This is a genomic window from Nocardia sp. NPDC088792 (assembly GCF_044750615.1).
GTDB lineage: Bacteria > Actinomycetota > Actinomycetes > Mycobacteriales > Mycobacteriaceae > Nocardia.
This window is the reverse complement of record NZ_JBIVKC010000001.1, coordinates 1120938-1314245: the sequence shown is the minus strand read 5'-3', so window position 1 is coordinate 1314245 and position 193308 is coordinate 1120938. Positions and strand designations below refer to the sequence as shown.

173 protein-coding genes, 3 tRNA genes, 6 pseudogenes and 1 riboswitch (1 of these 183 cut by a window edge) are annotated in these 193308 nt (G+C 67.4%); of the genes and pseudogenes, 100 read left to right on the top strand and 82 right to left on the bottom strand.

Annotation, left to right across the window (positions count from 1 at the left end; genetic code table 11):
- Positions 1-128 precede the first annotated feature (128 nt).
- Entirely contained in the window at positions 129-1883 is a 1755-nt protein-coding gene (locus ACIP5Y_RS06405) for an NRAMP family divalent metal transporter (RefSeq protein WP_400348102.1), read from the bottom strand.
- 345 nt (positions 1884-2228) lie between these two features.
- Positions 2229-2408, bottom strand: a riboswitch (M-box (ykoK) riboswitch).
- Between the two features lie 297 nt (positions 2409-2705).
- On the opposite strand from ACIP5Y_RS06405, the gene ACIP5Y_RS06400 reads away from it, so the two are divergent.
- Together ACIP5Y_RS06400 and ACIP5Y_RS06395 are read left to right on the top strand one after the other, a co-directional pair.
- Positions 2706-3425, top strand: a complete 720-nt coding sequence (locus ACIP5Y_RS06400) for a hypothetical protein (protein ID WP_400348100.1) — start codon at positions 2706-2708, stop codon at positions 3423-3425.
- Between the two features lie 36 nt (positions 3426-3461).
- Positions 3462-4415, top strand: a complete 954-nt coding sequence (locus ACIP5Y_RS06395; RefSeq protein ID WP_400348098.1) for a phosphotransferase family protein — start codon at positions 3462-3464, stop codon at positions 4413-4415.
- Between the two features lie 9 nt (positions 4416-4424).
- Here ACIP5Y_RS06395 and dinB read toward each other — a convergent pair whose 3' ends face one another.
- Together dinB and ACIP5Y_RS06385 are read right to left on the bottom strand one after the other, a co-directional pair.
- Positions 4425-5651, bottom strand: coding sequence for a DNA polymerase IV (gene dinB / locus ACIP5Y_RS06390; protein WP_400348096.1), 1227 nt, complete (start codon positions 5649-5651; stop codon positions 4425-4427).
- 65 nt (positions 5652-5716) lie between these two features.
- Complete coding sequence (locus ACIP5Y_RS06385) at positions 5717-6193, bottom strand: nuclear transport factor 2 family protein (protein WP_400348094.1); 477 nt, start codon at positions 6191-6193, stop codon at positions 5717-5719.
- A 140-nt stretch (positions 6194-6333) separates the two neighbouring features.
- Between ACIP5Y_RS06385 and ACIP5Y_RS06380 the strand changes: the two genes are divergently transcribed.
- Positions 6334-7116 (top strand): helix-turn-helix transcriptional regulator, encoded by a 783-nt coding sequence (locus tag ACIP5Y_RS06380; RefSeq protein WP_400348092.1) that lies wholly within the window; start codon positions 6334-6336, stop codon positions 7114-7116.
- Here the strand turns inward: ACIP5Y_RS06380 and ACIP5Y_RS06375 are convergent.
- The 3 genes from ACIP5Y_RS06375 to ACIP5Y_RS06365 all read right to left on the bottom strand — a co-directional run bounded on the left by ACIP5Y_RS06375 (position 7090) and on the right by ACIP5Y_RS06365 (position 10421).
- Positions 7090-8385, bottom strand: coding sequence for a lipase family protein (locus ACIP5Y_RS06375; protein WP_400348090.1), 1296 nt, complete (start codon positions 8383-8385; stop codon positions 7090-7092). The two genes, ACIP5Y_RS06380 and ACIP5Y_RS06375, sit on opposite strands and share 27 nt — an antisense overlap.
- Positions 8386-8573: 188 nt before the next feature.
- Positions 8574-9785 (bottom strand): PucR family transcriptional regulator, encoded by a 1212-nt coding sequence (locus tag ACIP5Y_RS06370; RefSeq protein ID WP_400348088.1) that lies wholly within the window; start codon positions 9783-9785, stop codon positions 8574-8576.
- Positions 9786-10118: 333 nt separating this feature from the next.
- Positions 10119-10421: a carbohydrate-binding protein gene (locus tag ACIP5Y_RS06365; RefSeq protein WP_400348087.1), complete on the bottom strand. Its 303-nt coding sequence runs from the start codon at positions 10419-10421 to the stop codon at positions 10119-10121.
- Between the two features lie 134 nt (positions 10422-10555).
- Here ACIP5Y_RS06365 and ACIP5Y_RS06360 point away from each other — a divergent pair, with 134 nt between their 5' ends.
- A complete protein-coding gene (locus ACIP5Y_RS06360) occupies positions 10556-11398 on the top strand; it encodes a hypothetical protein (protein ID WP_400348086.1) in 843 nt (280 codons plus the stop codon).
- Positions 11399-11474: 76 nt separating this feature from the next.
- Here the strand turns inward: ACIP5Y_RS06360 and ACIP5Y_RS06355 are convergent.
- Positions 11475-11615 (bottom strand): annotated as a pseudogene (locus ACIP5Y_RS06355) (VOC family protein); the annotation flags it as partial.
- A gap of 42 nt (positions 11616-11657) precedes the next feature.
- A complete protein-coding gene (locus ACIP5Y_RS06350) occupies positions 11658-12590 on the bottom strand; it encodes a D-alanyl-D-alanine carboxypeptidase family protein (protein ID WP_400348084.1) in 933 nt (310 codons plus the stop codon).
- A 369-nt stretch (positions 12591-12959) separates the two neighbouring features.
- Here ACIP5Y_RS06350 and ACIP5Y_RS06345 point away from each other — a divergent pair, with 369 nt between their 5' ends.
- The 4 genes from ACIP5Y_RS06345 to ACIP5Y_RS06330 are packed head-to-tail and all read left to right on the top strand — an operon-like array spanning position 12960 to position 15607.
- The gene (locus tag ACIP5Y_RS06345) at positions 12960-13394 is read left to right on the top strand and encodes an SAV_915 family protein (RefSeq protein ID WP_400348083.1); all 435 of its coding nucleotides are present in this window, start codon (positions 12960-12962) and stop codon (positions 13392-13394) included.
- Complete coding sequence (locus tag ACIP5Y_RS06340; RefSeq protein ID WP_400348082.1) at positions 13391-13690, top strand: DUF6317 family protein; 300 nt, start codon at positions 13391-13393, stop codon at positions 13688-13690. The genes ACIP5Y_RS06345 and ACIP5Y_RS06340 overlap by 4 nt, the downstream gene beginning before the upstream one ends.
- A gap of 22 nt (positions 13691-13712) precedes the next feature.
- Positions 13713-15035 carry a WXG100 family type VII secretion target gene (locus ACIP5Y_RS06335; protein WP_400348080.1) on the top strand — a complete coding sequence of 441 codons (1323 nt, stop codon included), beginning with the start codon at positions 13713-13715 and terminating at the stop codon, positions 15033-15035.
- Entirely contained in the window at positions 15032-15607 is a 576-nt protein-coding gene (locus tag ACIP5Y_RS06330; RefSeq protein WP_400348078.1) for a hypothetical protein, read from the top strand. The genes ACIP5Y_RS06335 and ACIP5Y_RS06330 overlap by 4 nt, the downstream gene beginning before the upstream one ends.
- A gap of 40 nt (positions 15608-15647) precedes the next feature.
- Here ACIP5Y_RS06330 and ACIP5Y_RS06325 read toward each other — a convergent pair whose 3' ends face one another.
- Together ACIP5Y_RS06325 and ACIP5Y_RS06320 are read right to left on the bottom strand one after the other, a co-directional pair.
- On the bottom strand, positions 15648-16334 hold the full coding sequence (locus ACIP5Y_RS06325; RefSeq protein ID WP_400348076.1) for a hypothetical protein: 687 nt from the start codon (positions 16332-16334) through the stop codon (positions 15648-15650).
- A gap of 441 nt (positions 16335-16775) precedes the next feature.
- Positions 16776-16849: transfer RNA gene (locus ACIP5Y_RS06320), tRNA-Arg, on the bottom strand.
- Positions 16850-17050: 201 nt separating this feature from the next.
- Between ACIP5Y_RS06320 and ACIP5Y_RS06315 the strand changes: the two genes are divergently transcribed.
- The 7 genes from ACIP5Y_RS06315 to ACIP5Y_RS06285 all read left to right on the top strand — a co-directional run bounded on the left by ACIP5Y_RS06315 (position 17051) and on the right by ACIP5Y_RS06285 (position 28785).
- Positions 17051-19090, top strand: coding sequence for a cytochrome c oxidase assembly protein (locus tag ACIP5Y_RS06315; RefSeq protein WP_400348074.1), 2040 nt, complete (start codon positions 17051-17053; stop codon positions 19088-19090).
- 11 nt (positions 19091-19101) lie between these two features.
- Positions 19102-20046 (top strand): threonine/serine dehydratase, encoded by a 945-nt coding sequence (locus tag ACIP5Y_RS06310; protein WP_400349169.1) that lies wholly within the window; start codon positions 19102-19104, stop codon positions 20044-20046.
- A gap of 116 nt (positions 20047-20162) precedes the next feature.
- The gene (gene ssb / locus ACIP5Y_RS06305) at positions 20163-20609 is read left to right on the top strand and encodes a single-stranded DNA-binding protein (RefSeq protein ID WP_397003662.1); all 447 of its coding nucleotides are present in this window, start codon (positions 20163-20165) and stop codon (positions 20607-20609) included.
- A 10-nt stretch (positions 20610-20619) separates the two neighbouring features.
- Positions 20620-22296, top strand: a complete 1677-nt coding sequence (ettA, locus tag ACIP5Y_RS06300) for an energy-dependent translational throttle protein EttA (RefSeq protein ID WP_400348072.1) — start codon at positions 20620-20622, stop codon at positions 22294-22296.
- A 398-nt stretch (positions 22297-22694) separates the two neighbouring features.
- Complete coding sequence (locus tag ACIP5Y_RS06295) at positions 22695-27596, top strand: NAD-glutamate dehydrogenase (protein WP_400348071.1); 4902 nt, start codon at positions 22695-22697, stop codon at positions 27594-27596.
- 56 nt (positions 27597-27652) lie between these two features.
- The gene (locus ACIP5Y_RS06290) at positions 27653-28105 is read left to right on the top strand and encodes an acyl-CoA thioesterase (RefSeq protein WP_400349167.1); all 453 of its coding nucleotides are present in this window, start codon (positions 27653-27655) and stop codon (positions 28103-28105) included.
- Positions 28090-28785 (top strand): hypothetical protein, encoded by a 696-nt coding sequence (locus ACIP5Y_RS06285; protein ID WP_400348069.1) that lies wholly within the window; start codon positions 28090-28092, stop codon positions 28783-28785. The genes ACIP5Y_RS06290 and ACIP5Y_RS06285 overlap by 16 nt, the downstream gene beginning before the upstream one ends.
- 188 nt (positions 28786-28973) lie before the next feature.
- Here ACIP5Y_RS06285 and ACIP5Y_RS06280 read toward each other — a convergent pair whose 3' ends face one another.
- Both ACIP5Y_RS06280 and ACIP5Y_RS06275 read right to left on the bottom strand, forming a co-directional pair.
- Positions 28974-29336, bottom strand: coding sequence for an AzlD domain-containing protein (locus ACIP5Y_RS06280; protein WP_400348067.1), 363 nt, complete (start codon positions 29334-29336; stop codon positions 28974-28976).
- On the bottom strand, positions 29284-30198 hold the full coding sequence (locus tag ACIP5Y_RS06275) for an AzlC family ABC transporter permease (protein WP_400348065.1): 915 nt from the start codon (positions 30196-30198) through the stop codon (positions 29284-29286). Before ACIP5Y_RS06275 ends, ACIP5Y_RS06280 begins: the two co-directional genes overlap by 53 nt.
- Positions 30199-30276: 78 nt before the next feature.
- Between ACIP5Y_RS06275 and ACIP5Y_RS06270 the strand changes: the two genes are divergently transcribed.
- On the top strand, positions 30277-30855 hold the full coding sequence (locus tag ACIP5Y_RS06270) for a helix-turn-helix domain-containing protein (RefSeq protein ID WP_400348063.1): 579 nt from the start codon (positions 30277-30279) through the stop codon (positions 30853-30855).
- 13 nt (positions 30856-30868) lie between these two features.
- On the opposite strand, the gene ACIP5Y_RS06265 is transcribed toward ACIP5Y_RS06270, so the two are convergent.
- A complete protein-coding gene (locus tag ACIP5Y_RS06265; protein WP_400348061.1) occupies positions 30869-31609 on the bottom strand; it encodes an HNH endonuclease in 741 nt (246 codons plus the stop codon).
- Between the two features lie 237 nt (positions 31610-31846).
- Between ACIP5Y_RS06265 and ACIP5Y_RS06260 the strand changes: the two genes are divergently transcribed.
- The 5 genes from ACIP5Y_RS06260 to ACIP5Y_RS06240 all read left to right on the top strand — a co-directional run bounded on the left by ACIP5Y_RS06260 (position 31847) and on the right by ACIP5Y_RS06240 (position 35299).
- The gene (locus ACIP5Y_RS06260) at positions 31847-32263 is read left to right on the top strand and encodes a globin (protein ID WP_400348059.1); all 417 of its coding nucleotides are present in this window, start codon (positions 31847-31849) and stop codon (positions 32261-32263) included.
- Between the two features lie 132 nt (positions 32264-32395).
- A complete protein-coding gene (locus ACIP5Y_RS06255; RefSeq protein WP_400348057.1) occupies positions 32396-33985 on the top strand; it encodes a glycoside hydrolase family 13 protein in 1590 nt (529 codons plus the stop codon).
- 77 nt (positions 33986-34062) lie between these two features.
- Positions 34063-34341 carry a hypothetical protein gene (locus ACIP5Y_RS06250; protein ID WP_397003642.1) on the top strand — a complete coding sequence of 93 codons (279 nt, stop codon included), beginning with the start codon at positions 34063-34065 and terminating at the stop codon, positions 34339-34341.
- Positions 34328-34795, top strand: a complete 468-nt coding sequence (locus ACIP5Y_RS06245) for a DUF5130 domain-containing protein (protein ID WP_400348055.1) — start codon at positions 34328-34330, stop codon at positions 34793-34795. Before ACIP5Y_RS06250 ends, ACIP5Y_RS06245 begins: the two co-directional genes overlap by 14 nt.
- A gap of 117 nt (positions 34796-34912) precedes the next feature.
- Positions 34913-35299: a helix-turn-helix domain-containing protein gene (locus tag ACIP5Y_RS06240; RefSeq protein WP_400348054.1), complete on the top strand. Its 387-nt coding sequence runs from the start codon at positions 34913-34915 to the stop codon at positions 35297-35299.
- A gap of 73 nt (positions 35300-35372) precedes the next feature.
- On the opposite strand, the gene ACIP5Y_RS06235 is transcribed toward ACIP5Y_RS06240, so the two are convergent.
- The 3 genes from ACIP5Y_RS06235 to pepN all read right to left on the bottom strand — a co-directional run bounded on the left by ACIP5Y_RS06235 (position 35373) and on the right by pepN (position 39323).
- Positions 35373-35963, bottom strand: coding sequence for a ClpP family protease (locus ACIP5Y_RS06235; RefSeq protein ID WP_400348052.1), 591 nt, complete (start codon positions 35961-35963; stop codon positions 35373-35375).
- Positions 35960-36562, bottom strand: a complete 603-nt coding sequence (locus ACIP5Y_RS06230) for a ClpP family protease (protein ID WP_400348051.1) — start codon at positions 36560-36562, stop codon at positions 35960-35962. Before ACIP5Y_RS06230 ends, ACIP5Y_RS06235 begins: the two co-directional genes overlap by 4 nt.
- Before the next feature lie 172 nt (positions 36563-36734).
- A complete protein-coding gene (pepN, locus tag ACIP5Y_RS06225) occupies positions 36735-39323 on the bottom strand; it encodes an aminopeptidase N (protein WP_400348049.1) in 2589 nt (862 codons plus the stop codon).
- A gap of 167 nt (positions 39324-39490) precedes the next feature.
- On the opposite strand from pepN, the gene ACIP5Y_RS06220 reads away from it, so the two are divergent.
- Entirely contained in the window at positions 39491-40327 is an 837-nt protein-coding gene (locus tag ACIP5Y_RS06220) for a phosphoribosylaminoimidazolesuccinocarboxamide synthase (protein WP_400348047.1), read from the top strand.
- A 346-nt stretch (positions 40328-40673) separates the two neighbouring features.
- Here the strand turns inward: ACIP5Y_RS06220 and ACIP5Y_RS06215 are convergent, their stop codons facing one another.
- The 3 genes from ACIP5Y_RS06215 to ACIP5Y_RS06205 form a co-directional block, all read right to left on the bottom strand.
- Positions 40674-41933 (bottom strand): RNA polymerase sigma factor, encoded by a 1260-nt coding sequence (locus ACIP5Y_RS06215; protein WP_400348045.1) that lies wholly within the window; start codon positions 41931-41933, stop codon positions 40674-40676.
- Positions 41933-42334, bottom strand: coding sequence for a YciI family protein (locus ACIP5Y_RS06210; protein ID WP_400348044.1), 402 nt, complete (start codon positions 42332-42334; stop codon positions 41933-41935). Before ACIP5Y_RS06210 ends, ACIP5Y_RS06215 begins: the two co-directional genes overlap by 1 nt.
- 106 nt (positions 42335-42440) lie before the next feature.
- Positions 42441-43661, bottom strand: coding sequence for an NAD(P)/FAD-dependent oxidoreductase (locus ACIP5Y_RS06205; RefSeq protein ID WP_400348042.1), 1221 nt, complete (start codon positions 43659-43661; stop codon positions 42441-42443).
- Between the two features lie 153 nt (positions 43662-43814).
- Between ACIP5Y_RS06205 and ACIP5Y_RS06200 the strand changes: the two genes are divergently transcribed.
- Positions 43815-44456, top strand: coding sequence for a DsbA family protein (locus ACIP5Y_RS06200; RefSeq protein WP_400348040.1), 642 nt, complete (start codon positions 43815-43817; stop codon positions 44454-44456).
- 34 nt (positions 44457-44490) lie between these two features.
- Here the strand turns inward: ACIP5Y_RS06200 and ACIP5Y_RS06195 are convergent, their stop codons facing one another.
- A complete protein-coding gene (locus tag ACIP5Y_RS06195; protein ID WP_400349165.1) occupies positions 44491-45489 on the bottom strand; it encodes a M48 family metallopeptidase in 999 nt (332 codons plus the stop codon).
- Between the two features lie 147 nt (positions 45490-45636).
- Between ACIP5Y_RS06195 and ACIP5Y_RS06190 the strand changes: the two genes are divergently transcribed.
- Positions 45637-46107 carry a ribose-5-phosphate isomerase gene (locus ACIP5Y_RS06190; protein WP_397003615.1) on the top strand — a complete coding sequence of 157 codons (471 nt, stop codon included), beginning with the start codon at positions 45637-45639 and terminating at the stop codon, positions 46105-46107.
- 3 nt (positions 46108-46110) lie between these two features.
- Entirely contained in the window at positions 46111-46923 is an 813-nt protein-coding gene (locus tag ACIP5Y_RS06185) for an Fpg/Nei family DNA glycosylase (RefSeq protein WP_400348038.1), read from the top strand.
- Between the two features lie 72 nt (positions 46924-46995).
- Here ACIP5Y_RS06185 and ACIP5Y_RS06180 read toward each other — a convergent pair whose 3' ends face one another.
- Complete coding sequence (locus tag ACIP5Y_RS06180; protein ID WP_400348036.1) at positions 46996-47499, bottom strand: nucleoside deaminase; 504 nt, start codon at positions 47497-47499, stop codon at positions 46996-46998.
- Between the two features lie 598 nt (positions 47500-48097).
- Between ACIP5Y_RS06180 and ACIP5Y_RS06175 the strand changes: the two genes are divergently transcribed.
- The 3 genes from ACIP5Y_RS06175 to xdhC all read left to right on the top strand — a co-directional run bounded on the left by ACIP5Y_RS06175 (position 48098) and on the right by xdhC (position 53019).
- The gene (locus ACIP5Y_RS06175; protein WP_400348034.1) at positions 48098-49585 is read left to right on the top strand and encodes a xanthine dehydrogenase small subunit; all 1488 of its coding nucleotides are present in this window, start codon (positions 48098-48100) and stop codon (positions 49583-49585) included.
- A 73-nt stretch (positions 49586-49658) separates the two neighbouring features.
- The gene (gene xdhB / locus ACIP5Y_RS06170; RefSeq protein WP_400348032.1) at positions 49659-52160 is read left to right on the top strand and encodes a xanthine dehydrogenase molybdopterin binding subunit; all 2502 of its coding nucleotides are present in this window, start codon (positions 49659-49661) and stop codon (positions 52158-52160) included.
- Between the two features lies 1 nt (position 52161).
- Complete coding sequence (xdhC, locus tag ACIP5Y_RS06165; protein WP_400349163.1) at positions 52162-53019, top strand: xanthine dehydrogenase accessory protein XdhC; 858 nt, start codon at positions 52162-52164, stop codon at positions 53017-53019.
- Between the two features lie 92 nt (positions 53020-53111).
- Here the strand turns inward: xdhC and ACIP5Y_RS06160 are convergent, their stop codons facing one another.
- The 4 genes from ACIP5Y_RS06160 to ACIP5Y_RS06145 all read right to left on the bottom strand — a co-directional run bounded on the left by ACIP5Y_RS06160 (position 53112) and on the right by ACIP5Y_RS06145 (position 56187).
- Positions 53112-54395 (bottom strand): glycosyltransferase family 87 protein, encoded by a 1284-nt coding sequence (locus ACIP5Y_RS06160; RefSeq protein ID WP_400348030.1) that lies wholly within the window; start codon positions 54393-54395, stop codon positions 53112-53114.
- 11 nt (positions 54396-54406) lie between these two features.
- Positions 54407-55786 carry a phosphatase PAP2 family protein gene (locus ACIP5Y_RS06155; protein ID WP_400349161.1) on the bottom strand — a complete coding sequence of 460 codons (1380 nt, stop codon included), beginning with the start codon at positions 55784-55786 and terminating at the stop codon, positions 54407-54409.
- A 209-nt stretch (positions 55787-55995) separates the two neighbouring features.
- Positions 55996-56072 (bottom strand) — tRNA-Pro (locus tag ACIP5Y_RS06150).
- Positions 56073-56116: 44 nt separating this feature from the next.
- A tRNA-Gly gene (locus ACIP5Y_RS06145) sits at positions 56117-56187 on the bottom strand.
- A gap of 413 nt (positions 56188-56600) precedes the next feature.
- Between ACIP5Y_RS06145 and ACIP5Y_RS06140 the strand changes: the two genes are divergently transcribed.
- Together ACIP5Y_RS06140 and ACIP5Y_RS06135 are read left to right on the top strand one after the other, a co-directional pair.
- The gene (locus tag ACIP5Y_RS06140; protein ID WP_400348028.1) at positions 56601-57605 is read left to right on the top strand and encodes a diguanylate cyclase domain-containing protein; all 1005 of its coding nucleotides are present in this window, start codon (positions 56601-56603) and stop codon (positions 57603-57605) included.
- A 66-nt stretch (positions 57606-57671) separates the two neighbouring features.
- A complete protein-coding gene (locus ACIP5Y_RS06135) occupies positions 57672-58493 on the top strand; it encodes a DUF1542 domain-containing protein (RefSeq protein ID WP_400348026.1) in 822 nt (273 codons plus the stop codon).
- A gap of 117 nt (positions 58494-58610) precedes the next feature.
- Here the strand turns inward: ACIP5Y_RS06135 and ACIP5Y_RS06130 are convergent, their stop codons facing one another.
- Both ACIP5Y_RS06130 and ACIP5Y_RS06125 read right to left on the bottom strand, forming a co-directional pair.
- On the bottom strand, positions 58611-59555 hold the full coding sequence (locus tag ACIP5Y_RS06130; RefSeq protein ID WP_400348024.1) for an alpha/beta fold hydrolase: 945 nt from the start codon (positions 59553-59555) through the stop codon (positions 58611-58613).
- The gene (locus ACIP5Y_RS06125) at positions 59552-60493 is read right to left on the bottom strand and encodes an alpha/beta fold hydrolase (protein WP_400348022.1); all 942 of its coding nucleotides are present in this window, start codon (positions 60491-60493) and stop codon (positions 59552-59554) included. The genes ACIP5Y_RS06130 and ACIP5Y_RS06125 overlap by 4 nt, the downstream gene beginning before the upstream one ends.
- A 114-nt stretch (positions 60494-60607) precedes the next feature.
- On the opposite strand from ACIP5Y_RS06125, the gene ACIP5Y_RS06120 reads away from it, so the two are divergent.
- Complete coding sequence (locus ACIP5Y_RS06120) at positions 60608-61204, top strand: TetR/AcrR family transcriptional regulator (RefSeq protein ID WP_400348020.1); 597 nt, start codon at positions 60608-60610, stop codon at positions 61202-61204.
- A 49-nt stretch (positions 61205-61253) separates the two neighbouring features.
- Complete coding sequence (locus ACIP5Y_RS06115) at positions 61254-62093, top strand: hypothetical protein (RefSeq protein ID WP_400348019.1); 840 nt, start codon at positions 61254-61256, stop codon at positions 62091-62093.
- On the opposite strand, the gene ACIP5Y_RS06110 is transcribed toward ACIP5Y_RS06115, so the two are convergent.
- Positions 62090-62806, bottom strand: a complete 717-nt coding sequence (locus tag ACIP5Y_RS06110) for a GntR family transcriptional regulator (RefSeq protein WP_400348017.1) — start codon at positions 62804-62806, stop codon at positions 62090-62092. The two genes, ACIP5Y_RS06115 and ACIP5Y_RS06110, sit on opposite strands and share 4 nt — an antisense overlap.
- A 150-nt stretch (positions 62807-62956) precedes the next feature.
- On the opposite strand from ACIP5Y_RS06110, the gene ACIP5Y_RS06105 reads away from it, so the two are divergent.
- Entirely contained in the window at positions 62957-63316 is a 360-nt protein-coding gene (locus ACIP5Y_RS06105; RefSeq protein ID WP_400348016.1) for a hypothetical protein, read from the top strand.
- A 3-nt stretch (positions 63317-63319) separates the two neighbouring features.
- Here ACIP5Y_RS06105 and ACIP5Y_RS06100 read toward each other — a convergent pair whose 3' ends face one another.
- On the bottom strand, positions 63320-64003 hold the full coding sequence (locus ACIP5Y_RS06100) for a response regulator (protein WP_400348014.1): 684 nt from the start codon (positions 64001-64003) through the stop codon (positions 63320-63322).
- Positions 64004-64080: 77 nt separating this feature from the next.
- A pseudogene (locus ACIP5Y_RS06095) lies at positions 64081-64329 on the bottom strand (pyruvate formate lyase family protein); the annotation flags it as partial.
- A gap of 129 nt (positions 64330-64458) precedes the next feature.
- Between ACIP5Y_RS06095 and ACIP5Y_RS06090 the strand changes: the two are divergent.
- The gene (locus ACIP5Y_RS06090) at positions 64459-65670 is read left to right on the top strand and encodes a GAF domain-containing protein (protein ID WP_400348013.1); all 1212 of its coding nucleotides are present in this window, start codon (positions 64459-64461) and stop codon (positions 65668-65670) included.
- A gap of 172 nt (positions 65671-65842) precedes the next feature.
- On the opposite strand, the gene ACIP5Y_RS06085 is transcribed toward ACIP5Y_RS06090, so the two are convergent.
- Positions 65843-66679, bottom strand: coding sequence for a hypothetical protein (locus ACIP5Y_RS06085; protein ID WP_400348011.1), 837 nt, complete (start codon positions 66677-66679; stop codon positions 65843-65845).
- 212 nt (positions 66680-66891) lie between these two features.
- On the opposite strand from ACIP5Y_RS06085, the gene ACIP5Y_RS06080 reads away from it, so the two are divergent.
- The 6 genes from ACIP5Y_RS06080 (at position 66892) to ACIP5Y_RS06055 (ending at position 71980) form a co-directional block, all read left to right on the top strand.
- On the top strand, positions 66892-67377 hold the full coding sequence (locus ACIP5Y_RS06080; RefSeq protein WP_400348009.1) for an NUDIX domain-containing protein: 486 nt from the start codon (positions 66892-66894) through the stop codon (positions 67375-67377).
- Positions 67378-67493: 116 nt separating this feature from the next.
- Positions 67494-68690, top strand: a complete 1197-nt coding sequence (locus tag ACIP5Y_RS06075; RefSeq protein WP_400348007.1) for a cytochrome P450 — start codon at positions 67494-67496, stop codon at positions 68688-68690.
- A 12-nt stretch (positions 68691-68702) separates the two neighbouring features.
- Positions 68703-68897, top strand: coding sequence for a ferredoxin (locus ACIP5Y_RS06070; protein WP_400348005.1), 195 nt, complete (start codon positions 68703-68705; stop codon positions 68895-68897).
- Positions 68897-70123 carry an NAD(P)/FAD-dependent oxidoreductase gene (locus ACIP5Y_RS06065; RefSeq protein ID WP_400348003.1) on the top strand — a complete coding sequence of 409 codons (1227 nt, stop codon included), beginning with the start codon at positions 68897-68899 and terminating at the stop codon, positions 70121-70123. Before ACIP5Y_RS06070 ends, ACIP5Y_RS06065 begins: the two co-directional genes overlap by 1 nt.
- A 19-nt stretch (positions 70124-70142) precedes the next feature.
- Complete coding sequence (locus tag ACIP5Y_RS06060) at positions 70143-71309, top strand: sensor histidine kinase (RefSeq protein WP_400349159.1); 1167 nt, start codon at positions 70143-70145, stop codon at positions 71307-71309.
- Positions 71306-71980 carry a response regulator gene (locus tag ACIP5Y_RS06055; RefSeq protein WP_400348001.1) on the top strand — a complete coding sequence of 225 codons (675 nt, stop codon included), beginning with the start codon at positions 71306-71308 and terminating at the stop codon, positions 71978-71980. Before ACIP5Y_RS06060 ends, ACIP5Y_RS06055 begins: the two co-directional genes overlap by 4 nt.
- A gap of 10 nt (positions 71981-71990) precedes the next feature.
- On the opposite strand, the gene ACIP5Y_RS06050 is transcribed toward ACIP5Y_RS06055, so the two are convergent.
- Together ACIP5Y_RS06050 and ACIP5Y_RS06045 are read right to left on the bottom strand one after the other, a co-directional pair.
- Entirely contained in the window at positions 71991-74570 is a 2580-nt protein-coding gene (locus tag ACIP5Y_RS06050) for a polynucleotide kinase-phosphatase (protein ID WP_400347999.1), read from the bottom strand.
- Positions 74570-76060 (bottom strand): 3' terminal RNA ribose 2'-O-methyltransferase Hen1, encoded by a 1491-nt coding sequence (locus tag ACIP5Y_RS06045; RefSeq protein ID WP_400347997.1) that lies wholly within the window; start codon positions 76058-76060, stop codon positions 74570-74572. Before ACIP5Y_RS06045 ends, ACIP5Y_RS06050 begins: the two co-directional genes overlap by 1 nt.
- Before the next feature lie 227 nt (positions 76061-76287).
- Between ACIP5Y_RS06045 and ACIP5Y_RS06040 the strand changes: the two genes are divergently transcribed.
- From ACIP5Y_RS06040 to clpX, 5 genes are all read left to right on the top strand, one after another.
- Entirely contained in the window at positions 76288-76818 is a 531-nt protein-coding gene (locus ACIP5Y_RS06040) for an FKBP-type peptidyl-prolyl cis-trans isomerase (protein ID WP_400347995.1), read from the top strand.
- A 209-nt stretch (positions 76819-77027) separates the two neighbouring features.
- Positions 77028-78419 (top strand): trigger factor, encoded by a 1392-nt coding sequence (tig, locus tag ACIP5Y_RS06035; protein ID WP_400347993.1) that lies wholly within the window; start codon positions 77028-77030, stop codon positions 78417-78419.
- A gap of 174 nt (positions 78420-78593) precedes the next feature.
- Positions 78594-79181 (top strand): ATP-dependent Clp protease proteolytic subunit, encoded by a 588-nt coding sequence (locus ACIP5Y_RS06030; protein ID WP_400347991.1) that lies wholly within the window; start codon positions 78594-78596, stop codon positions 79179-79181.
- Between the two features lie 95 nt (positions 79182-79276).
- Positions 79277-79894, top strand: coding sequence for an ATP-dependent Clp protease proteolytic subunit (locus tag ACIP5Y_RS06025; RefSeq protein WP_400349158.1), 618 nt, complete (start codon positions 79277-79279; stop codon positions 79892-79894).
- A 304-nt stretch (positions 79895-80198) separates the two neighbouring features.
- Positions 80199-81482: an ATP-dependent Clp protease ATP-binding subunit ClpX gene (gene clpX / locus ACIP5Y_RS06020; protein ID WP_400347989.1), complete on the top strand. Its 1284-nt coding sequence runs from the start codon at positions 80199-80201 to the stop codon at positions 81480-81482.
- A gap of 176 nt (positions 81483-81658) precedes the next feature.
- On the opposite strand, the gene ACIP5Y_RS06015 is transcribed toward clpX, so the two are convergent.
- From ACIP5Y_RS06015 to ACIP5Y_RS05985, 7 genes are all read right to left on the bottom strand, one after another.
- The gene (locus ACIP5Y_RS06015; RefSeq protein WP_400347988.1) at positions 81659-82186 is read right to left on the bottom strand and encodes a hypothetical protein; all 528 of its coding nucleotides are present in this window, start codon (positions 82184-82186) and stop codon (positions 81659-81661) included.
- A gap of 86 nt (positions 82187-82272) precedes the next feature.
- The gene (locus ACIP5Y_RS06010; RefSeq protein WP_400347986.1) at positions 82273-82644 is read right to left on the bottom strand and encodes a nuclear transport factor 2 family protein; all 372 of its coding nucleotides are present in this window, start codon (positions 82642-82644) and stop codon (positions 82273-82275) included.
- 95 nt (positions 82645-82739) lie between these two features.
- Complete coding sequence (locus tag ACIP5Y_RS06005; protein WP_400347984.1) at positions 82740-83153, bottom strand: hypothetical protein; 414 nt, start codon at positions 83151-83153, stop codon at positions 82740-82742.
- The gene (locus ACIP5Y_RS06000; RefSeq protein WP_400347982.1) at positions 83150-83458 is read right to left on the bottom strand and encodes a polymorphic toxin type 24 domain-containing protein; all 309 of its coding nucleotides are present in this window, start codon (positions 83456-83458) and stop codon (positions 83150-83152) included. The genes ACIP5Y_RS06005 and ACIP5Y_RS06000 overlap by 4 nt, the downstream gene beginning before the upstream one ends.
- Positions 83340-84242: a hypothetical protein gene (locus ACIP5Y_RS05995; RefSeq protein ID WP_400347981.1), complete on the bottom strand. Its 903-nt coding sequence runs from the start codon at positions 84240-84242 to the stop codon at positions 83340-83342. Before ACIP5Y_RS05995 ends, ACIP5Y_RS06000 begins: the two co-directional genes overlap by 119 nt.
- A gap of 233 nt (positions 84243-84475) precedes the next feature.
- A complete protein-coding gene (gene fdhD, locus ACIP5Y_RS05990) occupies positions 84476-85285 on the bottom strand; it encodes a formate dehydrogenase accessory sulfurtransferase FdhD (RefSeq protein ID WP_400347979.1) in 810 nt (269 codons plus the stop codon).
- Entirely contained in the window at positions 85282-87603 is a 2322-nt protein-coding gene (locus ACIP5Y_RS05985) for an FdhF/YdeP family oxidoreductase (protein WP_400347978.1), read from the bottom strand. Before ACIP5Y_RS05985 ends, fdhD begins: the two co-directional genes overlap by 4 nt.
- A 249-nt stretch (positions 87604-87852) precedes the next feature.
- Between ACIP5Y_RS05985 and ACIP5Y_RS05980 the strand changes: the two genes are divergently transcribed.
- Positions 87853-89733: a serine/threonine-protein kinase gene (locus ACIP5Y_RS05980; protein ID WP_400347977.1), complete on the top strand. Its 1881-nt coding sequence runs from the start codon at positions 87853-87855 to the stop codon at positions 89731-89733.
- Positions 89734-89826: 93 nt separating this feature from the next.
- On the top strand, positions 89827-91509 hold the full coding sequence (locus ACIP5Y_RS05975; protein ID WP_400349156.1) for an FHA domain-containing protein: 1683 nt from the start codon (positions 89827-89829) through the stop codon (positions 91507-91509).
- Here the strand turns inward: ACIP5Y_RS05975 and ACIP5Y_RS05970 are convergent.
- Positions 91482-93044, bottom strand: coding sequence for an FHA domain-containing protein (locus tag ACIP5Y_RS05970; protein ID WP_400347976.1), 1563 nt, complete (start codon positions 93042-93044; stop codon positions 91482-91484). The two genes, ACIP5Y_RS05975 and ACIP5Y_RS05970, sit on opposite strands and share 28 nt — an antisense overlap.
- Before the next feature lie 185 nt (positions 93045-93229).
- Between ACIP5Y_RS05970 and ACIP5Y_RS05965 the strand changes: the two genes are divergently transcribed.
- Positions 93230-93679 carry a hypothetical protein gene (locus tag ACIP5Y_RS05965; protein WP_400347974.1) on the top strand — a complete coding sequence of 150 codons (450 nt, stop codon included), beginning with the start codon at positions 93230-93232 and terminating at the stop codon, positions 93677-93679.
- Between the two features lie 62 nt (positions 93680-93741).
- Positions 93742-94581 (top strand): patatin-like phospholipase family protein, encoded by an 840-nt coding sequence (locus tag ACIP5Y_RS05960; RefSeq protein ID WP_400347972.1) that lies wholly within the window; start codon positions 93742-93744, stop codon positions 94579-94581.
- Between the two features lie 95 nt (positions 94582-94676).
- On the opposite strand, the gene ACIP5Y_RS05955 is transcribed toward ACIP5Y_RS05960, so the two are convergent.
- Positions 94677-96215: a glycerol-3-phosphate dehydrogenase/oxidase gene (locus ACIP5Y_RS05955; RefSeq protein ID WP_400347970.1), complete on the bottom strand. Its 1539-nt coding sequence runs from the start codon at positions 96213-96215 to the stop codon at positions 94677-94679.
- Between the two features lie 27 nt (positions 96216-96242).
- Entirely contained in the window at positions 96243-96836 is a 594-nt protein-coding gene (locus ACIP5Y_RS05950) for a TetR/AcrR family transcriptional regulator (RefSeq protein ID WP_400347968.1), read from the bottom strand.
- A 118-nt stretch (positions 96837-96954) separates the two neighbouring features.
- Between ACIP5Y_RS05950 and ACIP5Y_RS05945 the strand changes: the two genes are divergently transcribed.
- Together ACIP5Y_RS05945 and ACIP5Y_RS05940 are read left to right on the top strand one after the other, a co-directional pair.
- Positions 96955-98532, top strand: a complete 1578-nt coding sequence (locus ACIP5Y_RS05945) for an FAD-binding oxidoreductase (protein WP_400349154.1) — start codon at positions 96955-96957, stop codon at positions 98530-98532.
- On the top strand, positions 98529-99455 hold the full coding sequence (locus ACIP5Y_RS05940) for a YegS/Rv2252/BmrU family lipid kinase (RefSeq protein WP_400347966.1): 927 nt from the start codon (positions 98529-98531) through the stop codon (positions 99453-99455). Before ACIP5Y_RS05945 ends, ACIP5Y_RS05940 begins: the two co-directional genes overlap by 4 nt.
- Positions 99456-99507: 52 nt before the next feature.
- On the opposite strand, the gene ACIP5Y_RS05935 is transcribed toward ACIP5Y_RS05940, so the two are convergent.
- Positions 99508-99873: a hypothetical protein gene (locus ACIP5Y_RS05935; protein ID WP_400347965.1), complete on the bottom strand. Its 366-nt coding sequence runs from the start codon at positions 99871-99873 to the stop codon at positions 99508-99510.
- 210 nt (positions 99874-100083) lie between these two features.
- Complete coding sequence (locus tag ACIP5Y_RS05930; protein ID WP_400347963.1) at positions 100084-100725, bottom strand: class I SAM-dependent methyltransferase; 642 nt, start codon at positions 100723-100725, stop codon at positions 100084-100086.
- A 287-nt stretch (positions 100726-101012) separates the two neighbouring features.
- On the opposite strand from ACIP5Y_RS05930, the gene ACIP5Y_RS05925 reads away from it, so the two are divergent.
- The 10 genes from ACIP5Y_RS05925 (at position 101013) to ACIP5Y_RS05880 (ending at position 115029) form a co-directional block, all read left to right on the top strand.
- Positions 101013-103715 (top strand): valine--tRNA ligase, encoded by a 2703-nt coding sequence (locus tag ACIP5Y_RS05925; RefSeq protein ID WP_400347961.1) that lies wholly within the window; start codon positions 101013-101015, stop codon positions 103713-103715.
- Between the two features lie 77 nt (positions 103716-103792).
- The gene (locus ACIP5Y_RS05920) at positions 103793-105163 is read left to right on the top strand and encodes a bifunctional folylpolyglutamate synthase/dihydrofolate synthase (RefSeq protein WP_400349152.1); all 1371 of its coding nucleotides are present in this window, start codon (positions 103793-103795) and stop codon (positions 105161-105163) included.
- Positions 105160-105585, top strand: a complete 426-nt coding sequence (locus ACIP5Y_RS05915) for a DUF4233 domain-containing protein (protein WP_400347960.1) — start codon at positions 105160-105162, stop codon at positions 105583-105585. The genes ACIP5Y_RS05920 and ACIP5Y_RS05915 overlap by 4 nt, the downstream gene beginning before the upstream one ends.
- A 159-nt stretch (positions 105586-105744) precedes the next feature.
- A complete protein-coding gene (gene ndk / locus ACIP5Y_RS05910) occupies positions 105745-106161 on the top strand; it encodes a nucleoside-diphosphate kinase (RefSeq protein ID WP_400347958.1) in 417 nt (138 codons plus the stop codon).
- 624 nt (positions 106162-106785) lie between these two features.
- A complete protein-coding gene (locus ACIP5Y_RS05905) occupies positions 106786-110211 on the top strand; it encodes a translation initiation factor IF-2 N-terminal domain-containing protein (RefSeq protein ID WP_400347956.1) in 3426 nt (1141 codons plus the stop codon).
- A gap of 428 nt (positions 110212-110639) precedes the next feature.
- Positions 110640-110951 carry a 50S ribosomal protein L21 gene (gene rplU, locus ACIP5Y_RS05900; protein ID WP_397003502.1) on the top strand — a complete coding sequence of 104 codons (312 nt, stop codon included), beginning with the start codon at positions 110640-110642 and terminating at the stop codon, positions 110949-110951.
- Between the two features lie 40 nt (positions 110952-110991).
- A complete protein-coding gene (rpmA, locus tag ACIP5Y_RS05895; RefSeq protein WP_400347954.1) occupies positions 110992-111258 on the top strand; it encodes a 50S ribosomal protein L27 in 267 nt (88 codons plus the stop codon).
- 125 nt (positions 111259-111383) lie between these two features.
- Positions 111384-112838 carry a GTPase ObgE gene (obgE, locus tag ACIP5Y_RS05890; RefSeq protein ID WP_400347952.1) on the top strand — a complete coding sequence of 485 codons (1455 nt, stop codon included), beginning with the start codon at positions 111384-111386 and terminating at the stop codon, positions 112836-112838.
- A gap of 161 nt (positions 112839-112999) precedes the next feature.
- Positions 113000-114100: a glutamate 5-kinase gene (gene proB / locus ACIP5Y_RS05885; RefSeq protein ID WP_400349150.1), complete on the top strand. Its 1101-nt coding sequence runs from the start codon at positions 113000-113002 to the stop codon at positions 114098-114100.
- Positions 114101-114537: 437 nt separating this feature from the next.
- Complete coding sequence (locus tag ACIP5Y_RS05880; RefSeq protein WP_400347951.1) at positions 114538-115029, top strand: DUF4254 domain-containing protein; 492 nt, start codon at positions 114538-114540, stop codon at positions 115027-115029.
- Between the two features lie 155 nt (positions 115030-115184).
- Here the strand turns inward: ACIP5Y_RS05880 and ACIP5Y_RS05875 are convergent, their stop codons facing one another.
- Together ACIP5Y_RS05875 and ACIP5Y_RS05870 are read right to left on the bottom strand one after the other, a co-directional pair.
- Complete coding sequence (locus ACIP5Y_RS05875; protein ID WP_400347949.1) at positions 115185-116282, bottom strand: methyltransferase; 1098 nt, start codon at positions 116280-116282, stop codon at positions 115185-115187.
- A 94-nt stretch (positions 116283-116376) separates the two neighbouring features.
- Positions 116377-117216 (bottom strand): NAD(P)H-binding protein, encoded by an 840-nt coding sequence (locus ACIP5Y_RS05870; protein WP_400347947.1) that lies wholly within the window; start codon positions 117214-117216, stop codon positions 116377-116379.
- A 108-nt stretch (positions 117217-117324) separates the two neighbouring features.
- Here ACIP5Y_RS05870 and ACIP5Y_RS05865 point away from each other — a divergent pair, with 108 nt between their 5' ends.
- The gene (locus ACIP5Y_RS05865) at positions 117325-117849 is read left to right on the top strand and encodes a MarR family winged helix-turn-helix transcriptional regulator (protein WP_400347946.1); all 525 of its coding nucleotides are present in this window, start codon (positions 117325-117327) and stop codon (positions 117847-117849) included.
- Between the two features lie 18 nt (positions 117850-117867).
- Here the strand turns inward: ACIP5Y_RS05865 and ACIP5Y_RS05860 are convergent, their stop codons facing one another.
- From ACIP5Y_RS05860 to ACIP5Y_RS05850, 3 genes are all read right to left on the bottom strand, one after another.
- On the bottom strand, positions 117868-118041 hold the full coding sequence (locus ACIP5Y_RS05860) for a hypothetical protein (RefSeq protein WP_400347944.1): 174 nt from the start codon (positions 118039-118041) through the stop codon (positions 117868-117870).
- 38 nt (positions 118042-118079) lie between these two features.
- Positions 118080-120203: a RecQ family ATP-dependent DNA helicase gene (locus tag ACIP5Y_RS05855; RefSeq protein ID WP_400347942.1), complete on the bottom strand. Its 2124-nt coding sequence runs from the start codon at positions 120201-120203 to the stop codon at positions 118080-118082.
- A gap of 210 nt (positions 120204-120413) precedes the next feature.
- Positions 120414-121019 (bottom strand): TetR/AcrR family transcriptional regulator, encoded by a 606-nt coding sequence (locus tag ACIP5Y_RS05850; RefSeq protein WP_400347940.1) that lies wholly within the window; start codon positions 121017-121019, stop codon positions 120414-120416.
- Between the two features lie 69 nt (positions 121020-121088).
- On the opposite strand from ACIP5Y_RS05850, the gene ACIP5Y_RS05845 reads away from it, so the two are divergent.
- Both ACIP5Y_RS05845 and ACIP5Y_RS05840 read left to right on the top strand, forming a co-directional pair.
- Positions 121089-121835, top strand: a complete 747-nt coding sequence (locus ACIP5Y_RS05845) for an MBL fold metallo-hydrolase (RefSeq protein WP_400347939.1) — start codon at positions 121089-121091, stop codon at positions 121833-121835.
- 119 nt (positions 121836-121954) lie between these two features.
- Positions 121955-122437, top strand: coding sequence for a hypothetical protein (locus ACIP5Y_RS05840; protein ID WP_400347937.1), 483 nt, complete (start codon positions 121955-121957; stop codon positions 122435-122437).
- Between the two features lie 42 nt (positions 122438-122479).
- On the opposite strand, the gene ACIP5Y_RS05835 is transcribed toward ACIP5Y_RS05840, so the two are convergent.
- The 3 genes from ACIP5Y_RS05835 to ACIP5Y_RS05825 form a co-directional block, all read right to left on the bottom strand.
- The gene (locus ACIP5Y_RS05835) at positions 122480-123703 is read right to left on the bottom strand and encodes an RtcB family protein (RefSeq protein WP_400347935.1); all 1224 of its coding nucleotides are present in this window, start codon (positions 123701-123703) and stop codon (positions 122480-122482) included.
- Between the two features lie 80 nt (positions 123704-123783).
- Positions 123784-125010 carry a glutamate ABC transporter substrate-binding protein gene (locus tag ACIP5Y_RS05830; RefSeq protein ID WP_400347933.1) on the bottom strand — a complete coding sequence of 409 codons (1227 nt, stop codon included), beginning with the start codon at positions 125008-125010 and terminating at the stop codon, positions 123784-123786.
- Positions 125011-125168: 158 nt separating this feature from the next.
- Positions 125169-125723: a TetR/AcrR family transcriptional regulator gene (locus ACIP5Y_RS05825; protein WP_400347931.1), complete on the bottom strand. Its 555-nt coding sequence runs from the start codon at positions 125721-125723 to the stop codon at positions 125169-125171.
- Positions 125724-125808: 85 nt separating this feature from the next.
- On the opposite strand from ACIP5Y_RS05825, the gene ACIP5Y_RS05820 reads away from it, so the two are divergent.
- The 3 genes from ACIP5Y_RS05820 (at position 125809) to ACIP5Y_RS05810 (ending at position 127164) form a co-directional block, all read left to right on the top strand.
- Complete coding sequence (locus ACIP5Y_RS05820) at positions 125809-126231, top strand: nuclear transport factor 2 family protein (RefSeq protein ID WP_400347929.1); 423 nt, start codon at positions 125809-125811, stop codon at positions 126229-126231.
- Between the two features lie 91 nt (positions 126232-126322).
- Positions 126323-126799, top strand: coding sequence for a MarR family winged helix-turn-helix transcriptional regulator (locus ACIP5Y_RS05815; RefSeq protein WP_400347927.1), 477 nt, complete (start codon positions 126323-126325; stop codon positions 126797-126799).
- Positions 126796-127164 (top strand): DUF5313 family protein, encoded by a 369-nt coding sequence (locus tag ACIP5Y_RS05810; protein WP_400347925.1) that lies wholly within the window; start codon positions 126796-126798, stop codon positions 127162-127164. Before ACIP5Y_RS05815 ends, ACIP5Y_RS05810 begins: the two co-directional genes overlap by 4 nt.
- A 73-nt stretch (positions 127165-127237) precedes the next feature.
- Here ACIP5Y_RS05810 and ACIP5Y_RS05805 read toward each other — a convergent pair whose 3' ends face one another.
- The 4 genes from ACIP5Y_RS05805 to ACIP5Y_RS05790 all read right to left on the bottom strand — a co-directional run bounded on the left by ACIP5Y_RS05805 (position 127238) and on the right by ACIP5Y_RS05790 (position 130684).
- Complete coding sequence (locus ACIP5Y_RS05805; protein ID WP_400347923.1) at positions 127238-127666, bottom strand: DUF4189 domain-containing protein; 429 nt, start codon at positions 127664-127666, stop codon at positions 127238-127240.
- A gap of 112 nt (positions 127667-127778) precedes the next feature.
- Entirely contained in the window at positions 127779-128738 is a 960-nt protein-coding gene (locus ACIP5Y_RS05800; RefSeq protein ID WP_400347921.1) for an alpha/beta hydrolase, read from the bottom strand.
- Positions 128739-128773: 35 nt separating this feature from the next.
- On the bottom strand, positions 128774-129526 hold the full coding sequence (locus ACIP5Y_RS05795) for a glucose 1-dehydrogenase (protein WP_400347919.1): 753 nt from the start codon (positions 129524-129526) through the stop codon (positions 128774-128776).
- Between the two features lie 12 nt (positions 129527-129538).
- Positions 129539-130684, bottom strand: a complete 1146-nt coding sequence (locus ACIP5Y_RS05790) for an LLM class flavin-dependent oxidoreductase (protein WP_400347917.1) — start codon at positions 130682-130684, stop codon at positions 129539-129541.
- A 222-nt stretch (positions 130685-130906) separates the two neighbouring features.
- Between ACIP5Y_RS05790 and kstD the strand changes: the two genes are divergently transcribed.
- From kstD to ACIP5Y_RS05775, 3 genes are read left to right on the top strand one after another with little or no spacing between them, the layout of a single operon-like run.
- Positions 130907-132568 (top strand): 3-oxosteroid 1-dehydrogenase, encoded by a 1662-nt coding sequence (kstD, locus tag ACIP5Y_RS05785; RefSeq protein ID WP_400349148.1) that lies wholly within the window; start codon positions 130907-130909, stop codon positions 132566-132568.
- 1 nt (position 132569) lies between these two features.
- Positions 132570-133301 (top strand): glucose 1-dehydrogenase, encoded by a 732-nt coding sequence (locus ACIP5Y_RS05780; RefSeq protein WP_400347915.1) that lies wholly within the window; start codon positions 132570-132572, stop codon positions 133299-133301.
- A gap of 28 nt (positions 133302-133329) precedes the next feature.
- Positions 133330-134145 (top strand): SDR family NAD(P)-dependent oxidoreductase, encoded by an 816-nt coding sequence (locus ACIP5Y_RS05775; RefSeq protein ID WP_400347913.1) that lies wholly within the window; start codon positions 133330-133332, stop codon positions 134143-134145.
- 76 nt (positions 134146-134221) lie between these two features.
- Here the strand turns inward: ACIP5Y_RS05775 and ACIP5Y_RS05770 are convergent, their stop codons facing one another.
- Positions 134222-135829, bottom strand: coding sequence for a FadD3 family acyl-CoA ligase (locus tag ACIP5Y_RS05770; RefSeq protein ID WP_400347911.1), 1608 nt, complete (start codon positions 135827-135829; stop codon positions 134222-134224).
- A 238-nt stretch (positions 135830-136067) separates the two neighbouring features.
- Between ACIP5Y_RS05770 and ACIP5Y_RS05765 the strand changes: the two are divergent.
- Both ACIP5Y_RS05765 and ACIP5Y_RS05760 read left to right on the top strand, forming a co-directional pair.
- A pseudogene (locus tag ACIP5Y_RS05765) lies at positions 136068-137612 on the top strand (pyruvate, phosphate dikinase); the annotation flags it as partial.
- A 583-nt stretch (positions 137613-138195) separates the two neighbouring features.
- Positions 138196-138951: a tyrosine-protein phosphatase gene (locus tag ACIP5Y_RS05760; protein ID WP_400347909.1), complete on the top strand. Its 756-nt coding sequence runs from the start codon at positions 138196-138198 to the stop codon at positions 138949-138951.
- A gap of 6 nt (positions 138952-138957) precedes the next feature.
- On the opposite strand, the gene ACIP5Y_RS05755 is transcribed toward ACIP5Y_RS05760, so the two are convergent.
- Positions 138958-140049: a winged helix DNA-binding domain-containing protein gene (locus ACIP5Y_RS05755; RefSeq protein ID WP_400347907.1), complete on the bottom strand. Its 1092-nt coding sequence runs from the start codon at positions 140047-140049 to the stop codon at positions 138958-138960.
- A gap of 84 nt (positions 140050-140133) precedes the next feature.
- Between ACIP5Y_RS05755 and ACIP5Y_RS05750 the strand changes: the two genes are divergently transcribed.
- The 3 genes from ACIP5Y_RS05750 to ACIP5Y_RS05740 all read left to right on the top strand — a co-directional run bounded on the left by ACIP5Y_RS05750 (position 140134) and on the right by ACIP5Y_RS05740 (position 143976).
- Positions 140134-140973, top strand: coding sequence for a glycosyl hydrolase family 32 (locus ACIP5Y_RS05750; protein WP_400347905.1), 840 nt, complete (start codon positions 140134-140136; stop codon positions 140971-140973).
- An 89-nt stretch (positions 140974-141062) separates the two neighbouring features.
- Positions 141063-142481: an L-fucose/L-arabinose isomerase family protein gene (locus ACIP5Y_RS05745; protein ID WP_400347904.1), complete on the top strand. Its 1419-nt coding sequence runs from the start codon at positions 141063-141065 to the stop codon at positions 142479-142481.
- Position 142482: 1 nt separating this feature from the next.
- Positions 142483-143976, top strand: coding sequence for an FGGY-family carbohydrate kinase (locus ACIP5Y_RS05740; protein ID WP_400347902.1), 1494 nt, complete (start codon positions 142483-142485; stop codon positions 143974-143976).
- A 4-nt stretch (positions 143977-143980) separates the two neighbouring features.
- On the opposite strand, the gene ACIP5Y_RS05735 is transcribed toward ACIP5Y_RS05740, so the two are convergent.
- Positions 143981-144406 (bottom strand): DUF1707 domain-containing protein, encoded by a 426-nt coding sequence (locus tag ACIP5Y_RS05735; RefSeq protein WP_400347900.1) that lies wholly within the window; start codon positions 144404-144406, stop codon positions 143981-143983.
- Between the two features lie 229 nt (positions 144407-144635).
- Complete coding sequence (locus ACIP5Y_RS05730) at positions 144636-145274, bottom strand: TetR/AcrR family transcriptional regulator (RefSeq protein ID WP_400347898.1); 639 nt, start codon at positions 145272-145274, stop codon at positions 144636-144638.
- Positions 145275-145418: 144 nt separating this feature from the next.
- Here ACIP5Y_RS05730 and ACIP5Y_RS05725 point away from each other — a divergent pair, with 144 nt between their 5' ends.
- Together ACIP5Y_RS05725 and ACIP5Y_RS05720 are read left to right on the top strand one after the other, a co-directional pair.
- Positions 145419-146570, top strand: coding sequence for an FAD-dependent oxidoreductase (locus ACIP5Y_RS05725; RefSeq protein WP_400347896.1), 1152 nt, complete (start codon positions 145419-145421; stop codon positions 146568-146570).
- 20 nt (positions 146571-146590) lie between these two features.
- Positions 146591-147250, top strand: a complete 660-nt coding sequence (locus ACIP5Y_RS05720; RefSeq protein ID WP_400347894.1) for a TMEM175 family protein — start codon at positions 146591-146593, stop codon at positions 147248-147250.
- A gap of 209 nt (positions 147251-147459) precedes the next feature.
- On the opposite strand, the gene ACIP5Y_RS05715 is transcribed toward ACIP5Y_RS05720, so the two are convergent.
- Both ACIP5Y_RS05715 and ACIP5Y_RS05710 read right to left on the bottom strand, forming a co-directional pair.
- Positions 147460-148611, bottom strand: a complete 1152-nt coding sequence (locus ACIP5Y_RS05715) for an SGNH/GDSL hydrolase family protein (RefSeq protein ID WP_400347893.1) — start codon at positions 148609-148611, stop codon at positions 147460-147462.
- Positions 148612-148631: 20 nt separating this feature from the next.
- Entirely contained in the window at positions 148632-149672 is a 1041-nt protein-coding gene (locus ACIP5Y_RS05710; protein ID WP_400347891.1) for an amidohydrolase family protein, read from the bottom strand.
- A gap of 71 nt (positions 149673-149743) precedes the next feature.
- On the opposite strand from ACIP5Y_RS05710, the gene ACIP5Y_RS05705 reads away from it, so the two are divergent.
- From ACIP5Y_RS05705 to ACIP5Y_RS05695, 3 genes are all read left to right on the top strand, one after another.
- A complete protein-coding gene (locus ACIP5Y_RS05705; protein WP_400347889.1) occupies positions 149744-150313 on the top strand; it encodes a WHG domain-containing protein in 570 nt (189 codons plus the stop codon).
- 7 nt (positions 150314-150320) lie between these two features.
- A complete protein-coding gene (locus ACIP5Y_RS05700) occupies positions 150321-150749 on the top strand; it encodes a nitroreductase family deazaflavin-dependent oxidoreductase (protein WP_400347887.1) in 429 nt (142 codons plus the stop codon).
- 72 nt (positions 150750-150821) lie between these two features.
- On the top strand, positions 150822-150992 hold the full coding sequence (locus ACIP5Y_RS05695; protein WP_400347885.1) for a ribbon-helix-helix protein, CopG family: 171 nt from the start codon (positions 150822-150824) through the stop codon (positions 150990-150992).
- A gap of 17 nt (positions 150993-151009) precedes the next feature.
- Here ACIP5Y_RS05695 and xylB read toward each other — a convergent pair whose 3' ends face one another.
- The 5 genes from xylB to ACIP5Y_RS05670 form a co-directional block, all read right to left on the bottom strand.
- On the bottom strand, positions 151010-152398 hold the full coding sequence (gene xylB, locus ACIP5Y_RS05690; protein ID WP_400347883.1) for a xylulokinase: 1389 nt from the start codon (positions 152396-152398) through the stop codon (positions 151010-151012).
- A gap of 15 nt (positions 152399-152413) precedes the next feature.
- Positions 152414-153439: a zinc-dependent alcohol dehydrogenase family protein gene (locus ACIP5Y_RS05685; RefSeq protein ID WP_400347881.1), complete on the bottom strand. Its 1026-nt coding sequence runs from the start codon at positions 153437-153439 to the stop codon at positions 152414-152416.
- 76 nt (positions 153440-153515) lie between these two features.
- Positions 153516-154523, bottom strand: coding sequence for a glycoside hydrolase family 172 protein (locus tag ACIP5Y_RS05680; RefSeq protein WP_400347880.1), 1008 nt, complete (start codon positions 154521-154523; stop codon positions 153516-153518).
- Positions 154524-154630: 107 nt separating this feature from the next.
- Positions 154631-155539, bottom strand: coding sequence for a tyrosine-protein phosphatase (locus tag ACIP5Y_RS05675; RefSeq protein ID WP_400347878.1), 909 nt, complete (start codon positions 155537-155539; stop codon positions 154631-154633).
- 122 nt (positions 155540-155661) lie between these two features.
- Positions 155662-158085: a PEP-utilizing enzyme gene (locus tag ACIP5Y_RS05670; RefSeq protein WP_400347876.1), complete on the bottom strand. Its 2424-nt coding sequence runs from the start codon at positions 158083-158085 to the stop codon at positions 155662-155664.
- Between the two features lie 166 nt (positions 158086-158251).
- On the opposite strand from ACIP5Y_RS05670, the gene ACIP5Y_RS05665 reads away from it, so the two are divergent.
- On the top strand, positions 158252-159760 hold the full coding sequence (locus tag ACIP5Y_RS05665) for an FAD-dependent oxidoreductase (protein ID WP_400347874.1): 1509 nt from the start codon (positions 158252-158254) through the stop codon (positions 159758-159760).
- Positions 159761-159796: 36 nt separating this feature from the next.
- Here the strand turns inward: ACIP5Y_RS05665 and ACIP5Y_RS05660 are convergent, their stop codons facing one another.
- From ACIP5Y_RS05660 to ACIP5Y_RS05640, 5 genes are all read right to left on the bottom strand, one after another.
- Positions 159797-160369 carry a hypothetical protein gene (locus ACIP5Y_RS05660; RefSeq protein WP_400347873.1) on the bottom strand — a complete coding sequence of 191 codons (573 nt, stop codon included), beginning with the start codon at positions 160367-160369 and terminating at the stop codon, positions 159797-159799.
- 74 nt (positions 160370-160443) lie between these two features.
- Complete coding sequence (locus tag ACIP5Y_RS05655; protein ID WP_400347871.1) at positions 160444-161280, bottom strand: M23 family metallopeptidase; 837 nt, start codon at positions 161278-161280, stop codon at positions 160444-160446.
- Positions 161277-161810 carry an ArsR/SmtB family transcription factor gene (locus ACIP5Y_RS05650; RefSeq protein ID WP_400347869.1) on the bottom strand — a complete coding sequence of 178 codons (534 nt, stop codon included), beginning with the start codon at positions 161808-161810 and terminating at the stop codon, positions 161277-161279. Before ACIP5Y_RS05650 ends, ACIP5Y_RS05655 begins: the two co-directional genes overlap by 4 nt.
- 243 nt (positions 161811-162053) lie before the next feature.
- Positions 162054-162809, bottom strand: coding sequence for an SDR family NAD(P)-dependent oxidoreductase (locus ACIP5Y_RS05645; RefSeq protein ID WP_400347867.1), 756 nt, complete (start codon positions 162807-162809; stop codon positions 162054-162056).
- Between the two features lie 296 nt (positions 162810-163105).
- A complete protein-coding gene (locus ACIP5Y_RS05640; protein ID WP_400347865.1) occupies positions 163106-163480 on the bottom strand; it encodes a transposase in 375 nt (124 codons plus the stop codon).
- A 643-nt stretch (positions 163481-164123) separates the two neighbouring features.
- On the opposite strand from ACIP5Y_RS05640, the gene ACIP5Y_RS05635 reads away from it, so the two are divergent.
- The 7 genes and pseudogenes from ACIP5Y_RS05635 to ACIP5Y_RS05605 form a co-directional block, all read left to right on the top strand.
- Entirely contained in the window at positions 164124-164957 is an 834-nt protein-coding gene (locus ACIP5Y_RS05635) for a hypothetical protein (protein WP_400347863.1), read from the top strand.
- A gap of 127 nt (positions 164958-165084) precedes the next feature.
- The gene (locus tag ACIP5Y_RS05630; protein WP_400347862.1) at positions 165085-165414 is read left to right on the top strand and encodes a hypothetical protein; all 330 of its coding nucleotides are present in this window, start codon (positions 165085-165087) and stop codon (positions 165412-165414) included.
- A gap of 1311 nt (positions 165415-166725) precedes the next feature.
- Complete coding sequence (locus ACIP5Y_RS05625; protein ID WP_400347860.1) at positions 166726-167562, top strand: hypothetical protein; 837 nt, start codon at positions 166726-166728, stop codon at positions 167560-167562.
- Positions 167559-168566 (top strand): alpha/beta fold hydrolase, encoded by a 1008-nt coding sequence (locus ACIP5Y_RS05620; RefSeq protein WP_400347858.1) that lies wholly within the window; start codon positions 167559-167561, stop codon positions 168564-168566. Before ACIP5Y_RS05625 ends, ACIP5Y_RS05620 begins: the two co-directional genes overlap by 4 nt.
- A complete protein-coding gene (locus ACIP5Y_RS05615) occupies positions 168563-169078 on the top strand; it encodes a hypothetical protein (RefSeq protein ID WP_400347856.1) in 516 nt (171 codons plus the stop codon). The genes ACIP5Y_RS05620 and ACIP5Y_RS05615 overlap by 4 nt, the downstream gene beginning before the upstream one ends.
- 76 nt (positions 169079-169154) lie before the next feature.
- The gene (locus ACIP5Y_RS05610; protein ID WP_400347854.1) at positions 169155-170882 is read left to right on the top strand and encodes an ABC transporter ATP-binding protein; all 1728 of its coding nucleotides are present in this window, start codon (positions 169155-169157) and stop codon (positions 170880-170882) included.
- Between the two features lie 48 nt (positions 170883-170930).
- Positions 170931-171032, top strand: a pseudogene (locus tag ACIP5Y_RS05605) (phytanoyl-CoA dioxygenase family protein); the annotation flags it as partial.
- Between the two features lies 1 nt (position 171033).
- Here ACIP5Y_RS05605 and ACIP5Y_RS05600 read toward each other — a convergent pair.
- Positions 171034-172404, bottom strand: a complete 1371-nt coding sequence (locus tag ACIP5Y_RS05600) for a DoxX family protein (RefSeq protein ID WP_400347853.1) — start codon at positions 172402-172404, stop codon at positions 171034-171036.
- A 227-nt stretch (positions 172405-172631) separates the two neighbouring features.
- On the opposite strand from ACIP5Y_RS05600, the gene ACIP5Y_RS05595 reads away from it, so the two are divergent.
- The 4 genes from ACIP5Y_RS05595 (at position 172632) to ACIP5Y_RS05580 (ending at position 177173) form a co-directional block, all read left to right on the top strand.
- Entirely contained in the window at positions 172632-174497 is a 1866-nt protein-coding gene (locus tag ACIP5Y_RS05595; RefSeq protein WP_400347851.1) for an alpha/beta-hydrolase family protein, read from the top strand.
- Between the two features lie 99 nt (positions 174498-174596).
- Positions 174597-175757: a 3-hydroxy-9,10-secoandrosta-1,3,5(10)-triene-9,17-dione monooxygenase oxygenase subunit gene (gene hsaA / locus ACIP5Y_RS05590; protein WP_400347850.1), complete on the top strand. Its 1161-nt coding sequence runs from the start codon at positions 174597-174599 to the stop codon at positions 175755-175757.
- Positions 175757-176611: an alpha/beta fold hydrolase gene (locus tag ACIP5Y_RS05585; protein ID WP_400347848.1), complete on the top strand. Its 855-nt coding sequence runs from the start codon at positions 175757-175759 to the stop codon at positions 176609-176611. Before hsaA ends, ACIP5Y_RS05585 begins: the two co-directional genes overlap by 1 nt.
- 40 nt (positions 176612-176651) lie before the next feature.
- Positions 176652-177173 carry a DinB family protein gene (locus ACIP5Y_RS05580; protein WP_400347846.1) on the top strand — a complete coding sequence of 174 codons (522 nt, stop codon included), beginning with the start codon at positions 176652-176654 and terminating at the stop codon, positions 177171-177173.
- 2 nt (positions 177174-177175) lie between these two features.
- On the opposite strand, the gene ACIP5Y_RS05575 is transcribed toward ACIP5Y_RS05580, so the two are convergent.
- Positions 177176-179476 carry a LuxR C-terminal-related transcriptional regulator gene (locus ACIP5Y_RS05575; RefSeq protein ID WP_400347844.1) on the bottom strand — a complete coding sequence of 767 codons (2301 nt, stop codon included), beginning with the start codon at positions 179474-179476 and terminating at the stop codon, positions 177176-177178.
- Between the two features lie 156 nt (positions 179477-179632).
- Here ACIP5Y_RS05575 and ACIP5Y_RS05570 point away from each other — a divergent pair, with 156 nt between their 5' ends.
- Entirely contained in the window at positions 179633-179995 is a 363-nt protein-coding gene (locus tag ACIP5Y_RS05570; RefSeq protein WP_400349146.1) for a hypothetical protein, read from the top strand.
- A 39-nt stretch (positions 179996-180034) separates the two neighbouring features.
- Here ACIP5Y_RS05570 and ACIP5Y_RS05565 read toward each other — a convergent pair whose 3' ends face one another.
- The 3 genes from ACIP5Y_RS05565 to ACIP5Y_RS05555 all read right to left on the bottom strand — a co-directional run bounded on the left by ACIP5Y_RS05565 (position 180035) and on the right by ACIP5Y_RS05555 (position 182474).
- A complete protein-coding gene (locus ACIP5Y_RS05565; protein ID WP_400347843.1) occupies positions 180035-180517 on the bottom strand; it encodes an Ig-like domain-containing protein in 483 nt (160 codons plus the stop codon).
- Positions 180518-180654: 137 nt separating this feature from the next.
- Complete coding sequence (locus ACIP5Y_RS05560; protein ID WP_400347841.1) at positions 180655-181569, bottom strand: alpha/beta hydrolase fold domain-containing protein; 915 nt, start codon at positions 181567-181569, stop codon at positions 180655-180657.
- Positions 181570-181625: 56 nt separating this feature from the next.
- Positions 181626-182474, bottom strand: a complete 849-nt coding sequence (locus tag ACIP5Y_RS05555) for an alpha/beta fold hydrolase (RefSeq protein ID WP_400347839.1) — start codon at positions 182472-182474, stop codon at positions 181626-181628.
- Between the two features lie 52 nt (positions 182475-182526).
- Here ACIP5Y_RS05555 and ACIP5Y_RS05550 point away from each other — a divergent pair, with 52 nt between their 5' ends.
- A complete protein-coding gene (locus ACIP5Y_RS05550; RefSeq protein WP_400347837.1) occupies positions 182527-183126 on the top strand; it encodes a TetR/AcrR family transcriptional regulator in 600 nt (199 codons plus the stop codon).
- Here ACIP5Y_RS05550 and ACIP5Y_RS05545 read toward each other — a convergent pair.
- From ACIP5Y_RS05545 to ACIP5Y_RS05530, 4 genes and pseudogenes are all read right to left on the bottom strand, one after another.
- Positions 183092-184320 (bottom strand): annotated as a pseudogene (locus ACIP5Y_RS05545) (bifunctional 3,4-dihydroxy-2-butanone-4-phosphate synthase/GTP cyclohydrolase II). The gene ACIP5Y_RS05550 and the pseudogene ACIP5Y_RS05545 overlap by 35 nt on opposite strands.
- Before the next feature lie 149 nt (positions 184321-184469).
- Positions 184470-186188, bottom strand: coding sequence for an MFS transporter (locus tag ACIP5Y_RS05540; RefSeq protein WP_400347835.1), 1719 nt, complete (start codon positions 186186-186188; stop codon positions 184470-184472).
- 81 nt (positions 186189-186269) lie between these two features.
- Complete coding sequence (locus ACIP5Y_RS05535; RefSeq protein WP_400347833.1) at positions 186270-186917, bottom strand: PadR family transcriptional regulator; 648 nt, start codon at positions 186915-186917, stop codon at positions 186270-186272.
- A 37-nt stretch (positions 186918-186954) separates the two neighbouring features.
- Complete coding sequence (locus tag ACIP5Y_RS05530; RefSeq protein WP_400347831.1) at positions 186955-187740, bottom strand: IclR family transcriptional regulator; 786 nt, start codon at positions 187738-187740, stop codon at positions 186955-186957.
- A gap of 278 nt (positions 187741-188018) precedes the next feature.
- On the opposite strand from ACIP5Y_RS05530, the gene ACIP5Y_RS05525 reads away from it, so the two are divergent.
- The 6 genes and pseudogenes from ACIP5Y_RS05525 to ACIP5Y_RS05500 form a co-directional block, all read left to right on the top strand.
- Positions 188019-188492: a flavin reductase family protein gene (locus ACIP5Y_RS05525; protein WP_400347829.1), complete on the top strand. Its 474-nt coding sequence runs from the start codon at positions 188019-188021 to the stop codon at positions 188490-188492.
- An 85-nt stretch (positions 188493-188577) separates the two neighbouring features.
- Entirely contained in the window at positions 188578-189750 is a 1173-nt protein-coding gene (locus tag ACIP5Y_RS05520; RefSeq protein WP_400347827.1) for a Rieske 2Fe-2S domain-containing protein, read from the top strand.
- A gap of 11 nt (positions 189751-189761) precedes the next feature.
- Positions 189762-190007: a hypothetical protein gene (locus tag ACIP5Y_RS05515; protein WP_400347825.1), complete on the top strand. Its 246-nt coding sequence runs from the start codon at positions 189762-189764 to the stop codon at positions 190005-190007.
- Positions 190008-190114: 107 nt separating this feature from the next.
- Entirely contained in the window at positions 190115-191215 is a 1101-nt protein-coding gene (locus ACIP5Y_RS05510) for a 2Fe-2S iron-sulfur cluster-binding protein (RefSeq protein ID WP_400347823.1), read from the top strand.
- 28 nt (positions 191216-191243) lie between these two features.
- Positions 191244-192138: pseudogene (locus ACIP5Y_RS05505) on the top strand (VOC family protein); the annotation flags it as partial.
- Between the two features lie 83 nt (positions 192139-192221).
- A protein-coding gene (locus ACIP5Y_RS05500; protein ID WP_400347821.1) for an LLM class flavin-dependent oxidoreductase crosses the window boundary here: on the top strand, positions 192222-193308 show its 5' portion. Its footprint extends 125 nt past the window's final position; only the first 1087 of its 1212 coding nucleotides appear in the window; its start codon is at positions 192222-192224; its stop codon lies off the right edge, out of view.

Genomic DNA, 193308 nt, shown 5'->3' with positions numbered 1-193308 from the left:
CACCGCGGGCGGGCGGGGCGGGGTTTGCGTGCGGGGGGGGGGCCGAGCGGGCCGGGGCCCGCTAACCGGCGTCGCCCGGCACACCTGGGGGTGTCGGCCGCGACGGTGCTCTTCCGATCGTTCGGTGGCTAGCCGGTGATCTGCTGGAAGATCTTGACGCCCACCAGGACCACGGCGATCAGCAGATAACCGCGCAGCGCGATCATGCCCGCCATGCGGCCCATCGAGAAGGCCGGCCGGTCCAGCGTGGCCAGCGCGGGGGTGCGCCAGGTGTCGCGGTCGGTTTCGCGAATCACCTTGCGCTCGGCCTTGGTGAGCGGCGTCGCGTCGAGCTCCTCGACCTGATCCGGGTCCAGGCCGCCCAGTTCGGCCGCGGTGCGTTCGGTCGCCTTGCGCCGGCCGCGCTGCCAGGCCAGCAGCATGGCCGCACCACCCAGCACACCGATCAGGGCGCCCACCCCGAAGCCGACCTCGAGGGTCAGGGTGGACAGGTTCGGGAAGAACGTGGCGGCGGTCAAGGCCAGCGACAACAGCACCAGCGACCACACGATGATCCCGGCGACGATGTTCTGCCGCACCGTATTCACCCACGGTCCGAGCACCGCCTTGTCATTGCACAGCAACACCAGGAACACCGTGGCCGAGGGCAGCAGCACGCCGGCGAGCGCCTGCACACCCTGGGTCAGCAGGCCCAGCACGTGATCGGGGCTGAACGCCACCGCGCCCGCGATGGCCAGCAGCGCCGCATAACCCGCGTAGAAAGCCGGGGCTTCACTGATCTTCCAGTGCAGCGAGTGCCGCTTGCCGAGGGTGTCGCCGAGCGCGTACGTGGTGGCCAGGCCGACCGCGTTCGCGCCGATGAGCGAGGCGTCCAGCAGCAGGATCGCGAACAGCGCGCCCACGGTCGGGCCCATGTGATCGTGCAGCGACTGCGCCACCGCACCCGCATCGGTGAAGTTGCCGATCGCGTCCGTGCCGGCCAGGCCGAAGGTGGCGGCGGCCATGATGGCGATCGCACCGATCATCACCACGACGATGCCGACCCACAGGTCGACGCGCTCGTACTTGATCCAGCGCGGGGTGATGCGCTTGTCGACGATATTGGACTGCTGGAAGAACAGCTGCCACGGCGCGACCGTGGTGCCCACGATGGAGACGATGAGCAGTAACAAGGTCGAGTTCAGGCCGCCCGGGAAGGACGGGAGGAAGCCGTGCGCGGTGTCCTTGACGCTCGGGTGCACCATGATGGCGAGCGGGAACATCACGATGTTGATGGCGATGAGCGCGAAAAGGAAACGCTCCCACCGGCGGAACGAACCACCGGCCACCACCGCGAACAGCAGCAGCGCCGCCAGCGGCACCGCGATCCACTTCGGCAGCCCGAAGTAGCCCAGAGCCATTGACACACCGATGAATTCGGTGACGATGGTCAGCGCGTTGACGATGAACAGATCACCGACGCTGAACGCGCCCCAGAACTTGCCGAAGCGATCGAAGATGAGCCGTGCGTGTCCCACTCCGGCGACCGCGCCGAGGCGGACCACCATCTCCTGGTTCACGTAGAGCACGGGGATGAGCAGCACGAGAGTCCAGACCAGGGCCATGCCGTAGTTCTGCCCGGCCTGGGCGTAGGTGGCGACGCCACCGGCGTCGTTATCGCCGACCATGACGATCAGGCCGGGGCCGATGATGGCGAGCAGCATGCGGAGTCGCTGCTTGCGCGAACGCCCTTCGGCGGAGTCGTGCATCTTGATGGTGCCCAGGGCGCCCACGATGTCGCCGACGTGCGCGCTGTCCATGACGGCGCCGGTCGGCTGGTGGGTGTCGGCTGGTGCGGTGACGGTAGCAGTGCGGCGGCCGGAGCCGTTCGCGAAGAAGGCCATGATCCTTCCCTCGCTTTCGATCAAAGGTACTTCGGCATGCGGAAGGTGCCGGCTGCCACCGGATTTCGGGCATACGTCAGTTACCCGGGCACACCTGAAGACACCTCGCAGCGGCGAATGGATCGCCGGGAAGGCCGAAAGTGATTGCGGGTCAGTCGTCTACCGATTCGCGGCAAGCCGGGAACGAAAGAACTCTGTAGTCCGGACTGGGATAAGGACTATCGCCGGAACTCATTTGTCGTCCCTCACCTCCTTGCCGTCGGGACGCACGCGGACGCCATGAACTGGTCGCGTCAGTCCTCACGGACGGCAAGAGGGAAACACGGCCGCGCCGAACGGCGAAGCCCCGCACCCCTCTCGTCAGAGCTTCGGCACTGCACGACGTATCCGGGGGCTCGCGGCCCGGGGAAGCCACTTAGGATCACCCCTTAATCCGGGGTGATCTGTCCTAACCCTGGGCGTCTCTCGACGTCGTCGGATCAGTGGCCTGTGTTCGTACAGGAGCCTCGCCTAGCGAGGTGCTGACTGGGCAATATTGGGCTCCGCCAACGAATATGTCAAATCAGCCCGGTCGGTTCTTCGGATCGCCTGAGCCCCAACGGGCTTCGTGACTTTGGAATTCGTTTACTTTTCGTTAACCGTCAGTATATGCAGATTTACGGCTCGAATATCAGGCATTGAAACCGATATTGCCCATTGTGTCTCCTACCACTTCAGGACAAACGTCCATTGCAGATGGCTATGAACAAACTTAAGGTTTGCTTGGAACTAGCTAATCCTGCGATAAATCCTGATACCGCAGGCTGAGATTGAGGGGAAATTGTGCTCGAGACCAAGCTTGCCGCGTTTGCCGCGCTCGCTTCGACGGTATCGGTGATCGCCGCCGGTGCCGCCCATGCCGACGTTAATGCACAGTCGGACAATGCAATTCACTACACGGCATCAGCCACGGGCGACGGCGCCCAAATCTCCACCGACATCGGCTCTCTGGCGGTCGAGAACGGCGCCTTCGAAATCAAGGCCCCCGATGGCCAGGTGGTTGCCGGAACCGAATTATCCTTCCGGGTGGACGATTTCGTCTTTCCCATCGCCGCCGCCATCCACGACAATTCCGCGACGCTGACCCCGCTGTTCGACGTGCGGCACGCGCTCTATCGCCCCGTGGACCTGCCTTTCCAGGACACCGCCCCGTGGAAGACCCCGTACGACCGTGAGCAGGCGGCCTGGAATCGCCTGAAGGACACCATCTCCACCGGCGCCGTCATCGGCACCGCGGTCGGCCTCATCGGCGGCGGAGTGGTCGGTTGCGCCCTCGGCGGCATCGCGGTCGGCAGCGGCGTCACCTTGGCCACCGGCATCATCGGCGGCCTCTTCACCTTCCTCCCCGGCGCCGTGGTGGGCTGCCTCGTCGGCGCGGCGGCCTTGGCCCCGCTCGGTGCCATCGCCGGCGCGATCCTGGTGACCGCCCCGGTAGCCATCGCGGCCGCGATCCAGTACTTCACCACCATCAACGCGCCCTTCAACCCGGCGCCGGCCAAGTAGACAAGGCGCCCCGCAGTCACGCGTAGGCTGGCCCGAGTGTTGACCCCGCCCCGGGATCTGCCCTCCGACCGCCTGCGCGCCGTGCTGTCCCGGCACTGGTCCATCCACGCCGAGACCCTCGAATACGTGCCGCTGGGCTTCGGCAGTCATCACTGGCGCGCCGACGACGGTGACCGCGAATGGTTCGTCACGGTCGACGAATTGGCCACACCCCGGCAGGCGTCCTTCGAACGATTGACTGCGGCCCTCGGCACGGCCCGCGCCCTGTTCACCGCCGGACTCGACTTCGTCGTGGCTCCCGAAATCGGCACGGACGGCGCCGTATCGGCCAGGGCCGGCACGCGATTCGCGGTGTCCTGCTTCCCCTACCTGGCCGGTGAACATTTCGATTGGGGCGAGTTCCGCGACGAGGGGCAGCGGCAGGCGGTCTTCGAGATGATCGTCGCGGTACACGGGGCCGCGGTGCCCGACTCCGTGCGGGCCGACGACTTCACGATCACCCACCGCGCGGAGATCGACGCCGCGCTCGCCGGCGAGGTCATCGACGCGGGCCCGTACGCCGCGCCGATGGCTGACCTGCTCACCCGCCGCGCCGAGGCGCTGCGCGGCGAGTTCGCCCGCTACGACGCGCTCGCCGCCGCCGCGCGCGCCACCCCGGCCCGCGCGGTCGTCACACACGGAGAACCGCACGCGGGCAATACCATCCGGTCCCCGGAGGGCTGGCGGCTGCTCGACTGGGACACCGCCCTCGTCGCCCCGCCCGAGCGTGACCTGTGGGATCTGGACCCCGGCGACGGCTCCCTTCTAACGGCCTACACACACGCCACCGGTGTGCGGCCGCGCCCGGAGCTGATCGAGTTGTACCGCCGCCGTTGGGATCTCACCGATGCCGCCGAATACGTGCACCGCTTCCGCCGCCCGCATACCGACTCCGCTGACGATGACCGGTCCTGGTCCAATCTGGTGGAGTTGATCGACGGTATGTCCTGATCCCGCTGGTCAATCGGGGAGCATGGGCACCGAAAGGCCCTCGCCCCGATGGAGGAGGGCCGCGCGCGTTACGGCGCCCGAGCCGAAACGGTCGCGCAGGGCATCCAGGGTCGAGTCGAGGGTGGACTCGGCGCGATGTTCCAGCGGGAGTGACAGTTGCATGGTGTCGGCATCGTCGAGGTTGGTGAGAGCGACGCCGATGAGGGTGAGGCCGCGCTCGTGGATGAGTGGGCGGGCGGTGGCCAGCAAGGTGCGGGCGGCGTCGAGGATCACCGCGCTGCGGTCGGTGGCCTCGGGCATGGTATGTGAGCGGGTGGCACGGCCGAAATCGTCGAATCGCATGCGCAGCACCACCGTTCGGCAGACCCGACGGGCGCGGCGGAGGCGGTGGCCGAGACGGTCCGCGAGGCCGTGCAGATACGCCTCGATCTCGTCATCCGTGCGATAGCGGCGGCCCAGGGCGCGTTGCGCGCCGATCGAACGGCGGCGGCGACCGGTTTCGACCCGCCGCGGATCGCGCGCCCAGGACAGGGCGTGCAGATGACGTCCGGCGGCCGGGCCCAGGGCCGCGGCCAGCGGTCCCGCACCGAGCTCCGCGAGCTGACCGACCTTGGTGATGCCGCGCTCGTGCAATTCGCGCGCCGTCACCTCGCCCACGCCCCAGAGTCGTTCCACCGGCAGCGGATGCAGGAACTCGAGTTCGCCGTCGGGCGGAACCTCCAGCAGCCCATCGGGTTTCGACACCGCGCTGGCCACCTTGGCCAGGAACTTGGTGCGCGCCACCCCGACCGAGATGGGCAACCCGACCTCCGTGCGCACCCGCGCCCGCAGGTCGCGCGCAATATCCATGGGCGACCCCGCGATTCGCCACAATCCGCTCACATCCAGGAACGCCTCGTCGATGGAGAGTCCCTCCACCTCCGGCGTGGTGTCCCGGAAGATCTCGAAGACGGCCTTGCTGGCCTGCGAGTACGCGGCCATACGCGGCGGCACCACGATGGCGTGCGGGCACAGGCGCAGCGCCTGCCGCGCGTTCATGGGTGTCCGCACCCCGAACGCCTTCGCCTCGTAGCTCGCGGCCAGCACCACGCCGCCGCCCACGATCACCGGCCGCCCGCGCAGGCGCGGATTGTCGCGCTGTTCCACGGACGCATAGAAGGAGTCCAGGTCGGCGTGCAGAATCGCCGCCCGCTCCGGGCGGCCCCGGCTGCCCGCATCCGAACCCGACACGAACATATGTTCGCATACTCATCGGTCGGTTGTGTGGGCTACCGCCGGAACACCACCCCCCGTTCACCGGCTCACGCGGCGTCCGGACGCTGCCCGCCCGAGGCAATGGCAAGAATGTCCTTATTGCCATCGGCCCAGGTCGCGGTCATGGTGAGACCGTTCACCTTCCACTCCCCGGCCACCCGCTCCAAGCCGACCCGGTAGGTGCCGCCCAGCGTCCAGCGGGGTGAACCGAACGGGTTCGCGAGGATGTGCACGGCCTGGAAGACGGCGGTCAACTCGGCGTGATCGCCGTCGACGGTGACGAGATGATTCCCGAGCAGGTGCTGTGTGGCATCGAAGGCGCCGATCAGCTGCTCCCAATCGGCGCGGATCTGCGCGGACGTCACCGTCGCCGGTTCGCCGCCCCAGATGCTGGAGTAGTCGAGAGTCACCTGCTCGGCGAAGGTGCCGGTGAAGGACTCCCAATCGCGAATGTCGATATACCAGAAGACGCGAGTGGCCGCTTCGATGATGTCGGCGCGGTCCTGAGCGGTGGTAGCGGTCATGATGATGCTCCTTCGAATTCTTGAATCAGTAAGTGCTGGAATCTCTCGTTCATGACTCAGAGCGTGCCGGGACCGCGCGGTCGTAAACAGTGCGCGCCGTGCCTCGTACCGCGAGGGCCACCCTGTGCCAGACTGACCGCGTGGCACGGCACGAGGATCTGGGTGAATTCCTGAAGTTCCGGCGCGCCCGTATCGATCCGCAAGGCACTGGATTACCCCCGTCCGGCCCGCGCCGGGTTGCGGGTTTGCGCCGCGCCGAACTCGCCCATCTCGCGGGCATCAGCGCCGAGTACTACCAGCGTCTCGAACAGGGCCGCGCCGCCAACCCCTCCGACGAAGTACTCGACGCGCTGGCACGGGTGCTGGAGCTGGCAACCGCAGAACGGGAACATCTCTACGCCCTGGCTCATCCGGGACGCCGCACCACCGAATTCGAGCCGCCCGAACCGCGTCCGCAGCTGCTGCGCATGCTCGGCCTGATCGACGCCGTCCCGGCGTTGCTGATCACCGATCTGTTCGACGTGCCGGCCGCGAATACGAAGGCGCACAACCTGTTCGGTGCGATGATCGAGAAGAACATGGCTCGCGCGCTGTTCCTGGATCCTGCGGCCCGCGTGTTCTATCGCGACTGGGACGAGATCGCCGCCATTACCGTGGCCCAGCTCCGCCGCAGCGCGGGCCGGTATCCCGATGACCCGGCCACCCTGGCGCTGATCGACGAACTATCCACCGCCTCCACGGATTTCACGCACTGCTGGGCCGCCGGCGATGTCGAGCACCGTGGCCACGGCAGCAAACTGCTGTGCCACCCCGACCACGGCGATCTCGATTTCGATTACGAGAACCTGGAACTCCCCGGCGACCCGCGTCAGCGCATCGTCACGTTCACGCCGCGGTCAGCTGCCGGGGAAGCCTGCCGGTAGCGGCGTGAACTCGGCCTTGAACTTCGGGCCGGGTGGCAGGCTGCGCAGCACCGCGCTGGTCCAGGCAACGGCCGGCAACCAGCCGGTGACGGCATTGGTGATGTGCTCGGGCAGCGGGACCGTGTAGAACCGCAGATCCGCGCCGCGCTCCCAGTAGGAGTCGATGGTGGGCAGCACCACCGACGGTGGGATCAGTTCGTCCCACATGCCGTGCCACCACAGCACCGGGGTGTCCGGGATGTGCTTGCCCAGACTGTTGTCCTCGAGCACCTTCATAATCTCCGGCGAGGATTCGAGCGATTTACCGGGCTGGTAATAGGCGCTGATGGGGCGGTATGCGCCCTCCAGGGCAATGGTTGCGTAGCAACGACTCTCGAAATCGTGCAGCAGCCCCTGACCCTCCTCGGTCAGCAGATCCTCCGGTTTGAACACATCCGGATATTCGCGGGCGAAACTGGCGAATCCGAGCCACATGGTGAAGTTGCTGGTTCCGGTGAGCCCGGGCTCCTGCTTGGTCGCGTATTCGGCCTCGGCGACCAGGCTTCCGGGCGTACCGCCGATAGTCGTGCCCAGCAGCCGCACATCCGGTGCATAACTCTCCCGCAATTCCGCCGCGCGAATCGAACCGGAACCGCCACCGGAATAGCCGTAGAGCGCGATACCGGAATCGGTCAGCCCGAGGCCCGGATCATTCTTCATGGCGCGCAGGCTGTCCAGCACCATCTTGCCTTCGGCATAGGTGTTGAAGGTATTGAACTTACCGTCGAAGTCGGGCACGTTGATCGCGAATCCCTGTGCCAGCCAATAGATCGCGAGCGCGGACTCCTTCATCGTCCCCACCTGCAGCGTATGCGAAGGATTGCAGGCCGAGTTGGTGGAATCGATGGCCTCCTGGAAGGAGACGACCGGGCGCGCGCTGCCCGTCCACGGAATGCCCGGGACGATCACGGTGGTCGCGGTGACGATCGGATTGTCGTGCACGTCATTGGAACGGAACAACAGTTGCTTGGTGTACACGGGGAACGGCAATCCGAGCAGGCGCGTCTGCACCTCGCGGCTGCGCACGATCTGGCCCGGCTGATAATCCGCGAGATTCGCCGGATCGTCGTACCACGGGTCCTGATCCGGAACGGGAATCGGCAGCATGCCGTAGAGCTGCGGTTCCGACGGAAGTTGCGGCATCTGATTCTGATCCGGCGGGAAACTCGGCGGATAGGCCGGCTGTGCCGACACCGCCCCCGCTCCGGCCGCCATGAGGCAAGCCGACATCGTCAAGACCGTGAGCCGGTGTAGCCGAGGCTTACTCACCTGTTCCTCCAGTGCGTCATTGCATTCGAATCGCCGAGTTCACACGCGCCCTCCGGCATGATCCAGCTCACAGCACGGACAGTTCCGGCGCAATTGACGGAATCCTGAGCCTGCGTGCCTGGATTTGTGCACATGCACGAGTGTCTGGGTCAGGCGTGGAAGGCTGCGGCGGTCAACCGGCGGGCCACCCGGGCCGCCATGAGCGTGGAGATCCCCGCCGGCTGCAATGGATCGTGCCCCGTCAGCTCCCGGATCCGCCGCAGCCGATAGGTGACGGTATTGCGGTGGATGTGCAGGGCCCGCGCCACCGCATTGTGGTTGAACTGGTTCTCGACGAAGGTGTCCAGGGTTTCCGCCAGCATCGGCTGCTCGCGCAGCGGATCGAGCAGCGCGCCGAGCGACTGCCGCGCGGGATCCGCTGTGGCAATGGCATATTCGAACATCATGTCCGGCCGGCGGCACACCACGGCGGGCAACTGCAGACACCGCGCCACCTCGGCCAGCACCCGGACTTCGGCATACGCCGCCGGGATCGCGCCGTGCTCCGGGGCCGCCGCCAGACCGATCCAGAACTGCGGATGCGGCAGCGAATCATCGATCCCCAGCACGTCTTTCAAGCGGCCCGCCGGATCCGAGTCGGCCTCCGCACCCATCGGAACCAGCGCCGCCCAGCCGCCGCTGTCGCGATGCAGCAGAGCACCCGGCACGGCTGCAATCCGGCCGCGTAACGCGGTCAGGGTGCCCGGCGCCGGCTCCCCGAGCCGTACCGCGGCGATCAGGAACGCGGCCGGGATCGGATGCTCGGGATCGTGCGCCCAATCGCTCGGATCGCGGCCGTTGAGCAGGGCATCGGCGATCTCCCGCTGCCGCTCCAGCGAATCCCAGCCGGGATGCCGGACATCGCCGGCCACCGCGATCGCGATCCGCGCCATGATCAGGCTCAGATACTCCGTCAGACGCAGCCCGAGCTTCGGGACCAGGCTGTAATCCTCCCATTCGAGCAGCGGCAGCAACTGCGCCCAGAAGAATCCCGCACCCACCCGATAGTTGGTCAGCACCTCGGTCAGCGGCATACCATCCCGCACCAACCCCACGACCCGATCCACCAGCGGTCGCGTCGCCTCCTCCGCGGGCTCGGCCCCCTCCGCGAGATATCGGAAGAACAGCTCGATATTCAACTGCGCACTGGGCACGAAATCCGCGTCCTGCATCGAATGCGGCAGCGCGTCGAAAGGCGTCCCGCCCGAACCCAGTTCGCGCACCAATTCCGTCGCCTCGCGCGCCAATCGCTCCAGCGGCGCATCCGCCCCGGCCGCCATTCGGTCATTCCCCGCCGCCTCGGCCAGCTCGATACGCTGCACGGAACTCTCCCACTTCAGGTCGCCGCCGGTTCGCGGGCCCGCGGTCATCACGTTTATACGCCGCCACCCACCCACTCCATGCCGAATCAGCGTGCGAGCACTCCACCGAAGACCCGCTCACCGCGCCGGAAAATGCCGGCCCGGTCGTAATCGAATTGCGCGTCGCCGAAATGGCAACCCTGGGAAGGGAACTCGCAGTCCGATCGAAAGATCGGTTCATCGTCCTGAAAGACGCGGCTGCCCACCGCATCAGGAACAGCGCGTCCACACCCTGCGTGAAGGGGCAGGCCGCCACCAACCGAGCCTGCCCCCGCCTCCGGCCCGGTCGTTACCTCAGAGCTGTTGCCAGAGCGCAGGCGTCTGCGGCGGAGTCCAGTCGGGCGCGTACGCGGTATGAGCCTGAATGCACTGGTACTCGAGTCCGCCGTAGCTCACGACATCCCCGACGTTGTAACTCGCACCCTGCTGCCACACCCCAGCCCCCGGCCATCCCCAATCGATCGCGGTGGCGTTGTGCTCGGCGGCCGGCACGGTCACCGGCACCACAGCGGAAGCGTCAGCGGCAGGCGCGCCCATCGCCAGCGCCGCCGCGATTCCCGCAACCCCGAGCCCCCATCGAACGTGGCCGATCATCATCTTCCGTACTCCCAACGATCCACAATCTCCAGCCACCAACGTAGTGGATCGCGGGCCGGGAGCGAATCTGTTGTCGAGCAACATATTCGCGGTAGGCTCATTGACACATCGTGATCATCGCTTGGGGGTTGGCCATGGCAACCAGACACGCTGTCACCGTATTGTCCGTGCTGCCCATCGCTTTCGTGGCCGGCCATCCGAGCGCTGCCGTCGCCGCGCCACCGGACCCCGTTCTCACTGGTGAAAGCCAGCCGCTCGCACCACCGGCCGATCCGCACGCCCTGCGTGCGGGGACGAACACCGTCGAGCTACCCGACTGGGTGGATCCGGCCATGCGCGACCAGGCCCAGGCGGCTCTAGACGGAGCCGAGGGCCAGATCGCCACCACCTACGACGGTCTCGGTATCCCGCGCGACGACGGCACCCGCCGCATCGCGTCCACTGTTATCGGCGGCGGGCTGGGCGCACTCGCCGGTGTTGCTGTGAGTGGAGCGTTCGCGCTCGAAGGCTGCGCGAAGGGCATTGCGGCCGGGGCTGTTATCGGCGCCATCGCCGCTGGGGCGCCGACGGCAGGCGCCGCGGCGATACCGGGCGCGGCAGCAGGCGGAGCGATCGGATGCCTGGTCGGCGGTGCCATCGAGGGCGCGGTCGTGGGCGTCCTCGGTGCCGCGGTCGGTGCGGGAATCGGCGCCACCATCGGCAATGGACTCGGCGCCGGCTCCCCACCGCCACCGCCTGAACAGCCGGTCTCGGCCCCCAACCCCGAACCCGTGCAGGCGAACCCGCCCGCCGCGCCGGTCGTCCGAGCGGTATCGAAAACCGCGGACTCCCTCGCGGCTCTCGGCCCGGACGCCGGTGCCGCGGTCAGTTCATTGCGCGGAGCGATCAAGGCCATGCCCCCGGTCGACCCGTCCACCTTCGGTCCCTTGGCCGCCCCCATCAACGACCTGCTCAGCACCGTGCAGCCCGGCCTCTGATCCTCACGGTCGCGGTGCGCCACAGGTCGATCCCGCGGGCGATTCACCGTGCGCCGGACCGAGTTACACGCGTCCGTCAGCGGGCCAGCGGACTGTAGAACACCAGCCCATTCCCCTTGTTGTCGTAAACCACGGCCCGCCGCTCGTGTGCATCGTCGTACGGCCCCTTCACGATTCCGCCACCACTGGCCTCGATCGCCTTCGCCGCGCCATCGACATAGGAGCTGTTGCGGGCCGGTCCACCGGCTCGCACTCGGCGTCAACCGATCGGCAGCGCAGTCAGAATCGGGTCGTAGGCCCAATCCAGCATGCGTTCGGCATCGTCCCGCGCGGCGCCGCCGCTCCAGGCCGCACTGTGCAGCACCACCCCGATCATCGGAATCCCGGCCCGAACCGCCTCGAACAACAGGCAGGCGCCCGCGGCATCGGTGGATCCGGTCTTGATTCCGATAGTGCCCGGATAGCTGCGCAGCAGCTGGTTCGTGGTCTGCCACACGTGATCTCGATTCGCGGGCCCGGCCGCCAGATGATGGCTCTGCGACCCGGCAACCTCACGGAACACCGGCTGGACCATCGCGCGCAGACCGAGGGCAATCAGATCCGCGGGTGTGGAATACGTGGCGCCGTCGGTCGGGACGGGCAGCCCGCTGGGATCCGCGAAATACGTTGCCCCCAAGCCCATCTGAGCCGCGGTGTCATTCATCTTGGCCAGGAAGCCGTCCTGTCCGGGCCCGTAGGCCTCCGCGAGGGTATAGGCGGCGTCACAGCCCGACGGCAGCAGCAGCCCGTAGAGCAGCTCTCGCGTGGTCAACACCTCGCCGGCGGCCAAGCCCGCCGTACTCCCGCCGAGCCTGACGCAGTAGGCGATGCTCTCCGGCGGCACTGTGATCGCCCGATCGAGATCGCCCGCGTTGATCGCAACCAACGCCGTCATCACCTTCGCAATACTCGCGATCGGCACCGGCGTATTCAACTCCCGCGACCACAGAATCGACCCCGTGATCCCATCCGCCAGCGCCGCCCCCGGCGCCTGCACCCCCTCGGGTTCGGAACTCTGCCAAGGCAAGAGACCTTCCCGGGACACCTGAACAACAGGGGCGCTCGCGGCGGGCGCCGCCGCGCCCCCCTGACTGACCGCCACGACCAACGCCCCCGCCACGGCAGCCTGCAACAATCGGGCAAATGTCAGCATGCCGACATTCTGCCTTTCACCCCTACCTACCAGCGGGATTGATCGCCGGAATCAGTTTCCCGCACGCATGCGCGGCGTGGCGAACACTGCGGCCGCTGACGCAGAAGGTCTGGAGGGGCGGGAGCGGCCGAACATGCGTCGCACCGCCACCGGATTCGTCGGCCCCCCGATGGATTCGAGTTCGGGTCCGGTCAGGATCAGGTTCCAGCCCGTCTCGAGTAAGCAGGTCATCAAGACTCAGCCGAGCTTCTTGACGGCGTCATATGCATGCTAAGTATGATCTTGGTCTTGACACGGTCGGTGAGTGCAGGATGGGTTCTTTGGATCGCTTCCTGTGTTCACCCGGGGTTTCGAAGGGGGATTCACGGCATGGGGCGGGGGCTTGACTGGCTATATGACTATGGAGATGACGATCAAGACGACGTGGTTGCGACCGCTGATGTAGAACCACCAACGACGATCGGAGCTCGACTTCCGGATGTCGTTGTTGTTCCCGCGCACCCGCGTCCAGAGGGCCCGGGATTCGCGATCGAGCTCAGTGCTGAAGTGTCAGGGGAACCGGTGGCTATCGTCTTCTCGACTGTTGAGCGGCTGGTTGAACGCCTGGGCGGCTACCAACCGTGGGTTCAGATTCGGTCTGAAACCTTGCCGAGATTGCTTGGCACCACCGCTATTTCGATCGTTCTCGACCCTCTGGCAAAAACATGTCGCGCACAATGGACCGGGGAGCGGTTCTACAACATAGAGCTCTTCCAGCAGGGTATGGAAGCATCCGAGCCCGTTCGTGGGGACATTCGCGCATGAGCGGGTTCGAGGTCGTACTCGATGATTTGAAGTCGATGGCCAAGTCCTTTGCTGACGAAGCCACCACGTACGAAGGTCTAGTGCCGGGTTTCCTTCCGGCAGCGGTGGATTCCGGTGATGCCGTATTGAATGAAGCGATAAAGGGTGGGCTCGAGCTGCTGGCGATCCTCAATCACCAGATGGTCCGAGCCGTCCAGATTCACGCGGACAAGCTCGCCTATGCGCGGGATTCCTACGAGCGCCACGACATCGATAACCGGAAACTGTTCGATGACTTGACCAAGGATTTGCCCTGACCGGGGGTGAAAGGGGTGCTGGGTGAGCTGGATCGGTGGCGATCTCGCCGGTCTGCAGGCTATGGGTGCAGCCATGAAGACCGCACCGGCTTCGACCGACGCTGTGGTGAAGGCTCTGAGCGCCGGTGTCGATAAGGTGACCAGTGACGCTGGCTGGACAGGTGGTGCGGCCGACTCGTTCCGTAAGGCGTGGACCGAGACCTCGTTACAGGTCGGGGCGTTGGCTACAGTGCACAGCAACGCCGGGAAAGTCCTCGCCGATCTAGGCGACAATCTGCAGAAGATCGAAGCCGACCTCGTCAATACTGCTCATGAGGCCAGCCAGAAGGGCGCGCAGATCGGAGCCGACGGCAAGCCTGGGACGCTTGTCATCACTGGAGACCCGGATACTCAGGCCGCCAAGGATGCTCGCCAGGCTCAGACCGATTACACCAATACCTACAACGCTGCAATAAAGCTGGCACATGGCTTTCGATTGCAAGCGGCCAAGGACTTCACCGGCGCTATCAATTTGGTCAGGCCTACTGGCAATGAAAGCGATTTCAGCTGGGACAAACGCGTCACCCTGGCGGATTATCTCCGTGGACTATATGTGGTACCCAACGAAAATAACTCCGCATGGGCAAACAAGCTGCAGGATGCGATCAAAGACGCGGACGCCAATCTTGACCGGGCCAACCAGGATTACATCAAGGCACACGACGAGTACTTGACCGAAGGCGGGAACGGACCGTTCGACGACCCCACCGTTCGCGCTCAATCCGCAGCCAGGAATGATCTCGCTCTGCTCGAATCCAAACTCAAGGCAACCGAGGCTGGGCCTGGGCAAGCACTGCTTTCCGACGTGCTGAATGTGAAGATCAAGGATGTGGCGAAGGTGATTCCCGGACTGGACCTCATCAAGACTCCTGAGGGTCTGGACTTCCTCAAAGATATCCCTGTCGTGGATGTGCTGGCGTCCGGCGTGGTCTCGGAGATCCAGTCCCAAGATGATATTCAGAAGGGGCAGAACCCAAATTCTGCGCGCGCTTACGACTACGGTGCCGGGGCTTTGGGGCTCGCCGCTGGTGCCGCCGCGGTGGCTCTGATCCCCGAGGCCGCACCCGTGGCCGCAATTGCAGTGGGGGCTGGCGCAGTCGTCGTAGCCGTCGGCGACGTTTTCTACGAGGGATTCCACGAACACTGGGCCGAGGACATCCACGATCGAGGAGTGGTGAGCGGTATTACACACGGCCTGGGCGGTACATTCTCGAACACCGGTCACGACATGGCTGATCTCGGAGACAGCGCCTGGAACGCAACGAAGAAAGCGACAACCAGCTTGTGGCACAAGGCATTCGGATGAAAATGAACGATCAGGAATGGGACAGGCCGCGAGTCGACTCGATCAAGGGACTCGGGACTTCCTGGTACCGCCGCGGCGGGAGCTACTGGACTAAGCGAACCTTCGCCACGATCCTCTACGCGATCATCCTGTGTGTAGGCGTTCTCCTCGTGGGAACCATCATCATCAATATCAACCACAGCGTGAACACGCTCGGCCGGGTCGTCCTGTGGACTGTGGTCGTTTCGGTGGTCCTGGTCAGCCATTATTACGGCTTCCGTGACATGAACCCGCAGCGTAAGACGGTCCCTTCATCAACTGGAAGGACTGGTGCAGCAGGGGCCGGTATGGGGACAGGGGTTGCCGCACTCGGAGGCTCGGGACTAGCTGGTGGTCTGCTCGCAATCGGACTGTTCGTTGGCGTCGGCTGGTTTACAGCGATGTTCGTCTACTCGCTGACCCGCTACACCTCGTCTACTGAGGTCCAAGCCGTGCAGGCTATGCGCGAATGGTACTTACAGCGCCCCGAGATCCCCGACAGCCAACGGCCCCGCCAATTTCGTCACGCAACTCTTGATGCTATCGGCAGATAATATCTGTATTTATCATACCAGAATATTGCCTGGGCTAATTTTACGGGGCGACACCGTTTCGATTACCCTGATCCACCAGTTTCATTAATTCATCCAGGGGAATGCTGGGCAAGGCTGAGGCGAGTGCAACTATAATGGCGATGCGGTCCCGTGTTCGAGAGTCGGATAAATTCGATGACAACGCGAGCGAAATGCGCATTGCCTCGGCTCTCTCCGATCTTGCGGTTAGACGCTCAAAGTATCGATCAGCGCGAGAATTCGCGGCCCTGGCCTGCCAAAACATCAATCCACTTGCGAGGCCAGGCAAGACGCCCGCGACCCCAGTTGCCAAACCCTTTGTTCCATCGATGTAGCTGATCACAAGTCCAGCCAGTACAAGAATCATTGCAACGCCGCCAGTGATGAAACTGGCGACACTGAGACGCTTTTGCTGCTTGCAGGCGGCATCGTAGTATTGGAAGTCAAGATCGGATCGACGCACTGCTGCCGCCTCGACCCACTCGTATAGCCGAACGGCTGGACCTTCGGTGCTGGGTTTGTCGGGTAGGAGTTCGGTGATGTCTTCGCCCTGAACAACCTTAATAGACTCATTTAATGTAACCGCTTCTTTGCGTCCCAACTGCAATCTAATGCGCTCAGTCAATGCTGCGTAAGTTGAGGAAGCGAAGGTTGTCACACCGGATATGGCAACCGTGACCAAAATGCCGGTCAGTTCGGATGCGTCCACATTCCCCTCGATCTTGATGTGTACACGATGCCCTGGCGTGCTCGCCGACCGATCATAAACGCGAAACGCTCTCATCCGACCGCGAATCGACGAGTTCGGCAATCGCCCAACGGGAGAACGCTACTGGTTCGATCCCAGCGTCGCGGACGATAGTATTAGCAGTTCAGAACCGCTTTTTGGCCGGACCTCGCTGCTGCTCTGACCCAGGCGCACCGTGGCCCGATCGGGATCCTCGATCCGTCCTTGCGGTCGTGATCCTCTTCGACTGTCAGACCATCGTTCGTTCGGTTCAGCTCTGCGAACGAGTGCAGCAGGAGCTCGGAGCCGGTGGTGCTGCCCCGTCCTCGGAGCTCTGGTCTTGAAGTTCTTGGGGTGTTTGAGGGTTCGAGGGGCTGGGTACTGGTGTAACTACCAGCTTTGTCGCTGGTCAAAGCCCCGATGCGCCCCCGGCAGGAATCGAACCTGCGACCTAGGGATTAGAAGGCCCTTGCTCTATCCAACTGAGCTACGGAGGCAGTGCGGGCATCGGTGATGCGGGCACCAAACACCATGACCCATATCGATCTCGGTGTCCAGCGCGTTAAGTATAGCGAGCGTCCAGATCGGGTTATGGTGGTCGTGTAGCAACTGTTCGGCGCGTCGGGGTGGTTGTGCGGACCGGAGGACGGGAAACCCCCGGGGAGTACGGACCGCCGCTCGGAACTACGCTTGGTCGTATGTCGTCACCGCAGGGCCCGGCCGCAGCGCAGCACGTACAGGCGAACCGGGGCGGTTCTCCGGTGACGTTCTCGGCGGTTGCTGCGCTCGGGGTGGCGTTTGCGGCTGTGGTGGCGGCGATGGTGGTGGCGCTGTCCGCGTCGCAGGCCTTGACACTGCTGGGGATTCCTGATCCTGGGCCCCTCACTACGTACGGGTTGCCGGCGGTGCGGGCGATTGCCGATCTGTCGGCGGCGTTGACGGTGGGGTCGCTCTTGTTCGCGGCGTTCTTCGTGCCGCCGCAGCCGGACGGGTTGCTCGATGTCGGGGGATTCCGGGCATTGCGGCGGGCCGGGAACTTCGCGCTCATGTGGGGTGCGTCGGCGGCGCTGCTGGTGCCGCTGACGCTGTCGGACACTACCGGGCAACCTTTGCGGAACACGTTGCGTCCGGAAGCGGTGTGGCGCGCCGCGAATCAGGTCGAGGTGGCCGGGTCGTGGCGGATGACCGTGTTCTTCGTGCTGGCGCTGGCGATCGGGTGCCGGCTCGCGCTGCGGTGGGGGTGGACGCCGCTGCTGCTGGCCGTGTCGGTGCTGGCGCTGATGCCGGTCGCGCTGACCGGGCACTCGTCCGCGGGCGGGGCACACGACCTCGCCACCAATAGCCTGATCCTGCACCTGCTTTCGGCCTGCTGCTGGGCGGGCGGACTGTTCGCGGTGCTCGCGTACGCGCTGCGGGACGGGAAGCACACCGCGCTGGCGACCAGACGGTTCTCGCGGGTCGCGACTGTCGCGTACGTGGTGATCGCGATCAGCGGCGTGCTCAATGCGTATGTGCGCGTGCCGTGGTCGGACCTGCTCGGCACCACGTACGGAAAACTGGTGCTGGCCAAGACGTTCGCTTTGGTCGTGCTCGGCTGTATGGGTTTCCTGCAGCGCAGGCGTGCCATCCCGGCGCTGGAACGCGACCCGCAGGACCGCGGCGCGCTCATCCGGTTCGCGGGCGTAGAAGGCCTGATCTTCGCGGCCACCATCGGTCTCGCGGTCGGGCTCGGCCGAACCCCGCCACCCGATCTGCGCACCATCCCGACGCCCGCGGAAGTCGAGCTCGGCTACAACCTCGACGGGCCGCCCACCGTCGGCCGGATCCTGTTCGACTGGCGCTTCGATCTGATCTTCGGCACGCTCGCTATCGTGCTCGCCTTCGTCTATCTGCGGGGTGTCGCGCGCCTGCGGGCGCGCGGCGATGCCTGGCCGATCGGGCGGACCATTTCGTGGCTGTCGGCGTGCGCGGTGCTGCTGTTCGCCACCAGCTCGGGGGTCGGCCGGTATGCGCCGGCCATGTTCAGCGTGCACATGGCGCAGCACATGATGTTGTCCATGCTGGCGCCGATCCTGTTCGCGCTGGGCGGTCCGGTATTGCTGGCGCTGCGGGCGATCCCACCGGCCGGGCGCGATCAGCCGCCGGGGCCGCGGGAGTGGATTCTCGCCGCCGTGCACAATCCGGTGTCGCGCTTCATGACTCAGCCCGTGGTGGCGGCGGTGTTCTTCGTCGCCGGGTTCTATGCGCTGTACCTGGGCGGACTGTTCGACAAGTTCGTCGGCGAGCACGGCGCGCACCTGGCGATGAACCTGCACTTCCTGGTCAGCGGCTACCTCTTCTATTGGGTGGTGATCGGCATCGATCCCAAGCCACGGCAGGTGGAACCGATCACCAAGATCGGCATGGTGTTCGGCTCGCTACCGTTCCACGCCTTCTTCGGCGTCGCCCTGATGAGCATGGAAACCGTGATGGGCGGCTGGTTCTATCGGGGCCTGGGCCTCAGCTGGAACCACGACCTGCTCGGCGACCAGCACACCGGCGGTAGCCTCGCATGGGCCAGCGGTGAAGTGCCGCTGGTGGTGGTGATGCTCGCGCTGCTGATCCAGTGGTCGCGCAGCGACGCCCGCCTGGCGACCCGGCTCGATCGTGCGGCCGAACGTGACGACAACGCGGACCTGACCGCGTACAACGCCATGTTCGCCGAGCTCGCCCGGCGGGACGGAGAGGGACGCAAGTGAGTGACGTCGCCATGGCGACCCGGAGGATCAAGCGGCTCTACCGCTCCGATGTCCGTCAGGCCCGCCGCCTGCTGCGCGGTCACGTACGCAAGACCCCCGTCTTCCACACCGACGTGCTGGGGCCGCGCGGTCCCGTGCCGGTCACGCTGAAACTCGAACATTTGCAGCACGGCGGCACCTTCAAGGTTCGCGGCTGCCTCAACGCCTTGCTGCAGGCGCCCGCGGGGACGCGCAGTGTGGTGCTGGCCTCCGCCGGAAATGCCGGGATCGCAGCGGCACTCGCGTGTGCGGTGCGCGGGCTGTCGTGCACGGTGGTGGTGCCGGAATCGGCGTCGCACACCAAGGTCGCGGCCATGTGGTCGCACGGCGCCGAAGTCCTCTGGCACGGAACGACTTACGCCGAGGCGCATCAGTACGCCACCGAACTCGCGGTTCAGCGCGGGGCCATGCGGCTGCACGCCTACGACCTGCCGGCCATAGTGGCCGGTGCGGGCGTGGTGGGGCTGGAGATCGAGGATCAGGTGCGCGGGCGGCCGCCGGTGCTCGCCGCGGTCGGGGGCGGGGGACTGGTCGCGGGTATCGCGGTGGCGCTGGGACTGCGCGGGCGGGTGATCGGCGTCGAACCCGAGGGGGCGGGGACGCTGCACGCGGCGCTGGCCGCCGGGCGGCCGGTCGATGTGGAGGTCGACAGTGTGGCCTCGGATTCGTTGGGCGCCAATCGCATCGGAGAGATCGCGATGGAGGTGTCGCAGCGGTATGCGGTGCGTTCGGCGCTGGTCAGCGACGATGCGATCGTGATGGCGCGGGAGCATCTGTGGCGGGAATTCCGTCTGGTGGTGGAACCGGCGGGCGCGACGGCCGTGGCCGCCATTCAGAGCGGCGCATATGTGCCGGTGGCGGGAGAGCGGCCGGTGGTCGTGCTGTGCGGCGCGAACACCGACGTTGCGACTCTGTAGCTGTTCACAACGCGGAAGTTATCCACATTCACCCAGCTGTGGCTGTTGCGCGCCGTCCGGGCGGTCCAAGCTTGAAGGGACCAATCGTATCGGCCGAAACAGCAAGGGGGAGAACGGTGTACGAAGCGAACCTGGCATTGATAGGGCGGGTTGTCACGCATCCGACCCGGCGAGCGCTGCCGAACGGCGAGTCGGTGATCTCGTTCCGGCTCGCCAGTACGTCCCGCCGATTCGATCAACCCACCGGGGATTGGGTGGACAGCGGTACGTTGTATCTGACAGTGAACTGCTGGCGCCGGCTCGTGGAAGGCGCCGAACAGTCTCTGCAGCGGGGCGACCCGGTCATCGTCTACGGTCAGCTGCGCACCAACGAGTACACGACACGGGACGGTGTGGAGCGCTGCGACCTGGAGATGCGAGCGCTGGCGCTCGGCCCTGATCTGGCCCGTTGCACGGCTCCCGTGCTGCGCAAACACTTTGGACGCAGCGACCGGCCGGACCCCGTTCCACAGGCGGAACCCGATACCGATACTGCCGGAGAACCGGCAACACAACACAGTTAGGCTTGCCCATATGGCTGAGTTCATCTACCAAATGCGAGGGGTTCGCAAAGCTCATGGCGACAAGGTCGTACTCGACAATGTGACCCTGAACTTCCTCCCCGGCGCCAAGATCGGTGTCGTCGGTCCGAACGGCGCCGGTAAGTCGAGCGTGCTGAAGATCATGGCGGGACTGGACCAGCCGAACAACGGTGATGCCTGGCTGGCGCCCGGCGCGACGGTCGGCATCCTGATGCAGGAGCCGGCCCTCAACGAAGAGAAGACCGTCCGCGGCAATGTCGAGGAGGGCCTCGGCGAGATCAAGGTGAAGCTGGACCGCTTCAACGAGATCGCCGAGCTCATGGCCACCGACTACTCCGACGAGCTCATGGAAGAAATGGGCAAGCTGCAGGAGGACCTGGACCACGCCGACGCGTGGGACATCGACTCCCAGCTGGAGCAGGCCATGGACGCGCTGCGATGCCCGCCGCCCGAGGAGCCGGTCGTCAACCTGTCCGGTGGTGAGCGCCGCCGCGTCGCGCTGTGCAAGCTGCTGCTGAGCAAGCCCGACCTGCTGCTGCTCGACGAGCCCACCAACCACCTCGACGCCGAGTCCGTGCTGTGGCTCGAGCAGTTCCTCGCCCAGTACGCGGGCGCGGTGCTGGCCGTCACCCACGACCGGTACTTCCTCGACAATGTCGCGGAATGGATCCTCGAGCTGGACCGCGGCCGCACCTACCCGTACGAGGGCAACTACTCCACCTACCTGGAGAAGAAGGCCGAGCGGCTCGAGGTCCAGGGCAAGAAGGACCAGAAGCTGCAGAAGCGCCTCAAGGAGGAGCTGGCCTGGGTCCGCTCCGGCGCCAAGGCCCGGCAAGCCAAGAACAAGGCCCGCCTCGGCCGCTACGAGGAAATGGCCGCGGAGGCCGAGAAGATGCGGAAGTTGGATTTCGAGGAGATCCAGATTCCGGCCGGCCCGCGCCTGGGCAATGTGGTGGTCGAGGTCGAGCACCTGGACAAGGGCTTCGGCGACCGGCAGCTCATCAAGGACCTGTCGTTCACGCTGCCGCGCAACGGCATTGTCGGCGTCATCGGCCCGAACGGTGTCGGTAAGTCGACGCTGTTCAAGACGATCGTCGGCCTGGAGAACGCGGACAGCGGCTCGGTGCGCGTCGGTGACACCGTCAAGCTGAGCTACGTCGACCAGAACCGCGCCGGTATCGACCCGAACAAGACGGTGTGGCAGACGGTTTCCGACGGCCTGGACTTCATCCAGGTCGGCAGCCAGGAAATGCCTTCCCGCGCTTACGTTTCCGCGTTCGGGTTCAAGGGCCCGGACCAGCAGAAGCCGGCCGGGGTGCTCTCCGGTGGTGAGCGCAACCGCCTGAACCTGGCCATGACCCTCAAGCAGGGCGGAAACCTGATCCTGCTCGACGAGCCCACCAACGACCTCGACGTCGAGACCCTGGGCTCGCTGGAGAACGCCCTGGAGAACTTCGCCGGGTGCTCGGTGGTCATCTCCCACGACCGGTGGTTCCTGGACCGCACCTGTACCCACATCCTGGCGTGGGAGGGCAACGACGATAACGAGGCCGCATGGTTCTGGTTCGAGGGCAACTTCGAAGCCTATGAGGCCAACAAGATCGAGCGCATGGGTCCGGAAGCGGCCCGCCCGCACCGGGTCACCCACCGCAAGCTCACCCGCGGTTAACCGAACTCCCTTGGGCTCTCAGGGATAACCCCTGAGAGCCCGATGGGGAGGGCTGGTGGTGACGGAGGTGTCATCGCCAGGCAAGCTGAGAGTTGTTTGCTGGATGGCTTGCGGTTTGCCAGGTGGCGCGTTGCGGCATGCCAGGTGAACGGCTATCGAGCAGCGAACTTGGCAGTTTCGCGTATGCATTTATGTGTGAAATCCGTTTTGGTGCAAGGTTTGTCGTCCCCGACCTGGCGATTTCGGGCAGACCCGACACGGGCGATACCGTCCGGTTTGTCCGTATTGTGAGACGCGTTACAGCATTGGGAGGAATTCAGCCCGCTGCATCGGGCGTCCAGCTACTCTCGGAGCCGGCGTCACTTTGTTACGGAACCGAATCCGAGGGAGTTGGCGAAATGACGGTCTCGTCCGAGTTGTCCAGTGCCGCGTGGGCTGCGAGTTTGCCCGCGTCTCTGCGTGGCAATCTGGTCTCGCTCGAAGAGGCGTATTTCCGACACGTGGATGCGGGGGACGCGGACTGCGCGATCCCGACCACCTCCACCCATATTTTCCGCTGTCACGTGGATCTCGCCATGCAGCGCACGCCCGGCACGGCCGTGGTCCGGGTGCATCATGCCGATGACGACGCGCAACTCGGCGTCGCCGTCCAGATGGTCACCGACGACATGCCACTACTGGTGGAGTCGGTCACCTCCTCGCTCAGCCGGCTGGGCATCAGCGTCAGCGAAATCGTGCACCCCATCTTCGAGGTGACCCGCGATGCCGCCGGCCGCCTGGAAACCGCTGTGCCACACGAGGTCGACGGTAACGGCGCCACCGGGCTGCGCGAGTCCTGGATGCATGTGCAGCTGCATCCGTCCACCAGCGCCGAGCAATTGGAGCGCGCCGCCGCCGCACTGCCCGATGTGCTCACCGATGTCCGCCAGGTCATGGGTGACACCGAGGCCATGCGCGAGACCCAGGGCCGGGTCGCCGACGAGCTGGACACCATCGCGGACAAGGGCATCACCCCCTTCGGCGCAACCGATCTCGCCGATTGTGCCAATCTGCTGCGCTGGCTCGCGGACGGTCACTTCACCGTCCTCGGCTACGCGCGCTACGAACGCACCACCGTCGACGGACAGGCCAAGTCGGTCATGGTGCCCGGCACCAGCCTCGGCGTGCTCGGCTCGCCGGACGGCACCGACTTCCGCGTACCCGACAACAGCGGGGACCAGTCGCTGCTCATGCTCACCCAGGGCCTGGTCCCGGCGACCGTGCACCGCGCGGTCTACCCCTACTTCGTCGGCGTGGCCGATTTCGACGAAACCGGCGCTGTCACAGGTGAACACCTGTTCATCGGCGTCTTCACCGTCACCGCGTTGCACGAGAACGTGCTCGACATCCCGGTCATCGAACGCCGGGTGCGATCCATCATCGAGGCCAGCGGTTTCGACCTGGAGTCCTTCTCCGGCCAGGAGATGCTCGAGGTCATCCAGTCCTTCCCGCGCACCGAGTTGTTCTCCTCCGACGGAGACACCTTGCGCCGCACCGCCAGTGCCGTCCTGAATGTCGGTATGCGCCGCCAGGTCCGGCTGTTCATGCGCATGGACGGCTACGGCCGCTTCGCAGCCTGCATGGTCTACCTGCCGCGCGACCGCTACACCACGCGGGTCCGCCTGGAGATGCAGGACATCCTGGTGCGCGAGCTCGGCGGTGCGTCCATCGACTATTCGGCCCGAGTGTCCGAAAGTGATCTCGCCAGCGTGTATTTCACGGTGCGCCTGCCCGATCACGGCAGCGTCGCCGACACCTCGGAGAGCAACCGGTTGCGCATCCAGCGGCTGCTCGCCGAGGCCAGCCGCACCTGGGACGACCACCTCCGCGACGAGGCCGCCAACTCCAGCACCCTGGATCCCGTTGTGCTGGAACGCTATGTCGCGGGACTGCCGGAGAGCTACAAGGAGGACTTCGAGGCCTGCCGCGCCCTCGACGACATCGTCCGGTTGCAGGCGCTCCCGGACGGCAGCATCGACCAATACCTGTACCGCAATGCCGATTCCACCCCCGGCACCTGGCGCTTCACCCTCTACATCGGCGGCGCCGGCATCTCCCTGAGCCAGGTGCTGCCCGTACTGCAGAGCCTCGGCGTCGAGGTCGTCGACGAGCGGCCGCACGAGGTGGAGCTGGAACACGGCCTCCGGCAATGGATCTACGACTTCGGCCTGCTGGCCCGGCCCGACCTGCTGCGCAGCGCGCTGGACCGCAATCTGGACGCCGAACTCGTGGAATCGGCGGGCCGCCTGGACGCGCTCGACGCCCAGGTGCGTGGACTGCGGGAACGCTTCACCGATGCCTTCGAGGCGCTCTGGTTCGGCCGCGCCGAAGCCGACGGCCTCAACGAACTGGTACTGCGCGCCGGCCTGAACTGGCGCACCGTCTCCATCCTGCGGGCCTACTCGAAGTACCTGCAGCAGGCCGGATTCCCCTACAGCCAGGCCGCCATCACCCGGGTGCTGCTCGCCTACCCCGACGTGTCCAGCATGTTCGTCGACCTGTTCGTCGCGCTCTTCGATCCGGATTCGGCCAACCCCGAGCATGCCCGTGAGCTCGAGGGCGCGGTACGGCACCGCATCGATGATGTGGTCAGCCTGGATGCCGACCGCATCCTGCGCGCCATCCTCGGCCTGATCAAGGCCACCCTGCGCACCAACTACTACGTCACCGATGCCGAGGGGCGCTCCCGGGATTACCTGTCGTTCAAGGTGGAACCGCAGGAGATCACCGAATTGCCCAAGCCGAGGCCGCAATTCGAGATCTGGGTGTACTCGCCGCGGGTCGAGGGTGTGCACCTGCGTTTCGGTCCCGTCGCGCGTGGCGGGTTGCGCTGGTCGGATCGCTTGGAGGACTTCCGCACCGAGATCCTGGGCCTGGTGAAGGCGCAGGCGGTCAAGAACGCCGTCATCGTCCCGGTCGGTGCCAAGGGCGGTTTCGTGGTGAAGCAGCCGCCCGCCGCCACCACGGATCCGGTCACCGATCGCCAGGCGCTGCAGACCGAGGGCGTCACCTGCTACCGCACCTTCATCTCGGGTCTGCTCGATGTCACCGACAATGTGGATCGGGTCAGCGGTGAGGTCATTCCGCCGGAACGGGTGCTGCGCCGCGACAGTGACGACACCTATCTGGTGGTCGCCGCGGACAAGGGCACCGCGACCTTCTCCGATATCGCCAATGATGTGGCGAACTCTTATGGTTTCTGGCTCGGTGACGCCTTCGCCTCGGGTGGTTCGGCGGGCTATGACCACAAGGCGATGGGTATCACCGCCAAGGGCGCCTGGGAGAGCGTGAAGCGGCATTTCGCCGAGATGGACATCGACACCCAGTCGCAGGACTTCACCGTCGTCGGTGTCGGTGATATGAGCGGTGACGTGTTCGGCAACGGCATGCTGCTGTCGCGGCACATCCGCCTGGTGGCCGCGTTCGACCACCGGCACATCTTCCTGGATCCGACCCCGGACGCGGCAGCCTCCTTCGCCGAACGTGAGCGCATGTTCGCGCTGCCGCGCTCGTCGTGGGCGGATTACAACCGCGACGTCATCAGTGCCGGCGGCGGTGTCTATGACCGCACCGTGAAATCGGTGCCGGTCAGTGAACAGGTCCGGGCCGCATTGGGTTTGGCCGACGAGATCACCGCGCTGTCCCCGCCGGAGCTGATCCGGGCGATCCTGAAATCGCCGGTGCAGTTGCTGTGGAACGGCGGTATCGGCACCTACATCAAGGCTAGTACCGAGACCAATGCCGAAGTGGGCGACAAGTCCAATGACGCGGTGCGGGTGAACGCGAACGAATTGCGGGTCACCGTGATCGGTGAGGGCGGCAATCTGGGCGCCACCGCACTGGGCCGCATCGAGTTCTGCCGCCACGGCGGCAAGATGAACACCGATGCCCTCGACAACTCGGCGGGCGTGGACTGCTCCGACCACGAGGTCAATATCAAGGTTCTGCTCGACGGCGTCGTCTCCAACGGCGAACTGCCCGAAGCCGAACGCAACCCCTTGCTGGCCGCCATGACCGATGAGGTCTCGGCACTCGTGCTGGCGGACAACGTGTCCCAGAACTACCTCATGGGTATGTCGCGGGCCGAAGCCCCGCGCATGCTCAATGTGCACAAGCGCCTCATCGAAGAGATGGAGGACAAGCGCGGCCTGGACCGGGAACTGGAAGCACTGCCCACCGACGCCCAGATGAAGCTGCGCTCGGAGCAGGGCACCGGCCTCACCTCGCCGGAACTGTCGAATCTCATGGCGCACGTGAAGCTTTCGCTCAAGGCGGACCTGCTGGCCAGCGATCTGCCCGACAGCACCTACTTCGCCGCCGGGCTGCCGCAGTACTTCCCGACCCCGCTGCGCACTCGCTTCGCCGCCGCCATCAAACGGCACCGGCTGCGCCGCGAGATCACCACCACCATGCTCATCAACGAGATGGTGGATCTGGGCGGCATCACCTACGCCTTCCGGCTGGGTGAGGAGATCGGGGCCTCCGCCTCGGATTCGGTGCGCGCCTTCACCGCCGCGACCCAGATCTTCGACCTGCATTCGGTGTGGCACCGCATCCGCGAGGCCGAGGTCTCCACCGGCATGAAGGACGCCCTGGAGCTGGAGACCAAGCGCACGCTGGACCGCGCCTCGCGCTGGCTGCTCAACAACCGGCCGCAGCCGATCGCGGTCGGCGCGGAGATCCACCGCTACGCACAGGGCGTGCGGACGCTGTCGCCGCGGGTGCCGGGCTGGCTGCGTGGGCATCACATCGACACGCTGAACGAGCAGTCGCAGGCCATCATCGATCAGGGTGCGCCGTCGGAACTGGCCACCGAGGTCTTCGGGCTGCTCAACCTGTTCCCGTTGCTCGATGTGCTCGATATCGCGGACATCACCGATCGCAGCGGTGAAGAGGTCGGCGCGCTGTACTACGCGCTCAACGATCACCTCAAGATCGACTGGCTGTTGCAGGCGGTCAGCCACCTGGAACGCGGCGACCGCTGGCACGCACTGGCCCGGCTGGCTTTACGAGACGACATGTACGGGTCGCTGCGCTCGCTCACCCTCGACGTGCTCTCCGCCGGCGACCCGGAAGAGACGGCCGAAGAGAAAATTGCATACTGGGAGTCGAAAAACCAGTCCCGGCTGGGTCGCGCCCGCGCGGCACTCTCGGAACTGTTCGAATCCGGAACCCACGACCTGGCCACGCTGTCGGTTGCGGCGCGGCAGGTGCGCAGCATGGTGAGCGGGGTGGGTGCGCAATCGGAGGTACCGCGTTGACGAGTGTCGGTTCGCTGAACGGCCATGGCAAGAGTGCGCCGAGCTCGGGGGAGGCCGTGTCCACGGCCTCCGCGGGGGTCCTCCCCACCGAGCCACCGCGCTTCCACACGAAGGTCGAGGTGCGCTGGTCCGATATGGACGCCTTCCAGCACATCAACCATGCGCGCATGGTGACCCTGCTGGAAGAGGCCCGCATTCCGTGGCTGTTCCTCGCCGAACGGCCCACGGTCAAGCTGCGGTCCGGCTGCGTGCTGGCCGACCTGCACGTGCAGTACAAGGGCCAGTTGCGGCACGAGGATTCGCCGCTGGACGTGTCCATGTGGATCCAGCGGCTGCGCGCGGTGGACTTCACGGTCGGTTACGAGGTGCGCGCGGCCGGGTCTCCGCCGGACTCCCCGCCCGCCGTAGTGGCCTCCACGCAGCTCGCTGCCTTCGATATCGATACGCAGCGACTACGGCGGCTCCGCACCGAGGAACGCGACTACCTGGCGCAGTGGCTGGCCGACTGACAGTGGGCTCGGGACAACTCACGCTGCACGTTCCCGACCCAGCGGAACGCGAAAACCTCGCCGCCTTCATCTCGCACGCGGTGCGGCTGGATCCCGCCTCGGTGATCCGGCTGCGCCGCCGCGGGGACCGCTACGTCTCGGCCTGGGCCGCAACCGGATTCGAGGCGCTGGCGGTGCGTACCGTGGTCGCGGAACTCGGCATGGACGATGTGACCGTGGGCGGCGACACCATTCTGGCGGGCCTGCACGGCCCCGACTCCGGCAACCCGCTGGACCTGGGCTTCGCCATGGACTCCGCCTGGCGCACCGCCCTGCCACCCGAATCGGGATTCGTCCACATCGACGACGTCCCCGCCCGCATGCTCGTCGAATTGGCCGAGCGCGGCGCGCAATTGGCCCAGGAGCACGGCAGTAGCCACGGCCCACCCGCCTCCCTGCTGGACCAGACGGTCCTCACCGTCTCCGGCAGCGGCGAAAAGGTGGAAGTCCCCATGCGAGTGGTCTTCGCCTTGGCCGCCATGGATTTCATCCCCCACGGCGGCGACAAGACCGACTCCCGGCGCATCTCCGTCGACGAGATAGTCCGAGTCCGAGCCGCCCGCACCTGGCTCCGCCTGGACGCCCGTTACGGCTCGGTAGCCCGCCGCCGCGGTACGGGTATGCCTCTGCTCACCAGCTGACCTGCCGGTCACCGATCGCTGGAAGGTCGTGCCGGCCTGCGGATCTCCGCCGACCCGGTCCGCCGAACAACCTGCGAGCAGAGATTCGATGACCCGGGCGGCCGAGTGGGCTGCGGCCCGGCGGGAGTGAATCCGCCGGCCAGAGTGGTCGATTCCGTGTCGCCGTTGGATCAGTATCGCTGGCGGTGTCAGTGCAGGCCGAGCAGACGCAGGCCGGCGGTGATGACTGCCGCGGAGAGGATAACGACGATCAGCGGGGCTTTGCGCCAGGCCAGCACCGCTGCGACGAGAACGCCTGCGGGCAGGGCGAATCCGAAGTTGCCCTTACCGGAGGGCATGAGGGTGGTGACCGCCAGGGCCGTCAACAGCACAACGGACGCGATCTCCAGGAGCTTCACCGTCCGCGGTGAGATGGTCACCCGCTTGCGCAGGGCCGGGCCCGCGAACCGGAATGCGAAGGTGCCCACCGCGAGTGCGATCGCCCCCGCCAGCAGCGTGCTACCCACCGAAACCCGCCGATGCTGTCGCGGCTCGTGCGAACCCGGCCGCATCGTCCATCCCGTCCGCGGCGGTCCCGCCGGAGTCGGCAGCGGAGCTGTCCTTGCCGGAGATGGCGATGTCACCACGCGAGCTTCTGCTGCGATCCAGAGAGACGGCACTGCCGGCGCCAGCAGTGGCAGCGGTATCGGGCATGGCGGATGCGGGCTCGGGATCCGCACTCGAATCCGCCTCTGCCTCCGCGGTTTTGCCCGCGCGGCGCACGACCAGCAGTACGGCCGTCAGCGCGAGCAGAACCGGGATGCCCGCGCCGAGGAAGGGCGTGGCCAGGGCGGCCACTGCCGCGCCCGCCAGAGCCGCTGTCCGCGTGGCGGGATCGCGGAGGGCCGGGAGGACCAAGGAGATCAAGACAGCGGGGAAGACGGCGTCGAGGCCGAAGGCATTGGGGTTGGGGACTATCGAGCCCAGTTCCGCGCCGATCGCCGCGCCGATGGGCCAGGCGGCCACGACCGCGAGGCCGCAGAGCCAGTAGGCGGCGCGGCGGCGTTCGCGGTCGGGCTGGGACAGGGCCATGGCGACGGATTCGTCGTTCATGACGTGGGTGCCGAGGAGGCGGCGCCAGCCGGTGCCGACCACGTCGGGGACGGACAGGCCGTAGGGGACGTGGCGGGCGTTCACCAGCAGGCCGGCCAGGACGGCGGCGATCAGGCTGCCGCCGGCGGTGAGGATGCCGAGGAAGACGAACTCGGAGCCGCCCGCGACCACGGCCACGCTCATGAGCATGGGCAGCCAGGTGGGGAAGCCGGAGGTGACGGCGGTGGCGCCGTAGGACACCCCGATAATGGCGACTGCCAGGCAGATCGCCGCGATACCGGTCAGCACACCCCGATCCAGTGTTCGCCATATCGAACGCATGTTGTCTATAGTGAACGAAACAGCCCTGTCCGTCAAAGGGTCATTTCAGGCCCCGGCGCGGTACCGTCTGGAGCGATCATGACTGCCCACGACGACATGCCGCCCGCGCCCACCACCCCGCAGGAGACCATCGCCGCCGCCCTGCGGCGCGAACGCGCCCGCTCCGGAATCTCGCTCACCGAAGTGGCCAAGCGCGCCGGCATCGCGAAATCGACGCTCTCCCAACTGGAATCCGGCAGCGGCAATCCCAGCCTGGAAACCCTGTGGGCGCTGTGCGTCGCCCTCGAGATCCCGTTCTCACGCCTGTTCGATCCGCCGCGCCCCCGCGTTCAGGTGATCCGCGCGGGCGAGGGCCCGGCGGTGGTCTCCGAGCACGCCGACTACCGGACCATCCTGCTCTCGGCGTCCCCGCCCAATGTCCGCCGCGACTTCTACCGCATCGCCGCCGAGCCGGGCGAGGCCCGCCGCTCCGAACCGCATATGCACGGCGTCATGGAACACGTGGTGCTCTGCGCCGGGCGCGCACTGGTCGGCCTGTCCGATGCCCCGGAGGAACTCGGACCCGGCGACTACATCGCCTATCCCGGCGACCTGCCGCACCTGTTCCAAGCTCTGGAACCGGGCACCTGGGCCACCATGGTGCTCGAATCCTCTTGACGCGCAAGAAGATCTACGCGGCACCCTCGCCGAGGTACTGCAGCCATGTCGGATCCAGTTCCGAACTGGCCGTCAGCAGCCGCCAATGCGGGCCCTTGGGCGCCTCCATCGGGTGATGCAGGGTCCAGCCCAGTTCGCTGAGCAGTTTGTCGGCCTTGCGGTGGTTGCAGGGCGCGCACGAGGCCACGCAGTTCTCCCACGAATGCGCGCCGCCGCGGCTGCGCGGGATCACGTGGTCGATGGTCTCGGCCTTGCCGCCACAGAAGGCGCAGCGGTACCGGTCCCGGTGCATGAGCGCGGCGCGGGTCAACGGCACGCGAGCGCGGTAGGGGACACGCACGTAATTGCGCAATCGGATGACCGAGGGCAACGACACCGCGGTGCCGGCGGAATGCACCACCGGGCCTTCCGGATTGTCGTGGACCGTATCGGCCTTGTCGCAGATCAGCAGCACGATGGCGCGACGCGCGGAGAGCGCGGTCAGCGGTTCGTACGTGGCGTTCAACAGCAGGACGCGGCGTTTGGCCCAGCTGGAAACAACGGGAGGCTCGGGCGAATGATGCGCAGCAGGATGGTCATGATGCGCGCCCGGATGGGCAGGCTCGGGATGAGTGCCCGCATGAGAATGCTCGGGATAAGGCTCGGACAGTACTACATGCAGCGGAGTAGCCCCCGACCCACGATTGTGGACGTCGGCGGGCTGGAGTTGTCGGTGTGTCCGCGCCTCGTGCCTGGCGCTGTGCCGCTGCTTCATGGGTATACCCCGAATTCGTATTCGTCCGATTGTGTGGTATCTCGGCAGACTGCCACCCAGTTGACCATGGAATCGCGCACATTGCCATCTCTTTCGACACATTGTCGGGCACATTCGGATGAACAGCCCGTAACCATCGGGGCGGAAGCCCGTTTACGCCCGTCAGAGCCGTAAAACGGTCTTGTCGAGTGGGGTAGGACACCCTGTCCCGGGCCGCCGCCGGCGGGAGTGGGCAGAATGGTGGACGTGACTTCGGGTGAGCAGCAGACTGCGGTTTCGTTCTACGAGGCCGTCGGCGGGGCGGAGACCTTCCGCCGAATCGTGGCCGCGTTCTACCGGGAGGTGGCGCAGGACGAGGTGCTGCGGCCGCTCTACCCGGAAGCGGACCTGGGCCCGGCGGAACGGCGGCTGCGGATGTTCCTGGAGCAGTACTGGGGTGGACCGCGGACCTACAGCGATGAGCGCGGGCACCCGCGGCTGCGGATGCGGCACCACCCGTTCAAGGTCGGGCCGATCGAGCGGGACGCGTGGTTGCGGGCCATGCACATCGCGGTGGCGGAGATCGAGCCGGAGAAGCTCGACGACGCGCACCGCAAGCAGCTGCTCGACTACCTGGAGATGGCCGCCAATTCGCTCATGAACTCACCGTTCTGAATTACTTGCGCTGAAGACCCACGCGCCCACAGTGTTTCCGATCACACCCCGCGTCCGCTGACTATTTGCTGAAACTGGACAAGTGTCGCCGACGGGTACGCGAAAGTCGGTGTGCTTTGGCACACTACGGCTGTGAGAGACGAATCCGCCGAACCCGTGCCGTCGGTGCCGTGGTGGCGATCGGCCGTGTTCTACCAGGTGTATCCCCGCTCGTTCGCGGACTCCGACGGTGACGGCGTCGGCGATCTGGGCGGGCTGCGCGACAAGCTCGGCTATCTGGAACTGCTGGGGGTGGATGCGCTGTGGCTCTGCCCGGTGATGCGGTCGCCGATGGCGGACGGCGGATACGACGTCTCCGACCCGCGCGATATCGACCCGCTGTTCGGGGGCATCGCGCCGCTCGACGAGGTCATTGCCGAAGCGCACGACCGGCGGATGCGGGTCGTCATGGATCTGGTGCCGAATCACACCAGCGATCAGCATCCGTGGTTCCGGGCGGCGCTGGCCGCGGGGCCGGGCAGTCCGGAGCGGGCGCGGTATCTGTTCCGGGACGGCCGCGGGCCGAATGGTGATGCGCCGCCGAACAATTGGCCGAGCATCTTCGGCGGTCCGGCGTGGACCCGCGTCCGCGCGGCGGACGGTGGACCCGGGCAGTGGTATCTGCACATCTTCGCGCCGGAGCAACCCGATCTGAACTGGGAAAACCCGGAGGTCGCAGCCGATTTCGAGCAGACCATGCGGTTCTGGCTGGATCGCGGCGTGGACGGATTCCGCATCGACGTCGCGCACGGCATGGCCAAACCGGCCGGCCTGCCCGATATGGCGGGCCTCGACACCCGGCTGCTCTCGCACAATGACGACGATCCGCGCTTCAACAATCCGGGCGTGCACGAGATCCACCGCCGCCTGCGCAAGGTGATGGACGAATACCCGCACGCGGTGGCCATCGGCGAGGTGTGGGTGGACGACAACACCCGCTTCGGCGAGTACGTGCGACCCGACGAATTACACCTGGCCTTCAACTTCCGCCTGGCCGAAACACCCTTCCGGGTGGACCGGATTCGCGATGCCGTCGACAACTCGCTGCACGCGGTGGCGGCGGTCGGGGCGAGCGCCACCTGGACGCTCTCGAACCACGATATCGAGCGTGAGGTCACCCGCTACGGCGGCGGCGCGACCGGGCAGGCGCGGGCGCGGGCCATGATCCTGCTGGAGCTGGCCTTACCGGGCGCCGTATTCGTCTACAACGGTGCGGAATTGGGGCTGCCGAACGTGGACGACCTGCCGGACGCCGCGCTGCGGGATCCGGTGTGGGAGCGGTCCGGGCACACCCAGCGCGGGCGGGACGGCTGCCGGGTGCCGCTGCCCTGGGAGGGGGAGCGGCCGCCGTTCGGATTCACCACGGGGACACCGTGGCTGCCGATGCCGCCCGCGTGGGCGCAGTTGACCGTGGAGAAGCAGTTGGAGCGGCTCGAATCCATGCTGTCGCTGTATCGGATGGCCATCGAATTGCGGGCGGTGCGGCCGGAATTCGCGGGGCCGGGGCTGGAGTGGTACGGAAGTCCGCCGGGCTGCCTGGCCTTTCGGCGCGACGGCGGGCTGCTGTGCGTGCTGAATGCGACCGATTCGGCGATTCTGCTGCCCGCCGGGGAAGTTCTGCTGGCGAGTGCGCCGATTACCGCGAGGAAACTTCCGGCAAACTCGACGGCCTGGCTGGTGTGAAAGATGTTTGTTACGACACGGTCGCGCTGACCCTTACCGGTCGTAGTAGTGAGGGGGGCATCGACTACCGTTGGGCCGTGAGCATTCTCCAGACAGTGCTGATCTATGTCGGCATCCCGCTTGCGATCTATCTGGTGATCGCCGGATTGTCGTTCCTCGGTAAGCCGCTGCCGGGCAAGAGGCCGGCGCACTACGAACTCGGTGAGAAGTGGACGCAGCCGCCGGTGCTGTGGAGCGCTACCGACGAAGTGACCGGTTCCGGTCATCACGACACTGCAGACTCGCATGGCAACCATGCGGCTATCGAATCCGCGGGCGCGGAGCTGATCGGAGGCCGGGCAAGTGGCAAGTTCTAATTGGCCCGCGGTGAACGAGGCCGACCTACCGCACGGATTCGCCGTCACCACCAGCGGACGCGTGTCGGGTGTGCACGAGGCCGGCGACATCTTCAGCGATGTGCCGTTCACCGATAACGAGCGCCTGCTCATGGACAACACGCTCACCGATGCCACCCGCGCCACCAAGGTCCGGTTCAACATCTACATCGGCGACCTCGGCTCGGATTCCGCCGAGGGCGCGGACGCGCTGTTCCCGGCCACCCCGGAGGCCGCGCGCTCGGTGCTCATCGCCGTCGACCCCAACACCAACTCCGTCGAGGTGCGCTCCGGCCGCGATGTCGCGGAACGCGCCAACGACCGCGTCTGCCAGCTCGGCGCCACCGCCGCCCTGAGCTCCTGCCGCCAGGGCGAGCTCATCGACGGCCTGGTCTCGGCCGTGCGCGTCATGGCCGCCGCCATCGGCCGCGTCTGACTCGCAGCCTGCCGCGCTGATGGGCAGTTTGGGGGCCTCGGCCCCCAAACCCCGATCGGGTTTCGCTGTGAGCAGATCGGGGCGCGGATTCGGGGTGGGGGAACTTAGGCTCGGGGTATGTCCGAGAAACCGCGGTTGACCGCTATTCCTGGTGGGCGTGAGGATCGGCCGCGGGAGGCGCGGCGGGGTGCGGCGCGGGAGCCGTTGTGGCGGGAGGCGCTGGGGGAACAGCTCCGGACCCTGCGGTTGGGGCAGGGGGAGAAGCTGACGGAAACGGCCGGGCGGGCCGGTATTTCGCCGCAATACCTTTCGGAGGTCGAGCGGGGCCGGAAAGAGCCCTCCAGCGAGATGATCGCCGCGCTCGCGGGAGCCCTGGGAACCACGCTCTGGGGATTGACCCAGCAGGTCGCCGAGGAGCTGCACCGCCGCCAGCTCGCCGCCTACAGCCGCCCCACCACCCACCGCCCAGCCTCCGGACCGGTCATGCTCGCCCTGGTCGCGTAAATCCTTCCCGCGAGAGGGAATTGGTGGTGGTGGCTTCTCGGGAAACGCCGCCACCAATTCCCTCTCGCGGGAATCAGCTTCGGGGGCCCAGGATTTGGTCGACGAGGCCGTAGTCGAGGGCTGCTCGGGCGGTGAAGACGCGGTCGCGGTCGGTGTCGCGGCGGAGGGTTTCGATGGTCTGGTTGGTGTGTTCGGCCAGGATTTCCTCGACTTCGGCGCGGAGGCGGGCGAGTTCCTCGGCTTGGATGATGAGGTCGGGGATGGCGCCGCGGCCGCTGGCCGCGGGTTGATGCAGGACGACGCGGGCGTGCGGGAGCATGGTGCGGCGGCCGCGGGCGCCGCCGGCGAGCAGGACCGCGCCGACGGCGATGGCCTGGCCCACGCAGGTGGTGATGACGGGTGAGCCGATGTGCTGGATGGTGTCGTAGATGGCGAGCATGGCCGACAGGTCGCCGCCCTCGCAGTTGATGTAGAGGCTGATGTCCTGGCCGGGGCTTTCGGCGTCCAGGTGCAGCAGCTGGGCGATGAGGGCGTTGGCGACGCCCGAGTCGATGGGTGTGCCCAGGTAGACGATGCGTTCGGTGAGCAGATGCGAGTAGACGTCCATGATCCGCTCGCCGCGCGGATGCTGCGCGATGACATTGGGAATGGTGTAGGAAGTCATGCCGAGATCCCCAGCTTCTGTCGTTGCGGGACGACCTGCCAGAACGAGTCGACGATGCCGTCGATGAATCCGTAGTCCTTGGCCTGGGTCGCGGTGAACCAGCGATCGTGCAGCGAATCCTCGTAGATCTGGTCGAAGGGCTGCCGGGTGTCCTCGGAGATGAGCCCGAGCACGGTCTGCACGGTGTAGCGCAGATCGTCGGCCTGCACGTCGACCTCCACCGCGCTGCCGCCGATACCGGCCGACCCCTGATGCATGAGGATCCGCGCGTGCGGTAGCGCGAACCGCCGCCCGTGCGTGCCCGCCGACAGTAGGAATTGCCCTGCGCTGCAAGCCAATCCGAGCGCCAGCGTGGATACCTCGCAGGGGACGAGCCGCATCACGTCCCGGATCGCCAGCATGGCCGGCACCGACCCGCCGGGCGAATGGATCCACAGCGAGATCGGCGCCTCCGGATCCTCCGCCGCCAGGGTGAGCAGCTGCGTCATGAGCAGTGTCCCGTTGTCGTCGTCCAGCGCCCCGTCGAGGACGAGGACCCGCCGTCCGAAGAGTTGTTCCCGTGTCCGCCAGTTGAACATCGGAGTCGTGTTGTCTGCCATGACTTCACGGTGCCCGAACTACACCCGTCCTGGTGTGCCGCGCTGCTGTGAGCAGATCCGCTCACGGCAGCGCACCGGTGAAGGCCTGGTCGGTGATCCGGTCGTTCGTCGGCCGAACGCAGGGGCCCCCGCCGCGAGCATGCGGCGGGGGCCCCTTGTGTCGGTACCGGCGTTATCGCCGATCGAATTCCCGTGCGCGCAGGGAACGTTCGATGCCGGCACGGCCTTCCACCACGAGGCGGCGCAGGGCCGGCGGACGCTCCTCGGCGAGGAACTTGTCGGCGACGGCGACCGCTTCATCGGTGACCGCCCAGTGCGGGTACAGCCCCACCACGACGGTCTGCGCTACCTCGCTGGAACGCCGCTCCCACACCGACGGGATCTCGGCGAAATACCGTTCGATGTAAGGCGTCAGCAGCTCGCCCTGCCCGACCGGAGCGAACCCGGCCACGATGGCGCGAGCCGTGATGTTCGGGACCGTGTCATCGCCCATGACGGTGTCCCAGGCCGCTTCCTTGACGACGGCCTGCGGGCGGGCGGCCCGGGCCGCGGCGGCCTGCCGGCGTCCCGCGGCGGTCGGGTCGCGATCGAATTCGGCATCGATGAACGGGGTTTCGATGCCGTCGGTATCGATCACACCCGAGGCGGCGAGCGCCTGGACGACCCGCCAGCGCAGGTCGGTGTCCACGGTCAACCCGGTGAGGCCGGCTGCGGCCGGATCGGCGTCGAGCAGCTGCCGCAGCACCGCGGTGTGGCGGTCGGCGAGCTTGGCGCCGGTGAGGGCATTGACGAAGGCCAGCTGGTGGTCGGAGCCCGGCGCGGCGGCGCGGGCCAGTTCCAGCAGCCGGTCGGTGTACTCGGGCCAGCCGGTCTGCGCGGCCCACTCCGGGTCGGCGTAGGCGCCGAGCGCGGTGTTCGCCTGCATCAGGAGTCGTTGCACCACACCGATTTCGGTTTCCGCGCCGACGCCGCGCTGTACCAGCGCCACGAAGTCGCGGGCCCGCAGTTCGGCCTGCCGGGTCATTTCCCACGCGGCCGACCAGCACAGCGTGCGGGGCAGCGGTTCGGCGATATCGGCGATGCGGGCCACCACGGTATCCAGCGAGGCCGGGTCCAGTCGGACTGAGCAGTAGGTGAGGTCGTCGTCGTTGACGATGACCAGCTTGCCCTGCGGCACGCCGACCAGTTCCGGCACCTCGGTGCGCTCGACCGGGTCGACGTCGAGCTCGATGCGCTTGGTGCGCACCAGCTTTCCGTCCTGGTCGTCGTAGACGCCGATGGCGAGGCGGTGCACGCGGCGCTCACCCGCGCCCGGTTCGGCGCCTTCCTGAATGACGCTGAACGACGTGTACTTGCCGTCCTGCACGGTGAAGTCCGGGCGCAGGATGTTCAGGCCGGTGGTCTTCAGCCACTGTGCGCCCCAGGTGGACAGGTCGCGGCCGGAGGCCTGCTCCAGCGCGCCCACCAGGTCGTTGAACGTGGCGTTGTCGTAGGCGTGTTCGGTGAAGTAGGCGCGCAGGCCCGCCAGGAACGGCTCCAGCCCGACGTAGGCCACCAGCTGCTTGAGCACGGAAGCGCCCTTGGCGTAGGTGATGCCGTCGAAGTTCACCTCGACCGCCGCCAGGTCCGGGATGTCGGCGGCGATGGGGTGGGTGGACGGCAGCTGGTCCTGCCGGTACGCCCAGGACTTCTCCAGATTCGCGAAAGTGGTCCAGGCATTGGTGTATTCGGTCGCGCCGACCTGGCACAGCACCGAGGCGAAGGTGGCGAAGGATTCGTTCAGCCACAGGTCGTCCCACCACTTCATGGTGACCAGGTCGCCGAACCACATGTGCGCCATCTCGTGCAGCACGGTCTCGCAGCGGCGCTCGTAGGAGGCGCGGGTCACCTTGGAACGGAAGACGTAATCCTCGAGGAACGTGACCGCGCCCGCGTTCTCCATTGCGCCCGCGTTGAATTCGGGCACGAACAGCTGGTCGTATTTGCCGAAGGCGTACGGCACACCGAAATTGGTGTGATAGAAGCCGAAACCCTGTTTGGTTTCGGTGAAAAGCCGTTCGGCGTCCATGAATTCGGCCAGCGAGGCGCGGCAGTAGATGCCCAGCGGGATATCGCCGTGCTCGTCGATGTAGCGGTCGGTCCACTTGGCGTACGGTCCGGCGATGAGCGCCACCAGGTAGGTGCTCATGCGCGGCGTGGTGTCGAAGGTGTGCTCGGCCACCGTGCCGATCTTGCGGGTGGAGGTGACCGCGCCGTTCGAGATGACCTCCCAGTCCTCGGGCGCGGTGACGATCATGTCGTAGGTGGCCTTGAGGTCCGGCTGGTCGAAGCAGGCGAACATGCGCTTGCAGTCGGCGGTTTCGAACTGGGAGTACAGGTACACCTTGTTGTCGGTGGGGTCGACGAAGCGGTGCAGACCTTCACCGGTGTGCGAGTATTCGCAGTCGGCCTCGACCACCAGGGTGTTCTGGGTGGCGAGGCCCGGCAGCGTGATGCCCTCGGCCTCGTCGTAACCGCTGACATCGAGGGCGACGCCGTTCAGCACCGCCGACCGCACACCCGCGCCCACGATGTCGATGAAGGTGGTCGCACCCGGGGTTGCCGTGAACTTCACCGTCGAGCGCGAGTGGAAGCTGTCGTTGCGCGGTTCCTCGGCATTGGTGGGTTGCCCGGTCAGATCCAATTCGACCCGATAGTTCTCCACCTGTACCGTCGCGGCGCGTTCGATCGCCTGCTCGCGGGTGAGATTCGGTGCGGACAAGGGGGCTCCTTCGCTCTACGGAGAACTACGCGAACCTTGCCAGCTTGCCATGTCCGCGTACTGCCGCGCAGGGCGTCCGCCCGGCCTGGTCGGGGCCGCCGGAGGGCCGTCGGTAGGCTGTGGCGCGGTTGCACATCGCGCGCTCGCGCCCACCTGGAGGAGGACAGTTGAAGCACATTCACGCCGGTAAGGTGCGCGATCTGTACGAGGATGGCGATTCGCTGATCCTGGTCGCCTCGGACCGGGTGTCTGTCTTCGATGTCGTACTGCCCACACCGATCCCGGGTAAGGGCGCCATGCTCACCCAGCTGTCGAACTGGTGGTTCGGGTTCTTCGCGGATGTGCCGAACCACATCATCTCCACCACCGATGTGCCCGCCGAATTCGCGGGCCGCGGCGTCCGGGTCAAACCGCTGAACATGGTGAAGGTGGAATGCATCGCGCGCGGCTACCTGACGGGCTCCGGCCTGAAGGAGTACCAGCGCACCGGCACCGTATCGGGCGTGCAGCTGCCGCCGGGCCTGCGCGACGGCGACAAGCTGCCCGAACCCATCTTCACCCCGACCACGAAGGCCGATGTCGGACACGACGAACCGATCTCCTTCGACGATGTGGTGAACCAGGAGGGCAAGGAGGTCGCCGAGCAGCTGCGCGACCTGACCCTCGAGGTGTACACCCGCGGCGCCGAGCACGCCGCCGCGCGCGGGGTCATCATTGCCGATACCAAGATCGAACTCGGTTGGGACGGTGACGTTCTCACCCTCGGCGACGAGGTGCTGACCTCCGACTCCTCCCGCTTCTGGCCCGCCTCCGAATACGAGCCCGGCCACCCGCAGCCGTCCTTCGACAAGCAGTACGTCCGCGACTGGTCCACCTCGACGGGCTGGAACAAGGAGTACCCGGGCCCGGAGATCCCCGCCGAGGTCGTCGAGGTCACGCGCCAGAAGTACGCCCAGGCCTACGAACTCGTCACCGGCAACCCCTGGACCGGCTTCCAGGGCTAGCGCGACAAGATCACCGGGAAGCTGTTGCGGCATCGGCCGAGTAGGCGCCACCACAGCTTCCCACTCGTCGGCGGCCGCACCGCCCAGGCCGGTGCTATAGCGTGCGTTTTCCGGCCAGGCGGGGTTTGCTGTGGTCGTAGGTGAAGCCCTGGTTCCGGACGCGGTCGATCCGGCTTTTCAGGATCTGCCGCACTCGCCGTGCCCGCTGTACAGGTGAGCGGCGGTTCCGCGCGTGGTACGTCGTGCCGGACATTTCCGGGTTCGCTTCGGATCGCCCCGCTTTCGTGCCGGAGGGGTTCGGTGCTCCGCGCACCCTCGGTGCGCCGCGCGATGTCCCGGCGGGCCGTCAGGGATTGCGGAGGTGGGCGGCTCGGAGCATGAGGTAGTCGCGTTCGGGTTGGCTGGCGGTGCGGCGGGCGGCGGCCGTGTAGGCGGCGATGGCGGACTTGTCGTCGCCGGCCATTTCGTGGAGGTGCCCGCGGACCGCTTCGAGCCGGTGGGTGCCGGAGAGTGATTCGTCGAGGGTGGCGGCGAGGTCGAGACCGGCCTGGGGGCCGTGCACCATGGCGGTGGCCACCGCGCGGTTGAGGGTGACCATCGGGTTCGGGGCGAGCTGTTCGAGGGTGTTGTACAGCACCAGGATTCGTGCCCAGTCGGTGTCCTCCGCGCGCAGAGCCTGGGCGTGCAGGACGGCGATGGCGGCTTGGATCTGGTAGGGGCCGGTGAGGCCGCCGGGGAGGGTGGCGGTGACCAGGCGGACGCCGTCGATGATGGTGTCGCGCTGCCAGAGTCGCCGATCCTGTTCGGCCAGGGGGATGAGTTCACCGTGCGTGCCGGTGCGGGCGGCGCGGCGGGAATCGGTGAGCAGCAGCAGCGCCAGCAGACCGGTCACCTCGGCATCGTCGGGCAGGAGCCGGTGCAGGGCGCGGGCCAGCCGGATGGCCTCCGCCGCTAGATCGCCGCGCCGCAACTCCGGGCCCGTGCTGGTGTGCCCCTCGGTGAAGATCAGGTACAGCACGTGCAGCACCGCGCCTACCCGTGCTCGCCATTCACCTTGGTACACAACGGCTTCGGGTGTATCCGCGTCCGAGGGCGGTGCGAAAGGCCGTTCCAGGCCGGCGAGCCGCTTCTTGGCGCGGGTGATGCGTTGCGCCATGGTCGATTCGGGGAGCAGGAAGGCGCGGGCGATCTCGGCGGTGGTGAGCCCGCCGACAGCGCGCAGCGTGAGCGCGATGGCGGCCGCGGGGGACAGGTCGGGGTGGCAGCAGAGGAAGAACAGGGTGAGCGTGTCGTCCCGGCCGGGATCACCGAGGTCGGGTTCCGCGCCGAAGTCGCCGGGGACTTCTCGTAGCGCCGTGGCGGTTTCGCGATTGCGGCGCGCGACCTCGGCGCGCACGGTGTCGATGAGCCGGCGCTGGGCGACCTGGATGAGCCAGCCGCGCGGGTTCTCCGGGAATCCGTCGGCGGGCCATTGCGTCGCGGCCGCGAGCAGCGCCTCCTGGAGCGCGTCCTCGGCGGCGGCGAAATCGCCGTAGCGGCGCACCAGCGTGCCGAGGACCTGCGGTGCGAGCTCGCGCAGCAGGTCCTCGAGCCGGGTGTCCGGCATTACTGGTCGGCGGCGGGGGCGCTCATGACCTGGCGCACCTCGATGTATTCGCCGATGGGTTTGCCGCCGGGGCCGGGTGCGGCCGAGGCCTGGGCGGCGATGGCGTAGGCGCGGTCCGGGCTGTCGACGTCGACGATCCAGTAGCCGGCCAGGAATTCCTTGGTCTCGGGGAAGGGGCCGTCGGTGATGAGCGGCGCGGACCGGCCGTCCGAACTGACGACCCGGACCTGGCTGGGATCGGCCAGGCCCTGTGCGTCGACCAGTTCCCCGGACTTGGCGAGTTCTTCGCCGAGCGCGCGCTGGAAGTCGATGTGCGCCTGGATCTCCTCCGGCGTCCATTCGCTGATCGCGGTGTCGCAGTAGGCGGCGGGGCTGTAGGTCTTCAGCAGCATGTACTTCACGATCGGCTCCTTCGTTCGAGGATGCGCCGCGGTGGCACTCTCGTGCCTTGGTCGGAGTCTGACGCACCGATTCGACGTAGTTGCGATTCCTAGCGGGTGACGCTGGTCATAGTGGGCTCTTCGGGTCGGCGAGGCGGCCCGGGTCCACGGGTTCTCCGCTCAGGATCAGCTGTTTGATCCGGTCGGTGACATCCCAGACGTTCACGTTCATCCCGGCCAGCACCCGGTCCGAGGAGCTCAGCCAGAACGCCACGAACTCGCGCTTGCCGAGATCGCCGCGCACCACGACGCGGGCGTCCCGATGCGGCGCGACGTAGCCGGTGTACTCCATCCCCAGGTCGTATTGATCGGTGAAGAAGTACGGCAACTTGTCGTAGACGCCGGGTTTGCCGAGCATGGTGAGCGCCGCGACGGCGGGTTGATTCAGCGCGTTGGCCCAGTGCTCGACGCGGACGCGCTGCCCGAGAATCGGATGCTGCTGGTCGGCGATATCGCCGACGGCCACGATGTCCGGGTCGCTGGTGGCGAGGCTCTCGTCCACGAGGACGCCGCCGGCGGTGGACAGTCCGGCGTCGACGGCCAGTTCGATATTGGGCCGGGCTCCCACCGCCACCAGCACGGCGTCCGCCTCGATGACGGAGTCGTCGCCGAGCCGGACGCCGGTGGCGATCCCGTCGCGGGTGACGATCTCCGCGACCTTGACCCCGGTGCGCAGGTCGACGCCGTGTTCGCGGTGCAGTCCGCCGAAGACCGCGCCCATCTCGGTGCCGAGCGCGCCCTCCAGCGGTGTCTGTTGGGTCTCCAGCACGGTGACCTCGAGCCCCGCGATGCGGGCCGCCGCGGTCACTTCGAGGCCGATCCAGCCGGCGCCGATCACCACCAATCGCTGTGCGCCGCGGAACAATTCGAGCAGTGTTTCGCTGTCCTCGGCGGTGCGCAGCACATACACGTTTTCCGCGTCGGCGCCGGGGAGGGGCAGCTTGCGGGGCCGGGATCCGGTGGCGAGCGCCAGTTTGTCGTAAGGCAGGGTCGTACCGTCCGGCAGGGCAATGGTTTTGGAGGCGCGGTCGATGCCGGTGACCGTGGTGCCGAGCAGGACTTCGATGTGGTGGTCGCGGTACCACTGCGCCGTGTCCACAATGCAGTCGTCGACGGTTTTCTTGCCGAGCAGGCATTCCTTGGACAGTGGCGGCCGCTCGTAGGGCAGTCGTTCCTCCGCGCTGACGAGACTGACCGTCCCGTCGAAATCATTGGCGCGCAGGGCCTCCGCGAGCTTGGCCGCGGCCAGCCCCCCGCCTGCGATGACGAACCTGGATGTCGTGGTCATGCCGAAACCTCCTGCTTCGCGCAGTCGTGACGCCGCCGACGAGGCCGATACCCGACACTAACCCCCCGAACCGGAAATATCGGCGAGAATCCCGGTTGTTGCGCATTGCAGGACGGCCGTGCCCGGCCGCAACCGTTTGCGAAAGGACTTTCCGTGAGTGACACCAAGAAGGACCGGGTCGACTTCTGGTTCGACCCGCTGTGCCCCTGGTGCTGGATCACCTCCCGCTGGATTCTCGAGGTCGAGAAGGTCCGCGATATCGAGGCGCATTTCCACGTCATGAGCCTGTCGGTGCTCAATGAGAACCGGGAAGGGCTGCCGCCGCAGTACGAGGAGCTGCTGAAGACCGGCTGGGGTCCGGTGCGCGTCGCGATCGCGGCCGCCAAGGAGCACGGCGAGAAGGTGCTGCTGCCGCTGTACACCGCGATGGGCACCCGGCTGCACAACCGCCGCGACGAGTACACGCAGGAGGACCGCGGCGAGCGGCTGGCCGTCGTGATCCAGGAGTCGCTGGCGGAGGTGGGCCTGCCCGCCGATCTGGCCGAGGCCGCGAACAGCACCGATCTGGACGAGGCGCTGCGGGAATCGCATCACGCGGGCATGGACAAGGTCGGCCCGGATGTCGGCACCCCGACCATCCACATCAACGACTCCGCGTTCTTCGGCCCGGTGCTGTCGCGCATTCCGCGCGGGGAAGAGGCGGGCAAGGTGTGGGACGGCGCGGTCGCCCTCGCTTCGTTCCCGTACTTCTTCGAGCTCAAGCGCACCCGGACCGAAGACCCGAACTTCGACTGAGCGGTCCGGGTCGTCGATCGCGGGTCCGCGGGTTTCAGCTCGCGGGTCCGCGGTAGTCGTAGTAGGTCGTCGTCTCGCCGTATCCGCTCGGCATCGGTTGCGGATAACCCCCGTACGGCGGGGCGCCGGCCGGCGGTTGCGGCGCTGCCGGCCGCAGGAACATGCGGCCGTGCCGGCTGCGGTCGCGCAGCGCCGACATGCGCCAGGTGAGCACCGGGTGGGTGGCCGTGGCGTTGACCAGCCAGACGAAGAAGCCCTTCTCCCGGGGTGCGCGGTCGGCCATTTCGTGGAAGCCGACCAGCGAGTTCAGGTACTTGCCACCCGCAAGTGTCTGCATGGCGGTGGGTGCGCCGTTGGGCCGGTTGCAGAAGCCGTGATTGTCGGCGGTGTACTCCTGGGCGCGGATCAGCGTATTGCCGAGGATGGGCAGGAACGGCACCAGGAACATGCCGAGCTGCCGCCAATAGGAGACGTGCCCGGCCGCGATGTGCCCGACCTCGTGGCCGATGATGAAGGCGAGCGCGTCGGGTTGGCGTGCGGCGCCGCCGATTTCGAACAGGTCCGCGTACACCACCACGAACCGGCGGTAGCCGTGCCCGGAGGCGAAGGCATTGATCTGCCCGTTGCCCAGCAGCACGTACGCGTCGGGCACCTTCTTCATGCCGTAGCGGGTGGCGGCTTCCTGGACCATGCGGTAGCCCTCGGGAAACTGGGTGGGTGACATCTTCACCCCGTTGACGCGCATGGTGGCGTAGGTGCTGCCGCGGCCGATCCACACCAGCAGTGGTGCGCCCAGGAACAGGCCTACGTACTGGTTGATCTCGCCGAGCGCCACCATGAGGATGGCGAGCAGGTAACCGAGCACGGTGAGCGTCACCACGATCACCAGCATCGGGATCTCCCAGCTGTGCCGTGCGGGCCTGCCGTAGGGCGAGAGTCCCCGGGTCTGTTGCACGACCGGTGGCGGCGGTGGCGAATACGGTTGCTGCGGAGCCCATCCCGGCGGGCCGACCTGCGGATTCCAGCCGGTCATCCCCGTGACCGGATTCCAGGCGGGCGGCTCGCCGTACTGCTGCCCATATTGATTGCCTGAGGTTTGCCCCCCGTAGGCGTTCGGCGGTGGAGCTTGATCGTCGGACGTCATGGCGGCCACTTTATTCAGTTCTGACAGAATCGCACCATGCGCGTATACCTGGGTGCCGACCATGCCGGCTTCGAACTGAAGAACACTGTTAAGGCCCACCTGGAGGGCCAGGGCCACGAGGTCGTCGACTGCGGCGCACTGGAGTACGACGCCCAGGACGACTACCCGGCCTTCTGCATCGAGGCCGCCCGCCGCACCGTCGCCGACCCGGGTTCGCTGGGCTTCGTCTTCGGTGGTTCCGGCAATGGTGAGCAGATCGCCGCCAACAAGGTGCCCGGCGCCCGCTGCGCCCTCGGCTGGAGCGTGGAGACCGCGCAGCTCGCCCGGCAGCACAACAACGCGCAGCTGCTCGGCATCGGCGGCCGCATGCACACTCCCGATGACGCGCTCGCGATCGTGGACGCCTTCGTCACCACCCCGTGGTCGAACGAGGAGCGCCACCAGCGCCGCATCGACATCCTCGCCGAGTACGAGAAGACCGGCATCCCGCCGGCCCTCCCCAACTGACCTGTGCCGGAAGGCCATACGCTGCACCGCCTGGCGAAACAGCACCACAAGCGTTTCGCCGGCGGTCAGGTCCGAGTCTCCAGCCCGCAGGGCCGCTTCGCCGACGACGCGGCCCTGATCGACGGGCAGACCCTGCTGCGCGCCGACGCCTGGGGCAAACACCTGCTGCACCACTACGATTCGGGTGTCGTCCTGCACGTCCACCTGGGCCTGTACGGCAAATTCACCGAATCCCCGCTGCCCCTGGGCGAACCGGTGGGCGAGGTGCGCATGCGCCTGATCGGTGCGGGCCGCTCCGATGAGTTCTACGGCATCGACCTGCGCGGCCCCGCCGCCTGCGAGGTGCTCCTCGAACCCGAAGTCGACGCTCTCACAGCCCGTCTGGGTCCCGATCCACTGCGCCGCGACGCCGACCCGGACAAGGCCTGGGATCGCATCCACCGTTCCCAGCGCCCGATCGGCGCCCTGCTCATGGATCAGAAGGTCCTGGCCGGCGTGGGAAACGTGTACCGAGCGGAAATCCTTTTCCGCCACGGCATCTCGCCGCATCGCCCCGGAAAATCGTTGAGCCGCACCGAATGGGACGCCATGTGGGCGGACCTGATCGAGCTCATGAAGGTCGGCGTCCGCCGCGGCAAGATGCATGTGGTGCGCCGCGAACACGATCACGGCGCCCCGTCCTACGCCGCCGACCGCCCCCGCACCTATGTGTACCGCCGCGTCGGGGAACCCTGCCGCTTGTGCGGCGCCACCGTCCTCCACACCGTGATGGATGCCCGGAACCTGTTCTGGTGCCCCGACTGTCAGGCGCGTTGAAACAACCCCGCTGAAACACCCAGGGCGGCGGATGACGTGATCGTCATTCGCCGCCCTGCGGGGTACCGGAGGTCAGTAGTCGATGCGGTCGGTCTTGGCCAGCCAGGCATCGAACGGTGCGGTGCGGTTCGGCAGGTCCAGGTGCTCGATCGTGGTCGGCCAGACTTCGTCGGGCTTCTTCTCGAACAGTTCGTAGAACTTGCGGTCGTCGAAACCGGCTACCGCGGCGTCGTGGCGATCGGCGGCGAAGACGATGCGGTCGACGCGGGCCCACAGGGCCGAGGACAGGCACATCGGGCACGGTTCGCACGAGGTGATCAGGATGCAGCCCTCGAGCGAGAAGGTGCCGAGCTGCTGACAGGCGTCGCGCATGGCGTTCACTTCGGCGTGGGCCGTGGGGTCCAGGTTCGTGGTGACCTTGTTGTGGGCGATCGCGACGATCTCGCCGTCCTTGGCGACCAGCGCCCCGAAGGGACCGCCGCCATTCGCCACATTGTCGGTGGCAAATTTGATCGCCTCGTCCAGCCAGGCGCGTTCCAGCTCCTGAAGGCTTGTTTCTTGGGCGTGTGCGGTCACGGTCACTCCTTGATCCCTTACTACGTGTGTGATGAATTACACCGAAAACCGGAGGCCGCTATCTAGGGCGGTAAGCATGAAAACGTTCGCGGGCGGAGACCGGGTTTTCGTAGACACTCACAAAGGCGGTAACAACCTCGGCCGAAGCCCGTAACAAGATCAGCGCAGCGCACCGGGTGCGCGGACGTTTCCGGGAGCCGTTCCGTTTGTGCGATGAACCTATTCGCTCACGGGTCCCCGATCGGTTTGTCATAGGTTCATGCAAACTATGCCTGGCCTGCGTACATCGGCTTGACCGCGGGGTCCGCCGCGACGTAGTTTCGAGGTCACCGACTTGTGAGCTGTTGGAAGGAGGCGACGTCGGATGTCGATTATTTCCGACCTGCGTCACCTCGCTCACCGGTCTGCGTGGGTTCCGGGTCGTGTCGCGCACGGCTGCTGAGTAGCCCCTTCTCGGTTCTTTCCGATCTCTTTCACCGCTTCCGGCACGTCGCTGCGTGCTGCCTGCGCTCCGGGTACCCGGGCTGCGCCACCGAAAAAAGAAAGCACTCGAAATGTCGATCAGGTTCACGACCGCGCACCGAAATGAGGATGTGCCATGGTAGACGCGCGGATTACGGTCAATGGGAAGGTCCAACCGCTCTCCCCGGCCGCACCCCACACGACGGTCCTGGACTTCCTGCGTGATCGTGGCCTGACCGGGAGCAAGGAAGGCTGCGCCGAGGGCGAATGCGGCGCCTGCTCGGTGCTGGTGGCGCGGCCCGGCGTGAACCGGCCCACCGACTGGGTGGCGGTCAATGCCTGCCTGGTGCCGGCGGCCGCGCTCGACGGTCAGGAGATCGTCACCGCCGAGGGTCTCGGCAATCTCGACGCCACGGGCGTGCCCACCGAGCTGCACCCGGTGCAGCAGGAGATGGCGGTGCGCGGTGGTTCGCAATGTGGTTACTGCACACCGGGATTCATTTGCAGCATGGCTTCCGAGTACTACCGTCCCGGGCGCTGCGGTGCCGCGCCGGCTGCGGAGGCCGAGGTCGAGGCGCACGGTCACGAGGATGATCATGAGCACGGCCCGAACGGGTTCGACCTGCACTCGCTGAGCGGAAACCTGTGCCGCTGTACGGGATACCGCCCGATCCGGGACGCCGCGTTCGCGCTCGGTGCGCCGAGCGAGGAGGATCCGCTGGCGCAGCGTCGTGACGAGCCCGCGCCCGCGCCGGTCGCCACCGAGTACTCCCGGGACGATCGCACCTTCCGGCGTCCGGAAACCCTGGCCGAAGCGGTGCAGCTGCTCCGCGACGTGCCCGGTGCGGTGCTGGTCGCCGGCTCCACCGACTGGGGTGTGGAAGTGAATATCCGTGCCCGGCGGGCGGATTACGTCATCGCCATCGATCGGCTCCCCGAATTGCGTTCGCTGCGGGTCGAGTCCGACTACATCGAGGTCGGGGCAGCCGTGCCGCTGACCGAGATCGAGCGCCGCCTCGACGGCAGTGTGCCGCTGCTGGCGCAGCTGTTCCCGCAGTTCGCATCCCGGCTGATTCGTAACAACGCCACCTTCGGCGGCAACCTGGGTACCGGTTCGCCGATCGGTGACAGCCCGCCGGCGCTGCTCGCGCTGGGTGCGTCGGTGGTGCTCGCCTCCGCCGACGGTGAGCGGGTCGTCGAGCTGGCCGACTACTTCACCGGTTACCGGCAGAGTGTGCGGCGCGCGGACGAGCTGATCCAGGCCGTGCGCATTCCGCTGCCGCTGGCCCCGGTGACCGCGTTCCACAAGATCGCCAAGCGCCGCTTCGACGATATTTCCAGTGTGGCAGTCGCTTTCGCGCTGGATATCGAGGACGGCCTCGTCCGGTCCGCGCGGATCGGTCTGGGTGGTGTGGCCGCCACCCCGATCCGCGCCCGCGACACCGAGGCCGCGCTGGTCGGTAAGGCCTGGTCGGCCGAGGTCGTCGAGGCTGCCGCCGCGGTGCTGCAGTCCGAGGGCACGCCGATGAGCGATCACCGGGCCAGCGCCGCGTACCGCGCCGCGATGCTCGGTCAGAGCCTGAAGAAGCTGTACGCGCAAACCACCGAGGCGGTGCTGTCATGAGCGAGCTTGCGAGCGAATCGAAAACACAGCGTCCCTGGCTCTTGACGGAGCCGAGCTTCAGCGAGGTGGAGTCATGAGCCATCTGTCCGAACGCCCCGAGAAGCCGGTAGTCGGCGTACCGATGCCGCACGAGAGTGCGTCCCTGCATGTCACGGGGACCGCGCTCTACACCGACGACCTGGTGTATCGCACCAAGGATGTGCTGCACGCCTTCCCGGTGCAGGTCATGAAGGCGCACGGCCGGGTCGTCGAATTGCGCACCGAGGCCGCGCTCGCCGTGCCCGGCGTGGTGCGGGTACTCACCATCAAGGACGTGCCCGGCGTCAACGACGCGGGCATGAAGCACGACGAGCCGCTGTTCCCCGAAGAGATCATGTTCCACGGCCACGCGGTGGCGTGGGTGCTGGGCGACACCCTGGAAGCGGCCCGGCAGGGTGCGGCGGCCGTCGAGGTGGAGCTCGAGGAACTGCCCTCGACGATCACGGTGCGCGAGGCGATCGAGGCCGAGAGCTTCCACGGCGCCCGGCCCACCATGATCCGCGGCGATATCGAAGCGGGTTTCGCCAACTCCGCGCACATCTTCACCGGCGAGTTCGAGTTCAAGGGCCAGGAGCACTTCTACCTCGAAACCCATTGCGCGCTGGCGCAGGTCGACGAGGCCGGGCAGGTGTTCATCCAGAGCAGCACCCAGCATCCCTCCGAGACCCAGGAAATCGTCGCGCACGTGCTCGGTTTGCACAGTCACGAAGTGACCGTGCAGTGCCTGCGCATGGGCGGCGGTTTCGGCGGTAAGGAAATGCAGCCGCACGGGTTCGCGGCCATCGCCGCGCTCGGCGCCAAGCTGACGGGCCGGCCGGTGCGGTTGCGGCTCAACCGGACTCAGGACCTGACCATGTCCGGGAAGCGGCACGGCTTCCACTCCAGCTGGAAGATCGGCTTCGACGCCGACGGCAGGATCCAGGCGCTGGACGCCACTTTGACCGCGGACGGCGGCTGGAGCCTGGACCTGTCCGAGCCGGTACTGGCTCGCGCGCTGTGCCACATCGACAACACCTACTGGATTCCCAACGCGCACGTGGCGGGACGCATCGCCAAGTGCAATACGGTGTCCAACACCGCGTTCCGTGGTTTCGGCGGCCCGCAGGGCATGATCGTGATCGAGGACATCATGGGCCGGTGCGCGCCCCTGCTGGGCCTGGATCCGGCCGAGCTGCGGGAACGCAACTTCTACGCGCCGAACCAGTCCACCCCGTACGGGCAGCCGGTCGAGCAGACCGACCGGATCGGCAAGATCTGGCATCAGGTGCAGGACGACGCCGACTGGGCCGAACGGCAGCGCGAGATCGCCTCCTTCAATGCCGTGCACCCGAACACCAAGCGCGCCTTGGCGATCACCAATATCAAGTTCGGTATCTCGTTCAACCTCACCGCCTTCAACCAGGGCGGTTCACTGGTGCTGATCTACAAGGACGGTTCCGTCCTGATCAACCACGGCGGCACCGAAATGGGTCAGGGCCTGCACACCAAGATGATGCAGGTCGCCGCCACCACCCTCGGTATCCCGCTGCACAAGGTGCGGCTGGCGCCGACGCGAACCGACAAGGTGCCCAACACTTCCGCCACCGCGGCCAGCTCCGGCGCGGACCTGAACGGTGGCGCGATCAAGAACGCGTGCGAGCAGTTGCGCAAGCGGCTGGTCCAGGTCGCGGCGACGCAGCTGGGCGGGAGCGCCTCGGATGTGCGCATCGTCGAGGGTGTCGCCCGGGTGCTGGGCAGTGACAAGGAACTGGACTGGGACACCCTGGTGCACACCGCGTACATGCAGCGGGTGCAGTTGTCGGCCTCCGGCTACTACCGGACCGAGGGCCTGCACTGGGATGCCAAGGGCTTCCAGGGCTCACCGTTCAAGTACTTCGCGTACGGCGCCGCGGCCACCGAGGTCGAGGTCGACGGCTTCACCGGCGGCTACAAGATCCGGCGCGTGGACATCGTGCACGATGTCGGCGACAGCCTCTCGCCGCTGATCGACATCGGTCAGGTCGAGGGCGGATTCGTGCAGGGCGCGGGCTGGCTCACGCTGGAGGATCTGCGCTGGGACACCAGCGACGGCCCCAACCGCGGCCGGTTCCTGACCCAGGCGGCCAGCACCTACAAGCTGCCCAGCTTCTCGGAGATGCCCGCCGAATTCAATGTCACGCTGCTGCAGGACGCCACCGAAGAGGGCGCGGTCTACGGCTCCAAGGCCGTCGGCGAACCGCCGCTGATGCTGGCCTTCTCGGTGCGTGAGGCGCTGCGGCAGGCCGCCGCCGCGTTCGGGCCGAGCGGGGTCAGTGTGGATCTGGGTTCGCCCGCGACACCGGAAGCGGTGTACTGGGCGATCCAGGAAGCCCGCAAGGGCGACGCTGCTTCGAACGGTCACACCCTGCATGCCACCAACCGTCACGCCCGCAACGGCAACGGCCACAACGGAAATGGCAATGGCAGCAACGGCAATGGCAAGAATGGTAATGGTACGAACGGGCACGCCGGCAACGGCAAGGACCGGACCGACGCAAGCACCTTGAGCCGTGTCTGACATGACGTGGGTGGCCGCGGTCTCGCGGTTACGAGCACGCCGGGAACCCGGCGTGCTGGTGACCGTCGCGACCGTACGCGGCCACGCACCCCGTAAGGCCGGCGCCAAACTCGTTGTGGGGCAGACCGAGACCTGGGGCTCGATCGGCGGCGGCAATATCGAGGCCGTCGCCATCGATCGGGCGCGCGAACTGATCGGCCAGGCCGATCCGGAGACCGAACTCATGGAGTTCGCGCTCAATGACAAGGTCACCAACCGGCACGGCGTGCAGTGCTGCGGCGGCGCGGTCACCGTGCTGCTGGAACCGCTGCCGGTGGTGCCCGCGGTGGCCTTGTTCGGGGTCGGGCACGTCGGGCTGGAACTGGCCCGAATCCTGGCCCGCCACAACCTCGATCTGCATCTCATCGACACCCGCCCCGAGCAGCTCACCGAGGAACGGCTCGGCGTGCTCGCGGATTCGGTGGCGCAGCTCCACGTGCATCACACACTGCTGCTGCCGGAAGAAGTGCTGGCGGAGTTGCCGCGCGGCACCCATGTGCTGATCATGACGCACGATCACGCCGAGGACGCCGCGCTCTGCGATACCGCCTTGCGCACAGCCGATCTCGGCTCGATCGGCCTGATCGGCTCGGCGGCCAAATGGTCGCGGTTCCGGCAGCGCCTGGCGAACGAGGGCGGGCACGACGCCGCCACCATCGATCGGATCAAGACCCCGATCGGACTGCCGGAGATCACCGGCAAGGAACCCGCAACCATCGCCGTGAGCGTGGCGGCGGACCTGCTGCTGACCTTCGAACGGGAACGGCAGCAAGCGGTTCCGGCGGTGGCTCCCGCGGTCACCATACTCTCCGCCAGCTGACAGCCGTAACTCCGATAGCCCTGAATGCCCCTGAGGCGCCGCACTGATCAGTGCGGCGCTCAATGCTGTCCGGAGGGTCTCCGGCCGGTCTGTCAGCCCGTGAGACCCACGCGAGAACGCAGCCGGAGCAATTGCCAGAGCCCGACCGCGAGCAGGGCCGCGGTGGCGATGATGTACACGTCACCCAGCGCGTGCTCCCACCAGGACCAGTGCAGCTCGCGATGGTCGCCATTGGGCACCAGGCCCGGTCCGATCAGGAACACCGCGGCGAACGCGGCGATGGCGATCACGGGACCGCGCCCGGGATGGGTGGTCGCCCACGCGATCGCGGTCACCAGTGCGGGCGCCACCCACACCCAGTGGTGCGTCCACGACACCGGCGAAATCAGCAGCAGCACTGCCGCGTTCACGAGCAGCGCCGTGACCGACAGGATGGTGACCGGCGGCGTGACGGCGCCGGCGAGCGCGGCGGTCTTTCGTTCGAGGGTGACCAAGTGATGCATCAGCACCGCGCCGGCGCAGCCGAAGACCAGGCCGACCCCGAGCCAGACCATCGTGGTCGCGGAATGCGGTACGCCGAGCCGGAACACCATGCCCTTGATGGACTGGTTACCGACATAGTCGGGCGAGCCGATGCGGTTGGTGTCGATCACGGCGTGGAACCAGTAGTCGCGCGATTCCCGTGGGAACACCAGGAATCCGGCCGCCACCACCGCCGCCGCGGTCGCCGCCGAGGTGGCCGCGGCCTTCCAGTCCTTGCGGATGAGGAAGTACAGCACGAAGGCCGCCGGGGTCAGTTTGGTGACCGCCGCGAGGCCGATGAGCACGCCGCGCGGCCAGCGCGGCTTCACGGTCAGGCAGTCGAGGGCGACCGCGGCCATCAGGACCAGATTGATCTGCCCGAACCACAGTGTGGTCCGGACGGGTTCGATGGCGAGCATGGCGACCACCGTGGTGGTGGTCAGCGTCACCCGGGTGCGCAGTTCCAGGTCCGGCCGGACGCGGGACAGCACCAGCCCGATCGTCACCGCCAGACAGCCCAGCGAGGTCGCCGTCACCATGAACTCCGCCAGCCACAGCGGCACCACCGCCAGCGGGATCATCAGCACCGCCGCCGACGGCGGATAGGTGAACGGCAGATCGGTGTGATTCGCCACCCGCAGCGTCGGCCCGTAGAGCGTTTCGTGGTGCAGCCAGGCTCGGGTGTCGACCCGATAGACCTGCAGGTCGAGGAAGCCGTGCAGCGCCGAGAAGATCGCCGTGAACGCCACCGCGAGCAGAATTCCGAGCACAATCGGGATGCGGGGAAGGTATCGCTTTTCGTCTGTTTTCGTCTTGCGCAGCAAGCTTCGCTGCCCCGCCCGGATCGTGATCATCGAGACAGACACTAACCTTTCTGCCTTGCCCGAGAGTAGTCCGGATTGCGTTGGGGGAGTGGCCTGTCGATGACAGGCCGGGTGTCGGTTGTCGCGTCCCGGCCACCCCAGTGCGCCAACCGGCCTCCCGGCGTGGCGAACCAGGTTGTGTAGAAGACGAATACGACCGCCGCCGGCGCTCCCAGCACCGCGAATCCGGCGAGCACCGGGTACTCCGACATGGTGACCGGCAGGAAGCGGTAGGACAGCAGCAGCCCCGAGAACACCAGGACGCCCAGCGACACGATCCGCACCCGGTAGAGGTCCCAGCCCCGATCCGGGTCACGCAGCGCCGATTCCACCGTCAGGCACAGCACTATGCCGGCCACCAGGTCGCAGCCGTAGTGGTAGCCGAAGCCCAGCGTCGCCAGCAGCGTGCACACGAACCAGAACGCGCCCGCCCAGCGCAGCCACCGCGGCCCGATCCGGGAGTGGATGAACAGTGAGGTCGCCCAGGCGGCGTGCATCGACGGCATGCAGTTGCGGGCGGTCTCCGAATCGAACAGCATCGGCTCCGGATTCGCCGTCAAGGCGGGTAGCACGTGCGGCCAGTCGCCGATCTGCAATCCGTGTCCCAGCGGGCCGTAGGCGAAGACCGGGCCGACCACGGGGAACAGCACGTAGCCGAGCGGGCCGATCACGCCGAGCACGAGGAAGGTGCGCAACAGGCTGTGCCGCGGCCACGGAGTGGTGGTCACATTGCGCAGTTGCCAGACCGCGACCACCATCGCCGCGACCGGTAGCTGGACGTAAACCACATGCAGGATGTGTGAGGGGATCGGGCCGACCGCATCGAGCAATCGGCCGACGAGCCAGGCCGGTTCGCCCAACGCGTGGTCGGCGAGCTGGACATATTGGTCGAGTACGCGTGGCCCGGCAATGATGCTGACCAGTAGCCAGGTGTCGGCGAGCTTCGAAGCCATGATCAACAGGACGCCGAATGCGATGGCATGCAAGGCCGTTCGCCGCCGCTGCCCCCGCCAGCGGAAGGCCACCACGGTCAAGGCGGTGAGAGCCAGCGTCGGCCCGGTGCCGATGGACACATGCCAGCCGCACAACGCCTGTAGCCCCAGGGTCAGCAGATCGAGCACGGCCGCCGCGCTCAGGCTGACGATGCGGGCGCGCATCGGGACGCCGATGCAGGCCAGCCCCAGCCCCGCCCAGGACACGGCCGCCGATTGCGGGTTCGCCAGATAGTCGTCGAGGAGGCTGCGCAGCGGTCCGATGACGCCGTGCCAGCTGGCCCACGCCTGCGCGATCGCGAGCAGCACCACGGCCCCGAGCACTCCCGCGGCCGGTAGCGCACGCGAAACGGTCCCGCCGCCGGACAACGACGAGCCGGAAACGTTCATCTCGTGGTCGACCAGCACTGTAAATCGATAACACAAGATAAACGGAGGCACAACTTCCGGTTACCGTTTGGTGTGTCGAGTATCACTCACGCAAACGGCGGGGAAACCCCGGTGAAACAGAACGGCCCGGAGCTGAGCTCCGGGCCGTTGCGGTCTGTGCGCCCGAATCGGTTCGGGCCGTGGGTGGCTGGGGATTTCTCGGCGAATGATGGTCGGGGTGACAGGATTTGAACCTGCGACCCTCCGCTCCCAAAGCGGATGCGCTACCAAGCTGCGCTACACCCCGTTACGCGTCCGGTTGCCCGGCCGCTCCCCGTAGAACGGGAAGAGAGCGGGCGACGGGAATCGAACCCGCACCATCAGCTTGGAAGGCTGAGGTTCTACCATTGAACTACGCCCGCAGTCACCGCATCGGCCGGTCGGGAGTGCCGATCAGCGGATGTGTTGTGCGTTGAGCACTGTACCGAACCTCACTCGTGTAATGCCAATCCGGACTTGTTCGTGCACGTCGGAGCCGGTCGGGTGAGTTCTCCGGCGAGTCGCGGAAAACATGCCGAAATAGGGTGTAACACCGCCGTCACCTCAGCGATCTCACCTTCGTCGCCATTCGCGAGACAACGGGAACCTGTTCTGAATCAGGGGTTTTCGAAGTCGGGTGGCTTGCTAGGATCCTTTTTGTCCGGACGGGGGTATCTGGAAAGGGGGCGGTGAGCATGCACCAGAGGTGTGGGCGACCGCGAAGTAGTGAGTTCGATCCGAAGGGCGTGACCGGCGAAGCGGCCGGTCCGAGCATTTCGTACGCAGGGTGAGCCGCATGCCCATCCGACTCGACACTCGAACCACCGCGATCGTCGCGGCCACCATTCGAGAATGGGTGCGGGCAGTGCACCCCGGCGCGGGTTCCGGCGCCGAACCTGCCATACCGCTACAGGAACTGGAACGAGTCTTCGCGCAGATCATCGATGAGCTGCTGGAACTGGCGGGCTGCGAGCCCTTTCCGGTCCCGGCGGCCCGCACCATCGGGCATCGGCTGGCCGAAGCGCCGTTCGACCGGACCCGCATGCTCGCGCCCGCCAGCCGCGCGCTGCTCGGGCTCGCGCCCGGCGAACCCGGTTCGCTGATCGCCACCCGCTGGCCGTTCATAGCCAGCCAGGCCATCGACAGCTATGCCGAGGCGCTGCAACAGCGGGCGCTGATCCAGCAGGAACGCAGTCTCACCGAGAAGGTGTCGGTGCGGGTGCAGGAGATCGCGGCGCTGCAGACGCGATTGCGGCACGAGGCCACCCACGACGCGCTCACCGACCTGGCCAACCGGTCGCTGTTGCAGGAACGGGTGCGGATGATGGCCACCGATCCGGCGCGCGGCGTCGGATTGCTGCTCATCGACCTCGACGATTTCAAGGCCATCAACGACGGGTACGGGCACACCGTCGGCGACGAGGTGCTGGTCACCATCGCCCAGCGGCTGCGCGCGGTGTGCCCGCCGGAGACGGTGATCGGGCGTTACGGCGGCGACGAATTCGTGGTCGCCCTGCCCGCGCGCCGGAACAGTCTCGGTGAGCTGGCCATGCGGGTGCTGGCGGCCCTGTGCGAGCCGGTGCCCACGGCCTCCGGGCCGGTGCCGGCCTCGGCGTCGGTCGGCACGTCCTTCTGCCCGCCGGGCCGGGAGTGTGATTTCTCCGATCTGCTGCGCAGCGCCGATCGGGCCATGTATTCGGCGAAAACCGCCGGCAAACGAGGGTTCGCGGTCTCGGAACTGGATGCTGAGGAGGCAGATCCAGCTGGGCCGCGTTCCCGCTACGCGGCCGTGGCCGGCTGATCGGGCAACGCGAGCGCTCAGCGCGTAGCAAAGGGCAGGCAAATACTGCCGCGTAGGGTGGATGGCGTGACTACGGTAGTCGTGCTGCTCATTGTGATGGTGCTCGTCCTGCTGGGAGTGCTCGCGGTCAACCGCGCCCAACGCTCCCGGGCCGGCAATCAACTCGCCGACGCGAAAGCCGATGCGCGCCGGGTCATCGAACGGCTGGGCGGTCAGGTCTACAACCTCACCGGCACCGACGATGCCTCGAAGCAGGCGCTGGCCGACGCGGGGGAGCGGTTCAATGCCGCCGGCTCGCAGATCGAACAGGCCACCACGGCCGCGCAGGCCCGGCTCGCGAAAGAGACCGCGCTGGAAGGGCTCTACTACGTGAGCGCCGCGCGGACCGCCATGGGCATGGATCCCGGCCCGGCCGTCCCGGAGCTCGACGGGCAGCGCAGCGCGGGCCGCGTGACCGAAGACCGGTCGATCGACTACGACGGCCGCCGGATCGAGGCCTCGCCCGATCCCTCCCCCGCCACACCCAACTACTACCCCGGCGGCCGGGTCGCCGGTCGGCCCGTCCCCGCCGGTTGGTACTCCGAGCCGTGGTGGAAGACCGCCCTTGTCGCCGGCGCCTGGGGCGTCGGCTCGGCCCTGCTCTTCAACTCCCTCTTCAGCGGCATGTCCGGCGTCGGCTACGACGCCGCCGGCTTCGAAAGCGGTTACGGCGACGGCTATCAGGACGGCCTCGCCGCCGCCGACGGTGGCTTCGGCGGCGACCAAGGCGGATTCGACCAGGGCGGCTACGACCCGGGCTACCAGGACGCCGGCTACGACCCCGGATACGACATGGGCGGCAGCGACTTCGGCGATTTCGGTGGCGGCGGCTTCGACGGCGACTTCTGACCTCACACACCGATTTCTGACTGCACATACCGACTTCTGATCCCTTGCACCGGCTTCCGGCCGTTGCGAGGAACGCTGCGCCCGTCCCTCCCCCCTTCGGAGGGACGGGCGCAGCTGTCAGTGCAGGAACCTCATCGCCTGCTCGACCACGCGGCCGGGATCCTCGGTGGCGGGGAAGTGGCCGACATTCTCGAGCACACACACCTGGAGATCGGTTGCGTAATCGCCGAATTCGGTCATAGCGGTGATCGGGAACAGTGGGTCGCGATCACCGGCCAGCACCAGCGTCGGCACCCGCAGTCGCTGCCAGCGGAACCGGCCCGCCAGCAGGAGCGGGATCTCGTGCGTGACGAGATTGCGGTAGTAGGCGACCGTGGCCCGCACGCGGGCGGGTTCCTCGAACTGCGCGAGGAAGATGCGCCGGTCCTCCTCGGTCATCGTGTCCGAACGGTGAATCCAGTGGCGCAGTGCCCAATCCGGCGTCGCATGCGCCGCGACGTGCGAGCCCACCACCGGGGCGGCATTGGCCGCGATGTGCCACAGCCGGGTCGCGCCGGCGAGCACGTCCGGTGTCGGACCCAGGAACGGGCTCGCCGTATTCACCGCGATGTATCGCTGCAACCGGTCCGGAAAGCTCAGGGCCAGTAGATATCCCACCAGCCCGCCCCAATCGTGGCCGATGGCCTGGAATCGGCCGACGCCCAGCCGATCGAGCAGTCCGATGACGTCGCCGGCCATGACGCCGGGCCGGTAGCCGTCGATCGGCGCCTCGGACCAGCCGAGACCGCGCAGATCGGGGCAGATGACGCGGTACCGGGTTGCCAGGGGCCCGATGACATGTCGCCACTGCCACCAGTGCTGCGGCCATCCGTGCAAGAGCACGAGCGGCTCGCCCTGCCCGGCCAGCGCCACATGCGTGCGCAGTCCGGCGACATCTACGAAGCGATGCTCGATGCCCTCGATTACCGGCATTGCCCGCCTTCCCGCGTTGCCGTTCTCCGGCCACCTGCCGGCCGGCTCACGGCTGCGCCGGTCGCTGATTCCCGGCAGTGTGCGGGTCATCGGGATTCCGCTGCGGGAGTGGGGCTTTCGGCGGCGGAGCCGGAGTCGTCGGTGGTGTTGTGGAGGAAGGTGGCGATGGTGGTCGACAGGAGGGCGGGCTGGTCTTCGGGGGAGTAGGTGCGGGCGCCGGGGATGAGTTCGAGGCGGGCGTCGGGGAAGTCGGCGGCGAGGCGGTCGGCCCAGCGGCGGGTGAAGAAGCGGTCGTCGGCGGACCAGGCCAGGAGGACGGGACGCGGGAAGGTGGCGAAAGAGCGTGCGGCGGTGAGGGTGTGCTTCTTGTCGATGCCGCGGAGGACGCGGCGGAGGTCGGCGCGGATGTCCCGGGACCGGTCGACGGGGCGGGTGTAGGAGTCGCTGGCGGCGGGGTCGATGGGTTCGCGGCTGAGCCAGCCGTAGGCGTTCGGCAGGCGGCGGATCAGGTTCGAGCGCATGCCGATGCCGATCAGTGCCATGCCGCCGGGCAGTCGCGGCAGCAGCGACAGGTAGCGGTAGGCGGGTGGCGGGAAGTTCTCGTAGGCGTCGCAGGAGGTGAGGATCAGGCGTTGGATGAGGTCGGGGCGGGCGGCCAGGACGAGCTGGCTGATGGCGCCGCCGCTGTCGTTGCCGACCAGGGTGACCGGGCCGAGGTCCAGGGCCTCCAGGACGCCGATGACCAGCCCGGCGAGACCGGGCGGGGTGAGGTCGTCGGCGCCGGGTAGCGGGCGGGTGTGCGAGCCGAGGGGCAGATCGATTGCCACGCAGTGGAATTCGCGGGCCAGCGGTGGGATCACGCCGCGCCACAGGTTGGCGTTGGACAGTACTCCGTGCAGGAAGACGACGGGTTCGCCGGCGCCGCTGTGGAATACGTCGATGGCGCCCTCCGGCAGGGCGACGGCCCGCCGGGCGCCGAGGGCGGTGTCGCGCCAGGTGGCGCGGGTGTCGAGGGTGTGGTCCGTCATCTGAGAACTCCCCTTGGTCAGTGACAGTGAGCGAGGGCTCCAAACTAACAAACAGGCTGCCTGTTTTTCAATGGCTAGCGATAACATGCCTGGAAAAGGCGCAGAAAGGTGACGATGGCCAAGCAAGCCGAACGCTCCGAATCGACCCGCGCGGGCCTGGTCGCGGCCGCCCGCGAACTGTTCGCCGAACGCGGGTACGCGGCCGTCGGCACCCCCGAGATCGTGGACCGCGCCGGCAGCTCACGCGGCGCGATGTACCACCAGTTCAAGGACAAGCAGGATCTCTTCCGCGCCGTCTATGAACAGGTCCAGCAGGAGATCATGGCCCAGATCGGCGAGTCGATGGCCGAGGTCGATCGCACCGATCCGGCGGCCGCGCTGAAGTCCGGCCTGCACACCTTTCTGCTCTCCTGCACCGATCCCGAACGCATTCGCATCTCGCTCATCGACGCCCCGGCCGTCCTCGGCTGGCAGGAATGGCGGGCCCTGGACGAGCAGTACGGGCTCGGCCTGGTCATCGCCGGCCTCGAACAGGGCATCGGGACCGGCGTGCTGCGCTCGGATCTCGCCATCCGGCCGGTGGCGCTGATGATCCTGTCCGCGCTCGGCGAGGCCGCGCTGTTCATCGCCGGCGCCGCCGACCCCGAAACCGCCCGCGCCGAGACCGAACCCGCCATCTTCGCCCTGCTCGACGGCCTGCGGGCCGGATGAATCCGCCAAGGCTCCGCGAAACATCTTGGCTGGGGCCAGAATCGAGGGCGTGACGGACCTGGTGTTGAGCGCGGAACGGAGATCGTGGCTGGCCGAGCTGCTCGGGGACGAGACGCGGTTACGGACCGAGTACCCGCGCGTGGCCGAATATCTGGAGACCGCGGGCATGCTGCCGGGCAGCGGCGACGAGCGCGCCGACGCCGCCTTCGATCTGCGGATGGTGCACTATCTGACCGGCGGCGAATCGGAGACCGGGAATCCGTACTGGGACATCGTGGGGCCCTCCGTGTTCGAGCACGAGGGATGCCGGGTCGTCAATGGCGGCCGGGTGAAGGGGAGTGCGCGGCTGGGGTTCGCGCAGACGATCCTGCAGGCCGCCTACGCCTACGCGATTCCGTCACCGGAGACGCTCGGCTGGGTGTCGGGATTCTGCGCCGGCCGGCCGCTGGTGGAACTCGGTGCGGGGCGCGGTTATTGGGCCGCGCAGCTGGCCCGCGCGGGCGTGCGGGTGGACGCGTACGATTTCGAGCCGCCGGATGCCGCCGAGAATGTGTCGTTCCCGGCCGCGCAGGGCCAACCGGACGTCTGGTATCCGGTGGATGATCTCGCGGGCTTCACGGAAAGATCGCGCGCCGGTGCGGATTACGTGCTGCTGCTGTGCTGGCCGCCGGGCTGGGGAAGCACCATGGCCTCCGGCTCGCTGGCGGAGTTCGCGGGGGCGGGCGGGGAACGGCTGGTCTTCATCGGTGAGCCGAAGGGCGGGAAGACCGGGGACGACGCGTTTTTCGACGCGCTGGCCGCCGGATGGGAGCGCGCGGCGCAGGACGCGCGGTACGTGTCCTGGTGGAACCTGTCGGATGTCGCGCAGGGCTGGGTGCGGCGGACCTAGCCCGCGTTGCGGGGCGCCTCGGCTTCGCCCGGCGGTTCGATGCCCCAGTCGTCGAGGTTCATGCGGAAGACGAAGCCGTCGTAGCGGTCTCGGGGGTACGAGATGTCGGCGACCATGAGGACGCGTTCCTCGGGGTCGAGGAAGCGCTGGTGGACGGCCTTGACGAGGTCGCCTGCCGGGGTACCGAGCCATTGGGCGTGGGTTTCGGTGGGGAGGCGGTCGGCGAGGGTTTCCTCCAGGAAGCGGGCGGCGGTGGTGTCCTCGATCTCGGGCGGCTGGTAGGTGTCGGAGATGGAGATGGGGCGGCCGTCTTCGCTGGCGCGGGTGACGGTGTGGGTGATCTCCTGGCCGATCTGCAGGCCGAGCCAGGAGGCGAGGACTTCGGTGGCGAGGATGCGTTCGGTATCCCGCTCGACCCGTACCTCTCGGTCTGTTTCATTGCCGAAAGAGGTTTCCGGGCTTTCCAATTGCCGCTCCGGCGCCACCCGGATCAGATTCGGGCGATCGGTGACGAAGATCCCGCGCCGTTCCACCGTGCGGACCAGGCCTTGGCTGGCAAGCAATCTCACCGCCTGACGCACCACGATCGGCGAGACGCCGCTGCGTTCGGCGATGTCGGTGAGGCTGGGCAGGCGGCTGCCGGGAGGTAGCGCGCCGGTCCGGATTCGGCGTGCGTAATCGCCGGCGATGGAGACGTAGGCCGGTTCACCCATGGCGCTGAATCCCTTCGAATCTGCGGCATCTCGATGATGACGCGTGATTTCAGTATATGGGGGTGGGTATGCACAAATCGACAATGCGTATACGCATCTGCGCATACACTTGGCGTACGGGAGTTGAATCGAATCTGTGAAGGGGTAGCTGTGAGATTTCGACCGACCGCGGTCGGCTACGTGCGCAGCGATGTCAGCGGCGCGCGACAAGCCTGGGACGAAGAACGGATCCGCAGTCGCGCAAAGCGACTCGGGTACGACTTCGCCAAGATCGTGGTCGCCGATGCGAGATCCGGGGGACAAGGGCAGGGCGGCGGAGCGTTACTAGCGGGGCTGAAGGCCACCCTGCGGCGGCTCGACGCCGAGGCGGTCATCGTCCCCAGTGCGAAACATTTTGTCGGTGAACAGGTTCCGAGTGATCTGGTGCAGCTCGTCGACGTGATCACCGTCGAACCCGAGGAGACCTACGCGCGCTGGGCCATCCCGCCGATCCCACCGGATCAGCGGTGAGTGTCAGTCGTTCCCGCCGGCCCAATCGTCGCCGTGCTCGTGCCGCAGGTGCTCGGCGAGAATGGCGGCCTGCGAGCGGCGGGCCAGGCCCAGCTTGCCGAGCAGTGCCGACACATAGTTCCGAACGGTCTTCTCGGACAGGAAGATCGCGGCGGCGATCTCCTTGTTACTGCGGCCCTGCCCGATATGCGACAGGATCTGCCGCTCGCGTTCGGTCAGGTCCACACCGGCCAGCGGATCGGCGCGATCCGTCCGGTGCCGCAGCCGCGCGGTGACCTCCGCGGCGGTCCGGGGATCGATGAGGGATTCCCCGGCCGCCACCCGGCGGATCGCCGTCACCAGCTGCGGACCGCGGAGCTGTTTGAGCACATAGCCTTTGGCCCCGGCCAGCACCGCACCCAGCAGCGCCTCGTCATCGGAGAACGAAGTGAGCATGAGGACATTCAGATCCGGCAACTCCGACAGGAGGTCACGGCACACGCTGACACCGTCACCGTCCTCCAGCCGGACATCGAGCACCGCCACATCGGGTCGCACGGCCGGTACCCGGCGCAGCGCCTCGGCGGCCGTACCCGCCTCCCCGACCACCTCGATATCGCCCTCGGCCTCCAGGAGATCCTGGACGCCGCGGCGCACGATCTCATGATCGTCGAGCAGGAAGACGCGGATCTTGGCTGAGTTGTCCACGGCAACATCTTCGCAGGTCTAGTAGGTGACGAGCTCATATGACTCGAACTCCTGCCGGGCCTGATGATCTCGTCGGCGGCCCAGAGCTCGTCGAGGCCGTTCTTGTCGGCCATCTTCTCCACGATGAGCCGGTCCACGCCGTACAGCGCGACGCGGCGGTAGTCGCCGATGATGCGGCCGCGGCCGTAGGTATCCGGCAGACCGGTGACGAGGCCGGCGCTGCGGGCGGCGCGAATGTCCTCGGTGTAGGCGTCGAAAACGCCGTCATTGTGGGTCTTGCGGTACTCGGTAAAGATCTCGGTGACGCGCGGGTCCTCCTCGACGCCGTACGCGCTACCGATCATGGTCATCGTTGACTCCTTTTCCAGCCGAATGCTCCGATTCCATGCTGGACGGTCGCGACAGTCGGCGGCAGAGACAAATGTCCCCAGGTTGCCGATGGGTAGCCTTTCGTCATGCCGGAAGAACCGTGGGGTCTCGTACCGGATGAACTCCGCGAACTGACCGCCTCCCGGGAACGACTGCACGATCTCGTGGAGGCCGTATACACCGTGGTTTCCGACCTCGACGTGGCCGTCGTACTCCGGCAACTGGTCGCGGCGGCCGTCCGCCTGGTCGACGCCGAATACGGCGCACTGGGATTGCTGCCACCCGGCGACGACACCGAACGGCGGCTCGACGAGTTCGTACAGGTCGGCATGGACGAGGCCACCGTGCAGCGCATCGGGCACTGGCCACAGGGCGGGGGAGTGCTCGGCGCGGTACTCGCGGGCGAGGATCCGGTGCGGCTCACCGACCTCACCACCCATCCGGCCTTCGAGGGCTGGCCCGCCGGGCATCCGGATATGCGCAGCTTCCTCGGCGTACCGGTGCGGATCCGCGGGCGGCTGCTCGGCGACCTGTATCTCGCCAACAAGCGTGGCGGCGGGCAGTTCACCTCCGAGGACGAGCGGATCATCGAGGCGCTGGCGGTCATCGCCGCCGTGAAGATCGCCAATGTCCGAATGTACGAGCAGGTGCAGCTGGATGCGGTACGGCGGCAACAGGATTCGATCAAGATCGCGCTCATGGAGGACCGCGACCGCATCGCCCGCGACCTGCACGACACGGTCATTCAGCGCATCTACGCCTCCGGGCTCGCCCTGCAGGGCGCACTGCGGCTGGCGCCCGCGCACGAAGTCGCCGAACGCCTGGAACGCGTGGTCACCGCGCTGGACGAAACCATTCAGGACATTCGCGCCACCATCTTCTCGCTGCAGTCCACGACCGGCGGATCCGGCGGATTGCGCAGCGAGATAGCCGAATTGGTGACCGCCGCGGCCCGGCACCTGGGCTTCACCCCGGCCCTGCGCCAGCGCGGGCCGATCGACACCGCGGTACCGGCGGAGACCGGCCGGCAAGCGGTGGCCGTCCTCCGCGAATCGCTGTCCAATGTGGTGCGGCATGCCGATGCCACCCGCATCGACGTGGCCGTCACCGTAAATCCGGACGAACTACGTATTTCGGTGGCCGACAATGGAATCGGCGTCGGTGATGCACACCCCCGCGGCGGCCTCCGTAATATCGCCGACCGCGCCACCACCCTCGGCGGCGTCCTCGAACTCGGTCCCGGCCTCGACGGCCGCGGCACCGCCCTGCTGTGGCGGGTACCCCTCCGTCGCGACTGACGGGAGCAGCCCAGGCCGAGGGCTCTCCTGCCTCTGGATCGGTGATCGACGACCGGACCGGAGCCGACCGGAGAGTGTCGGAGCGGAGTCCCGATCGGATCGGTCCGAGACATAAGCGATTACGCCACCCCCTGCGCAAACAGGGGATGGCGTAATCGGGTCGGGTTGGTGCCTAGTTGGACGGGTTCGCTTGCGGCTGCGCCGCTTGCGTGGGCGGCACGGCCGGCGCGGGCGCCGGGACGGTACTGGTCTTGTCCGCCCACTTGGTGGTGCCTGCGGGCGCGTTGAGGGTGTTCAGGAGGTCGAGGCCGGAGGCGATCAGCGTCGGGCCGCCGAGGGCCACGGTGCCGATGATGCCGCCGACACCCGCGCCGGTGACGAGCCCCGGGACACAGCCCGCGGCAATGGTCGCCACGCACCCGATGGTCGCGCCGAGGGCGGTGCCGATGAAGGTGCCGACGGCTGTCGCGAGACTGAACTGGGTGGTGAAATCGTTCTGCGCGCGCTGATCCTCCAACTGGGAGGCAATGGGCTGCACCGTGACCGGCTGCGTGAAGGTGAGACCGGCCGGCTTGTCCGGGGTCAGGTTCAGCACCGTGCCGTTCTGCTCCACGGCCGGTTTCACCGGGATGTCGATCGGGCCCAGGTGGACCTCGAGCGGCAGCGTGAGTAGCACGTGCCCGGCATCGTCCTTCACATCGACCACGTTCACGACCTTGGCCGGATCGACAGGCGTGCCGTCCGCGGCGACGGTGACACCGTCGCGCTGCGTCAGGCGTTGCGTACCGCCCGCGGCCAGATCACTGTCGAGAGCCTGAGATAGTGCGAAGGTGCCGCCCTTGAGAGTGGTGACGACCGTCTTGTCCACCAGCTTCGCCGAATAGGCGATATGCGGGGCAGGGGCGGGGTCGGCATTCGCCGAACCGGCCAGGACGGTCGATGCTGCCCCCTGAACTACGAGGGCGCCGATCACCAGGGAGGCTGCCGCGGTGGTGCTGCGGAACTCCATGCGGTATCCAATCCGATCATCAGGTGTGGGGCAGATCCAAACAGTGGAGCTTAACGGAGACCGTGGCATCCAGAACTGTTGGATCGCAATATGTCCGGTCTGAACAATCGAGCAACTATCCGATAATTATTCGCCCGCGGGGGTTAGCCACGGCGTCGCCAACTCTAACGCCCGGCGATACATGTGTCCGCCGAACGAGGCAGACTTCAGGAATGAGCCTCAGGTACAGCGCCGGCGTCCTCCTCTTCCGCCGATCCCCCGACCTGGAAGTACTGATCGGCCACATGGGCGGCCCCCTCTGGGCGAAGAAGGACGCCTCCGCCTGGTCCATCCCCAAGGGCGAATACGAACCCGCCGAGGAGGAACCACGCGCCGCCGCGGCCCGCGAATTCGGCGAAGAGCTGGGACTTCCCGTCCCCGAAGGCGAGTGGATCCCGCTCGGGGACGTCGAATACGGGTCCGGCCGCAGCCGCAAACAGGTCACCGTCTGGGCGGTCGAAGCGGACCTCGATCCGGCCGATGTGGTGCCCGGCACCTTCGAAATGGAATGGCCGCCGCGCTCCGGGCGGAAAGCCGAATTCCCCGAAATAGACCGGGCCGCCTGGTTCACCCCGGATATCGCCGACGAGAAGCTCGGCAAGGGCCAGCGCCCATACCTGGATCGTTTGCGCGCTCACCTGGCCGACGCCGGCGAATAGCCGTACCGCGTTCGCAGTACGCCAAGAGTCCACGCCTGGACGATGACCGTCACCCCCGCGCCGCGGCAGTGTGATGAATGCCGCGCTTGCGGACCATCGTTCGGGAAAGGACTTCGATGACCGAGTCACAACTCACTGCCGGGATCCAGCCCGTGGTGCGGACCTGCCCGTTCAGCCCGCCGGAGGAATACCGGGCGCTGCGCGAGCAGGATCCGATCACGGAGGTCACGCTGCCGGACGGCATTCCCGGCTGGCTGGTCACCCGGTATGCGGAGGTGCGCGCGCTGCTGTCGGATACCCGGTTCAGTTCGCGCCGGCGCGGCATCTCGGGCGGTGTCGACCGGGCGCTGGACGAACTCCCGGAGGCCGCGCCCGGCTGGTTCATCATGATGGACCCGCCGGACCACACCCGCCTGCGCCGGCTGCTCACCGGTCATTTCACCGTGCGGCGGACCCGCGAGCTCGCGCCCGCGGTCGAGCGGATCGTCACCGATCACCTGGACGCCATGGCCGCGCAGGGCGGCCCGATCGACCTGGTGCAGGCCTTCGCGCTGCCGATTCCGTCCCTGGTGATCTGCGAGCTGCTGGGCGTGCCCTACGCGGACCGTGAAGAGTTCCAGCACAATTCGGCCACCCTGCTGCGCATCGACACCACCGTCGAGGAGACGCGGCGGGCGCAGCGGGAAATGAACGAGCTGATCACCAGGCTGGCTGCCGAGAAGCGCGCCCGGCCGACCGGCGACATCCTCAGCGCGCTCGCACAATCCGGGGAGCTCACCGACCAGGAGCTGGCCGGTGTCGGCGTCCTGCTGCTGGCCGCGGGCCACGAGACCACCGCGAACATGATCGCCCTCAGCACCCTGTGCCTGCTCCGGAACCCCGAGCAGCTGGCCCGGTTCCGCGCGGAACCCGACCAGGCCGACGGCGTCGTCGAGGAGCTGCTGCGCTACCTGAGCGTCATCCAATTCGGCGTCCGCCGAACGGCTTCCGAGGACATCGAACTGGGCGGGCGGCTGATTCCCAAGGGCAGCACAGTCGTCGCGCACCTGCCTGCCGCCAACCGCGACCCGGAACACTTCACCGGCGACCCGGAAACCCTGGACCTGCTGCGCCTGCATCAGCCGCACCTGGCCTTCGGCTTCGGCATCCACCAGTGCCTGGGCCAGCAGCTGGCGCGACTGGAAATGCAGGTCGCGCTCACCGCCCTGTTCCGGCGCTTCCCCGGCCTGCGGCTCGCGGCGCCGGTCGCGGACATCCCGATGCGCGACGAAATGATCGTCTACGGCGTTCACGAACTGCCGGTGACCTGGTAAAAGGAGCATTCCATGCATATCAGCATCGACGAGGGCAAATGCTGCGGCGGCGGCCAGTGCGTAGTGGCCGCGCCCGAAGTCTTCGACCAGCGCGACACCGACGGCGTGGTCGTCCTGCTCGACGCCGACCCGCCCGAAACCCTGCTGCCGCAGGTGACGGATGCGGCGGCACGCTGCCCCGCACTGGCCATCCGGGTCGATCACTAGTGCCCGCTCTCGAACACATCGTCGTGGTGGGAGCCTCGGCCGCGGGACTGACCGCGGCCGAAACCCTGCGGCGCGAAGGCTTCACCGGAACGCTCACCATGATCGGCGACGAGATCCACGCCCCCTACGATCGCCCGCCACTGTCGAAACAGGTGCTCACCGGCGATCGGGCACCGGAACAGCTCGCGCTCCGCGCCCCGGACCTCCTCGGGCGACTCGACCTGGAGCTGCGATCCGGTTGCCGCGCAACAGGTGTGGATACCGCGGCACGCATCGTCACGTTCGCCGACGCGAACCACGCGCCCGGCCGGACGCGCACCGCGGACCGGGTGCGGTACGACGGCCTCGTCATAGCCACCGGACTGCGCCCCCGCCTCCTGCCGTCCGGGCACGACCTGACCGGGGTACACGTGCTGCGCACGATGGACGACGCCCTGACCCTCCGCGCGGAACTGACCACGGCGCCCCGCGTGGTCGTGATCGGCGGCGGCTTCCTCGGCAGCGAGATCGCAGCATCCGCCCGCGAACTCGGCCTGGACGTCACCCTCGTGGATGTCGAGCCCGCACCCCTGACCCGCCAGTTCGGGCCGGTCGTAGCGGACCTGGTGGCCGGCCTGCACCGCGACCACGGCGTGCGACTGCGCATGGGCCGCAAGGTATCCGCTCTCGAAGGCGCGCACGGCCGGGTCACCGCGGTCACCCTCGACGACGGCACCCGGCTGCCCGCCGAGGTGGTCGTGGTCGCGATCGGCTCGACACCGGCCGTCGACTGGCTCGCCGATTCCGGTCTCCCGCTCGGCGACGGCCTGCGCTGCGACGAATACTGCCGTGCCGCACCGGACATCTACGCCGCCGGCGATATGGCCAACTGGCCCCACCCCGCCCTCGGCGCCCGCATCCGGCTCGAACAACGCACCAATGCCGGCGATCAGGCCGGCACCGCCGCACGCAATCTGCTCGCCGAGCCCGGACAGGAAACGCCCTATGCCCCGGTCCCTTTCGGCTGGACCGATCTATACCGCGACAAGATCCAACTCCACGGCTGGTGCCCCGCCGGCGCCCGCGTCGAGATCGTCGCGGGTGACCCGGGCGACCGCAGCTTCGTCGCCCTCTACCACCGCGGCGGCCGGGTCGTCGGCGCCCTCGGCTGGAACAGCGTCCGCACGCTGCGCGAATACCGCTGCCGTGTCACCGCGCCGGCTGACCCGGTCCGCGGCGCCGGGTAGGTACCTTGGCGGCGTGCTGATGATCGTGCGGTGGTGGTTGCGGGACCGGCCGTGGCTGACCGACCTCGTCGTCGCGGTCGGATGTTTCCTCGTGGCCACGCCGGTGGCCGCCACCATGGCATACCTGCGGCACAGTCCCGTCGATCGGGCGGTCGGCGGGCTCGTCCTCACCTGTGTGCCACTGCTCGCGCGGAGTCGATGGCCGATAGCGGTGGTGGCGGCGACGGTCGTGGTGGAAGCCGGACGCTACCTGGTATTTCCCTACTCCACGCTGCCGCCCGCGGCCACCGCGGTCGCACTCTTCACCGTGGCCGACCGGGTCGACAGGCGCACGGCGTGGCTGGTCGGAGTCGGTGCCGCGGTGCCGCTGGTCGCCGCGATTCTGATCTCGCAACCGCATCCGCTGGATCTTTCGAGCGCGCTCGGGCAGGTGGCGTGGACGCTGCTCGGGGTCGCCGCGGGCGACGCCGTCCGGACTCGCCGGGAACTGCTCGCCTCGGTCGTCGAACGGGCGGAGCGGGCCGAGCACGATCGGGAGATCGAGGCCGGCCGCCGGGTCGCGGAGGAACGGTTACGCATCGCACGCGAACTGCACGATGTGGTGGCCCATCACATCACGCTGGTCAATGCGCAGGCCGGAGTCGCACACCATCTGATGCGCACCAATCCCGAACACGCTTACCAAGCGCTCGAACGCATTCGCGATACCAGCCGGACCGCCCTCGACGATCTGCGCGCCACCGTCGGGGTACTGCGCGCCGGTGACGATTCCGCGCACGCCCGGACCCCGTCACCCGGGCTCGCGGACCTCGGCGAGCTGGTGCAATCCTTCCGGCACGCGGGACTGGACGTCACGGTCGAAACATCCGGCGACGCAGCGGAACTGCCCCCGCTCACCGACCTGACCGCATACCGGATCGTGCAGGAAGCCTTGACGAATACCCGCAAGCACGCGGGCGCCGCCTCGGCCCGGGTGCGGCTGGATTACCGGCCCGATCGGCTCCGGGTCACCATCGACGACGACGGCCACGACCCTGCCGGCGGCGGCTCCGGCTACGGGCTGATCGGCATGCGCGAACGGGTGAAGGCCGTCGGCGGCACCCTCATCGCGCGGCAGCGACCGGAGGGCGGCTTCCGGGTGACGGCCGAATTACCCCGGCGCACAGGACGAAAGGGCGGATCATGACCATACGGGTGCTACTCGCGGACGATCAGGCTCTGCTGCGCGACTCCTTCCGGATGCTGATCGACTCCACCGACGGCATGGAAGTGGTGGCCGAGGCCGCGAACGGGCGCGAGGCCGTCGAATTGGCCCGCGAACATCGAGTCGACCTGGTGCTCATGGATATTCGCATGCCGGACCTGGACGGCCTCGACGCCACCCGCCTCATCAGCGCCGACGAGGACCTCGCCGGCGTGAAGGTCTTGATACTCACCACTTTCGAACACGAGGAGTACGTCGCCGAGGCACTGCACGCGGGCGCGAGCGGCTTCCTCGGCAAGGGCATCAACGCCGACGAGCTGCTCGCCGCCATCCGCGTGGTGATGTCGGGCGACGCCCTGCTGTCACCCACTGCCACAAAGGCTCTCATCACCCGCTTCCTGGCCCAGCCCGATCCCGCGCGCTGGGATCCGCCGGACCAGCTGGCCCCGCTCACCCCGCGGGAACGCGAAGTGGTCACCCTGGTGGCGACCGGCCTGTCCAACGACGAGATAGCCGAACGCCTCTACGTCACGGCCCTGACCGCCAAGACCCACGTCAACCGGGCCATGACCAAGCTGGGCGCCCGGGATCGCGCCCAGCTCGTCGTCATCGCCTACCAGACCGGCCTGGTCCGTCCCGACCCCCGGCCCTGAGCGACGGACGTCAGAGGCGCGGGTCGACGGGTTCCGTCTCCAGGGCGAGGACCGCGAAAACGGCCTCGTGGACGCGCCACAAAGGTTCGGCGGCCACGAAGCGGTCCAGCGACTCCAGGCCGAGGGCGTATTCGCGGAGGGCGAGCGAGCGCTTGCCGCCCAGACCGCGTCTACGCAGCTGACGCAGGTTGTCCGGGCGCAGGTACTCGGGGCCGTAGATGATCCGGAGGTATTCCGGGCCACGGCATTTCACCCCGGGCTGCACCGGACGGCCACTACGCGAACCCGAGCCCGCGACCAGGGAATCCAGTGGTTTGACCACCATGCCCTCGCCGCCGGCCGCGGTGAGCTCGGTCCACCACGCGGTTGCCGCGGATTCACTGTCCGGGTCGGACAACTCCACCAGTAGGCGCCGGGTGGGGGTGAAGAGCTCCGGGTCGGCGGCGACCAACCGGTCGATCCGTTCCAGATGCCAATCGTGTTCGCGCACGGCGAAGTTCACGCCCTCCGCCGCCAGGATCTGGAACGGCGCCAGACGGACACCGTCCAGTCCATCCACCGGCCAGCAGTACCGGCCGTACGCGGCGGTGAAAGCATCCGCGTCCGACCGGCGCGCCGTGGTGCGCTCGGTGAGGTCACCGACATCCAGACCACGGGCCGCCGCGGACGCCAGCACCCCGGCGGCCGAACCCAGCGTGGCCCGCGCCGCCGCACCGACCGCCGCGTACTGATTGCGCAGCAGGCCCATGGCCTTGGCCGACCACGGCATGAGCTCGGTATCCAGCAGCAACCAGCCGGTGTCCAATTCCTCGAACAACCCGGCTTTCTCGGCCGCTGCCCGCACCCGCGCCAGCAACGCCTCGGTCCGCTCCGGCGAATCGAAGAACGGGCGACCGGTCCGCGTGTACACCGCCCCGGTACTGCCGTCCTCGACGCCGAAACGATCCCGCGCCGCCGCCCGCGATCGCGAAACCACCACGACCGCACGCGAACCCATGTGCTTCTCCTCGCACACCACCGTGCCGACACCCTCCGAGCGGTAGTACTCGAAGGCCTCCGCCGGATGCTCCAGCAGCCCGTCCAGCGCGGTAGTGGCGCACGGCGACATGGTCGGCGGCAGGTACGCCAGCCAGCGCGGGTCCACGGCGAAACGGCTCATCACCTCGAGCGCCGCCGCGGCCGCGTCCTCCTGCACGCCGACCCGGCCCAGGTGACGGGTCTCCACCGCACGGCGGCCGGTCACGTCGTCCAGGTCGAGCACGCCCGGATCGCGGTGCACCACACCGGAACTCGTGACGAATCCCGGCGCTTCCAGTGGGCGCACCGGCTCGAACCACACCTGCTCGGCGGGCACCGATACCGGCTCCCGCTCCGGATAGCGCAGCGCGGTCAGCTTGCCGCCGAACACCACACCGGTGTCCAGGCACAACGTGTTGTTCACCCACACCAGCTCGGACATCGGCGTGTGGCCGTACAGCACCAGCGCCTTACCGCGATAGTCGTCGGCCCACGGGTAACGCACCGGCAGACCGTATTCATCGGTCTCCCCGGTGGATTCGCCGTACATGGCGAACTCGCGCACCCGCCCGGAGGCGCGGCCCTGGTACTGCTCCTTCAGGCCCGCGTGCGCGACCACCAGCTTGCCCTCGTCGAGCACGTAGTGACTGATCAGGCCGCGCATGAATTCGTGCGCCGCCTTCCGGAACTCCGGATCCTCGGCCTCCAGTTGCGCCAGCGACTCGCCCAGGCCGTGCGCCACCTTGACCTTGCGGCCGTCCAGGGCGCGCACCAGCTTGAACTCGTGATTACCGGTGACGCACAGGGCATTTCCGGAACCTGTCATGCCCATGACGAGCCGCAGCACGCCGGGAGTGTCCGGCCCACGGTCCACCAGGTCGCCCACGAAGACCGCGGTACGGCCCTCCGGATGCCGTGCATCCACCGGGCGGCCCGCGGCATCGCGCTCCAGCGCGTAGCCGAGTTCACCCAGCAGCGTCTCCAGTTCGGAACGGCAGCCGTGGATATCGCCGATCACGTCGAACGGCCCGGTGAGGTCGCGGCGGTCGTTCCAGAGGCGCTCGTCCACGATGGTCGCGGCCTCGATCTCCTCGACCCCGTGCAGCACGTGCACCTTCCGGAAGCCCTCACGCTCCAGGAATTTGAGGCTCCGCCGCAGCTCCCGCTGCTGCCGGGACACCACGTGCGGACCCAGGTCGGCGCGATCCAGGCGCAGCGCATTGCGCTCCACACAGATCTTCTCGGGTACATCCAGCACGATCGCCACCGGCAGCACATCGTGCGCGCGCGCCAGCTCGACCAGCGCCTGCCGCGACTTGGGCTGCACATTGGTGGCGTCGATGACCGTGCGCAGGCCGCGCCGCAGCCGCACCCCGGCCACGTGATGCAGCAGTTCGAAGGCATCGTTGGTGGCGCTCTGATCGGCCTCGTCATCACTGACGAGACCGCGATAGGCGTCCGAGGACAACACCGCCGTGGACCGGAAGTGCTGGTGCGCGAACGTCGATTTACCGGACCCGGAACTGCCGATCAGTACGACCAGCGAGAGCACCGGGATGGACAGCTCAGCCATTACGCGGCTCCTTTCTCATCGCTGTCGTTCTGTTCCGTGGTGATTCCCTTGTGTTTCGTGAACACGGCCATCTGGGTGGACGCACCCCGCTCCGCATCCTCGGGGCCGACCGGCTCGAATCGCACGGCATAGCCGAACCGCTCACCGACCCGGTGCGCCCAATCCGCGAATTCCGCACGGCTCCACTCGAATCGGTGATCGTGATGCCGGAACACGCCCGGCGTCATGCCCTCGTAGAGCGCGTTGTACTCGCTGTTCGGCGTGGTCACGATGACGGCGCCCGGTGCGGCGGAACCGAATACGGACTGCTCCAGCGCGCCGAGCCGGTTCGCGTCGACGTGCTCGATGACCTCCATCAGCACCGCCGCGTCATAACCCTGCAACGAGGCATCGGTGTACGTGAGCGCGCCCTGCCTCAGGGTCACCCGCTCGGCCTGCCACACCGGCAGCCGGCGCAGCCGCCGCTGCGCGATCCGCAGCGACATGACCGACACATCCACACCGACGATCTCGCTGAAAGCACGGTCCGTCACCAGCTCGCGCAGCAGCGCACCCGGTCCGCAGCCGAGATCCAGCACCCGGCTGGCGCCGACCGCGCGCAGTGCGCCGACTACCGCCGCCCGGCGCAGCACCGCCAGCGATGGCGGCTTACCTGCTTCGGGTTCCGTTGTCGCGGTATCGGATTCGGCCGTATCGTCCACGGAGTCGTCGACGGCGCCCAGCTCCTCCGGCTCCGCATCGTCGAGCTCGGCGAGACGGGCCAGCGCGACCTGCACCAGCGAGTGCCGGCGCGCCAGATAGCGCTGGGTGATCCAAGCGCGCTCCGGGTGACCGGGCAGCCAGGACTCGCCCATGCGCAGCAGCTTGTCGATCTCGGTGGCGTCCAGCCAGTAGTGCTTCGAACCGTCCAGCACCGGCAGCAGGACATAGAGGTGCGAGAGCGCGTCCGCCAAACGCAGGGTGCCGGTCAATTCGAGTCGCACATAATGCGAATCGCCCCAGTCCGGGAAGGCCGGATCCAAAGGCAGGGGAGTGGCCGTCACCGTCCAGCCGAGCGGCGCGAACACCCGCTCGGCATACTCCGGCCCGCCCTTGCACGGCACCGCCGGCAGTTCGATACGCAAGGGGATCGCGGTCTCCGCGAGTTCCGGTCGCTGCGCGCACCGGCCGTGCAACGCGGACCCGAACACCGTGGAGATCGCCACCGCCAGCAGCGACGACGCCGCATACGGGCGGTCGTTCACATACTGGCCGAGGCTGAATTCGGGTGTGTTCCGCGACTTTCCGCGGACCAGGCGCACCGGATCGATTTCCAGCAGCAGCGCGGCCGTGCACCGTTCTTCGTCTGCTTCGGGGTAGAACACCTGCGCCACCCCGTACGACTGGTCGAAAGATTGCATGCGCGAAGGATTCTTGTGCAGCAGAAAGCCCAGATCGGTCGCCGCCCAGGCGGCGCCCTCCGGTCGCGTACAAGAAATCGTCAACAGCATCCTGAGATGCTCCCGTACGCCGAAAGGGCCCGCAAACCATTTCCCGTCCAGGAAATTCGTGGTACGCCGCCACGTCGCCGATATCGCGGCGCCGCTCCACGACTCGCCGCCATACCGCCCCGGCGAGAGGCGGACACGCCGTGTAGGTTTCGGCGCGGCGTCGCAAATCGTTGCGGCAGCACCCGATTTCCGGCAAACGGAATCAGACTCGGCGAACAGGAGCGGGAATGCGTTTGGCAGGCACGATCGGCGTGATCGCGGCAGCGGGGCTGTTACTCACGGGCTGCAGCAGTAGCGGCAACGACAGTAAATCCGATCCGACCTTCACCGTCGCGCTGCCGCAGACCAACGGCAAGGACTGCTCGATCAAGGTCGAGGGCGGCTTCGGGCAGGCCCCCAAGATCGATATCCCCGACGGCTGCGAACCGCCGAAGGAACTGTTCACCAAGGACCTCGTCACCGGCACCGGGCCGGGCGCGGTCGCCGGGCAGGCGCTGAGCACCAACTACACCCTCGTCACCTGGTCGGACAAGAAGAAGCTGGACAGCTCCTTCGATCGCGGCCAGACGCTGCCCCTGAAACTGGGCGCGGGTCAGGTCATCCAGGGCTGGGACCAGGGCCTCGTCGGCATCCAGCAGGGCACCCGCCGCCTGCTGGTCATCCCGCCGAACCTCGGCTACGGCGACACCCCGCCCCCCGGCATGCACCCGGGTGAGACGCTGGTCTTCGTCACCGACGCCGTCAAGGTCGGTAGCTGACAGCAGCCCTCCACCAACTGAGACGCGAACCCCCCGCACCAGCCGGGATTCGCCTGCCTCACCAGGGCGACCGGTCGACCGACCGGCCGTGGCCGCGCACTGCTGCGCGACCGGTTACACGGCCCTGGGGGCCGTCAACTAACCTGGTCGGGATGCGTTGCGGGGGGAACCTAGACGTCAACGATGAACTACGAACAAGGAGCATGTCCGTGAAGAGCACCGTCGAGCAGCTGAGCCCGACTCGGGTCCGCATCAATGTCGAGGTGCCCTTCGAGGAGCTGAAGCCGGACTTCGACAAGGCGTACAAGGCGCTGGCCTCGCAGGTCCGTATCCCCGGCTTCCGCCCGGGCAAGGCCCCGGCCAAGCTTCTCGAGGCCCGCCTGGGTCGCGGCGCCGTGCTGGAGCAGGTCGTCAACGATGTGCTGCCCAAGCGCTACAGCGACGCCGTCACCGCCTCCGACGTGAAGGTCATCGGCCAGCCGGAGATCGAGATCACCAAGATCGAGGACGGCCAGGAGCTCGCCTTCACCGCCGAGGTCGACGTGCGCCCGGAGATCGCCCTCCCCGACTACGGCACCCTGAAGGTCGAGGTCGACCCGATCGAGATCACCGACGAGGACATCGACCAGCAGCTGCAGTCGCTGCGGCAGCGGTTCGGCACCCTCAAGTCGGTCGAGCGCGCCATCGAGAACGGGGACTTCGTCTCCATCGACCTGTCGGCCACCGTCGACGGCGCCGAGGTCGAAGAGGCCTCCACCACCGGCCTGTCCCACGAGGTCGGCTCCGGCCAGCTCATCGAGGGCCTGGACGAGGCCCTCATCGGCCTGAAGGCGGAGGAGTCCAAGGACTTCAACTCCACCCTGGTCGCCGGTGAGCACGCCGGCAAGGAAGCCGTCATCACCGTCAAGGTGAGCTCCGTCAAGGAGCGCGAGCTGCCCGACGCCGACGACGAATTCGCCCAGCTGGCAAGCGAATTCGACACCATCGACGAGCTGAAGGCCGACCTGAAGACCCGCGTCGAGCGCGTCAAGAAGGTGCAGCAGGCCGGCGAGATCCGCGACAAGGTGCTCGAGGCGCTGCTCGCGGCCGTCGAGATCCCGCTGCCCGAGAAGGTCGTGCAGGCCGAGGTCGACGCCGTCAAGCACGACGCCGTCCACGGCTTCGACCACGACGAGGCCAAGCTGGCCGAGGCGCTCGAGGCCGAGGGTTCCTCGCTGGACGAGTTCAACAAGGACACCCAGGAAGCCGCCGAGAAGTCGGTCAAGACCCAGCTGCTGCTGGACGCCGTCGCCGAGGCCGAGAACACCCAGGTCGGCCAGGACGAGCTGTACGAGCGGATCATCTTCCAGGCGCAGCGCTACGGCATGTCGCCCGATCAGTTCATCCAGCAGATCCAGCAGGCCGGTCAGCTCGGCGCCGTCTTCGCCGACGTCCGCCGCGGCAAGGCCCTCGCCGGTATCGTCACCCAGACTGTCGTCACCGACACCGCGGGCAACACCGTGGACACCGCCGAAATGTTCGGCACTCCGGCCGAAGAAGCCGAAGAGGTTTCCGCCGAGGAGCTCGCCGAGGTCGCCGACGCCACCGAGGCCGAAGCGTAATAGCGTAAGTTTTGCGCTGTGAGCGAAGCAGGGCGGTACCGGGAGTTCGGTGCCGCCCTGCTTCGTTAGGGTTTGTGTCAGCGCTGGAACTTCCGAAGTGATCAGTAGGGGCTTGTAAACCGAGCCGTTGAGAGAGGGCAGGTATCCGTGACAATCAATCAGGCAGGGGTGCAGATGACATCCGCGACTGCTGGTCTGAACCTCAGTGATTCGGTCTACGAGCGCCTGCTGCGCGAGCGAATCATCTTCCTGGGCACCCAGGTCGACGATGACATCGCCAACAAGCTCTGCGCGCAGATCCTGCTGCTGTCGGCCGAGGATCCGACCAAGGACATCTCGCTCTACATCAACTCGCCGGGTGGTTCCGTGACGGCCGGTATGGCCATCTACGACACCATGGAATTCGCGGACTGCGATATCAAGACGGTGGGTATGGGCCTGGCGGCGTCGATGGGTCAGTTCCTGCTGGCCGCGGGTACCAAGGGCAAGCGGTTCGCACTGCCGCACGCGCGGATCATGATGCATCAGCCGTCCGCCGGTATCGGTGGTTCCGCCGCCGACATCGCCATCCAGGCCGAGCAGTTCGCGTACACCAAGCGTGAGATGAACGAGCTGCAGTCGCGCTTCACCGGTAAGTCCATCGAGCAGGTGACCGCCGACGCCGACCGCGACCGCTGGTTCACCGCGGCCGAGGCGCTGGATTACGGCTTCATCGACCACGTGGTCACGCACGCCAGCCAGGCGAACGGCGCCGGCAACTAGGTCCGCAGCCCACCACACAGACTTTGGAGACATCTATGTCCAACATGATCGATCCGCGGGCCGCGGGCATCACCTTCGCCGCCGCCGGCGCTCAGATGCCGCAGTCGCGGTACATCCTGCCGTCCTTCGTCGAGCACTCCAGCTTCGGCGTGAAGGAGTCCAACCCGTACAACAAGCTGTTCGAGGAGCGCATCATCTTCCTCGGCGCGCAGGTGGACGACACCTCCGCGAACGACATCATGGCGCAGCTGCTGGTGCTGGAATCCCTTGACCCGGACCGCGACATCACCATGTACATCAACTCGCCCGGTGGTTCCTTCACCGCGCTGATGGCCATCTACGACACCATGCAGTACGTGCGCGCCGATGTCGCGACCGTCTGCCTGGGCCAGGCCGCCTCGGCCGCCGCCGTGTTGCTCGCCGCCGGCGCCCCCGGCAAGCGGGCCGCGCTGCCGAACGCCCGGGTGCTGATCCACCAGCCGTCCACCTCGGGCGGTATCCAGGGTCAGGTGTCCGATCTGGAGATCCAGGCCGCGGAGATCGAGCGCATGCGCCGGCTCATGGAGACCACGCTGGCGCGGCACACCGGCAAGGACGCGGATGTCATCCGCAAGGACACCGATCGCGACAAGATCCTCACCGCCGACGAGGCCAAGGAATACGGCCTCATCGACACGGTGTTCGAGTACCGCAAGCTCAGCGCTCAGAAGTAGTTCGCAGGGCGCGCAGGAAGTTCGCGAGGCGGCGGGATCGTTATCGGTCCCGCCACCTGCGGCAGGGGTGAGAACACACACTGTCCGTCGAGAAACGTGCCCAACTTGTCGACCTCGGTCGCGTACAGCGGGTACGGTCACTCTAGGGACCTTTGCTCGTGGTTGTCGGCTCTGCCTTTGGATAGAAAAAGCCGAATCGCCGGATCCGCAAACTCAGGGGTCGCGGCTTACGCTCGAAGAAGGCAGCTCGCCGGCAGCCGGGGACAGACGGTTGCACGCGGACAAGGAAGTAGGGACCCAGGAGATGGCGCGCATCGGTGATGGCGGCGATCTGCTCAAGTGCTCGTTCTGCGGAAAGAGCCAGAAGCAGGTCAAGAAGCTCATTGCGGGACCGGGGGTGTACATCTGCGACGAGTGCATCGACCTGTGCAACGAGATCATCGAAGAGGAACTCGCGGAGTCGAGCGAGGTCAAACTCGATGAGCTGCCGAAGCCGCAGGAGATCCGGGACTTCCTCGAGCAGTATGTGATAGGTCAGGACCCGGCCAAGAGGACCTTGGCGGTCGCGGTCTACAACCACTACAAGCGAATTCAGGCCGGCGACAAGGGCCGCGACTCGCGCGGCGAGGCCGTCGAGCTGATGAAGTCGAACATTCTCATGCTCGGACCGACCGGTTGCGGCAAGACCTATCTGGCGCAGACCCTGGCCAAGATGCTGAACGTGCCCTTCGCGATCGCGGACGCCACGGCGCTCACCGAAGCCGGTTATGTCGGTGAGGATGTCGAGAACATCCTGCTGAAGCTGATCCAGGCCGCCGACTACGACGTGAAGCGCGCCGAGACGGGCATCATCTACATCGACGAGGTCGACAAGATCGCCCGCAAGTCGGAGAACCCGTCCATCACCCGTGACGTGTCCGGTGAGGGCGTGCAGCAGGCGCTGCTGAAGATCCTGGAAGGCACGCAGGCGTCGGTGCCGCCGCAGGGCGGTCGCAAGCATCCGCACCAGGAATTCATCCAGATCGACACCACCAACGTGCTTTTCATCGTCGCTGGTGCGTTCGCGGGGCTGGAGCGGATCGTCCAGGATCGAGTCGGCAAGCGCGGCATCGGTTTCGGTGCGGAGGTCCGCTCGAAGCAGGAGATCGACACCGCCGATCACTTCGCGGACGTCATGCCCGAGGATCTGATCAAGTACGGTCTGATCCCCGAGTTCATCGGCCGGTTGCCGATCGTCGCCTCGGTCACCAACCTGGACAAGGAATCCCTGGTCCGGATCCTGGCCGAGCCGAAGAACGCGCTCGTCAAGCAGTACGTGCGCCTGTTCGAAATGGACGGCGTGGACCTGGAATTCAGCCAGGACGCGCTGGAAGCCGTTGCGGACCAGGCGATCCTGCGGGGTACCGGCGCGCGTGGCCTGCGGGCCATCATGGAGGAGGTCCTCCTCCCGGTCATGTACGACATCCCCAGCCGCGATGATGTGGCCAAGGTGGTCGTCACCGCCGAGACCGTCAACGACAATGTGCTGCCGACCATCGTGCCGCGCAAGCGGCAGTCGGGTCCGGAGCGCCGCGAGAAGTCGGCGTAACCTTCCGCTACGACGAACGGCCCTGCGAGATCCTCGCGGGGCCGTTTTCGTTGGCTGTCAGAGCCAGGGTGGGGATCGCCGTTGATCCTCGAGTTCGTCTTTGAACCTTCTTGCTCCGCTACTCCGGAAATCGGTGCGTGGCCTTCACCTGTTACGACGGACCGGCGCGGCGGGATTCATCGGCGGCGGGGAAATCTCAGCGTGAAGGGCGCCGGCTCGGGCACCGGGAAGCGTTCCCGCGGCGCCACCAGCATGCAGGCCAGGCCCAGCGCCGGAAGCGCAAGCGCGCCAATGAGACTGCAGACGTAACTGGTCGTCCCGAGCTCCGCGGGCCGGTGAAAGAGGTGGTAGATGAAGTGCGGCACGCCGAATACCAGCCATCCGAGTCCCGCCACCCGGGCGATCACACTGTCCCGGAACCACAGCGCGGCCGCGGTCATCACGCCCATGGCGAGGAAGAACGCCCCCACGTCACCGGTCAGATGATGGTTGTAGGGCCCGTCCACGCTCACCCAGTGCACCCCGAACCCCGGGAAATTGTCATAGAACGACATCGGCCCGAGGATGGCCCACACCCCGATGATGATCGCCTGCGCCGCGAGTATCCCCAGCATGATCCAGAGCGCCACCCAGCGTCGGCGGTTCACCTCCAGCCGCATCCGCACGTGCACGCCATCCCCCGTGCCCCGCAATGAGATCCGCATCGGCCCTCCCAGCTCTCCCGGCTCGACTTGCAGTCACGGTAGAGCGGCGGCGGGCGGCGGGCAAGAGCCCCCGCCCGCACCCGGCCTCAGATATCTTCCATCCGCATATCGTCCGGCCCCCAGTACGCCTTCATGCTGACGATCTTCCCCTCATCATCGAACTCCATGATGTCGATGGGCGACAACGTCATCTGCTTGTCCCCGAACTTCGTCACCAACGTGAACGAAACCGCCACATGCCGCCCCGCCGACCGCACACTGTGCAGCTCGGTAGTCCGCTCCAGATTCTCCAACGCCCCGTACATCTCTCGAATGGCGTCATGCCCCACCCGAGCGGCACTCCCGATCGGATCCTCCACCACAGCCCCCTCCGCATACAGCGAAAGAATCTGCTCGGTAGGCCCCGAAGCCACCAACTTCACATACTGTTCCGCCACGTCACGAGGCTGCGCTGCCATGAGAACTCCCAACGAATTGAAACCTGTTCCACCCGCACCCTAGCAGCCCCCCACCCCCGAATTCCCCCCTCGACCCCACTCTCCGAGACCGGCCCTCATCGCCCCATGAGCCGCCGAAGGTTCTCCAGACCAAGCTTTTCGGCGAGTGTCAACTCGGCATCGTCGATGGCAAGGGCATCCTGCAGCACCGGGAACTCGTCATCGTGATCGATGTCGTTGAGCATGTATGCGATGTAGTCCACGTCGGGATCGTCATGCCGTCGCCCGAGTACACCGAGCACCGCCAACAGCCCCGCCTTACCGCCTGATTTGACCAGCGCTTCGGCGGCCTCCACCTCCACGGTGACCACATCGTCGGCAAGCATCTGCTCCAAACGCTCGCGAGCGGCAGGCTGATCGATATGGCCCCTGAGCTCGGGGATGGACGCCAGTCGCTCGAAAGCGTCAGCTTCGTGTGAGTGCCGCAGCGCGGACTCCAGATCGGTGTCCTGCGGGTCTGCATTCATCACGGAATCTCCTCGGGGAGAGCGGGTCTGACGCTGTCTCGAAGGGTTCTGGCATAGATCTCGCCGGAGTTCGGATTGATGTTTCTCTCGATGTCGACGACGTGCGGTGTCGGAATGTACTCACGGGTCGTCTTGTCCAGGTGCGGCCTACCGGTCAGGTCCACACGCTTCGTCGCGATGCCGTCCGAATCATAGAAGGAGTAGTTGGTGATGTTGCCCTGCGGATCGCGTTTGACCAGGTATCCGTTCGGTGGACCGCCCTGAGTCGGTAGGTTTCCATTCGGCCAGCTGCGCCTTGTCGAGCTCATCCTTCAGAACCCCTTTGCCCATCATGCGCCGCGCGAACTGCATCAGGCTGGTTCGCGCTTCTTCGATCCATTTGCCTACTTTCTCGGCCAGCGATCCGACGCGTTCGAGGAGGGTTTTGCCGAGGCGGGTGGTGATTTCTCTTGCCTTGGTGGCCAGTTCGGCGATGATGGTGGCTATTCGGCGGGCTTTTACTGCTAGGCGGGCGCCCAGGGCGGTGTTGCCTATCCATTCGGAGAGGCCGGCGGTGAAGGGGGTGAGGAGGGCGAAGGCGCCTTCGGCTATGCCGGTTTCTATGGCGAATTCTTTTAGTTCGGCGAGGATTTTGTGGTGGGCCTCGTCCAGTTGGGTGGCGTAGGTGCCGCAGGCCTCGCCGAGGAGTTGGCAGATGTCGCCGAGGTCTGTCAGGTCGGATTTGCGGTCGTTGCAGGTGGCTGTGGCGGTGGGGATTTCGTCGGATTGCGAGCTGCTGAGGAGGGAAATCGCTTGGGGGACTTCGGCGGCGAGGAGGCGGAAGTCGGCGGCGGCTGTGTGCCAGGCGGTTTCCGCGGAGTGCAGTTGGTCCTGGTGGCCGTTGGGCCAGGCCCAGCCGACCATGTCCTTGATGAGAGACCAGCCGAAGGGTTCGGGGATGCCGTCACCGGCGGCCGAAGGGGCCGATTCGACCAAGCAGAGGGACGGGAGCAACCGGGGAGCCGCGGGCGGCGGGACGTCGTTGTGATTGGCGGCCGCGCCGTCGATGAGACGCTGCAGTCCGGGGAGGTCCACGCGGTAGTCGGCGCTCATCGGCTACACCACTGGCGGCAGGTCGAGGCTGGAGCCCGCCTGATCGGTGGCGGTTGCCCGCGCGCGGTCGACCTGGACGAAGGTTCCAGCCGACTGGCGGAGCGCGCCGGCGTCGGTGCCGAATGAACCGATGGACTTTCAGCTCCCCTCCCACGCGCACGAGGGTAGCTGGGATGATGCCGTCCAATGTCGGCGGGCGCTACTTCGCACCCCCGACGGGCGAAATGCCCTATTCAGCGCTTTATGCGGTCGGGGGTGGAGTAGATGTTCATGGTGTTGCCGCGGAGGAAGCCGATGAGGGTGAGGGTGGTTTCGGTGGCCAGGTCTACGGCCAGGGAGCTGGGGGCGGAGACGGCGCCGAGGAGGGGGATGCCGGCCATGGCGGCTTTCTGGACCAGTTCGAAGGAGGCTCGGCCGCTCACCATGAGGGTGAGGTTGGGGGCGAGGGCGTTTTCGCGGAGGGCCCAGCCTATTACCTTGTCTACGGCGTTGTGGCGGCCTATGTCTTCGCGGACTGCGAGGGCGGTGCCGTCGGGGGTGAAGAGGCCGGCGGCGTGCAGGCCGCCGGTGGCGTCGAAGACCTGTTGGCGGGCTCGGAGTTCGGTGGGGAGCTTCGCGAGGGTGTCCACGTCGATCAGGGGGACCGGATCGGGGAGGGGGCAGGGCAGGCGGGTGCGGACTTCGTCCAGGGCGGTTTTGCCGCAGAGGCCGCAGGCGCTGTTGGTGAGGAAGTTGCGGGGGGTGATGGGGGTGGGGTGGCGGAATTGGATGTCGAGGACGTTGTAGGTGTTCTGGCCGTTCTCGTCGGTGCCGGCGCAGTAGCGGGCGGTGCGGATGTCCTCGCGGGAGGTGATGATGCCCTCGGTGAGGAGGAAGCCGTGGATGAGGTCGATATCGGCGCCCGGGGTGCGCATGGTGACCGTCAGAGACTTTCCGGCGGTGCGGATTTCGAGCGGTTCCTCGACGGCCAGGGTGTCGGGGCGCTGGATGGCGCCGGCGGGGGTTATGCGCAGGGTGGGGCGGCGGGCGGTGACTCTGCTCATGCGGTGTGCACGTGTCGTTCCAGGCGGATGGTGACCGCTTTCGAGACGGGGGTGTTCGAGCGCCGGGCCACGTGGTCCAGGGGCACCAGCGGGTTGGTTTCGGGGTAGTAGGCGGCGGCATTGCCACGGGGGGTGGCGTAGCCGACCAGGCGGAAGCCGGTGACTCGGCGTTCCTGAGGAGCGGCGTCGGGAGTTTTCTCGTCGGTCCATTCCGAGATCAGATCCACCAGATCGTCTTCCGCGAAGCCGAGTTCGGCGATGTCCTCCGGATTGACCAGCACCACGCGACGGGCGTTGTGGATGCCGCGGTAGCGGTCGTCGAGGCCGTAGATGGTGGTGTTGTACTGGTCGTGGCTGCGCAGGGTTTGCAGGATCAGTCGGCCTGCGGGGACCGGCAGCCAGTGCAGGTCGTTGATGCCGAAATTGGCCTTGCCGGTGCTGGTCCGGAATTCGCGGGCATCGCGTGGCGGGTGCGGGAGCTGGAAACCGTTGCGGCCGCGCACCTTCGAGTTGTAGTCGGTGCAGCCGGGCACGACATCGGCGATGGCTTCGCGGATGCGGTCGTAGTCGCGGCGGAAGTCCGCCCACGGCACCGGATGCCCGGGACCGAACAGTTCCTGCGCCAGCTCGCACACGATGGTGACCTCGCTGCGCAGCTGATCGCTGACCGGCTGCAGGCGGCCGGTGGACAGGTGCACCATGGACATCGAGTCCTCGACCGAAACCTGCTGGCGCACACCGTCTTGCAGATCGTCGTCGGTGCGGCCCAGGGTCGGCAGGATCAAGGCGGTCCGGCCGTGCACGACGTGACTGCGGTTGAGTTTCGTGGACACGTGCACGGTGAGTTCGCAGGCGCGCAGCGCGGCCTCGGTGACGTCGGTGTCGGGGGTGGCGGAGACGAAGTTGCCGCCCATACCGAAGAACACCTTGGCGCGCCCGTCCCGCATGGCGCGAATGGAATCGACGGTGTCCCAGCCGTGTTCGCGCGGGCTGGTGATGCCGAATCGTTTGTCCAGCGCGTCGAGGAAGGTGTCGGGCATCTTCTCCCAGATGCCCATGGTGCGGTCGCCCTGCACGTTGGAATGCCCGCGCACCGGGCACACGCCCGCGCCGGGTTTGCCGATCATGCCGCGCACGAGCAGCAGGTTGGTGGCCTCCTCGATGGTGGCGACGCCGTGCACCTGCTGCGTCAAACCCATTGCCCAGCAGATGATCACGGCTTTGGACGAGGCCAGCAGCTCCGCGGTTCGATCCAGGTCGGGGCGGGTGAGCCCGGTGGCCTCCTCGACCACGCCGAGGTCGACCGCCCGCATCTGCTTCTCGTATTCGGCGAATCCGGCGGTGTGTGCGTCCACGAAGGCGCGGTCGACCACGGTCCCGGGCGCGCGATCCTCGGCCTCGAACAGCAGTTTGCCGAGCCCTTGGAACAACGCCATATCGCCGCCGAGCCGGATCTGCAGGAAGTCGTCGGCGATGGTGGTGCCGCTGGTGAAGCCCTTGATCGTCTGCGGGTCGCGGAATCCGATGAGCCCGGTCTCGGGCAGCGGGTTGACCGCGATCACCTTGGCGCCGTGCGCTTTCGCCTCGCTCAGCGCGGACAGCATGCGCGGGTGATTGGTGCCCGGGTTCTGTCCGGCCACGATGATGAGGTCGGCCTTCTTGAAGTCGTCGATGGACACCGACCCCTTGCCGATGCCGATGGAGGCGGTCAGTGCGGCGCCGGAGGATTCGTGGCACATGTTGGAGCAGTCCGGCAGATTGTTGGTGCCGTAACTGCGCACGAGCAGCTGATAGAGGAAGGCGGTTTCGTTGGCGGTGCGGCCGGAGGTGTAGAAGAGGGCCTCGTCGGGTGAGTCCAGTTCGCGCAGGTGGCCGGCGATGATCCGGTAGGCGTCGTCCCAGGCGATGGGCGTGTAGTGGGTGTCGCCGGCGCGCAGCACCATGGGGTGGGTGAGCCGCCCTTGCTGGCCGAGCCAGTATCCGGACTTGCCGGCGAGCTCGTCGACCGAGTGCGTGGCGAAGAATTCGGGGGTGACGGTGCGCAGTGTCGCCTCTTCGGCGACCGCCTTGGCGCCGTTCTCGCAGAATTCCGCGGGCCGCCGCATACCGGTCGGTTCCGGCCAGGCGCAGCCCGGGCAGTCGAAACCATTGCGGTGATTGACCCGGGCCAGCGTGCGTGCGGTCCGCAGCACGCCCATCTCCTCGACCGCGCGTTCCAGGGCCACTGTCACCGCCTTGACCCCCGCCGCCTGCGTTTTCGGTGTGGTGACCGAGAGCGCGGATTCGTCGATATCGGCTTTCGGGGCGGCGCGATGCATGGTGACCATTGTCCTCTCTGACGCACAGCTGTCCGGGCGGACCCCTTCGATCGTATGTCCGATTTCGCCGGAGCCACGAATGTTGCGCAAGGCATCCAGCGGGTAACGCCTGAACCGGATGGCCCCACGGGCGGGCCGCCGGACCTACCATCGAAATCAGCGAGGTCACACCGGGATGACCATCCAGGCGCACCCCGCCGCAACATGCGCACTCACCCAGCGAGGGAATCGGCGTGGAGGTGCGTACGAATGACCGACGGGGGAGCAACCGAGGCGGATATCGCACGGGTGCGGGCAGCACTACCGGAGTACGACGTCGACGGTCCGGCCGGGCGCGGCGGCTGCGGGGTCGTGCTGGCCGGACGGCATCGACGATCGGGCCGGCGGGTCGCGATCAAGCAGCTGCCTGCGCAATTCGCGGCCGAACCCTTGGTGCGGCAGCGATTCGAGACGGTCGGGCAGGCGCTGACGGCATGGGAACACCCGCATCTGGCGGCCGTGTACGAGCACGTCGAACATGCGGGTTTATGCCTGCTGGTGAGCGAGTACCTGCCACGCGGGAACGTCGAGAGACGGTTCAGCACAGCCGGTTTCGAGGCGCCCGCGGCCGTCGCGGTGGCATTGTCGGCAGCGGCGGGGCTGGCCGCGGCGCACGAGCGCGGGCTCCTGCATCGCGCGGTGAAACCGGGCAATCTCCTGTTCGCGGCCAATGGCACGCTGAAGCTCACCGATCTCGGTATCGCCGAGATCGTCGGCGGTGACGAGACGCCCGCGACCCGGACCGGTGAAATCGTCGGTACCCCCGCCTATCTCGCCCCGGAGCAGCTGCTCGGCCTGCCACTGTCGCCCGCCACCGATGTGTACGCACTGGCGACCATGCTCTATCAGCTGCTGGCCGGTGTGCTGCCGTTCCCGCCCGGCGCCGACCCGCTCGATGTCCTGTTCGGCCACGCCTACGGTGCACCGGCGCCGCTGTCCGAGGTGGCGCCCGCGGTGCCGTCGCCGATCGCCGAGACCGTCATGCTCGGTCTCGCCCGTGATCCGGACGGGCGGTTCGATTCCGCCGAATCCTTCGGCATCTCCCTCGCCGCTGCCGCCGCGCACTGCTGGGGCACGAATTGGCTGCTGCCCGTCGGTATTCCGGTCCTCGGCGCGGACACTATTGTGGCTGCGGCCACCGGCATATTCCGCGGTGGGCCGCAGACCCGGGATCCGGACGCACCCGCCGGGGAGCCGCGTGGCGCCCTGCCGCTCGCGACGCCGGCAATCGGATCGAAGGGCACTACCAGGCCGAGTGGGACGCGGGTGCGGCCGCGGCAGCCGTTGCGGCAGGGCGGGATTCGGCTGGTGGATGTGCAGCCGAAGGACCTGATACCGGCGCAGCGGGTGGTGGCCCTGCCGTCGCCGCGGCTGCCGTTCGTGATCGCCGCGGTGCTGGCGGTGGTGGTGGCCCTGGTGGCGGTGCTCGGGTTGGGGGTGGGTCCCACGCGGGCCACGCCGCCGATCGGATTGATCCAGGTCGACGGGGTCGATCCGGCGCGAGTGGACCGGGTTCCGCTGGATCTGTCCGAGCCCGTGCTGCTTTCGGTGAACGGCACGACCGCGGATTCGGCGGAACTGTCCCTCGACGTGCTGGGCGTGAACATCGGCGATGTGAGCACGCCCCTGTCGCCGGGCGGGCCGGGTGTGGCGACCGCACTGCCGGTGCCGCTGGATCCGCATGTGCTCGCGGGTGATGTCACGGCGGAGATCACCTTGTCCCGCAATGGATCCACCACCGCCGTCTACCGGTTCCCGGTGCATACCGCGCAGCGCCCGCTCATCACGGTGACGGCGGTCGGTGTGCTGTTGCTGGTCCTGCTGGCCGTCGTTTACGCCGAATCGTCCGTGCGTGCCCTGTGCCAGGGGCGGGCGGGCCGGGCCGCGACGGTGGGGCTGGCGGTGAGTACCGGGCTGCTCGGCATCGGCGCGGTGGGGGTGAGCTGGATTCTGTTCGGCCGGGAGCCGACGCTGGTCGCGCTGCTGGTGTGTGCGGTGGTGGGCGCGGGGGCCGGGGTGGTGTCGGCGGTGGGGTGCCGCCGGGTCGGCAGGCGGTACCGGTATGTGCGGGCGCGGCCCGCGGCTCGGTGAATCCGGTCGTTCGTTGCGCAACACGGGGTGTGGACCGATATACCGGGGAATGTCATCGGCGGCGGGTGACGGCGTGGAGGGGAGGGCGTGGAGATGGTGGGGCGGCCACTGATCGAGATCCGGGAATGGGGTCGCCCAGCGCGACGGAGGGAACTGGACGGTCCTCTCATATTCGGGCGGGAGGGCGCCCACGAATCACTCGCGGACAGCGGCGTCTCCCGCCGTCACCTGCGCCTCGTCCCCACCCCGACCGCACTCTCGGTGGTCGACCTCGGCAGCCGCAACGGCACCACCGTCAACGGCCTGACCCTGGCGGGCCGGCGGGTACTCACCACCGGCGACGTGGTGCGCCTCGGCCGCAGCGAAATCATCGTGCTGCACACGCCCACCGCCGAACCCGCCGAATTCGACTCCGGCGAAACGTATCGCGGAACGCCCGGCGTCACCGCACCGCCGCCACCCGCCGACCGGCCGCCGACCCGCGGCGTGCGCTGGACCGAACGCATCCTCGGCATCGATCCCACCGGGACCCGGAATCTGTTCCCCGCCTTCACCGAACTGCCCGCGCGGGTGCCGCTGCCGGTGTGGCAGGCCGTGCGGGTGGTGAGTATCGCTGCGTATTTCACCGTCATCGTCCTGCTGTTCGTGCGACCCGCGGCAGGATTGTTCGTGTTCTTCAAGGTGATCGCGCCACTGTTGCCGGGACTGTTCCTCATCGCACCGGGCCTGTGGCGCAATGTGTGTCCGCTGGCCGCCACCAATCAGCTGCCGCGGTTGCTGCGCTTCAGCCGCGCGGCCACCGTGCCGAACTGGTTCCAGCAGCGTGGGTATCTGATCGCGGTGGTCTTGTTCTTCGGCATCGTCGGGTCCCGGCTGGCGGGGTTGGATCGTAATGGAATCACCACCGGTGCAGTGCTTTCCGCGGTCATCGCGGCCGCGTTCGCGGGCGGGGTGGCGTTCAAGGGCAAGAGCGGCTGGTGCAGCAGTATCTGCCCGTTGTTCCCGCTGCAGCGCGCGTATGGGCAGACGCCCTTCGTGACCGTGGCCAACAATCACTGTCAGCCGTGCGTGGGATGCGCCAAGAACTGCTTCGACTTCAAACCGCGCGCCGCCTATCAGGCCGACCTGGCCGACCCGGAACGCGGCTGGGCGGCGCCGCGCAAGCTGTTCGCGGCCGCGCTGCCCGGGTTCGTGATCGGGTTCGTGGTGGTCGCGGGGAACCCGAATATGCTGCTGCCGCAACGGTTCGTGGTATTGGGGCTGGCGATGGTGGTCGCCGTGGGGTTGTTCTTCGTGGTGGAAGCCTTGACCTCGGTGAGTCAGGCCATGCTGTCGGCGGGGTATGCCGCGGTGGCGTTGAATGCCTTCTATTGGTTCGGGGGCACGGTGCTCGCCGCCTCCTTCACCACCGTGACGGGAGTGGTGGCGCCGGGGCTGCGATGGGTGATCAGTGCGGTGGTGCTGGTGGCGACCGTGTTGTTCCTGGCCCGCACCAGGGTCAGCGAACTGCAGTACGCGCTCACCACCGGGGCTCGGACCGCGCCGGTGCTACCTCGACGCCCCCCGCTCGCACTCCTACCGCCGCCTCATAATCTCCCGCGACCGCGTCGTGGGCGCCACCGTCCTCGGCCACCACCCCACCGACACGGCCGCAGCCCAGCAAGCCATCCGCACCGCCACCCCCATCCCACCCACCGCCCGCCCCGCCCTCCACGCCGGCGATTGGTCTGCGCTGCAATAGGTCACAGTCAGGTGTGGGGTTGGTCTGTGCGGTAGGTGAAGATGCGTTCGCCTATGCGCAGGCTCCAGCCGCGCTGTAGTTCGACGGGACGTTGGCCGACCCGCATCCACTCGGATGCGCCGGGCGCTGCCATGAAGGTGCCGCCCGGGGTTCCGGCGTCGCGCACGAAAACTGTGCCGCCGCTGACGGTCAGGTGCGCGTGCACGCGGGAGACGTGGCGGTCGCGAGGGATCACGATCGGTGAGGCTTGGGCTCGGCGGACCGAGTCGTCGATCATGGGGTCGCGGCCGATCACGTACGGCCGATCCAGGGGATATCGTGCGCCGTCCGGACCGACGAGCGCTCCGGCCTGATAGGCGACCGTTTCCATGGGTGCCGCGCCCGCGGATCGTGCTGCCGGCGTGGCAGACGATGCCGGTAAGGGGTGAGGTGCCGGAGTGGGTTGCGGCCTTGGGGCGGATTGTGATGATGGTGTGGGTTGCGGACCGGGCGCGGGCTGAGGAGGGGTGGGCGTGGGCTGCGGGCCCGGTGGGGAATGTGGGCCGGGCGTGGATTGTGGTGTCGGCGTGGACGACTGCTCGGCGGCGTCCTCTGCGGCTGCGGCTTCGGCGTCGAAGGCGGCGGTGGGTGGCTGATCCTCCGGATCGGGGCGGCCTGCGCGGTTGGGCTTTCTCGCCTGCTGCTCATCCGCACGTTGCGATGGTCGCGCCGGTTCCGCGGGTTTCTCCTGCTTCGATTTCGCTGCGTCGAGGGGTTCGATCGCGGCCGTCGCGGGCGGGTCGTCCACCTGTGCGGTGAGCTGCGGCGGGCCGGAGGCGGATTCGGTGAGCGGCGTCGCGGCGGGGGCTTCGGGTTTTTCGGGGCCGCCGACCGGGAAGGTGGCGGCTCGGCGGTCGTAGACGGGTGGCGGGTCGCCGGCGGCGGATCGGGGTGGGGCGCTGGGGGATTGGATCGGGAGGCGGACCGGTTCGGAGCCGAAGCGGGTGTGCGAGGGGGTGGGGAGTGGGGCTCGGCGGGTGAGGTCGGTGGCTGGGGGTTGCGGGGGATGGAGTTCGGGGTTGGTGTCGGCGGGTCTGCGCGGGCGGGCGGTGAGGCCGGTCGGGGGCGCGTGCAGCACGAAGCCGCCGGCGGCGACCACGCCGGCGCGCAGGTCGGTGTGCGGGATCGGGGTGGCGGTGGGGCCTTCGGTGCTCACGGAGATGCGCCGGACCGGGTCGCGGATGATTTCGTCGGCCCAGGTCATGGCGCGTTCGCCGGAGAGGCGGCGGGTGCCTTCCGGACCTTCCACGACTGCCAGGACGGGACCGTGCAGCAGGACCAGGATGCCGCCCGCGGTCGGGGCCACCACGCCGAAGGCCGGTGGCTGTCCGGAGCCGCCGCTGAATACCGTCGCTGCCAGGCGTTGCGCGATCGCCACGCCCGGATCGGCGGCGGTGGCCGCGGTTTCGGCCGCGCCCAGAATCCGTTCCGTGGAGGGGCTTTCGCCCGCGACCACGATGCATACCGCCCCGAATCGCGCGACCAGGCCGTCCCCGCGCGTCAATGCGACAGTGGTCGGAATGCGTCCCATGCGCGCCTCCCTCTGCCGGCGCTCGCCATATCGCAGCCAAGCATAGGACCGGTGGCGTTCGGGCGGTACGGGCCGACGCGACTCGCCAGATTGTGGCAATACGCCTCGCAGGGCAGCCTCGGGCGGAAGGATCGGGTCATCGTGCCGGCGCACCAGGCCCCGGCAGGACCGACGAGGACCGCACCATGATGGGCACGATCATCAGGAACAGGACTACAACTCCGGCACTCCGCACCCGCCGCATGCGATACCTGACCGGCGCGCTCGGCCTGTCCGGGCTGGCCGCCCTGACGGTGTGCGCCGCGCCCGCGCAGGCCACCGCGACCCGGGTCGGGGCGGAACCCGGCATCAGTTTCGGGATGGCGTCGAATTTCGGGACCGGCTGCGCGTACACGATCAACGGCTACGTCGACGATCCGACGACACCGGTCGTGTTCTACGACAACGGGATTCCGTTCGCCTGGTCAGCGCCGTCGGGCTGGCTGGCCCAGGCGCCCTGGACGCCTGCGACGCCCGGTCCGCACCGCATCCAGGCGGTCCAGCACAGTCAGCCGGGCCCGGATGTGTTCCCGTACGTCGACGTGCACGTGGGTATGGGCCTGTCCTCGGGGTCCGGCTGCCTCGTCATCAACTGACGCACACCGGGAATGCGCTGGGCGACAGACCGGTTGCTTCGATCCGAGCAGAGGAGTCGAGAATGGCGCGGGCACGGGCACTCGTACTGGGCGGCGGAGGCGTGGCCGGAATCGCCTGGGAAACCGGGATCATCGCGGGACTGGCCGATGCCGGAGTCGACGTCACCGGCGCCGACCTGCTGCTCGGCACCTCCGCCGGCGCGAATGTGGCCGCGCAGGTGGGCAGCGGACTGCCCCTCGAGGAACTGTTCCGGCGGCAGACCGAACCCAGCCTGCAGAGCCGGGAAATCGTGCCGCCCGGCAACCCACTCCTCGACCTCGGCACGCTGTGGGGTGAAATCGTCGTCGAATCCGGCGGCGATCAGGCGAAAGTGGGCCGCCGCCTGGGTGAACTGGCCGGCGCCGCGCACACCGTGCCCGTCATCGCCCGGTACGCCGTCATCGAAACCCGCCTGCCCGTCCACGATTGGCCGGACCGCAACCTGCGGGTCGTCGCCGTCGACGCCGATACCGGCGAACCGCAGGTCTTCCACCGCGCCTCGGGCGTATCTCTGATCCACGCGGTGGCGGCGAGTTCGGCAGTGCCCCTGGTCTGGCCGGTGGTCCCCATCGCCGGCGCCCGCTACATCGACGGCGGCGTCCGCTCCAGCAGCAATTCGGATCTCGCCGCGGGCCACGACCGCATCCTCATCCTGCTACCCACCCCCGACCTCCGCGTAGACGAAGAGGTCGCCGCACTCACCGCCGCCGGCTCCCGAGTCGAGGTGATCGCTCCCGACGCGGCCACCTTCGCGGTCGTCGGCGACAACCCCCTCGACCCCGCCACCCGCACCCCCGCCGCCGAAGCAGGCCGCGCCCAGGGCCGCGCGGAAGCGCCTCGCATCGCCCAACTCTGGAACTGAAGGCCCGCCTGCGCTGGTCGCAACTCCTTCGGCGGTGCGGCCGGGGCGGCGGAGCTCGGTCCTTTCGAACAGCGCCGTCTCCGAAAGTCGTGCCGCTATTCGAAGGCGGCCTTGGCGGCGGGTTCGGCGGCGCGCCGGTCGTCTTCGACCAGGCCGATGCGGGTGCGCCGGTCCAGGAGGTCGTCGATGTCCAGGGCGCCCTCGGTGCGGACGGCGAAGACGAATTCTGCTGCGGCGACATCGATTCCGGGGGCGACCGGGGCGGCCAGGGCCGGACTGTCCTCGATGAGGTCGAGGATGGCGGTGGCTTCGCTGCCGTAGCGTTCGACCAGGCGGGCGGGGGCCGGGATGCGGTCGCGGGCCGCACCGGAGACCGCGCCGACCAGGGGGAGGCGCTTGGTGCGGCAAGGGGATGCGGTCAGGTGGGAGTGGCTGACGGCCGCGTCCACGGCGTCCTCGGCCATCTTGCGGTAGGTGGTGAGTTTGCCGCCGACCACGGTGATCACGCCGGTGGGCGAGGTCAGGACGGCGTGCTCGCGGGAGATGTCGGCGGTGCTGTCACCGCCGGTGCGCAACAGTGGGCGCAGGCCCGCGAAGGTGCCGCGGATATCGTTGCGGGTCAATGGTTCCCGCAGGACGGTATTGACGGTGTCGAGCAGGAAATCGATCTCGGAGTCGGTGGCGTGCGGCACGTCCGGCACCGGTCCGGGCGCTTCCTCATCGGTGAGCCCCAGGTATACGCGATTGTGCGCTGCCGGGAACGCGAAGATGAAACGACTGGTGCTGCCCGGAATCGGCACCGTCAGCGAGGCCGTCAGCCCGCCGAAGGCCGCGGCATCGAACACCAGGTGCGTCCCGCGTGAGGGTCGCAGTTCGATGCTCGGATCCACCTGATCGGCCCACACGCCGGTCGCGTTGATGACCGAACGTGCTGTGACGGTGAGGGTTTCGCCGGTCAGCTGATCCACCAGCGTGGCCTGCTCACCGGAGACGCCGGTCGCGGCCACACGCGTGAGAATCGACGCCCCGTGTGACGCCGCCGTGCGTGCGATCGCGACCACCAGTCGCGCATCGTCCACCAGTTGCCCGTCCCAGGCGAGCAGCCCGCCGCGCAGCCCGGCCCGCCGCACCGTCGGCGCCAGCCGCAGCGCCTCGGCCGCCGCCACTCGCCGCGACCGCGGCAGCACCGACGGTGCGGTGCCGGCCGCCCGCCGCAGTACATCACCGGCCACGAATCCGGTCCGCACCAGAAGCTTCTGCGCCACACCGATATTCGGCAGCAGCGGCACCACCTGCGGCAGTGCCCGGGTGAGATGCGGTGCGGTGCGGGTCAGCAGGATGTCGCGCTCCACCGCGCTCTCGTGCGCGATGCCCACGCCGCCGCTGGCCAGGTAGCGCAGTCCACCGTGCACCAGTTTGGAACTCCAGCGGCTGGTGCCGAACGCCAGATCGTGCTTCTCCACCAGGACCGTGCGCAGCCCGCGCGCGGCGGCATCGAGAGCCACTCCGACGCCGGTGATGCCGCCGCCGATCACCAGCACGTCGATGGCGGCGGCGTCGCCGAGCGCCCGCAGTTCCCGCTGTCGTCGCGCGGCATCGAGCACGGAGTCGGGGTGGACTGGATTCCCGGTCATGGGAAGACCTTTCGACGAGGCGGAGAGCTACTTGCTGGGAGCCAGGTAGGCGTGCAGCGCGTGCGCGAGTTCGGTGTCGAGATGTTCGAAGTCGAGGACGGGTGCGATGGTGCCGGCCGATTGCACCGCGGACTGCCCGATGAGCAGCACCATGCCCGCCATGCGTTGCGGATCCCCGGCGCGAATCGACCCGTCCGCCTGGCCTTCCCGGATCCCGTCGCGGAACAGTTCGAGCAGTGCGCGCTGATTGCGGCCGAGCCGTTCGAACACGTACGTCAGCATCAGGTCGGCGTCCGCGCGGAAGATCTTGGCGAACAGCGGGTTCTGCCGCATGGTCGCGCCGCCGCCCACGATCGCGCCGACCAGCCGTTCGCGTGCGCTGCCCGCGGCGGGCACGGCCTCGGCGATGATCTCGCGCAGTTCCCGCACCAGCAGGTCGGCGACCAGTGATCCGGTGTCGGGCCAGCGCCGGTACACGGTGGGCCGGCTGACGCCCGCGCGTCGCGCGACTTCGGTGAGGGTGGTGCGCCGTACGCCGAATTCGGCCACGCAGGCGCGTGCCGCGTCGAGGATCGCCCGATCGACGGCGGAGGGGGTTTCGGTCGAGGTCACGATTGCCACCACCGGAGAGTAGTTCCGTTACTGCTTGACATTATATGTCAGACTGTAACGCATGGTCGACACTCGAGCAGCCTCCGCATCGACAGCAAACCCGGGCGAGCCGCAAGCCCGCGCGAGTATGGTGTGGGACGCCTGGGGCTCCCCGTCCGGACACAAACCGCTCCCGGAAAAGATCCGGGGACTGCTCGGTCAGGTATTCGGGGTGTCCGGTGAGCCGGCGACCCGTCGCGATGAGGGCGACGTGCCGCTGCGCCCATCGGCCCTCACCCCCGAACAGCACGCCGGGCTCGTCGCGGTGGTCGGCGCCGGCAATGTCTCCACCGATCACCGCGATCGGCTCCGGCACGCCGGCGGCAAATCCACCCCCGACCTGCTGCGCCGCCGCGCAACCGGGGAACAGGACGCCCCCGACGCCGTGCTCTTCCCGGCCGATCACGCCGAAGTCCTCGCCCTGCTGGAGTACTGCTCCGCCCACGCCATCGCCGTCGTCCCTTTCGGCGGCGGCACCAGCGTCGTCGGCGGACTCGACCCCGTGCGCGGCGCCTTCGATGCCGTCCTCGCCGTGGACCTGCGCCGCCTCGACACCCTCACCCGGGTCGACCCCGTCAGCAGCACCGCGACCCTCGGCGCCGGTCTCACCGGACCGCAGGCCGAGGAACTGCTGGGCGCACACGGACTTTCGCTCGGCCACTTCCCGCAGAGCTTCGAATACGCCACCATCGGCGGTTTCGCCGCCACCCGTTCCTCCGGTCAGGCGTCGGCCGGTTACGGCCGCTTCGACGACATGATCCAGCACCTGCGCATCGCCACCCCGCGGGGCACCCTCGACCTCGGCCGCGCCCCCGCCTCCGCCGCCGGACCCGATCTGCGCGAACTCTTCTCCGGCTCCGAAGGCACCCTCGGCATCATCACCGAGGTCACCCTGCGCGTGCACCCCGTCCCGGAAACCACCGCCTACCAGGCCTGGTCCTTCCCCGACTTCGCCACCGGCGCAGCGGCTCTGCGCTCGGTGATCCAGGCCGGCGCCGCCCCCACCGTCATGCGCCTGTCCGACGAGGCCGAGACCGGCCTGAACCTGGCCCGCGCCGGTGACGTCGGCGGCGCGCCCGTCGGCGGCTGCCTCGCCGTCACCACCTTCGAAGGCACTGCCGCCCATGTCGCGGCCCGCAGCGCCGAGGCCGCCGACCTGCTGGCCGCCGCCGGCGGCACCGCCCTCGGCGAAACCCCTGCCAAGGAATGGGAACACGGCCGCTTCTCCGCCCCCTACCTGCGGGATGCGCTGCTGGATGCCGGAATCCTGTGCGAGACCCTCGAAACCGCCACCAGTTGGTCCAATCTCGCCGAGCTCAAGGCGAAAGTCACCGCGGCACTGACCGAATCACTGACCGCGCAGGGCGCTCCGGCGCTGGTCATGTGCCATATCTCGCACACCTACCCGACCGGCGCCTCGCTGTACTTCACCATTGTCGGCAAGCAGGCCGACGACCCGATCGCCCAATGGGCGCGGGCCAAGCGGGCCGCCGGCGATGCCATCATCGCCGCCTCCGGCACCATCACCCACCATCACGCCGTCGGCGCCGATCACCGGCCGTGGATGACCGCCGAGATCGGCGACCTGGGCGTGCGGGTACTGCGCGCGGTGAAGCAGACGGTCGACCCCGCCGGAATCCTCAACCCCGGGAAGCTGATTCCGTGACCCAGATCAGATCGGTAGCCCTGGTGACCAACCCGCTGTCCGGTCAGGGCAAGGGTGAACAGGTGGCCCGCGAGGCCGCGCGGCTCTTCGCGGCCCGCGATATCGCCGTGCACGAGATTCTCGGCAGCTCCGCGGCCGATACCGCACTGCTGGTCCGCAAGGCGCTCGCCGACCCGGCCGCCCGGCCCGACGCCGTGGTGGCGGCCGGCGGCGACGGACTGGTGTGCGTCACCTTGCAGGCCCTGGTGGGCCAGGGTGTGCCGCTCGGCCTGGTGCCCGCCGGCACCGGCAACGACCTCGCCCGCGAGGTCGGGGTGCCCGATGACACCGCCGCCGCGGTCGACGTGGTGCTCGGCGGCCGGACCCGCACCATCGATCTCGGCACCGTCGAAACCGGCGATTCGAGCACCCCGATCTGGTTCGCCACGGTCACGGGCACCGGCCTCGACGCGCGAGTCACCTTGCGGGCCAATGCCATGCGCTACCCCAAGGGGCCGCTGCGCTACACGGTGGCAGCGCTGCTGGAGCTCGCCGGAAAACTCGACGTCCCCTACCGCATCGAACTGCACGGCTCCCCGGATCACGCGGACGGCACCGTCATCGAATTGGATGCGGTCATGGTCGCGGTCGGCAATACCCGCACCTACGGCGGCGGCATGCTGATCTGCCCGGACGCGCTCATCGACGACGGCCTGCTGGATCTCACCGTGGTCGGCGCCATGTCGCGGCTGGACATGCTGCGCCTGCTCCCGACCCTGTCGTCGGGCAAGCGCATCGATCACCCGGCCGCGGTCGGCTATCGGGCGGCCACCATCACCTTGACGGCTCCGGGTGCTCCCGCGACCGCCGATGGTGATCCGGTCGGCCTGCTGCCCGCCACCTTCCAGGCTCACGCGGGTGCGTTGGACGTCCTCGTGCCCTGATCGACAGCGCCCCTCGCCGTACAGGCGAGGGGCGCAAGGTATTCGATGTGTCTCACCACTGTTGGAAGACGATCAGACCCTGCGTATCGAGCAGCACGTCCACCTGGCCGCCGGGCCGGGATGCGGCTTCGCCGACAATGTCGTTCAGTCCGGCGTAGACATTGGAATTGTCCTGGGGGAGCGCGGAATCCGGCTGGATGCCGACGGTCACCGCGGAATGCGGGGCAAAACGATCCACGAGTGCGGGCAGCGGGCTGCCGGCCAGGGATTGGGTTTCGCCGTGCGAGAGTTCGAGTCCGTAGGCCCCGAACTGCGGAATCGCGATCGGCGTTGCGGCGGAGGCGTTTCCGGCCGCCAATAACCCGGCGGCGGTGGCAGTGGCGAGAGCGGCGGTGACGATGAGGACGCGAGCACGCATGATGACTCTCTTTCCCTCAGCGAGACCGGATCGGCCCGCGGTGGTGGAGGTGTCCCGGAACTGCGTATTCGAAGTGGTAGCGACTGGCGCCAGCCGGACATCAAGAACACACCCGTGTCGATAGCGGTGACAAGAGGAATGCCGCGATGCTCACGAAGCGACGATCTTGTGACTCAGGACACATGCTCTGACCGGGGCGATCCGACCGGGCTAGGCGTGCCGGGCGATGAGCAGGTGGCCGGGGATCGGCTTGCGGTCCAGTGTCCGCTGCTCCACGGTGAGTCCCGCATTCTCCAGCGCGGCGATCACGTCCGCGACCGGCCGCAGCCGGAAACCGTGCGCGGTGAACGGCATCCGCGCCATGGCCGCCGGATCGCCGATGCCGACCACGGCCCGGCCCTTCGGTCGCAGCACCCGCGCCAGCTCGGCGCACACCCGATCCAGTTCGGGCACGAAGTACACCGTATTGAGGGTGATCACCGCGTCCAGCGACGCATCGTCCAGCGGTAGCTCGGTCAGCGAACCCTCCTGCACCCGCAGCCGCCCGGTCGCGATATCGCCGCGGAAGCGTGATCCGGCCCGTTCCAGCATGTCCCGGGACAGTTCGACGCCGATCACCGAACCGCTCGGCCCGACCCGATCCAGCAGCAGTGAAATACCCACCCCGCCACCGAATCCGAGGTCGCCCGCCACATCGCCCGGCGTCACGTCGGCCGCCGCGACCGCGCCCTCGATCATGAACAGGTTCGCCCGATCCAGCAGCCGCGCCACCACACCCTTCCCTAGCAGGCCGTGCGGCTTACCGAGTTGCCCGGCGACGGTGGACATCACCTTCGAGACAATGGCGTTCACATCCCGCAGGCTACCGCCGATCCCCGCAGGGGCTGTGTGAAATCACAGTGGAAGGCGGTCGGTTCTGTGCGCTCGATGCAACGTGGATGCAACGAATTGTGCTCTAGCCTGGCGCATTTGGGCCGGAAGCTGAGAATTCGATGTGGGTTCGGAGAAGCTGCGCGAAAAGGCGGTAATCTTGCCTTCGAGGGCGGGGTTCTCGGTGTCCCTCATCCGCCGAGAGCCCCGCTCTTCGGCTGTGTAAAACCCGGTAGGGACCGTCGAATCACAGCAATTAGAATCGCACGGTGACCAGCGCAGCCTCTGAGACCCCACGCAATCGTGCCGATGCCCTCCCCAAGAGCTGGAACCCCAGTGAAGTAGAGGTCGACCTGTACGAAGGCTGGGTAGCCGCTGGATACTTCACCGCCGACGCGAGCAGCGGCAAGCCCCCCTACTCGATCGTGCTCCCCCCGCCCAATGTGACCGGCAACCTGCACATGGGCCATGCCTTCGATCACACCCTCATGGACCTGCTCACCCGCCGCAAGCGCATGCAGGGCTACGAGGTGCTGTGGCTGCCCGGCATGGACCACGCCGGCATCGCCACCCAATCCGTGGTGGAGAAGCAGCTCGGCGCCGACGGCAAGACCAAGGAAGACTTCGGCCGCGAACTCTTCATCGACAAGGTGTGGGACTGGAAGCGCGAATCCGGCGGCGCCATCCAGGGCCAGATGCGCCGCCTCGGCGACGGCATCGACTGGAGCCGCGACCGCTTCACCATGGACGAGGGCCTGTCCCGCGCCGTGCAGACCATCTTCAAACGCCTCTTCGACGCGGGCCTCATCTACCGCGCCGAACGCCTGGTGAACTGGTCGCCGTCGCTGGAGACCGCCATCTCCGATGTCGAGGTGAAGTACGAGGACGTGGACGGCGAGCTGGTCTCGCTGCGCTACGGCTCCCTGAACGACGATGAGCCGCACGTGATCGTGGCCACCACCCGGGTGGAGACCATGCTCGGCGACACCGCCGTGGCCGTGCACCCCGACGACGAGCGCTATCGGGCCCTCGTCGGCACCACCGTCTACCACCCCATCACCGGCCGGCAGATCCCGATCGTGGCCGACGACTACGTCGACCCCGAATTCGGTTCCGGCGCAGTCAAGATCACCCCCGCGCACGACCCCAACGACTTCGAACTCGGCCTGCGCCACGGCCTGCCCATGCCCACCATCATGGACAAGACCGGCAAGATCGCCGACAGCGGAACCGAATTCGACGGCATGGACCGCTTCGAGGCGCGGCTGAAGATCCGCGAACGCCTGGAAGCCGAAGGCCGCGTGGTCGCCCGCAAGTTCCCGTACGTGCACAGCGTCGGCCACTCCGAACGCTCCGGCGAACCCATCGAACCCCGCCTGTCCATGCAGTGGTGGGTGAAGGTGGAAACCCTCGCCAAGGCCGCCGGCGACGCCGTCCGCAACGGCGACGTCAAGATCTACCCGGCCAGCCAGGAACCGCGCTGGTTCGACTGGGTCGACAACATGCACGACTGGTGCATCTCGCGCCAGCTGTGGTGGGGCCACCGCATTCCCATCTGGTACGGCCCCGAGGGCGAAACCCTCTGCGTCGGCCCCGACGAGCAGGCCCCCGAAGGCTGGGTGCAGGACCCGGACGTCCTCGACACCTGGTTCTCCTCCGGCCTGTGGCCCTTCTCCACCATGGGCTGGCCCGACGCCACCCCGGAACTGCAGAAGTTCTATCCCACCAGCGTCCTCGTGACGGGTTACGACATCCTGTTCTTCTGGGTGGCCCGCATGATGATGTTCGGCATGTTCGTGTCCGACGACCCGGTCATCAATGCCGGCAAGGACCCGCAACAGCGGCAGGTGCCGTTCGACGACGTGTTCCTGCACGGCCTCATCCGCGACGAATTCGGCCGCAAGTACTCCAAGTCCAAGGGCATCGGCGTCGACCCGCTCGAATGGATCGACGAATACGGTGCGGACGCAACCCGATTCACCCTCGCCCGCGGCGCCCAGCCCGGCTCCGACCTGTCGGTGGGCACCCCGCACGTGACGGCCTCGCGCAGCTTCATCACGAAGCTGTTCAACGCCAGCAAGTTCGCGCTCATGAACGGCGCCGCGCCGGGCGACCTGCCCGCCCGCGACACCCTCACCGACACCGACCGCTGGATCCTGGACCGCCTCGACGAGGTGCGCGCCGAAGTGGACGCGGCATTCGACCGCTACGAATTCGGCAAGGCCTGCGAGGCGCTCTACCACTTCGCGTGGGACGAATTCTGCAGCTGGTACCTGGAATTGGCCAAGGTGCAGTTCGCGGAATCCGAGGAGCGTGCCGCAAGCACCCGCATCGTGCTCGGCAATGTGCTGGATTCGGTGCTGCGCCTGCTGCATCCGGCGATCCCGTTCGTCACCGAATCGCTGTGGCAGGCCCTCACCGAGGGCGCCGCGGGCGCCTCCATCGTCGTCGCCGACTGGCCGCGGGCCACCGGCATCGCCGCCGATACCGTTGCGGCCCGCCGCATCTCGGACCTGCAGAAGCTGATCACCGAGATCCGCCGCTTCCGCAGCGACCAGGGCCTCACCGATAAGCAGAAGGTGGCCGCCAAGCTCATCGGCATCGGCGAGGCCGGCCTGAACGGTCAGCTCGCCGAGATCGCCAACCTCGTCCGGCTCACCGACGCGGACGCCGATTTCGCCGCTACCGCCTCGCTCGAGGTGCGGTTGACCGGTGGCATGGTGACGGTCGAGATCGACACCTCCGGCACCGTCGACCTCGAGGCCGAGGCGCGTCGCCTCGAAAAGGACCTCGCCGCCGCGCAGAAGGAACTGGCCGGCACCACCGGCAAGCTCGGCAACGAGGCCTTCCTCGCCAAGGCCCCGGACGATGTGGTCGCGAAGATCAAGGCGCGCAAGGAGATCGCCGAGTCCGAAGTCCACCGTATCCAGGCCCGGCTGGCCGAAATCGCGAAACTGGCGGAGCGCAAGTGAACGACGAACCCGAACGTCAGCAGTACGCGCAGGACATCCCGCTGACCACCGGCACCTCACCGGTGGATCTGGCCGAAATGGCGCTGGTCGAGGCCGAACTCGATCAGCGCTGGCCGGAAACCAAGATCGAGCCCTCGCTGGCCCGCATCGCCGCGCTCATGGACCTGCTGGGCTCACCACAGCAGAGCTACCCGTCCATCCACGTCGCGGGCACCAACGGCAAGACCTCGGTCACCCGCATGATCGACTCGCTGCTCACCGCCCTGCACCGGCGCACCGGGCGCATCACCAGCCCGCACCTGCAGCTGGCCACCGAACGCATCGCCATCGACAATGCCCCGATCACCCCGGGCCGCTATGTCGAAACGTTCCGGGAACTACAGCCTTTCGTCGAGATGATCGACAAGCAGTCCGAGGCGGCGGGTGGCCCGGCCATGAGCAAGTTCGAGGTGCTCACCGCCATGGCCTACGCGGCCTTCGCCGAAGCGCCCGTCGATGTGGCGGTCGTCGAGACCGGGATGGGCGGCCGCTGGGACGCCACCAATGTGATCGACAGCCAGGTCGCCGTCATCACCCCGATCGGCCTGGACCACACCGAATACCTGGGCCCCGATCTCACCTCCATCGCGGGGGAGAAGGCCGGGATCATCAAGAAGGCCCCCGCGAACGAACTCGTCCCGATCGACACCGTGGCGGTCATCGCGCAGCAGGAGCCCGAGGTCATGGACGTGCTGCTGCGCCGCGCCGTCGAGGTGGATGCGGCTGTGGCCCGCGAAGGTTCGGAGTTCCAGGTGCTGGCCCGGCGCGTCGCCGTCGGCGGGCAGGTACTGGAACTGCAGGGCCTGGGCGGCGTCTACGAGGACATCTTCCTGCCCTTGCACGGTGAGCATCAGGCCCGCAATGCGGCGCTGGCACTCGCCGCGGTCGAGGCGTTCTTCGGTGCGGGCGCCTCCCGCCAGCTCGATATCGACGCCGTCCGAGCCGGTTTCGCGGGCTCGGTCAGCCCGGGCCGCATGGAACGCATGCGCAGCGCGCCGACCATCTTCATCGACGCCGCGCACAACCCGCACGGGGCGGCGGCGCTGGCGGCCACGCTGACAAGCGAATTCGACTTCCGCAAGCTGGTCGGCGTGATCGCGGTACTGGGCGACAAGGACGCCGGCGGCATCCTCGACGCCCTCGAACCGGTCTTCGACGAGATCGTGGTCACCGAGAACGGTTCCCCGCGCGCCATGCCCGTGGACGATCTCGCCAACCTCGCCGTGCAGCGCTTCGGTGACGAACGGGTCGCCGTCGCACACGATCTCGCGGATGCCATCGAGACCGCCATCGCGCTCGCCGAGGGGGGAGAGGATGCTGAACTCATCTCCGGTGCGGGCATCGTCATCACCGGATCGGTGGTCACCGCCGGTGCTGCCCGGAGTCTGTTCGGAAAGGATCCCGCATGACGGACCACGCTGACGGTGGTGGCAACGCCGAGGCCGAAGTCCCGCCGCCCGCGACCGACCCGTGGAAGGGTCTGCGCGGTGTCATGGCCGGGACCCTGGTCCTGGAGGCCATCACCGTGCTGCTGGCGCTGCCGGTGATCAGCTCGGTCGGCGGCGGGCTGAAGTGGTGGTCCATCCTCTATGTCGTCGGCCTCGCCGTGGTCATGTTCCTCGGCGCCGGTCTGCAGCGCCGCCCGTGGGCGATCCCGTTCAACCTCGGCCTGCAGGTCCTGCTGCTGCTCGGCGGGTTCATCCACCTCTCCATCCTGATCATCGGTGTCGTCTTCGCCGCGGTCTGGCTGTTCATCCTTTTCCTCCGCGCGGATGTGAAGAAGCGCATGGAAGCGGGATTGCTGCCCAGCCAGCGGATATCCGGTGCCTGAGCGTTCGTGGCTTCGGCGACAACTGGTTTCGCTGCGACCGGGTAACTCATCGGGTACGTCCAAAATCGGTTCGGTACTCAACCGCCGGCCCGCATGCCTGACTGTCTACGGCTCCCAGGCCGTGCGCTGAGGTTTCGGGGAGGCGGTACTGTTGCGCCCGTGACTGAGCAGACGTTGGTACTCATCAAGCCGGACGGCGTGGCCCGGGGCCTGGTCGGGGAGATCATCACCCGCATCGAGCGCAAGGGTCTGAAGCTCGCGGACCTGAAGCTCGTGAACGTGTCCGAGGAACTCGCCGCCCAGCACTACGCCGAGCACGCCGAGAAGCCGTTCTTCGGCTCTCTCATCGAATTCATCACCTCGGGCCCGGTCATCGCGGCCGTGCTCGAAGGCCCCCGCGCCATCACCGCCTTCCGCCAGATCGCCGGCGGCACCGACCCGGTCGAGAAGGCCGTACCGGGCAGCATCCGCGGCGACTACGCGCTCGAGACCCAGTACAACCTCGTGCACGGCTCCGACTCGCCCGAGTCCGCCAAGCGTGAGATTTCCCTCTGGTTCCCCGAATTCGCTCTCTAGAGCAGGCTCGGGAGTTATACCCCTGAACGCCTTGTCGCAGGAGGTCTGGGGGTCGCACCCCCAGACCCGGGCGCGACCCCGGGTCGCGCTCAGACCCAGCTGAAAGCGGGTCCGAGCCGCCCGGCAGCGGCCGGAAGCGGCCCACGGAGTCCCGGAAAGACCGGGCTCGACCGGCCCCGGACCCGCCGAAAATCGCTTGACGCCCTTCCCTGGGCGTGCGCACGACAGCCCGCCGAGCCGGGCAACCACGCGTCGCGGGCGCGACGCCTCCGGCGCGTGTGGGATACTGGCTCTGGAAGTGGCCGACGCCCGTCATTAGCGGCAGGTGGCTGCCACCTTCGATTGACACCGCGGCACGACGGACGATCATCGCTGCCGCCGACGGCTTCCAAGACTCGGCTGTCGGCTGGCACGCTGGATGAACGCTCGGGCCGTGGAGTTGAGCCAACCAGCCAGGCGCCACGTGACCAGTTAGCCCGAACGACGAGAACAAGGTGATAACGGGCCACACGGCGCGAAGACTTACGATCTCGTGCCCCGGTGGGGTGCGAGGCCAACTAATTGCCCCCGCGTCGGCCGCGGTCACTCTCAGGAGGGACGCGCCCGGGGGCCCGAGGAGAATTCGTGGCCGATCAAGAGCCGCAGGATGCATCGCAGGTGAATGGTGTTGGGGAGGCTTCGGACACCACCGGGGCTGCCGAACAGTTGCCGGAACGGATCCGAGTGCACGCACTGGCGAAGCTGCTGGGAGTCACCAGCAAACGTATTCTGGCCCACCTGACCGAGATGGGCGCGCAGGCGCGAAGCCCGCAATCCAGCCTGGACCGCAATGTCGCCGAATCGGTGCGCGATGCCTTCGGGCCGCGTGACGTCGAAGCCGGCGCACCCGAGCCGGTATCGCCGGCACCGATCGCCGAGGCGACCGTCGACGAGGCCATCGCGGCCGGCGACGACCGCGCGGCCGACGAGCTGGCCGCCATCGAGGTCGAAGCGGCCGAGGCCGCCACCGCCAAGTCCGTGGCGCAGCCGCAGCAGTCGCTGTTCACCAGCCCGTTCCAGGCGCCCGAGCCGGCGCCCGCCGAGCCGGTGACCTATCAGCCCGCCGCCATGGTGGCCGGGCCGCTGTTCCTCGCGCCGGACGCCACCGCCGTCGAGGAGACCCGCCGCAAGCGCCGGGCCGAACGCAAGGCCCGCTTCGAAGAGGCGCCCGAGGACAAGCCCGCCGCCCCGCCCGTCGAGGACAAGCGTCCGCAGCCGCAGCCGGTTGTGACCGAGGAGACCGCGGCGGATGACGCCGAGGACACCGAGGACGACGGCGACTGGGAGGACGGTCAGGACCGCGAGCAGCGCGGCGAGAGCGGTTCGCGCCGCCGCCGTCGTGGTCGTCGCGGTCGGGGTCGCGGCCGTGGCGAACAGCACGGCGACAACGACGCCGATGACGAGGACCAGCGTCCGCAGTCCGCGGGTGATGCCGAGGACGAGTCGGCCGACTCCGCCGACAACGATGCCGAGGACGACGACGAGTCGGACGCGGTGCCGGAGGGTTCGAGCAGCCGTCGCCGCCGTCGCCGCCGTCGCCGTAAGGGTGGCGAGGACAACGAGCCCGAGGTCGCCGAGGACGATCCGCCGAACACGGTCGTGCACGAGCGGGAGCCGCGCAGCAAGCGCCGGGCCGCCGCTGCGGCCGCCGCCGCGTCCGCGTCGGACGAGGTGCAGGGCATCAGCGGTTCGACGCGGCTCGAGGCCAAGCGTCAGCGCCGCCGGGACGGCCGGGAGGCCGGTCGCCGTCGCCCGCCGATCCTGACCGAGTCGGAGTTTTTGGCCCGCCGCGAGGCGGTGGACCGGGTGATGGTGGTGCGCGAGAAGCACTTCCCCGATCACCCGACGTCCACCACGCAGGTGGCGGTGCTCGAGGACAACATCCTGGTCGAGCACTTCGTGACGTCGACGGGTTCGGCGTCCATGGTCGGCAATGTGTACCTGGGCAAGGTGCAGAACGTGCTGCCGTCGATGGAGGCCGCGTTCGTCGATATCGGCCGTGGCCGCAATGGCGTGCTGTACGCGGGCGAGGTGAACTGGGAGGCCGCCGGTCTGGGCGGCAAGGAGCGCAAGATCGAGCAGGCGCTCAAGCCCGGTGACACCGTGCTGGTGCAGGTGTCGAAGGATCCGGTGGGGCACAAGGGTGCCCGCCTGACCACGCAGATCAGCCTGGCCGGTCGCTTCCTGGTGTACGTGCCGGGCGGTACGTCCACCGGTATCTCCCGCAAGCTGCCCGATACGGAACGCAAGCGGCTCAAGGAGATTCTGCGCGATATCGTCCCGCAGGACGCGGGCGTCATCATCCGCACCGCTTCGGAGGGCGTCTCCGAGCCCGAGCTGGCGCGCGATGTCGAACGGCTGCAGGCCACTTGGCGCACCATCGAGGAGCAGGCCAAGAACGGCTCCGGCGCGCCCAAGACGCTGTACGAGGAGCCCGACCTGCTGGTCAAGGTCGTCCGCGACCTGTTCAACGAGGACTTCTCCAAGCTGGTCATCGAGGGCGACCGCGCCTGGACCACCGTCGAGAACTACGTGCGCACGGTGGCTCCGGACATGCTGGCCCGTGTGGAACGCCACGAGAGCAGCGGCGTCGATGTGTTCGGTGCGTTCCGCATCGACGAGCAGCTGGCCAAGGCTCTCGACCGCAAGGTGTGGCTGCCGTCCGGCGGCACCCTGGTGATCGACCGCACCGAGGCCATGACGGTCATCGACGTCAACACCGGCAAGTTCACCGGCTCCGGCGGTTCGAACCTCGAAGAAACCGTCACCCGCAACAACCTGGAGGCGGCCGAGGAGATCGTCCGCCAGATGCGCCTGCGCGATATCGGCGGCATGATCGTCGTCGACTTCATCGACATGGTGCTGGAGTCCAACCGGGATCTGGTGCTGCGCAGGCTGACCGAGGCGCTGGGCCGGGATCGCACCCGCCACCAGGTGTCCGAGGTGACCTCGCTGGGCCTGGTCCAGATGACCCGCAAGAAGCTGGGTACCGGTCTGGTGGAGGCGTTCTCGACCACCTGCGAGACCTGCCACGGTCGCGGCATCCTGGTGCACAACTACCCGGTCGAGTCCGCTCCGGCGGCCAGTTCCGACGAGGGTGCGGGCCGTCGCGAGGGTTCGCGTCGCCGTCGCAAGGACCGCGGCAAGGACAATGCGGCGGAGGCTGTTCCGGCCGTCGCCGAGGCTCCGGCCGAGGAGCTCGACGAGGAAGAGGAGACCAGGGTGGCCGCCAAGCGCGCCCACCCGGTCGCCCTGGCCATGGCCGCGCATCAGGCCGAGGAAGCCGCGCATTCGACGGGCGAGGATGCCATCGCGGCCGCCGATGCGGCGAATACGATTCTCGCCGAGGGTGATACCGCGAGCACCGCGGATGTCACCGCGGCGGTGGGTCGCATCGTGACCGAGGCGGAGAACGCCGCCGCCGAGGCCGCGCTGGCGGCCGGCGCGATCGAGAAGATCGAGGCCGCCACCGAGGCGGACGCGGAAGCCGCTGCGGCACAGGCCGCGACGGCGGCCGCCGAATCGGGTGGCGTGGTCTCCGCGCAGACCCTGCAGTTGGCCGAGCCGTCCTCGAACGGGACCGCCGCGCGGGCTGCCACCGAATCTCCGCGGGCTGCCGGTGCATCCGCGCAGGCCGCCGCCGATGCGGTGGTTGCTCCTGCGGCTGTGGCCGATGCAGCCGAGGCTGCGGTCGTGGTGACCGAGGCGCAGGCCGCGGCGGAGGTGCAGACGGCTGCACCGCTTTCGGGCGATACGGCATCGGGTTCGAGCGGTACCGGCTTGAGCGATGCGGCGCCTGCCCGTCGCCCGGGGCGTCGCCGGGTGGCCCGTACTGCGGCCGCCCCGGCCTCCGACAGCAAGGGCGCGGTGTTCGTGCTCTCCAGTTCGGATCAGCCGCAGACGCCGGCCCTCAACCTCGAGGACCTGGCGCCGGCGGAGGTGCCTCCGCGCAGTCGTCCGCGTCGCCGTGCGGCCGGTCGTCCGGCGGGTGCCCCCGAGGGCGGTAACTGACCTGTAAGGCAGAAACGTGAGTGGCCCCGCCGGTTCCACCGGCGGGGCCACTCACGTCTGTTCAGGGCGGTTCGTAGTCGCACCGGATGCGGTGGGTGCCGTCCGCGTCGACGGTTGTGCAGCGGACCTGCGGATACTCGGCTTGTAGGAATGCGACAGCGACCGCGGAGTTGCGCCGATCACCCCAGTTTGGAGGGGGTTGGCTAGTTCCTGTAGTCTTGGCCAGTCGCTGCCCCATGCGACGGCACTCTGTTGTGACTAGTGCTGTGAGAGTGGGCCCCGGTTCGGTTTGAGAGCCAACGGCCCCGAGGCGGCGGTGAATACCCCAGACCAGTCTGCGGCGGTTTCCGGTGTGAATCGGATGCCCGCCGTGTGAGCAGAGTGCCGAGTATTTCGAGCACTCGAACAGAAAGAAGGGCAGCCGACCGATGGCAACGTACGCGATCGTCAAGACCGGCGGAAAGCAGTACAAGGTCGCGGTCGGTGACCTGGTGAAGGTCGAGAAGATCGAGGGTGAGCCGGGCACTGCGGTGTCGCTGTCGCCGGTGCTGCTTGTTGATGGCGCCGAGCTGACCACCGATGCTGACAAGCTGGCGAAGGTTTCCGTGTCCGCCGAGGTCGTAGAGCAGACCAAGGGCCCGAAGATCCGGATCCACAAGTTCAAGAACAAGACCGGCTACCACAAGCGTCAGGGCCACCGTCAGAAGCTGACGGTCCTGAAGGTCACCGGCATCAAGTAATCCGACTTGGGGTTCGTCACCCCGGCACGAGGAGTTTGAAATGGCACATAAGAAGGGTGCATCCAGCTCGCGCAATGGTCGCGATTCGAATGCCCAGCGGCTCGGCGTGAAGCGCTTCGGCGGTCAGGTCGTCAAGGCCGGCGAGATCCTGGTTCGCCAGCGTGGCACGCACTTCCACCCCGGCGTGAACGTCGGCCGTGGCGGCGACGACACGCTGTTCGCCCTCGAGGCGGGTGCGGTCAAGTTCGGCACCAAGCGTGGCCGCAAGACCATCAACATCGTGGTTCCGGAGCCGGTGAACGCCTGACCGGCACACCGGAGTCCTCTCCACTTACTTCCGAAGCGGGTCAGGGTTGTACAACCCTGGCCCGTTTTGTTGTTTTCGATACGCCGATCACGGCATACGAGTCCTGAAGGAGGATGATCACCGACATGTCCAAATTCATCGACCGTGTCGTGCTGCACGTTCGTGCGGGCAAGGGTGGCCACGGGTGCGCTTCGGTGCGCCGGGAGAAGTTCATGCCGCTGGGTGGCCCCGATGGGGGTAACGGCGGTAATGGCGGGGACGTGATCCTCGAGGTCGATCCCAATGTCCACACGCTGCTGGATTTCCATTTCCATCCGCATGCCAAGGGCGGTAACGGCAAGCCCGGTGAGGGCAGCAACCGCAGTGGCAAGCAGGGTGAGGAGCTGTTGCTGAAGGTGCCGTCGGGCACCGTGATCCTGACCGAGGACGGGGAGGTGCTTGCCGATCTGGTCGGCCCGGGTACCCGGTTCATCGCGGCGCAGGGTGGTCGCGGTGGTCTCGGCAATGCGGCGCTGGTGTCGAAGGCGCGCAAGGCGCCCGGTTTCGCGCTGCTCGGCGAGGACGGCCAGGAACGGGATCTCGTTCTGGAGCTGAAGTCGGTCGCGGATGTGGGCCTGGTGGGCTTCCCGTCGGCGGGCAAGTCGTCGCTGGTGTCGGTGCTGTCGGCGGCGAAGCCGAAGATCGCGGATTACCCGTTCACCACGCTGGTGCCGAATCTCGGTGTGGTGCAGTCGGGTGACACGACTTTCACCATCGCCGATGTGCCGGGCCTGATTCCGGGTGCCAGCGAGGGGCGTGGCCTGGGGCTGGACTTCCTGCGGCATCTGGAGCGGACCGCCGTGCTGGCGCATGTGGTGGACTGCGCGACGCTGGATCCGGGTCGTGATCCGATCTCCGATGTGGATGCGCTGGAGGCCGAGCTGGCCGCGTATCAGCCTGCGCTGAAGGCCGATACCGGTCTGGGTGAGCTGGCGGATCGGCCGCGCGTGGTCATTCTCAACAAGACGGATATCCCGGATGCGGACGAGCTCGCCGATATGGTGACGCCGGAGTTCGAGTCCCGCGGCTGGCCGGTGTTCAAGATCTCGGCGGTGAGCCGGGAAGGCTTGCGGCCGTTGACATTCGCGCTCGCGCAGATGGTCCTCGACTATCGTGCGTCGCAGGTCGTGGTGGAGCCGAAGCGGCCGGTGCTGCGGCCGGTTGTCAAGGGCGACAGCGGATTCCGTGTCGTGGTCGATCCCGAGATCGAGGGCGGGTTCATCGTGCACGGTGAGCGTCCGGAGCGCTGGGTGGCGCAGACCCAGTTCGACAATGACGAGGCCGTCGGCTACCTGGCGGACCGTCTGGCGCGCCTGGGCGTCGAGGACGAGCTGGTGAAGCTGGGCGCGGAGCCGGGCGCCTCGGTGACCATCGGCGATTACGTCTTCGATTGGGAGCCTTCGATTTCCGCGGGCGTGGAGACGCTGCTGACGCGCCGCGGCGTGGATCCGCGACTCGAACAGACCGACCGCATCGGCGCCGCCGAGCGCAAGCATGCCTCGCGGGCGCGCCGTGGTCTGCTGACGGAGGACGAGGAGTAGTAGCGCGCGGCGATACCCCCGCCCGCGGTGCGGCGGGCGGGGGTGCCGCGGGCGAGAACGGAAGTGCGGCGATACTTTTCGTATCGCGAGCGAATTGAGGTGTGGTGCAGGTGAGTTCGAGTATCACGCAGGCGGAGGCCGGAGTGACCGGGGCAGGCGAGGTGAGCGAGGCACGCCGGGCGATCGCGACGGCGCGCAGCGTGGTCGTGAAGATCGGCTCCTCGGCGCTGACGAGTCTCGAAGGCGGTCTCGACACGGCCCGGCTGGATGCGCTGGCCGATGCGGTGGAGACGCGCATGCGCGCCGGATCGGATCTGGTCGTGGTGTCCTCCGGCGCGATCGGCGCCGGTATCGCGCCGCTCGGACTGTCCAAGCGCCCCAAGGATCTGGCCACCAAGCAGGCCGCCGCGAGCGTCGGCCAGCTGGCTCTCGCGCACGCATGGGGGACGTCGTTCGCGCGCTACGACCGGGTGGTCGGTCAGGTGCTGTTGAGTGCCGGTGACTTCGGCCGCCGCGAGCCGCACCGCAATGCGCAACGCACCCTGGACCGCTTGCGCTCCCTGCACGCGATCGCCGTCGTCAACGAAAACGACACTGTCGCAACGGAAGAGATCCGTTTCGGCGACAACGACCGCCTGGCCGCGCTGGTCGCCCACCTCGTCGGCGCCGACGCCCTGATCTTGCTCTCCGATGTGGACGGCCTCTACGACGGCGACCCCCGCAAGGGCGCGGCCAATTTCATCCCCGAGGTCCGCAGCAGCGCCGATCTGGACGGCGTCATCGCCGGCAGCGGCGGCGCTCTCGGCACCGGCGGCATGGCCTCCAAACTCTCCGCCGCCCGCCTCGCCGCGGACGCCGGCGTACCGGTCCTGCTGGCGGCCGCTTCCGATGCGGCAGCAGCCCTTTCGGGCGCCACGGTGGGCACGGCCTTCGCCGCCCGCCCGGTCCGCCTGTCCGCCCGCAAGTTCTGGGTCCGCCACGCCGCCGACCCGCACGGCGCGGTCCATCTCGACGCCGGTGCGGTCCAGGCCGTCGCCGAACGCCGCCGCTCCCTCCTGGCGGCCGGCATCACCCAGGTGACCGGCCACTTCTACGGCGGCGATGTCATCGACCTGGTAGCCCCCGACGGTCACGTGGTGGCCCGCGGCGTAGTCGCTTACGACAGCGACGAACTCGACTCCATGAAGGGCCGCTCCACCTCCGACCTCCCCGACAGCATGCAGCGCCCGGTCGTCCACGCCGACGATCTCGTGAAGGTTTAGCCGCAGCGCGCCGGCGGTTCGCGGAGCGGATCTGCCTCGCAACGATTTTCGATCCGTGGCGACGCAGATCGGCTGCGTCTCGCTTGCGAGGCCGGACGCCGCGGAGAGTGGCAGTCGCGCTGTGGATTCGGCATCCGGAATGTGCAGTGTGGGTGGTAGGCACGGATATCCGGCGAGAATCCTACTGGGCGGGCGGTTTGGTTTTTGGGCGTGTCGGTGGGCGCGCGGGGGGATGGGCGGGGGAAAGGCGTGGAAAGGGCAGTGGGCGGGCGGGCGGTCCGGCGCATCCTGGAATGGCACCCGGCGCCGCATCGAGATGTGCCCTTCGCCGATAGCGATTGCCTGGATCCGGCGCGGTCCGCCCTTGCCGCGTCGGGCTCGCGGTCCGGTGATCGCCCGCGGCGCCGGGTGTGCCCGCACCGCCGTGGGAGGTAGGTATGTACGTACCGCAACCGGATAACGCACAGTTGTGGCGGGCGAGCGGCCGGGACAACGGTTTCGAGATTCGCCCCCTGCTACCCGACTGGCACGAACTGCTGGCCGCGTTCTGCGGCCATATCGGGGACCAGCCCGAGGACCATCCGGTCACCCGCTGGGCCCGCACGCTCGCCGAACTGCATCTGCAGCGCCGCAACCACTCCGGCGACGCCGGCGGCATCGACGAGCTACGCGCGCAAGTGGTCCACTTCATCGATGAGTGGGTGGCGAATCGAGCGCTGCGGAGGGGTGTGGCGCGCGGTGAGTCCCTGGGTTCGGTGGTGGATGCGATGGCCGCGGCGCATGTCCGCGCGGTGTATCTGCTGAAGACCGTGGAGAAGGTGTCCGACGAACAAGTGCATGCGGCCTGGTTCATGCTCGCGCAGATGGCGGACGGCTGGACCGATCGCGCCGCCCAGGTGGTGACTCCGCACGCCCGCCGCACGGCGTGAGAGCCGGACCGCCACTTCCGGAGACGTCCCGGCCGGCCGAGCGCAGGTCTTGCCGGGGCCGCGGGGATGCGGGTCGTCCGAGCGCCGTGGTCCGGTGCCCGGGCGACCCGGCGCGGTGGTCGGCGCAGGGGGCCGATCACCGCTCGGGGGTGTCATTACCAGGCGGGGTGCGCTTCGAGAATGCTGTCCGGCCCCACGGTGGGGATGATGCGGCTGAGCGTGAAACCGCTGCGCGACAACAGGGTTCCGAAGCTGTGCGCATCGCGCTCCCGGCCGGTGGCGTTCACCAGCATTTCGAGATCGGTGAACTTGCCGACGTGCGGGCGCCCGTGCTCGGGCAGCACGATATCGATGAGCAGCAGGCGGGCGGCGGGATCCATGGCTTCGCGGACCGTGCGCAGGATGCGTTCGGCGTCGGCGTCGGACCAGTCGTGGACGATGTGTTTGAGCAGGTAGGCGTCTCCGCCCTTGGGCGCGGTGTCGAAGAAGGATCCGGTCTCGATGGTGAGCCGGTCGGCGAGACCGAGATCGGGCAGCTGCATCGACAGCTCCGCCACCACTTCCGGCAGGTCGAAGACCACCCCGTGGATGGCGGGAGTGCGCCGCAGGATGTCGGTGAGCAGACTGCCCTGTCCCGCACCGATATCCACGATGGTCCCGAACTGCCCGAAGTCGTAGGCGGCCAGCAGCGTGTCCACCGAGAGGCCGCTGACGGCGGTCATGGCGCGGTCGAACAGATCGCCGATCTCCCGGTTGGTGGCCGCGTATTCGAAGAAGTCCATGCCGTCGAGCGCCGGGCCGACCGACTTCCCGGTGCGCACCGCGTCGGCGAGATGCCCCCAGTGCGTGCGGTGATATTCGGATCCGAAGAACAGGAACAGGTCTCGCAGCGATACCGCGCCGTCGCTGCGCAGCGCCTGGGACATCCGATTCAGCTGGTAGCCCCCGTCCCGCCGTTGCTCGAAGATGCCGAAGCTGACGAGCAGCCGTAGCAACCGCCGGAGTGCGTCCTCGTCGACGCCGAGCTCCCGCGCGAGCTCACCCGGCTGCCGTGGTCCCCGGGCGAGTGCGTCGGCGATGCCGAGTTGTGCCGCCGCGCTGATGGACTGTGACAGGAAGCCCATCATGTGTAGTTCCAGCAACGCGATGTGACCGGGCACGAACCTCCGGTGCAGGGCCGCCAGTCCGTCACGGAACCGTCCGACGGCCCGGGCCAATGGGAGCGGCGGGACCTTGGGTGCTGCGGACGCCATGAGGAACTCCAAAGGGTCGTGTGGCGGCTGCTCGGGGATATGTGGAGGGTACGCGGAATGTAGCTGGTGAATAGCGAAATTCGGGCGCGGGGCGTCAGGCGGAGAAGGCGGCGGCGTTTTCCCGGGCCCACTGGGCGTAGCTGCGGGCGGGAACGCCGAGCAGGGTTTCGGTGGTGTCGGCGACGGGTTGCGGAGTGTCGGCGAGCGTGGCCCACGTGGTGAGCAGGGTGTCGACGATGAAGGCGGGCATGGTGACGGACATCTGCCGGGCGGCCTGTTCGGGGCTGACGCGGACGACCGGGATATCGCGGCCGAGCGCCTCGCCCAGCAGGGCGATCTGGCGCTCGAAGCTGACCGCCTCCGGCCCGGTGAGACTGACTGTGCGGCCACGCAATTCGGGTCCGGTGAGGGCGGCGACGGCGATATCGGCGATATCGCCGGGATGGATCATCGCCAGCGCGGCCTCCGGATACGGGAGTTCGACGGGCTGCTTGCCGGCGATGGCCCGGGCCCAGGAGAGGGAGTTGGAGTCGAAGCCGCCGGGCCGCAGCACCGTGGTGAGGATTCCCGAAGCGGCGAGGGCATTTTCGACCGCGAGGTGGCGGGCGCCGATCGGATTGTCCGCCGCGGTGGGGCTGTCGACGGCGGATGAGGAGAGCAGCACGATGTGGTCGACTCCGGCCGCGCGGGCGGCGGTGACGAAGGTGTCGATTCCGGCGGGCTCCGCGTAGAGGAATACCTGGCGCGCCCCGTCGAGGGCCGGGCCGAAGGTCTCCGGCGCGTCGAGCCGCAGCTCGGCGACCTCGACGCCGGCGGGCAGGGTGAGGTCGGCGGGCGCCTTGCTGGCGGCGCGGACCGGCAGGCCGGCGGCGTGCAGCCGGTCGAGGACCGTTCGGCCGACCTGGCCGCGGACGCCGGTGATGAGGGTGGTCATGGTGGATCTCCATTCCGGAAAATCTATGTCACGAGACATGTAGATGCTGTCATGCACATAATTGGCCGTCAACACATATATTCGCGGAGGCATGCATATGATGTGTCCATGACCGCGAAGGACGAATACACCGCCGACGAACTGCTGGATGCCGTGGGACCGGCGTTCGGCAAGTTGCGCCGCGGCGTCCTGCGTGAAGTGGAGAACCCCCTGTCCGCCAAGGACATGTCACGCACGCTGGTGCTGAATATCGTTGCGGAGCAAAGCGAATCGCCCGGATCGGAGGTCACGGTCGGCGGTCTCGCCGAGCATCTCTGCATCGATCCCTCGGTGGCGAGCCGCACGGTGACCGACAGCATCAAGGCCGGCTACCTGATGCGCGTCCCCTCCCAGCGGGACGGCCGCCGCGCCGTCCTGCGACTCACTCCCGCCGGCCACGAACTCATGGCCCGCTTCCGCCACTGCCAGCGCGAAGCCTTCGAAAACATCACCGCCGACTGGCTCGAACACGATCGCCTGGAATTCGCCCGCCTCATGCTCCAGTACGTGGATTCGATAGAGCGACTCCGTGATCGCCGCACCGCCCGTGAGGTCGAGGCGGCGACTCGCGCGGAATCGATGCAGGCGGATTAGGTTCGTGCCGAACAGGAATCAGGGCTGAAGGAGGCCGCCGGCATAGCCGATACCCGGACCATCCGAGGGCTTCTCGGGATCCGGCACAGGGTTCTTCGCTTGGACTTCCTCGACCCATTCCGTCGGCTCCGGGGGTAGCTTCCGCCAGCGGGCGCGCGGGTCGGAGGCGGTGTCGTCCGTGTGATCGGTCATCATCGGCTCCTTGCCCTGATCGGGTGGTGTTGTTCCGGTCAGGCGGGGGTGGCGAGGGCGAAGGGGAGTATCGCGTCCGCGCCGGCGGCGCGTAGGGCGCGGGCCGCCATGGTGAAGGTCCATCCGGTGTCGGTGAGGGCGTCCACCAGGAGGATCGGGCCTTCGATGTCGGTGAGATCCGGTGTGTCCCAGGCATTGTGGAGGGCGGCTACGCGGAGGGCCGAGTTGGCGGCGGAGATGGGCGGGAGGTCGGGGCGGAGGGGGAGGACGCCGAGATCGCGGAGACGGCCCACCTCGGCGAGGCGGGCGGCGAGCGATCGGGTGAGGAGGGGGTGGCGGGGGGATTCCAGGGCCAGGACGGCGGTGGGCCGTTCGGTCCAGGTCCATTCGCGCAGAACGGTTGTGCACGCGCGGAAGACCTCGTCCGGGACCGGGGCGTCGGGGCCTTCGATGAGGGGGCGCAGGCGCTGGCCCCAGCCGATATCGCTGAGGCGGCCGAGGACACGGCCGGTCTCGGCGCCGCCGGTGATCTTGCCGGACAGGGAGATTCCGAGTTTGGCCATGCCGGTGGGCCATTGCTTGCGCGGGGCGAGGTCGATGCCGGGGCGGTCCAGGCGGGTGCGGATGGCGGCCAGTTCGGCGGTGTCCACGGCGGTGTCGGCGCGGGTGCCGGTGCAGTTGTCGCAGCGGCCGCAGCCGGGGGCGCCGGCGGTCAGGCCCGGGTCGTCGAGCTGGGCGCGCAGGAAGTTCATCCGGCAGGCGGTGGTGGACTGGTAGTCGATCATGGCCTGCTGCTCGGCTTCCCGGGCGACGGTCAGGCGTTCGTAGCGTTCGGTGTCGTAGACCCAGGGCTGACCGGTGCCGATCCAGCCGCCGCGCACGCGGCGGACCGCGCCGTCGACATCGAGGACCTTCAGCACCATTTCGAGGCGGGAGCGGTTGAGTTCGACCTGGGGTTCCAGAGCGGCGGTGGAGACGGCGCGGTCCGAGTCGAGGGCCGAAAGCACCGAGCGCACAACGTGTTCGCGCGGGAATGCCACCGAGGCGAAGTAACTCCAGATCCGGCGGTCTTCCGGTCCGGGGAGCAGGATGACCTCCGCGCGGGCCGTGCCACGGCCCGCGCGGCCGACCTGCTGGTAGTAGGAGATGGGGGAGGAGGGTGCGCCGATGTGCACGACGAAGCCGAGATCCGGCTTGTCGAAACCCATTCCGAGCGCGGAGGTGGCGATGAGCGCCTTCACCTCGTTGTCGAGCAACGCGATTTCCAGGGCTTCGCGTTCGGTGGGGTCGGTCTGGCCGGTGTAGGCGGCGACGTGATGGCCGTGCGAGTTCAGTACATCCGCGAGGTCGTGTGCGGCGGCGACGGTGAGGGCGTAGACGATGCCCGAACCGGGCAGCTCGTGCAGGCGTTTGCTGAGCCAGGCGGTGCGTTCGACGGCGTCGGGGATGCCGGCCACCGACAGGTGCAGTGATTCGCGGTCCAGGCTGCCGCGCAGCACCAGTGTGTCCGTGCCGATCTGGGTGGCGACGTCGGTGACGACGCGGTCGTTGGCGGTGGCGGTGGTGGCCAGCACGGGCACTTCGGAGCCGAGATCGGCGATGAGCGTGCGGATCCGGCGATAGTCGGGCCGGAAATCGTGCCCCCAGTCGGAGACGCAGTGCGCCTCGTCGATGACGACAAGTCCGGCGTCGGCAGCCAGCTTCGGCAGCACGGAATCGCGGAAGTCCGGATTGTTCAGCCGCTCCGGGCTGACCAGCAGCACGTCCACCTCACCGGCGGCGACGTGCGCGTGGATCTCGTCCCACTCGGTGACATTGCCCGAATTGATGGTTGCCGCAACGACTCCCGCGCGTTCGGCGGCCGCCACCTGGTTGCGCATGAGCGCCAGCAGCGGTGACACGATGACCGTCGGCCCGCGCCCCTGCGCACGCAGCAGCTTCGCGGAAATGAAGTAGACCGCGGACTTACCCCAGCCCGTCCGCTGTACCACCAGTGCCCGTCGCCGCTGCACCACCAGTGCCTCGATGGCGGTCCACTGATCCTCCCGTAGCCGCGCGTCCGGTCCGGCCAGCTCGCGCAGCAGCCGTTCCGCATCCTCCCGGAGGCCGAGTGCGGTCGTGGTCGAGGTGTCGGAATCGGTCGAGGTCACGCGCTCCAGCATGCCCCACCCCACCGACACCCCACCCCCCGCACCACAACTTCGCACCCCCTGCTGCACCTGACGCCCCGGCCGGGCGCCGCACGCTCTGCGCAAGGAATCACCCCGACCTCGGCACCTGCCGAACCCACGCCGAGATGGATCGGCGTCAGCTGCTTCGGCGTACGTCGTGGCCGTCAGGGCGCCCGCCGCCGCGTCGGTTCGAATCGGCCGTCAGTGTGCTGCGGCCAGGTGGGCGTCCACCAGGGTGCGGATCAGTGTCTCCAAGGGTGGCCAGGGGAAGCTGGGGCGGTCCTGGCGGAGGGTGATGAGGCCGTGCAGGGCTGCCCAGAGGCAGGACGCGGTGGCGGTGGGGTCGGGGCTGTCGCAGGCGGCGGCGGTGTCGACGAGGAGGCGGAAGGTGGGGAGGCCGGGGAGTTGGGCGTCGGTGGGTTCCCAGCCGGGGGTGCCGGCGGTGCCGAAGAGGACGCGGTAGTGGCCGGGGTGGTGGACGCCGTAGTCGGCGTAGGCGTGGCAGATGGCGGAAAGCTGTTGTGCCGGATCGTCTTCCGGTGCGGAGTCGCGGGCGGCGAGCAGGGCGGCGTGCAACTCGGTGAAGCGCAGCGCGTAGACGGCGGTGAGCAGTTCCCGGCGGTCGGCGAAGTGCAGATAGGCGCTCTGTGGTGCGATGCCGACGGCGCGGGCGACGGCGCGCATGGACAGCGCCTCCTGGCCGTCGAGTTCCTCCAGCAGGCGGCTGGCCGCTTCGACGAGTTCGGCGCGCAGCAGGGCTCCCTCGCCGCGGCGGTTGCGGCTGCGGACGGTGGGGTTGGCGTTCACCTTGACAGCTTAACAAGACGGGCGTCTACTGACACGTGTCAACAGACGCTTGTCTTGTTAGGAATCGCGATGCTCACCATGACCCGCATCGTCCATGCCAGCGTTCTCCTCGATTTCGGTGGCGCCCGGATCCTCACCGATCCCTGGTTCTCCGAGAGCCGCTTCTATCGCCCCGGCGAGCCACGCAGCATCGCCACCGCCGCTGAGTTGCCCGAATTGGCGGGCATTGTCATCAGCCACGGCCATATCGATCACTGTGATCTCGCGAACCTCACCGGCTATCCGGATAAATCGGTCCCGTTCGCCGTGGTGCCGGGCCTGGCCGACCGGGTGCGGGCCGCCGGTTTCACCCAGGTTGTCGAGCTGGCACCGTGGCAGCGAACGCAGCTGGGCCCGGTGGAGGTGACGGCCGCCCCCGCCAGCCACGGCGTCCCGGAGGTCACGTTCGTGCTGCGCGCCGACGGCCATACCGTGTTCTTCGGCGCCGACACCCTGCGCATCGCCGAATTGGACGATATCGCAGCCCGATTCGGCGAGGTGGATCTGGCGCTGGTCCCGGTCAACGGGCTGCGTATCCGGCCCGCCTTCAATCGTCAGGTGGTCATGGATGCCGGCGAGGCCGCCGATCTGGTCGGGACGCTGCGCCCGCGCATCGCGGTGCCCATCCACTACGCCTTCTCCAGCGGCCCGCTCGGCGACCGCATCATGACCAAATCCGATAAGCAGGGTCCGGAGCGTTTCCTCGTTGCCGCAGCGGATCTCGCGCCGGACACAGTGGTGCAAATACTCCCAACCGGACAGTCGCTCGCCGTGTGAAACTCCTGTTGGGAGCGCATTGATTGCGGTGCAGTCAAGATCGCGCAGAATCCCGTGCCGGGACGGACAATGGGAGTCCGGGCACGAAGGGCGTCCCGGGGGTGCGCAGGGAGACGAGGATGCCGGAGAAGTTCCCATCGCCCGCGGGCTGGTCGCCGCCGGGGGCGCAGTTCCGTAGCAAGAACAATACCTCCAGGACCGTGATCGGGACCGTTGTGGGCCTGATTCTCACCCCGATCGGCATCGCGTTCGCCGCCCGCGGCGCCGCCGGGACCAGACAGTGGGTCATCCTGGGCAATCTGAGCGATCGCCTGGGGTCGACCTTCGAAATCCTGCTGGGCGCAGCGCTTTTCCTGATCGTGGCGGCGCTGGCCGCCTATTCCCCGCCGGGTACCCTGATCGCGGGCCTGGTCTGGGGTGTACTGCCCGGCGTCATCCATTTGATCTTTCCGGACGACACCTTCCGGTTGATCGGTGATATCCCGAACATCTCGTCCGATATGCAGGTGGCATTGTTCCAGTGGCTGCAGACGGGTTTTCCGTTGATAGTCGGCATCCTGCTGGTCGGGGCAGGAGCGGCGGCGACCTTGCGCCGCCGCTGAATCGCCGCCGCTACCAACAGGATCACCCGTCTACGAGCAGGATCAACCCTTCACGCACAGGACCTGGCGAAGCGTGGCGACGATATCCACCAGGTCCGCCTGCGCGGCGATGACCTGATCGATGTCCTTGTACGCCGCCGGAATCTCGTCCACGACTCCGGCATCCTTCCGCGACTCCACACCTTCGGTCTGCGCGATCAGATCGGCCACCGTGAACTGCCGCTTGGCCGCATTCCGGCTCATCCGCCGCCCCGCCCCGTGCGACGCCGACTGGAACGAGGCCGCATTCCCCTTGCCCCGCACCACATACGACCGAGTACCCATCGACCCCGGAATGAGCGCGAGATCCCCCGCGCCCGCCCGCACCGCGCCCTTACGGGTCACCAGCATGGGGATGCCGTCGATGAGCTCCTCCGCCACATAGTTGTGGTGGCAGGAGATGGGGTCGTCGAAAAGCACTGTGCGCTCGCCGAATTCCTCGCGGACCGCCTTGCAGACCAGGGCCAGCATGACGGCCCGATTACGGGCCGCGTACTCCTGTGCCCAGGTCAGATCGCGCCGGTAGGCATCCATTTCCGGTGTCCCGGAGAGGAATACGGCCAGATCGCGATCGGGCAGGTCCTGGTTGTGCGGGAGCTTGCGGGCGACGGCCATGTGCCGTTCGGCGAGTTCCTTGCCGATATTGCGGCTTCCGGAGTGCAGCAGGATCCAGACTCGATCTTCCGAATCCAGACAAACCTCGCAGAAGTGATTGCCGCCGCCTAGCGTTCCCATCTGCTTGTGCGCCTTGGATTCACGAGCCTGCACGGCCGGATCCAGGGCGTCGAACGCCTTCCAGAAGCGCTCCCACCCCGCACGCAGGGTGGTGCCCGCCGCTCGTTGCCCGGAGATCTCGGCATTGAGCCGGTTCACGTTCACCGGGTCGTCGTGCGCGGCGAACCCGACCGGCACCGCCGCCTCGATCCGAGATCGCAACGGGTGCAGGCTGTCCGGCAGATCCGATGCCGTCAGCGAGGTCCGCACCGCCTCCATGCCGCAGCCGATATCGACTCCGACGGCGGCGGGCGCGACCGCGTCCTTCATGGCGATGACGGATCCGACGGTCGCACCCTTGCCGAGGTGCACATCCGGCATTACCCGTACGCCGTGGACCCATTCCAGTTGCGCGATATTCCGCAGCTGTTGCAGCGCGGCCGGTTCGACCTCGTGCTCGTGGGCCCACATAAGTGTCTGCGCTCGGGTACCGCGCAGCTCGACGGGAAACATCGGACTTTCCTTCCTGTTGACTGCCACCCACCGTAGGTGCGGGCCGGGCCCGCACGCATCGGATTATTCGGGCGGTGGTCTCAGGGTTCGACGAAGTCGGCGGCGAGGCCGCAGAGTTTCCAGGAGCCTTCGCGGCGGACCATGGTGCCGGTGTAGTCGATGTCCTTGAAGTAGCCGCGGTATTTGTCGGGGACATTGGTGAAGGCTTCGTGGAAGGCGAAAGTGGCGTTGTTCGGGTCGGTTTGGGTGACGCCGGTGACGGTGTTGGTGAAGCCGGCGGACTTCACTTCGGCGCCGAGGGTTTTGTCGTATTGCGGGGTGTATTGCAGGACGATCTGGTCGATTTCGTCGGCGGTTTCGGGGCAGACCAGGGAGCGGAAACCTTCCCAGTCGCGGGCGTTGGAGGTTGCCGTGACGGCCTTGGTGGTCTGCACCAGATCGGTGTCGAGGGTGGTGGGGTCGCCGGGTTCGACGGCCCGGTCGGGTGCGTTGAAGACGACGGGTTCGGGCAGTGGGACGTAGCCGGTGGCGGCGAGGTTGCCTTCCATGAAGCGGCGCCAGCTGCCGTCGTCGATCATCATGCGCACGATCGAGGTGATGCGGGTCTGCAGGTCGAGATCGCCCTTGCGGATGCCGATTCCGTAGCGTTCGCGGGTGAAGCGGTGTCCGGCCACGCGCAGCATGCCGGGGTGTTCGTGGGCGAAGCCGGCGAGGATGACGTCGTCGGTGCTGACGGCGTCGGCGGTGCCGGAGATGAGGTCGGCGACGCATTGCGTATAGGTGTCGCGGGTGCTGAGTTTGACGTCCTGGGCGAAGCTGCGCCGGATCTTGTCGGCGGAGGTGGAGCCTTCGGCGGTGCAGACGGTGCGGCCGTCGAGGTCCTCGGGCCGGTCGATGTCCTTCTCGCTCTGCCGCACCAGCAGGTCCTGCCCGGTCATCAGATAGGGCCCGGCGAAGGAGACGAGCTGCTGGCGGCCGGCGGTGATGGAGTAGGAGGCCACGACGAAATCGACTGCGCCGGAATTCAACAGGTTTTCCCGCTGGTCGGATCGGGCTTCTTTCCAGGTGATGTGGTCGGGGGTGACGCCGAGTTTGCCGGCGATATAGCGGGCGGTGTCGATATCGAAGCCGTGCGGGGTGCCGTCCGGTGCGCGGACGGAAAGTCCGGGTTGGTCGAATTTGATGCCGATGGTGAGTGTTCGCGGTGGCGCCTGCGGTGGCTGCTGGGCGGTGGGGGTGGTGTGCTGGCCGCAAGCTGTCAAGGTCAGACCGGCCGTGAGGGCGACGGCACGGAACGCACGCATCATCGAACCTGATCTCCTGTCATCGACGCAGTGGATTAACGGGAAGAACAAGCCGGGCCGGGGCGCCGGAATGGCGACCGCTCAGCACATGCGTGCATCCAATCACTCGCGATGACGAAACGTGTGCACATTCGCGATCAGCGTGTGCTGAACATTTGCGGCTAGTGGGTACGCAATCCGTCGATCATGACGGTGAAGGCGCGGGCGTGAATTCCGGGATCGGCCCCACCGTCGTGGATGGCGAGGAACAGCCCCTTCAGGATGGCCATCAGGTCGTCGATGCCGATATCGTTCCGCACCGCGCCCGCTCGTTGTGCCGCGGTCAGCAATTCGCCTATGGCACTTTTCATTTCGTAGGTCTGCGCCAGGAAGTCCGCTGCGCGCCGGGGCCCGATGGCGTCGGCCAGGTCTCGTTTGACGCCGCCGTCCGCGGCCATCTGTTCCAGATAGTCGAAGAAGGCCGCACCCGGGTCGTCGGTTTCGGCGCCCGCCCGGGCGATGGCGGTCATGCGCTCGACGCGGTCGAGCATGGCGGCCTCGAACAGCGCTTCTTTGGTGGGGAAGTGCCGGTACACGGTCCCCGCGCCGACTCCCGCGCGTCGGGCGATCTCGTCCAGTGGCACCGAAATGCCTTCGGTCGCAAAGGCTTCCTGTGCGGCGGCCAGGACGCGTTCGCGATTGCGGCGGGCGTCGGCGCGCAGTGGACGGTCGGTCATCTGCGAAAGCCTACCCGGCCATTGACAAGCGGGGCGAGCGCCCCGAATACTAACCGGGTCCTACGTTCCGTTTTTGGAGGCAAAAATGTCCACTTCCGTAGCCACCCCTCGTGACCTGGTCGAACAGCTTTTCCGCGGGCTGCCCTCGCGCGATGCCGACGGCTTCGCCAAGCTGATGGCCGATGACGCGGTGTTCGAAATGCCGTTCCGGGTGCCCGGCATGCCGGCGCGACTGGAGGGCCGCGATCAGATCCGCGAGTATCTGGCGAACCGCTGGACGGGCATGTCCGGCTTGGAGGTTCACGGCATCACCCCGCATATCTACGAGACCACCGATCCGGGGGTCTTCGTGGTCGAGAACGATGTCGATATGACGCGCCCCGGTCAGGAGCGGCGGTCGGTGCGCAGCTCGGTCAATGTGGTGCACGTCCGGAACGGCCAGGTCACGCTCTTCCGCGACTACATGGACACGGCCCGGCTGCTGAGTCTGGCCCTGTCGCAGCTGTAGGTGTGACGGCTATTACCCATCAGATCGCGGACAAACAGTTAGTGCGTTAACTATTATTGCCCTAACGACGACGATCGAGGAGGGCCGGCACATGGAATCGGAGGCCGAGGATCCGCTGCGGCTGGACCGGCAGGTCTGCTTCGCGCTGGCGGTCGCCAATCGCGCGGTGCTCGCGGTGTATCGGCCACTGCTGGAGCCCATGGGACTCACCCATCCGCAGTATCTGGTGCTGCTGGCGCTGTGGGGGGAGGCGCCGATGTCGGTCAAGGACATCGGCGAGGCCATTCAACTCGATTCGCCGACGCTGTCGCCGCTGCTCAAGCGGTTGGAGGCGGCCGGGCTCATCACCCGGCGGCGGGACAGCAACGATGAACGCAATCTCGTCGTCGATCTGACTCCGGAAGGCCGGGCGCTGCGCAACGAGGCCGAGCGGATTCCGCCCGCGGTGGTGGAACGCCTCGGCGTGAGCCTGGCCGACCTGGAGGAACTGCGCGACGTGCTCACCCGCGTCAATGACGCGGCACGTCGCTCGGTGCTGGTGGAACCGTCGAAGGGAACCCGGAAGTGAAGCGTCCCAACCCCATTCAGTGGATCGGTTACTCCTGCGGTCGCAAACTCCCCGACGACCTGCGGGATTGGGTCCGCCACGACCTCACCGGAACCTTCGCGCTGCCCCGGCACATCGTGCGCGGGCTGTTCCCGCTGACCCCGATCTTCGCGCTGTTCCTGCTGTTCCCGGGCGAACTGTGGTTGCGCGGCGCCATGATTCTGCTGGCCGTACTGCTGGCGGTCTTCTACATCGTCGCCTACATGCCGATGAACCGCGCACACCGCCTGGCGAAACACGGCTTCCCCCAAGACCTGGAGAACCCGGCCCGCGCCACCCGCCGCGCCGCCGAACGCGCCGCCTACGAAGCGCGCTACCCGCACTGAGCGGGAACTCATTGCGGCATCGGCCGAGAGGCCGCCACCATGGTTTCCCGCTCGTGAGCTATTGCGCGATGGGTTACTGCGCGTCGGGGCCGCAGGCGGAGGTGACCACGTGGGCGGGTTGGGCTTGGGCGCTGCCGAGATCGGGGAAGGGCGGGTTGCTCTGGCCGAGGCTGGTGACGGCGGCCTGTTCGGCATCGCTCTTGCTGCCGCCGGTGGCCCAGCCGAATTGGCCGTCCGCGCCCTGGGCGACGGCGGCGCAGCCGCCGGTGAAGTGCAGGACTATCTCGCAGTCGTAGTTGGAACAGTCGCGGATGACGGCGGCGTCGGCGGTGGTTTTGCTGGGCAGGCCCGCGTCGACCACGGCGGAGTTCTTCAGCCGCGAGACCGCGATGGCGCCGTAGTACTGGCCGGGCTGGTCGGCGGCCGCCGTGCCGGCCGCGCCGATCGTGCATCCGACAACAGTCATGGCCGCGGTGAGAGCGGCCATCCGTGCGAGAGACAAGAGCTTCCCCGAGACATCCGAAGATCAACTGACCTTCGCGATGTTACGCAAATCGGGCGTGCGTGAACAGGTTTCGCGCTGGAATTTGCCTGGGAAGCGGGTGGCGCTCCGGTCAGCGGGCCTCGGACCTGGTGCGGGCCAGGGCCCGGCGCAGCGCGTCGAAGGCGGCGGCATTGGCTTGCCGGGTCTCCTCGAGGTGGAAGGCCATGGTCATGAAGCCGTGCACCGTGCCGGGGCTGCGGTGGATCTCCGCCGGGACCCGGGCGGCCCGCAGCCGCCGGCCGTACTCCTCGCCCTCGTCCCGCAGCGGATCGAATTCGGCGGTGACGATATGCGCGGGCGGCAATCCGGTGAGGTCGGCGACGGCAGGATTGGCGTAGGGGTCGGACCGTTCGGCGTCCGAGTTCAGGTATTGCTGCCAGTACCAGCGGATGTGGGCGGCGGTCGTGAAGTAGCCCTCGGCGTTCTCGGTGTGGGATCCGGTGTCGCAGAACGGATTCAGCATCGGATACATGAGCAGCTGGAACACGATGTCGGGGCCGCCGTTGTCGCGGGCCTGCAAGGCGGCGACGGTGGCGAGATTGCCGCCCGCGCTGTCGCCCGCGACGGCCACCCGCTCCGGATCGCCGCCGAGGGATTCGGCATTGTCGGCGACCCAGCGCAGGACGGCATAGGCATCGTCGGCGGCCGCGGGGAAGCGGGCGTCGGGTGCGCGCCGGTAGTCCACCGACACCACGATGACGCCCGCTTGATCGGCCATGGTGCGGCAGAAGCGATCGTGACTGTCCAAGCCGCACAGCACGAATCCGCCGCCGTGATAGAACACCACCACACCCGGTGTCCCGTCGGCGTCGAGTGGCCGGTACAGCCGGACCGGCACCTCGGGCGCGTCCTCCGGGCCGGGCACCAGCCAGTCCTCCACGCCCGCAACGGGAATCGGCTCGACCACCGGGGCGGGCCGGGCGGCCAGGAAGGCCCGCGCCTCCCCGGCGTCGAGCACCTCGGTGCCGAGTTCCGGGAAGGCGGCACTGGCGGCGTCGACGAAGGCGCGCCATTCGGGAGACAGCGGCATGGTGAGTTCCTCGGGGAGACCGGTCGATCGGTGGATTACATGCCGCGCGGAATGAACTTGCCCGCGGCCAGGCCGCCGTCCACCGAGACCTCGGCGCCGGTGATGTAGGCGGCGGCGTCGGAGGCGAGGAAGGCGACGAGTTCGGCGACCTCTTCCGGCAGGCCGGAGCGTTCCAGCGGCAGGGTGGGGAAGCTGCCCGGGCCGATGGTCAGGTACGGCACCATCGGGGTCGCGATGGGGCCGGGGTAGACGGAGTTGACGCGGATCTGGTTCAGGCCCAGTTCCAGTGCGGCGACCCGGCTCAGGCCGCGCAGGGCCCACTTGGAGGAGCCGTAGGCGGCGTGGTTCATCAGGCCCTCGAGCCCGGACTGCGAGGAGATATTGACGATGGCGCCGCCGCCGGCCTCGATCATGGCGGGGACGGCGGCCTTGATGCCGTTGAACGCGCCGACCAGGTTCACCTTCAGGATGCGTTCCAGCTCTTCGGAACTCGTCTCCATAATCGATTTCATGGTGTAGATGGCGGCATTGTTCACCAGGACATCCAGCTTGCCGAAGGCCGAGACGGCCGCCCCGACGGCGGCGGCCCAGCTGTCGGTGTCGGTGACATCGTGGCGCACGAAACGGGCTGCCGTGCCGAGGGATTCGGCGAGTTTCTTGCCTTCGGTGTCGAGTACATCGGTGATGACCACCTGCGCGCCGCGTTCGACGAACAGGCGCGCCTCGGCGGCGCCCTGGCCGCGGGCGGCGCCGGTGATGAGGGCGACTTTGCCGGTCAGATCAGCCATTTCGACTTCCTTCTACTTGTTACGACGGTGTTGGTTCGCACGGAAGTGGGGAATGACCTTGTCTCCCCATTGACGGATGGTTTCGAGGCAGGCCGCTTGCGGCACGGTGCCCATCTGGATCAGGCACAGGATCTCGTCGGCCCCGGCTTCCTGCAACCGCTCCACGTACGCGATGGCGTCGTCGGCATTGCCGTAGGCGTGCTCGGTATTGAAGATGGCGGTGGCGCCGGACTTCACGGGAATCTTGGCTTCGTGCAGGTAGGCGACGTGTTCCTCGGCCGCTTGCCGGATCTTGGCGACCTCGTCGACGGCGGGGTCGACGGCCTCGTCGGGGACCGGTCCGGCGCCGTAGTAATGCTTGATGGACTGGGCGAAGAACCGCTGGCCGCGCGCGCCGATCTGCTGGGCCTGCTCGCGATCGTCGAGCACGATGGTCGGGCACAGGGCGGCGAAGTGGTCGTTGACGACGGTGGAGACGAATCGTTCGCCGGTGCGGGATGCAATGGCGTCGTCGTAGATGCCGCGGAGTTCGGCGATCTCCTCGATGCCCGCGAATCCCAGTACGAGAGCACCGATTCCGTAGTCGGCGGCGAGTTTCAGGGTGTCCTTGCGGGTGCAGGCCATGAACAGCGGCGGATGCGGGCGTTGCACCGGTCGCGGCAGCAGGCGATGCGGCGGGATGTCGAGAAGTTCACCGTGGTACTCGAATTCGCCTTCCGGGTCCTGCCAGGCGGTGGCGATCATGCGCAGTGATTCCTCCACCTCCCGATAGGTGCGGGCGGGATCGACTCCGCACATGGAGGTTTCGACCTCGGTGGCGCCGCGGCCCGCGCCCAGGTTCAGGCGGCCGCCGGAGAGTACGTCCAGCATGGCGGCGCGTTCGGCGGCGCGAACCGGGTGATTGAAGTTGAACGGCATGCAGACCACGCCGTGGCCGATGCGGACGCGCGAGGTTTTGGCGGCCACCCAGGTGAGGAAGATTTCCGGTGCGCTCATGTGCGCGTACCACTTGAGTCCGTGATGTTCGACCGCCCAGACGGCATCGAATCCGACCTGGTCGGCCAGCACGGCCTGGTCCACGCAGTCGCGCAGGACCTGCGCCTCGTGTGCGGCGGTCGGGTCGGTCATCTGCGCTTCGAAGATCATGGAGAACTTCATCGGGGGCTCCTGCCGACGACGTCCGGCCTGTCCGGGCGTCTATGCCTAAACGGAATACTTCTGCACCCATAGCCTCAGGTCATGCGCTTGTCTCAGTGGCCGGGACCACACGGTGCTCACTCCGGACCCCCGACTTAGCGTCGGATGAACAGACACATTTCAACCCTGCGCCGCGCTGAACGCGCGGCGCAGGGCAAGTCAATTCATCTGGACGGGCCTTTCATGGAATTCGAATTCGATGTCGTTGTCGTTGGTTCCGGCGCGGCGGGTATGACGGCCGCGCTGACCGCGGCCTATCGCGGGCTGTCGGTGACACTCATCGAGAAGAGCCGCCTGTTCGGCGGCTCGACCGCGCGTTCCGGCGGCGGCGTCTGGGTGCCGAACAATCCGGTGCTGCAGGCGGCAGGTGTGCCGGACAGCCCGGAGCTGGCGCGGACTTATCTGAAAGCCGTTGTGGGCGATCGGGTTCCGGAGGTCAAGCAGCGGGCGTTCCTGGACAACGGCCCGGCCATGTTCCAGTACATCGGCGCGCGGTCGAAGTATTGGGACTTCGTGTACGACCGGGGCTACTCCGATTACCACCCGGAGTACCCGGGCGGTCTGGCACAGGGCCGCAGCATCGAGCCCAAGCCGATCGACGGGCGGCTGCTCGGCGGGGATCTGCACAAGATCAATCAGCCGACCATGTCCGCGCCCAAAGGCATTGCCATCACGGTCAGCGACTTCCACGACCTGAACATGATCGCGCGCACCTGGGCGGGTAAGAAGACCGCGCTCAAGGTGGGTGCGCTGACCGCGCTGAACCTGATCAAGGGCGCGCTGCCGTTGAGCCTGGGCAAGGCGCTCGCCGCCCGGCTGTGGCTGTCACTGCGCGATGCGGGCGTACCGATCTGGCTGAACACGCCGCTGACCGAGCTGATCACGGAGGGCGGCACCGTGGTCGGCGTGCGCGCCGAGCACGAGGGCCGGCCGGTGGTCATCAAGGCGCGGCGCGGTGTGGTGCTGGCCGCGGGCGGCTTCGAGCACAACCTGGAGATGCGCAAGCAGTACATCTCCGGGCCGCAGAACACCGAGTGGACCGTGGGCGCCACCGAGAATGTCGGTGAGGGCATCGTGGCGGGCCAGAAGGCCGGCGCCGCAGTCGATCTCATGGATGACGCCTGGTGGGGTCCGTCGGTGCGGAATCCCGACGGCCCGCCGTTCTTCTGCCTGGCGGAGCGGTCGCAGCCGGGCGCGATCATCGTGAACGCCAATGGTGAGCGGTTCGTCAACGAGTCCGCGCCGTACGTGAATGTCGTGCACAAGATGTACGAGGTGGAAGCGGAAGTGCCGGGCAGTATTCCGGCGCATTTCATCTTCGATCAGAACTTCCGCGACCGGTACCTGTTCCTCGGCAACTTCCCCAAGCGGCCGCTGCCGCGGAAGTACTTCGACGCGGGGATCATCAAGCAGGCCGATACGCTCGCCGAGCTGGCCGCGAAGCTGGGTGTGCCGGCGGATCGGCTGGCCGCCACCGTGGAGCGCTTCAACGGTTTTGCGCGCAAGGGTCGTGACGAGGACTTCCTGCGTGGCGATTCCGCCTATGACCGTTACTACGGTGACCCGACCGTGAAGCCCAATCCGACCATGGCGCCGCTGGAGCGTGGCCCGTTCTATGCGGTCGAGATGGTGCCCGGCGATCTCGGCACCAAGGGCGGCCTGGTCATCGATGAGCACGCCCGCGTGCTGAACGATCAGGGCGCGGTCATCGAGGGACTCTATGCGGCGGGCAACAACTCCGCCGCGGTCATGGGCAACGACTACGCCGGTGCGGGCGCGACCATCGGCCCCGCCATGGTGTTCGGCTATATCGCCGCCAACCACCTCGCGGATCAGGAGAAGTGATATGGGACGGGTCGGTAGCAAGGTCGTGATCGTCACCGGTGGTGCGCGGGGCATGGGCGCGGCGTTCGCGCGGACGCTCGCCGCCGAGGGCGCGCGGGTGGTCATCACCGATGTGCTCGTGGAGCAGGGGCAGGCGGTGGCGGCCGAAATCGGTGACGCCGCACTGTTTCTGCCGCTCGACGTGACCGACGAGGCCGCGTGGAACGATGTGGTCGCGCAGGCCGAGGCGAAGTTCGGGCCGGTCTCCGGGCTGGTCAACAATGCGGGCATCGTGCACGTGGATCCGATCGAGAAGCTCGCGGAAGCCGACTACCGCAAGGTGATCGACGTCAATCAGGTCGGTGTCTTCCTCGGTATGAAAGCCGTCATCGGGTCCATGCGGCGGGCCGGCGTCGGTTCGATCGTGAACATCTCCTCGACCGGCGGACTGATCGGCTACTCGAACATCCTCGGTTATGTGGCGTCGAAGTGGGCCGTGCGTGGCATGTCCAAAACTGCCGCACAGGAATTCGCCGCCGACAATGTGCGCGTCAACTCCGTGCACCCGGGCATTGTCGCCACCGAGATGGTCGCGGCCTCCGACCGCTCGGCGAATATCGCGGCCAATCAGCCCATCGCCCGCCCCGCGTCCCCGCAGGAGCTCGCCAATCTGGTGCTGTTCCTGATCTCGGACGAGTCCTCCTACAGCACCGGCTCGGAATTCGTGGCCGATGGCGGCTTCACCACTCAGTAACTCCGCTGCGAGACAAGGAAATACCCCCATGAAAGACTTCCGCGGCAAAGTCGCCGTCATCACCGGTGCGGGCGCCGGCATCGGGCGGGCAGTGGCCCTCGAATTGGCTCGTAACGGCGCGCAGCTCGCGCTGTCGGGGCGCAATCTCGACAGTGTGGCCGAGACGGCCGCGCTGTGCGAGAAGGAGGGCGCGAAGGCGCGGGCATACCGGCTCGATGTCACCGACCGGGCCGCGGTGTACGCGCACGCCGATGAGGTGGTCGCGGATTTCGGGCAGGTCAATATTGTCGTCAACAATGCGGGCGTCTCGCTGACCGCCAATATCGAGGACGTCACCTGGGAAGATCTGGAGTGGATCTTCGGCATCAACTTCTGGGGCACCGCGCACGGCACCAAGGCCTTCCTGCCGCATGTGATCGCCTCGGGTGACGGTCATATCGCCAATGTGTCCAGCATGTTCGGCCTGGTGGCCTGCCCGAGCCAGGGCGGCTACAGCTCCTCGAAGTACGCCATGCACGGGTTCACCGACGCACTGCGCCAGGAAATGATCATCTCCGGCTACAACGTGGGCGTCTCCAGCGTGCACCCGGGCATGATAAAGACCGAGATCGCTTGGAAGGCAAGGGCTTCCGCCAACCGCGACCGTGACGCCCTGGCCGCCAACTTCGACAAGCTGGCCAAGACCACCCCGCAGCAGTGCGCCCACACCATCGTCGAGGGCATGCGAAAGAACAAGCCCCTCATTCTGATCGGCTCCGACGCCAAGGCCATGAACTGGATGCGCCGCATCCTCGGCTCCGCCTATATGAAGCCGCTGACCGCGCAGATGCGCAAGGAGATCTGAGTCCCGCGCCCGCCGCGATCCAGGCGCCGGACGATGACCACCGCCCCGTGCCCTCGTGGTACGGGGCCGGTGGTCGTCAATCCGCTTCGCGGAGCAAGTGTTTCGCGACCTTGCCGCCGGCGTTGTGCGGGAGCGAGTCGGTGAAGACGACCTCGCGGGGCACCTTGTAACCGGCGAGACGGGTGCGCGACCATTCGATGACAGCGGCCGGGTCGAGGGTGGTGCCGTCGCGCGGGACGATCACCGCGCGGCCGACCTCGCCCAGGCGCGGATCGGGGATGCCGATGACGGCGACATCGTGGATGTCCGGGTGTTGCAGGAGGATTCGCTCGATCTCGGCGGGGTAGGCGTTGAAGCCGCCGACTATGTACATGTCCTTCAGTCGGTCGGTGATGCGGAGATAGCCGTCGTCGTCGAGGGTTCCGATATCGCCGGTGTGCAGGTAGCCGGACGGGTCGATGGCGGCGGCGGTGGCCTCGGGGTCGTCGAGGTAGCCCTGCATGACATTGGGGCCCTTGACGGTGATCTCGCCGGGTTCGCCGGGCGGTACCGGGGCGCCGTCGCGGTCGAGGAGGCGGATATCGGTGCCGGGCAGGGCCTTTCCGACCGTACCGGCGATGAGTTCGGCGGGGGAGTTCGGTGGGCACACCGTCACGACGCCGATCGATTCGGTGAGGCCGTAGGCGGTGAACACGTAGGGGACGCGCAGGTCTTCGCGGATGCGTTCCACCAGTTCGGTCGGGACGGGTGCGCCGCCGGTGCCGGCCAGGCGCAGGGAACCGAGCATGTGGTCCCGGTAGCCGGCTTGCAGCAGGTCGGTGAAAATCGTTGGCGGACCGGCCAGGACGGTGATGCGCTCGTGCTCGATGAGTTGCAGTGCGCGCGCCGGTTCGAAGCGTTCGATCGGGACCATGGTGGCGGTCTTCAACAGGCAGGCCAGGATGCCCGCCTTGTATCCGAAGGTGTGGGAGAACGGGTTCACCAGGAGATATCGGTCGCGGGCGCGCAAGGTCACCGCATCCGCCCACAGCGAGAACACCTCCAGCGTCTGCCGGTGGGTGGCCAGCACGCCCTTGGGGGCGCCGGTAGTGCCCGAGGTGAACAGGATGTCGGAAATGGCCTCCGGCGCAATCTCGTCGAGGCGCTGCCGCACGGCCTCCGGCGGAATCGTGCTGCCGGGGGCCAGGAATCCCGCCCAGGAACTGATGTCCCAGTCCGCGTCGCCCGCCCCGACCGCGTCGTCGAGCAGGATCAGATTCTCCAGATCCGGTAGCGGACGGCCGGATTCGGCGAGCATGGCCGGATAGTCGGCGCCCAGGAACGTCTGCACCGTGCACACCGCCTTGGCGTGGCTGCGGGCCAGCACCTCCGCGGTCTCGGGTCCGCGCAGGCGGGTGCTGATCGGCACCAGCGTCGCGCCCGCACCGAGCAGGCCCAGCGCGGTGACGATCCAGCGCAGGCCGTTCGGTGCCCACAAGCCCACTCGGTCACCGGTTTCGAGGCCCGACGCCATGGCCGCCCGGGTCACCGCGTCCACCCGATCGGCCAATTCCGCGAAGGTCAACCGCCCCGCCGGTCCGGCGATCGCCACCGCGTCCGGGTACCGCCGCGCCCGGTCCGCCACCAGCGCCGGAATGGTCGATACCGGGGCTGCGGGGGCTCGGGGGCTCAGCCGCCGATCCATGCGCCCATCCTGCCGTACCACCCCTGCCCCGATGCCCGTTTTCCGCGTGCCATCCCGCTGACCGGGCGTGCCAAGAGCATGTCGGGGCGGGTTCCGCTGATCGGGATGCGGCTTGGGTGTGCGGGGCGGCACGCGGCACGCTCGATAGATGTTCCCGAGGCGGGGTTCCGGGATGGGGATGAGTGCACGACATCGAAGGAGTGACATGACCGCCGAACTTGCGCAGCGACCCGGCAGCGTGGCGGATGCTGCCACAGCGGACGTCGCCGTGGTCGAACTCGACGGCGCCTGCGGGCTGTCCCGCGAAAAGATCGGCGGCAAGGCGTGGAGCATCGACCACATGCGGGCGCTCGGCCTGCCCGTGCCCCCGGCCTTCGTGCTCACCACCGATGCCTGGGCCGACTACACCCGGCGCGGTGTGCTCGCCGACGAGATCTGGGCGCAGGTGCTGGCCGGGATCGCCGTGCTCGAGCGCGGCACGGGGCGGCGGTTCGGATCCGCCGAGCGGCCGTTGCTGGTGTCGGTGCGGTCGGGTGCGGCCATCTCCATGCCCGGCATGATGGATACCGTCCTCAATCTCGGAATGACCGATGCGGTGCAGCGGGCGCTCGGCGACGAGACCCGTAATCCCGAATATGCCAACGACACTCGGCAGCGGTTCCTGCACCAGTACCGCGAGACCGTGCTCGGGGATCCGGCCGGGGCGGTGCCCGCGGATCCGTGGGAGCAGCTGCGTGGCGCGATCGAGGCGGTGTTCCGGTCCTGGGATTCGCCGCGGGCCAAGACCTATCGCGCCAACCGCGGGGTGTCCGGCACGCTCGGCACCGCCGTCACCGTGCAGGCCATGGTGTTCGGCAATCTGGACGAATTCTCGGGCACCGGAGTGCTTTTCAGCCGGAGCCCCAATACGGGGAACGGGCCAGTCTATGGTGAATGGCTGGTCGGCGGGCAGGGCGAGGATGTGGTGTCCGGACGCACCACCCCGCGCCCGCTCGACGAACTGGCCGCCGCGCAGCCGGAGGTGCACGAGCGGCTGATCGCCGCCGCGCAGCTGCTGGAACAGGACGGCCGGGATATCCAGGACGTCGAATTCACCGTGGAATCCGGGACGCTGTGGCTGTTGCAGTCGCGCCCGGCCAAGCGGTCGGCGCGGGCCGCGGTGCGCGCCGCCGTCGCCATGGTGGCCGAGGATCTGATCAGCACCGACGAGGCGCTGGCCCGGGTCACCGCCGATCAGGTGCGCGAAGTACTGCGCCCGGCCTCCGGCGATTCGGCCGGTCGGGAACCCTTGACGCGCGGCGAATCCGCCTGCCCAGGACTGGCTTCCGGCATTGTCGTGACCGATCCCGACGAGGCGGAGACCCGCGCGGAGGCGGGCGAGGATGTCATTCTGGTGCGCCCCACCACCAGTCCCGACGATCTGCACGGCATGATCGCCGCCCGCGCCATCGTCACCGAATTGGGCGGCACCACTTCGCATGCCGCGCTGGTGAGCCGCGAACTCGGCCGCCCCTGCGTGGTCGGCTGCGGACCGGGCGTCGTCGAGGCATTGACCGGCCGGACCGTGACCGTGGACGGCGGGGCGGGTCTGGTGCTGCCCGGCGCCGTGGCGGGCAAGCCGGTGGAGCAGGCCGTGCTCGACGATGTCGCGCAACTGGGGCAATGGGCGGGCGTGAACGGCGAACAGCTGGCCGACCGGCTGGAAAGCCACACCGCCGCACTGGAAAACGGTGAGCAGGAACAGGTTTCCGCCGTGGACGCACCCGTGACCGAACTGGCCCTGCTGCGGCTGGTCGGCATCAAGGGCCGGGTCGATGCCGACAACCTGGCCGCAAGTCTCGGTGCCGAGGCGACTGAAATAGCCTCCCGCTGTGCGGAATTGGTCGGCGCCGGGCTCTGCGCCGCCACGCCTGCCGGTTTCCGGCTCACCCCCGCGGGCCTACCGCGGCTGGAACTCCTGCTCGCCGAGGAGCGCGGTACCGTCGACGCGGCCGCCCTGACCGCCGCCTACGACGAATTCTGTGTCTACAACGCGGATCTCAAGGTCATCATCACCGACTGGCAGATGAAGGACCCGGCCACCGTCAACGATCACGCCGACCCCGAGTACGACGCCGGCGTCCTGACCCGCCTCACCGCCACCCATCAGCGCCTGCGCCCGCTCATCCAGCGGCTCGGCGGTCTCGCACCGCGCCTGGTGCGCTATACCGGCCGCCTCGACCGCGCCGTCGAGCGCATCGGCGCGGGTGACCACACCTACGTGGCCCGCCCCATCATGGACAGCTACCACACGGTCTGGTTCGAACTCCACGAAGACCTCATCGGCCTCTGCGGCCTGACCCGCGCGGAAGAGGCGGCGGCCGGCCGTGCCCACTGATTCCCGCTGGGTCGACCTCGACCAGATCGACAATGTCCGCGACCTCGGCGGCCTCCCCGTAATCGGCGGCGGAACAACGCGTTTCGGCGTCGCCTTCCGCTCCAGCACCCTGCAACAGGCCACCTGCGAAGACGTCACCCACCTCACCGGCGCCCTGGGCCTGCGCACCGTCATCGACCTGCGCCTGGCCGACGAAATCGAGCGCGAGGGCTACGGCCTGATCGGCACGGCGGAACTGCACATCGCCAACCTCCCGATCCGCAAGTCGCCGCAATCCTCGCTCGCCGCAAGGGATCTGGTCCCCGACAAGACCCGAGTGGACCTGGCCGAACTCTACGGCCAGTTGCTCGCGGGCAGCCCCGACCAGATCGTCGACGCCGTCCGCTTGGTAATCAACCCGGACCGTCACTCGATCCTCTTCCACTGCGCCGCAGGCAAAGACCGCACCGGCGTCCTGGCCGCCATCCTCCTGGACGCGGTAGGCGTCCACATGACGGCAATCGCCAACGACTACGCCCTCACCAACGAACGCATGCAACGCGTCCGCGACCGCCTCGACGCCCTCCCCTCCTACACGGGCCTCCCACCCGCCAACACCGGCATCCTCGCCGTCACCCCCGAGGTCATGCTCCGCTTCCTCGAAAACCTCTACGCCGACTACGGCGGCGCCGCCGAATGGCTCCTCTCCAACGGCCTCACCGAACCCGAACTGGAACAACTCCGCGAAGTTCTGGTGGCTCGCTGACCGAACTCAGCGGCGATCGATGATCACCTTTCCGTCGGTATCGGGTGTGATGTACGGCAGCAGGTTTGCTGCCTCCTCGAGGATGGCGGCTTCGTCGGTGCGGGTGAGGGGGTGCCACGGGGTTACCCGGATGGTTGAACCGTCCAGGTCCCAGCGGCCGTGGACGAAGCCGTCTACCAGGTACATGGGGACGCCGCCGGAGGCGATCTTGTTGATTCGGGCTCGGTCTTCGTCGCTGATCATGCGGCGGCGGTCGCGGTGGGCCAGGAGGGCGTTGTCGAAGGCGGGGAGGAAGCGGACCGGGGCGGGGGTGTCGGCGGCGGCGAGGGGGGCGTCGGGGACGTCGAAGAGTTCGCGGCCGGATTCGTCCTGGAAGACGCGTAGGCGGGGGCGGAGGCGGGTTACTACTTCGGTCAGGCGGGTGACGCCGGCCCACGCCTGGATGTCGGCGATGGTGGCCGGGCCGAAGGCGGCGAGATAGCGCAGGACCATCGTCTCGGACTGCGGGGCCGACGCGAGTGGGGCGTTCGTCCATTCGTCGGCGAGGGTCACCGCGACGGAGTAGGAGCCCCAGTTGTTCCAGCGGGCGGAGTCGGTGTCGTGGATGAGGGGGTGGAGGTGGCCGAGGATGTGGACGAGGCGGCCGGGGTCGCGGTGGGGGAAGCGCTCGGTGAGGGCGCGGCCCAGGTCGCGGCGGGGGACGGTGCGGCCGGTGAGCAATTCCTTTCCTGCCGTGGCGAATTCGCCCAGATCCAGGCCGGAGAGGGTTTCGCGGAAGTAGATGGCTCGGAGGGCCGCGTCGGGGTCGGGGCGGACGGTGGGGTAGAGCCAGCGGTAGTCGTCGGCGGTGGAGAGGTGGACGGTGCGGCGGATTGTGGTGGCGCGCACCACTGTTCGGTCCTCGAGCAGGGTGGTGAGGTCTTCGTGGCGGAAGTCGGTGAGGCGGGTCCAGAGGCCCACGTAGGGCCAGTTGGGTTCCTGGCCCTGGACGGCGATCAGGTGGCGGATCAGGTCGAGGGCGGGCATCGAGACTCGGGTGGTGAGGTGCTGGCGGAGCAGCAGGGTTCGGTTGAGCTCGCGCAGCGACAGTTCCTTCATGGGAACAGTGTCGGATTCATGTAGGTCAGTTTCGGTCCTACATGGATCGGCGGCGGGGGACTATGGGTGAGGAAGGGAGGAAGTATGCCTCGATCGGTGAATGCCGGTGACTTCCGGCGCGTCTACGATCCGAGCGAACCCGGCGTGCCCTGGTACATCAACGATCACACGGTGATCCGTGGCCGGGATGGGCGGTGGCATCTGTTCGGGATCACGCATGCGGAGCCCGCCGACCCGTGGGACGAGCGCGAGTTCGCGCACGCTACCGCCGCGGACCTGCACGGGCCCTGGATCAAACATCCTGCCGTATTGACCGCGGACCATGACGCCGGCGAGACCCATCTGTGGGCGCCGTTCGTGGTCGACGGCGGGGACCGGTACTGCATGTTCTATGACGGCGGCGGAATCGACCGCACGGCGACGGGCATGCATCTCGCCACTTCCGCCGACCTCTTCGAATGGACCAGGCATCCGGGCAATCCGGTCTTCCGGGACGGCTACGACGCCCGCGACCCCATGCTGTTGCGACTCCGGGATCAGTGGGTCATGTACTACTGCGCCACCAGCACTCCGGCGGGCGGCAATCATGTGGTCGCCTACCGGACCAGCACCGATCTGCTGAACTGGAGTGATCGCCGGATCGCCTACACCGACCCGCTCACCGGGACCGGCGCGGGCAATACCGAATCACCGTTCGTGCTGCGGCACAGGGATTCCTGGTATCTGTTCCTCGGTCCCCGCCCGGACTACCTCGGCACCGACGTCTTCCGCGGTGACGACCCGTTTCACTTCGACCCCGCCGGGAGAGTCGGACATATCGCCGCCCATGCCGCGGAGATCGTGGACGACGGCCGGCTCTGGATCACCAGCGCCGGGTGGGGACAGGGCGGAGTCGCACTGGCCCCCTTGACGTTCCCCGGTTGATCGATTCTGCGGATTTCGGGCGTGGCGGGCGGTCCGGGCTGGAATTCTGGACCCCGAGTCGAGAGTCCACCCACTGCGGGGAGGCAGGCATGGCCCGGATCGGCGTGATCAGTTTCTCCGACGGCCGCGACTACGTGCACGGCGGCATTGTCGGATTCATTCGCACGGTGGAGGATCGGCTGGTCGCCGAGCTGACCGCGGCCGGGCACACCGTGATTCGCGGGGTCGAGCCGGTCGCCGGCAATGACCAGGCGGTCGCGGTGGCGCGGAAGGTGCAGGCCGCGGGCGTCGATCTCACCGTGCTGCACTATGCGGTGTGGGCGTTCCCGCACTTCACCATGCTCGCGGCCGGGCAATTGAGCGGCCCGTTGCTGTTGCTCTCGAATATCGACCCGGTGCAGCCGGGCATGGTCGGCATGCTGGCGGCCGGTGGCGCGCTCGATCAGATCGGGCGCGCGCACGCCCGGCTGTGGGGCGATCCCGCCGACGCGGAACTCATTGCCGCGGTCGGCGAGCGGGCGCGAGCCGCGGCGGCGGTGGCAAGCCTGCGCGGCAGTACCTTCGGGCGCATCGGCGGCCGGCCCATGGGCATGAACACCGCGGTCGCCAATACCGACCAGTGGCAGCGGCTGTTCGGCATCGACGTGGAGGAGATCGACCAGTGGGAGATCGTGCGCCGCGCCGATCAGGCCGACGCCAAGGAGGCGGGCGCGGCGCGAGAATGGCTGGAGCGCACCACCGCGGGGGTGCACTACGACGGCCGCAAGCTCACGCCCGAACTGCTGGAACGACAGTTGCGCTCCTACCTGGCCATGCGGGATCTCATCGCCGAATGGCATCTGGACTTCTCCGGCATCAAGGGTCAGCCGGAGCTCACCCAGCACTTCGCCACCATGGACATCACCGAGGCCTTCCTCAACGATCCATACGACTGGAACGGGCCCAAACCCCCGCATGTGTGCGCCACCGAGGCGGATATGGACGGCGCCCTCACCATGCAGCTGCTCAAGCAGATCTCCGGCACCCCGGTGCTTTTCGCGGATGTCCGGCACTACCACGCCGACCGCGATATCTGGGATCTGTGCAATTCCGGCCAGCACGCCACCTGGTTCGCCGCCCGCAGTGACGACCCGGCGGAGAACCTGGCACGCGTGCACCTGTATCCGGAGGTGTTCTTCTTCCCGGCGGGCGGCGCATCGGTGCACCATCTGGCCGCGCCCGGCCGGATGACGCTGGCCCGGCTCACCCGCAAGGCGGGCGAATACCGGATGCAGTTGATGCTCGGCGATTTCGAGACCTACGACGACGACACCAACGAGGCCTTGATGAAACAGTCCACCCGGGAGTGGCCGCACGCCTTCGCCCGCCTGGACGCCGAGGCGGGCGACTTCCTGAACCGCTTCGGCGCCAACCACATTCACGCGGTGCCGGGTGATCAGCGGGCGACCGTGCGGGTCGCCTGCGAGCTGCTGGGCGTCACCCTCGACGAATTCTCCAGGGCGGGCTGACATGCTGCTCGGCATCGATATCGGCACCTCGGGCTCCAAGGGCGTGCTCGTCGACCGGCACGGCATGGTCGCCATGCGAGCCGAACGGCCACACCGGGTTTCGACCCCGCGACCGGGCTGGGTGGAACACGATGCCGAGCGGGTGTGGTGGGCGGACTTCGTCACCATCGCGCGGGAACTGGTGGCCGCCGCCGACGGCGAACCGCTGGACGCGCTCGCGGTGAGTGGTATCGGGCCGTGCCTGCTACCCGCCGACGGCGACGGCAATCCGCTGCGCCCGGCCATCCTCTACGGCGTCGACACTCGCGCCGGCATCGAGATCGCGGAACTGGACGCGGAATTGGGCGCCGCGACGGTTCTGGAACGCTCCGGATCCCCGCTCACCAGTCAGGCGGTGGGGCCGAAACTGCGCTGGCTCATCCGCCACGAGCCGCGCGTATGGGCGGACACCCGCATGCTGCTCATGGCGAGTTCGTTTCTGGTGCACCGCCTCACCGGCCGCTATGTGCTCGATCATCAATCCGCCAGCCAATGCGTGCCCATGTACGACCTGCCGGCCCGCACCTGGGCGTGGGACTGGGCCGAATCCGTAGCGCCGGGCCTGCGACTACCGGAGTTGGCCTGGCCCACCGAGATCGCCGGCCGGGTCACGCCCGCGGCGGCGGCCGTGACGGGTCTGCCCGCGGGACTGCCGGTCACCACCGGCACCATCGACGCGTGGGCGGAGGCCGCGGGCATCGGGGTGCGCGCGCCCGGCGACATCATGCTCATGTACGGCACCACCATGTTCCTCACCCAGGTGCTCACCGAGCCGACCCCGCATCCGGGGTTGTGGACCACCTGCGGAACCTGGCCCGGCACTTACACTCTGGCCGCCGGCATGGCTACGTCCGGCGCGGTCACGGATTGGCTGCGCACGCTCACCGGCGGTGATTTCACCGATCTGGTCGACGAGGCCGCGCAGGTGCCGCCGGGGAGCCGCGGCCTGCTGGTACTGCCGTATTTCGCCGGGGAACGGACGCCACTGTTCGATCCGGAGGCGCGCGGCATGATCGCCGGACTCACCCTCGGCCATGGCCGGCCCGAGCTGTATCGCGCCGTGCTGGAAGGCATCGGCTACGGGGTGCGCCACAATCTGGAGGCCATGACGGCGGCGGGCGGGCAGGCCACCCGGCTGGTCGCCGTGGGCGGTGGCACCAAGGGCGGGCTGTGGACGCGCATCGTCTCCGATATCACCGGTCTGCCGCAACAGCTTCCGGCCGATACGGTGGGCGCCGCGCTCGGTGACGCACTGCTGGCCGCGGAGGCCGTCGGCCTGGATACCGCCGGATGGAATCCCATTATCGCGACCATCGAGCCGGATCCCGCACGCACCGCGAGCTATGCGCACTACTACCGGCACTACCGCGCACTGTACGAATCCACCCGTGCCACCGCGCATTTCCTGGCCGCCGAACAGCATCGGGCCGCGGCGCCGCCCGGCGCCCGGCGCTAGCGCGTCAGTTCTGCCAGCGCGTGTTGTTGTAGCGGCGGTGGTGCGCGAACACGAAGAAGAACACCGGGAACAGGAAGAACGGCACGAAGTGCGTGGTCACCCCGACAGCGACGCCCAGCACGAGCAGCGCGATCAGGATGATCGGCACCGGCGTGCGCGGCCGGCGCCCGCCCTGCGCCATCCGTCGCTGCGCGAGGGGCGGCGGGACGGGGACGGGTGCGGGGGCGGGTGTGGGCAGATCGGTGAACAGAGGCGTCAGTTCACCCACGGTCTTGGCCGCATAGGCGCGGCCCACCCGCTCGTCGTATTCATCGACATCGAGTCGCCCGGCTGCGAAGTGCTTGCCCAGCGCCTCCGCGGCCTGCTCACGTTCCGCAGTGCCGACGCGTAGTCCGGGCGCGCCGAACATCGCAGGGTTGAAATCGGTCATTGTGCCAACCGCCTAATCCGGGGACCAATCACGCTGTCCCCCAGCGTAGGCGCGTTTCGGGGGATGCGCCTGCGCCGGTTTGCGTATCCGCGCCTACGCCGGGCGGCGTACGGCCGATCGGGGATTGCACGGAGGCTGCCTGCTGCGGAGTGCCGAGGGCTCGGCTCTCGGATCGCGCAGGGCTGTCTGCTGCGGATCGCGCGGGGCTATCTGCTGCAGGTCGCGCGGGCTATTCGGGATCGGGCAGGTCCAGGCCCACTGTGCGAGCCAATACGGCGATCTGGTCGGCGAAGTGCGCGATGAATTCGGGGGAGCGGGGATCCACGCCGCAGACCCCCTCGACGATCTGCGGCAGCGTGGTGGGAGCCATGGCCGCGGACATCAGCATGACCAGCAGGCAGGCCGGATCCAGCTCGGCCGGGAAGCGCCCGGCCGCCTGGAGTGCGCGCAGTTCGCCCACGCCGGCGCCGAGCATGCGATTGCGTGTCTCGTGATCGGGATCGTCCGCGGGGCCCGTGTATTGCAGGCCGCTCCACGCCAGCAGGCGGGCGCCGTCCGGATTGTTCGTCGCCTCCAGCGCGTACCGGCGCAGCTGTTCGGGCAGTGCGGTATCGGGCGGGACGAGCTCGCGCTGCCGCTCCTGCCACAGCTGTGAAACGGCCTGGTAGAGGCCCTCTTTGCCATCGAAGTAGTAGGAGATCAGCTGCACGTTGACGCCGGCGCGGGCGGAGATGGCGCTGATGCGCGCACCGGCATAACCGTGTGCGCCGAATTCGGCGATGGCCGCGTCGAGGATCAGCTTGCGGGTGCGCTCCGGATCGCGCTGCCGCTCCTGGGGCTTGGGTGACCTGCGAGGTTTCGGCGACACGACTGGATCGTACCGCTATTCAGCAGAATCAAGTATGAGGTTGAGTTAATCAAACAAACACTTGACAACGTTTGGGGTCCGTTTGACCATGAGAAGGTGCCGCGGTCGGCGGCACGACTCACTCCGACAGCAAGGACGGTCGAAATGTCGAAGCGCACCCGAGTTCTCATCGCGGGCGGAGGGATCGGCGGCCTCGCGCTGGCCCAGGCGCTGCACCGGGACGGGCTGGACGTCGTCGTCCACGAACGCGACGCCGCCCTGCGGACCCGCGACCAGGGCTACCGCATCCACATCAACCCCGACGGCAATGCCGCACTGCGCGCCTGCCTGCCGCCCGAAGTATTCGACCTGGTGCGCGACACCAGCGGCCGGAACACCGAACTGGTCGCCGCCTACACGCATCGGATGGCGCAGGTCATGGCGCAGACCTTCCCGGACCCCGGGCCGGACTTCCTCACGCACGTGGATCGGGAGACCTTCCGGCAGAGCCTGTTCCACGGCTTGGACGACATCGTCCGGTTCGGCCGGTCGGTGGCGGGCTACACGATCACCGAATCCGGCCGGGTGCGAGTGGAATTCGCCGAGGGCGGCACGGACGAGGGCGACATCCTGGTCGGCGCGGACGGTGTCGGCTCGGCCGTCCGCAAGCAGTTGCTGCCGCACGCCGAGCCGCGCGATCTCGGACTGCGTTGTATCTACGGGCGCATGCCCATCACCGAGGTCACCGAACCACTGATTCCGGCGGATTTCGATCGCGGCTTCTGCTGGGTCGGCGACGAGCACGGCTGCGGAGCGGGATTCGCGCCACAGCGCTTCCGCACCAGGCCCGAAGGACGCGGGGACTACCTGATGACGACCCTCGTCGCGACCATCGAGCGGCTCGGCATCCCGGACGAGAGGCTCTTCGCGCTCACGCCGGAGGAGTTGTGGCGGCTCACCATCGGCGCCAGCGCGGACTGGGATGCGTCGGTGCGGGAGCTGTTCGCCCACGCCGATCCGGAAACGTTCTGCCCCATCACCATTCGCGTGGGCGATCGCATCGAGCCCTGGCGCTCCGGCCCGGTCACCGTGCTCGGCGACGCGGTCCACGCCATCTCCCCGACCGGCGGTATCGGCGCCACCACCGCGCTACAGGACGCCGCCACCCTGGCCGCGCAGCTGGCGGCCGCCGGCCGTGGCGGCAAACCGCTCGCCGAGGCCGTCGCGGACTACGAAAGCGTCATGCTGCCGCGGGGTTTCGGCAATGTGGAGATGAGTGTCGCCATGGCCGCCCAGCTGTTCGGCCAGGCGGTCTGACCTCGCCTAAGGTTCCGCCTATGACGCGTTATCACCGCATCGCCGCGCAGGATCTGGGCCGCCTCGGCGCCCTGAGCGATGGCATCTTCGCCGTCGCCATGACGCTGCTGGTGCTGGATCTGCACGTGCCGGCCGCGCAGGCCTGGAACGAGCGGCTGCTGTGGTCGGGTGGCGCGGTGTCCGCGGAGGAACCGGTGTGGCATGCGCTGACCCATGTCGGGCCGCAGTTCCTCATCTGTCTGCTGGGGTTCCTGACCCTCGGGATGTTCTGGATCGGCCAGCAGACCCAGCTGAATCTGATGGTTCGCGCGGATCGGACGCTGGCCTGGATCCACATCATGTTCCTGTTCGGAATCTGCCTGGTGCCCTTCGCCACCGCCCTGCTGGCGGCGTTCCCGCAGTCGCGGCTGGCGCTGCTGGTCTACTGGGTCGATCTGCTGTACCTGGGGCTCGTGCAGCTGGTGAGCCTGCGGTATGCGCGGCGGGCGGACCTGCTCTCCGAGGCCACCACGCCGGACGACACGATGGCGATCCGCAAACGGATCGCCATCGTCCAGGTGCTCTATGCGGTGTGTGTGGCGCTGTCCCCGATCAGCACCTATCTGAGCATCGGCCTGATCATCGCGTTGCAGGTGAATTCCGCTGTGTCGCCGCCGATCCGCCCGCTCAACCGCTTCTGATCAGGACGCGGCGTCCAGCTTGGGCGGCTGCCATTTCCCTCTCGATGACGAGGAGTTCGGCGCCGAACGTAGGCCGCCCTCAGGCATTCATGCAGGGGCGAATGCCTGAGGGCGGGGGTCGGGGCAGGTCGATCTCGGGTGGCCTGCCACCGGGCGGAGTGTGGCAGGCCGCGCTGGCAGGGCACTGGCAGTTGTTGTCAGGCCAGGTTTCAGCGAGTGGCCAAGGCCGTGCCGGGGGCGAAGGCCAGGGTTGCGAAGCGGTCACCCATGAGGAGGTGGGTGGCGGCGTCGGGGTGCAGGCGGTCGGGGAGGGGGAGGTCTGCGGCGTCGGGTTCGCCGTAGAGGTCGAGGCCGTTCAGGTAGTGCAGGTTCGGGTCCTCCTGTGCGCGTTCGGTGATGATGCGGGACAGTTCGGCGCGGATGCGGGTGAGGGTGAGGCGGGTGGGGTCGGCAGGATCGCCGGTGGCGCGGAAAAGGATTGTGCCGTCGACGATTTCGGGGGCGATGGGGCCGGGGGTGTCCTCGTGGATGGGGCAGAGGATGGGGGAGACGATGAGTATCGGGGTGGTGGGGTGGCCGTCCCGGATGGTGTCGAGGAAGCCGTGGACGGCGGAGGTGAAGGTGCGCATCCGCAGGGCGTCGGCATTGACCAGGTTGATGCCGATGGCGAGGCTGATCGCTTCGGCGGGGGTGTCGCGGATGGTGCGGGCCACGAACTGATCGAGCAGGGCATTGCCGCGCAGGCCGAGGTTGATCAGGTTCACGCCGGCGCGGCGGGCGGCGATGGCGGCCCAGGTCGCGGTGGGGCGTTCGGCATTGGAGCCGTGGCTGATCGAGCTGCCGTAGTGCACCCAGGTCCGCTCGGGCGCGGGCGCGGGTTCCACCGGGGCGTCGGTGCGCAGGGCGACGAGTTCGGTGGTCTCGGTGTGCGGCAGCCAGATCTCGACATCCTTCATGGTGTCGGGCAGGCCGGTGAAGCGCACGGCGCCGGAGGGTCCGGCGTCGGTGCTCATCGCTCCGGTGGCCGCGTCGATCGTGTGCAGGATGCCGGTGGAAATGCTTGCCGCGCCGGACAGTTCGCCGTCGACAACCAGTTCGTAGACGCCGAGCGGCAGGCTCAGGCCATTGCTGTAGGCGATCCGGGTGGGGAGGGCCTCGAGCTCGATGACGGTCGCGCGGGTCCGGAAAGCGATCCGCACGCCGGTGGGCTGCGCCTCGACCATGGTGAGGAAGCCGTCGGCGAACTGCCGGCGGGCCCGGGCGGGCAGCCGGTGCGGCAGTACGCCGTGGCCGGTGCGTTCCAGTTCGATTGCGCCGCGGACCAGTTTCTCGTCGATCGGCGTGGTGATCAGGTCGGTCATGATGTCCTCACATATCGGTGTCAGTGGGCCAGGCGGTAGGTGCGCCGGGCGGTTTCGGAGAAGAGGGCGGACAATTCCGTGCCCGAGGCGCCGGAGGCGAGTCGCTTGAAGGTGTTCCACAGCGTCGCGTAACCGGTGCCCATCTTCTCCACGGGGAAGTTGCTCTCGAACATGCAGCGCTCCGGCCCGAAGGCGTCGATGCACACGTCGAACCACGGCTGCCACAGGGCGGCAAGCTCTTTCGAGGTGGGCGGCACGGGCGCGTGCGGATAGTCGTAGGCGGCCGCGCAGCCCAGAATGCCGCCGAGCTTGCACACCACGTTGGGACGCCGTGCCAGCGCGCGAATTCCGTGCTCCCACCGGTCGAAATGCTCGTCGCGGTCGCTCGCGTACGGGCCGAAGCCCAGCGGGCCGCCGCAGTGGTCGAGCACCAGTCGCGCCGCGGGCGCCGCGTCCGCCAGCGCGGCGGCGTCGGCGAGTTGCGGGGACAGCAGCCACAGGTCCAGGGCCAGACCGGATTCCGCGACCGTGCGCGCGCCCGCTTGGATTCCGGGCTCGGTGAGCAGGTGCGGCCGATTGGCGGGCGGACCCAGCTGGATCCGTGGGTCGGCATCCCAGGCGGCATTGAACCGGACTCCGCTGAATCGGCCCTGACCGGCGATCACGTGCTGTTCCAGCACCTCGGCGACGGCCGCGCCCAGCCGGAGATCGGCGGAGCCGATGATTCCGGCCGCCACTCGGGTCGGACCGCCGGCGGCCTCGCTCGCCGCGGCCAGGGCCGCGATGTGCTCGGTCTCGCCGACCGGCCGCAGGTGCGGCGGTCCGTCGGTGCGGTACGCGGAGTGGCATTCGGCGTGGACGGTGGCCGTCACGCGGTGGCCGCTGCCGGTGTCGGCGGCGAATTCGGCCGGGAGGTAGCGGAATCCGGGGGCGTCCCAGAGGTGGTGGTGCGGATCGACGATGGGCAGGTCCGGGAGCAGGATCTCCTCTCGCTCCTGCTGGGCGAGCCAGGGCTCGTCCGGCGGGAAGATCCGGCCGAAGTCGGTCGGTCGTGTGTTCATGAGACCTGACAGTAATCTACCTAGAGGCTCTAGGCAAACTACTTGGATAACTATGAGTTAAGCTCGGAACCGTGGTGAAAACACGGGTGACTGCCGAGGCGCTCATCGCGGCGGCGGCGGATATGGCCGATGAGGTCGGCTTCGACAACGTCACCGTCATCGCCTTGGCGCGGCGCTTCGGGGTGAAGGACGCGAGCCTGTACTCGCACATCAAGAACGTGCGCGAGCTGCGCGAACGGGTGGCGGCACTGGCCCTCACCGAGCTCGCCGACAAGGCCGCCGACGCGCTGGCCGGGCGGGCGGGCAAGGACGCGCTGATCGCCTTCGCCGGTGCGTATCGGGACTACGCCAAGGAGTACCCGGGCCGGTATGCCGCCGGTCAGCTCGATATCGACCTCGATTCCCCGGCGGTGCCCCCGGCCCGCCGGCATGCCGAGCTCGCCCGGGCCCTGCTGCGCGGTTACAACCTGGCCGAACCCGATGAGACCGATGCGGTGCGCTTCCTGAACGGCGCCCTGCACGGGTATGTGAGCATCGAGAAGTCCGGTGGTTTCCGGCATTCCGCCCGCGATGTGGACGCGTCCTGGGCGCGCGCGCTCGACGCGCTGGATGCCGTACTCCGGAACTGGCCGTCCGACTGAGGGCAGAATGCTGAGGATGAGCGACTGGAACACGAACATCATCGAGGAGTTTCGCGCTAACGAGGGACGGGTCGGTGGCCCGTTCGAGGGTGCGCCGATGGTGCTGGTGCATCATCGCGGGCGCAAGTCCGGCAAGCAGTCGGTTACGCCCATGATGTACCTGCGGGACGAGCAGGATCCGGGTCTCGTCTACATCTTCGCGTCCAAGGCCGGCGCGCCGACCAATCCCGACTGGTATTACAACCTCACCACCGCGGGGTCGGGCGATGCGGAGATCGGCACCGAGACCTATCCGGTGACGGTCACCGAGGTGACGGGTGCGGATCGGGATCGGATCTATGCCGAACAGGCGCGCCGCTACCCGGGTTTCGCGGAGTACGAGCAGAAGACCGCGGGGATCCGGACGATTCCGGTGCTGGCCCTGCATCGTTCCTGATAGATACCGGGCGGTCGTCCAACGATGCCGGAACGTAAGGCGAATTTCGTATCCGGATGGTATGACTTGCGCGTGGCATGGACTTTGCGGCTCAGCGAGGACGAAGAGGCTGCGCTGAGCGCGCAGGCGGTGGCCGAAGGGCGATCCAAACAGGAGATCACCCGGGACGCCATCCGTACCTACCTGACCAGACAGCGCACCTGGGACGACTATCTGTCGGAAGGCCCGGTCGTCTTCGGATAGGGCTCGTCCGGGGATGCTCAGGGGTAGTACGCATCCCGTATCTCGGCATACCGCTCGCGCACGGCCGCGCCGATACCGGCCGCGAGCGGATGGAATTCGGTGCCCGCCGGGCCGGCCCAGCGCGGCGGCACCGGTCCGCCGCGCAGCGCCCACGCGGCCTGGCGGGCCGCACCCAGCGCGACGTACTCGCCCGGATGGGGCACCGTCACCGTGCGCCCGAAAATCGTTGCGGCGGTATGGGAGATCAATCGTGACCGCGCCGCGCCGCCGATGAGCAGAATGCGCTGCGGCACCGTCGGCAGCCGGTCGAAGGATTCGGCGATATTGCAGAGCATGCCCTCGATGGCGGCCCGCGCCAGATGATGCGGGCGCATGGTGTGCGGCCGCAGACCATGCAGGCTGCCGGTGGCATCGGGCAGGTTCGGGGTCCGCTCACCCATCAGGTACGGGAGCATGGTGAGCCCGTCCGCGCCCGCGGGGGATTGCGCGGCAAGGAATTCCAAGCCCGACAGGTCGGTACCGAGCAGGGTCGCGGTGGCCTCCAATACCCGTGCGGCATTCAGCGTGCACACCAGCGGCAGGAAGGCCCCGGTGGCATCGGCGAAACCGTTGACCGCACCCGAGGGATCGGCGCTGGGCGAGGCGGCACGGGTGAACACGGTGCCGCTGGTGCCCAGCGACACCACCACATCGCCGTCCTCGATGGCCAAACCGAGTGCGGCCGCGGCATTGTCGCCGGTCCCGGCCGCCACCAGGCGTCCGCCCGGGGTGTGCCCGGCGATCTCCGCGGGCGCCAGCACCCGGGGGAGCACCGGGGTCCGGCCGCGGAAGGCCAAGGACAGCAGGTCCGTTCGGTAATACCCTTCGGCGGGCGACCAGTACCCGGTGCCGGAGGCGTCGCCGCGGTCGGTGGTGGGTTCGGTGACCGGATCCCCGCCGCGCAGTTGCCAGGTCAGGTAGTCGTGCGGCAGCAGGACCCGCGCCGTGCGGTCGGCGAGTTCGGGTTCGTGGTCGGCGAACCAGCGCAGTTTGGCGACGGTGTGCGCGGCGAGCGGCACACTGCCCACGGCATCGGCCCAGGCTTGCGGACCGCCCAGTTCGATTACCAGTTGCTCGGCCGCCTCCGCCGAGCGAGTGTCGTTCCACAGCAGCGCGTCTCGTACCGGATGCCCGGCCGCGTCGAGCACCACGAGCCCGTGCTGTTGCCCGGCCACCGCGATGGCCTCCACATCGCGCATCATGCGATCGGTGGCCGCGCGCAAGGCCTCCCACCACATATCGGGTGGCACCTCGGTGCCGTCGTGGTGCGGGATCTGCCGCTGGCGCAGCACCGTTCCGGTGTCCGCGTCGCACACCACGATCTTGCAGGACTGCGTGGACGAATCCACTCCGGCAACGACCGTCATTGGCCCCTACCCGTCTTATCGTGCCGCCCGTCGGGGATGCAGCTGGATCTTGCGGCCGGTGCCCGCGCGGAAGGTCCGCAGGGCATCGCCGAATTCGTCGAGCGCGAAGTCGTGGGTGATCACCGTGTCGGCGTCGATGACGCCTTCGCCCATGAGGTCCACCGCGCGCCCGAAGCTGTGCAGGACCGCCATGGAGCCGACGATGGTGATCTCGTCGTTGTAGATGCGGAACGGCGAGATGGCCGCCCGCGCCGTCGCCGCGGCGACGCCGAATTGCTGATACGTGCCGCCGCGGCGCACCCGCGACAGTCCGTCCTCGATGGCGCCGACCGCGCCGCTGCATTCGATGACGATCTCCCAGCCCTGCGGCCGGTCCATCTCGTCGGCGGAGGTGGTGGCGGCGTCCGCGCCCAGGGTGCGAGCCATGGCGAGCCGGTCGGGATTGGCGTCCACCATGGACACCGAAGCCGCGCCGGCCGCGATGGCGAGCTGCAGCATGAGCAGGCCCATCGTGCCCGCGCCGTAGATCAGATAGTGGGTGCCGAGTTGCCGTGGCAGCACATCGAATCCGTGCACGGCGCACGAGAGCGGTTCGACCAGTGCGCCTTGCGCGGCGCTCAGGTGGCCGGGCAGCCGATAGCAGTTGGCGGCGGGCACTTTCACGAATTCGGCCATGGCGCCGTCGACGGTGTCGCCGATGGCGCCCCAGTTCTCGCACAGGTTGCCGCGGCCGATGGCGCAGTAGTGGCAGCGCCCGCAGAACAGCGAGGGGTCCACCGCGACGCGGTCGCCGATGCGCACGCCCGACCCGTTCTTCGCGATCACCGGCTGGGGGCCGAGTGCGACCACCTCACCGGCGAATTCGTGGCCCGGGATGATGGGATAGGGCGTCGGCGGGAATTCGCCTTCCACGATATGGATATCCGTACCGCATATCCCGACGGCATCGACTCGGATGACGGCTTCGCCGGTACCCGGTGTCGGGTCCGGCACCGTGTTCACCGAGAACTGTCCAGGCTTCTCGACGAGCAACGCGCGCATAGCAATACCATGCACCCGCACCGGTGCTATTCGATGCGTTTTACCCAATCGCAATCGCAGAATTGATGTGGGTGGATCACGGGAGCGCGTGGTACCACAGCGCCGTACTCGCGATGTGCGCCTGCTCGAGCGGCAGGTAGTGCCCGTCCTCGCGCCAGCCGAGCGCCTGCACGGTGACCCGCAGGGAGTCCTCGAAACAGATGGGATCGGGAATGTGCCAGCGGTACATGCCGAACCGCTGGTGCGGTTCGTAGATTCGATGCGGCGGGATCACCTGCACCATGCCCAGATAGGGGGTGGAGTAGGGGCGATAAGCGCCTTCGAGATCGAAATTCCAGGCGCCGCCGAAATAGTCCTCGGTGCCGGTACCGCAGATGGTCGGGTATTCGGCATCGTCATCGAGATAGAACTTCAGTTCGCCCTCACCCCACCAGCCGTCGGCGCGCGGTTGCACCGCGAGATACGTTCCGGCATACCGGCCGGGACCGCCGCCGGTCTCCAGGATGGGATGGACGGCCGGGGCGCCGAGCGGATCACTGCAACGCCAGGTCGCGTGCAGATAGCCGGATAGGTCCGGAATGTCTTCCTCTACATAGGTGATCTGGTAATAGACCGGTACGTGCCGGTCGGCGCCGTTGTGCAAGGTGACCAGCGCATGCGAGTGGAAGGGCATGGGCCAGTAGCTGTTCAGCCCGCCCGCCGGCGCGACCACGATCTGCTGCGAATTGACCAGCGCCAGCTGATCCCAGCCATTGCAGAAGAAGTCGCCGAGCGGGACCGCTATCGCGGGGTCGGGCGCGCCGTCCCAGTACATCTGCAAGGTGAAATCCCGCAGGATCGACCGATCCGTGGTGAGCCACAGATGCCGGATCACCCCGGGACCGGAAATGTCTGCGAGGGTGACGGTTTCGCCTGGTCCCAGATCTATCGAGGGCGAGACCTTCCAGCCGCGACCCAAACCGGCGGCGGCGAAGGCGCCGGTACCGGCGATGGCTCGCCCGCCCGCACCGGGCTCACCGGTGGGGTTCTCCGCGCTGATCGAGCGGGTGCGTCGGGTGTCGAGATGCCAGATCTCCTGCACCATGCGAATTTTGGCATGTTAAACGGGTCTGTGTATCGGACATGGCCGGTCCCGGACATAAGAATGCCCGGCACCTCCCACACGCGTGCCGGGCATCCGAAATCAGATCACTAGCCGAGTAGCTTGGCCTTCAAAGCGCTCACTGTGCCGCTGTCGATGCCGAGCCCCTGCGACAGGAAGTTGTCGAAGGAGCCGTAGCTCTGTCGCACCTGCTCGTCGGCGGCGTGGAGGAAGCTCGCGTCCACGCCCAGGATCGGGTCGAACAGTTTCGGGTCGGTGACCAGGCCCTTGGCCACCAGCGCGTCCATCTCCGCCTTGTTGGAGGCGGCGAGCAGATCGTTGGACTCCAGGTAGTTGGCGTAGATGTCCAGCTTCGAGGCGCCCAGCGCCTGCAGCAGGATGGCGGTCATCCAGCCGGTCCGGTCCTTGCCCGCGCTGCAGTGGTACATGACCGGGCCGTTGTCGCCGGCGATCTCCTTCAGCGTGGCCGCGAACTGGCCGCGTGCGGTCGGATCGGTGACCATCCACTTGTAGTAGTCGATCATGATCTGCTTACCCTTGCCGTCACCCAGCTCCTGCTGCTGTACGGTCGGGCCGCCCTCGATGGCCTTGGATACGAAGACGTAGAAATCGTTGGCGGGGTCGTAGATCGGGAGCGCTTCCTCCGGAATCGAGGACGGCACCTGATCCGGGCTCGCCGCCGCTTCGGTCGGGCTACGGAAATCGATGATCTTCACGATGCCCGCCGAGACCAGCTTCTGCTGATCGTCGGAGGTCAGCGCATTGAGGGCGTCGGAACGGAAGACGGTGCCCGCCTTGATATCGCCCCCGTCGATATGGATGCCGCCCAGATCTCGGGCATTGGGTGCGCCGGACAGGCCCATGACATTGCCCTGCGAGGACTGCATCATCGGCGCGGCGGGCGCCGCCAGCGCAGGGGTGAGGGTGACCGGGGAAACGGCGATGAGCGCGGCGGCCACACCGGTCAGTGTGCCGCGGACTACGCGCGAAATCGTCACTACTCGTATTTCCTTTCCTTCACGGACCGGAGCAATGGGTCTCCGGTCCGGGTTCTGCGCACGACCCATCGCGCGGCGGCACCCGGTCACGTGCCACCGCGGCGATTGCCGTGAAGCTCTTGCTATTCCAGGTCGCCGTGCGGCGGCCGCTGGGCGGTGTCGGCCAGCAAGGTGATGACGCCCGTGCCGCCGTCCACCCGGACGCGCTGGCCGTCGGCCAGGCCGGTGCTCGCGGTCTTGGTGTCGACCACGCAGGGGACGCCGAACTCGCGGGCCACGATGGCGGCGTGCGAGGCCGCGCCGCCGATATCGGTGACCACCGCGCCCGCGTAGGCGAACATGGCGGTGTGGCCGGTATCGGTCACCGAGGCGACCAGGATGTCGCCGGGCTCGATATCGTCGTCGATGGTCAGCACCCGTTTGACGGTGCCCTCGACCACGCCGGGGCTGACGCCGAGGCCGGTGATGGTGTCGCCCACCGCGATCGCGCCGGAGACCGCTTCGGGCTCCCAGGTGTCGACCACCAGGTCGGGCATGCGGACACCTTGCAGGCGGGTGCGTTCCGCCCGGCGGCGGGCCACGCGATCGGTGAGATCGGCCGGTGCCCACAGGATCTCGTCGAGGGTGAGGAAGGCGGAATCCTCGATCTCGGTGAGCTTGCCCGCCTTCACCAGGCGGGCGGCCCGCTCCTGGGTGGCCAGGCGCAGGCAGTTGGTGATGCGCACGACCGCGTCGCGGGCGCGCTCGCGGTAGACGGTCGCGCCGACGGCCATCTTGGCGGTGCGGCTGTCCGGTGCCGGCACCGGGTCACGGTGCGGGGCGGGCATTTCCGCGGCGCGGGCGGCGGCGGTCACCAGCAGTTCCGGCCGGTCGCCGAAGGTGGCGTTGATGAGTTCGCACTCACCCGGGCCGCGGTGGCCGACCTTGGCCAGTTCCTCGTCGAGGGCCTTCGAGAATTCGGGGGAGGCCTCGCGGGCCGCCTTCACATCCCCGGCCTTCGCGACCTGCTGCAGCGTGGAATCCTTGCGGCACAGGGCCGCCAGCCGTTCCACGGCGAGCATGGGCTTGGCCGATTCCAGGCGGTTCAGGTCGATCTTCACCTCGCCCTTGTGGGTGGCCGCGGCCGCGCCGGTCAGCATGACGCCGATGGAGGCGGCCTGCCAGCCCTGGTTGAGGCGGTCTCGCCACAGTAGTGCGCGCGCGTGCAACTGCTCGTCGGTGAGTTCGGAGATCCGGTCCCGGGTAAGCGCTTCCGCATGCGAGGCGGCATTGATGAGTTCGGCGGTCTTGCGGTAGCTCAGGGCGGTGGCCGCGACCCGGCCGGTGGCCTTGAAGGTGCCCAATCGGCCCGCGAGGCCCTCCGGCATGGGCGGGCGGCCCTTGGGCTGCAACGGGACTTCCGCCGGGATGGAGCCGTAGACGTCCTTGCGGATGGTCTCCTCGTCCCAGCCGGGCATGTTCTCCGCGGCCAGCACGCCGATCGAAGCATTGATGTAGAAGCTGTGGCCCAGCACCGAGGTGACGCGGGAAACCCAGTGCTCCAAGGCGATGCCCTCGAGCGCGATCATCTGGCCCATGGCCTCGTTGCCCAGCCGGATGGCGCCGGCCTGCAGGTCGATGGTGAGCGGGGTGAGCGGGCCGGGCAGCGCCTCGGAGGTGTTGGTGGCGGTGAACACCGGGATGCGCTCGTCCACCAGATCGTCGAACTCGCCCTGTAAGCCCTCGGGCGCACCGGATTTCAAGGCGTGATCGTCGGAGGTGAGCGCGTTCTGCGGCACCAGGTGGGTGGGCAGCGGGATGGCGCCGGCGCGGGTGCGGAAGCCGGTGCCGCCGGCCTTGCGGCCGGGCAGGCCGCGCGCGATATCGGCGATCACCTCCTGCGCGGTCCAGCCGTAGCGGAAGCCCCACTCCTCGCGGGCGGCGGCGGTGTCCACGGTCGCGTGCGTCGCGGGCGACTTGTGCAGCCACGCAGCGTATTTGACGCCCGCGTCCTTCAGCATGCGGCGCACATCGTCGCCGGACACCGAGCCCGGCGCGGCCAGGCCGATCGTCCCGCTGCGCTGGGAGAGCGCGGCCAGCACCAGGAATCGCTCCAGATCGTCGTAGTGCAGTACCTGCAGCGAGGTGCTGCCGTGCGCGCCGGTCAGGCTCTCCAGCGTCCGCCAGCTGTCACCGTCGATGCGGCGGCCGCCCACGATGGGCGTGCGCACGAGCAGCGCGTCCGCGCCGCTGCCCGACACGATCTGCTCGATACTCGAACCCTGGCCCACCGCAACGGGAACCACCAGGCGCGTGCCCGCATCCGCTGCGGCCCTGGCGATTCCGGCGACGGCGCTGCCGGCCGGATGCACGACGGCATCCGCTCCGGCCATCGCCCGCGCACAGACCCGCGCATCGGACAGGTCGCCGACCGTCACCTCGACGCGTGGGTCGACATAGCGGTGCCGCTGCCGGTCCACGCCGGCCACATCATGGCCGGCCGCCAGCAGCATGCGCGCGACGGCACGTCCACTCGGTTCGGTGACTCCGGTGACCAGAATCCGCATCGACTCTCCTCCTCATGCCGGCGACCCCAACCACAGTGACGCCGTTCACACACCATCCCCAGTGGCGAGCGGCCCGATCCGCCGCAGTCCCGGTCAACGGGATCCGAGAATCATTCAGCAAGATGGGACGCTAAGTACCGGCCCGTAGACCGGGAATGTCGATGTCATGACAGTGCGGAATTCGGTGGCGCCCCGGGCGGCGAACGCGGTGGACCGGTACGACATCGAGACCGATGTGCTGGTCGTCGGCTACGGGGCCGCGGGCGCGTCCGCCGCCTTCGAGGCCGCGCACGCCGGAGCGGCGGTGCTGGTGCTGGACCGGGCGGGCGGGCCCGGCGGGGCCTCCGCCATGTCGGGCGGAGAGATCTATCTCGGTGGCGGGACACCGATTCAGCGCGCCTGCGGATACGACGACAGTCCCGAAGCCATGGCCGCATTCCTGACCGCTGCCCTCGGAATCGGCGCTGACACAGCCAAAATCGATGAATACTGCGCGGGCAGCGTCGAGCACTTCCACTGGCTGGTCGATCGCGGAGTGCCGTTCAAACCGTCCATGTGGGATGCGCCGACCTGGGTGCCGCCCACCGACGACGGCCTCATGTGGCTGGGCGAGAACAGTTGGCCCTTCACCGAATCGGCGCACCCCGCACCCCGCGGGCACCGGCCCACCGCCAAGGACTTCGGCGGCAAGCTCCTGATGGAATGCCTGTCCGGCGCGGCCGAATCCGCCGGCGCCACAGCCATGTTCGATACCTACGTGACGACGTTGATCGTCGCCGGCGACGGGTCCGTGGCGGGAGTCGTTGCGCGGCAATACGGTAAAGAAATCCTGGTCCGCGCCCGCCGCGGCGTCATCCTCACCACCGGCGGCTTCGTCGACAACGACGACATGCTCGCCGACCACGCCCCTCAACTCCTCGGCCACACCAAGGTCAGCGCCGGCACCGACGACGGCAGCGGCATCCGCATGGCCCAAGCGGCAGGCGCGGCGGTCCGCCACATGTCATCGGCCCAGGTGGGCATGTCCCTCATCCCCGGCCTGGCCGCCCGCGGCATGGTGGTGAACGCCCTCGGCCGCCGCTTCATCAACGAGGACACCTATCCGGGCCGCATCGGCCGATCCGCCCTCTTCCGCCAGAACATGGGCGGCAGCTGGGCCGGCGGCGACACCGCGGTCTGGGTGATCGTGGACGAATCCGGCTTCGAAGACGTCCCCGAACCCCAGCGCTGGGGCGTGCGCCCGACCCACGTCGCCGAAACCCCTTCGGAACTGGAACAACTCACCGGTCTACCCACCGGCTCCCTCGCCGACACAATCCACCGCTACAACGAATTCGCCACCCACGGAACTGATCCCGACCACCACAAGTCCGCGCGCTGGCTCCGCCCCCTTGAACCGCCCTACGCCGCCATCGACGTAAAAGCCGGAATCCGCCCCCCATCCGAAGCCGGCGACCGCCGCGGCACCGGCGCCTCGGTCTTCACCCTCGGCGGCCTGCACACCGACCTGGAGGGCCACGTCCTGAATTTCGACCGCCGCCCGATCCCAGGCCTCTTCGCCGCCGGCCGAGCAGCCAACGGCCTCCACGGCCTCGGCTACATCAGCGGCACCTCCCTCGGCGACGCCACCTTCTTCGGCCGCCGAGCCGGCACCGCCGCCGCCCGCAACGCCTGACCCCTCCACCGCCGGCGTACCCGCCGGGCGCATCGTTCACACCGGGAACGGCACCGCTTCGACCAGGCGCCCGATGAGACCGACCACCGACAGGCCGCCGGTGCCGAAGGCGGCGGCAACGGCATAACCGATGAGCAGTTCCTCGGCTGTGGGCTGCGGAGGATCGTGTTCGGCGCTCTGCCCGAACAGTGTCACCGTCCGCGGCACTTCCCACAGCACATCGATCGTGCCGTCCGAGTGTGCGGTCAGCTCGCCGAACTGCTTGCCGATCTCCCGGGGCTTGCCGTTGAGGAAGGCGCTGGTTTCCAAGTCGCGTGGCTGCAGGCTCAGATACCGTCCTTCGGTTTCGACAACCACGCGATAGGAACGCATTCCGATCCAGGCCCGGCCCAGGGCCAGTCCCAGTGCCCGCTCGTTCACCCGCGCCGACAGACAAGCAGCGTCGCGGGTCCCGATCGGAATCAGCTTGCGGGTACGCGGACCGCTGCGTTCGATCGTCACGACCAACGAGTCGTCGGATTCCAATCGCGCCGAGACACTGCAGTCGGTGCGCTCGATCACGATATTGCCGAAGACCAGAGTGTCGACGACAGTTCGTTCAGATTCCATAGTTGTCACGGATATCCCTGTCTCTTTCTGGGAAGCTGACGATAGGTAGCAATCGCCGAAGGCCGGAGCGGCGGTCAGGGTGCGGTTACGGAAACGTGTTCGCCGTTGCGCGGCACCCCGATGCCCTGCCAAGTGAAGGGGATGCCGTAGGCGGTCTTGGTATTGAGAGAGTTCATCAACTGGAAATGCAGGTGAGGTTCGGTGCTGCGGCCGGAGTTGCCACACAGAGCCAGGGGTTGGCCGGTGCGCACCAGGTCGCCAGGACGAACCAGCAGGGAACCCTGCTGCAGGTGGCAGAGCCGGGCATAGGTTCCATCGCTGAGCTCGAGGACCAAGTTGTTGCCGAAGGCGAAGCTGTCCGGGCCGCAGGAGCGCACGAACTGCTCGCAGAGCACGAAGTAGAGCAACCCGAGCAGACTGGTGCGAGCATGATGGTCGCGGCAGTGATCGACGGTCGTCACGACTGTGCCGTCGGCCGGGGCCAGGATCGGCTGGCCGAACGAGGGGAATTCGGCGGGTGCGTGCAGTCGCCACAGTCCGAAGCGGGGAGCCCTGTCGGAGACGACGGTCAGGTCGATCGCATAGCTTTGGCCTCCCCAAGGGGTGCCATGGCTGGGGACGTTGTCGGCCGGACTGTTGTGGGCTTTCCACAGCCCGGTAAACGGTGGCGCGATCAACACAGGCTCGGATCGAGTAGTTGTCCCTTTGCGCCTGACCAGCAGACGTATGATCCATTCGGCAAAGAACAGGAGCGCGAGCAACAGGGCAGCGCGCCAGATCCACGTGCCGTATGGTGACGAACTCGCATCGAGGATCCATTCCACCGATAGCAGTTTCGCGATACCGGTGACGAACACCAAGATGCAGGCCGCGGTTTGGATGGCGCGAAACAGTCTGGGTACGAGGGTCATCGGGCTTCTCCTGGTGTCTGGGATTGTCGCGTGCTGGCCAGCGCAACCAATAGCGGCACCAGCCGGGCCGGCGGTACTTCGAAGCGACCGCGACCGGCGGTCCGCAACCATCCGGCGGCGACGAGCTGGCGGAGATGGTGATAGATCTGACCGGAAGTGCCCAGTCCATCTACTTCAGTGAGTTCGGTGACGGTGCGGCGGCCTCCTATGATTTCGCGTATGAGTTGCAGTCGGACCGTGTTACCCAGTGCGGCAAGGCATGTGGCGACCTCATCGTCGCGGGCATCTGTGAGGAGGTCGTCGGTGGCGAAGTGCGCCTGCCACTCATATCGCTCGTTGGTCGGGAGGTGGACCGAGCCGCTGAACATGATGTTGTGGTCGTACGTGGGTGCGTCGGCGAACTCTTGTTCCGAACTTTTCATTTCCCCGGAGCTCTGCCCAAGCGAAGGCGCTTTTCGAGGGCTGATGCGGGCGGCTTCCAGGGTCATGACTCGGCGCTCCAGATCCGCCACCTTCTCTTCCAGACTCATACTTCAAATATACGAAAGTACGTAGTATTTGCAATACGGCGGTTGGTGGTGGTTGTGGTGATGTCGTGGTAGCCGAACAGATCAGCGACGACGAGGCGGGCATCTGCAGAACGCGCCGACGGATCGCGTTGGTCGCCGCACGGGAACGGCGGGACGCCGAGGTTCTTAACGCATCTCATTTCACATATTCACGGACTGCTCAAGGCGGGCCGGTGGATCCAGCCTGAGTAGCACCACCGAGGGTCAAAGGAGTAGCCCGCCGCCGTCCATGGCGATGATCTCGCCGGTCACCCATGCGCTGGCGGGTTCGGCCAGTCGAGTTATCCAGGGTGTGACGTCCTCGACCCGGCCGACGCGTTCGGTGGGGACAGCCGCTGCGTAGGTTTCATGCCAGGCTGTGATCAGTTTCTGATCCAGTCCGCCGGCTGCGTGGATATCGGTGTCGATCAGGCCGGGGGCTACACCATTGACACGGATTCCCTTAGGGCCCAGTTCCATTGCCCAGCTGCGGATGAAGCTGTCGGTGGCAGCCTTGGTCGCTGCGTACACCGATGTGGTGGGTGAGGCGAAGCGGGCGGAGATACTGGACACGAGCACAATGCTTGCGCCGGGCGCGGTCAGCACCGGCAGCAGCCGGGCGGTCAGCAGCAATGGTGCGATGAGATTGATTTCCAGCTGGTCTCGCACTGCGTCGACATTGAGCTCGTCCAACGGTGTGGTCCGGTAGATGCCGGCGTTGTGGACCAGGACATCGAGGCCGCCGTGTTCGGTGACCGAGGCATCGATCGCCTCGATCCCCTCGGATGTGGTCGCATCGGCTGTGAGCGGTACGACGGCGGGGTGGATCGCCGCGACCTCGGCCAGCGGTTCGTTTCTGCGTCCGACGATGGTTACTCTGGCGGCGCCCTGATCGGCGAACGCGAGCGCTGTGGCCCGGCCGATGCCGGTGCCGCCGCCGGTGATGAGAATGTGGCGCTCTGCGAATGTCTGGTCGGACACAGGTTCTCCTCTCGCGGTTGATTGTGTTCTGCTCCGGTAAGTCGGTAGAGTTCTCGTTCAATGGATGAAAATGTCGCGTCGGATTGTCGATCTTCTGTACCGATATGACAGTATCCACGATTTGTACCAGCAGTTCGCTATAAGGTAATCTGGCGATCGATATGAATCGCCGTTGATTCACTCGATTAGTACATCATGACCAAGCTCGCCGGACTATTGGTGATGTCGTGAAAGTTGACTACGAACCAGTGATGAACTGTGAGAATGCAGAGGAACATCAAGTTTCCTTCGATACTTCATCTCGTCACCACTCGCCGCTTGATCGCCCTCAATGCAAGATGCGCTTCGGCCAACGCCACTTTAAGCATTCTTACCTCATCATCCAGTTCGCGAATGCGGCGTTCGTTTTCAGGATCCTTCCGCAGTGGTGCAAAGCCCTTGACGCCTGCGTCGATGAACTGCTTGCGCCAGTTCACCACCGATTGTGTCGAGACATCGGCCGCCCGGGCGGCATCGGATAGCGTCCGGGCGCCGCTGATGAGCTCTAGTATGAGCCGTCCTTTTTCTTCTGCTGTCAGAGCGGGTTTTCGCGGCATATCTTTACTGCTCCCGTAACGTCGTGTCGGCCGATCGGAGAGATATGCAGCGAATTCAACCGGACCGTCGAACATTTTGATGAGAGCCCACTCGCCCTGACGCAACGTACCTATCGCCGACGCCAGCCGGCCACCTCGCGCACGGACTCCTGTGCGCGCATGGGAGCACTGCCGCCCGGCGGGGCGGACCCATCTGACGACCGGCCCGACCTCGGACGACACAGCTTCGAAAACGCGTTCCTCTCACGCATACCCCCTGATGCGAAGACGGTTGGGGAACCCCCCTTTGCCAACCCTTGGTACAGCGAGCAAGTAAACATTACGATTCCGTTCTCATCAACCCGTGTTCGGCTGGAAACCGCGAGTCCCTTTCGTGACCACCGGGGGGCGACCGCCGAAATATGTGTTACATGTTGTAGCGTCAACTTGTGGGGGAGTTTGTGCTCAGTACCCGGCTGCCCCAGCTCAGCGTCGATTCACCGTCAACTTTCGTCGGTGCACCGATAGCAGGCCTTCTGGGACGTGTGCTGTAGTGGCCATGAAGATCACAATGGGCCCACTTCGTGATCCTCTGAGCAGGAAACGGGGGGTTTATGGCAGTTGAGGACTGCGCATATCCCGTGATCGATGCGATCGTTGATCGGTATTCCATAGAGGAGAAAAGACGACGGGCAGCGAATTATCTGCCCCGGAGATTTCGACGCAGTGTCTAAAACGGGTGCCGAACATCGCGAAACCTCGTAGAAGAACTAGTTTTCAATACCGCCGACAGTCGGCGATTCCAGCTCTGCGGCGACGGGCAGAGATCGACAACAGTCGAACCGATGAGGGGAGATTCATGACGAATTTCAGCAAGGTAGTTCTGTCTGCATCGATTATCGGCGCTATGACCGCGCCGACGCTGGCGACCGCAGGTGCGCTACCACCACCGGACATCATCGACTCGCCCGCGGCGGCCTTCCTCCACTACCAAGCGACGATCGCTGACAAGTCTGTAATCGTGACGCTCGACGCCGGATCGCTGTCTGTCGTCGACGGGAGCTTGCAGGTCGCAGCCCCGGGCGGGCAGTTGGTCGCAACCTTTCCCGCGTCCTACCAACGTGACCACCTGAACTACCCGGTCGCCACCGAGATCCGTGGTCGCACTGCGATTCTGACGCCCAGTGTGGACTCGTCTGCGGCGACGCCGTCCGTCCAATCGTCAATTCCCTTGCACGACATCGGATTCGACCCACGGTCGTTGGAGTTCGATATCGCGGTCAACCGCTTCTTCGCGCAGTCGAGCCTGGGCGTCGCGATCGGCGGCCTCATCGGCACGATCATCGGAGCAACAGTCGGCTGCATAGCCGGCGGTGCGGCCGTCGGTGCGGCCGCAGCTGTTCCCACGGTCGGGACGCTGGCGATCCCAGGTTTCCTCGGCGGTTGCGTTGTCACCGGCGCTGCTCTGGGAGCCATCGGCGCTGTCGCCGGAACAGTCCTGGTCGGCGGGCCTGTCGGTCTAGCATCCGCACTGCTGTTCGCCGATTCGGTGATCCAGCAAGCTGCCAGCTGACCGAATTATCTGCCCGTCCCGATTCCGGGGTGTGCGTGTTCCGCCTCTCGGCCAGGCTTGTGCGGTCCAAACCTGCGAAGGTACGTCACGCTTATCGGGTTACCGCGGTTGGTAGAGGCTGAGCACCGTGCAAATACTTGAATTCGATATCGATCACAGTTTCACGGAGGTCGACGACCATACGATGATCCACTCGGAGTATTCGTACGAAATTCCGGCTAGTGCATTCGAGCCCGGTCGGGACATTGAAAGGAGTAACAACTTCATGTTGCTGCAGAAGGTGAACACCAATACCGCGTTGAGTGGGAAGCTTGAAATCGGCACGCTCACCGGCGGCGCTGCGCCAGTCATGTGCCTAACACCGGCGGTTCAAGCGGCCGCCTATGCCAGGACCGGCGTGGCTGGAGGGCGGGGAGCCTCTTTGAGAAATCCGGCGCTAGCAGGATATCGCAGGTAATTGGCACTTATCTATTGTGGTGCCTTAAGCACCCGAGTTCGCGCGACCGGACCCGCCGGGGGCAGCCCTCCGGTACCGGCCTCCAGGGCCCCGTTGAGTCCGGAATTTGTCTGTGATAGTTCGTTTGCGGGTGCCATCGTCTGCGGGGTCTCGCGTCCGATGTAATCGGCGACGGTCCCAGCATCAGCGGAAGACCCGGCGGAGTTCGGTGCCGTGCCTGCTCGGCCGGGCACCTCGCGCGGCTGCATCCGACCGATTTTCGGTGATGCTATGCGGTCCGTCGTGTCGCCGAACCCACGGCGGACCTCACGGGTCGGTCCATGCGGTGAGGTGCAAATATAGCGACCGCGTCGTTGTGCATCGCAGCAGAACGACTGCGGCGTGCCTAATCTGTTCCATTCGAGCATTGCCGTTGACGATGCGTGGCGGAGTGTTTGAGTACGGTCGCTCAATTGTGGCAAGGCTGCTGTCGCCTAGGCCCAGGAGGCGAACGGTTCAGCCGCGATCCCCTCGAGGGCGTGAGATCGGTGCTCGAATGCAGTGTCGAGAAGGCGTTCTCCTGGACGCGGACTACTCGCCGAAACCGGACTCGCCCTCGATGCGATAGCTCCATCAGTTCGACCTCGATAGGCTATGGACAAAGCAAGTGATTGAATTCTATGCCGATCACAGACCTTGGGGTGATCCCGAAGATTATTCGGTGATCGGCGTGCCGGATAAAGTATTCTGGGAATCTTTCCGTCGCACTCCGGTCACCCCAGCTCAGCAGTGCTGCGCCCCCAACTTTCAGAAATACTTCCATCGCCTTCCGGTCATGTCCGTGATGTACTCATTACGCGGATCGATCCACTCGGATTATCCGTACCACATTCCTCGCTCACGCCTTCGGGCCTGGTCGGGACATCGAAAAGGAGTAATAATTTCATGTTGCTACAGAAGGTGAACGGGAATACCGCGTTGAGTGGGAAGCTTGAGATTGGCACACTCACTGGCGAGGCTGCGCCGATCATGTCCACGCCGGCGGCTTTCGCTGCCGCCCGGGTCGTGACCCCTGTGGCCGTTCGCGCGGCGTGCCCCGGCGCTGCCCGCGCGGTTGCGGCCGGCGGAACCCCTGGCGCTGCTGTGGGTTATGTGGCCAACCATATCCGCTGATCGGAGATGTCGGCGACCCCTCGTTGATGTCCAGGAATTGAATACACAAAAGTAGCTGCGCTGAGCGTGGGAGGCCTCTCGGGCAGTGGGGCTTCCCACCTCGGTTCTTTCGAGCTCCGGGCTGTTGCCGCGCAGCATAGCAAGAGTGAGGAATTCTTCATGCTGGAATGGCTTTCCAGGGCTTTCGAGTCGGCGTTCGACAGACCTTTGCAGACCGCCGAACAATTGTCTGCGGCGACACACATGTTATCTAGCCTGGAATATTTGGGATCACGAGCCGACCGGGCGCCGGGCGGGCTGAACGACTGGTCCCATACCCGGACTCAGATTCCAACGAAATCCAGGGCGCTACAAACAGTCAGGGACGTCGTGGCGCGAGAGCCGATGACGCAGGCTTTACATGCTTCGCGGGTGGTGGCGGCCGCAGCGCTCATTGTGCCAGTGACGGGGAACAAGACCCGGTTGCTGGCCAACGCCTATCTGGCCGCAAGCCAGTTGGTCCTCTATCCGCGGCACTTTTTCGGCACCGATGGCTCCGACCAGGTCTCGTTCCTCGTGCAAAGCGCCGCAGCGCTTGGCCGTCTCGGTGGTACGGATAATTCTCGCACCGCGGCCGTTCAGTTCATCGGCGCGCAGACCGTGTTGTCCTACGGCGCCTCGGGATGGGCGAAGCTGCCTGGCAGCGCGTGGCGCTCCGGCGATGCCCTTGCGAAGATCATGCGTACTAGGACTTATGGCGACGAGAACGTGTTCCGAATGCTGGACAGGTTTCCGGCTGGTTCCCGCCTGGTGTGTCATATCGTGCTCGCGTTGGAGTGTGGCTTTCCGCTGTTGCTGCTCCACAAGGGCAGATACATCGATGCCGGGTTGGTGATTATGGGGTCCTTCCACCTGATCAATGCCCGGTTCATGGGCCTGTCGCGTTTCGTGTGGGCTTTCACGTCCACGTACCCCGCGGTTCGAGCGCTCGCCAAGGGGACGGCGGCCGCAGCATGAGTCCGCAGATGTTCCGCAGCCTGACCGCGATGGGTTTGGCCACATGTCTGACTGTGGGTGTGACCCATCAGGGCTACGCCACTGTTATGTCACGCAGATGCCCCACTGGATTCGAACGGCACCGAGTTCGGTGCACGAGCGGCAACATTCTTACCTACTACCTGCGACGCGGCGCAGTGGGTGGACCGACGGTGGTATGCGAGGCAGGCTTCATGAGCACATCCACCTCGTGGCTGCTAGTCGCCGACCATCTGGATCCGGATATTTCGGTACTGGTTTACGACCGGGCCGGATACCGAGGCTCGTTGCGACGCTGCCCGGAGGAATACTGCCTGGCCGAGTCGGTGGCTGACCTAGTCGAAGTGATCGCAGACGGAGTCGGTGGCGGCTTTTGTGTTCTGGCAGGGCACTCCCTAGGTGGCTACATCGCGCACCGCGCAGCCTCCGCTGCCCCGGACCGGGTGCACGGGCTAGTGCTGGTCGACCCGACTCATCCGCGCGAGTTGCGGAATTCTCTCAAACAGCGTGCAGGAGCGACCACAACGAATATGGCGATGAAGCTGGGTCCCTGGTCGGTGACCTTCGGCGGCGGGCTGCTCATCGACAAGCAGAGCCTGTACGCCTTTGCGGATGGCAGCCCACATGCGGCAGCCCTTCGGCTCGAACTCTCGGCGGCAGCGACGTGGCGCGCCGGGCGGCGTGAGTGGGGCTATACCTACGCCTTCCTGCTCGATGCGGGTCGGCCTCTCGACCGGCTGGAGGTTCCGGTCTTGGTGGTGGCCGCCGCAGAGACCCTGGAGCAGACCCCCGAACAAATGGACTTGCATCAGAAGTACGTCGTCTCCGGGACCGACGGTAGCTGTGTAACCGTCGAAGGCTCAAGCCATCTGTCTGTGCTCTGCAGCGTCGAGCATGCGCCGTCGACGGCTCAAATGATCGAGAAGGCGGTCGCCGCAATCACTGCTGCGAATGTGGTCACCACATGTGAGGAGCTGGTTCGATGATCAGGCTAGCCGGGACGATGCTGGAATGGGTTATCCCCGTCGTTCTCGCGGGGTGGTTCGTGGCCTCCGTGCTCGGCCAGCACCCTGATCGCAGCTACGACAAAGTCCGCCTACTGGATAAGACCGGGGCCGACGTCCTAATCCCGAACTGGCGATTCTTCGCGCCGAATCCCGCGACGGATGACGTCCATTTTCTGTACCGCCTGGCCAACGAGGACAAGACGGAGCACACCGAGTGGGAGGAGGCTTATCCGGCGGCCCGCCGACGGTTGGTGCACGCCATCTGGTTTCCCGGTCGGCGGATAGAGAAGTCGGTGTTCGACGTATCGTCTGCCTACTTCGGCGACCCGGCTTCCTTGGCTCCTCTGATCAACGAGTTCGTTCGTGCTCGTCTGACCCCGCGGCCGGCTTATCCGTTCTTTCAAGTAATGCTGGTGCGCTACGCCGGATACGATCACAGCGAAGATCCCAAATACGACGCGGTCCTCGACTACGAACGGGTGCATCCATGACCGCGTGTGCCTGTGTGGTGAATCCACGAGTTCAGCCACCCCGGACGAGGGAAGACGCTGGGGCTAGGAGCGCCCGGTGAATCTGGTTCCGATCGTTCGTCGTCAGGGAATGCTGCTGGTCGTAGGCCTCGTCTTCGGGCTGACGGGCACCATGGCCACCCTTCTTCAGCCGTTGCTCACCGGGAAACTGATCAGTGCGGTCGCCGCCCATGACCCTGTGACGCGTCCGATCATGCTCGTCGGCGCCGTGGTTCTCGTGGATGCCGTACTGACTGCGCTGCATGCCTACCTGATCGGGCGGGCAGGGGAGAACATCGTCTTCGACATGCGTATCACTCTGACCGGTCGCCTCCTCGGCTCCAGGATGGGATCGTTCACCAGGCTCACCCACGGTGACATATTCACACGCACGATCGCTGACACATCTCTGGCGCAGATCGCGCTGTCGACCTCGACGGCGCAGATGATCACGGCTGGATTCACCACCGTCGGCTGCCTGACGGTGATGGCGTGGATCGATCCGACGCTGCTGGTGGTGACCTGCGCCAGTCTCGTCCTAACGACGGTCACCGCCCTGGCCCTAGCTCGCGCTGTCCGCAAGGCGGCTCTGGTGAACCGGGAGAAGACCAGTGACTACGGCTCGCGCCTGCTGCAGGTTTTCGGTGTCCTGACTACGGTGAAGGCCTTCCGAGCCGAGCAGCGTGAAGCCGAACGCCTCAGAGACCTTGCCGACGATGTTCGCCGTAGCGGCATCAAGGTGACCGGCTTGTCGGCGATGCTAATGCCGGTCATCAACATCGGCACCCAGGTGTCCATCGCCGTCGTGATCGCCTGGGGCATGGCCCGTACCGCGACAGGTAGCCTGCCCTTGGAAGATCTCACCGCTTTCCTGATGTATCTGTTCTACCTGATTTCTCCGCTGGTCATGCTGTTCATGGCGATCGGCGAGATCCAACAGGGCCGCGCTGCGATCGACCGTGTCCGCCAGCTGAGCACGATCGAGCAGGAACCCAGCGGCGGCAGCGGCTCCGACACCGTCGCTGGCGTATCGGCGGTCGAGTTTCATGAGGTCACCTTCAGCTACCCCGATTCTGCCGCCCCCGCAGTGGACCGGGTGTCGTTTCGCCTACCAGGGCAGGGAGTAACCGCGATCGTCGGCCCGTCAGGAGCCGGAAAATCCACCATCTTCCAGCTACTTGAGCGATTCTGCACTCCCGACCAGGGCAGTATCCTGCTTTGCGGCGCCGATACCGCCGCTATGTCACTCCAGCAGCTGCGGGCCCGGATCGGTCTGGTGGAGCAGGACTGCCCACTGATCCACGGCACGATCCGCGAGAACCTCGTCTACGGTCGCCCCGAGGCCACTGACGCCGACATCGCCGAGGTGGTCACTGCGGCAAATCTGACTGCAGTCATCGACAGGCTGCCTGAGGGGCTGGACACCTCACTCGGCGAGGGCGGCAGCAGCCTGTCCGGCGGGCAGCGCCAGCGCCTGGCCATCGCCCGTGCCCTGCTCGCCCAGCCCGACGTACTGCTACTGGACGAACCAACCTCCCACCTGGACTCCGACGCCGAGACGGTACTGCGCGACACCATTGCCACCATCGGCCACAGCCGCCAGGTCATCACCATCGCCCACCGTATCTCCACCGTCCTGGCCGCCGACTACATCCTGGTCATGGAATCCGGGCGACTGCGCGCCCGCGGTACCCACACCGACCTGTTCGCCCGCGACATGACCTACCGGCGGCTCGCCAGCCAACAACTCCGTGCCGAGTTCACACCCCTGTCACATTCGCGCTAATCGAACGTGCCGGTGTCCATGTTGCAGGTCATCAATATCCAGCCGGGCATTTGCCGCATGCTCGGTTACTCAAGCCATCCGTCTTTCATCGAGCAGGTGGACGGCATGCATCCCAAGCGTCTGCTGGAACCGGGTGCGCAGCCGTTGTGAGTTATCGGAGGTAGGGCGCGGGTTGGATCCAGTGGAAGCCTCGGGAGATGGACGGGTAGGTGTCGAGGTCGATTCGGTCCAGTTGCATGTGGACTGGGCGGCCGGCGAGTTGGCCGGTCAGGATGAGGTGATCTGGTTGGGGCTGTTCGTAATTGAGGGTGGCTATGGTCCAGTGCTGGGCCAGGTCGCCCGAGAGGCGGATGGTGTGGGTGGTGGTGTCTATGTGGGCGGGTATGCCCAGGAGGGAATCGTTCATGCGTTGTGCGGTGACCACTTCGGGGGTGTCGAAGAGGATGCGGCGGAAGCGTTGCTGGCCGATCGTGGCGTTGTTCTGGGGTGTGGTGGTGAAGTCGACGAGGGGTGGTAGTTCCGTTCCGGCGAGGGTGTATTCGGTGACGTTCCAGATGCCGTAGAGGGGGGAGCGGGGGCGGGCGCTGCCCCAGCCGTGCCAGGCGTCGTAGCCCTGATCGACGGTGTCGTAGACCATCAGGAGGCCGAAGATCAGCTGGGCTATCAGGAGGATTCGCAGGCCTCGTGCGGAGGTGAGGAGTGGTTCGGGGTTCCGGGCGGGGACGGCGCGGCCGAGCAGTGTGCGGACGATGCGCAGGATGTCGGGGGCGGCGAGGATCGCCGCGTACAGGAACAATTGGCCCGAGAAGAGTTTCACCGGGACGTCGAAGGTGAGGTTCAGCAGGAACACCTGCATGGCCACGATGAACGTCAGCACTGAACCGAGGCCCGCGGTGAACGGCAGGATCAGGAGCAGGGCGGCGGTGACTTCCGCTGCGCCCAAGGCCATCTCGTACGGTTCCGAGAGTCCGCTCTGCGCCCACAGCACCGCCATGGGGCTCATATCCCCGAAGGGTTCCACCAGCCGTTCCAGATTGAACGACATCTGCGAGGGCAGCAGCTTGATCATGCCGTAGAGCAGGAAGCCGGCGATCAGCGTGGCGCGCAGCAGTAGCCGGAACCACGCGTACAAACGCGGGTAGGCGAGCCGGCGATCGAGCATCGACCACACGACGGTGACCACGATCGCGACCAGCAACAGCGTGAACACCGAAATCCAATGTGCGGCAGTGTCACCGCTGCCGGTCTCCCGGTAATCCACCTGCACGCCGAAGAACTCACGGCCCACCCAGTCGGTGAGCGGGTGCAGGGCCAGCCACTTCGCTACTGTCGCGACCGACTCCCGCGGCACCTTGATGGCGACGAGCAGCACTGTCGCCAGGTACGTCCCCGCCATGCCGATACCCACGAAGACGAAGGCGAACCGGAAGATCACCCGCAGCACCGGATGCCATCGCGGGTCCGGCTCCCGCCGCCCGGGGCCGGGCTCGCGCGCGTCATCCGCTCGCACTGCCTCGGCCACCGATTGTCCTACCATGTCGCTTATTCCCCCTGCACCACCGCTGTTTCCCATCGGGCGACGACGTTATGGGAGCGGGCGGTCCCGTCGTATCCGGCAAATCCTCTGCCCCGACCACCGCTGCCCCGACCCCTCGTGCCCCGGGAAACCGGGTTGCCGGGCCGTTTTCGCGTGTCGTGCCGCGTGTCGAACCGAGCGGCCCGGGTGCCCTGTGCGGAAGACTCAGCCCCATGACTGTCGAGCCACCCCACTCATCGGCAACCGAGCCGCCCGAGCCCCCGGCCCAGGACCAGCCGCCGGCCGCGCCCGAGCAGGCAGTCGCGGCCGAGGCGGCCGGGCCGCAGCAGCCGGCGGGCGCCCTCGCCGGGGTATTGCGGCGGGTGTGGCGGGCGCTGCTGGCGGGGGAGGAGGCCATCAAGCCGAACTATCCCGGGGTGCTGGTGGCGGCGGTGTTCTTCGCGTGGTCGGTGTCGCCGTCGTTGCTGCCGCGGACCTGGTTGTTCCAGGGGCTGGTGAGTGGTGTCAGCGCGGCCATCGGGTACGGCGTGGGCTGTCTGATCGGGTGGGCGGTCGGGAAGTGGGTGCTGCCCAGGCTGCCCGCGGAGGCGGGGGTGCTGAGCAGTTTGTGGCGGCCCTCGCGGACCACGCGGGACGTGAGCAAGCTGGTCATCATCATCGGTGTGATCGTGGGTGCGGCGGTGATGCTGGCGCGGTCGGCGCGCTGGCAGCAGGATCTGGAAGTGCTGATGGGGATGCAGCCGACCACCACCTCCAGTTATCTGCGCACCGAATTGCTCGCGGCGGCGACGCTGGCGTTCGTCATCGGGGTCTTCCGCGCGCTGCGCTGGCTGGTGCTGCGGATCGTGCGGGTGCTGAGTCTCGATCTGAAGATTCCGCGGCGCTTCGCACTGCCCGCCGGGATCGCGCTGGTGCTGGTGCTGTGCGTGCTGCTGGTGCAGGGTGTGCTGGCGAAAGCCTTCTTCTCCGTGGCGAATTCGGCGTTCAGCGCGCGTAACGGCCACACCTCGGCGGCGGCGCTGCAACCGCAGTTGCCGGAGCGATCCGGTAGCCCGGATTCGCTCGCGCCCTGGAAGACGCTCGGCTCGGAGGGCCGCTGGTTCGTCTCGTATGTGCCGACCGCGGCCCACATCACGCAGGTCACCGGAATGCCTGCGCGCGAACCGATCCGGGTCTACGCGGGCCTGCAGACCGCGAAGACCCCGCAGGACATCGCCGATGTCGTGGTGGCCGAACTGGATCGGACCCACGCCTGGGATCGCAAGGTGCTGGCCGTGGTCACCACCACCGGCACCGGCTGGGTCGACTCCACCACCGCCGAGGCCCTGGAATTCATGTACGGCGGCGATACCGCCATTGCCGCGACACAGTATTCGTATCTGCCGAGCGTGCTGTCCTTCCTCTCCGACAAGGCCAAGGCCACCGAGGCCGGGAAGCTGCTGGTGCACACCGTGCACGCGCGCTGGGCGCAGCTGCCGCCGGAGCATCGGCCGAAGCTGCTGGTGTACGGCGAGAGTCTCGGCTCGCAGGGCTCCGAAGGCGCGTTCAACGGCCTCGACGACATTCGCAGCATGGTGGACGGCGTGCTGTGGGTGGGCCCGCCGAACTCCAACCGCATCTGGAGTCAGCTCGAACAGCGGCGTGATCCGGGCACTCCGGAGATCCTGCCCATCTACGCCGATGGGCTGATCGTCCGCTTCGCCGGCAAGCCCGATGATCTGAAGAACCCGCCGCGCCCGTGGACCTCACCGCGCATCGTGTACCTGCAGCATGCCTCCGACCCCATCGTGTGGTGGTCGCCGGATCTGCTGTTCACGCAACCGGATTGGCTGCAGGAACCGCGCGGCTCGGACGTCTCGAAGTCCATCCGCTGGTGGCCCGTCGTCACCTTCTGGCAGGTCAGCGCGGATCTCGCACACGCCCAAGGGGTTCCGGCGGGGCACGGCCACAAATACGGCACCCAGGTCCTCGACGCCTGGGAAGCCGTGGCGCAGCCGCCGGACATCACCCCCGACCTGACCGAGCGCATCCGCATCGCCCTCGACGAGGACATCGACTGGGAGTACAAGCACAAATAGCGGGACCCATGTTCCGTTGACCGGGACTTTTCCGCCTGACATATGCCTCCTGCTCATAGCGTCGACACCAAGACGCACGCACGAGGAGGAATCAGCCGCATGACGAACAAGGTGCTCGATCGGGTTCGCGATCTGCTGCCCGCGATCCGGGAACGGGCGGTCCAGGCCGAGGAGCAGCGGCGGGTCCCCGACGCCGGCATCGCCGAACTGACCGAGGCCGGTGTCTTCCGCATGCTGCAGCCCGCGCGCTTCGGCGGCCTGGAGGAGTCGCCGGTCGCCTTCTACGAGGTGATCCGCACCATCGCGACCGCGTGCCCGTCCACGGCGTGGGTGTCCTCGGTGCTGGGTGCGCACCCGTGGCAGCTGGCGCTGTTCGAGGATCGGGCGCAGCAGGACGTGTGGTCCGCGAATCCGGACACCCTGGTGTCCTCCTCGTACGCGCCGACCGGCAAGCTCACTCCGGTCGAGGGCGGCTACGAGATGTCGGGGCGCTGGGCCTTCTCCTCCGGCTGCGACCACGCCCAGTGGGTGTTCCTCGGCGCGCTGGTGCCGACCGGCACGGGCATGGATTACTACACGGTGCTGGTACCGCGCACCGACTACCGCATCGAGGACACCTGGAACGTGTCCGGCCTGTCCGGCACCGGCTCCAACGACATCGTCATCGAGAAGGCGTTCGTGCCCGCCCACCGCGCCTACTCGGCCACGGACCAGTCCAACCTGATCGGCCCGGGCCAGGAGGTGAATACCTCACCGCTGTACAAGATCTCGTTCGGCGCGCTGTTCTCCAACACCATCACCGCGCCGATCATCGGCGCCGCCCAGGGCGCCTATGACGCCCACATCGAGCGGCAGCGCGAACGGGTGCGACTGTCGTACGGCGGCCAGAAGGTCTCGGAGGATCCCTTCGCACAGGTCCGGATCGCCCGTGCCGCTTCGGAAATCGACGCCGCCGTGCTGCAGATGGAGCGCAATATGAGCGAGCAGCTGCGCTACGCCCGGGCGGGCGAGGAGATTCCGTTCGAGTTGCGGCTGGCCACCCGCCGCGATCAGGTGCGCGGCACCGAGCGCGCGCTGGAGGCCATCGACCTGCTGTTCAAGAACTCCGGCGGCCACGCCATCCGCCGCCCCAACATCATCGAGCGCAACTGGCGCGACGCCCACGCGGGCAGTGTGCACGTGATCAATGATGTGGAACGCGCGCTCGCCATGTTCGGCAAGGGCGCCATGGGCCTCGACGTCGAGGATCGGATGCTCTGATGACTTACACCGTTGAGAACACCACCCGCTGGGTCACGGTCGGCGGCCACAAGCTCCGCTATCACGAGGCCGGTTCGGGCGCACCGCTGGTGCTGCTGCACGGTTCGGGCGCGGGCGTGTCCAGCTGGGCCAACTTCGGCGGCAATCTGGATGTGCTGGCGCAACACTTCCGCTGCCTGGTACTGGATCAGCCGGGTTTCGGTGAGAGCGGCCGGCCGGAGGTGTACGAGCAGAACTATCTGCGCATCGCCTCGGACGCGGTGATCGGCATGCTGGACGAGCTGGGCATCGAGAAGGCGCACCTGCTGGGCAATTCCATGGGCGGCGCGGTGGCGACCTTGACCGCGCTGGACCATCCGGACCGGGCGGACAAACTGGTGCTCATGGCTCCCGGCGGCGTCGGCGTGAATATCCTGGGACCCGAACCGTCCGAGGGCATTCGGCGGCTCATGCAGTTCAACGCGGACCCGACCGAGGCGAACGCGCTCGGCTTCCTGCGCGCCATGGTCTTCGACGAGGCCACGCTCACTCCCGAGCTGATCGAGACGCGGCTGAAAGCGGCCTCGGATCCGAAAGCCATTGCGGCCATTCAGGATGCGTACGCCACCTTCTACAACCCGAAGTTCGCCGAACCGCTCCCGCTGTGGGCGCGGCTGAAAGGTCTGCGGCACGAGGTCCTCATGCTGTGGGGCCGCGACGACCGGGTCACCCCGGTAGAGGGCGCGCTGTTCCCGGCGCGGCAGCTGCCCAATGCGGATCTGCGCACCTTCGCGCGCTGCGGTCACTGGGTGCAGATCGAACGCAAGGACGCCTTCGAGCGTGCGGTGATCGACTTCCTGCACCACGGCCTGTAAACGCTCGAACCCTGCTGCCGGGTGGCGGTAGATTCCGGTGATGACGTGGATCGCACCGGAAATCGACCGCACCCGGCAGCTCGTCGTCGGTGACGAGCGTGCCATGCTCGACAGTTTTCTCGAACACCAGCGCGGGACCCTGCTGCTGAAATGCCGGGGCCTCAATGGAATTCAACTGGCCATCCGCAGTGCGGAGCCCTCGTCGATGTCGCTGCTCGGATTGATCCGGCACATGACCGAAGTGGAACGCGGCTGGTTCCGCAAACTCGCGGGCGGGGAGCGGCTGCCCTACGCCTACTGCGAGGAGGGCAATCTGGACGGCGACTTCGACGATGTCATGGCGCTCGCGGCGGAGCACGATCTCGACCGTTATCGCGAGGAGATCGCCCTGTGCGCCAAGGCCGTAGCCGAGCTGCCGCTGGACCTGACGTTCACGCATCCGCGCAGCGGTAACGAGCTCTCGCTGCGCTGGATCTACCTGCACATGATCGAGGAATACGCGCGCCACAACGGCCATGCCGATCTGCTGCGCGAGCGCATCGACGGCGTGACCGGCCTATAGCCTCACAGTTCGTGCTCGTGCACCCACGCGGCCAGCTGGGTGCGGGAGGTCAGCCCGAGCTTGGTGAGAATGTGCTCGACGTGGGTCTCGGCCGTGCGGACGGAGATCACCAGTTCGGCCGCGATCCGCTTGTTGCTGTGCCCCGCCGCCACCAGCCGGGCCACATCCCGCTGCCGCCGGGTGAGCAGGGCGGTCTCGGTGAGCGTCGCGGTGGCCGATCGTGCGGCGCGTTTGAAGGGGGCCGGGACGGTGATCGGTTCCGGCTCGGGCGGCGTCCGGCCGAGCGCGTAATCGATGGCCTCTTCCAGCGGAAGGTTCGCGCCCGCACCGAAGGCGGCGCGGAAAGCGTCCTCGCCGAGGGCTTCCCGGACCTTGCGGCGTTCCTTCTCGCCGACCGCGACGGTGATGGTGTGAGCCAGCCGGATGGTGCTGCGCTGCAGGCTTTCCGCGGCGCCGAGCAGTCGTGCGGCGCGTTCGAAGTCGCCGCGGGCCGATACCGTCCAGGCCAGTCCTTCGAAGGCGGAGGACAGCCAGATGCAGCGCTCGAACAGGGCCAGCTGTTCGATTGCGCGACTGTGGAATTCGGCGGCCTCGTCGAGTTCGCCACGTCGCCAGTGGTCGATGCCGACCGTCCACAGCGCCAAACCGCCGAGCAGGTGTGAACCGCTGTCGGTGGTGAGCTCCAGGAAGCGTTCGGCCAGTTCGGTGCGGCCGGGCGCCTCCAGCACCATGGCCGCCATGAAGGAGAAGGCGTGGCTGTCCATTTCGATGGCGTGCTGACCATCGGCGGCGGCCAGTGCGATGGCGGTGCGCCCCAGCTCCAGGGAGTGCTCGCGATCGTCGTCGGCGAAGGCCAGCAGCGACCGGTCCAGCGCCACCTCGGCCATGATGTCTTTATCGTCCAGTGCCGCAGCGAGTTCCAGGCATTCGCCGACCAGCTTCGCCGCCGACGCCCGATCACCCAGCAGCGCCGCCAGGGAGGCCGCCGAGGACAGCGCCTTGGCGCGCTCCGGCGTCGCCTCCGGATTGTGTTCCAGCGCCTCGGTGAGCCAGCGGAAGCCCTCGGACAGGAAGCGATTGTGTTCCCAGAACGGGCGCAGCACGGTCACCGTCGCCAGGGTGGGCAGCGGCTCGTCCGCCAGTCCCGACCGCAGCGCGGCGCGCAGGTTCGCATGCTCCCGGCTCAGATCGCGGAACCAGGCGACGTCCTCGTCGGTCCAGTACGCGGTCTGCCCGCGCATGGCGAGCTGCCGATAGTACTCGCGGTGGCGGGCCCGGACCGCTTGTGCCGCACCGCGTTCCGCGAGCCGGTCGGCGGCGAACTGGCGGATGGGTTCGAGCATGGAGTAGCGCGCCACCATGCCGTCGAAGCGCAGCATGACGACCGACTTGTCGACCAGCCCGGTGAGCGCCTCCATGAGCGAGGCCGCGCCCAGCTCGCAGACCGCCTCGGCGGCGTCGATATCGTAGCCGCCGGCGAAGACCGAAAGCTGTTCCCACAGCAGCTGTTCCGCGGGCGTGCACAGGTTGTAGCTCCAGCGGATGGCGCCCTCGATGGTCTGCTGCCGTTCGGGGGCGGTGCGCGGTCCGGCGCTGAGCAGGCCCATGGTGTCGTCGAGCCGGTCCAGGATCTGTTCCGGGGTGAACATGCGCAGCCGCAGCGCCGCCAATTCCAGTGCGAGCGGCATACCTTCGAGCCGGCGGCAGATCTCGGCGAGCACCGCGCGATTGGCGGGAGTGGTCCGGAAGCCGGGGTTGGCGGCACTGGCGCGTTCCACGAACAGTTGCAGCGCGTCCCCGTCCTCGGCCTCCTCCGGTACGGCCAGCGGCGGTACGGGCATGACCTGTTCGCCGGGGATGCCGAGCACTTCGCGGCTGGTCGCCAGCACTCGTACGTCGGGTGTGGTGGCGATGATCCGGCCGACCAGCGCCGCGCACGCCTCGATGAGGTGCTCGCAGTTGTCCAGAATCAGCAGCAGCCGCTTGTCGGCGAGGAATTCGGTGAGCCGGGGCAGCGGCGCGGTCGATTCGTCGCGCAGGTTCAGGGCCTCGGCCACGGTCAGCGTCACCAGGCTGGGGTCCTGTAGGTCGGCCAGTTCGACCAGCCAGATGCCGTCGGGGAAGGCGCGCGCCACCAGCTGGCCGATCTGCCGGGAGAGCCGGGTCTTGCCCATACCGCCCGGTCCGAGCAGGGTCAGCACCCGGGTGGTGGGCAGCAGCCGCTTGGCGGTGGCCATTTCGTCGCGGCGGCCCACGAAAGAAGTCACCTCTTCAGGGAGGTTTCCATTGACCCGCCGTGCCATACGTTACAACCTATGTGATCTGTCGCATTGCCTGCCAGCTGCCTGACATAATGCCTGGTCGTGGCCTGCTCGACTGTGGGCGGCGATACACTCGACCGCGTGTCGAGCAGAATACGCCGGGCCCGGGTGGCCGACATTCACGAGCTGGCCCAGGGTATGCCGCATGTGACCGTCGTGGCGGGTCCCGCGGAGAATCCCGTCTATCAGGTGGGCGGGAAATCGTTCGTCTTCTTCCGGACGCCGCGACCGGATGCCGTCGATCCGGAGACCGGGGAGAAGTATCCGGATGTCGTGGTTTTCTGGGTGCCGTCCGAATCGGACAAGCTGGCGCTGGTACAGGATCCGGATTCGCCGTTCTTCACGACGAAGCATTTCGACGGGCATCTGTCGGTGCTGTTGCGTACTTCCCGGGTGGGGGAATTGACGATTCAGGAACTGGCCGAGGTTGTTCAGGACGCGTGGCTGTCCCGCGCCTCGCCGACGCGCGCCCGTAAATGGCTCGCCGAGAATTCGGCCTGACGGCCGGGCCGCGGACGTCGCGGCCCGGCCCGGCCGTAGCTACTGGCCGTTGCCGGCGCTGGCGCTGAGGCTGCTCAGCAGCGTGCTGAGCAGGTTGCTCAGCGCGCCGTTGCCGCCACCGCCGCCGACGGGCGCGTCGGTCACCGAGACGGTGACCGGGCCCAGCCAGACATTGTTGCCGGGTTCGGCGACGGTGGCGGTGATCTGGTGGGTGCCGTCGGTGGTCGGCGTCCAGTTGAGGGTGGCGGTGCCATTGGCCGGCGTAATGCCGGGCGAGTTCTGGCCGCTCGGGACGATGGCGTTCCCATTGTCGTAGAACCAGACATTCACGGCGTCGGTGATATTGGAGATGTTCGCCGTGACGGTGTAGGCCGTGTTCGAGTAGAAGTTGCTGCCCGCCACCGTCAGATTGTTGTTGGTCGTATCGGCCAGCGCGCCCGGCGCGGCGATGACCGCCGCCGTGGCCATGGCCGCGAATCCGGTGATGCCGATCCCCGCCCGACGGATTCGTGAGTTCTTCACCTGGTTACTGCCCTTCGATAAGTCACGCGTGTGGATGGGCGCCACTCGGCGCCCATCAGGCACATTAAGGTGCACCCGCGGGAATTCGCGCGGCGAGCAACATGATTCGCAGCAAACCCGATGGTCGCGCGCAGTGCCTAATTCTGCTGATGCGGAGTGCGTTCCGCGCGTAGCTCGTTCACGATGACGGCGCGCGCGGCCCGGCCCTCCGCGGTCGGCGTCAGCGGATAGACGTGCACCAGCTGCTCGCCCTCGTGGTATTCGAGGTCGACACCGGCCGCGCGGGCCTTGCCTGCGAGCAACCGGGCATCGGGATTCAGGATGTCGCGGGTGCCGCTGAATACGGTCAAGGGGCCGAGACCTTCGAAGGTCGCGAACAGCGGACTGACCCACGGATGGTCGATGGGAAAAGCGCCGCGCCAATGCTCGCCGAGGATGAGGCCGCCGTCCCGGCCCAGCCACGGATCGACCCGCTGCACGACGGGGATTTCCGGATTGCTCATCGAGAGATCGAGCGCTGGGGCGATGAGAATGGTGCGCGGAATTCGCACATCGTGTTCATCGCGCAGGGCCACCGCCGTCGAGAGCACGATCTGCCCGCCCGCGGAGTCGCCGCCCAGCCGGACTTCCCCGTAGCGAGAACGGTTGGCCAGCACCAGATCCACCATGTCCGGAATCACCTTGTCGGCGGTGCCGAACGGGATGAGCGGATAAATGGGCAGCGTGACCGTGGTGGCGCTGCCGACGGCGATATCGGCCGCCAAACTCCAGTGCTGCGGCGCGATTTCATTGACCCAGCCGCCGCCGTGCGCGTACACCACATTCCCGGACGGCAGGCCGGTGCGCGGCGTGAGCGTGTAAACGGGCCACCCGCGCCATTTTTCGACGGATACCCGGACATCGCGGCGCAGTAATCGCGGCGGGCCGTACGGCTGCGGCCGGATGCTGCGTTCGCGAATGTGTTTCCGCGCGCCCTCGGCGGTGACGAACGGTTCGTTCGCGCGCATGATCCGCAGATAGACCGGCACCATCCGGCTGACCAAACTCGGCATCGTTGCCTCCTCGCAAGCACATCCCGATGCCGCGACCCTACCCGGGCGTCACGACATCAGGCGTGTTCGACGGCGGCGCCGGTGAGGAAGGCCGACATGGCGGCGGCCACGGCGCGCGGCTGGTCCAGCATGGACAGCACGTAGGCGTCGTCGATCTCGACCAGCCGGGCGTTCGGGATGAGTTCGGCCAGCCGGCGGCCGTGCTCGGGTGGCATCACCTTGTCCTGCGCGGACCACAGGATCAGGGCGTCGCCGGAAAAGCCGCGCAGCGCTTCGGTATTCGCGATGTACGCGTTCTTGTCGATATCGATGCCGGCGTAGCCGAGCAGATCCCGGCGGATCCGCTTGTCCCGGAGCCCCGGTTCGGTCCAGCCGTGGACCAGCTCGTCCGGCAGCGGTTTCCGCGCCATCCACCCGAACATGAGGGGAGACCGGCGAATCCATCCGATCCGGAACTGCTTCAATGCCAGCAGCACTCCGCCCGGCAGTATCGGCAGCAGCTTGGCGGTCTTGCCGGGCAGCCCCGGCGGGAAGTTGTCGAAGGCCTCGCACGGCAACACGATCAACCGCCCGACCCGCTCATCCAGCCCGTAGGCGGTGAGGAACAGCGCGCCGCCCCAATCACTGTGCACCAGCGTGACATCCCGCAGATCGAGCGCTTCGAGGAAGTCCGCGACAAGCTGATTCATCCCCCGCATGCTCAGGTCCGCATCCGCCCGCAAGGGTTCCGGGTGCGCCCCGAGCGGCAGATCCGGCAGCACGTACCGGAACCCGGCGGGCAGCAGTTCGAGCACCTGATCCCACAGCGTGTGATTCATCAGCAGCCCGTGCAAGAACACCACCGCGGGCCCCTCCCCGCGCTCCTCATAGTGGATCCGACCTGCGGGAATCTCGACAACGGCCATGATTACCTCCGATAGAGCAAACGCTCTAGTGCATTTGCTCTAGTCTGATGGCGTGGCCGAGAAAATGTCAACCACCACCCGAGACCGACTCATCACGGCCGTCGGCGAACTCATGCGCAGCAACGGCTACAGCGCCGTCACCGTCAAACAGATCACCGCCGCCTCGAACGCCCCCATGGGCTCGCTGTATCACCACTTCCCCGGCGGCAAACCGCAGATAGCCGCCGAAGCCCTGCGCACCTCGGGCGCGGCCTACATCCAACTGCTCCCGCTACTGATGGACGCCCACGACGACCTGCAGATAGCCATCCCCGCCGCCTTCGAAGCGGCCGCCGAAACCATCGAACAATCCGGTTGGATGAACATGTGCCCCGTAGGCACCGTCGCCGGCGAAATCGCCGACTCCGAACCCGCCCTCCGCGAGGTAGCCGCCGAAGTCATCACCTCCTGGATCGACCAGGGCACAACCTATTTCGTCGGCCGCGGCCTCACCGAACCCGAAGCCCGCGAACTGATCCTCGCCGTCCTGTCCGCCCTGGAAGGCGCCTTCATCCTCAGCCGAACCTTGCGCACCGCCGAACCTCTGCACGCCGCCGGACGGGCAATGGCCGCGACGGTCAGTGGAATCCGACTGCGGGCTCGACCTCGGTGAGGTGGTGGCGCATGCGGTCGCGTTTGGTGCGGAGGTAGTGGACGTTGTGTTCGGTGGGGCGGGTTTGCAAGGGAATCCGGGAAGCCACTGTGATGCCGTGGGTTTCGAGGCCGGATTGCTTGGCGGGGTTGTTGCTCAGTAGACGGACGGAAGTCACGTCGAGGTCGTGCAGGATGCGGGCGGCGGGCCGGTAGTCGCGGGCGTCTATGGGGAGGCCCAGTTGAATGTTGGCGTCCACGGTGTCGGCGCCGGCGTCCTGGAGTTCGTAGGCGCGGAGCTTGTTCAGGAGGCCGATGCCGCGGCCCTCCTGACCTCGGAGGTAGATGATGATGCCGTTGCCTTCGGCCGCTACGGCTGCCATGGCGGCGTCCAGTTGTTCGCCGCAGTCGCAACGGAGGGAGCCGAAGGCGTCGCCGGTGAGGCATTCGGAGTGGATGCGGGTGAGCGCATCGGGACCGGTGGGTTCGCCGTGGATGAGGGCGAGATGTTCCGTGCCGGTGTGCTCGTCGGCGTAACCCAGGACGCGGAAGTTGCCGTGGGGGGTGGGAGGCGGGTTTCGACTACGCGGGAGATGCCGTGTTCCAGGCGCTTCCGGTATTCGATGAGGTCGGCGATGGAGATCAGGGGAATGTCCCACTGCTTCGCGAAGATTCGGAGGTCGGGGAGGCGGGACATGGTGCCGTCGTCATTGACGACCTCGGCGATGACGCCGGCGGGGCGGAGGCCGGCCAGGCGCATGAGGTCCACGGCGGCTTCGGTGTGGCCCGGGCGGCCCAGGACGCCACGGGGATTCGCGCGCAGGGGGAAGACGTGGCCGGGACGGGTGAGGTCGGCGGGGGCGGTGCGGGGGTCGGCCAGCAGGCGCATGGTGCGGGCCCGGTCGGCGGCCGAAATACCGGTGCTGACACCGGAACTCGCGTCGACCGAGACCGTGTAGGCGGTGCCTTTGGGGTCCTGGTTGTGCGCGGTCATGGGCGGCAGGTCGAGGCGGTCGCAGTCCTCGCCGGTGAGGGGGACGCAGAGGACGCCGCTGGTGTGCCGCACCAGGAAGGCGATGTTCTCGGTGGTCGCCAATTCGGCGGCCAGGATCAGATCGCCTTCGTTCTCGCGATCTTCGTCGTCCACCACCAGCACCGGGCCGCCGTGGGCGAGCGCTTGCACCGCATCGGTGATGCTGTCGAGTCCTTCGGTCATCGTCGACCACCTCCTCGGCCGAACTCCGTCGGCCCTATTTCAAATAGAAATATGCCGCGCGGAGAACATCGAGGTGGCGTCCCGCTCACCGGAAGGAGAACGGCATGGAAAAGGCCCGGAGGCACACCGCCTCCGGGCCCTTCCGATTGTCAGTGCGCGGCGCCGCCGGTCGCGGCGGTGCGGCCGTGCTTCATGATCAGCGCGCCGATCAGGGCGATGGCCGCCGAGATCGCCACGAAGTAGAAGCTGATCTCATATCCCTTGTCCGAGTACAGGAGTGGGATGTCCTTGGTGACCGAGGGCGCTCCCGTCACCGACACCACGGCCTTCACCGGATTGGCGGTCAGGAAGGCGGTGGCCACCGCGAGACCGATGGCCGCGCCCATGGCCTGCATGACGCCCAGCATGCCCGCGCTGATGCCCTGCTGTTGCGCCGGAACCCCTTCCACTATGAGGTTCGGCGTCGAGGCGTAGTACAGCGCGAACGCGATGCCGTACACCGCGCTGATCAACGCCTGCGTCTGCCAGCCGTGCGACAGTGCCGCGTAGGCCAATCCGCTGCCGACGAAGATCACCAGCGCGGTGACGAGTGGCCAGCGCGCACCCGAGCGCCGGATCCAGAGGCCGCCGATGAATCCGAAGACCATGGCTATCAGCGATTGTGCGAGGGTGACGTGCGTGGCGAACTTCAGCAAGGTGAAGTTGTTGCCGTAGCTGTAGCCCGGATCCAGTTTGACGTTCACCATGTTCGGCGGCAGCTGCGAGTACACGGCTTCCGGTGGCACCTTCACCGCACCCGGCGGCAATTGCACGCCCGGCGGCAGCTGGGCCTTGGCCTGCGCTTCGGCCTGCGCCTGCGCCTGTGCCAGCGCACCGGCCTTCACCTGGGTCCAGGTGGCGTCCTTGACCTGCGAGACCACCTCGGAAGCGGGCGGCGACTGCGTCATGTAGCCGGTGGCGTAGGACTGGTACCCGATCATGAACGAGGCCAGCAGACCGATGAACAACAGCACGGCCACGCGGGGCGTGAACAGCAGTTTCATATCCATGATCGGATGCTTCGCCCGCATTTCCACCAGCGGGAACAGTGCCAGCAACACCAGGCCGGCGATCAGCCAGATCAGGGTGGAGAACTTGCCCCAGCCCCAATCCTGGCCCTTGTCCAGGTAGATGAGCGTGAGCGTGGCGCCCGCGCCGAGCAGCAGTACGCCGACGATATCCAGCCGCTGCGGGGTCCGCAGCTTGGATTCCGGCACCACGATGATCAGCAGCGGAATCATGATCAGGGTGAAGACGAACAGGAACCAGAACAGCGCCCGCCAGCTGTAGTGATCGGTGATGTAGCCGCCGATGAGCGGCCCGGCCAGGGCAGACACGCCCAGCCCGGTGGAGGCGATGCCCAGTCCGATGGGAACCAGCCTGCGCGGCATGAGATCCCGGATGAGCCCATAGGAGACGACGGTCGTCGCGATGGCGGTCGCCTCGAATGCGCGGCCGATCAGGAAGACGGCCCAGCTGCTGGTGATCGCGCACATGGCGGTGCCGATGAGGAACAGCACACCGCACAGCAAGAACATCTTCTTCTTGCCCCAGATGTCACTGAGTTTGCCGATCAAAGGTGATACGGCGGCGCCGACAATGCCGAAAACAATGATGGCCCAGTTGATATTCGCGCCCTCGCCGGGAAAGGTGGGTGCGATCTGCCGCAGGGCCGAGGCGACCATGACGTACTGCATCGGGGAGACCTCGGTGAACAGCACGATAATGGCGAGAACCGACCATATCCTCAGGTTCGAGGCGCCGTCGAGACGGCCGGATTCATCGGATGCGGGGCCGGGCGGCACCGCGGTGTCGACGGAGGTGGACATGGGGCGTCCTCCAGTAGAGATGGGTAACACGATTTGTGAACCGTGTCACCGCTGGAGGTTGCCGCCTATGGGAAAGTCCGTTCAGTGGGAATCTTCGGAATTCTGCTTTGCCGCGGGCTTGCGGCGGCTACGCTTCCGCGCCAGTTTGTCGAGGTCGTCCAGTAGATCCTGAGCGAATTCCCGTTCCGCTTCGTAATGTCGTACACACCAGCGCAATACGGCGCTGGGATAGGCCCAATCGGGATTGGCGTCGGAGCCCTCGGCGTCGGCCGCGGCGCGGCGGCGCATCTGCTCGGCGTAATCGATGTGCTGGGTGAGGATTTCCCGCATGCGGTCGGGTTCGGCGAGATGCCCGAGCCAGGCCCGCAACATGACGCTGTGCTTGAGCACCGGCACTTCGACGGGGGAGTGGTTCACCCAGTGGGACGCGGCCTCGCGGCCGCTGTCGGTAATGGCGTACATACGTTTACCGCGCATACCGTCTTCCGACACCACGGTGCGCGAGGTCGCGTAACCGTGTTTCTCCAGTCGTTTCAGTTCCGCGTAGATCTGACTGAACGACGGACTCCAATAGAAGAACTGCAGACTCCAGTCCGCCCATTTCTTCAGGTCGTATCCGGAGAGCTCTTCGGCGTGCGAGAGCATGCCGAGCACGGCCCAGGCCGTGGTGGGCAACTCCGGAACCCCTTGCCGCTCATCGGAACGAGCGGGCCCGGCGCCCTCGGTCACGGTCGAACTGTTTCGCCCCCGCATAGGGATTCTCCGCTCAGCGCCAGTGTGCACGACGTGGGAACAGGGTACGGCCGGCCTCATGGGCGACCTCGAGCACGACGCGGGCCAGCCGGTCATAGCTCATGCCGTCGGCACGCCCGGAGAGCGACAGCGCGGCGGGTGCGGTGCCGCGGCCGCGCAACGGGGCTGCGACGCAGGCGATTCCGGCCACGGCCTCCTCGCGGTCGATGGCCACGCCCTGACGCAGCCGGATCTGCTGCAGTTCGCGGGTGAGCGCCTCGGGCTCGCAGAGGGTGCGCGGGGTCAGGCGCGGCAGCCGGGTGCGCAGCGCGGCCTCGGCGATATTGGGTTCGAGACAGGCGAGCATGGCCTTGCCGAGAGCCGTTGCGTGCGCGGGCATCCGGCCGCCGAGGCGGGTGGGCAGGCTGGCGGCGAAACGCCCGCCCGCCTTGTCCAGGTAGACCACATCGCGGCCGTCCAGGACGGCGAGGTGGCCGACCATGCCGGTGCGCTGGCTCAGTTCGTGCAGCAGCGGGGAGACGGCATCGCGGATCTCGTTGTGGTCCGCGGTGAGTCCGCCCAGCTCCAGGGCGCGCATGCCGAGGCGGTAGCCGCCGGAGGTGTGGGCGAGCCAGCGCAGCTTGATCATCTGGTCGAGGATCCGGTGCACGGTGGACCGCGGCAGCCCGGTGCGCTCGACCAGGCCGAGCAGGGTGAGCGTGGGGGTGGAGGCGTCGAAAGCGTCCAGGATCAAGGTCATCCGCTCGATCATCGAGACGGGGACTTCGGCGGAGTTGCCGCGGGCTTCCTTGGAACGCATGGGGCTGTGGGTGTTTCGAGTCTCCGCCGGGGGGAGCAGGGCGACGGACATAAAGACCTCCGTTGGTTCATATCCAGTCTAGGTGTATGCCGATTAGGCATGTGCCTGATTCGGTGTCACAGCTCACTGTGCCCCGGCCCACAGGCCGCGGAATCGGGAGAACTACGTAAAACCGGACCTACGTATCCCGATCAGCGAACCACGATATTGACGCCCCCCGGTCGCCACCTGCTGTCATGACTGACAGCTATATTTCGAACCGAAATAAAGGAGGCGCCGTGGACCCGGTGGCTTTCAAGACTGTGCTCGGGCGATTCTGCTCGGGAGTCACCGTGATCACCGCCCTCGACGCGGGCGAACCCATAGGCTTCGCCTGCCAGTCGTTCGCCTCGCTGTCCCTGGACCCGCCGCTGGTGAGCTTCTTCCCGGCGCGCAGCTCGAGCACCTGGCCGCGCATCCGCGCCGCGGGCCGGTTCTGCGTCAATATCCTCGCCGACGATCAGACCGAGGTGTGCCGGCAACTGGGCCGCCCCGGCCCGGACAAGTTCACCGGTGTGGAGTGGATCCCTTCCGAGAACGGCTCGCCGCTGTTGTCGGGTGCGCTGGCATCCATCGACTGCGAACTGCACGACGAAGTCGACGGCGGCGATCACACCATCGTCATCGGCCGCGTGACCAGCCTGAACGAGCATTCCGAGGCCACGCCTCTGCTCTTCTATCGCGCGGCCTTCGGGCGTCTCGCCCATCAGTAGCTACCTCCCGGCCAGTGAGACAGCCGTTGTCGTCGGCGTCACATCGGCCGCAACTATCGAAGCAAGGCAAGGGAGAGGAATTCACATGACCACCACGGAAAGTGCCGAGACATCAACCGATGTGCGAGTCATCGACGCGGGCGCCCCGCCCGCGCGATTCGCGCGCGGCTGGCACTGCCTGGGCCTGGCCGACTCCTTCCGCGACGGAAAACCGCACACCGTCAAGGCTTTCGGCACCGAGATCGTCGTGTTCGCGGCCGCGGACGGCAGCCTCAACGTGCTCAATGCCTACTGCCCCCACATGGGCGGCAACCTGGCCGACGGCACGGTCAAGGGCGACTCCATCGCCTGCCCGTTCCACGACTGGCGCTGGAACGGCAAGGGCAAGTGCACCGGCATCCCCTACGCGCGGCGCGTCCCGCCGCTGGCCCGCACCAAGGCCTGGCCGACCCTCGAGCAGAACAAGCAGCTCTTCGTGTGGAACGACCCCGAGGGCAAGCAGCCCCCGGCCGAACTCGCCATCCCGCGCGTCGACGCCGCCTTCGACGACGAGTGGACCGACTGGACCTGGAACTCCATGATCGTCGACGCCAACTGCCGCGAGGTCGTCGACAATGTGGTGGACATGGCGCACTTCTTCTATGTGCACTACGGCTTCCCGACCTTCTTCAAGAACGTCTTCGAGGGCCACACCGCCGGCCAGTACATGACCTCCATCTCCCGCGAGGACATGATGGGCGCCACCGCGAAAGCGCTGGGCGGCAAGAACGTCCTGCAGTCGGAGGCCTCCTACTACGGGCCCTCCTACATGATCGACTACCTGAAGAGCGAGAGCCCCGGGCTCACCGTCGAGGGCTACCTGATCAACTGCCACTACCCGATCAGCGAGAACCGGTTCGTCCTCATGTACGGCGCCATCGCCAGGAAGCCCGCCGGCCTGCCGCCGGAGCAGGCGCAGGAGATCGCCGAGAAGTTCGTGGGCGGCCTGGGTCGCGGCTTCGAACAGGACGCGGCCATCTGGAAGCGCAAGTCGCGCATCAACAATCCGCTGCTGTGCGAGGAAGACGGCCCGGTCTACCAGCTGCGCCGCTGGTACGAGCAGTTCTACACCGACGTGGCGGACATCAAGGACGAGATGACCGACCGCTTCGAGTACGAGGTGGACACCACCCGCGCCGTGACCGCCTGGGAGGCCGAGGTCGCCGACAACCTCGCCAAGCGCGCCGCGAGCGAAGCCGACGCAGCCGCACACGCCTGAAAGGCAAAGGGATGGACAAGGTTTCGTGCCGGTCCTGCGGGACCTGCGTGCTGGTCGAGAAATACAGCGACCAGCACACCAGCGTGCAATGGAACAAGACGGCCGAGGCGGCCTGCACCGAACTCGCCGCAGGCGGACTACGCACACACACCTGCCCGTCGCTGCGCGCCAGCATCGAAGCGGCCGTCGACTCGGGCGACCTGACCGTCAGCACGCGCGACATCGACGTCCGAACCAGGGGTCGCACCCTGGCCTGAGGGCCGAGTGGCACATCAGGACCGGGCCCTCTCGGCCGATGCGGCCCTCATGTGCCACTCGGCGGCGTAGCGGAATTGTTATTAGTGGAATGGAATTGGTGGGACGGATGACGGTGACGGAGATCGAACCGGATTCGGCGTCGCTCGACGCCTCGGCCGCGCTGGAGACCGCGCAGGCGGCGGGTGGGATTGCCGCCGTGCGGGTTTCCCGTGTGGTGCGGGAGACCGAGGATGCCGTGTCATTGGAGCTGACTCCCGATCCGGCGCACGCGGCACGGTTCTCCTATCGGCCCGGTCAGTTCCTCACACTGCGCATTCCGAGTGAGCTGACCGGTTCGGTGAGCCGCTGCTACTCGCTGTCCAGTGCGCCGCACGAGGATGGCCCGCTCAAGGTCACCGTCAAGCGCACGGTTGACGGGTACGGCTCGAACTGGCTGTGCGACAACGCGGTCGAGGGCCTGGACCTCGACGTGCTGCCGCCCGCCGGGCTGTTCACCCCCGCCTCACTCGACACCGATCTGCTGCTGTTCGCCGGCGGCAGCGGGATCACGCCCGTGCTGTCCATCCTGAAATCGGTGCTGGCGCAGGGCTCCGGGCACGTCACCCTGCTCTACGCCAACCAGCACGAGAAATCCGTCATCTTCGCCACCGAACTCGCGGAACTGGCTGCCGCGTATCCCGACCGGCTGGTCGTCCTGCACTGGCTCCAGTCGGTGCAGGGCCTGCCGACCGTGGATCAGCTGGCCGCGCTGGCCCGTCCGTGGGCGGGCCGGGAGACCTTTGTCTGTGGTCCCGGCCCGTTCATGGACGCGGTCGCGGCGGCGATGAGCGGGCTCGGCGCGGATCGCAAGCGGGTGCACATCGAGAAGTTCGTCTCGCTGTTCGGCAATCCGTTCGAGATCGAAACCGCGGTCGCGGCCGACGCGGACGGCGATACCGCCACCGTGCAGGTCGAACTCGACGGTGAGCACCACGAATTCGCCTGGCCTCGAAAACAGGTCCTGCTGGACGTGCTGCTCGCCAAGGGCGTCGACGCGCCCTACTCGTGCCGCGAGGGCGCGTGCAGCGCCTGCGTGTGCCGGGTGGTGTCCGGCGCAGTGCGCATGCGCCGCAATGAAATCCTGGAGGACGCCGATATCGCCGACGGCTATGTGCTGGCCTGCCAGGCCGTTCCGGTGACCGACGACGTCTCCGTCACCTATTCCTGATCACCCCGATCACGCGAGGAGTTTCATCATGGCTGCGTTCGCCTCTCTCGGCTACGTACGGGCCCATATCGCGGATGTCGCCGCCTGGCGCGAATTCGCCTTCGACACCATCGGATTCGCGGAGGGCAGCGGGCCCGACCCGGACTCGGTCTACCTGCGCGTGGACGAGCACACCTACCGTCTCGAACTGGTTCCCGGCGAGCGCGACGCGGTCATCGCCGTGGGCTGGCAGGTGGCCGACAGCCGCTCGCTCGGGCTGGTGCGCGAGATCCTGGAGAAGGCCGGAATCGCCGTCACCGCACTGTCGCTCGCCGAGGCCGCGGGCCGGCATGTCGAGGAGGCCATCAGCTTCGTCGATCCGGCCGGGTTCACCATCGAGGTCTTCCACGGACCGCTGCTCGACCACAGCCCGGTGATCGGCAAGCACGGCGCTACCTTCGTGACCGGCGATCTCGGCCTGGGCCATGTGGTGCTGCCGGTGCCGGATATCGAGGCCGCGCGCAAGTTCTACACCGAGGTGCTGGACTTCAAGTCGCGCGGCTCCTTTCGCGTCGGACCGCCCGAGCACCCGATCTGGATCCGCTTCATGGGCGTCAACCCGCGACACCACAGCCTCGCGCTCATTCCTGGCTCGCGGCCGGACGGGCCCGGCATCGTGCACGTCATGGTCGAGGTCGACAAGCTCGACGATGTGGGCCGCGCGCTGGACCGCGTCACCAAGGCCGGCTACCACCTGTCCTCCACGCTGGGCCGGCACACCAACGACAAGATGATCTCCTTCTACGTCCGCACGCCCGGCGGCTGGGATCTCGAATTCGGTTGCGAGGGAAAGCTGGTCGGCGACGACTACGTCGCCGAGGAGATGACCGCCGACAGCTACTGGGGCCACGAGTGGGCCCGCGGCTGAACCTTCGGCAGCACTGACCTGTCGCGCACCCGGTAGAGCCCCGCCGGGTGCGCGACTTTTCGGAGCACAACTGAATATCCCGCAAAGGAGCGACGAAAAGTGACCCAGCCCAATGCGTCCGGACCCACCCGGTTCGGATTCTTCATCGCGCCATATCACCCGCTCACCGGCAACCCGACCCTGCAGATCCAGCGCGATCTCCAGCTGGTCGAGCTGGCCGACGAACTCGGCTACGCCGAAGCCTGGGTGGGTGAACATCATTCCGCCGGCATGGAGATCATCTCCGCCCCCGAGGTCTTCCTGGCCGCCGCCGCCCAGCGCACCCGGCAGATCCGGCTGGGCACCGGCGTGAACTCGCTGCCCTACCACCAGCCCATGATGCTGGCCGACCGGCTCTGCCTGCTCGACCACCTCACCCAGGGCCGCGTCATGATGGGCATCGGGCCCGGCCAGCTCGCCTCCGACGCCTCCATGATGGGCGTACCGCAGCCGCGGCAGCGCGACATGATGCACGAATCCATGGACGCCATCACCCAGCTGCTGCGCGGCGAAGTGGTGACGGCCAAATCGGATTGGTTCTCGCTCGACGAGGCGCGGCTGCACCTGCTGCCGTATCAGCAGGGCGGACTGGAAATGGCGGTGGCCTCGACCATCTCGCCCTCCGGCGCGGTGCTGGCCGGACGCCACGGCGCGGGACTGCTCTCACTCGCCGCCTCCGATCCCAGCGGATACGAAGCGCTCCTGCCCAACTGGAAGATCTACGAACAGACCATGGCCGCCAACGGCCATCGCGTGGATCGTGCGAAGTGGCGGCTCGTCGCACCCATGCACCTTGCCGAGACGCGGGAACAGGCCCGGCGCGAAGCCGAATGGGGCATCGGGCATCTCGTGCACTACATCAAGAAACTCAGTGGCATGGAACTGCCGTGGGGCGACACCGCGGCCGAGGCCGTCGAACAATGGACCGGGCCCGGTTTTCCCGCCTTCGGGCGGGCGACCATCGGCACGCCCGACGATGCGATTGCCGCGATCGAGGCGCTCACCGAACAGTCCGGCGGGTTCGGCACGTTCCTGGTGCTGGCGCTCAATGTCGCAGACTGGGATGCCACGCAGCGGTCGGTGCGACTGTTCGCCGAGCATGTCATCCCACATTTCACAGGGGCGAATCGTCCGCGGGTCGCCTCCC

Coding starts and splice junctions, on each gene's coding strand:
- ACIP5Y_RS06405 (WP_400348102.1), bottom strand. CDS start 1,883: ATGGCCTTCTTCGCGAACGGCTCCGGCCGCCGCACTGCTACCGTCACC.
- dinB (WP_400348096.1), bottom strand. CDS start 5,651: ATGTTCGTGTCGGGTTCGGATGCGGGCAGCCGGGGCCGCCCGGAGCGG.
- ACIP5Y_RS06385 (WP_400348094.1), bottom strand. CDS start 6,193: ATGACCGCTACCACCGCTCAGGACCGCGCCGACATCATCGAAGCGGCC.
- ACIP5Y_RS06375 (WP_400348090.1), bottom strand. CDS start 8,385: ATGTCGGCTTGCCTCATGGCGGCCGGAGCGGGGGCGGTGTCGGCACAG.
- ACIP5Y_RS06365 (WP_400348087.1), bottom strand. CDS start 10,421: ATGATGATCGGCCACGTTCGATGGGGGCTCGGGGTTGCGGGAATCGCG.
- ACIP5Y_RS06360 (WP_400348086.1), top strand. CDS start 10,556: ATGGCAACCAGACACGCTGTCACCGTATTGTCCGTGCTGCCCATCGCT.
- ACIP5Y_RS06350 (WP_400348084.1), bottom strand. CDS start 12,590: ATGCTGACATTTGCCCGATTGTTGCAGGCTGCCGTGGCGGGGGCGTTG.
- ACIP5Y_RS06345 (WP_400348083.1), top strand. CDS start 12,960: ATGGGGCGGGGGCTTGACTGGCTATATGACTATGGAGATGACGATCAA.
- ACIP5Y_RS06340 (WP_400348082.1), top strand. CDS start 13,391: ATGAGCGGGTTCGAGGTCGTACTCGATGATTTGAAGTCGATGGCCAAG.
- ACIP5Y_RS06330 (WP_400348078.1), top strand. CDS start 15,032: ATGAAAATGAACGATCAGGAATGGGACAGGCCGCGAGTCGACTCGATC.
- ACIP5Y_RS06315 (WP_400348074.1), top strand. CDS start 17,051: ATGTCGTCACCGCAGGGCCCGGCCGCAGCGCAGCACGTACAGGCGAAC.
- ACIP5Y_RS06310 (WP_400349169.1), top strand. CDS start 19,102: ATGGCGACCCGGAGGATCAAGCGGCTCTACCGCTCCGATGTCCGTCAG.
- ettA (WP_400348072.1), top strand. CDS start 20,620: ATGGCTGAGTTCATCTACCAAATGCGAGGGGTTCGCAAAGCTCATGGC.
- ACIP5Y_RS06295 (WP_400348071.1), top strand. CDS start 22,695: ATGACGGTCTCGTCCGAGTTGTCCAGTGCCGCGTGGGCTGCGAGTTTG.
- ACIP5Y_RS06280 (WP_400348067.1), bottom strand. CDS start 29,336: ATGCGGCCGGGTTCGCACGAGCCGCGACAGCATCGGCGGGTTTCGGTG.
- ACIP5Y_RS06275 (WP_400348065.1), bottom strand. CDS start 30,198: ATGCGTTCGATATGGCGAACACTGGATCGGGGTGTGCTGACCGGTATC.
- ACIP5Y_RS06270 (WP_400348063.1), top strand. CDS start 30,277: ATGACTGCCCACGACGACATGCCGCCCGCGCCCACCACCCCGCAGGAG.
- ACIP5Y_RS06265 (WP_400348061.1), bottom strand. CDS start 31,609: ATGAAGCAGCGGCACAGCGCCAGGCACGAGGCGCGGACACACCGACAA.
- ACIP5Y_RS06260 (WP_400348059.1), top strand. CDS start 31,847: ATGGTGGACGTGACTTCGGGTGAGCAGCAGACTGCGGTTTCGTTCTAC.
- ACIP5Y_RS06240 (WP_400348054.1), top strand. CDS start 34,913: ATGTCCGAGAAACCGCGGTTGACCGCTATTCCTGGTGGGCGTGAGGAT.
- ACIP5Y_RS06235 (WP_400348052.1), bottom strand. CDS start 35,963: ATGACTTCCTACACCATTCCCAATGTCATCGCGCAGCATCCGCGCGGC.
- ACIP5Y_RS06230 (WP_400348051.1), bottom strand. CDS start 36,562: ATGGCAGACAACACGACTCCGATGTTCAACTGGCGGACACGGGAACAA.
- ACIP5Y_RS06215 (WP_400348045.1), bottom strand. CDS start 41,933: ATGCCGGACACCCGGCTCGAGGACCTGCTGCGCGAGCTCGCACCGCAG.
- ACIP5Y_RS06205 (WP_400348042.1), bottom strand. CDS start 43,661: ATGACCACGACATCCAGGTTCGTCATCGCAGGCGGGGGGCTGGCCGCG.
- ACIP5Y_RS06195 (WP_400349165.1), bottom strand. CDS start 45,489: ATGACCGGCTGGAATCCGCAGGTCGGCCCGCCGGGATGGGCTCCGCAG.
- ACIP5Y_RS06190 (WP_397003615.1), top strand. CDS start 45,637: ATGCGCGTATACCTGGGTGCCGACCATGCCGGCTTCGAACTGAAGAAC.
- ACIP5Y_RS06175 (WP_400348034.1), top strand. CDS start 48,098: ATGGTAGACGCGCGGATTACGGTCAATGGGAAGGTCCAACCGCTCTCC.
- xdhB (WP_400348032.1), top strand. CDS start 49,659: ATGAGCCATCTGTCCGAACGCCCCGAGAAGCCGGTAGTCGGCGTACCG.
- xdhC (WP_400349163.1), top strand. CDS start 52,162: ATGACGTGGGTGGCCGCGGTCTCGCGGTTACGAGCACGCCGGGAACCC.
- ACIP5Y_RS06160 (WP_400348030.1), bottom strand. CDS start 54,395: ATGATCACGATCCGGGCGGGGCAGCGAAGCTTGCTGCGCAAGACGAAA.
- ACIP5Y_RS06155 (WP_400349161.1), bottom strand. CDS start 55,786: ATGAACGTTTCCGGCTCGTCGTTGTCCGGCGGCGGGACCGTTTCGCGT.
- ACIP5Y_RS06140 (WP_400348028.1), top strand. CDS start 56,601: ATGCCCATCCGACTCGACACTCGAACCACCGCGATCGTCGCGGCCACC.
- ACIP5Y_RS06130 (WP_400348024.1), bottom strand. CDS start 59,555: ATGACCCGCACACTGCCGGGAATCAGCGACCGGCGCAGCCGTGAGCCG.
- ACIP5Y_RS06125 (WP_400348022.1), bottom strand. CDS start 60,493: ATGACGGACCACACCCTCGACACCCGCGCCACCTGGCGCGACACCGCC.
- ACIP5Y_RS06120 (WP_400348020.1), top strand. CDS start 60,608: ATGGCCAAGCAAGCCGAACGCTCCGAATCGACCCGCGCGGGCCTGGTC.
- ACIP5Y_RS06110 (WP_400348017.1), bottom strand. CDS start 62,806: ATGGGTGAACCGGCCTACGTCTCCATCGCCGGCGATTACGCACGCCGA.
- ACIP5Y_RS06090 (WP_400348013.1), top strand. CDS start 64,459: ATGCCGGAAGAACCGTGGGGTCTCGTACCGGATGAACTCCGCGAACTG.
- ACIP5Y_RS06085 (WP_400348011.1), bottom strand. CDS start 66,679: ATGGAGTTCCGCAGCACCACCGCGGCAGCCTCCCTGGTGATCGGCGCC.
- ACIP5Y_RS06080 (WP_400348009.1), top strand. CDS start 66,892: ATGAGCCTCAGGTACAGCGCCGGCGTCCTCCTCTTCCGCCGATCCCCC.
- ACIP5Y_RS06075 (WP_400348007.1), top strand. CDS start 67,494: ATGACCGAGTCACAACTCACTGCCGGGATCCAGCCCGTGGTGCGGACC.
- ACIP5Y_RS06070 (WP_400348005.1), top strand. CDS start 68,703: ATGCATATCAGCATCGACGAGGGCAAATGCTGCGGCGGCGGCCAGTGC.
- ACIP5Y_RS06060 (WP_400349159.1), top strand. CDS start 70,143: ATGATCGTGCGGTGGTGGTTGCGGGACCGGCCGTGGCTGACCGACCTC.
- ACIP5Y_RS06055 (WP_400348001.1), top strand. CDS start 71,306: ATGACCATACGGGTGCTACTCGCGGACGATCAGGCTCTGCTGCGCGAC.
- ACIP5Y_RS06050 (WP_400347999.1), bottom strand. CDS start 74,570: ATGGCTGAGCTGTCCATCCCGGTGCTCTCGCTGGTCGTACTGATCGGC.
- ACIP5Y_RS06045 (WP_400347997.1), bottom strand. CDS start 76,060: ATGCTGTTGACGATTTCTTGTACGCGACCGGAGGGCGCCGCCTGGGCG.
- ACIP5Y_RS06040 (WP_400347995.1), top strand. CDS start 76,288: ATGCGTTTGGCAGGCACGATCGGCGTGATCGCGGCAGCGGGGCTGTTA.
- ACIP5Y_RS06030 (WP_400347991.1), top strand. CDS start 78,594: ATGACATCCGCGACTGCTGGTCTGAACCTCAGTGATTCGGTCTACGAG.
- ACIP5Y_RS06025 (WP_400349158.1), top strand. CDS start 79,277: ATGCCGCAGTCGCGGTACATCCTGCCGTCCTTCGTCGAGCACTCCAGC.
- clpX (WP_400347989.1), top strand. CDS start 80,199: ATGGCGCGCATCGGTGATGGCGGCGATCTGCTCAAGTGCTCGTTCTGC.
- ACIP5Y_RS06015 (WP_400347988.1), bottom strand. CDS start 82,186: ATGCGGATCTCATTGCGGGGCACGGGGGATGGCGTGCACGTGCGGATG.
- ACIP5Y_RS06010 (WP_400347986.1), bottom strand. CDS start 82,644: ATGGCAGCGCAGCCTCGTGACGTGGCGGAACAGTATGTGAAGTTGGTG.
- ACIP5Y_RS06000 (WP_400347982.1), bottom strand. CDS start 83,458: ATGAGCTCGACAAGGCGCAGCTGGCCGAATGGAAACCTACCGACTCAG.
- ACIP5Y_RS05995 (WP_400347981.1), bottom strand. CDS start 84,242: ATGAGCGCCGACTACCGCGTGGACCTCCCCGGACTGCAGCGTCTCATC.
- fdhD (WP_400347979.1), bottom strand. CDS start 85,285: ATGAGCAGAGTCACCGCCCGCCGCCCCACCCTGCGCATAACCCCCGCC.
- ACIP5Y_RS05985 (WP_400347978.1), bottom strand. CDS start 87,603: ATGCATCGCGCCGCCCCGAAAGCCGATATCGACGAATCCGCGCTCTCG.
- ACIP5Y_RS05980 (WP_400347977.1), top strand. CDS start 87,853: ATGACCGACGGGGGAGCAACCGAGGCGGATATCGCACGGGTGCGGGCA.
- ACIP5Y_RS05975 (WP_400349156.1), top strand. CDS start 89,827: ATGGTGGGGCGGCCACTGATCGAGATCCGGGAATGGGGTCGCCCAGCG.
- ACIP5Y_RS05970 (WP_400347976.1), bottom strand. CDS start 93,044: ATGGGACGCATTCCGACCACTGTCGCATTGACGCGCGGGGACGGCCTG.
- ACIP5Y_RS05965 (WP_400347974.1), top strand. CDS start 93,230: ATGATGGGCACGATCATCAGGAACAGGACTACAACTCCGGCACTCCGC.
- ACIP5Y_RS05960 (WP_400347972.1), top strand. CDS start 93,742: ATGGCGCGGGCACGGGCACTCGTACTGGGCGGCGGAGGCGTGGCCGGA.
- ACIP5Y_RS05955 (WP_400347970.1), bottom strand. CDS start 96,215: ATGACCGGGAATCCAGTCCACCCCGACTCCGTGCTCGATGCCGCGCGA.
- ACIP5Y_RS05945 (WP_400349154.1), top strand. CDS start 96,955: ATGGTGTGGGACGCCTGGGGCTCCCCGTCCGGACACAAACCGCTCCCG.
- ACIP5Y_RS05935 (WP_400347965.1), bottom strand. CDS start 99,873: ATGCGTGCTCGCGTCCTCATCGTCACCGCCGCTCTCGCCACTGCCACC.
- ACIP5Y_RS05920 (WP_400349152.1), top strand. CDS start 103,793: ATGGCGCTGGTCGAGGCCGAACTCGATCAGCGCTGGCCGGAAACCAAG.
- ACIP5Y_RS05915 (WP_400347960.1), top strand. CDS start 105,160: ATGACGGACCACGCTGACGGTGGTGGCAACGCCGAGGCCGAAGTCCCG.
- rplU (WP_397003502.1), top strand. CDS start 110,640: ATGGCAACGTACGCGATCGTCAAGACCGGCGGAAAGCAGTACAAGGTC.
- rpmA (WP_400347954.1), top strand. CDS start 110,992: ATGGCACATAAGAAGGGTGCATCCAGCTCGCGCAATGGTCGCGATTCG.
- obgE (WP_400347952.1), top strand. CDS start 111,384: ATGTCCAAATTCATCGACCGTGTCGTGCTGCACGTTCGTGCGGGCAAG.
- ACIP5Y_RS05880 (WP_400347951.1), top strand. CDS start 114,538: ATGTACGTACCGCAACCGGATAACGCACAGTTGTGGCGGGCGAGCGGC.
- ACIP5Y_RS05875 (WP_400347949.1), bottom strand. CDS start 116,282: ATGGCGTCCGCAGCACCCAAGGTCCCGCCGCTCCCATTGGCCCGGGCC.
- ACIP5Y_RS05870 (WP_400347947.1), bottom strand. CDS start 117,216: ATGACCACCCTCATCACCGGCGTCCGCGGCCAGGTCGGCCGAACGGTC.
- ACIP5Y_RS05865 (WP_400347946.1), top strand. CDS start 117,325: ATGACCGCGAAGGACGAATACACCGCCGACGAACTGCTGGATGCCGTG.
- ACIP5Y_RS05860 (WP_400347944.1), bottom strand. CDS start 118,041: ATGACCGATCACACGGACGACACCGCCTCCGACCCGCGCGCCCGCTGG.
- ACIP5Y_RS05855 (WP_400347942.1), bottom strand. CDS start 120,203: ATGCTGGAGCGCGTGACCTCGACCGATTCCGACACCTCGACCACGACC.
- ACIP5Y_RS05845 (WP_400347939.1), top strand. CDS start 121,089: ATGCTCACCATGACCCGCATCGTCCATGCCAGCGTTCTCCTCGATTTC.
- ACIP5Y_RS05840 (WP_400347937.1), top strand. CDS start 121,955: ATGCCGGAGAAGTTCCCATCGCCCGCGGGCTGGTCGCCGCCGGGGGCG.
- ACIP5Y_RS05835 (WP_400347935.1), bottom strand. CDS start 123,703: ATGTTTCCCGTCGAGCTGCGCGGTACCCGAGCGCAGACACTTATGTGG.
- ACIP5Y_RS05830 (WP_400347933.1), bottom strand. CDS start 125,010: ATGATGCGTGCGTTCCGTGCCGTCGCCCTCACGGCCGGTCTGACCTTG.
- ACIP5Y_RS05825 (WP_400347931.1), bottom strand. CDS start 125,723: ATGACCGACCGTCCACTGCGCGCCGACGCCCGCCGCAATCGCGAACGC.
- ACIP5Y_RS05820 (WP_400347929.1), top strand. CDS start 125,809: ATGTCCACTTCCGTAGCCACCCCTCGTGACCTGGTCGAACAGCTTTTC.
- ACIP5Y_RS05815 (WP_400347927.1), top strand. CDS start 126,323: ATGGAATCGGAGGCCGAGGATCCGCTGCGGCTGGACCGGCAGGTCTGC.
- ACIP5Y_RS05800 (WP_400347921.1), bottom strand. CDS start 128,738: ATGCCGCTGTCTCCCGAATGGCGCGCCTTCGTCGACGCCGCCAGTGCC.
- ACIP5Y_RS05795 (WP_400347919.1), bottom strand. CDS start 129,526: ATGGCTGATCTGACCGGCAAAGTCGCCCTCATCACCGGCGCCGCCCGC.
- ACIP5Y_RS05790 (WP_400347917.1), bottom strand. CDS start 130,684: ATGAAGTTCTCCATGATCTTCGAAGCGCAGATGACCGACCCGACCGCC.
- kstD (WP_400349148.1), top strand. CDS start 130,907: ATGGAATTCGAATTCGATGTCGTTGTCGTTGGTTCCGGCGCGGCGGGT.
- ACIP5Y_RS05780 (WP_400347915.1), top strand. CDS start 132,570: ATGGGACGGGTCGGTAGCAAGGTCGTGATCGTCACCGGTGGTGCGCGG.
- ACIP5Y_RS05775 (WP_400347913.1), top strand. CDS start 133,330: ATGAAAGACTTCCGCGGCAAAGTCGCCGTCATCACCGGTGCGGGCGCC.
- ACIP5Y_RS05770 (WP_400347911.1), bottom strand. CDS start 135,829: ATGGATCGGCGGCTGAGCCCCCGAGCCCCCGCAGCCCCGGTATCGACC.
- ACIP5Y_RS05755 (WP_400347907.1), bottom strand. CDS start 140,049: ATGAAGGAACTGTCGCTGCGCGAGCTCAACCGAACCCTGCTGCTCCGC.
- ACIP5Y_RS05750 (WP_400347905.1), top strand. CDS start 140,134: ATGCCTCGATCGGTGAATGCCGGTGACTTCCGGCGCGTCTACGATCCG.
- ACIP5Y_RS05745 (WP_400347904.1), top strand. CDS start 141,063: ATGGCCCGGATCGGCGTGATCAGTTTCTCCGACGGCCGCGACTACGTG.
- ACIP5Y_RS05740 (WP_400347902.1), top strand. CDS start 142,483: ATGCTGCTCGGCATCGATATCGGCACCTCGGGCTCCAAGGGCGTGCTC.
- ACIP5Y_RS05735 (WP_400347900.1), bottom strand. CDS start 144,406: ATGACCGATTTCAACCCTGCGATGTTCGGCGCGCCCGGACTACGCGTC.
- ACIP5Y_RS05725 (WP_400347896.1), top strand. CDS start 145,419: ATGTCGAAGCGCACCCGAGTTCTCATCGCGGGCGGAGGGATCGGCGGC.
- ACIP5Y_RS05720 (WP_400347894.1), top strand. CDS start 146,591: ATGACGCGTTATCACCGCATCGCCGCGCAGGATCTGGGCCGCCTCGGC.
- ACIP5Y_RS05715 (WP_400347893.1), bottom strand. CDS start 148,611: ATGACCGACCTGATCACCACGCCGATCGACGAGAAACTGGTCCGCGGC.
- ACIP5Y_RS05710 (WP_400347891.1), bottom strand. CDS start 149,672: ATGAACACACGACCGACCGACTTCGGCCGGATCTTCCCGCCGGACGAG.
- ACIP5Y_RS05700 (WP_400347887.1), top strand. CDS start 150,321: ATGCTGAGGATGAGCGACTGGAACACGAACATCATCGAGGAGTTTCGC.
- xylB (WP_400347883.1), bottom strand. CDS start 152,398: ATGACGGTCGTTGCCGGAGTGGATTCGTCCACGCAGTCCTGCAAGATC.
- ACIP5Y_RS05685 (WP_400347881.1), bottom strand. CDS start 153,439: ATGCGCGCGTTGCTCGTCGAGAAGCCTGGACAGTTCTCGGTGAACACG.
- ACIP5Y_RS05680 (WP_400347880.1), bottom strand. CDS start 154,523: ATGGTGCAGGAGATCTGGCATCTCGACACCCGACGCACCCGCTCGATC.
- ACIP5Y_RS05670 (WP_400347876.1), bottom strand. CDS start 158,085: ATGCGGATTCTGGTCACCGGAGTCACCGAACCGAGTGGACGTGCCGTC.
- ACIP5Y_RS05665 (WP_400347874.1), top strand. CDS start 158,252: ATGACAGTGCGGAATTCGGTGGCGCCCCGGGCGGCGAACGCGGTGGAC.
- ACIP5Y_RS05660 (WP_400347873.1), bottom strand. CDS start 160,369: ATGGAATCTGAACGAACTGTCGTCGACACTCTGGTCTTCGGCAATATC.
- ACIP5Y_RS05655 (WP_400347871.1), bottom strand. CDS start 161,280: ATGACCCTCGTACCCAGACTGTTTCGCGCCATCCAAACCGCGGCCTGC.
- ACIP5Y_RS05650 (WP_400347869.1), bottom strand. CDS start 161,810: ATGAGTCTGGAAGAGAAGGTGGCGGATCTGGAGCGCCGAGTCATGACC.
- ACIP5Y_RS05640 (WP_400347865.1), bottom strand. CDS start 163,480: ATGTTCGACGGTCCGGTTGAATTCGCTGCATATCTCTCCGATCGGCCG.
- ACIP5Y_RS05625 (WP_400347860.1), top strand. CDS start 166,726: ATGCTGGAATGGCTTTCCAGGGCTTTCGAGTCGGCGTTCGACAGACCT.
- ACIP5Y_RS05620 (WP_400347858.1), top strand. CDS start 167,559: ATGAGTCCGCAGATGTTCCGCAGCCTGACCGCGATGGGTTTGGCCACA.
- ACIP5Y_RS05615 (WP_400347856.1), top strand. CDS start 168,563: ATGATCAGGCTAGCCGGGACGATGCTGGAATGGGTTATCCCCGTCGTT.
- ACIP5Y_RS05595 (WP_400347851.1), top strand. CDS start 172,632: ATGACTGTCGAGCCACCCCACTCATCGGCAACCGAGCCGCCCGAGCCC.
- hsaA (WP_400347850.1), top strand. CDS start 174,597: ATGACGAACAAGGTGCTCGATCGGGTTCGCGATCTGCTGCCCGCGATC.
- ACIP5Y_RS05585 (WP_400347848.1), top strand. CDS start 175,757: ATGACTTACACCGTTGAGAACACCACCCGCTGGGTCACGGTCGGCGGC.
- ACIP5Y_RS05580 (WP_400347846.1), top strand. CDS start 176,652: ATGACGTGGATCGCACCGGAAATCGACCGCACCCGGCAGCTCGTCGTC.
- ACIP5Y_RS05575 (WP_400347844.1), bottom strand. CDS start 179,476: ATGGCACGGCGGGTCAATGGAAACCTCCCTGAAGAGGTGACTTCTTTC.
- ACIP5Y_RS05570 (WP_400349146.1), top strand. CDS start 179,633: ATGCCGCATGTGACCGTCGTGGCGGGTCCCGCGGAGAATCCCGTCTAT.
- ACIP5Y_RS05560 (WP_400347841.1), bottom strand. CDS start 181,569: ATGCCGAGTTTGGTCAGCCGGATGGTGCCGGTCTATCTGCGGATCATG.
- ACIP5Y_RS05555 (WP_400347839.1), bottom strand. CDS start 182,474: ATGGCCGTTGTCGAGATTCCCGCAGGTCGGATCCACTATGAGGAGCGC.
- ACIP5Y_RS05540 (WP_400347835.1), bottom strand. CDS start 186,188: ATGTCCACCTCCGTCGACACCGCGGTGCCGCCCGGCCCCGCATCCGAT.
- ACIP5Y_RS05530 (WP_400347831.1), bottom strand. CDS start 187,740: ATGCGTTCCAAGGAAGCCCGCGGCAACTCCGCCGAAGTCCCCGTCTCG.
- ACIP5Y_RS05520 (WP_400347827.1), top strand. CDS start 188,578: ATGACCACCACGGAAAGTGCCGAGACATCAACCGATGTGCGAGTCATC.
- ACIP5Y_RS05515 (WP_400347825.1), top strand. CDS start 189,762: ATGGACAAGGTTTCGTGCCGGTCCTGCGGGACCTGCGTGCTGGTCGAG.
- ACIP5Y_RS05510 (WP_400347823.1), top strand. CDS start 190,115: ATGACGGTGACGGAGATCGAACCGGATTCGGCGTCGCTCGACGCCTCG.